Here is a 230686-nt window from a genome sequence, read left to right on the forward strand (position 1 = left end):
TTTAGATAAATTATGAAAATTTCCATAACCACCCTTGTTTGGTCTGTTGTTTTCCTGGCATTGATTTCCTGCCAAAACAAGTCAACCAATTCTGTCGAAAATTCAGGAGAAGCAATTACCCTGATCATCAATGCCGACATTGTCACCATGGATCCCAATAAGCCCAATGCTTCTGCTTTGGCCTTTTCCGATGGTAAAATTCTTGCCGTTGGAACCGAAGCTGAAGTCAAATCAGCCATTGGGAATTACCAAAAAGTCATCGATCTTGGGGGAAAGACCCTTCTTCCCGGATTTTTTGAGTCACACGATCACATGTTCATCTCAGGTGCATCTGTTACTATCACTGATGTTTCTCCTTTTACTACACCAACCCTTGCAGGTGCACTTGAGAAAATTGCACATACCGAACCTGATCAGGATGGATGGATAGTGGCTTTTGGTGCTGAGCCATTGCTATACCAAGAAGGCAAAGGGCCCACTCGTGACTTGTTGGATAAGATTTTCCCAAATACGCCCGTAGTTGTGTTCCATTTGAGCGGACATGGGGGATTCGTCAACAGTGAAGCACTTCGGTTGGCAGGAGTGGACGAATCATCCCAAGCACCCACAGGAGGTACCTATGTAAAGGACGAGACAGGTAAGTTGACGGGTTTTCTGATGGGTAAACCAGCAGTATTGTCAGTAAAGCCATTTCCGATCCCAACACCAGCGACAGCTTTTATAGCTGCTCAGCAAAGGGCTGCGAAAGGAGTTACCACGGCATCAGAGTTTGCCATTATGAATTCATTTGTACTTGAAGGACTTCAAAAAGCTACCTCAAATCCTGAATTCCCGGTAAGGGTAGTAGGAGGATTGTTTTCCACTTCACCGGGTTTTGACGAACTCGCTCCAAGGCTGAAGAATTACGAAAATGATTTGTTCAAAATTCCCTTTATCAAAACTTGGACAGATGGATCGGTTCAAGGCGGAACAGGCCATCTGAGCGAAGGGTATCATCACGAAGACTTTGGTGGCAATGGTGCCCAAGGTGACCAGGAGTTTTTTAACAACCAGGTTGTGAAAATTTATGAACTTGGGTTATGGCCAGCCATACATGCCAACGGGGACGGTGCAGTAGATGTGGCATTGAATGCGATTGAACATGCTCAAAAGACTGTTGGGGACAAGGTAAAATCAGAAATCAGACCCCAGATCATTCATGCACAATACACGAGACCTGAGCAAATTCAGCGAATGGCCGATTTAAAGGCATATCCGACTTTCTTTACCACACACGTGTATTATTATGGGGATGTCCATTATGAGAAAACCTTGGGACCTGAACGTGCCCAAAGGCTCAGTGCTATGGGGGATGCATTTAAACTCAATGTCACCCCGACCATGCACAATGACCCTCCTGTGACTCCTATAGACCCCATGCTCAATATTTGGATAGCAGTATCAAGAAAATCCAAATCAGGGAGAATCTTAGGGCCTGACCAAGCCATCACTGTTGAACAGGCACTTCAGGCATACACCATCAACGCTGCTTTTCAGTTTGGGATGGAAAAAGATGCAGGTTCTCTTGAGGCAGGAAAATTTGCGGATATGGTTGTTCTTGACCGCAATCCAATGAAGGTCCCTCAGGATGAAATAAGGAAAATCAAAGTTGTGACGACTTTTCGCGGTGGGTTGATTACATTCACTGAGATCCCGGAGTACGATCATGATGATCCACCGGTGGAAAAATAAGCACCTTTGAAATAGCTATTCATAGAAAGAATCAAAATATAAATTACTATCTAAGTGGTTGAAAAGCTATAAATTAAGGAGCCAATAAAAAAAGCATCCTGAGAAAAGCCTTCTCGGATGCTTTTTTTAAATTCAAAAAACAGTAAAGTAGTTTTGCTTTAATGGTGAACATAATAAGATTTGAACTAATTTAAGTATGTCAAAAGGAAAAATTTCAGTCATTTTTCTGCTTTTGATCCTTTTGTCGGGTGTTGTGAAAGGTCAACGCGAAGTAGTTTGGAATTATGAAACTTGGTGGGGGTTGATGACATCAACAAGAGTGGCAAATAGGTTATCTGTGTATAATGATTTTCATTATTCCAAAAACCTATTTGTTGCATACAGAACAGGACTGACCTACCATCCCAAGGGGGACAATTTCGTCACGACTGTTGCGTATGCTTACTTAAAGTTGACAGCACCTTTTTCAGAGGGTAAATTGGTACGGTCTGAACATCGACCTTGGATGCAGGTAGTTTATAGGGTTCCTTCAACTAAGAGGATTTCTACCAGTTTTAGGTTTAAGTATGATGCAAGGTTTATCAGGGATGTGACTACTGAAAGTTTGGAAAATAGCTATTCATTTAATCACAGATGGAGGTTTAATAATGCTCTAAGGTATAATTTAAAGCCTAGTGGGAATTATTTTTCCGATTTTTTTGGGGTGATTCTCAATGAAGCTTTGATTACCACAGGCCCCGGGCCCAACGGTGCGCCTTATGAACACAGAACTCATTTTCTTGGAGAAATGCGTCAGGGTAACTTTATTTTTTCCGCGGGCTACATGGTGAGGTATTTGGCTTTCAATCCCGACTTTGCAAGGATGACCCATGGTCCAATTTTCTGGCTGACCATAAACCTTAACTTAATGAAAAATAAAGAGCGCACATTTTTGGAGAATCCCGAAGACCATTAAATAGTAATCGTCTTTCTATTTCCAAGTTTTTAAAAATCGACCTGTTTGCTTTTTTTATAATATCCAAAAACGAAGTAATATTACCTGTAAGAAAAATTGGTTTTTGGTGTAAATCCAAAAACCTTTTATTTGGTAAAAATTAAAGTATGCTTCACCTTAATTTAAGGAGTTGTTTTTGACTTTTAAGTTTAATTGAGAATGGGAATATATTGAATCTGCTTTGGGAATACTGGTCCCAAAAGGTTTCGGTAGCGTTTTGTTTCCTAAAGTAAAGTGGTATCTATTTGCAATTAATTTTCACTTCAATTACAATGGAAATAATTTTTAACTTCGATACAGTTCTATTTTTAGCCTCTGCAGCAGTCGGAATATTGTCCGGTGCAATCATTCTCTATTTTGGATTTAAGTATAATCCTGCCAACCAACCATTGGGATTTGGACAATTATGTCTAGGGTTAGCGATTTGGTCAGCATTCATTTTTACTTCAGGTTTAATCATCTATTTGCCACATTGGTACAGGACTTCAAATATCTTCACCATGCTGTTCATTCCGATGTCTTTTCTATATGTTGTTTTCTTTACCCAAAATCGATCATGGAAATGGTATGACTTCCTTCATTTTATTCCGGTGATGATATATATCGTGGATTATTGGAGTATTTTCATGTTATCAGGAGAGGAGAAAAAACTGTTGATTCAGCAGGGGCTTAGTGATTTGGATTTTCTGAGGGAATTTAGGGATAGCAGGTTTTTTGGTCCTCATTTTCACTGGGAATTCCGTACAGCCCAATTCAGCTTGTATTGGCTGGCTGAGGTAGCAATTTTTGTGAAATGGCTTCGTATCCAAGGTCCATTAACCCGGCAAGTGGTGCAGAGGAGAAACTGGATACTTGTTATTCTTGGTTGTCATCTGGCAATGGTGATTGTCCACTATCTCAGTCTATTTGCGACCATTGATTTACTCATCATAAGTGGCTTGTTTGTTACTTTGGGAACGTCAATAACACTTGTCATCTTCTTTTATCCATCTATATTGTATGGATCCTATTTGTCAGAAAAGCCTCAGTTAACACCCAAAATTCAGCCACAGATAATAATTAAAGAAGAGGAGAAACAAAAAATGGAAGAGATGTATTTAAAAATGGAAGCATTTCTTGAAGAAAAAAAGAACTTTTTGAATGAAGGGTACACCGTCCATGATTTTTCCCAAGATATCGTAATTCCTCCTTACCAGATATCAAAAATTTTACGGACAGTTTTGAATATTGGCTTTGTGGATTACATCAACCAAAAGCGAATCAAATACTGCATTGACAAACTTGACCAGGAAACCTGGAACACATATACACTAGAGGCTGTCGCCACTGAATGTGGTTTTAGTAATAGGAATACCTTCACACAAGCATTTATCAAATTCCAGGGAGAAACACCTTCCGTGTATAGGAGTAAGGTAAAGAAAATTAAAAGGTCCTAGAATTTATAAAGTTGGTCACTTGATATTTTTTTTGAACCCAAAGAAATTGGGTACACTTCATTTACATTCTGAGTCAGATGATTTTTTATTCTTTTTGGATTTGCAAAAATTTTAAAAATTTATGCAAAAGGAGCCTCAATGATAGAATTTTTCGGGATTAATAAACTCTATTTTTGTTACAGGTCCTATCAAAAAATTGCTTGAAGTCATTGTAATCAATTTTTAATGATCTTCAATTTTAAAATTCATTATCGAAATTTTGAATAATACTTAACCACATCTAATTCTCATTAAATGAAAAACCTTAGAACAATAAGCGCGACTATCTTCCTTCTTATTTTATCCTCAAACCTTATTTTGGGACAGGATATTGAGGAAAAAAAGGAGAAAAAAGTGACAATTATACCGATGCCGGTGATTGCTGCCAATCCTACTACAGGTTTTATTTTTGGGGTGGCGCCTGGTTTTAACTGGGTCAACGGAGACAAGGAAACGACAAGTATGAGCAGTGTTTTAGCCGGGTTTTTATACACGACCAAAAGGCAGTTATTTACTTCGGTTAGAGGAAGTATTTTTTTGAAAGATGACAGTTGGATGTTGTTGACTGATGTCAGGTTTAACTTAAATAGCCAACCAACATATGGTTTGGGCACGGATCCGAGATTCTCAAATCAGGTAATTGATGGAGATTATCCCCCGGTATCAGATGATTTGGCAGATGGGCCACCTGAAAACGAGATGATGTATTTTAATCATTTTAGGTTTTATCAAACTGCTTTGAAAAAACATGCTGACACGAGGTTTTTTTATGGTTTGGGCTATCATCTTGATGTCATGAACAATATTGAGGACAAGCTATTGGACTTGGAAGCGGACCCACCTAGATTAACCTATCATTATAAATATCAAACTGAACTGGGAATGCCCCTCACGGCTTATACCCAATCAGGTATATCTTTGAATACCTCTTTCGATAGCCGGGACAATGTTGCAAATCCTTATGACGGTAGATTGGCGTTTGCATCATTGAGACTAAATCCTGATTTTTTGGGAAGTACAGAAAGCAGCAGCCAACTGTGGTTGGAATACCGGGATTATTTTAATCTGAGCAAAACGAGACCAAGAAATCTGATTGCGTTTTGGGCCTTTGGTTGGTTTGTAACCGGGGGTAAAGTTCCCTATATGTTTCTGCCTGCGACAGGATGGGATATGTTTGGCAGATCCTCAAGACCCCATACAATGGGTAGGTTCAGAGGTGAGGATTTAGTCTACACTGAAGTTGAATGGCGTTTTCCTTTGCAAAAAAATAAAGACAGGCTAGGTGCGGTCCTTTTTGTGAACTCGACCACTGCAAGCAGCAGGACAGAACAAGTCAGCCTTTTCAATTATTTCCAGGCAGGCTATGGAGGCGGTATTAGGTATATGATAAGTCCTAAGAACAGGGTAAATATTTCCCTTGATTATGGCCGTGGGGTAAACGGTGCTTCAGCAATCTTCCTCAATCTAAATGAAATGTTTTAATTCCATTCCATCCTATTTAATTCTATAAAAACAAAGTTTTAGAAAAGTAGATAGGAGTGAACCCCGGATGCTTTCGAAGTTTTCCTTTTTTAGAATTGCTGATTTTGGTATAGAAAGAAAAATTTCAATAAAATTTAATTTGGCATGTACCGCTTCTGCAAAAAGGGAATAGTTTCATTAGTATTTGCTCTTATTTCCATAAATGCCTTTTGCCAAAGAGAAATTGATTTCGGCTTTGAACAGCCATGGTCAGGGATAATGACATCAATACGCGTATCTGAGAGGTTTTCTATTTATAATGACTTCCATTATGGTAGGTATTTATTTGTGGCCTATAGACCTGCACTCTCATACCATTCCAAAAATGATAAGTTTATAACCACCGGAGGTTATGCAAACATCAAATTATCAGCACCATTTTCGGAAGGAAAGTTAATAAGACCGGAACACAGGTCATGGTTGCAGTTGGTCTATAGAGTTCCATCGACCAGGCGATTGACCACAAGTTTTAGATTTAAATATGAAACAAGGTTTATCAGGGACTTAAATAGTGAAAGTCTGGCAGCGACTTATTCATATAACCATAGATGGAGATTCAACAACTCTCTTAGGTATAATATCCACAATAGCAAAAATAATTCTACTCGTCAGGTAAATACAGTCCTGATAAATGAGTCCCTATTTACGACAGGACCCGGACCAAACGGAGTTTTTTTTGAACACAGGACTAATTTGATGGGGGAATACAGAAATGGAAACTTTGTTTATTCAGCAGGATATATGTTCAGGTTCTTGGGCATAAACCCAAGCTTGGTTAGGATAAACCACACCTTTGTCTTTTGGATTACGATGAATTTAAACTTTAAGAAAAATAAGGAAACCAACTTTATCGAAAATCCTGAGGACCATTAATACTAGATCAATATGGATTTGAAAAATTTTATCAGTCCAAATTTTCTAAAACAACAGCTGCATTCAATAGTGAATTAAATAATCCTTCATATAAAATTCAATTTAAAATAAACTGAAATGAAAAAGAGAAACCCTCAAAATCGGTTCGCATTCGTCCATTCCTTATTAATCACTGTTTTGTTTTTGTCAGTGGTGAATTTAGGTTGTGCTCAAAAAAGTATTCCAACCACTGCTCCTAGGATTAGCACAGTCTATACAGGGGATATCATTAATGGAAAGAAAGTGGTAAGCTCATTGAATACTGATGACCTTGAAGCAGGAAAAAAGCATTTGCTGTATTTCCAAGGAGTTCAAATGTCAACAGGACAACATTGGTATGTCTCTGTAATTGTGGCCAAAGGTGCCAAGCCCGGAAAGCGTTTTACCATCACCAGCGGAGTTCACGGGGATGAAATGAGTCCGATACACACTGTATTGGCAATAATGGATCAATTGAACGTTGCAGAAATGTCCGGTACTGTAATGGCTGTAACTGACATTGCGCGACCTGCCTTGGAGAGCATGCAGCGCCGCTGGCCTAGTTCAGGACGAGGTACTGAATTGTCTGACATGAACCGCGAATGGCCTGGTAATGAAAATGGCTTTAGTCCGGTTAGCCGTCACGCAGGGCTAGTATTTAACCGCCTGCTATTGCCAAATACCGATTTAGCCATAGATTTCCACACCGGGGCCACAGGTTTAGATGCAGCGGTTTTTAACATTGGAGATATGAGCAATGAGGATGTTAAAACTATGAATATGTTATACCCTGTTCAAATGATTTGGGATAACGCTGCTTACCCGGGCTTGTTGCATAATGCCTATATGGACGCAGGCATACCTTGTTTCACTCCCGAAATTGGTGTTGCAAGAAGGCTGGAATTGGATTTGATTCCAATTTTTGTAGAAGGAACTATGAATGTGTTTAAGCATTACCGCGTTATTCCTGGTGTTTTGGGCCGTACTACAAAGGATGCTAAAACTTATATAGGTAAAAATGCTGTTCCAATTTTTGTCACTCAAGGCGGGTTTATCGAATTGTTTGTTAAAATTGGAGAAAAGATAGTACCGGGACAAAAGTTAGCCATTCAGCGAAATGCTTTCGGTGAAATTGTGGCGGAATATAACAGTCCGGTAAATGGGTTAATTGCGGGTATGCGGAGTGATGCCACAGCTGAACCAGGCCATGCGTTGTTTTTCATTTTGTCTGATGCCTCACCAGTAACTGGCTTACCCTCTTTCGTAGATTAATCAAGATAATTAAATTAGATAAAATTAAAAAAACCTGTTCAGATGAAATCCGAACAGGTTTTTATTTTTGATAATATTTAAGGGTGTTTTGATTTAATCCTTCGAAAATCGGTCAATCATCTCAATATTCAAATGACTTTGATAGCCAGGATTCCAGATCAAGGAGAAATGAATTTTGTTGGAATTCTTAGCCTATGATCACTTTTACGGAGATAACTTAATTTGTCAGGACCCTAACTATTGTTTCCTGATTACTCCTTCTTCGAGCATCCTTTCCAATACCACTTGGGCAAATTCGGAGGAGAATTTTTCCATGGATGTTGGGTTCAGGGTCTTGGATTGGGCTGACCAAACCAACAATTCTGACTTGACATCATAGACGTTGATTTCAATAAAATACCTTCTGTCATTGACAATATGGCCAGGAGTCATCATCATGCCGTGGTTCATTCCCCAAAATCCGCCGAAATTTCCACCCATTCCCCAACCTGGGCCCATCATCATCGGACCGCCCATCATCATGGCACCCGGAATATAACGCTGCTCATCCTGTACATCTATCAATGTCATGGTCATGATGCCGTCCTGTCCGTTTTGGTTAACCACATTCATCATGGCATTTTTATCCAAATCTGTACTCATCCAAAAATTTGGACGGATGGTCGCACTGCTCGTGGTGGATCTGATACCCAATTTGGATAATTTTGACCTTACGTCGTCCTCTATTGTCTGTCTTTTGGTCACATCACCGATGATGGCCGCAACGTAAAGGTTACTGTATCCGCCTTGATATTTATCCGGACTTGTCCATGACCTTGTGATTTTTGTAGCCGGAGAGCAGGCAGCAGCCAAGATTAGGAATGCAAATACTAAAACTTTTTTCATAATTGATGTTTTGTTGGGAGAAAATGGATTGTATTTTTTATTGTTTGATTAATTGATAATTTTTTTCAAGGTCGCCGGTGATTCTATTTCCTTCCAAATCAAGATGGAAAAGGACATTCTCTCCGACAAAATATTGGTTTGGGACTTCTTCACCTTCAAGGGTTATGGTGTTGCCGGCTTCATTCCAAATAAATGTTCCGGATGATTCTATGACAGTTTGATTCTCTTTTCCAAGATAGGTTATTTTCTTTATGTAAGAATTGCCGGATCCCAGCTCTATGCTTGTTTCAATTCCCTCACAATCAGCACATGGCAATACTCCTTTATAAATCCCAAAAAAATCAAGAGAATTACTGGCGTTATGTTCATCGGTTTGGGTTGATTCTTCAGTTTCAAACATGGCATCATCCACGATCAGGTCATCCTGTTTTGCATTTTTTCCGCAACCTGAAAAACAAATAGATATTAAAAAGAGCGAAACAAACAGTATTCTTTCAGGTTCAATTTTCATTAGGATATATTCAATAAATGCTCCTGCAAGATACAATCAAATTGAGACTGGGACAATTATAGTTTATTGTTTTCTTACAATTTTTAACAAAACAAGGCAGATGCGTATGGTTCAAGTTAGAAATGAAAATTTTGATTGACTTTTGTTTTGCTTAACTTTCGGCCTTGCAATGGCTTAGTCAATAGAAAAATTAAATGAAAAAGAACAATAAAAACAATGGGCTAAAATCCGGTACTGAAGAACAACCAACACCTTACAATTTGAATCCTCCTGCTGAAAGAGAGGATTCCAGGACAGGTTTGGCTGTGGAGACTTTGAAAAAAGCGATTTCCAACAACCTTTTTTATGTGCAGGCTAAGTATCCTGAAATCGCCACAAGAAATGATTATTACATGGCTTTGGCTTACGCCGTCAGAGATAGGTTGCTGCAAAGATGGGTGGCTTCTGTCAAGCAATATATTCAGGGAAAGGAACGAATAGTGTCATATCTCTCAGCTGAATACCTTTTGGGGCCACATCTTGCCAATAACCTGATCAATCTTGGGATTTATAATGAGGTCGAGCAGGCTTGCGAGGAACTTGGACTTAATCTGGATTGGCTGATTGAAAAAGAAGTGGAACCTGGACTAGGCAACGGTGGTTTGGGAAGGTTGGCTGCCTGTTATATGGATTCCCTTGCTACCCTGGAAGTCCCTGCAATAGGATATGGGATCAGGTACCAATTTGGGATTTTTGAGCAGGACATCAGAGACGGATGGCAGGTAGAAGATACCGACAACTGGCTGAGAAGGGGAAATCCCTGGGAAATCGCACGCCGGGAATTGAGCTATGACGTGAAGCTTGGAGGCCATATTCAGCATTACATTGACCGCAGCGGAAAATTCTGCAGCAACTGGATTCCTGAATTGGTGGTAAAAGGAGTAGCCTATGATACACCTATTTTGGGATACAAAGTCAATACTGCAAATACTTTAAGACTTTGGAAATCTGAAGCGCCACACTCTTTTGATTTTCAGTCTTTTAACGCCGGTGAATACAACAATGCAGTGAACCAAAAAATCATCTGCGAAAATATCAGTAAAGTCCTTTATCCCAATGATGAACAGCGGGAAGGTAAAATCCTGAGACTGCAGCAGCAGTACTTTTTTGTGTCTTGTTCCTTACAGGATATGATCAATATCCACTTGAATCAAGCAGAAAAAATTGAGGATTTTGACAAAAAATTCGCCGTCCAGTTGAATGATACACATCCGGCAATCGGGGTAGTAGAGTTGATGCGTCTACTGATGGACGAGCACCTGTTGGATTGGGATACCGCTTGGAATATTACCACCAAAACATTTGCTTATACCAACCACACCTTGCTTCCTGAAGCTTTGGAAACCTGGGATTTGGAGTTATTCGGTTCAGTATTGCCTAGGCATCTTGAGCTGATTTATGAAATCAACAGAAGGTTTCTTGATTTTGTGACGGTGAGGTTTTTTGGTGACAACCAAAAGATAAGCAACCTTTCCCTGATCGGTGAAGGAAAAAGGAAACATGTCAGAATGGCCAATCTTGCCTGTCTTGGAAGCCATGCCATCAATGGTGTCGCTGCTTTGCACTCTGATTTGTTGAAAAAAACTGTTTTGCATGATTGGTTTGAACTTTCACCTGAGAAATTCAGCAACAAAACCAACGGAGTCACCCCTAGAAGATGGATGGTATTGAGTAATCCAAAATTGACCAAGCTTATTACCGAAAAAATCGGGGAAGGTTGGATCAAAGATTTGGAGGAATTGAGGGGCCTGGAAAAATACGCCGATGATCCTGAATTCCAACAGGCTTGGATGAAAGTGAAATTGGATCAGAAAAAAGCCCTTGCAAAGAAAATCCAAAAAAGGTTGGGAATTAAGGTCGATCCAGAATCCATGTTTGATATTCAGGTCAAGCGAATCCACGAATACAAACGTCAGCACCTGAATGTCCTTCACGTCATTGCGCTATACAATCAAATCAAGAAGAACCCGGACATGGAGGTGGTTCCCCGCACATTTATTTTTGCCGGAAAATCAGCTCCGGGATATCGCAAAGCCAAATTGATCATCAAGTTGATCAATTCAGTAGGTGAGGTGGTAAACAATGACCCGGATGTAAGGGGAAGGCTTAAAGTGGTTTTTTATCCAAACTACAATGTAACCAATGCCCAAAAGATTTATCCGGCTGCTGATCTTTCTGAGCAGATTTCCACTGCCGGAAAAGAGGCTTCAGGAACAGGAAATATGAAGCTTTCCATGAATGGTGCGTTGACGATTGGAACTTTGGATGGTGCCAATGTTGAAATCAGAGAATGCGTAGGGGAGGAGAACTTCTTCCTTTTTGGCTTGAATGCAGATGAAGTAGCCAAAACCAAAAATGAAGGATACAAGCCGAAAAAATACTACGAATCCAATGCCATCTTAAAAGAGGCCATCGACCAGATCAATGCAGGCTATTTTTCCCATTTGGATGTGAATACTTTCAGGGAATTGACCGATTCATTGATGTATGACGACCAATACCTGTTGTTTGCTGATTTTCAGTCTTACTTAGAGGTTCAGGAAAAAGTATCTGAAGCATTTAAACATAAAGAAATGTGGGCTAAAATGTCGATTTTGAATACGGCGAGAATGGGCAAATTTTCTAGTGACAGAAGCATCAGAGAGTATTGCGATGAAATCTGGAAAGTGAAATCCGTTCCTGTGGAAATAGACACCGTGAAAATCATAGAAAAATAAAAAAAGGGGGATTATCCCCCTTTTTTTATTTCGAAATTATTGGATTCTCGTTTTAATGGCTCTGAAAATCTTTGCCATTTACAAGTGAAGTCAAAAAACCTCTTTTATTTTATAGTGGGTGTCTTTGAAAGAAAAACTGTCGCCTTGTTTTTTTCCTTTCATAGCTTGGAACAAAGGGCTTTCGGAGGACAATCCAAAAACTGAAAATCCATTGACTTTCATCCTTTCGATGCTCACCGATACAAAGAAAATGTCTTTGTCAGTAACCACAACACTGCCCATTTTTACAGTATCATTGATATCCTCAATGTTGGGAAGCATATTTTGAAGCATCTCCATTTCATTATTGGCAAAGCTGACCTGATCACCTACGGCATTGGCCCGGTGAATCTGCTCAGCATTGAATCCTTGTTGGGACATGTCCGGTTCCTCTTGGTTGGCTTCGTTTTCACTGCCAATCATTTCTTTGATACTGTTTTTGAAATCATCAATGACAGATTGATGTTTCTTGATACTTGTATCCAATAGTGCCTTTTTAAAAGCGGCATGGTTGATATTTAATACGCTGGTTTCCATATTCTTTTTTTTTATTGTTGTTTTCCTATTTTTTATCTGCTTCAAAGTCAAAATCCCTAAACCTGATCAACATTTCTTGATTAAGAATCCGGATGTTCTATTTTCCATTTTTTCATAAACCCCAATGCCTCCTCATCTGTGAGATTTTTAAAATCGGCATAGCCCTGTGAGACAGCCCTATAAAATGGAGGAGTCTCAAGTATTATTACCTCATCCACCAACCTGAAAAGACGGTCAAACATGTCTTCCCCGGCTATAGGGGCAGCAACAATTATCTTCTCTGCGCCTTTATTTTTGCAAAGTTTTATGGTGGCAAACAGCGTCGATCCTGTCGCAATCCCGTCATCTACAACGATGACTGTTCTACCCTTCAGATATGGAAGTGCTGCCCCACCTCTTAATAGTTGGATTCTACGCCTGATCTCAGTTTTTTGGGATTCAATGACGCCATCAATTTCAGCTTTGGAGAGGTTTGTTGAAGCATGGTCCGAAAGGTATAGACTGCCATCTTCAGCAACTGCCCCAAAGGCAAATTCCGGTTCGGAAGGATAACCCAACTTCCGGGTGACTACAACAGACATTTGAGCATTCAAATGCTTGGCTACATAGAAGGCTGTCTCAGCACCCCCTCTTGGAATTCCCAAAACCAAAGGATTGGATTTTCGGTATTTCTCAAGCGCTATTCCTAATTGTTCTGCGGCATCTTTTCTGTCTCTAAACATAACGTCTCAATTAATTTTAATGATTAAATCAGACTATCCCCCAAATCATATGAGGTTCATAAGTTTATTTTTTCTGTCAGATATTGCTCAAACCAATCTCCCGATAGTGCTGCCACAACTTCCAAAGCGCCAGGCTCTTCGAATAAATGAGTTGCACCTTCTACAATTTGCAGTTTTTTGGGAGCCTTTATTTCCTTGAGCGCTTTCTCATTAAGTTCCAAGACTTCAAAATCATATTCTCCGACAAGGAGAAGAGTCGGGGAATTTACATTTTTAAGATGTTGCAGGGCCAAGTCAGGTCTGCCACCCCTTGAGACTACAGCCTTTATCTTACTCTGAAAATATGAAGCTGCGATCAATGCCGAAGCTGCGCCTGTACTTGCACCAAAATAGGCGAATGGCAGATTGCCAAGCATCGGCTGCCTCATCAGAATGTCTGTAACTTCCCTTAACCTTTCTGAAAGGAGACTGATGTCAAACCTCAATTCATTTTCCATGTCTTCTTCCTTTGTTAGCAAATCAAATAAGAATGTGGCAAAATCTCTTTTATTCAGATGCTGCGCCACAAAGTTATTTCTCGGACTAAACCTGCTGCTGCCACTTCCGTGCGAAAAGACAATGAGTCCTTTGGCTTTGTCAGGGATACTGAGATCACCTTCCAAAGTTTTTCCATCTACTTTGATTTTTAGGCATTCTTTCATTTTGATGCCATTTTGGAATGCTTTAAACCAGTCTGTTGACCAATTTTAACTTGAACATAATTTAAAAACACAAAACCACAGATTACATGACATTTGCTTGGCTTCTTTATGATTATCATTCTTGAATTGACCCTATTGAACAACAGGATTCCTCAATCTTTCAAATCATCAAAAAAAGTCATGATGGATAAAAAATGCGGACGTTAGAATAATCGACAATTAGCCAATATAAAATCCTGATTACTAAGAAATCGGCTTCACATGGAGACGGAATTAGAAAGATTCTCTCTAAAAATAAAACAGAAAATTCTCCCCCAACCGAGAAAGTATATGAGGCAATAACCGAACTACTCCTCAAAGGGGCAAAGACCATGCCCAATAATGGCAAAAATTTTAAGCCTGTTAAGTAAACCAATCAAATCCCGGATAGGCTGTTTTTGGAATGAACCGACAAGCTCTTATCAGGAGGATGAATGACGGTTGAATTCATTAATGGGGTTTGTGAATTATTGGTAAGATTGACCTGAGATATTGTTCCAAAAATATGTCTCCAATCCCCTTACTCATATATATCAGATCCCCACGGCTGTATTTTTTTGACTTTACATTCAAAATTATTACAAGCCGTGGGGAATGACTTTTTGAGGAAATCCAATATTTGGATTTGAAGTGATTTAGGAAATTTTATTTTTCAAGTTCTGTAAAAGCTCTTTGGCATCTCCTCCTTTTTCTTTGATTTTCTTAAGCGCAAAAGCAAGGGTGATGTTAAACAATCCCAAAGAGAAAAATGCCAAAGCGGTAAAAAACACAATGGTCAATCCTCCCAAAGTCGGGTTGAATAAGATCATCAAAGAGAAAATGACCGACAATGCCCCGCTTGCAAGTAACCAACCCCATCCATCGGAACCGTATTTTTTCATATCAAAAGCAAACCCGAAAGTTGCAAAGCCTTTGAACATAAAATAAAAGGCAATGATAAAAGGAAGGACGACCATGGTGATCGCAGGATTGAAAAACAAAACAGACCCTACCACAAAGTCAAACATCGCTCCGGCAAAATGCCATCCCCAATCGTCGATTTCATTCCTATTATTGATGGAAAATATCAATTGAAATATCCCCGAAACAAACATAAAAGAAGCAAAAATGATAGCAAGACTCATGTAGCTTTTGACAGGAGTGGAAATGGTCCAAGCGCCGACTAGGATGAATAAAATACCAACCAACAGTGGAAGCCACCAGTTTTTGATCATAAATCTGCTTTTTTTAAGTACTGATTCCATTTTTCTTTTGTTTAGATTTTTTGTTTTTAAAAATATTGAATCCAAAATGTAAGAAAATTTGAGTTCAGTTTAAGGTTGATCACATCAAAAGATTGTTAAAAAAATGCCTAATTAATTTAACCAAGAAATTCTTGGGAAAAAGGTAGATTATCCCTTCCTTTTTATGAAAGGCCCAAAATTAAAATAAAAGGATAAATGAATAATATTCACCCGCTCATTCCTCAATTGCTGCCAATTTGATTTCAATTTTTTTCCTCAATTTATTAAAAAATCTGATCCTTTCTTTTTCACCGACAGTACTGACCATGGTTGATTTTTTGATCAGGTTATGGAGATTGTAAAACATGGCTTCATTGAATTTGGGATCCATAGAACCAATAAAGTACATGACGCTGTGGTTGAGGTAAGTAATCTGTACATTGTCTAACTCAGCAATGATGGTATTGTCACCGATGACAAAGTCATTGACATACATGGTATATGGCGCGCTCTCAGCTGTGGGTTCTTTTCCCATTGGAAATTTCAAACCCAATTCCGCCATTTTTTCGATGTGGTTGACTACTTCCAATAATTGCTCAAACAAGATTTTCAATTCCTTTTGTGAAGGAATCAAACCCATATCATTGTACAATTCAATCTGCCGGATGGTGACATTGATTCCTTCTTCATTCCAAATCTCCGTTGTCGGAATCTGATTGAACAAATTGATCATTTTGGTGCTCGTGTCTTTGAGCTTATAATAGAGCAGGTTATTGAAAGAGAATTTCTCATTCTTCAGACTTTCATTATGGAGGATGGATTTCATCCAGAAAAAGAATTTAAACGAGGCCAATTCAGGAAAATATAAATGGTAGAAGGGAGGCAGGTCTTTTACCAGGTAATACATGTGTTTCTTTTTTTGGATATGAAACATCTGTATCTGCTTCAGGACGTCCTCAAACCAATCGTCAAAACTGTCTTTGGTAAATGAATTCAGTTTGCCGTGGAAGACTATGGCATTGGTCTGAAGATTAAAAACCTGATCAAGTGAAATATTAAAATGTTGGCTGATTTTTTTGATTTCCTCTAAGTCAATAAACTTTTCACCGCGGATCCTTCGGTAGGCAGAATCATTGCTGATTTCCAATAAATCCGAGACTTCATCTACAAGGGATTTGTAAGGAGGGAGGAGGTTTCTTACATAATGGAAAAACTGAACCTGAATTTCTGAATTGCCCATAACAAAATTAAAAGTGGTGAATTGAATGCTTTCTCATTAAATATCTCTTTGAGATAAATCCAAACTTTGGATTTAAATTAATCAGAATAAAATTTCGTTGTGGCTGATGAAATGATAGGTTATTGACTAATTTAAAGAAAGACACAGAATATTCCTAAAGAAAAAAGTGTAATACTAGGAGCAAAAATGATCGTAAAAAATAAGTATGATTATTATAAGAAAAATTTATGCATTATCTGATCGAATTGGATTCAATAGATTTATTCAAATTTGATTTTATGGATCAAGCTTTTGATTTTTTTTAAATTTTTTTTAGTCAGGTATGAAATGTGATTTTTGATTTTTATTCAAAATCCCAATTTGAATAAAACTTTTGTGTGAAATATCCAAAGTCAGGCCGAATTGCGGTGGTTTTTTCAATTTTTAATAAAGTGGTCTTTTCCTTCCCTTAGTTTTCTGAATTATTACAAATCAGGCCATCGGCACGTATTTTTTCAATTCGCCGATGGTAAAAGTCTCAGGTAATTTGGTGGCATGATAAGAAATCACGGTTTGTCAGGTACTTCTTTGACAAGCCGACTTTCTTGAATTTTTCATTCACATAAATCCAAAAAAAGATGGAAACTCAAAAAATCTCCTTAGGAAAAAGAAAAGAACTTCAAGCAGCCATCAGTTGCATCATGGTTTTTGCTATCATCGCCACTGTATTGGTTTTGGGAGCAGGATTGACCACCTCCTCTACATTCAAGTTTTTGTTTCTATTGGTCACGGGTTGGCTCGGATGGACTTTTACCGAGTATTTTTTGCATAGGTTTTGGATGCATAACCACTTCAGGAATGTCAATAGCAAAATCTACGACATGCACATGAACCACCACAAGCATCCTCAGGAAATCAAAATTGACGGAACTCAAAGATCCATCTTATTTGTGGGTGGGATTTGGATATTTTACTTTGCCTTGATTTGGAACAATTATTTCACTTTGTTTCTTGGCTTTTATGTTGGCCTTACCTTATATAGCCTGCTTCATATCATGCTACACAAAAAGTGGGGACGCTATATTTTTCCCAAAGTCCAAAAGGCCCACATTCACCACCATGGGAAATATCCTGACAAAGGATTTTCATTCAGTACAATTATCTGGGATTGGATGTTCGACACCTTACCTCCAAAAGAGGAAGTTATTTCGGAAAAAATGTTGGGATTTTATTTCAAACCTGACAAAGAAATGAAAGAATCAAAAAGCAGAAATTGAAATTCTAAATTAAAAAAAAAGGGAAAAGTACCGGTGGCGCTTTTCCCTTTTTGATGTTGTTATTGTGCTTTTGAAGCAGATGCCGCAGCAGCTTTTCCGTGAAGTTTACCGAGTTCTTGATCGATGGTCCAAAGGCCAATACCTTCTTCGCCGATGATGTCAAACAATTCCAAAGCCCTTCTGGCCAAAGTCTCTTCTTCCCTTTGCTCGGTAACATACCATTGCATAAAGCTGAAAGTCGCAAAATCCTTGATTCCAAAGGCATGGTCTACAATGGAATTGATCGACTTGGTCACTTTGATTTCATGCTCAAGAATAAGTTCAAAAACCTCTCTCAAAGAATTGAAGTGGTGTCTGACACCTGTAATTTCCGGTTGGATGGCGTGTCCTCCTGCTTCGTTTACATAATGAAAGATTTTCATCATGTGCATTCTCTCTTCATCAGCATGGACATAGAGGTATTGGGATGCATTTTCATATCCCATCATGTGGCACCAAGAGGCCATAGACAGGTAATATGCGGAAGATTTGCCTTCCATTTCTATCTGCTGGTTCAACAATTTTTCTGTATCGAGCAGTAATGAACGCTGTAGCGTTACGATTTCTTTTGGTTTCATGGCTATTACATTTTATACAAACTTAACTAATTTGGAAAGATATGGTTATCGGAAGCCGAGATTTTGAGAAATTTAGATTTGGTATAAGTAAAAATCTAAACACCGATTTCAATTATCCAAAGATACTTTTGAACTGATTCCTTTAGCGTAGGAAATTGACCATCACAAAGCAAATTTATACACATTTATACCATCGGCTTTTTGGTCTATGGCATATGTTCTATATTTAATTTGATATGTTTTAATTCCAAAGGGAATTCAACATAATAAATTGAATGTCAATCCATCTACCCACAAATAAATAACCAAAAGAAAAACATGAATTCAAGAAGAAAATTCATCCAAAACGGCCTCTTGCTATCTGCAGGATTAAGTATGCCGGGAATGATCCATGCTGACTCTCTGTCTGCCCTTACCAAAAAAATTGCACCTTCTGACCAATTGAATTTTGCAGTAATCGGATGTAAGGGTATGGGATGGTCTAACATGAACGCCCATCTCAAAATGCCAAACGTCAATTGTGTGGCCATTGCGGACATAGACCAAAGTGTACTTGACCAAAGGTCAGAGGATGTCAATAAACAGAGAGGAAAAAAACCACAAGTATACAAGGACTATCGCAAAATGCTTGAAAATAAGGATATCGATGCAGTGATCATCGGTACCCCTGACCATTGGCATTGCTTGACGATGGTGGACAGTCTTTCAGCGGGTAAACATGTTTACGTAGAAAAACCAATAGCCAATACCATTGAAGAATGTAACCTGATGGTAAAAGCCAAGCAACGGTATGGAAAAATGGTGCAGGTAGGCCAATGGCAGCGAAGCGGTTCCCAATATGCAGAGGCTATTGCATATGTAAAGTCAGGAAAATTGGGTCAGATCAGATTGGTAAAGACTTGGGCTTATCAGGGTTGGATGAAGCCTGTTCCGGTTAAGCCAAATGGACCTGTTCCTCAGGGAGTAGATTACGATATGTGGTTAGGACCTGCACCAAAGCGTCCATTCAATGAAAATAGATTCCATTTCAATTTCAGGTGGTTCTGGGATTATGCCGGTGGCCTGATGACGGATTGGGGAGTTCATGAGATTGACATTGCCCTATATGCAATGGGCGTCACTGCCCCAAAATCTGTAATGGCGTCAGGAGGCAAGTTTGCCTATCCGGATGATGCTTCCGAGACACCGGATACATTACAAACTGTCTATGAATACGATGGATTCAATATGCTTTGGGAACACGCTACCGGTATTGACGGCGGCAATTATGGTACCACAGAAGGAATAGCATTTATAGGAAACAATGCCACATTGGTAGTAAATAGGGGAGGATGGAAGGTTATTCCTGAAACTGAAGCCAAAGACGGAAAGAGAGTAAATAAAGTCGAAGAGATCCAATTGATCAAGCCAAACGGAAATGCCCTGGAAATACATGCCAAAGGCTTTGTAAGTTCTATTATTGAAAATGATGCTTCAAAATTGACCTGCGGGATTGAAACAGGAAGTATTGCCGCCATCAATGCCCAAATGGGAAATATCGCTTACAAAACAGGCAAGAAAGTCTATTGGGATGCTACAAAAGGTCAATTTACCGATCCTGAGGCGAATGCATTGATGAAAGCCAATTATCAAAACGGCTGGAAACTTCCAACCGTTTGATCAGCGATTAAAAGATGAAAGATTGAGGGGAAGGTTATTCATTCCGGTAGCCTTCACCCCATCTTTTGTCACCCAATCATGGGTTATTTTTACCATATTTTTTTCCAAGTCAAATTGGATGGAAATTTTTCCCGCCTTTGCATCATGCGTTTTTTCAAAAGTCAATTCATCCGGAAAATAATTCTGGCCAATGGCAGGCCCAAAAGCAAAATTTTTACCTTCTAATGTTGGGATAATTTTTGGATCCGAAAGCCCCGTAGACGGATAGACAATGTATTCACCGCTTTGAAGAGGGAAGTCAGGTAAGCTTTTTCCATTGGAAACAGAATAAAAATTGATAGACATAACAGAAGAATTGGAAATATAAGGCTGCAAAAAATTAGCATCGGTAGAAAGATCCAATCTGGCCCATACGTGGGAATCCTCACTTGAATAATTGACCGGACCGGTGATGGCGAGTTTGGCTGACTTGAATTCAAGACGTTCATCCCCTATAGAAAAGTTGCTAAATTCTGTAAAAGGATCTTCTCCGGTATCGGTGATGGTACAGGCAGAAATGCCAAAAATCAGAAAAAATGAAACAAGAATATTCCGGGACACAAATTTTACAGGTTTCATAGGTTTTAGAGATTGGCAAAGATACTAAAGATCAAAAACTGTTCCTTAAAAATAGGAGTATTCTCACCAATCATTTTCTCTTTTTACATAATTCCATTCCTGTTTTAGGATACTATAATATATGGTATCCCTTCGCCTTCCCATTGTCATCAAGGTATGGCTTCTCAGCACCCCTTCTTCAATTGCCCCAATGTTTTTGAGTGCTTTTCTTGCCTGAATATTCAATACGTCAGTTTTGAATTCTACCCTTTCCAAACCTAATATCTCAAAGCAATAAGTAAGCATCAGCTTTTTGACCTGGGAATTGATACCCACACCTTGGGAGTTTTTACCAAGCCAAGTCCATCCGATTTCCAACCTGCTGTCTCTTTCGGAAATATTGCCAAAGGCTGTCGAACCTACAATCGTGTTGGTGGTTTTTTCAATGATAACAAACTGCAGCCTCTGTTTTTGGAAAGCCGGTAAAGCCCAAGTTGCTAAACCTTCTCTGGTAGAAAGGTCATGGGTAAAAAAGCGCCACATCTCAGGATTGGAAGATAAAAGCAACAAAGCAGAAAGGTCATCTTCCGCTAATGGCCTTAACAAAACATTATCATTTTCCAATCTGAGGTTAAAATCGATCATTGGCCAGTTATCAACCCAAAGTTTCTTTTAAGACTTTATTGAAAAAGGCAACTTCCTCAATTGTCCCTGTACTAACCCTGCACCAATCATCAAAAGGAGGAAAAGGCCTTCCGACCACAACTCCCTTGGCTAACATTGTTTTCGCCAATTCTTTCACATCTTGGTTTGCATGGAAAAAAACAAAATTTGCCTGAGAGGGCAGGTAAGTCAATTTCAGTTCATCCAAGGTCGCCTCGATCATTTTTCTGGCCTCTAGGTTCTTTTGAAGACTGAATTGGTAAAAATCATTTTCCTGAAGCGCTGCTTTTCCGGCTTCAATCGCCATTATGTTGGTATTGGCAACCACCCTTTCGGAAAGTTTTTTTGCGATATCAGGCCTTGCGACAAGGTATCCCAATCTGATACCGGCTAGACCATAGACTTTGGAGAGGGTTTTGGACACAATGACGTCTTTTCCCTCCTTTACCAATTTGACCATAGAGGGATAGTTGGGATCTTCTATGTAATCGCAATAAGCTTCGTCGCTAAAAACCATCGTCTTTCTACTTACTGTTTCACAAAAATCCAAAACCTCATTTGCGGGTAGCAATTTCCCTGTTGGGTTGTTGGGATTACATAAGAAGACAAGCTTGGTCTTTGGGGAGACGCGCTTTTCAATTTCTTTCAAATCATAATTCATGTCTTTATCCAAAGGCACCCAATTGATTGTGGCACCCCAGGTTTCGGCATAGGTCATCAAGGACAGGAATGTAGGCAAACCAGAAATCACCTCATCGCCTTTTCCTGCATAAGTAATTCCTGTGATCTTTAGCCCTTCGGTAGATCCTGCAACCAATACAATATGGTCTGGAGTCACGCCTTCTTTTTTGGCTATCATTTCTACCAAAGGCGCATTGTATCCCCAAGGATACCTGCAACTGATATCAAAAGCATCCTGCATGGCCTTTCGGACTTTTTGCGAAGGTCCATATGGGTTTTCATTTGAGCCGAGCCTAATGGGATTATCCAAAGGTCTTGGATTGTACTTAACAATTTCCTCGGCTGATAGCTTGCTGAATGAACCTGTACCGGTAAGTAAAGCCGCCCCGCCGGCCAAAGATGCACTTCTTAACCAATCTCTTCTGGAAAATTTCATATGATTCTGATTTGAGTCAAAATGTAATAATATCAGTTTTTTATTCCTAATCCATACCCCAAGGATTGCGCTAAATCGGTAAATATCGCCGAAACAGAAAATTTTTTACCATTTTCATAAATGCAAGAAAAAAAACTAGGTAATTATTATCATTTTCAAAATAAAGTACTTAAATTTTATCAAATACTTATCAATTAGTCTTTTATCCCAAAATAATACTGCCATGAAAAAATTAATCATTTTCTTGTTTGTGGGTATTTTTGCCGTTTCTATGGCAAACGCCCAGGCGCCAAATTATCTGGTATTTGAGTTTATCAAAGTAGAATCGAATCAGACATATGATTTTATCGAGTTCAAGGATTTTATGGAAAAAATCTATGTGGCTGCGGTTAACGACAAAAAGATCAAAGGTTGGGACTTTTGGGCTCTGCAATCCGGTGCTGACCCGAGTGAATTCCAATACATTACCATTACCTATTATGACAATCCTGTGACGATGATGAATGGATTTCAAGACGAGGAAATGGTCAAATATGCCATGATCGCTTATCCGCATCTGACTGAAAAACAGGTGGTAGAAAAGTTTAACGAAGCGATAAAGAGCCGGGATCTGGCACAGAGAGCCTACATGCAGGAAATCGCCACAACAAAGGATAACTTCAACCTAAAAAAAGGCTCATTGGCTTCTTTTGATATGATGAAAGCAGTGGAAGGAAGATTCCAGGAATATGAAAAAGCCGAAAAAGAAGTCTTTCAAAAAATCCATCAAAGCAGAATCGAAAAGGGTTTGATGGGGAGTTGGAGTCTCTTGAGAACTGCGCTTCCCTTTGGGAGCGAGGCCAAATACACCCATTTGACCATGAATATGTTTAAAGATTACCTGCAGTTTTTTAACGGGCAGGAATATGAAGACATGGAATCCACAGCGGAACAGAGAGCTGCCATGGAAAAAGGAATCCAAGCCAGAGAACAGAAATACATTTACCTAGCTACTTTGGAGAATTCTGTCAGGTAAAGCCAAAAAAAGTAATAACGGTGACAAGCTCCAAAGGATTGTCACCGTTATTTTTTTGTTATGATTGGAGGATTTTTTCAATTTTATTCAATTCTTCGGAAGAGAAAACCAGGTTTTTGACGGCGTTCACATTTTCCGCCAATTGTTCCGGTTTGCTCACACCGACCAAAACAGTGGTAATCCTTGGATCTTTCAATAACCAGGCTATGGCCATTTGTGCCAGACTTTGACCCCGGCCCAAAGCGATTTTATTGAGTTCTCTTACTTTATTTATCACTGCCTCAGAAACCTGATCCTTTTTGAGGTATCGGCCATCCTTTGCAATTCTGCTGTCTTCCGGGATTCCTTTGAGGTATTTGTCTGTCAGGATTCCTTGTTCAAGTGGAGAAAATGCAATTGATCCGACGCCTTTTTCTCCCAAGACCTCCAATAAACCACCTTCCACCCATCTGTCAAACATGCTATATCTCGGTTGGTGGATAAACAGTGGTGTCCCCATTTCCTTCAATATTTTGTAGGCTTTGGCAGTATCTTCTGCATTGTATTGTGATATTCCGGCGTACAAAGCTTTACCCTGCCTGACGATTTGATCCAAGGCCCCCATAGTTTCCTCTAGTGGTGTTCCTGGGTCCGGTCTGTGATGGTAAAAAACATCCACATAATCGAGTCCCATTCTTTTCAAACTTTGGTCAAGTGAAGCTATCAGGTATTTTCTCGATCCGTGATTGCCATAAGGTCCCGGCCACATGTCCCAACCTGCTTTGGTAGATATGATCAGTTCGTCCCTGTATGGAAGAAAGTCCTTTTGCATAATTCTGCCAAAAGTCTCTTCAGCAGAACCATATGGAGGGCCGTAATTATTGGCTAGGTCAAAGTGGGTAATTCCAAAATCAAAGGCTTGGCGCAGGATATTCCTTGCATTTTTAAAATCAGCATTATGTCCGAAGTTATGCCATAATCCTAGGGAAATCATTGGCAACATAATGCCGCTGTTGCCGCATCTTCTAAATTCCATGGAGTCGTACCTTTCTCCATTTGCATGGTACATGGGTAGGGGCTGGTGGTCGTTGATATGCATTGTATTTATTTAAATAGGTTTTAGGATTTATTATCAATTAAATTATTGATTATTTCATCAATCTTTTCCTGGTTGTTTTGGACAAATTGGACACCTGCTCTTTTCAGAGCAGCCATATTCCTTTTGGTGGCATTTGCCATGTCAGAATTGGCATCTCCGATTGGCGGTTCCAACCTGATGTAACCTTGTCTGTTATTGCCTGCATCAAAAAGCCATTCCAACTGATGTGAAACTGTCTCCGAATTGCCTGACATCATGATATCAATCAGTGGTTTGATCCATTCTACCGTTCCAAAGTTTTTTGCTTCCTTGTAAGGAATGGGTTTTTTGACCGATCCGGTACCGATGGAGATCATCATCATGTCCTTAGAAGTTGGATTGGCAATGTCGCCAAATATACATTTTCTAGCTTCTGCATAGGCACACATCGCCGGATTATTGGCGAAAACACCACCATCTATTAACGGAAAGGATTCCGCTGCTTTGGATTGGATCAATGCCGTTTCGAAGTAGGTGGGTGCGGCAGAGGTAGCCTGACTTAAGTCCCGGACATAAAAATCCTCGGTTTCGCTTTCGACGGCCTTAGAATGCTTGAAAAACTTCGCTTTTCTTTCCTCGATGTCATATGAGGTAAAAAGGCAGGGACGAATCAGTTGGCTTAGGAGAGTGTCACCAAAATATTCATTAAGGGATTTTTTTAAATTGGTGTTCGAATACTTCTCGTCTTTGAGTCCATAGAATGTTTTGACTTTTTGGGAAAAAGGATTACTGAAAATTTCTTCCCCGTTTTTCAAATACAATTCAACAACCTCAGCGAGCGTATATTTTGGTTTTTTGGGATCATTTTCACTTGGAATCAACATTCCGCAACCCAATATCCCACCGGTACTTGTACCTGCTACAAAGTCAACATAGTCGACAAGTCTCGCATCAGGATCGAATAACCGGTCCTGAAGGCGTTGCTCAATCAGTGCCAAAATTGTTCCTGGGATGATTCCTCTGATTCCACCTCCATCAATGGAGATGATGGTTACTTTTTTCATGGTTATTTGGGTCTTGTTAAAAATAATGAACGTAAGTCGGCAGTTTTGCTGCCTATAATTTAACTGTCAGGTCGAAGCTATTCAATGATTTTTTTATTGAAAGTATTTTGATAGGATTCAATAGGTAATTTTTAGAACGGAAATTCTGCTTTTGCTATGAACTCATGCCATCAGAAATGACATAATGGATTTCTATTTCTAAATTTAACACTTTAGAGGTATCCATTTCGCTGTAGAATCAAAAAACAGTTCCTAATTATTTCCAAAAAACTGCAAGTCACCAATTAATATTTTTACTTCTTCCGTTGAAAAGGAATTAAGAAAAAACAATTATACCCAACAAAATACCCGACATTCCTATCAACAGCAAAATCAGAATCGGTTTCCAGGCCACCCTCATCCATTCTTTGTATGAAATTCCCGATGCTGCCAAAATAGCCATCAAAGCACCGTTTGTCGGAGTGACCAAATCCATGAGGCCTGCGCCGTATTGATATGCCAAAACCACAACCTGTCGGGACATACCTATCAAATCCGCAATGGGCGCCAACAATGGCATCGTCAAAACAGCCTGACCTGAAGTACTTGGCACCGGGATATGTAAAATACATTGTCCGACCAACATCGAAACTGCCGAAAGCCCAAGCGGCAAACCTTCCAAAGGGCTGAATAAACCAAGGATAATCGTGTCAATAATCTGCCCTTCCTGCATGATGAGGTAAATGCTCCGGGCCATCCCTACAATCACCCCGGCAAAGATAAGTTCTCCAAAACCCTCAGAATAGGCCCTTGCTGTCCCGTTGATTCCAAGCTTTCCCAAAATACCTGCGGTCATTCCCAAAACAAAGAAAATGGCTGACATTTCATTGTAATTCCAACCCCAATTGGTCAAGCCAAAGACCATTATTCCGAAAGTAAGGGCAACAAGAAGTAAAATAATAACATGGGAATTGGACAGTTTCATTGGTTTTTTACCAACCAAATCCGATTGGAATGAATTGTCTTTTCCGGTTTTGATAAAATAGATAATCCAAAAAGCCAAAGCCAAGATCAGAAAAACCAACCGAAACAGACTTCCTGAAAACACAGGTACTTCAGCCACTTTTTGGGCGATGATTACACCAAATGGGTTCGTTGGACCAAATGAACCACCGATTACAGCAGAACCCAAGCTGAAGGCAATAACAGCAGTTTTGGTATAGCCTATTTTGGTAGATAAAACCATCAGAAGAGGTACCATGGCAATCACCTCCTCTTGGAAACCGCTCAGGTTGCCCATGGCAGCAAAGAGTACCCCGATAATTACGGTCAGAAATGATTTGGCATTGTTGAACCTGAAAATCAAAACTTCCAACCCACGGCTGAATGCACCGGTTTTCTCAACCACATAAAATGCTCCTCCGATTATCAAAATCAAAACCACTACCTCAGCTCCTTCAATAAATCCTTCAGGAATACTGAGAAACATTTTCCCTATGCTTACAGGGTTGTTTTCCTGTTGTGTATAGCTTCCCTGAACTACAACTTCCCTGCCTGATGCTTCATCCAAAATCCGGTCATAAGATCCTGCAGGGACGATATAGGTCAGCATGGTAGCGAAACCAATAAAGACAAGCATGATGATCAGTGGGTGGGGAAAGGATAGTTTCATGGGGCAGGGCTTTATTTGGAGTCAATAGGATTGAAGTACATTTTTCGAACTCTTATAATCTCAGACCAAATCGGAAGTAACTTGAGCCTTCCTTTTTGAAACATAATCCTTGGGCAAGTATTTTAGCAATTGCTTTTTGAAGATGTGGAAATCCACAGTAATTGTATGCCTTGGGGTGTCAATTTGTCTATAATGAGGATGTGTAACTTCCTTTTCGCAAAGTTCTTTGATATTGGAAGGCCTATTCCATTTTCCGGCGATTTCCCTTGCCATGATTTTTGCCTGTAATTCTGAACCTGGCCAAATACAGCCCAAAGGTTGAAACATCCCCACAAAATAGAGATTTCGGAACTCAGGATGGAACATTTTCAAGTAAAGCGGAACCGGTCCTGAACTGTAGTCAATAAATTTTTTGTCGAAGAAAGGGTGGGAGAGGTAGTAGCCGGTGCAGGCAATAATGGTATCAAATTCATCCTCACTGCCGTCTTCAAAAATGATTTTTTTCCCTTCCAATCTTTTGATATCGGGACGTGGCTTTACTTTTCCGTGTCGGATTTTGTAAAGCAACTCGTCATTGATGGTAGGGTGGGTTTCTCCGAATTTGTTCTCCACTTTCCTCAAACCATAAAGATGGTTGTCCCCAACCATTATCTTGAGCAATACATCAAAGAAGAAACTCCTTATTTTAAGTGGAATCCAGGCACTTCTTTCACCTATTTTGTCTGAAGGCTGACCAAAAAAGAATTTGGGAATAATGCGATATCCGCGTCTCCAGGAGATGGCAGTCACCTTACTTACACGGCTTGTTTCCACCGCAACATCACAGGCAGAGTTTCCTCCGCCAATGACCAATACTTTTTTGTCTTTGAAAGGCTCTGCTTTTTTAAAGGAATGGGAGTGGAGAAATTCACCTGTAAATTTACCAGGATACGCAGGCCACCTTGGATTCCAATGATGACCGTTGCAGACAACCAAGTCAGAAAACTCCTCGGTTTTTCTTATTCCATCTGTTTCAGTGGTGATTTGCCATTTGTTCTGACTGATCCATTCGCAATGAATGACCATTGTATTGAACCGGATATGTTCTATCAGCCCAAAATGATTGGCGTAGGCTTGAAAATACCTTCTCAATTCATCATGGGATGGATAATCCGAAACTGAGGGATCGAAATCGTCAAAAGTAAAATCAGCATATTGGGACAGTGTTTTGGAACTGATGATATGCGTCGTCTCAAAAACGCTTGAATGGCCTTCATTTTCAGAATAAACCCAGTTTCCACCCACTTCTGAATTCCGGTCAAAGCATATTGCGTCAATACTTTGGTCCAGGAGATTTTTCAAAGCAGTAATTCCGGAAGGACCAGCCCCAATGACTGCGACTTTTTTAGGCATATTTAGAAATGATTTCTTCAGACATAATTTTGGTTCCAACCGATGCGGGAGCTTCAATTTTGTGAAGCCTATCAAAATTGGATATTTCGGGAATCTTTACATCGATGATGTACTTTGGAGCGTTTTTTTGACTGTATGCAATCAAACCTGCTGCCGGATAAACGGCCAAAGATGTACCGATGACAGCAAAGATATCTGCCTTTGAGGTGGCTTTGATGGCGGTCTCGATCATAGGTACATTTTCACCGAACCAAACGATAAATGGCCTCAATTGGCTTCCTTTCTCACATTTATCACCGATGTTGATCTCCCAGCCCGCCATCTCATAGACTAACCTTGGATCCAAGGTACTTTGGGATTTGAATAGTTCCCCATGGAGATGAAGGATGTTGGATGAACCAGCCCTTTCATGGAGGTTGTCGACGTTTTGGGTAATGATCGTCACATCAAAAAACTGCTCCAACCTTGTCAATTCAAAATGCGCCTGATTGGGTTGCACAGAAAGGGCCTGTTTCCTTCTTTGGTTATAAAAATCGAGCACGAGTGCTGGATTTCTTCTCCATCCCACAGGAGAAGCTACTTCCATCACATCATGCCCTTCCCAAAGTCCACCACTGTCACGGAAAGTGCTGATTCCGCTTTCGGCAGATATTCCCGCTCCGGTAAGGATTACCAATTTTTTCATTCCGATAAATCAGGTTGATGGAAAGGATTGATTACAAGCCTTCAATCTCAAGAAAAAAAATGAAAAAAAGAACATAGGAACATTCACATTCAAGCAATAAAAAAGGGGCGATTAGCCCCTTCTTCTTATGCCTTCTTTTTGGCAAACTTGCCTTTCTTTTTTATATCAGGTTGATTTTCAATTATTCCTAATGTTTCACTGTAAGTAAGGTTTTCAGCTTCCTTTCCTTTTGGAATTTTGAAATTATTTTTTCCAAACTTGATGTAAGGACCCCATCTACCGTTTAAAATCTGAATTTCAGGATTTTCTTCAAAGGTTTTGATATGTTTCTTATCATCTGCTTCTCTTTTGTCTTCAATGAGTTTGATAGCCTCTGCTTCGTTGATTGTCATCGGGTCCTGTTCTTTTCCCAAGGAGACAAATTTATCGTCATGTCTCAGGTAAGGTCCAAATTTTCCGACAGCAGCTACGATTTTTTTGTCCTCAAAATAGCCCACTTCCCTAGGTAATTTGAATAATTCCAAGGCATCTTCCAAGGTAATATTTTCGATAAACTGCCCCTTTTTCATGCTTGCAAACTGCTTCTGTTCATCCTCTTGGTCACCAATTTGTACCAAAGGTCCAAACCTCCCAAGCCGTGCGAAAACAGATTTTCCCGTTTTGGGATCTTTACCCAAATCACGCGCACTGTTGACATCTGCCCTGGCCACATTCGCCGTTTCCTCTACCCGCAAATGGAATTTACTGTAGAATCCCTCGATCATGTCTTCCCAGTTTTGTCCACCTCTTGCGATATCATCAAACTCCTTTTCTACTTTAGCTGTAAAAGAAAAGTCGATTACATTGGGAAAATGCTCAACCAGAAAGTCATTGACCACCATGGCTATGTTGGTTGGGAAAAGCTTGTTTTTATCTGCCCCGGTTACTTCTTTTTTGGTTTCTTTTGAAAACTGGCCCTTCGACAGTTTCATTTCTGTATAACTTCTGTCCGTACCTTCCCTGGATTCTTTGGTAACATAATCTCTTTTTTGGATCGTAGAGATGGTTGGAGCATATGTAGAGGGACGTCCGATTCCCATTTCTTCCAGTTTCTTTACAAGAGATGCTTCTGTATACCTCGGTGCAGGTCTGGAGAAAGTTTCTCTTCCTTTCATTTCTTCCAGATCGAGATTTTGGCCTATGCTAACAGGAGGGATAAGACCCTTATTTCCATTCTCTTCATCTTCAGGCTCATCATCGGTATCTTCAATATAGACTTTCAAAAATCCCTCAAACTTGATGACTTCACCTGAGGCAATCAATTTCTCGGGTGTGGTAGAAATACCTATGGTAACTATGGTTCTTTCAAGTTGGGCATCTGCCATCTGCGAAGCAATCGCTCTTTTCCAGATCAGTTCATACAATCGCTGTTCGTTCCGGTCACCGTTCACTTCACTTGCTGCAAAATCTGTAGGACGGATGGCTTCGTGGGCCTCTTGTGCACTTTCTGATTTTGTGGTGAACTTCCTTGGCTGATGGAATTCAGGTCCAAAAGAAGAATGGATTTCATTTTTTGCGGCAGTAATAGCATCGTCCGAGAGATTGACACTATCAGTCCTCATGTAAGTAATTTTACCGGCCTCATACAGTTTTTGGGCAACAGACATCGTTTGAGCAACTGAGAAACTCAGTTTTCTACTGGCTTCCTGTTGAAGCGTAGAGGTGGTAAATGGTGGTGCTGGTGTTTTTTTGGCGGGTTTTTTCTCCAGGTTTTCAATTAGGAAATCGGCACCGATACATTTTTTCAAAAACTCCTCTGCATCTGCCTGATTTTCAAATTTCTTTGGAAGTTCGGATGAAAGCCTCTTTCCTTTGATATCAAAAATTGCAGTAATCCTGTAAGAAGACTTCGATTTAAATTTTTCGATTTCTCTTTCTCTCTCTACAATCAGCCGAACGGCAACAGACTGAACCCTGCCTGCCGATAATCCTGCTTTGATTTTTTTCCATAGTATAGGAGAAAGTTCAAATCCCACCAACCGGTCTAAAATCCTTCTTGCCTGTTGTGCATTGACTAGGTCAATATCAATTTTTCTGGGATTTTCTATGGCCTTAAGAATTGCGTTTTTTGTGATTTCTCTAAACACGATCCTTTTGGTCTGCTCATCTTTCAAATTCAATACTTCTTTAAGATGCCAAGAAATGGCCTCCCCCTCACGGTCATCATCACTTGCCAGGTAGATGGTCTCTGCTTCTTTTACAAGGCTTTTCAATTGCTTGATCACTTCCCTCTTATCCGGTGTGATTTCGTAGGTCGGCTTAAACTTGTTTTTTACATCAATAGCGTTGTCCCCTTTCGGAAGATCGCGGACATGACCATAGCTTGATGCAACTTTAAAATCCTTACCGAGATACCCTTCAATAGTTTTTGCTTTGGCAGGTGACTCTACTATCACTAAATTTTTTGACATAATTGATTTTGCTTTAAAAGATGGGCTTGCAGCTGTAGCTATCCATTTAAAATCCTAAAAATAGACTGCAATATATTCCAATCCAAATAAAGCTGAACTTCATCTTTTTAATTGGTTCGATTTTTATCACATTTATATAGATTTAAAATCAAAAAAAATGGCTGTTTCAAGATTATTGTACTTGTTGCGACATGGTGAAGCCAAACCGGGAATCGGGCCTCTCGGAGACCTCAAAAGGCCACTTTCTGAAGCAGGGGAACTCCATATAAATCAGCTATCGAAGGTCCTGGAAAGCAGAAAAATTACTTTTGACCTGATCTTGGTAAGCCCCGCTGTCAGGACTTCACAAACCGCAAAAATTCTTTCAAAGTCTGTTTCTTCTAAAGAAATATTGGTTTTAGACGAAATCTATGATGCGGAGTTAAATGACCTGGTGAAAATTTTAAACGATGTAGAAGTTGGGGTGCAGAATTTACTATTAGTAGGGCACAATCCTTCCTTAAGTTTATTGGTCTCTTACCTCACGGGTATTGGTTCTCTCGGTTTGAATCCCGGAATGATGGCGATAATTGAGATTGTTTCGGATGAATGGAAGCAAATGGGGAAGGATAGCGGAATCCTAAAAGAAGTAATATAACCCCTGAAAAGTTTGTCCTGGACTATTCATTTTTTTCAGCCTTTTTGGCACAAAAAAAGCGCTTTCTTATTAGAAAGCGCCTTCTGGAACTGGTTTTTAGAATGATTTTAAGGATCTGAATTTTAAGAAGAAAGGTTAAAATTCAAGAACACTATAAATTCAAACCTTAAATCCCATGCTTATTTTTTCAAATCACCCTTTACTTCGTCCATGATTTTCTCAACGTCTTTGACGGCAAGGTTTTTATCCTTTGCATGGAATGAGGCAAGTTTTGCAAACGAGCCACTGAAGTAACCTGCAAGAAGGTTTTTGATTGAAAAGCTTCTGTATTCATCTTTAGAGACTATAGGAAAATACTCATGTGATTTTCCATAGGCTTTGTGATTGACAAATCCTTTTCTTTCCAAAATCCTCACTATCGTGGAGACAGTGTTGTAGGCTGGTTTGGGTTCGGACATTTTTTCAAGGATATCTTTGACGAAACCTTTCTCGATATCCCACAGAATCTGCATGATCTGCTCTTCTGCGCGGGTTAGTTCTCTCATAATGTGTTTAAGTTTAAATTCGTTTCCAACTTATCCATTTAGTTTCTTAATTCCAAGCAAAGGATTCAAATCTTTTTATTGAAATAATAAAAAAAAATAATCAGTCTCTTGATTTAGTTCATCGCTATATGATTAATTAAAAAAAATCATTTAAAAGTTATGAAATGCATATATTAACCTTTTACCAGAAAACATTGGGATACAAAAAAAAAACCTCCCTAAGGAGGTTTTTTTAAGAAGTTTTATAACTTTTCCGTTCAAATTGAACGGAGTTTGATGATACCTGTAGCATGTAGCAATTTCACTATGGGATAAGTAGGGTCAAACTCATACCATTTTACAGCAAAATTTGGACGGTTAGGAAGTTTGTGGTGATTGTTCTGAAATAATTCCCCAAGCATCAGAAGATCCAGCAACAGGCTGTTCTTTGATTTGTCATTGTTGTCAAAGTTGGCATAACCATATTTATGTCCGCTCCAGTTTACAATTGCACCATGAACAGGACCCATCATAAAATGGATTGGCAGTAAGAAGTACATCCACCAATGTGTTCCCGGCAATTCAAAAACCGAAATGCTCAAAACGTAAACCATCACATAAAACACGCCCCAAGCCAATCGAACGAACATGGTGTCGGCAAATAAATCAAACTTATTCCAATCCGGAACATCTTTTGAAAACCTTTCTTCTGGCTTTAACTTGAAGCTGAAGTAATCATTGTAGATATTTTTGGTTTTCCACATCATCGTAAAAAGGTTTTCAGTGTGGTGTGGACTATGGGGATCTTTTGGAGTATCACTGTACGCGTGGTGCATTCGGTGCAAAATGGCATAGGCCCTCGGTGATAGATATGAACTGCCTTGGCATGCCCACGTGAAAAAGTAGAAAAACTTTTCCCAATATTTATTCATGGAAAACATCTGGTGTGCAGCATACCTGTGAAGGAAGAAACTTTGGCAAAACAAAGAGAAATACCAATGCAAAAGGAAGAAAACGATTAATATCACAGTTTAAGGATTGAGATTAAGATATGGGTGTAAAGATATGTCCAAAATTCAATAATTTAATCCAAAGTCCATTGAACAGAGAAATAAATGGCAAAGATTATACCTACTTTCAATTTGCTGGTTTTTGCAGAAGCTATAAATATGCATTAACCTTGGCTCTAAAACCTGGTTGTTCATCAAAAAGTTTGAAGGTTCAGATGCAATCCTTATTTTTAAATAAAAAAGACATCATGAGCAAATCCAATGAAGTATTGAATATTATTCTGCAGCTGATTCTAGGTGCTATTTCTGTACTTATTGCCCAATATATCCTTCCCGGAGTTGCTGTTGAGGATTTTTTTACAGCTTTGGTGGTTGCGGCTTTATTGACATTGTTAAACATGACTATCAAGCCAATTTTGATTTTTTTGACAATCCCGATTACAATTTTGACTTTGGGTTTGTTTTTACTTGCGATAAATGCCATTCTGATTTTATTGGCTGCTGAGATTATTCCGGGATTTTCGGTGGACGGCTTTTGGTGGGCTTTATTATTTAGCCTTATTTTAAGCTTAATCAATTCTCTGTTAGGGGTGAATCTGGGTAGGACACGGTAGTGTCGGGAATGGTTTGGTCATAGAGTCTTTTATAATAAATTTTTTCTCCACTTTGGTTTTTGAAGTAATGCTTTTGAATTGATTTTTCAATAAAAACCAATAACACGTTCTTTTCTGTTTCCACATTTTTCTCAGATAATTCAATTGTTTCTAAAAGCTCAAAATGAAATTTGGGTTGGGGCTCACAATTTTCAAAGACAGCTTTTTCGACCATAAAGATTTCTTCTTCGGGATCTATGCCGATAATTTTTTTCTTGTCTGATACTCCTACGACGATAATTCCTCCCTCGGTATTTGCGAACGCTACCAAAGTTTTGGCAATTTTTTGGGCCGAGGTGATGGATTGTTTAAAATCAATGGACTTGCCTTCTTTTCTGTTAAAGAGGTTTTTTAATAATTCTTCATTTTTTTTTGGTAACAACATTTTTTTATAATATAAATACTTGTATTTTAATTACTTAAATGAAAAATATTTTGCATCAGTGGTCAATATGCTTTTAAGTTAGCAGAAACCGTTGTATGTTGTCTTCAATTTTAGCAACTTTTATCATATGAAATACCAAAATGAAGGTTTTGTTCCTGAAACAATCGCAGCCTTAAAAAAAGAACTTGAAGCTTCTAAGAAGAATTTCAAGATTGTAGCCGGTGAAGATAATTCCGAGGAATTTGTAAATTTTTATTTTATAGGAATGCACGAAGGCAAGGAAGTAATTTATGATGCTGCACTTTATACATTAAGGCTCCATCATGCATCTGAGGTCTATGAACTTGCAGAACATGAAGCGGCCAAGAAATTCTCCAATTTTAAGGGGATACATTATGAAGAAGATGAAAATGGCAATCTTAAGCCGCTAAGCAGCGAGGAGGAGGAGATCGGATGGTTTATGACAGAAATCATCATGGACATTGAAGAGGATGAATCTGTGAAAGTCCAGGAATTTGTAGATGTGGACATGAACCATGACTATGGCATCGGGTTAGATGCAGCACTGAATGTGGACCAAATAGATGAAAGGGTAATTACGAAATTTGTCAAGGAGTTTAACGAGGACACCTTGGTTTTGGACGACACAATGTATGCCTTCCAATCTGAGGAGGAAGATGTGGATGATTAGAAGGGAAGTTTTGACAAACCATTTTTAGAAACGCTTGTTATACGACAAGCGTTTTTCATGTTATGCTTAAAATTGCCTGGTCACCGATTTATTGCCATCCTCTTCCCGAAGGACACCGATTCCCGATGGAAAAATATAACCTGCTTCCTGAACAGCTTCTCTATGAAGGAACAATAAAGGAGTCAAATTTTTTTTCCCCTTCTTTTCTTCAGGAAAAGTGGATTTTAAATACCCACCAACAGAGTTATTTTGAAAGGCTAAAATCCCTTAATCTTAATAAATCCGAAATAAGGAAAACAGGTTTTCCTCTCAGCCAGGAATTGGTCCAAAGAGAAATACAAATTATGCAAGGTTCAGTTCAGGCATCGGTTTTTGCTTTGGAATTTGGGATTGGAATGAACATCGCCGGTGGTACCCATCATGCTTTTTCGGATAGGGGTGAAGGCTTCTGTTTATTGAACGACATTGCGATTGCGTCAAATTTTCTTTTGAACAATAATTTGGTAAAGAAAATCCTGGTAGTGGACCTTGATGTTCATCAAGGCAACGGAACAGCAAGTATTTTTGATGGGAATTCATCTGTCTTTACTTTCAGTATGCATGGAGCTTCTAATTATCCTTTGCACAAGGAATCTTCAGACCTCGATATAGGTTTGCCTGACCAAACAGATGATGTACATTATCTCAAAATCTTGAAAGAAACCTTACCGGGATTGATCGACTCCTTTGAGCCTGATTTTATCATTTACCAAAGCGGCGTGGATGTTTTGGGTTCGGATAAGCTAGGAAGATTGGCAATGAGTATTTCCGGCTGTAAAGAAAGAGATAAAATGGTTTTAGAATTGGCAAAAATCAACGCTATACCCATAATGTGCTGCATGGGTGGAGGTTATTCCGAAAAATTGAGTCATATCATTGAGGCACATGCCAATACATTCAGGCTTGCTCAGGATCTATATTTCTAAAAAAATGAAAAAACTAAAAAGAAAATGGCTTTTATATGCGTTGACCGGGATTTTGGTCATGGGATTTGGGTTTAGTGTCATGGGAGAGGCGCTGATAGCCAAAGCATCTGGCAAATCTTTTGTGAATTGGTTTTTGGTAGGGACGGCAGGTTTGGCTTTGATTTTCGCAGGATTGTCGGTTTTTGGTCAGGCCGTTGTTTACAAATCCATTCTGGATCAAAATAAAAACGGTCTTTAACGGAAATTAACAATTGACCCCTGAAATAAAATTTGCAAAAAAGATACTTTGTTTATATTTGCGCCAATTAGAAAAAATACAAACGTGAAAAAAACAGCAAAATTATTAATCTTGTCAGGTATTCTAGCTTTGACATTTTCTTCGTGTGACCAAGCTGGTAAAACCACTGAAGGAGCGGCATCCACCGAAACAAAAGAAACAGCAAGTGTGGCTGATCTGAAAGTTGCTTATGTGATGACCGACAGCGTGATTGCCCGATATACTTATTTCAAAGAGAAATCCGGTGACATCACCCAAAAGGGAAAGAATTTTGAAAGTGAATTAGGCTCAAGAGCAAAGGGATTTGAGCAAGAAGTCGCTAATTTTCAACAGTCTGCCCAATCCATGACACCTAATCAAGCACGTGCCAAGCAAGAGGAATTGGTGAAAAAAGAACAAAATCTCGTTACCTATAGGGATAACATCATGCAGGAATTGTCCGGTGATGAAGCCAAATTATACAGTGATGTCTATGACCAGATTCAAGTATATCTGACTGAATATGCCCAGGCAAATAACCTAGAGATGGTCCTTTCATATACCCGAGGCGGAGCGATTTGGTATTCCAATAAAGCTTTGGATATCACCGATATCGTAGTAGAAGGAATCAACAAAAAGTATGAAGCTTCAAAAGTTCCGGCTCCTGCCAAATAAGCATTCCGTTTATTCCCAAAAGCCCGTCATTACATGTCGGGCTTTTTTTATGTCTATTAAATTGGTACTTTTGCACCGGAAATTTCAAAAACTGCTATATGAAAATCACAGAATTTTTAAAACATAATTTTAGACATTTCAATGCTGCTGCCCTGATAGATGCGGCTGAGGGCTATAAGACCCATCTGGACAACAACGGAAAGATGATGGTTACCTTGGCAGGGGCAATGTCTACAGCTGAAATGGGTATTTCGCTTGCCGAAATGATCCGTCAAAATAAAATTCAAATCATATCCTGTACCGGCGCCAACTTGGAGGAAGATGTCTTCAATTTGGTTGCACATGATTATTATGAGAGAATCCCAAATTACAGGGAATTGTCTCCTGCTCAAGAACAGGATTTGCTTAGCAGACACATGAACAGGGTAACGGATACTTGCATCCCTGAAATGGAAGCCATGAGAAGGATCGAAAATGTGATTTTGGAAGAATGGGTGAAAGCAGATCAGGCAGGAGAATGTTATTTTCCACATGAGTTTTTCTACAAAATCCTTTTATCTGGCAAGTTGGATGCAAGCTTTCAGATTGATCCAAAAAATTCTTGGCTGTTGGAAGCTGCCAAAAAGAACCTGCCAATCATCGTACCTGGTTGGGAAGATTCAACTTTGGGCAACATGTTTGCCGGTCACGTAATTTCCGGAGATGTAAAGAATGTCCATACTGTAAGGACCGGGATTGAGTACATGATGTTTCTTGCTGAATGGTATACCCAAAATGCAAAAGAAGAAAGTACTGTCGGATTTTTTCAAATTGGCGGGGGAATTGCTGGTGATTTTCCGATTTGTGTTGTTCCGATGCTTCATCAGGATCTTCAGCGAGACAATGTGCCGCTTTGGGGTTATTTCTGTCAGATTTCAGATTCTACGACTTCTTATGGATCCTATTCCGGCGCAGTGCCAAATGAAAAAATTACCTGGGGAAAACTTGGACTTGACACACCAAAATATATTATAGAATCAGACGCAACGATTGTTGCACCTCTGATTTTTGCAATTGTCTTAGACCAATAAAATGAAATTAACCAGTATCCGTATTTCGATAAAAGCAAGTGGGCTATCCCTACTTGCTTTTTTCCTTTATTCTGGGTTGTTCGGCCAAGAAATAACCCCGATAAAACCATTGAACTCACCTTACGATGAGCAAAATCCTGTTTTCTCCATAAGTGGTGAACTGTTTTTTACCATTGGCTTTCATCCCGAAAATACCGGCGGTCCAACTGACTTCGGTGATATTTGGGTTGGCAAAATGGATGGGAACGGGGTTTGGCAAAAACCCCAAAGAATATCGGACCTGTCTACACAAGGCAATGATGTTTTCGTCGGATTCTTGGATCCTTTGACAGCTTTGGTTTACCAAAGTGGTCAAAATGGAAAGAAACAGGGGATTCACCAATACGCACGATTTGGTAACTCCTGGAATTACATCCGTCCCCTGGAAATGGGGAATTTTAAAAACAATGGTTCACATTTCAGTGGCAGACTTTCTTCGGATGGCAATATCATTGTAATGTCTATGGCTTCTTTTGGGAGTTTTGGAAATGAAGATATCTATGTCAGTTTCAAACAATCGGAAGCCGTCTGGACCTCACCTTTCAATTTGGGGCCACAGATCAATACATATGCCCAAGAATTTACCCCTTATCTTTCTGAGGATCTTCAAACCCTTTATTTTTCATCCAATTCTAAAGAAACAAGGAGGGGAAAGGATATTTATTATTCCCAAAGAACCGGTAAAAGTTGGGATAGCTGGACGGTTCCTTTGCCGATTCAACACACAAATACCCAAGGCTCTGAAATGGGTTATGCAAAAGCTACGGGAAAAGATGGTATTGCGATTTTTACAAGTACACAAAACAGTGAGGGTTTTGGAGACTTTTTTATAGTAAAATTCCAGACAATTGAACCTCTAGCCGCTGAGGAAGTCACGATCCCCGAACTGCCAAAAGCAACTACACAAGAGGATGTTGCTCCAAAAACCGAAGCTTTGGTGGTTTTGGAAAAATCTGATTCTGTGAAAATAAAAACTGAGTCAGTTAAACCGGTTATACCAACCATGGTGGTTGAAACGGTTTCAAGAATTACTGAAACAATTCCTGAAATAATTCCTGTCAATCCTTCAATCCCCAAAACATCACAAAGAAGGGAGGAAGTAAAAATACTGGACGCACAAACCAAAAATCCTATTGAACACAAAATTGAGATAGGTAATAAAAGGGGTATAAAAAGAGTTGTTCCTAGTCAGGAACAGCTTTGGAATGAATTGGAAGATCCTCAATGGGTCAATTTTACTGTCAGCTCTAAAGGATACATTCCCAAACTTTTAGACAGAAACAGCTGGATCGAATTGGAAGGAAAAGAAATCTTGATGAAAGCTGCCGTTGCAGGAACGGCCATAATTTTGGAAAATATCCAGTTTAACCGAGGGACATCTGATTTTGCAGATTCCAGATCTATACAGGTCCTTGATGATTTTGTATTGTTTCTCAAAGAAAATCCTGAAATCAAAATAAGATTGGAAGGACATACAGATAACTCAGGAGATCCTTCACTGAACAAAGACTTGTCAATGAAAAGGGCTTCAAAAATCAGGGCCTATCTCACGATCAATGGAATTGAATTTGAAAGAATCAGAACATCCGGATGGGGTGGAACTCGACCAATTGCAGATAACAATACTGAGGAAGGAAGAACCATCAACAGAAGGGTTGAAATGCTGATTGAAAATTGATCTTCCTAGTTTAGATTAATGGTTATATATTATTGAAAATCAATAGTATATAACCATTTTTTTTATTTTATTTTTAACTTATTGACAGAGAGCTATTTCTAATTCGCTCATGTCGTTTTTTATATTTCTGATCCAATCACCCGACCAAATCAGCCATCATTTTTTGTTGAAGGCTAAACAAAAAATAATAATTCAAGTATGGAATAGTAAATATTTGCTAAAGGCATTTATATTAGTACATACCCAAATTAACCGATGATAGAAAAGAAGAAATTAACTTTGAAAGATATTGCAAAAGAACTTGGGATATCGGTTTCTACAGCTTCACGCGCTTTAAAAGAACACCCTGATATTGCCAAAGATACGATTCGTTCAGTTAAGGAATATGCGGAAGCCCATCATTATGTTCCTAATTTTTTGGCAGTCAATTTCAGAAAAAGCAGGACTTTCAATATTGGCCTTATTGTGCCTGAGTTGGTACACCATTTTTTTTCTACCGTAATCAGCGGTGCCATTGATGAGGCTAAAAAGCATGGCTATAATGTATTGGTTAGTCAATCAAATGACTTACTTAAAGACGAAAAATTTGCCTGCCGCACCATGTTGGCATCAAGTGTAGATGGATTGTTAATTTCAATTTCCAATGAAACTTTGGAAGGAGATCATTTATTGGATTTTATTTCCGAAGGTAAACCTGTCATCCAATTTGATAAAATCACAGACCATCTCGACACTCCCAAGGTGACGGTAGACGATTTTGAAGGTGCGTATCAGGCTGTAAGCCATTTGATAAACCAAGGATACCGCAAAATCGCACACCTTAGAGGTAGAGAAAATGTCAAAAATGCCAATGAGCGGTTTGAAGGCTATAAAAAGGCTATTTCAGATCAAAATTTGGAGTATTCTGATGCTTGGGTGAAATCCTGTACTTCTATAACTGAACAGGAAGGCTTTGATTTTACCAAAGAACTGATGGAAGGAAGCAATCCGCCGGATGCATTTTTTTGCATTACAGACCTTGTGGCATTGGGTGTAATCAAGTACTTGAATGAAGCAGGATATCAAATTCCCCAGCAGGTTGGCGTGATTGGATTCAGCAATTGGAAACTCGCAGAAGTGGTAAGTCCAGGATTAAGTTCGGTGGACCAACACGGATATGAAATGGGGATTAAATCCATGAAACTTCTTCTCGAATTGATACAAAACCATGATTTGGAAAACCACGAAACATTTGAAATCAAAACGAAATTAATTGTAAGGGAGTCTTCTTTAAAAAACAGAAAAACATAACATTATCTTAACATTAATGTAAAGAATTTTTAATGTTGTAAGGCAAAAAATGAATTGAATGCTATATTTGTGTATTCAAAATGCGATTTATGGAAACCTTCTTTTCTTTTGCCCTCTTGACCGTTACCTACACATTGTTTTTTTTATCCATTTATCCGGAAAAGTACCTGAAAAAAATCAGCCATATCTACAGCCATAGGAATTTTCCAGAATACACCAAATTCTCACTTTCCGCACCGATATTTCTTTCATTTCTATTGGGATATTCATTGGCAGCAACCATGGTATTTCTTTTTATCCAATAGGAAAAAAGTATAAAACCATCAAAATTACATTTGAGTTATTCAATCAGTATTTTTAAATTTGATTATTTCCAACTTTAAAAACTGACAGTCATGGGTAAAGGAGACATCAAATCCCGGAAAGGAAAAATCTGGAAAGGATCATTTGGGGCCAGCAGACCAAAATCCAAAAGGAACCAAGCTTCGAGGAAAATCAAACTCGGCTTTTCAAAAAAGTGATTTTCCGGAATCAAAGCATTGCGACAAAGGCAATGCTTTTTATTTTTAAATAGACTCAGAGTTGGTTTGCCGCTTGAATATTATTTAAATTAGATTTTACTAATAGGTTTTTCGTGAACAATCCTAAAGTTTTACAAATATTAAAGGACTCTCCATGGCTAGAAGCACATGCGAAAGATATCCAGGAACGGTATGAAAGATACCTTGCCACAATCAAGTTTATAAACCATGATTATGGAAACCTTTTGGAGTTTGCCCGGGCCCATGAGTACTATGGTATTCATTTTGACAGTTTTAGAAGAGGTTGGGTTTATCGGGAATGGGCACCAAAAGCATTTAACTTATTTTTGATGGGTGATTTCAATCATTGGAACAGGTATAGCCATCCGATGAAAAAAGACCACCGAGGCCATTGGGAGATATTTTTGCCCTATGAAGAATATAAAAATTCGTTTGTTCATCAAAGTAGCGTCAAGGTACACATTGAAGGTGAAAATGGAGCCTTGGACAGGATTCCTGCCTATATTCGGAGAGTGATTCAAGATGAAGCCACGCATGATTTTACAGGTCAGCTTTGGTTTCCGGAGAAGCAATTTTTATGGACTGATCTGGGTTTTGACCCTACGGAGAATCTCAAGCAACCCCTAATCTATGAATGCCATGTTGGGATGGCTCAAGAAAAACTGGGAGTGGGTACCTATATGGAATTCGCTGAAAACATACTTCCCAGAATCAAAGCTGCTGGATATAATACTATCCAGATGATGGCAATCATGGAACATCCCTATTATGGATCATTTGGCTATCACGTTTCCAATTACTTTTGTCCGACCTCAAGGTTTGGAACTCCGGAAGAATTGAAGTTTTTGATCAACAAAGCCCATGAAATGGGAATTTCTGTTGTCATGGACCTCGTCCACTCGCATGCTGTCAAAAATGTGTTTGAAGGTTTGAATGAGTTTGATGGTTCGGATCACCAATACTTTCATCCCGGTCCAAGGGGATACCATGAAGGATGGGACTCCAAACTGTTTGATTATGGCAAATTGGAAGTGAAACATTTCTTACTCTCCAATGTGCGCTATTGGCTTGAGGAATTTCACTTTGATGGCTTTAGATGGGATGGAGCTACCTCCATTATCTACCTTCACCATGGTAACATTTCATTTGACAATTTGGAAAAATACTTCGACGCAGGTGTGGATGTGGATGCGGTGATTTACCTGCAGTTGGCCAATCAGTTGATTCATGATTTTTCACAAAATGCCATTTCCATTGCGGAGGAAGTGACAGGAATGCCGGGTCTCTGCCGGAAAATCGAGGATGGTGGAATTGGTTTTGACTACCGGTTGGCAATGGGAATTCCGGATTTTTGGATAAAAACACTGAAACATCAACCTGATGAGCATTGGGATCTTTTCAATATGTGGCATGAACTGACCAACAGACCCGCAACAGAAAAAACCATTGCCTATGCAGAATCCCACGACCAGGCATTGGTTGGAGACAAATCCATTGCTTTTTGGCTCATGGACAAAGAAATGTATTCCAGTATGTCAAAGCTCCAGACCAGCCTAGTAGTAGATAGGGGAGTAGCTTTGCATAAAATGATCAGGATGATCACCATTTCACTTGGCGGGGAAGGTTATCTTAACTTTATCGGCAATGAATTTGGTCATCCCGAATGGATAGATTTTCCCAGAAAAGGCAATGATTGGAGCTACCAATATGCCCGAAGGCAATGGTCCTTGGTGGACACCGACCACCTCCGGTACCATGATTTGTTTGATTGGGATAAAGCCATGATCAAATTGGTCACTGAATATCAGGTCTTGGCCTCACCTCCCGCAAATCAGCTTCATTTGGATCCCGATAAAAAAATCCTCGTTTTTGAAAGGGCTGGGTTGATTTTTGCGTTTTGCTTCCATGTTTCCGAATCCTATTTTGGCTTTGAATTCAAAGTTCCTGAAAAAGGAAAGTACAAAATCATCCTGAACTCGGACGACAAAAAATTTGGTGGATTTTCAAGAATTGAAGGGAATCCTGTTTATTCTACAGATAAAAAGCAGCAACTCCAGATTTACCTTCCCAATCGGACTTGTCTGATTTTCAAAAAACCATAAAGGGGCTCAAGGCCCCCTTATTTTTGTATCCAATGACAGGTATCAACTAAACTTCAAGAAAAGCCTTACTCTCCGTATGAGCAGAAAGGTATTCTGGGTCATTGTCATAAGGTTAAAACGAACTATAATCCCTAATGTTGAATTAAATAAATTAATAGGTACCATAGGTATTTAAATGGTTCTATATAGAAATGAGCAGGAGTTTGTTCGAATAATTTTTTTTTGGAATCAATCCAAGAACTTGTCCAGCTCGGAATAAAACCAATCCGGTTCGTCATAAAATACAAAGTGGTATGCGCTTTCGGCTATCAATAGCTTGTATTCAGGAATGGTTTTCAATTGGTCATCCATATTTTTTTCAACAGATTCTTTTGTTGAGCCATAAGGTTCATAAGCAGCCCAAGAACCAAAAACCAAGACAGGAACTTTGATTTTATCCATTAATGGCCTGATGTCCGTGGTGTACATTTCACCATAAGCTTGCCCTATGACGGCAGGATTGCTTTTTATTCCCATTTCGACCACCTTAGGACGCTTCGCTTCAGTGGCAATCATAGATGCGATCATCATTTCCTGATTTGCCTTTGCCGCCTCGGGAGACATTTTTGACATGGCCGTGGTCATTTGGGAAGATACTGCTTTGGCTGTCTCTGCGGTGATTCCGGGCATTACCAATACAGGAAAATAGGGGACACCGTCCACTGACACGATTCTGCCAAAAACATCCGGTGCCTCAGCTGCAGCCCAAAGCCCCAAAAATCCACCCATGCTGTGTCCAATAAGGGTTGGTTTATCCAGTTTGTTTTCCCTAACATAAGCAATCAATTCATTTTTGACTTCTTCCAGATAATGATTCGCTTCACCTTTTTCTCCATTTCCAAATCCTTTGATTCTGACCAAGTGAAGTTCATTTTTGGTTTTGTATTTTTCTACAAACTCATCCCAAACTTCAGGTGCACAGGCCATACCGTGGATCAAAATTATAGGCTTTCCTTTTCCAACAACTGTGGTTGAAATCAATTCTTGGTTGGCAGAAACACTTGACATTTGGAAGATGACCAATATAAAGGCCACTAACATCCATTTGATTTTGTTGGTTTTCATAGTTTTTTGTTTTTGTTTGTCCAAAATTGGAGGTTGAAAACCAACTGAGAAAAATCATTTGACGAAGAGAGATTACTTCCTGACCATCTGTTTGAATTGGGTAAATTTTTGAAAAAGACCGTTTTTAAGTTGAAAATAATCCAGGTATAGAGATTTATTTTGCTTCATCCTTCATATTATCCCTTTGGTCAAGTAATTCTTATTTTTGGTCAATACCAATATTATAAAAATAGGAGTATGGTTAATTTAGCCTTGAAACATAAGCAGAGTTTTGATTTGATTGGTCTGAAGCATAACCATGATACGGATGGATCGGATGAAAAGGGCTTCTGTAAGGCAAAGAGTGTTTCTAATCAAATTTTAAAATGGTAAATCTCGGAAATTGGACCTATGGTGTTCTATCAAAAATAGGCCGGTATAAAGTCCATCATATCCTGTTTTGGATGTTGTATTATGTGTTTTGGCTATTTTCATACAAGAGTATGTATAAGGACTTCAGCCTGCTTATGAAGGTAACCTCGGTGTATCTGTTTTCGCATGCGACTCTTTATTATACCTCCCAATACTTCCTCAATCCCAAATTACTGAAGAAAGACCGTTCATTTCTATTTCTGATTTCATTTTTGGGTCTTTGTGTATTGCTGTCGTTATTGATGTATGGTGCGATAGCTTTGATTATGGGAAATTCTCCAGATGACCTTTTTCAAGCTTCTTTTTTCCAAATCATCTCTGTTTTTTTCTTCTCCAATTTCTTTGCCGCAGGAATCATGTTGGCGATAAAGGGATATTTTGATACCCGAAAAATGCATAGGAAAAATGAACTGTTAGAGAAAGAAAGACTTGAAAGCGAATTGCAGTTTCTGAAATCCCAAGTCAATCCCCATTTCCTTTTCAATGCCATCAACAGTGTGTATGTTTTGATCCGGATCAATCCCGAATTGGCATCGGATACTTTGATCAAACTTTCCAACTTGCTTCGTACCCAACTTTATGATTTTTCGGCCGAAAAGATTGAAATACAGCAGGAAATCGAGTATCTCAAGAATTATATTGAACTGGAAAAAATCCGCAAAGGGGAACGCCTCGAACTGACGTTTGAAGAAGGCGATAATCTTGAAGACTTTTCAATTGCCCCGTTGATTTTGATTCCGTTTCTTGAAAATTGCTTCAAACATCTGTCCACCCATACCGATCGACCCAATATAGTCAAGGTTAAAATTTGGTTGGAGGATGGTTTTCTTTTGGCTTATTTTTACAACACCACCGAACCCAAAGAAAAAAACCAGGCAAGAATTACAGGCGGAATTGGACTTGTAAATATCAAAAGGAGGCTAGAACTGCTCTATCCAAAATCGCATTGGATTGAAACCAAAGCGGAAAATGAAAGTTACGAAGTCAAGTTAAAAATCAGAATTAAGTAATATGAAAATCCGGACAATCATTGTAGAGGATGAGCCGTTGGCAAGGGAAGGACTGAAAAGCTATGTCAGGGAAATTGATTCCTTGGAGCTTTGTGCTACCTGCGAAAATGCCCTTGAAGCCAATGAGGTGCTCAAAATTGAAAAGCCGGATATGATGTTTTTGGATATCCAAATGCCCAAAATTACAGGAATTGACTTTCTCAAATCTCTCCAAACGCCACCGATGGTGATCCTGACCACTGCTTATCCCAATTACGCACTACAGGGATTTGAATTGGATGTAGTGGATTATTTGGTCAAACCTTATCCCTTTGACAGGTTTTTGAAAGCTGTAAACAAAGCCAAGGATTTATTCCAGCTGAGACAAAATCCTAAAGAAAACCCGATTCAAAAAGAAGCGATTTTTGTCAAAGTGGATAATATCCTGAAAAGGGTTTTGCTCCAGGATATCATTTACATCGAAGGAATGGAGAATTATGTCGCGATCCACACCGGCGAAGGTCGGCTGATTACACTCATGACTATGAAAAGCATGGAGGAAAACCTTCCTACTGACAGGTTCCTGAGGATTCACAAGACCTACATTATTTCCAAAAACCACGTCAAGGGAATAGAAGGCAATGAAATAGACATGGGAAAAACAAAAGTTCCCATGTCCAGAAATAGAAGAAATGAAATCATCGATGAACTGATCGGGCGGTGATTTCTGGTAATTTCACGCTCAAAATCACTTGAGAATCCCTGAATAGATCAGACCTGCTTCCACTCCCCGGATTTCCGCCAATCCTTTCAACCTTCCTATTGCCGTATAACCTGGGTTGACAATCGGTTTTTTGATATCATCCAACATCTGATGACCATGGTCAGGGCGCATCGGAATGGATATATGACGTTTTTGCTGGACTTTCAGAATTTGATGAATAACTGCTTCCATGGGTACATCACCGGTCAAGTGGTCATCTTCATAGAAGTTTCCATCGACGTCCCTTCTCGTACTTCTGAGGTGGATAAAATGGATGTGGTCTCCAAACTCTTCAACCATTGCGGGAAGGTCATTGTCCGCTCTGACACCGTAAGATCCTGTGCAGAAAGTAAATCCATTATTTGGGCTGTTATTATCCGAAATGAGCCTTTTCATATCCTTTGCAGTACTCATCACTCTTGGTAATCCAAAAACATCAAAAGGAGGGTCATCGGGATGTATGGCCATTTTGACCCCGTTTTTTTCAGCAATCGGAAGTATGGCATCCAAAAAAAGTTGCAGGTTTCTCTCCAACTCTGCATGTCCGATTCCTTGGTAAGAGTCCAAAGCGGCCTGAAACTGCTCCATGGTATAGCCTTCTTCAGATCCTGGAAGACCTTTGAGGATATTGTCATTCACCCTTTTGAGAGTTTCTTCAGATGCGTTTTCATAAAATTCTTTGGCTTTTTGGATTTCCTGTGGGGTATATTCCTTTTCGGCACCTTTTCTTTTCAACATAAACAAATCGAAGGCCACGACTTCCTTTTTCTCAAACCGAAGCGCTTTTGCACCATTGGGAAGTGTCCAGGCCAATTCAGTTCTCGTCCAATCCAAAATCGGCATAAAATTATAGCAAACGATATGGATGCCTTCTGAAGCAAGGTTTTCTAAGGTGGTTTTGTAATTTTCAATGTTTCTTTGGAAATCTCCTGACCTGGTTTTGATATTTTCATGGACGGGAACAGATTCCACGACAGACCATTTCAAGCCTGCTGATTCGATGGTATTTTTTCGTGTCCTGATTTCCTCTTTGGTCCAAATTTCTCCGTTTGGGACATGGTGAAGGGCAGAAACTATTCCTGTTGCACCTGCCTGACGGATATCTGCCAAGCTTACCGGATCTTTGGGACCATACCAACGCATGGTTTTCTCCATTTTATAGGCCATAGTGTTTTGTTGTAAGGGTTGTAATTGTTGTAATGGTTATAATGGTTGGAAATGTTGTAGTTGTTGTAATTGTTGTCTGCTTCGCGTTATCAAGTTGTCTGCTTCGCGTTGTCGGGTTGTCAAGTTTTCTGCTTCGCGTTATCAGGTTATAAAGTTGTCAAGTTCTCGAGTTGTCAGGTTAAGAAGTCATTACTCGGTACTTAATTCTTTGTTCAAAAAGATTGCTTCTTGCTTCTTTTTTGTCTCAAATCTCATGTCTCAAATCTCACATCTTGAGTCTTTTGTCTTAGGTCTTGCGTCTATTTATACACCTGAATAAGCGCTGAATCCACCATCGACTGCTACTATGGTTCCGGTCACGAACTTTGAAGCATCAGAACAAAGCCACTGGAGTGTTCCCAAGAGGTCCTCGGGTTTTCCAAATCGGGCCATTGGCGTGTGGTTGATGATCTGGTTTCCTCTTTGGGTAAGGCTACCGTCTACTTCGGTGAGCAATGACCTGTTTTGTTCTGTCAAAAAGAATCCGGGAGCAATGGCATTGACCCGGAAGTCTGGTCCATACTTGGTATTGAGCTCTACTGCCATCCATTTGGTCAGGTTATCGATAGCAGCTTTGGCAGAAGCATAGCCCACTACACGGGTCATCGGTCTGCTTGCCGCCATGGAAGAGATGTTGATGATATTTCCTTTGCCATTTGGCAGCATCAAGGGAATGAAGTGCTTGATGGGGATAAAAGTCCCCTGATAATTCAAATCCATCACATTTTTTACAGCCTCAACTGACAATTCACCTATCGTCTGATCCGGCCTGACCACAGCACCTGGCAAGTTTCCTCCGGCAAGGTTGATAAGAATATCAACGGTTCCATACCTCGACTGAATCTGTCTTGCTGCAGCTTCAACTTGAGGTTCTTTGGTCACATCCGCTAAAAACCCGTCTGCTTTCCCGTTTCTGGACCTGATTTCGCTGACCAATTTTTCAACTTTTGATGCTGTCCTGCCAATAACCAGTACGTTGGCTCCTTCTTTGGAAAGGTGAAAAGCCATCGCTTCGCCTAAAACTCCGGTGGCACCGGTTATGATTATTTTTTTATCCGTGATATCAAACATGCTTTTTTGGGTTAATTGCCAAAATCGAAGAATTCGTTGGCATTGTTATAACAGATGTCGCTGATGATCTTTCCAATCCACTGCTCATCATTCGGTAATTCTCCATTTGCGATATCCCTTCCGAATAAATTGCATAAAATCCTTCGGAAATATTCATGCCGTGGAAAGGAAAGAAAACTCCTGGAATCTGTAAGCATCCCCACAAAACAGGAAATCAAGCCAATATTGGACAGTGAATTGATCTGTTTTTCCATGCCGTCTTTTTGATCCAAAAACCACCAAGCCGACCCAAACTGAATTTTTCCTTTGACACTTCCATCGTTGAAATTGCCTGCCATGGTAGCGATTACTTCATTGTCTGAAGGATTGAGGTTGTAGATGACGGTCTTGGCCAATTGGTCTGATTTATCCAATTCATTTAGAAATCCCGATAGGGCAGAAGCCTGACTGAAATCCCCAATGGAATCAAATCCGGTGTCGGGTCCCAATTTGGTAAGACTTCTGGTGTTGTTGTTTCTCAAAGCACCCAAATGGAACTGTTGTACCCAACCTTTGGCATGGTACATTTTTCCCAATTCTATCAATGTCCGGTATTTGAAGAATGAGATTTCTTCTTTGCTGAGAACCTGTGCCGAAATTGCTTTCTTGAATATGGTGTCCAAATCAAGCTTTGAATCCGGTTCAAAGTACAGGCTTTCCAAACCATGGTCAGAAAGCCTTCCACCCACCTGATGAAAAAATTCTATCCTGTTTTGAAGTGCTGCCAAAAGATCATCATAGGAATTGATGGAAATGGAAGAGGCTGCAGATAGCTTTTCGATATAGCTGTGATAAGTCAAGGGATTTTCAACCGCAAAGGCTTTATCAGGCCTGAAAGCCGGTTTCATTTTTAAACCTGTTCCTTGTTTGGCAAAATTCTGATGATGGATCAGGTTGTCGGTAGGATCGTCCGTGGTGCAGACCACCTTCACATTCATTTTTGACAGCAATCCTTGGGTACTGAATTCGGGAGATTGAAGTTGACTGTTGGTCAGGTCATATATTTCCCTTGCATTGTTTTGATTCAGTGTATCATGTATTCCAAAATAACGCATCAGTTCCAAATGTGTCCAATGGTATAGCGGGTTTCGCATGGTATAGGGAACGGCATAGGCCCATTTTTCAAATTTTTCCCAATCACTTGCCTGTCCTGTTATGTATTCTTCGGAAATACCCAAAGCCCGCATTGCCCTCCATTTATAATGATCTCCTGCAAGCCAAATAGAGGTGATATTTTCGAAAATTTTATTCTCTGCTATTTGATCCGGGGCCAAATGATTGTGGTAATCAATGATGGGTTGGCTGGCAGCATATCCATGGTATAGAGTCTTTGCATACTTATTTTCCAGCAAAAAATCTTCTGTTATAAATGATGGGTTTACTCTTGAAATTGACACAGGCATAGGTTTCAATGATTACAAAGATAAGGTCAATTTAAACCATTAAAGAGAATTCCAATTAACCATTCTTCAAATTTTGATGCAAACGATTTCGGGCCAAAGGCTCAATTTTAACAGGAAGATCAAAGATTTGTGATTATTTTGCTGATTGGCCAAAAGGATGGTTATATTAAATCCGAATTATTGGTTTGCAAAGAAAAAATGACAGAAGTCAACATCAAATACCTCGCTGCAAAACTGAAACTCTCCCCGTCAACGGTCTCCAGAGCGCTCAATGACAGCTATGAAATCAGCCAACCGACCAAAGATAGAGTCATTGCAATGGCCAAAGAGCTCAATTACCAGCCAAACCCATTTGCAAGAAGCCTAAGGGAACAAAAAAGCAAAACCATTGCAGTCATTATCCCAGAAAGGATCAATAATTTTTTTAGTCAGGTGATAGATGGAATTGAAGAAATCACCCAAGAATATGGCTACCATCTTTTGGTCTACAGTACACATGAAAATGTGGAAACGGAAAGAAAAATAGTCTCTTACCTTTTAAATGGAAGGGTCGATGCGATCGTGATGTCTGTTTCCAGTCAGACAAAGAAAATAGACCATTTGGAGACAGTTTATTCAAAAGGAGTACCCCTGATATTTTTTGACCGGATATGTCAGGAAATCCCAACGACAAAATTTATCAGCAACGATTATGAGAATGGGTTTAAAGCTACTGTCCACCTCATTGAAAAGGGTTGCAAAAAGATTTTCTTTTTGATGTTGTCAAAAGAAATATCAATAGGGAGAGAAAGGTTGCGTGGATATCAGGATGCACTCAAGAAATATGGCTTGCCCTATGAAGAAAATTGGATTGTCCAATGCAGTCAATCCGAGGAGGCCAATATCAAACTGATAGCCAAGATTCTATACGGCTTGGACAGACCGGATGGAATTTTGGCTTCTGTGGAAAAGTTAGCCATTGCGACTTACTATGCAGCTCGCGAAACAAAACTTGAAATGGCAAAGGATTTTAAAATGGTAAGTTTTTCCAATATGAAAATTGCAGGTTTATTAAAACCGTCTTTAACCACCATTTCCCAGCCGGCCTTTGAGATTGGATCCGAAATGGCCAAGCTACTCATGAAAAAACTGACCAAACCCAATCAACCTGCTTTTGAAAACAAGGTCATCCAAATGCCTTCACAAATAGATTTTAGAGAATCATCAAACTGAGAAATAAATAAAAAAACCCTATCAGAATTTTCCGATAGGGCAGTTTAATAGGTTCATGTGAGAAATTAGATTTTCAATTTAGGTTCCCAGCCCTTTTCATATTGCCTTGACCAAAGCTCCATTCCTTTTTTATTTTTGATGTGACCGTTTGTAGGATCACATTCGAAATTTTCCCCGATTCGGTGGGAGATATTTGCCAAATGACAAAGCAAGGTACTGACCGCACCTTCATCGATGGTGGAGTTTTGTTTTTCTTTTCCTCTGATGGCTTCAAAAAAGTTCATAATGTGGACTGTAGTCATATCGCCTCCGCCGCCAAGATTGGTGCTTCCTTCGACATTTCCTGTTTTGACTTCTTTGATTAGCTTGCCATTACGGTCAAAGAGCCTGTACAATTCCCTATTCACAAATACAGAACCTTCAGATCCATAGATGATAGTTCCTCTGTCAGAACCATAAGTGGCGTAGTTGTTCCTGCTTTTTCCATCCCATAAGATGGTCTTGTCACCCTCAAATTTGAAAGTAGCAAGCATCGTATCGGACATCGTCCAACCGTCATTGACAAAATGGTACTTGCCTGAATCTACGGTCACATGCTTGGGGTACTCCACCTGAAGCGCCCAACGTGCCACGTCCAATTCATGGGTGGCATTATTTCCTGTTTCCGCTGTCCCATAATCCCAACCATACCAATGCCAGTTATAATCCCATGTGTTGTGGGTATAACTTCTCCTTGGTGCCGGTCCCTGGAATAGCTCCCAATCCAATCCTTCAGGTGGATTGGCTGCCGTCTGCAAGGGAACTTCGCCCCGGCCATTGATATAAAAAGCAGTAGCCCTAAATGCTTTACCAATAATACCATTATGAATCTGATTGATGATTTCGATGGTATGGTCAGAGGACCGCTGTTGGTTACCCATTTGGATTACCTTGTTGTACTTATTTTTATAAGCAATCAATAATTCACCTTCCCAAGGATTGTGGCTGCAAGGTTTTTCTACATAGACATGTTTTCCGGCTTCCACAGCCATCCATGTCCCGGGCGCATGCCAATGGTCAGGGGTAGCATTGATAAGCACATCTATTTCCTTGTCTTCAATGACTTTAAGGATGCTGTTTTCAAGCTTTGGTGTATAATCTATATGCTTGGAAAAACTCGCCGCAGCTTTCTCCCTTTGGGATTTCATCACATCGCATAGGGTTACGAGTCGGACATTGCTTTTTGGCAATGCAATCGGCTCATAAAATGCGCCTAATCTTCTTCCCAATCCTGCTATGGCGACATTGAGACGGTCATTGGCACCGATGATATTTCCATAGCTTTTGGCTGAAAATCCAACTGCTCCCAAATAGGAAACCCCTGCTGTGGCCAAAGCTGCTTTTTTGATAAATTCCCTTCGGTTTTTTTTATTGTTGTCCATGGTTATTGGGTTAATTTCTTCAGTTCCTTGATTTTTATGTTTTTGAAATGTACTTCATTTCCGTGATCCTGCAGCAGGATATGCCCTTCGGGTGCTTCGCCAAAATTTTCCCAGATTTTATATTTACTGATGGCAACCAGTTTTTTGTATTCCTCCGAACCCCTCACATATGCTACCACTTTGACCCCGTTGAGGTAATGTTCTACTTTGTTGTCAGGATAAACCACCACACGGCCCTTGTTCCATTCTCCCGGGCCTTTTACAAAACGTGGCTGCTTGTCAGCCTTGATCAGATCGTAGAGAGAAGCCAAAGTCCTGTTGCCTTCGATTCCCATTTTGGCATCAGGATGGTTCTCGTCATCCAATATCTGGTATTCCAATCCAATAGCCGAACCTGAGGTCTGTTCATTGAGTGTGACAAAATATTTCAAGCCACTATTTGCCCCTTCGGTAAATTTGAAATCAAAGGCCAGGTCAAATGCACTGTATTTGTCTGTTGTGACAATGTCTCCGAAATTGCTGGATTCACCCCCATCTGCACTTTCGACCATCAGGATGCCGTCTTTGATATGCCATCCTTTTTCGGGAAATGTCTCTTTATTGGCACTTTTCCAGCCTTCAGAATTCTGTCCGTTGAAAAGCAATTTCCATCCTTTGGATTTTTCCAATTCAGTCAATTCATTCAGGCCTGTATTGACCACAAAAATATCTCCGGTAAATGGAGTAGGGTTCAGGTTCTCGGTTTGTACCCTTACATTTCTGAAATAGGTTTTATTGCCTTCATCTTCAGGCTTGTTGATACTGTGAACCTGCAGTCCTATAAATCCCTTTGCATCCATGTCATCGACCACATAGGCGACTTCTTGGCCATTGACCCATGTTTTTATTTCTTTTCCAATCGCCTCGATACGGTAGGAATTCCATTCCCCCATTTTAAAAGCTGACTTTGCCGCCGGATTCATGTCTAAAGGATACAGCCAACCCCTTCTTGCCTCATCGTACAATCCGCCTGACCAAGCCCTTTCTGTAGGATCTGCCTCGATCTGATACCCAAAGACCAAACCTTGCCCGTCTTTGCCTGCGGGATCATATTGCCCTCTTGCCATGACACCGGAATTGCTTGAAAGGTCCTCGATTTTGAGATCCAATTCCAATATAAAATCACCAAATTCCTGCTCTGTGACCAAAAAAGTGTTGGGCGTATTCGCTTTTGCATATCCTACAACTTCTCCATTTTCAATTTTGAATCCAGCCTCTCCGCCCAAGATTTTCCATCCCTTAAGATCTTCACCGTTAAATAATTCGGTCCACCCATCCGCTGTTTTTGTTTCCTTGGGTTGACAGGAAAAAATTGCCATAAAACAAACTAGAGATAGTAATTGAATTGAAATTCTATTCATAAAATTGGGTTTTGTTTCAGATACCAAAGTCCTTAAAAACAAGGTCATTTTCAAGGTTATCAAGTTCTAAATTACGCAATCGATTTCGAGTTGGCTATTGTCAAACTTTATTTTAACAAGGTAAAAAATTATAAAAGAATAAAATTCCCGGAATTGACAAAAGGGAAATAAGGTGTTTGAGCCAATACTCCCAAGTGAAGAAATGCTCCTCCAAAATTCTACTACATCCTTTTGGGAATTTCTTTCTTTCAGTTTGATTTGGTTTCTGTTATATTGAAATCCAATCCATAGAATTCTTGTTAACAATCCTCCCAAAATAAAACCTATGAAAACCAAATCTCTAAGTTTTTTCAATTTCATCCTGATATTTCTATTAGGATCATATTCACCCTCATTTGCACAGCAGATCAATACCAAACCCATACTCTCTCCATGGGCCGAAAATGTGGATTCCAATGCGCCGCATCCTGAATATCCAAGGCCTCAGATGGTCAGAGGAAGTTGGAGAAACCTCAACGGCCAATGGGATTACGCCATTTTGGAAAAAGGAAATGGAGCTCCGGTAACTTTTGATGGAAAGATCACTGTTCCTTTTCCTGTCGAATCTTACCTTTCGGGAGTGACCAAAGCGGTTGGTGCAGAAAAGGAATTGTGGTACGATAAGGTCATTCAGGTTTCCAATACTGAAAGAAAAGGGAAGGTTTTGCTTCACTTTGGAGCAGTGGATTGGGAATCAGAGGTTTTTGTGAATGGAAAATCCGTAGGCAAACATCAGGGAGGATACGATCCTTTTTCATTTGACATCACAGATTTTCTAGCCAAAGGTGTGGATCAAAAAATCACGGTAAGGGTTTGGGATCCTAGTGACAAAGGCCCACAGCCTCGCGGAAAGCAGGTCAACCAACCCAGAGGGATTTGGTATACACCTGTAACAGGCATTTGGCAGACTGTGTGGTTGGAATTTGTTCCAACTACCTACATCAGCCACATCAAAACTACTCCAGATTGGGACAACGGGACTTTTCAATTTTCCATAAATGCCAATACTTCAGATCCGACTTTGACTTATAAAATTACTGCGATGGACAAAGGGGTCAAAGTCGCTGAAAGTACCGAGGGTTTTGGAAAAGAATCAATCCTTAAAATCCCAAACCCAATCAGTTGGTCATTGGAGAATCCACACCTATATGACTTTGAAATCAGCTTGCTTAAAGGTAAAAAGGTCCTTGACAAAGTTACTTCCTATGGCGCCTTGAGAAAGGTTTCCATTGTTTATGATTCCAAAGGAATGCAGCGTTTTGCATTAAATGACCAGCAGGTATTCCACTATGGTCCTTTGGATCAGGGTTGGTGGCCGGATGGATTGTATACTGCGCCTACTGACGAAGCATTGGCTTTTGATATCATCAAGACAAAAGAATTAGGCTTCAACATGATCAGAAAACATGTCAAAGTCGAGCCGGCCCGCTGGTATTATCATTGTGACAAGATGGGGATTATGGTTTGGCAGGACATGCCGAGCGGGGATATGGGAAATAGATGGGAACAAAAGCTAGGCGTAATCGGAAAAGGGACTGATCGGGAAAGGACTTCGGAATCCGAAGCCATTTACAAAAAGGAATGGAAAGCCATCATCGATGCCAATTACAACTTTCCTTCCATCGTGGTTTGGGTTCCTTTCAATGAAGCTTGGGGTCAGTTCAAAACCCATGAGATATCTGATTGGACCAAATCCTATGATCCGACAAGATTGATCAACAGCGCCAGCGGAGGGAATTTTGAGCTGAAAGGTGCAAAAATCGCTGGTGATATCTTGGACGTTCACAACTATCCGGATCCGGTGATGCCTTCTGCTGAGTTGTTTGGGAAGATCCAGATCCTTGTTTTGGGAGAGTTTGGCGGATTGGGATTACCGGTAGAAGGGCATACCTGGCAGGAAAAAGACAATTGGGGATACCAAAGTTTCAAGTCCAAAGAAGAACTGTTGGACAGGTATAAAATCCTGATGAAAGACCTGCAAGACCTGATTCCAAAGGGCTTGGCTGCAGCTGTCTACACCCAAACGACAGATGTCGAAATTGAGACCAACGGAGTCATGACTTACGACCGGAAAGTGATCAAGATGCCTGTGGATGTTTTGAAAAAGCTGCATGGGGAGTTGTATAGGTAATTTTATATGGTTATCTGTTTCTTTGCCTGTAACTCTTTGTTATTCTTCAAGCGTGACGGAAGACGGAAGTCGGAAGACCGATGTATCGGACATTTCAGTTTGGAGGCAAGATTTAATGTAAATAACCAATCTACAGGCGAGAAAAGTAAAACTGAGGATTCTTGGAAGGAGCTTTTTGGAGCTTGGGAATCAACAGAAAGTTCAAAATAAATATAGAAATTGAGAATTGGACATCATGAAAAATAATCTCTTTAGGTTTTGTTTAATTTTTATATTCATAATAGTCGCAATTATATCTTGCTCTCCCGAAAAAAAATCCACAGAAATCCAACTCTCGGGCAATCCGATTTTTGAAGGATGGTATGCCGATCCGGAGGCTATCATCTACGGTGATACATACTGGATTTACCCAACTTATTCTGACAAGTTTTCCAAACAGGTCTTTATGGATTGTTTTTCTTCGAAAGACCTGGTTAATTGGACCAAACATGAGCGGATCATCGACACCGCGGCGGTCCAATGGGCTGATTCAGCGATGTGGGCACCCGGCGTCATTGAAAATAAAGGGAAGTATTACCTTTTCTTTGCGGCCAACGATGTCCACGAAGGTCAGGTTGGAGGCATCGGCGTGGCCGTGGCCGACCAACCTCAAGGACCATTTAAGGATTTGCTTGGTAAGCCCTTGATCAATGACATCGTAAACGGCGCACAGCCTATTGATCAGTTTATCTTCAAAGACAAGGATGGAGGGTTTTTGATGTATTATGGAGGTTGGGGTAAGTGTAATGTGGTCAGATTAAATGATGATTTTACAGGTCTGCTTCCTTTTGAAAATGGAGAATATTACAAAGAAGTGACTCCTGAAAGTTATGTCGAAGGACCATTTATGTTTGTCCGCGATGACAAATATTACTTCATGTGGTCAGAAGGGGGTTGGACAGGTCCTGATTACAAAGTAGCCTATGCGATTTCAGACAGCCCTTTTGGACCGTTTGAAAGAATCGGAGTGGTGCTCGAGCAGGATCCTGAAGTAGCAACAGGGGCAGGACACCATTCGGTTTTGTTCGAACCCAAGTCCGACCAATACTTTATGGTTTACCATAGAAGGCCATTGGGTGAGACAGACGGGAACCACCGTGTAACCTGCATCGACAAAATGGAATTTGACGAAAAAGGTTTTATCAAGCCTGTTAAAATTTCTTTTGAAGGAGTGGCTGCCAATCCATTGTAGCACATACGATTATGATTGAAGTAAAACATCTTTTCCATGAATTGGACATCCTTCTGATTGACTTGCTCAAAAGTCTAAAAGCATCCGACTGGGATAAACCTACTTCAGCAAAACTTTGGAATGTGAAGGATATTGCCTCGCATTTATTGGATACCAACCTGCGCACGTTAAGCATCCAAAGAGATAGACATGTTGGAGAAAAGCCTCCAAAGATCAATGGCTATGATGATTTGGTCACTTGGCTCAACCAATTGAATGCAGATTGGATCAAAGCCACCAAGAGGCTAAGTCCAAATGTTATGATTTCACTTTTGGAAAGTACTGGGAAAGAGGTTTCTGAGTATTATGTGGGCCTTCCTGATATGGAAGAAGCGATATTTTCAGTGGCGTGGGCAGGGGAGGAGAAGAGCTTGAATTGGATGCATCTCGCAAGGGAATACACCGAAAAATGGCATCACCAACAGCAAATCAGGGACGCGGTTGGCAAAAAGGGACTTTTTGAAAAGAGATTTTTTGAACCTTTGATGGATACATTTATGATGGCTTTGCCTTTTACATTTGCTGAAGAAAATGCAGCAAATGGCACCGTGATAGAAGTCAGGATTGCCGGTGAGTTTACAAAATCCTGGTGGCTTGAAAAAAACCAAGATCATTGGAAGTTACTCAAGCAGGGAAGTAACACGCCGACTTCCATTGTCCAATTAGAAGATAAAATAGCTTGGAAACTTTTTTGCAAAAACCTTCGGCCGGATGAAGTTTTGGGTCAAGTGGATATTTCAGGAGATTTCACTTTGGGAAGAAAAGTCCTTGATATGGTGTCAGTCATGGCTTGACAAAACCAAACAAAGCCGGGTGCCAATGCCAGAAATTGGGTTTCCCCCTTCGGCAAGCTCAGGGAACGGAGATTCTGTGTTGAGAGGGGGGGGGAGGAAAAAGCGGCGCAGCCGCTTTTTCCTCCCCCCATCCCTAGAACAACCTCGGTGGCCGAGCTTGCCGAGGCCAAATTATAGTGACCTCCATGTCATTCCTTTTCTGAATGTTTTGAAAAAAATGTTAAATACTACCAATGATGTGAAAATCCTTTTCGTCACTCTGAGTGTAGCGAAGAGTCTCAAAAAATAATGAGATTCTTCACCTTCACAAGCTGCGGTTCAGAATGACGCAATAACCGTCATTCTTTTTCTGAATGTTTTAAAATGTGAAGGCCTCAGGATGACGCTACACCAATCGTCATTACAAAAAGCAAAAAGGAAATGATCGGTAAATCCTACCAACCACCTCCCAATGCCTTATACAATCTGACAGTGGATACAAGCTGATTTTCCAAAGCCAAAGATTTTTCAAATTCTGAATTGAAAAACTCCCTTTCTGCATCAAGGACCTGTAGGAATGAGGTATAGCCATTGTCATATAGCGCCTTGGAGAGCATCAAGGATTTTTCAGTGGCCGCAACTTGGGTTTTCCTTGCTTCAAATTCATTGCTATAAGTTCTGATTTCTGCCAATGAATTTTCAACTTCCGCAAAAGCCGTCAGTACTGTCTTCTCATATTGAAATCCCAACTGAGAAGCTTTGGCCCTTTCAGCTTCTACCCGTCTTTTGTTTTGTCCAAACCTGAAAAACGGCCCGACCAATTGACCGGAAACAACACCAAGAACAGCCTGACTTCCAAACAATGTTGAGATTTGGGGACTTGCCACACCCAATAATCCTGTCAAGCTGAGAGATGGAAACCGCAAAGCAACGGCAACACCTATTCGCTCTGTCTGTGCAATCAATTGCTGCTCAGCAATCTTGATATCGGGTCTTCTTTCAAGCAATTCAGAAGGCAATCCACTTGGAATTTCCAATGGAAACTGCTGTTGGTTATTTTCCAAGCCTCTTGATATCGGAATATAGGTTCTTCCCAACAAGACATTAAAGGCATTTTCAGTGAGGATGATATTTCGCTCAAGACTGTATATCTGTGCTTTTGCAACAGCAGCTATTTGCTCTGCCTGTAGTTTATCCAATTCAGACACATTCCCCTTTTCAAACCGGGCGGTGATAATTTTCAAATATTCCAAGCGGGTTTCATAGGCCCGTTGGGCGATTTCCAGTCTTTCATCCAATCCCCGAAGTCTGAAATACAATTCTGCCACTTGGGCGACCAAACTGATGTACAAAGATTTTCTTGTTTCCTCTGTAGCCATCAATTCAGCATAGGCAGCCCGGTTGGCGTGACGGAGCTTACCCCACAGGTCGATTTCCCATGATACATTGCCCAACAATCCCACCATATTGGGTGAAAAAGTCACGCCTGCCTGTTCGGATAAATTTCTGAATTCAGTAGTCCTTCCCATGGCACTGTAATCAAGGAAAGGATAGAGATTGGCTTTGTTATATCCTAAAATAGCCTTTGCCTCTTCCACCCGGTAAACAGCCGTCATCAGGTCGAGGTTAGAATCAATCGAAGTTTGTATCAGACTTTGCAACAAACTGTCCTGATAAACCTCCCACCACTTCAAATTTGTGATAGAATTAGTTTGGGATATAGCTTGTACATAGCCAACAGGCTTTTGGGTTTCAGGTCTGGAATATCTTGGTCCTACAGCACAGCCATATAAAGCAATCAGGACAAACAGGAGAAAATATATATTCTTCATATCAATGAGCCGGTTCTGATGGTGAAATGGGGGCATCTGACTTTTTCTTTTTCCCTCCAATGCTTTCGATAAGTACATATAATCCCGGAACCACAATGACCCCGATTATGGTAGCGATTAAGGTACCGCTGAATACCGCCATTCCCATGACTTTTCGGGCTTCCGAGCCTGCGCCTGAGGCAGTCAATAAAGGAACAACACCTAGCATAAAAGCAAGGGATGTCATTATGATCGGCCTCAATCGAAGTTTTGCCGCTTTTAGTGCAGCCTCCAAGAGTGGCGTTCCACCTTCATATTCCATTTTGGCAAATTCCACAATCAGGATGGCGTTTTTGGCGGTAAGACCGATGAGCATCACCAATCCGATTTGGGCAAAGACATTGTTGACATAGCTCGAACTCCAAAAACCTCCCAACCACAAGCCGAGATAGGCCCCAAGGATAGCCGCAGGAACCCCCAACAATACGCTGAAAGGCAGTTTCCAGCTTTCATATTGCGCAGCGAGAATCAGAAACACAAAGACCAAAGCCATCAAGAACATGGTACTTCCGGTGCCTTCAGCGGCTTTTTCCTGATAAGACATGTTGCTCCATGCGATGCTGAGTTCTTTTGGCAGCCCGGCAGCCACTTCTTCCAAGGCCTTGATGGCTTGCGAGGAGCTGAATCCTGCCTTCGGAGCTCCTGAGATTTCAGCCGAACGGTACATGTTAAATCTGTTTGTAGTGGCGGGTCCTGAAATATCTTCCACAGTGGTTACCGTACTCAAGGGAATAATTTCCCCTTTCTTACTTCTCACATAATATTTGGACAAATCGGAGGGGTCGAGACGATCTTCTCCTTCGGCTTGTACAAAGACCTTGTATTGCCTGCCAAATCTGTTGAAATCATTCAGATACGCACTTCCCAAATATGTTGAAACAGTGCTTGTGATCTCTGCCAGGTCAATTCCTAATTTTTCGGCTTTATCGTAATCGATTCTGATTTTCTTTTGGGGAACATTGGACCGAAAGAGGGTAAAGATATTGCCGATTTCAGGTCTCTTTTTCGCTTCAGCTATAAACAGCTGCGCCTGTTCATCCAAAAACTGCGGTGTATTTCCTGACCGATCCTGAAGCTGAAGGGTAAAACCGGCGGAGGTTCCAAGACCTTCGATCGGCGGCGGTCCAAAAGCAATGGCCGAGGCCTCTGACACCAAATTCCGGAAGGCAAAATTGGTTGCAGCTACCAATTCTTTTGCTGTTCGGCTTCTTTCATCCCATGGTTTCAGTGAAATAAACACAAAAGCATTGTTGGTAGAATAAGAACCTGTGATCAAACTGTACCCCAGTACCATGGTCGAATATTCGATTTCTTCAAATCCTGAAAGAATATTTTCAACCTTTTTAGCTACCTGATCAGTTCTTTCAATGGAAGCGGCATCCGGCAATTGGATGTTTACCAAATAATAACCTTCGTCTTCCTCCGGTAAAAATCCTCCAGGAATTCCTTTGCCCAACAAAACCACAAAGACCATGACAACCCCGATGATTATTGCCGAGCGGATTGATTTTCTAGCCACGATCCCGGCAACACCTGTATATCCCAAAGTGAATTTGTCAAAGACTCTGTTGAAACCGTTGAAGAACTTTTGGAGTCCTCCATTCGATTCTTTCTTTGGCTTTAAAAGTATGGCACAAAGCGCCGGGCTTAGGGTCAAGGCATTGAATGCAGAAAACAAAACCGAAATGGCAATGGTGATGGCGAATTGCTGATACAAACGACCTGTGATACCTCCTGCAAAAGCTACAGGCACAAATACTGCTGCAAGAATCAGGGCTATGGCAACCACAGGGCCACCGACTTCTTTCATGGCTTTTTGGGTGGCTTCCTTCGGCTTCATGCCATGTTCTATATTGTGCATCACGGCTTCTACCACCACAATCGCATCATCCACCACCAGACCGATAGCCAAAACCAAACCGAGCAAAGACAAAACATTGACCGAAAATCCCAAAAGAGGGAAAATGATAAAGGTGCCCAGCAAAGAAACCGGCACTGTCAGCAAAGGAATCAAAGTTGCCCTCCAATCCTGAAGGAATAAGAACACCACCAAAATCACCAAAAATACCGCTTCAAAGAGTGTATGGATAATTTCTTCTATACCGACAGAAATTGCCCGGGTAGTATTCAATGATACTTCATATTGGAGGTCTTCGGGAAAATAGTTTACCAAATCATTCATGGTGTTTTGCACATCCTCGGACACCTCCAGTGCATTGGAACCGGGGATTTGAAAAACGACTATGGTTGAGGCAGAATTTGCATTCAACCTACTTGAAGAACTGTAATTGTCCATTCCCAATTCAATTCTGCTGATGTCTTTCAACCTGACTATAGATCCTTTTTCATCAGATTTGACAATGATATTGCCGAATTCCTCTTCTGTCACCAATCTTTCCTGCAGCGCAACCGTGTAGGTGTAATCGACACCCGGAGGGGTCGGGGCTGCTCCGAATTTTCCGCCTGGAGATATGGCATTCTGCTTTCTCACCGCATTGGAAACATCATTTACCGTAAGATCGAGTTTGGTGAGTTGGTCGGGATTCAACCATATCCTCATCGAATAATCAGCCCCACCAAATAGGAAAACGTCACCAACGCCTTTGAGTCGCTTCAGTTGGTCGACGATATTGATATTGGCATAATTGTTCAGGAAAAGTCCGTCATAAGTTTTGTTGGGAGAAGTAAGAGAAACGAGCATCAAAGGAAAAACCAATGATTTCTTGGTCGTAACCCCAAAATTCTTGACCTCTGTCGGCATTTTTGCCGTGGCTTGGGATACACGGTTTTGGGTCAGCATGTTGGCATTGTCCAAATCAGTGCCCACCTCAAAAGAAACCTGAAGCGTCAGCGAACCATCTGCGGCATTTATGGATTTCATATAGAGCATGTTTTCCACCCCGTTCACCTGCTGTTCGATGGGTGTGGCAACTGCCTGTTCGACGTTGACGGCATTGGCACCTGTATAATTGGTGGTAACCTGAACCATCGGCGGGGTGATTTCAGGATATTTGGAAACGGGTATTCCCCGCAGGGTAATCAATCCCATGATGATCATCAGGATCGAAATCACCATTGCAACTATTGGCCTTCGGATGAAAAATTCACTCATAAAAACTGGTCTCAGTTAAAGGTTTTGACTTTATTGATTGGGGGAGTTCTCCGGCCATTTTTGCTCCACTGCTTCTATTTTGGCATCCGGTGTCAAACTTGCAGATCCTACGATGGCTATCCTGTCACCTGCCTTAATCCCTTTGGTAATGATCCATCCATCCTCATATTTTGGCCCCGTTTCCACAGGAACTGCCTTGATTGTACTGGAATCCGTCACAACAAAAACCCTTGAAATATGCTGTAACTGCATGACTGCCCGCTGGGGGACCATAATGGCGTCGGGAAAGGTCTTGATCAAAACCCTTGATTTTACAAATAGCCCCGGTCTCAATACGCCTCTGGAATTTGGAAATCTTGCTTCTATGGTCAAAGTTCCCGTTTTGGGGTCTACCTCTCTATCAGCAAAATCAACTTCGCCCGTCTCAGGATAAAGCGATCCATCCGCCATGATGAGTTGGATATTTTTCTTGGCTCTTTCCAATTCTTCAGTAGTCATTTGTGTCAGTCTGAGGTATTCCCTTTCACTGATCTGAAATCTTACCCGTACTGCACCGATACTGGATATGGTCGTCAAAACGGAAGTGGTACCTGACCTGGTGACATAATCACCCACTCTGAAATTGGAGATTCCCACCAATCCATCAAATGGGGCATATACCCTTGTATATCCAAATTCTATTTTGGCGTTTTCAAGAGAGGCTTCAGCAGCCCTAACCTGGGCTTGTGATGCTTCATACTTGGCTTTTGCATTGTCAAGGTCCTGCTTGCTCAAAGCATTCATATCAGCCAACGGCTTTACACGGCTGAGTTCACCTTCTGCACGCACCATTTCTGTCTGTGTGGCGGTCAATTGACTTCTGACTTGGTCGACCCTGTTTTTATACTGAATGTCGTCAATCACGTACAGCAAATCACCCTTTTTTACAAAAGAACCTTCTTCGAAATTAACAGAAGTGACCCAACCTTCCACCCTCGCCCTGATGTCAACATCAGATTCCCCAAATACCTGAGCTACAAACTCTTCATAAATCGGAACATCCTTTTGAATGGCTTTTACGACATTTACTTTTACAGGAGGAAGGACGATTTCCTCTTTTTTGGAACATCCCATAACCAGGCCGACTGTCACAAAAAACAATGTTGGCTTATACAGGGATCTGATATTGTTTGGATAAAATCTCATAATCTTGAAGGAATGAAAGTCGGAGACCTGAAGTTTTTTGAATTTAATTAGAGGAAATAAAATGGTATAAATTTTTTTCGATAGAACCCAAGTGGATGAATATTTCCTGATTTTTTGATTGCTGAATGTTTATTGATGAGGCTAAGTTTTCTTGGAATTAAAATTTGAATGCGTGGAGAAAATCTCGTGGGGTGCTAATTGGTTTCCAGAATTATTGGACTTAAAACCGGAAAATCATGATAGAAATTTAAACCAAATTAGACATTTAGAATTCCAAAATTGCAATTAGAAGGAAATATCCTCGTTTGTGCGACAATTATTTATGTTCGAAAATAGAAAGAAAAACCAAACATGACAATAATCAGGTTTGCGGTCAACAAAAAATATATGATATTCTATTTATCCTTACAAAATTTGGAATCCCAATCAAATTTCAGAACAGTGGGAATCTTCAACAGAGGGAAAAATGGAAAAAATACTGCATTTGGTTTTTTACTTCTTACTTTTTCTGGCTGTTTCTTCCTGCAATGAAACAAAGTCCCCGGAGGAAAAATCCATCCTCTCAAATCACAATGAAAAGGATTATATCAAGGCCATTCCGGGCGAAAACCAAGAACTTGATGTTGCACTTGTAAAAAAAGGAGAGGTGTTGGTGGCGTATTCGGATTGCTACGACTGCCATAAGGAGGATAACCGTGCCAAAGGACCGGCTTTCAGGGACATTGCCAAAAGATATCCTGCCAATCAAATTTATGTTGAACATTTGGCCCGGCAGGTGATCCGGGGAAGCAGAGGTTCTTGGGGATATCCTGTCATGAGTCCCCATCCCCAAGTAAAGAAAGAGGATGCGGAAGCCATGGTGACTTTCATCCTCTCTCTCAAGGGTCAGTGATTTTAGTTTATTTTACCGCAATGAGTGCTAAGGTTTTCGCAAGGTGCGGAGGTGGGATTGATTGATTTACCACAGAGGGCACAGGGAGCACAGAGAATAGGAGGTTTAATTTTCTCCCGCAGATATCGCAGATTGACGCAGAAGGTCTACAAACAATCAGTCCGCCGCGGCGGAGCGAAATAATAGTAGCCATGGGTAAGGTGCTAAATCAATCTTCATTCCTTCACAAATCCCCATGCACCGCAGCCAACGGTATATTGGAACAACAATTATGGATTTGAGTGTGAGTAGAATTATGTTATGCTACAATTATAAATAAGTTTAAAATTTTAACCTTAGCTTCAAAATTCGTATAATTGATAAAAAAGCCATGATCATAGAAAGAAGCAAAGATGAGGTGATATTCAGGTTGCCTGGCAACACCAACATAGACGATCTACAAGATTTGACTGACCTTTTTGAGTTTAAGGAAATATCCGGTAAATCGAAAGCTAAACAAAAAGAGGTGGATGATCTTGTGAAGGAAATAAAAAAAGGAAGATGGGAGAAATCCAAAGATAAACTTGGATTATGAGAATTGTAGTTGATACCAATGTGGTGTTTAGTGCAATGTTAAATTCAAACAGCAAAATTGCCAAGATTTTTCTCCATCCCAAAAGCAAATTTAATTTTTACGCTACCGAAAGGTTATTAGATGAAATTGAGGAACACTCCGAAAAATTAATGAAGCTATCAGGATACTCCGAAGCTGAGTTTAAAAGGATTTTGGCTATTTTTACCCGTAAAATCAGGTTTATAAATTTAAGATTAATTCCTAAAAATGTTTTTGAAAAAACTTTGGTCCTAACTGAAGATGTCGATATCGACGACACAGAATTTGTAGCTTTGACGGAACACATTAAGGGTAAGTTTTGGAGTGGGGACAAAGCATTGCAAAAAGGACTCAAAAATAAAGGATGGAATAGATTTATTACAACAGATCAGCTTTTTGGGATAATTGATTTAAAATAAATGTGAAATAAACTTTTTTAGGCAAATTAAAACTTAGTCGAAAGTTCAAAAATATAATAAAACATACAATGGATTCAAGAGCAACCAATCCTGCTGTTTTTCTTTCCTAGTCCTTTCCTCTTTCCTCTTATCCTTATCCTATGCGGCTCTCTTATCCTCTGAGGATTTGCTTGAGGAAATATTTTTTAACCGCAAAGGACGGCAAGGTTTCGCAATGGTCGCAAAGGGTCTAGGAGCTCTAGCCCCATCGGGGCGAAATATTGGTAGCCATGGGTAAGGTGCTAAATCAATCTTCATTCCTTCACAAATCCCCATGCACCACAGCCCATGGTTAAATAGGAATTCCGTTATTATTATTTCGGTTACGGATTTTATAAATAGGAGAACCTCCAATACCGAAATGGTAGGGGTGTTTTTTCTAATACAATTGTTTAATCTATTCTTTATGGATTGTTTTCTGTCACTTTTTGTCTTACCACAAAAAGTAACCATCCCGATAGCTATCGGGAGGCAAGAAATTTTAATCCTATCCACACACAATACCACCGCCGGCCCGGAAAAATTTCTGGCAGCCCACCAGTGTTTCATAATATTACTTTTTCGAAAGAGGAAGATTACTCTCTGCCGATGTTTGTGTCTCCACAAACATATTTTTTCTCTGTGGCTCTGCGTGAGGTATTTTTCCATTTACCAGAAAAAAGCCCCGTCGGGGCGAAATAATAGTAGCCATGGGTAAGGTGCTAGGACTAACCATATACTATCACAAATCTCCCTGCACCGCAGCCCATGGAAAAAAGAAGTGCATTAGTGGGGTATTTCGGTCATGGATTTTGTAAAATAGTAGAATCCTGATTACCGAAATGGTAGGGGTATTCTAGTAAGTTACTTCAAGGATTGTGTAGATGGAATGTAGCTCAAGGGTAACCCGGAGGCGGAGTATCCCTAGCTAGGACACGGAGTATCCCTAACTCAGACACGGAGTATGGGTAGCGGGAGTATAGGAAATGGTGGGCGGGACTATACCTGAGGGGTAGGGGAACATGCCCAAATACCATGACATGATTCTACTTTGGAATATTTCACTACTATCAGTTTTTTGAAAAATACCCTGTTTACGGGATAGGGAACAAAACATTTTTTGAACTAGATTAGCAAATCAGAAATTAAATCCTCTAGTGAAATACCTACATGGCCAAACAGAGGATGATTTTGATTTTGCAGTTCGCTTTATTTCCCTGAAATCAGAATTGGAAGCGCAGTTGCAGGAGGAAGCCCAACTCAATGAAATCATTGCAGAAAACCTCAATAAAATAGAGATGCCATGAAGAAAGCCTATCCTGATTTACGATTAGTGCAAGTAGGGCTTGCACAAACTGATATTGAATTTGATTTAATGGTATCGCAAAATTCGATACCTTCTAAACAAAGTCTCGGAGGCGCTCGGCCAATTGTTTTTAAAGAAAGGGAATTAGATAAAAAAAGCAATGTGCAAAAAATGCATATTCCTGTTTCTGATAAAACGGTTGTCAATTATAATCTGGAGGTTATCATCTCAGTTCGTTACCGTGTCAAGTCCAAACAAGGCACCCAATTCCGGATTTGCGTGAATAATTAAAAAATAGTAATCCTATGGAGTTCACCATAAGCCATATAGAAAACAAAATTTTCACTGTAAGAGGGATGCAGGTAATGCTCGATAGTGATTTGGCACTTCTTTACGGAACAGAAACTAAGTTTATAAACAGAGCAGTAAAAAGAAATCCTCTTAGATTTCCTGATGCTTTTATTTTTCAATTAACAGAAAGAGAATGGATTGACTTGAAGTACCATTTTGGAACCTCAAGTGAACATGGGGGCAGAAGAACAATGCCATATGTATTCTCAGAACAAGGGGTATCTATGCTTTCTGCTGTTTTAAATACTGATTTTGCCATTCAAGTAAGCATCCAAATCATGCAAGCCTTTGTTTCAATGCGGAAGTTCCTGATAAACAATGCTTCTGTTTTTCAGCGACTTGACCAAGTTGAACTCAAACTTCTGAAAACAGATGAGAGGCTGGAACAGATTTTTAAAGCCTTAGAAGCCGGACAGCCCAAACCCGACAAGGGCATCTTCTTCGAAGGACAGATTTTTGATGCCTATGTATTTGTGGCAGACCTCATCAAAAAGGCAAAAACAAACATTATTCTGATAGACAATTATGTGGACGAAACTGTGCTGAACTTGATGGTAAAGCGTCCTAGAAACGTTACGGCTACAATTTATACCAAAACCTTAAGCAAGCAGTTTCAGCTTGACGTCACCAAACATAACAGTCAATATCCTGAAATAAAAGCAGTAGAATTTAGCGAAGCCCATGACCGATTTTTGATTATAGATGGAAAAGAACTTTACCATATTGGTGCATCGCTCAAGGACCTAGGCAAAAAGTGGTTTGCCTTTTCGAGAATGGATTCGTTTGTCAACGAAGTCCTGCAAAAATTAAAAGAAGGAGAAAAAGACGGATAACGTCTGAACAGCCTAGCAAGGAAAGTGAAACTGACAGCCGAAGACTGTGATACGCTTTTCCATGAAAGAAGGAGTTCTAGTATCGGTAGGACAAGGTGGGTGGGACTATACCGGAGAGGTAGGAGAACATGCCCAAATACCATGAGATGATTCTACTTTGGAATATTGCACTTCTATCAATTTTTTGAAAAATACCCTGATCACGGGATGGGGAAAAAAGAGATTTTAGGAGTAGATTAGCAAATCAGATTCGAATGCCGATAATAACCCACTGATTCATTGCAAGGGAGAAAGTGTGGAACGCATAAAGAATCAATTCATTAAAAAAATTTCATCTATATGAGTAATTAAAATGAGCTCCTTTTACATGAGCGAATCACAAAAGCCATTTATTTGATTCGAGACCACAAGGTGATGATCGACAATGAATTGGCTGAAATGTATGGTGTAAAAACAAAAAGACTTAATGAACAAGTCAAAAGAAATATTGACCGGTTCCCTGAAGACTTCATGTTCCAGCTGACTGAAGAAGAATGGGAAAACTTGAAGTCGCAATTTGCGACCTCAAGTTGGGGAGGCCGTAGGACCCCTCCTTTTATGTTCACTGAACAAGGTGTAGCCATGCTTTCGTCAGTCATTAACAGCCCTATTGCGATTCAGGTTAACATTTCAATTATTCTAGTTTTTGTAAAAATGAGACAGTGGGCAGCCAACTACGAAGATTTGCTGAAAAAAATAGATGACCTGAGGGAGAATCAAAGCGAGCACAATGAACATATCAGAAATATTTACAAAATAATAGAAGAACTAGTAAGGCCGGCATTCACGGAACGCAAAAAAGTAGGATTTAGAAAAGATTAACGATGGGTAAGGGAATGTGGGTGGGACTATACCGGAGGGGTAGTGGAACATGCCCAAATACCATGACATGATTCTACTTTGGAATATTACACTTCTATCCATTTTTTGAAGAATACCCTGTTTACGGGATAGGGAACAAAAGGATTTTTGAACTAGATTAGCAATACAATATTAATCCAATAACCGGTAACATGGATTATCAGATTCTAATTTTTCTAATTATCATCATTGTAATTCCGATAATTAAATGGTTTCTGTTTGAGGAAAAGAGAAAGCGTCGACGAGACTATTATAACAACGAATATCTCAAATCGGATGCTTGGAGCCGAAAAAGGTATGTCGTGCTCAAGCGGGATAATTGGCGCTGTGTCTATTGTGGGAATAAAGCGACCCAGGTGCATCATAAAAAATACGCAAAAAAGGTCATCGGTAAAGAACCAATAGAATGGCTTGTATCCATCTGCCAATCCTGCCATGAAGCTAAACATAGATGAGTAGCTTAAATGTGAAGCTACTGCCACCTGCTATTCTGAATGAAAATAGTTAATTCATCAATCAAAATTCTCATGTTTTGTAATTTGTTTCGGATGAAATAATTATGCTAAACTTCAAATAGCGGAAATCTTAGAAATTCCTGCCCAAATATTAATAATGTATTTGAAAGAATATATAGATTGCATACTTTTGTTACTTATAGTCAACTATAGAGAATGGTAAAGAAAGCAATACTAAACGAATTAATTAAGAAACAAGACCTAAATAGTCTTGAACAGCATTTGATATTTTCCTACTTAACAAATAATAAACTTGATTTTACAAAAAGCCCTATCTTAACAGACTATTTTAAGGGTTTTGAACAAGATATGAAACTATATTTTGACACTTCTCCTTTGGAAATTGGAACCATTAAAGACCTTGAAAACCATTTAGAACTTATAATTCCTCAAAGAGACCGTAAATTGAATGGTGCTTTTTTTACACCTGATTATATTGTGGATTTCATCATAAACGAATTAAAACCTGAAAGCAACCATAAGAATCTTGACCCAAGTTGTGGGTGTGGGGCATTTTTAATAGGATTGACTGAATATTATAAAAACACTTTCGGAAAGCCGATTCAAAGCATTATAAAAGAAAATATTTACGGATCAGACATTCTAGAATACAACATTCATCGCACTAAATTAATCTTGACAGTTTATGCATTACAAAATGGAGAAATTTTAGATGACTCAGATTTTAATTTATACCATCAAGATAGCTTAAAAGCTAATTGGAGGCTGCAATTTGATAATATTGTAGGCAATCCGCCATACGTAAAATTTCAAGACCTTACAGATGAAAACAGAGAATATTTAGTGAATAATTGGACAACAATAGAGGGGGGGACATTTAATCTCTATTTCGCATTCTTCGAATTGGGTTATAATCTATTGACACAAACCGGAAAATTAGGGTATATAACACCTAACAATTATTTCACATCATTGGCGGGGGAGGCAATTCGTAGGTATTTCCAACAAAAAAAGTGTGTTTCAAGAATTATTGATTTTACACACAAAAAGGTTTTCGACGCACAAACCTATACTGCTTTGACTTTTTTGAACAAGCAAAAAAATGAAGCTATCAGTTTTGACAGATTGAAAGAGGGATATAATCCAAAAGATTTTTTGGAAATCGCAAATGGTTCACTAAATTATTTAAATGAGTTAAATCCAAAAAAGTGGAGACTTCTTAAAACTGACGAACAAATAAATATCAGAACAATTGAAACTATTGGCACTCCAATAAGTAAACTTTTTGATATTTGTGTAGGTATTGCTACCCTAAAAGATGATGTGTTTTTTATTGATGGAAGAGACTTTAAAAATGGTTATTTTTTAAAAAATACTGAAAAAGGAAATTTTGAGATTGAAAAGGAAGTCACAAAACCCGTTTATAAAATTTCTGATTTCAGCAACCAAGAAGAAGTAGAAAAAAATACAAGAAGAATTATTTGTCCTTACAATATCAAAAAAGGAGTAGCAACGCCAATCTCCGAAACTGAATTTAAAAAGAAGTTTCCAAAATGTTACGCTTATTTCCTCGCAGAAAAAGAAGCTTTATCAAATAGAGACAAAGGAAAAGTAAAATTTGAACCATTTTTTGTTTGGGGTAGAACACAAGGCCTAACAAAAAAAGGTAAGAAAATTTTAAACCCTACATTTAGCCGAGAACCCCGTTTTTTGCTAATCAAAGAAGAAGATTCGTTTTTCACAAATGGTTACGGCACTTATTTTCGAGAACAAGAAAGTAAAAACTCATTGTTTGGTGACACCTCGAACCCAATTTCAAGAATTGAAAACATAGATGTAGTTCAAAAGATCCTTAATTCTTGTTTAATGCACTATTATGTTAGCAAAACGAGTGTTTCAATAGAAGGAGGTTTTCCTTGTTATCAAAAAAACTTTATTGAAAAATTTTCAATTCCACATTTTTCAATTTCTGAAATGGATACACTTCGTTCGCTTAAAGAAATAGATGAAATTGATGACTTTCTAATAAATAAATATCAAGTTAATATATTAAGGCCAAATCTTTGTTCGTAAATATCAAGTAATGTTCTTGCAAAGCCATCGAATTGTAAATTATCTATGCTAGCAGAGGAATTTGCAGGAAGTAAATTATCTTGAATTAGTTGTTGAGTTGAACTATAAATTTTTATTGGGTTTTGTGAAAAATCTGCAATAATTAATGCCACACGTTCATATTTGAAATCATCATCGCGTTGACCTTTTCTCAAATTTAATGCAGAAAAACCTTTGATGTACTTTTCCAATTGCCTTGCAGTTGCAGGGGTAAAATTGTTGTAGATAGGATTATTTTGGGCAATTTGAGAAGAATTTAATTCTTTAACTGAAATCAAATACATTTCTCCCAATACCATTTTCGGTACACGTCTATGAAGGTTTAATGGTTCTGCATAGGTTCTTTCAAACATAGTATCAACATTATTTCCTAAACTACTCAACTGAGTCCGAACGTTAACTGACAATATATGTTCGGTAAATAATTCTCCATAAGGTTCAATTACACCTGTACTATATAATCCATTAAAATCCAATGATTCCAAACGAGGATTTAAATTGTTTGGGAAAATACATACATCTTGCTTTTTAAATTTTAAAAATCCAGCTAAAGTTATTTCAGGGTTCGCTCTCCCAATATTAGGCTTAATGAGTGTAGAATTCACTCCCTCCAAAATAAAAGCAGATTTTACAGTTTCATGTAACAAATTGACAATTTGCTGTGAAGTGATTAATGAAGTCTTTGCCACAGCGCCTCCTGACCGAATAACATCTTCAATTGCCAATTTTATGATTTCTAAGGATTCCAAAAGAGACAAAGGACTTTGGGCTGTTAAGGCAATCCTTCTTTCAATATCTAGTTTAATTTCTCGAAGTGTTCTCAAAGACATTGCTTATAAAAAATTCTTTTAATGTTACATTTAGTGCATTGGCAATCTTTTCAACATTAACAATTGAAACATTCCTTTGACCGTTTTCAATACTTGCAATGTAACTTCTATCCAAATCGGCTGCAAACGACAAGTCCTTTTGAGACATATTAGAAAGTTCCCTTAGTTCTTTTATTCTGTGACCGACTTTTAGTTTTACATCCACAACCGCAAAAGTTCTAATTTGTTGACTATAAATCAAAGACTATAAGTAACAATTAAATATTTTGCAAAATACGGAGATATAATTTTCATTAAAAAGGAGCTTAAGGTATATTTCCAGTCCTCTTATCTCCAAACAGTCTTTTGCCCCGTTTACTGCCCGATAGTACGGGACCCAGAATTAGAGCATGGCTTCTTTGGTGATTTGAAAATAACAGAATATAATGGATTTTTTAATTTTATATATTGCAGAGTATTTTAATCGGATCTTTTTGAAAATGGATAAAAAAGCCTTTACTATTCAGAGTTTTGAAGAAGCTGCTGACCTTCAGAAACATTATGATGTCTTGCCTGAGGAAGAAAAAGAGAATCTATTTTTCAAACTGATGCAGGAGGCTTATGGCATTGTAGGCAATGATTGGCCAAAGATGGATAAGAGTCATTTTGACATAATACCCCTCAAATTTCACTGTAATTTATCTCGTCACCCCTAAAAAAAAAAGATGCAAGGCTAATTCCCCTACATCCCGTTTTGTAAATCAATATTCAAAACTGATCTCTACTTTAAACCAAAAAATCAGGGTTTTTGTATTTTGGTTTGGGGTATTTGTAGAATCCCTCTCCGGATTTTTCTCCGAGTTTTCCTGCATCGACGTATGTTTTTAGCAGGGCTGCAAAAGCTTGGGAGGCTTTGTCAGGTTGGTTTTTGGTCACATGCCAAGCGGTCTCCAATCCGATTGTATCCAAGATTCCAAAGGGACCTTTGGGCATGTTGAAGTTGACCATCCAAGATTTGTCAATGTCCTCAATCGAGGCGATGTCGTTAACCAAAAGCTTTCCTGCGGCGCCAATAAATGACATCAGCATGGTATTGAAAATATAGCCGTTATTTTCCTTTTTGACCAAAACGGGAACCTGTTCCAAGGACCTGCCAAAGTCCATCAGTAGCGCAATCAGTGCGGGGTCTGTACCCGGATGCGGCATGATGTCGACCACTTTTGCGGTAAATACATCATGGAAATGCAGGGCACAAAATTTGGAAGGGCGGCCTGAAACGTCCGCAAACATAGACGGCAGCAGGTAGGAGGTATTGGTGGTAAAAATGGTTTTTTCAGGGGCGATTTCTCCAAAGAGTTTCCATACTTCCGTCTTGACGCTCACTTCTTCCAACACACTTTCATTGATAATATCTGCCTCATGGACAGCGACTTTTGGATCTTTGGTAAAAGTGATCTTTTCGATGGCCATCAAACCGGATTCGGATTCCAAGCCACTTGCTTTGGCAAGTTTGGTGACTATCGTTTCCATCACTTCTTTTGCGCTTTTCAGGGATTTGAGATTGATGTCATAAAGGGAAACCTCATATCCTGACAGGGCTGCCTGAAGGGCAACACGGGTTCCCAATGTACCTGCACCTAGAACACAAACTTTTTTGATTTTCATAGTTTAAATTTTATTGGTTTGGATACTGTTCATCGCTTTTTTTCCACAGGCATCTACTACATGGATCAATGCAGAAAACCTTGGATCTTGGGCAAAGCCCATTGTAAATCTTTTATAAATCTGCTGGGCAATCACAGCTACTTTGAATAAACCATAGGTATAATAAAAAATCATATTTTCCAAATTGAGGGGGCTTTTGGAGGCATAATAGTCAATGGCTTCGGCCCTGGTAAAATTGCCTTCCATGAAGCTCAGGTTAAACATTTTGAGGATATCCGAGTCTCCTGCTTCCGCCCAATAAGCCAAAGAGGTGCCAAAATCCATCAAAGGATCTCCGACCGTCGCCATCTCCCAATCCAAAACAGCTTGAATGGTAGGGTCCTGAGGACTGGCCAAGACGAGGTTGTCAAACTTGTAATCATTATGGATGAATCCGATATTTTCGCTTTTGGGGAGATTTGATTTGAGCCAAGCACTGACTGCTTCCAATTCTTTCAGTTCGTCCGTTTTTGCATTGAAATACCGCTCTGACCAACCCAAAACCTGTCTTTCCACATAGCCTTCGGGTTTTCCCAATTGGGACAAACCCGATCGTTCAAGCTCCAGGTTATGGAGTTCCAATAATCCATCTATTGTGTTTTTGGACAGTTTTTGGAAATAGTCCTTTCCGAGAGCCATGCCCTCGGGGATTTTATTCCTGAGAATCAGACCATCTACTTTTTCCATGATGAAAAAAGGTGCCCCGATGACCGTTTCGTCCTCACAGCATAAAATCGGTTTAGGAATTTTGCCATATCCGGCTTTCTCCAGCGCCTCCAAAATCCGGAATTCCCGGACCATGTCATGGGCTTTGCTGATTTTCATTCCCAAAGGCGGCCTTCTCAGGACAAATTGCCCATCAGGGGAATTGATCAAAAAAGTAAGGTTGGAATACCCTCCCTTGAATTGGGAGATCACCGTACTTTGAGGATCGAGATTCAGTTTTGCTTCCAAAAAAGGAAAGAGGTTTTCGAGACCTTGAGGTTCCTTGTTCATTCTTGGGAATAGTTTTTTAGGATTCTTTTTGCCAAAACTGATTTATGTACCTCATCCGGCCCGTCGTAAATCCTTGCCCCGCGCTCATGTCGGTACCAAAATGAAAGCAAAGTGTCATCGGTTATTCCCAATGCCCCATGTACCTGAATGGCTTTGTCCAAGGTAGTCATCAGGACATCAGAGACAAAAAACTTGATCGTAGAGATGTCCTCTTTGGCGGCTTTCGCTCCTTCCTGCTCGATCTTGAGTGCAGTCATCATCACCATCAGTCGGGAAGCCTTGATGCCGGCAGCGGCCTCGGCAATCCAATTTTGGATGGTTTGTTGGTTGGCTAGAGGTTTGCCGGGATCCAATTGTCTGGACAAGGCACGCCTGCACATCATTTCCAAAGCCCGCTCACAGATTCCAATCCATCGCATGCAGTGGTGGATTCTTCCCGGTCCCAATCTTTCCTGTGCCAAGGCAAACCCTTGTCCTTCTTCCCCAATCAGGTTGGAAATCGGAACCCTGCAATCGGTAAACATCACTTCCCCATGAGATAGGTAATCTTCGCCGACATCACCCATGATTGGGATATTTCGGAGCAATTTGTATCCGGGATTATCCAAAGGAACCAATATCATGCTTGCCCTCAGGTAAGGATTGGGGTTAGTCGGATCTGTCAATGCCATGACGATGGTAAAATCCGCCCCATCCGCAGCCGTGGTAAACCACTTATGACCGTTGATGATATATTCATTTCCTTCTTTGACAGCAGTGGTCGAAAGGTGAACAGGGTTGCTGCCGGGATTATTGGGTTCGGTCATGGCGAAGCAACTCCGGATTTCACCCCTTTGGAGCGGAACAAGGAATTTATCCTTTAGCTCTTTGCTGGCAAAGCGGTGCATCAGTTCCATATTTCCGATATCGGGTGCATTGCAATTGAAGATGTAATGTCCAATGGGGCTTTTTCCCAACACCTCAGAAATACTCGCAAACTCAGTCAGGTCGAGGCCCAAACCTCCGTCTTCCTTGGAAAGGTGGGGGGCGAAGAGCCCTTCCTTTTTTGCCAGTTCCCTCAAGGATTTCAACTTCGGCAAAACTGCCTTGAAAGAACCATAAACAGCTTCCTGTTCCAAAGGATGGACATGGGTTTTGATAAATGTCTCGTACCGAGATACCAAGTCCTGCACCTCTTTCGAGGCAAATATTTTATTGAATTCCATAAGGTTGAAAATTAAATGGTAAAACCTCCGTCGGCTGTCAAGGTAGCTCCGGTGGTGTAGGAAGAAGCTTTGGATGCTAAAAAGAGCGCCATGGCACCGATTTCCTCGCTTGTTCCCACCCGTTTGATGGGGAGGGCTTTCATCATGTGCTCCATGATTTTATCATTGCTCCAAAGGGCCTCTGAAAACTTGGTTTGGATCAATCCCGGGCAGATGGTGTTGACACGGATTTTATGGTCGCCCCATTCTTTGGCATATACTTTTGAAAGGGAAATCAAGGCCGCCTTGCTGACACTGTAGATTCCCAATCCTTGTTCAGGCGATATGCCGCCGATCGAACTGATGTTGATCACTGCCGCACCCGAAGAAGCGCGGAGGTAAGGAAAACATAAATTCATCAGGTGAAAAGGGGCTTTGACATTGACATCCATGATCTTGTCAAAGGCTTCGGGAGTTGTATTGTGAACCGGTCCAAAAACAGGGTTTACTGCAGCATTGTTGACCAAAATATCGATTTGTCCATATTTTTCGATGGTCTTTTTGACCAAGCTGTCCAACTCTTCCATGCGGCCCACATTGCAGGCAATGGCGGAAACTTCATAACCCTTGCTCTTGAGTTGGGAAGCCATTTCATCCAATGCTTCCTGCTTTCTGCTGCTGATTACGACTTTGGCTCCTGCAGCAGCAAAAATCTCTGCGATACCGAAACCTATACCTTTGCTGGCACCTGTGATGATGGCCACTTTGTTTGCCAATGAAAATAATGCAGATAAATCCATAATTGTTATTTGGGTTTTTAGATAGGCTACAAGATAAAAATTAAAGCATTTAATGGCTATTCGGATAAGAAAAATATTATGCATACCGAGTATTTTTTATAACTTCATTTTTGAATTAAGATAAAAAACTCAAATGGATATCCGCTTCTTTGCCAGTAACCCTTTGCTTTTCTTCAAACTAGAAGGAAGACGGAAGACCGAAGTACTGGGCATTTCGTTCTGCAGACGAGATTTAATATAAATCCAATCTAGTGACATCTTTGCGCACAAACATAAAAACTCAATTTAACAGAATTATGAAACAAGTAATTTTTCACCAAACAGGCCTTCCTTCAGAAGTGTTGCAACTTGAAGAAGCCCCCGTGCCACAGCCAAAACCGCATGAAGTCAGGATCAAAGTAACTGCACGCAACATCAATCCATCGGACATCATGTTTGTTAGGGGTATGTATGGCATCACACCCAAACTACCAAGCAGCGCCGGATTCGAAGCTGCCGGAGTCGTAGATGCATCCGATGAAAGCAACTCAATACCCGTAGGTACCAGAGTGATTTTTACCGCTATCGGAACCTGGAAAGAATATGTTTGCATTCCTGCTGCATTGGTTATCCCTACACCGCAGGGAATGACAGATGAGGTAGCCTGTCAGGCTTTTGTCAATCCTTTGACAGCATTTGGAATGATTGAAACAAGTGGACTGAAAGAAGGGGATTGGCTTCTGATCACTGCGGGGGCTTCTGCTTTTGGCAAATTGGCCATCCAAATGGCGCACCATAAAGGCATCAAAGTCGCCTGCACCGTACGTAGGGACGACCAAAAGGAAATGCTACAATCCATCGGTGCGGACCTTGTCATCAATACTGAAAAGGAAAAACTTCAAAAGGTAATTGCCGAACAAACCGGAGAAGGTGTCTCTGTTGTATTTGATGCAGTAGGAGGGGTTCTCGGTGCCAAAGCCATCGCAAGCTTAAAATCCGGCGGGAAAATGATGGTTTTCGGATTGCTGAGTCTGGAAAATATTCCTTTGAATTCCGGCTTGTTGATCTTCAAAAATCTGAAAGTTGAAGGTTTTTGGTTGACAACCTATATGGAAAACCTGAGTCCCGAACAAAGAAAAACGGTATTCAAAACTGTGTTTACCTATCTTCTTTCCAATAAAGTAAAGGTAGATGTGCAGGATTCCTTTCCTTTGGAGCAATTCAAAGAAGCCCTTGAAGCCTACGAAAAAGGTGGAAGAAACGGAAAAGTATTGTTGGTTTCCAAATAAAAAAAAGGAGAGATTTTTCTCTCCTTTATGCTTTTTTATGATGACGTTTTTTCCTTCGTCATTCTGAACCGCAGCCCGCGGAGGTGAAGAATCTCTTTAATGAGACACTTCTCTACGTTCAGTGTGACGACCAAGATATTCACGTCTTCCTGAGTGGTCAACATTTTTAGAAATGTTCAGAAAAGGAAATGACGGTTGTTGCGTCATCTTGAATCCGAGGTACGAGGATGAAAGATCTCTGAATAAGGAGACACTTCACTACGTTCAGTGTGACGACCAAGATATTCACGTCATCCTGAATGGTCAACATTTTAAAATGTTCTGAAAAGGAAATGACATATACTAAAAACCCCCAACGGGGGTTGAACCATTAATAGCCCCGGGTTGCAACCCGGGGATTCAGAGCGATTGCGAAATTCAGTCCAACCCCAAAGGGGTTGAACATCCCGAGTGAAACAAATTCTGTAATTGGAAATTCAATAGGAATAAGCCCATTCAAAAGTAAATTCCGAGTAAAAAATCGGCCTTAGCCAAAACAAAGAGTTTGGATTTTTGAAGGTGGATAGGATTTGGCTAAAGCCGGGGAGCAGGGTGGTTTTATTTCCCCTCCAGCTAAAGCAGGAGGAAATTTAATAGGAAAAATAAGTCTTATTGAAATCATTATTAAGATATTCTAAGCTCAGGTGATGTCATTGGTAGTTCAATAGGAATGTGGCTTTAGCCCATTCACAAGTAAATTCCGAGTAAAAAATTGGCTTTAGCCAAAACGATGAGATTGGATTTTTGAAGATGGATAGCATTTGGCTAAAGCCGGGGAGCAAGGTGGTTTTACTTCCCCTCCAGCTAAAGCAGGAGGAAATTTAATCGGAAAAATAAGTCTTATTGAAATCATTATTAAGATATTCTAAGCTCAGGTGATGTCATTGGTAGTTCAATAGGAATGTGGCTTTAGCCCATTCACAAGTAAATGCCGAGTAAAAAATCGGCTTTAGACAAAACAAAGAGTTTGGATTTTTGAAGGTGGATAGGATTTGGCTAAAGCCGGGGAGCTCAGTGGTTTTATTTCCCCTCCAGCTAAAGCAGGAGGAAATTTAATCGAAAAAAAAGAATAACCCCTTTCACTAAAACAAACTTCCCTGTACAGGTTGTACTTTTTGAGCCTGAAACGTTCCTTTGAGCATGTCTTGGAGCAATCGGTTGAAAGAGGGTTTCCAGGTTTCTAGGTTGATTTTGGCCTCTTTTCCTTCGAATCCAACCGGACCCAACAGCCTTTCATATCCTACCAACATGGCCCATATTGTGTAAAAAGTAGCCTCGGGCTGTAATTCAGGCCTGATGCTTCCGTCTTTTATTCCCTGAACGACCATTTGGGTGCCGATTTTGCCACAATCATGGTGGACCTCAAGGAGCTTTTGAAAATGCTCACTTGCCAAAACCAAAGGATCGATATTTGACTTCAGGTTTTCATCATTGTAAAGCTGTACCAAGCCCATGAAATTCAAAATGGCATCATAAAACATGCGGTTGTTTTTGGCAAACTTGAAGTAATTGTTTGAAAGTTCTATCAGCATGTCCAGCCCGTTTCTGCCTTTGATTTTGATGATATCGCGGAATACGTCTTTCAGTTCATCGAAGGCTTTTTTGGTCACCGCCATGTACAGGTCTTCTTTGTTTTTATAATAAAAATAGGTGAGTCCTTTGCTTATTTTGGAAGCTTTGGCCACATCTTCCATTTTGGTGGCATGATAACCTTTCTCTGTAAAAAGCTTAATTGAAGCCTCTAAAATCAATTTTTCTTTCTGTTGTCTTTCCTGAGCTCCCATATTTAAATAGTATTCGAATTAGGGTCAAAGATATTAAACGTTGGTCATAATTCCCTCCTGAATTTTTTTAAATTGGTATGAGTAAAATATACTTGTTTGAGATATTCCTGAAAAAGAAAAATGAGTATCCGCAATGTTGCACGTTGGGCTATAGGAGATTGTATCGAATGCGGGTACACATTAAAAAGAATGGAATTGGCATTGAAAATAGGTAATAAGAAAAATAAACCCCAAAAAAAAGCCCTGAAAATCAGGGCCTACATTGGTTTAATCGACTTTGATGATGTAATAATTCTTCTTTCCTTTTTGTACCAACAGGTATTTTCCCTGAAGGAGATTTTGGGATAAAGCTGCATTTGGATCGCTTACTTTCTCTTTGTTGATCGAAACCCCGCCACCTTGGATCATTTTTCTTGCCTCACCTTTGGAAGGAAAGATAAGTCCATTGGTTTTTTCTGACAAAAGGTCTACCACATTTGCAGCCGACTCATACTCAGATTTGGAAATCTCTGCCTGTGGTACGCCATCAAACACCTGTAGGAATGTCCGTTCATTGAGTGTGGCGAGGTCCTCTGTGGATGATTTCCCAAAAAGAATTTCTGAGGCTTTTACCGCCATGTTGTATTCATTTTCGCCATGGACCATGATGGTAACCTGCTTGGCGATTTCTTTTTGGATTACCCTGAGGTGAGGAGCTTCTGTCTGTTCTTTTTCCAAGTTTAGAACAGTTTCCTGATCCAAAACCGTGAAAATCCTGATATACTTAGACGCATCCTCATCAGAGACATTCAGCCAAAACTGGTAAAACGCATAAGGTGAGGTCTTTTCAGGATCGAGCCAAACGGAACCGCTTTCAGTCTTTCCAAACTTAGTACCGTCTGCTTTGGTGATCAAAGGAACCGTCAAGGCATAGGCACTTCCCCCTTCCATTTTGCGGATCAATTCTGTCCCGGTGACGATATTTCCCCATTGGTCAGAACCCCCGAGTTGGATGGCTACATCCTTGTTTTTCCACAAATGATAGAAATCGTATCCTTGGATCAGTTGGTACGAAAACTCTGTAAATGACAGGCCATTTCCGTCTTCCAACCTTCTTTTGACCGAATCCTTGGCCATCATGTAGTTGACGGTAATGTATTTGCCTACATCCCGGATGAACTCCAAAAATGAAAATTGGGACATCCAATCGTAATTATTCACCAGTTCGGCCTTATTCAAAGTTCCTTCTCTGAAGTCCAAAAAATGGGACAATTGCTTCTGAAGGCATGACACGTTGTGGTCCAAAGTGGCTTTGTCCAAAAGATTTCTTTCTGCTGACTTGAAACTCGGATCACCGATCATCCCTGTAGCCCCTCCCACGAGCGCATAAGGTTTGTGGCCCGCCCTTTGGAAATGGAGCAAAGTCATCACCCCGACAAGGTGACCGATATGCAGTGAATCAGCTGTCGGATCGAATCCAAGGTAGGCAGATGCCATTCCTTTGTTCAGGTATTCTTCGATCTCCGGGGTCATATCCTGAAGCATTCCTCTCCAGCGCAGCTCTTCAATAAAGTTATTCATGGGAAACTCTGATTTTTTGAAGGTGCAAATATAGTTTTTTGAATTCCTCATTCAGAGAAATAGTGCGAATTCTTGAACCTGAAATTGAATTCCCTTTCCAAATACTTGTCACAGAGGGATTGATTTTGGCCGTAAGTGAACATTAAAGACCGTCTTCGGACAAAGGGGAGTGATTAAATGTCGTTTTTTCAATAATTTCAAGCCTTTCTTTGGCTTGATCCTTGTCGTGCTGCATTTATTGTCCAAAGCCACTCCATACTATAACCAAAATGATTTCAAATTACTTTAAGGTTTCCCTGAGAAATATCATCCGTCACAAAAGCTATTCCCTCATCAATGTTGTCGGTTTGGGAGTTGGATTGGCAACTTGCCTGCTTATTTTTCTTTGGATCCATGACGAATGGAAATTTGACCGATTCCACAGCAACTCCGATAGAATTTTTACAGTCATGCTTAACAATACCTATGCGGACGGTTCCATATCCTCTTATGGCGCTACCCCGGTGAATCTCGCTGAGGTGATAAAAAGTGACATTCCGGAGGTGGAGATTGTTTCACAGACAAGCATGGACGCCGAGCTTCTCTTAAAATCCGGAGATAAGGCATTCCTTCAAAATGGCATTTACAGTGATCCCGGGTTGTTTCAGATTTTCAGTTTTCCCGTTGTAAAAGGAGACAAGGTGAATCCCCTTGCCAACAGAAAAGTCATCGCCATTTCAGAAAGCCTCTCCAAAAAATTATTTGGAAGTGCTGATCCAATAGGGAAATTCATTCTGGTGAATGGGAGGCATGAGTTGACAGTCGGGAGTGTCTTCTTGGATGTACCTTCAAATTCAAGTATCAAGTTTGATTTTGTCCTGCCATTTGACCTATTCAAAGAAGAAAACCCTTGGACCAGAAATTGGCAGAGTGGGGGATCACGAACTTACGTCGCCTTGCACGAGGAGGCCGATCTGGATGCGACAAATCAAAAAATTTCCAACTTGATCAAGAAAAACTGTGCTGAATGTACCAGCACGCCCTTTTTATTCCAGTTTACAAAATCCAGGCTTTACAACAAATTTGAAAACGGACAAATTGCCGGAGGAAGAATAGACCAAGTATGGCTGTTTTCTGTGATCGGTATTTTGATTCTTGTCATGGCCTGCATCAATTTTATGAACCTAGCCACTGCAAGATCCACCACACGTAGCAAAGAGATCGGTATAAGGAAAGCGATCGGTGCAGGAAAAACAGGTTTGGTAAAGCAATTCCTCCTTGAATCCATGCTGCTATCATTTTTTGGTCTCCTAGTAGCCATAGCTTTGGTCAGTCTGATTTTGCCTTATTTCAATGAATTGACAGAGAAAAATATTTCTTTGGAAAATACCGATTCAATAATCCTCTTGGGAGTAGTTATAATGACTTTGGCTTGTGGCCTTTTGGCAGGGTCTTATCCTGCTTTTTTTCTTTCTTCCTTCAGACCTGTGGCGGTTTTAAAAGGGGATTCGGGTTCACAGTTAAAAGGAACAACCTTAAGAAAATCCCTGGTAGTAGGTCAATTGGCTTTGTCCACTATTTTGATCATATGCAGCTTGGCTGTATACAAGCAAATTGAGTTTATCAGCAACAAGAACCTTGGATACCAAAAGGAACAAATTATAGTAATTATTGCCCAAGAGTCCATTTTGAAAAATCACGGGGCTTTTAAAAATGATCTCCAAAATTTTGTGGGGATAGAAAGTGTGGGCCTTGGGGGAAGTGATATTCTGTCAATCCCTATCACTGCCAATGATATTTCCTGGAATGGTAAGTCTGAAAGTGATAACATCACCTTCAAAATTCTCCGCTGTGATGAAGATTTCCTGCCTACGATGGGAATTCCATTTGTCACAGGCTCCAATTTTTCTCCGGACCAAAACCCTGAAAACCCAAAATATATCATCAATCGAAAAGCCATGGAAGTAATGGGAATCTCCCAAGATGAAATAATCGGGTCTGAGTTGGAGGCTTGGCATGGTCTGGGTCAGGTGATCGGTGTTACGGAAGATTTTCACAACAATAACCTGAGGGAAAACATCGAGCCGATGGTTTTTTTGTACAGCCCAAACCTCGGATTCCACTACTATGTCAGGACAAATCCCAATTATGGGATGGAGGAAATTTTGAGCCATATGGAAGCAACGATGAAAAAATATAGCCCTGATTATCCTTTTGAGTATACTTTTTTGGATGAAGCATTCCAAAGAGAATACCAAATGGAACAGGTGATAGGCAAGCTTTCCATGGGATTTACGGGTATAGCTGTACTTATAGCCTGTTTGGGATTATTCGGTCTGTCCTCATTTTCAGCCTCTAAAAGAGTCAAAGAAATGGGAATCAGAAAAGTAATGGGCGCATCCTCCGGTCAATTGATCTTATTGTTGGGAAAGGATTTTTTCAGGTTGGTTTTTATCGGTGTGCTTTTAGGGTTTCCTTTGGCATGGTATTTCTCTAAAATGTATTTGGCTGAATTTGCTTTCCATACCCAACTCAGCGTTTGGGCATACCTGTTTACCACGATGTCATTGTTGGGGATTGCACTTCTGTCTGTTACCTACCAATCCATGAAAGCTGCCTTGTCCAATCCTGTTGATTCCCTGAGAAATGAATAAACCAAGGGCATTTAGAAAGGAACTATTTCTACCAGGCTATCCCATAATCTTCGCCGTGGTTGCTTGAACCTCCCCAAAATGTCCCATGCTTCCAATCAAACCAAATGGCATTGAGTGGGCCTGAAGTCCTTTCAAGCATGTTTGGCTTATAGCCTCTATTTTGCAAGTCTTTTCTTACCCAAGCAGGAACCTGATTGTTGAGCGTGATAGACCCGGGTTTTGACTCATGCGCCCCAAAGGAAGATTGGATCTGGTAATTATGGATATTGGCTGCCTCTGTAGCTTCCTGTACGGTCATCCCAAACTCGACGATATTCAAAAATAACTGCAACAAGTCCTGGTCTTGGGTATCTCCGCCCTGCACCGCAAAGGACAAGAAGGGTTTACCATCTTTCAGTGCCATACTTGGGGTCAGGGTAACCCTTGGTCTTTTTCCCGGTTCAAGGACATTGAAGGGATTGAGCCTTTCATCCAATACGAAACTCTGCATCCGCTGACTCATACCCACTCCTGTATTTCCTGCGATTGTGGCCGGAATCCAACCTCCTGAAGGCGTGATAGAAACAACCCATCCTTCTGCATCAGCTGCCTGTATGGATGTCGTGCCTGCAAGAAAATGGTCCAGAAAAGGATCATCTAAGCCTTGGATCGGCAGTTCAGGCCGGTCGTAGACCAAGGCTTCTTTCCTGTTTACCAAGAGATGTTTAAAAGGATTGGTTTCTCCCTGAAAAGGGTAGGGGTCACCCGGGCCGATTTCGGGATCGTTCTTTTCTTTGATCAGTTTTGCCCGGTCTTTCGCATATTCTTTGGAAAGCAAGCCTTTCATCGGGCTTTTGGGACTAAAATCAGGGTCTCCGTAATAGAAATCCCGGTCTGAAAATGCCAAACTCATGCTTTGATAGACTGTGTTGATATAATTGGCTGAATTGTATCCCATTGACTTAAGGTCAAAATTTTCCAGGATATTCAGACTTTGGAGCAATGCCGGACCTTGGGTCCATTCCTGAAGTTTGTAGACATCTATGCCTTTGTAATTTACTTTCAGCGGTTCTTCGATTTTCACTTTCCATTTGGCAAAATCTTCCATGGTGAAAAGACCGCCCTGTTCTCTTGCGCCTCTTACAATTTCCGCAGCAATATCTCCCTTGTAAAAACGTTCATAGGCTGCATAAATGGCTTCTTTCCTCGATTTTCCGGCTGCAAGTGCGGCTTTTTCTGTGTCCACCAATTTCTTCAAAGTCTGATACAGGTCTTCCTGCACAAAGACTTCTCCAGGATAGGGAGCTTCTCTTTCTTCTCCCAAATGGGGCAAAAACACCTTCTTTGAATAAGGCCATTCCTTGATTTTGTCCTTATTCCTTTCGATCATGTTTGCAGTCTGGGCTTCGATAGGATATCCTTTTGCCATTTCCATTGCAGGTGCGAGTATCTGTTCCAAACTCATTGTGCCATATTCGGCCAACATGGTCATCAATCCACCCGGTGTTCCGGGAGTAGTTGCTGCCAAGGGACCAAATTCTGGTGGGTAGGCCATTCCTTTTTCTTTGAAAAAATCCACTGTAGCACCTGTCGGCGCGATTCCCATGGCATTGATGGCGATGACTTTTCCGGTTTTGGGATTGTAAATCAATGCCTGTGTTTCGCCACCCCAACTCAACACATCCCACATGGTACAAACTGCCGCTAGCATGGCGCAGGAAGCGTCTATAGCGTTTCCTCCTTGGTTGAATATCATGGCGCCGGCTGTAGCACCGAGCGGTTTTCCGGTGATGGCCATCCAATGCTTTCCATGTAAAGGTGGTTTTTGGGTTTGTGCAAATGCACTTACAAAACAAAAACTGAGGAACAGGAGAATTAGCGGTTTTTTGATCATGGCTGATTGTCGATTAATTTGGGTAGTAAAGGGTCAAAGCCCTCAAATTTGCTGTTGAATTGGGTGAATAAACTGAAAAGGGAAGAAGCTTCTTTGAGATTGAGTTTGTTGCTTTCGGCAAATGCTTCCATTTCAGCTTGGTTTTCTCCGAAAATCGTAAAAATCTTTTTCTTGTTTGTAGGGATTTCGATGACGTTTTTGCCTTCGATATAGTAATAAACGTACCTTTTTACCACCCTGTCATCAGGTTCACCCACCATCAAGGCTTGGTTGTAATTTGATTCTCTGATGGAGGCGATTGTTCTTCTGACCAAGGGCAGTTTTCCATCAACCAAGACTTCAAAAAATCCGGCTATGGGCGAACCCTCATCTTTGAAATCCATGCCATTGATAAAATACCTTGGGACTCCATGTTCTGAATCTATCCAAACAATGTTTCTCACCCTTAATCCCGGGACTGTGGTAGCATCTTCTGAATTTTCTGACCTCAGTTCAAAATTGTTACTGTTTATGTTATACCTCACGAAATATCCCTCTATCAATTGTTCATCTTTATAGAGTAGGATGGAAGCTTTGTTCCATTTTGTATCCAAATAAAAGTTTCCCTGGAGTTTTTTTGGTTCAGGGGGAATTCCATAAATGGAATTTCCACCGATGAAGTTTGGTCTTTTGTTGAATAATTCGGTAATGTTGGTTGCTCTGATAGTTTTTTGCAAGGCGGCACCGGTCGCATCTTCAAAGCCCATCGGAAATAAGGTGATTACTCCCAAATTCAAATCATCTTTAACCTGAATCTGTGCCTGATAGGACTGAAATCCGCCCATTTTCACATTCAGGACATAGGTATTTGAAAAAACACTGTCTATCGTAAACTTTCCTGATTCATTGGAAACAGCAGAAAAAGCAAAATCTTTTAAAGTCACCTGAGCACCTGAGATCAATTCTTCAGTTGCCCCGTTTCTTAAGATTCCCGTCAGTGCGTACCGTTGGGCAATCAATTCCTTTGCTGAAAAAGTCAAAAACGAAACCATTAGCAATAACTTCCTGAATCTATTCATTTTGCTTTTTATTGCGGTTTAAAGTATTGATAGTAAATAGTTAGGAATACCATTTGTTTTGTAATCTGACTATGTTATCCTACATTTAACACTTGAATATAATTATTGATTTGGAATAACAGGAACAAAATACCATGTACTTATTTTTTCTTTACTTAATGGCAGGTTTTTTTGTTTTTGCAGGAACCATGCATTTTGTAAAACCAAGAATGTTCATCAAAATCATTCCTCCTTACTTTCTTCACCCAAAGGTGTTGAATGCAGTGGCCGGAATGTTTGAAATTATTTTTGGCTTGGGGTTGTTATTTGAACCTACAAGGACAATTTCTGCAATTGGAGTGATTCTGCTCCTTTTGGCCGTTTTCCCCGCCAATATTTATATGTATCAAAAAGGTGCCAAAGGAATTCCAAAATGGGCCCTGTTCCTGAGACTACCGTTACAATTTGCGCTTATCGCCTGGGCCTATTTATATGTCTAAACTGATTGACTTTGAATTTTAGTGATTTTAATTTTGAATCAAGCCTGAATGAAGGACTTGATGCCATGGGTTTTGATAAACCCACTCCAATACAAGAATTTGCCATTCCGGTAATCCAACAAGGCAAGGACCTGATCGCTTGTGCCCAGACCGGAACCGGAAAAACTGCCGCATTTATTCTTCCGATTCTTAACAAAATGGCCAAAGAAGGTCAGACCGGACTGAATACCCTGATCCTGGCACCTACAAGGGAATTGGCAATACAGATTGACCAACAGATCCAAGGATTTGCTTATTTCTTGGGTATAAGTTCAATACCCGTCTATGGCGGTGGCGACGGCATTGCATGGGAACAGCAGAAAAAAGCCATGGAAGTAGGCGCCGAAATCATCGTGGCTACTCCCGGAAGGCTGATAGCCTTATTGGCCGGCGGCAAAATCAATTTTGACAAATTGGAGCACCTCATCATGGATGAAGCGGACAGGATGCTCGATATGGGTTTTTCTGAAGATATTCTTAAAATCGTCAATTACCTTCCAAAAAACAGGCAGACGATTCTTTTTTCTGCAACCATGCCTCCGAAGATCAGGCAGTTTTCCAAACAGCTTCTCAATAACCCTGAGGAAATAAGTCTTGCAATCGGTAAGACAGCAGCCAATGTCACGCAAGGCGTATATTTGGTCTATGAAACCCAAAAGGAAGCTTTGGTGAGACATATCCTTTCCAAAAAGGATTATGAAGCAGTGATCATTTTTGCTTCTACCAAAGAAAAGGTAAAAAACCTGTATAAGTTGTTGAAAAAAGATTTTGATATTGAGGCTTTTCACTCTGATTTAGAACAAGTTGAAAGGGAAATCATCATGTCAAGATTTAAAAATAAATCCCTTAAAATTCTGATCGGAACCGACATCATTTCCCGCGGGATTGATGTGGTGGGAATCGAGTTGGTCATCAACTACGATACTCCAAATGATCCTGAAGACTATGTCCACAGGGTAGGACGTACCGCAAGGGCCGACAGCAACGGGGAAGCCATCACTTTTGTAAGTGACAAGGACCAATACAAACTCTCCAGAATCGAGCAGATGATTGGGATGGAAATTGAAAAGTTTCCACTTCCTGAAGGATTTCAGTCAGGGCCTGATTATAAAAGCAAGAGCCATCATTCGGAAAGAACGGGGGATTTCAAGGGAAAGAAAAGTTTCTCCAAGAATTCTAAAAAGAAGAAAAACTTCAAGCCAAGGGACAACCAAAACGCTACAGTCAAAGAATCCGGTCAGGCAAAACCTGCAGAATCAGTACAAACCCCAAGACCTCCAAGAGAGAAGCCTGCAGAAGCTAACAAAGACAAGAATACCCCATTTGGGAAAAGAACCAATGTGATTGAATAAGATTTGATCTTATGGTTTACAAAAAATGGGCGGTAATTTTACCGCCCATTTTTTTTATTAGAATGTAATGAGTCTTTGGTTTGCCAGGAGGTCGATTTTACTAATGTTTTCGAGTCCTCAATGCCACTAAAATCAAACAGGATCTTTATCCCCATCTTTAATTAATTGATTTTTCCTTGTCTTTTTTCAATCCAAAAGAATAATAAATCCCCAACCTATTCGTCTGAGTTCTCCTCATATAGTTATACTCCTGACCGTAAAGTGTGTACCCATTGCTGATAGAGCGATTCATATTGGCACTGCGGATGAATGTCAGCCCAATCCGCTTGTACTCCACCGATATGCCATATTGGTAATTCATATAGAAGGACTTAGGAATGGTCTCCGCCGCATTCAGTGCATCGATGACTTCCTGCGTCCAGTCTAATCCCTGAGGTTCAAGTTCCAACTTCCTGAAATCCTGAATGGCAAATACCGGTGAAGCATTTAAGTCCAAATAAACCTTTAACTTCTCTAATCCAATTATCCGATAACTTAATCCTATCGGAACTTCAATGTTCCGCATAACAGTGCCCCATCCTTTTCCCATCGATGGAAAATAGTCCGGCCAGGTCTCTGAAGTATATTCGACTGCGAATGCGATGCTAGATACATAGTACTGAACTCCCAAATTAAATAACCACTTATTTGAGATTGGATATTGGACACTGACGAAAGGCATTGGATAAGCAGTTGAAAAATTTGTTTGTTCATACCCAACAAGGGTATCCATCTGTATCTGAGAAGCACTCCACCTTCGCTCATCTACAAGACCGAAGCCCACCTTCAGGCTTTGTGAAAAAACTGCTTGACTGGCAAATAATACAAGGCAGGCAATCCAAATGGGCTTTAACTTACCCATCTATTCCTTTTCTTTTTTTAGCCAAATAGAGTAATACAAACCGATTCTCGTAGAAGATATTCGCCTGTCGAACGGATAGGTAGTTCCATTAAGTGTATATCCATTGCTAATTGATCTGCTGAGATTGGCACTTTGAAATAGACTAAATTCCAACCTTCCATAGGATAATGCTAATCCATATTGATAATTCATGTAAAAGGATTTTGGGATAGTCTCTGCTGCATTTAAAGCATCAACTACCTCCTGAGACCAGTCAGGGCCCTCTGGAACCTCAGTCATTTGAAGAGACCTAGACACAGACCAAACCGGTACCAAACCACCTCTTAGTTTAAAATTAAATTTTTCTTTTTTGAAAAGGACGTAACTTACTTCAATAGGAAATTCAAAATTGTTATTTCTTACGGTCCGTATTTTGGTAGAAATAGGTAAGGGAACTTGAACAAACAAGGCAATATTATTATAAGTGTTTTGTAGCCCTATATTCGCTTTGAACTTTGGTGAGAAAGAATAGGCATAGCCAACGTAAAATGACTCAATTGAAGTAGGGAATTTATTTTCTTCCGAAATAATTAGGCCATCCTGAGTAGTTATTTCAGAATTGCTTAACATTTGCTCATTTACAATACCAACTCCCACTCTAAATTCCTGGGAATAGCATACCACCGGAATGCTTAGAAATATTCCTATTAATAGTTGCTTAATCATCTAGTCGGAGTCCAAATAAAATACTTGAAGAGGAATGAATCTTGAAATCATTTAATGCTGCTTTGGAACAATATTCTACAACAGCAGTCCCAAGATCAACATCATTTAGATTAATTGTTGATGAAAATTGAAAATTGTTCGTACCGCCTAGGCCATTTGGGGTACTCATCCCTGTCGTTACAGTCCTTGTTCCACCTCCATCAAATTCAAACCAACGAATTGTAAAAATCTCTCCATAATTAGATTTTTCCCAATGGAACAATTCAATATCAGTTTCAACCCATGCAGCATGGCACTGGAAAATGCTACAATTCTTCCATCTGTTTCGAGCAACAATTGGGACATTTTTCCTTATTTGTTGGAGATTAGCATTACTTGATCCTGTAAAAACTATAAAGTAGACTTCAGGTTCTCCATCCTGCCATCTTTCGGCTCTAAGTAACTCTTCAAACGTTGCAAATCTAACTTGATTCACATGATCTGACTTGTTATTTAAATCTCGATCACAACCTGTGGTTCCACCACCCCCGCCAACAGGAGGATTACCAATTAAACCCCCTCCACCGCAGAAATAATCAGTATAGAAATAAAAATCATTTGTGCCATCGCTGAAGTACGGAGTTGCACTTTGAATACATGCATCATAAGTTGCTATTCTTGCGGAAGGATTTTTTGGTACTTTGACCAACCGCTCATTTTGGCTTACTACCAAAACAGGCTGATCGGGAATATTTCTAATATCCCATTCCGAAACATTGCCATCACTCAAAATCATAGGAACAAATGGATTATCCTCAAGATCCTGACTTGGAGAAATATACAAAATAGGAATGTCCCCATCGATTTCATCGAAATCGATAAGTTGTTCATCATTTCCTCTTAAAGCAACCTGCATCAGTGGATCAAACTCCAAATTGGATTCTTGTGACCGAAAGTTGGATTGGCTACCGAAGAGTGCCTCTTCAAAAGTAACTGACTTTGAGTTCGGACCTCCCAAGGATTGGCTTTTTGTGGTGAAATACAGGAAATTCAAATCACCATCAAACTGGTCTTGAATGTTTTGAGAAACGAATTTCCGCAAAGACTCATTTTTTAATCCTTGAGACAAAGCCGCTGCAAAAGTCAAACCGGGATCATTAGGATCCAAACCGGATTTTTTAGCCTGAGCCTCCAAAGCTATTTGGTTATCAGGAGTTGACTCAAAATCGCTGCATGAAAAAAGCAGCAATCCTGAAATGAGGACAGGGAAAAGTTTTTTCCCTCTTCTTACAAAATTCCATTTTACTTGAATGGTTGGGGGGGTAAGTGTTTTCATAAAGTTTAAATTAGATGTTATTAAAGAATTAATTAAAATTAAAAAACTTAATTGAAAACGTACCAATCTTTAATCATAAAATAAAACAATATTAGTTATTAATAATATTGAGGTCAGTAATAAAGGAATACAATTTTGTTGAAAGCCATCATACCATGATAGATATTTTGAAGGAATAATGAATCACCAAAAAAGTTTATTTAGGCAAACTCTCCAAAACCATCCTTACCAATTCTGCTTTTTCTTTGTCTTTGATCCATCTCGCCACGATCACCAAGTCATTTTCCTCGTCCACATAGACCATGTTGGTACCTGCACCCAAATGGAAAAAAGCTGATTCAGGGGCTGCGGGAATCTCTTTTCGGTCCGTATTCAAGAAATAATTCATAAAACCATAATTGGGTTGGACAGAAGTTGGCGTTCTGGACTTTTTGATCCAATCCTCCGAAATCACCTGAACGCCGTTCCAGTTTCCCTTTCTTAAAGTGAGGTATCCAAACCTTGCCTGATCATAGGCATTGATAAACATGCCCCCGCCCCAATGCGACCCGCCGCTGACAGACTGCATGATCTGCCCATCAAGGATGATAAAGGAATTCTCGTAACCCGTCCATCTCCAAGTCGGACTTGCCCCGATTTTGTCCATCAGATTTTCCTTCAAAACCACCGGAAGTGGCTTTCTCCACACATTGAGTATTGCCAATGCGAGGACATTCACTCTGGTGTCATTGTATTTGTAAACTGTCCCCGGTTCATTTCTTGGCCTGTTTAGCCACTCAGATGAATTGCCCTGCGGTCGGTCCGCCCAATCTGGTTTGCCCCATAGTGAACCTTCCCAATCGGAAGTCTGACGCAGCAAATGCTCCCATGTAATCTTACGGTTATGCGGTCCTTCAAAAAGATCAAAAACGTCCTCTTCATTTAGATGATCCGCTTTGTTCATCAGAGATTTGTATGGTTCATAAGGAATGATTGGCCCTACATAAGGATAAACAAGGTCCTTTTCACTTTTGATCAGACCTTTGTCGACCGCCATACCCACTGTGGAAGAGAGGATACTTTTGGCCACACTGAAAGTCAGGTCAACCCTGTCAGGTTCTCCCCATTGCCCAATGATATAGCCTTTATAAATAATCAAGCCGTTTGCAGCGCCCCGTTCTTTCATTGGTCCAACAGGGAATCCAAAAGGCTCCCTTCCAAAGGCGCTTTGATAGTGGGCCATCTTTAGGTTGGGGTCAGCCTCACTTTCTGTAGCAATGGCAAAGTCTATTGCTTGCTGAAGTTTGGCTGCATCCACCTTCATTTCTGCAGGCTTTTTCTGTTGCCAGTCCCCAAGAGAAGGGAAATAAGCTTTCTGTCCAAAGGAGGTAAAAGGGATCAAAAAAACGGTCAGGGCAAAGCATACCTTGGATATCTTTCTCATAATATTTTTTTTCGAATGTATCGGCAAATGCGTGTTCATGGAAATCATATTACAGGATTAGCCCTTTTAACATTTAAAAGGTTGGTAATAATGCGTTAAATTGTAGCGTAAAACAATTGTGACAGATATTTGTCTTACTTAAAATTGTCTGAAATGGATCATCAAAAAATTTATATAATCGGAGCCGGGATTTCCGGACTGATAGCAGCCTATGAACTTGAAAGGGCGGGATATAGTCCCGAAATTCTGGAAGCTTCAGACGGAGTTGGAGGACGGGTCCGGACAGACATGGAAAATGGATTTCGCTTGGATAGGGGATTTCAGGTATTGTTGACAGCTTATCCTGAAGCCAAAAGATACCTTGATTATGAAAAGTTAGGCCTCAAAATGTTTGATCCGGGAGCAATGGTTTTCAAACCGGGTGACTTTTTTGCTATCCATGATCCTTTGAGAAATCCCATGAGGCTATTTGGGATGGCATTTTCGAAAGTCGGAACGTTCAAGGATAAATTTAAAATTCTGAGTCTAACCAATTCTTTGAAAAAGAAAACCGAAGAGGAGATTTTTGCCGAACCATCCATTCCCACCATTGATTTCTTGAGGAATTATGGCTTTTCAGAAACCATCCTTGACAATTTCTTTAAACCTTTTTTCAAAGGGATATTTTTGGAAAATGGTCTACAGACTTCTTCAAGGATGTTCAATTTTGTCTTCAAAATGTTTTCAATCGGCTATGCTGCCTTACCTGAAAAGGGCATGCAGGAAATTCCCAATCAGTTGAAAAGCAAGCTCCAAAAGACTGTTTTCCGTTTCAATTCTCCTGTCGAAAGGGTAGAAGGAAATAGAATAATCCTGAAGGATGGCAACATATTGGAGGCTGACAAAATCATAATTGCGTCAAGGCCTGATAAAGTACTCCCACAGATGGCAGGTCAGGTCAAAGAATATAGAAAAGTTATCAACCTTTATTTTTCTTTGGAGAAATCATTCATTGCCCTTCCCATGATCGGATTGGTTCCTGATACCAAATACCTTATCAATAATTTTGTTTTTATGACCGATGTATCGAAATCCTACAGCAGTTCGGGCAAAGCTTTGCTTTCGGTCACGGTGACTCAGGATTCCAAACCTGATGACCTTTTGATCAAAATGGTTGCCTTGGAGTTGGAAGCACTCACGGGCATCAAAGCCAACTTTTTTCAACATATCAAAACATACGAGATTCTTGATGCCCTTCCACAGGTTGATGACATGCAACACGACATTTCACCGACCAATACCAAGATTCAAGACAATGTGTATCTCGCAGGAGATTATTTACTCAACGGTTCCATTAATGCAGCCATGACAGCCGGGAGAAAGGCTGCGGAAGCGGTTATGTTAAGCCTTCAACCCACCCACTAAATTGAAAAAGACCATAGCAATTGCAGGAGCAGGAGGATACATCGGACGGTGGTTTATCAACAAGTACAAAGGAAAATACAACATCGTCGCACTGAGTAGGCGGGAGGCCATCCAAAATCCTGATCCTGAAGTGGAATGGCGAAAAGTGGAACTGTTTTCAATCACTTCTACCATCGAAGCGTTGCATGGGGTAGATTATGCCATCTACCTGATACATTCCATGAGTGCTTTGACTCGGCTGGATCAGGGAAGTTTTGAAGATACAGACCTTTTGTTGGCGGATAATTTTTCGCGGGCAGCTGAGGCAAATAATATCAAACAGATCCTTTATCTCGGGGGAATTCTTCCCAAAGAAGTTGCGGAAGAAAAAATGTCTATTCACCTCAGAAGCAGGCTGGAAGTGGAAAAAACCTTGGGTGAAAGAGGTGTTCCGGTAACTGCCCTACGTGCCGGAGTCATTGTTGGCCCAGGAGGGTCTTCCTTTGAGATGGTTAGAAATCTGGTCAGAAAACTTCCCATTCTGATGTGTCCCAAATGGACCACTTCCCAAACGCAATCCATTTCTCTCCGGGATACATTGACGATCATGGATTCCTGCATTGGAAATGAAAATGTATTTGGAAAAGCCATTGAAATCGGAAGCCCTGAAATTTTATCCTACAAAGGAATGCTGGAAGAGACCGCAAGGGTGATGGGAAAGAAAAGGTTTATTTTCACAGTGCCGGTTTTTTCCGTGGGTTTTTCAAAGCTTTGGGTTTCCTATTTTGGAGAAACTCCTGCAAAATTGGTTTCTCCTTTGGTCGAAAGTCTGAAACATACTTTGACAGTATCTGAGGAGCTCAAATTCAGAGAAAAAGAAATCGATTACCTGACTTATGAGGAAAGCGTAAAGGAAGCTCTTGATCCCGCCAATAAACTCCCGGCACTTCCGAAGTTTAAAAATGACAGGGATGTAAAAAACACTGTCAGAAGTATCCAAAGGATGCCCAATACGCGCCATAAAAGTGCCTTGTGGGTTGCTAACAGGTATAAAAGATGGTTACCGACTTTTTTTAGGTTTTTGATTAATGCAAAAGAAAACAATAGGGGAGATATCGGTTTTTACCTTTTGAACGGCTCAAAACCAATGTTGCAACTGACCCTTATTCCTGATAGGAGTGACATCAAGAGACAACTGTTTTACATCACAGGAGGATGGTTGGTCAAAAGATTTGACTATGGATGGCTGGAATTCAGGGAAGTACTCGGCGGAAAATACATGATCACGGCTATACATGAATTTGTACCCAGACTTCCGTGGTTTGTCTATCTCAATACCCAAGCCAAAATCCACCTTTGGGTGATGAACCGGTTTAGAGAATACCTAGAGAAGTACAAGGGTAATTAATTTCCGATGGATATACGCTTCTTTGCCCATAACCCTGTATTCTTTTTCAGTCGGGACGGAAGACGGAAGACCCCCGCAGGGATGTTAATGAGATCGTACTCATGAAATAGAGTTAAAACGGAAATTCTATCTTCTGCCATCAATGCGTTCGGACATTTAAAACATCAAAAAAAGGAGTTCAAAATCCAGCCGCTTTGTCATCACCCCTTTTATCGGCTCCGCCTTCAAACTGTCCATTTGGAAGTTTGAGGATGGCGTCTACTTTTCCCAAAATCGGTGTGTTTCCTTCATTGATAAGATATCCTTTTGATTTTAATTCATCCAATATCTTTTTGGGAAATCCTTCCGGTTCGAAATTGATCAGGTCAGGTAGCCATTGGTGGTGAAAACGGGGTGCATCAACCGCCTGCTGCATGGTCATATCAAACTCCACTACATTCAGAATGGTCTGCAAAACCGAGGTAATGATGGTCGAACCTCCCGGTGTTCCCACCACCATGAGAAGCTGTCCATCTTTTTCCACAATAGTGGGGGTCATGGAGCTGAGCATCCTTTTACCGGGAGCAATGCTGTTGGCTTCAGCCCCGACAAGTCCAAACATATTGGGAACTCCTGCTTTGGCACTGAAGTCATCCATTTCGTTGTTCAGAAAAAATCCAAGTTCATCACTGTACAATTTGGATCCATAGGCTCCATTCAAAGTAGTCGTTATCGCCACCGCATTGCCAAAGGGATCGACAATGGAATAGTGCGTGGTTTCATCACTTTCTACGTATTGGATCACTCCTTGAGATACTGCGCTCGAAAGTGTGGATCTTCCCGGATTAAAATCTGAAATTCTATCTTTAAGATACCCCTTTTCCATCATTTCATTCACAGGAACTGCCACAAAATCAGGGTCACCCAAATAGAAATTTCTGTCTGCAAAGGCCCGTCTTTCTGCCTCTGTCAAAGTTTGGATGTATTGGGCAGAATTGTGTCCCATTGACTTCAGGTCAAAACCTTCCAACATTCCCAGGATTTGAGCCAATGTTACCCCGCCACTGCTAGGTGGTGCCATCGAAATGATCCTGATGTCTTTATAATCAAAGGAAATAGGATCACGCCATTTGGCTTCATAGCCCGCCAAATCCTCCATGGTGATGATTCCTCCTTTTGATTGGATAAAATCCACTAACTTTTGGGCAGTCTCCCCAAGGTAAAATTCATCTTTGCCATTCTTGGCTATTCTTTTCAAGGTTTCGGCAAGAATCGGGTATTTGATCGTGTCATTGGTTTTAAACTCCCTTGCAAAAAACGTATTTTCTCCATTTACCTTGATGAAATTATCTCTGTTGGAGGCAAGCCTTTTTTCCTGGTTTGAGGTCACGACAACACCCTTTTCTGCCAATTCAATCACAGGAGCGAGGATTTCTTCCATCGGAAGTGTTCCAAATCTATGGTGAACTTCAAACATTCCTGCCACCGTTCCGGGAACGCCCACAGCCAAAGCTCCCATGGTACTCAATTCAGGGATAACTTCTCCATTTTCATCCAAATACATATCCCTTGTGGCGGCTAAAGGTGCTTTTTCCCGATAATCCAAAGAACCTGTTTCACCGTTTTCCAACCTGAAAACCATAAATCCACCGCCTCCCAGATTTCCTGCAAAAGGATAAGCCACGGCCAATGCAAGCTCTGTAGCAATCATGGCATCAAAAGCATTCCCGCCTTTTTCCATGATCATCAGTCCAATCTTGGAAGATTCTTCTCTTGCTGTTACGACCATGGCTTTTTCATTGATTAATCCACGGTTTTCCAGAGAAACCGTGTCATTTTGCCTGCATGAAAAAACAAACAGGAGAACTGAAAACAGTAGAATGACAGAATGCCTTTTATTTTTCATTTTCTTTGAGAAGTGTTTCATTAAACAGTTTTAATACCCTTTTGTACTCATCCGTCCAACTGCTAGGTTCCACGAAGCCGTGGTCTTCCACAGGATAAACAGCCATTTCCCAATTGTCTTTGCCCAGTTCGATCAGACGCTGCGCCAGCCTGACCACGTCCTGAAAATGTACATTGACATCGATCATGCCATGCGCTATCAATAAATTCCCTTTCAGTCCTTCTGCAAAATAAATGGGAGAGGACCTCTTGTAAGAAATAGGGTCATTGAAAGGTTCATTCAGGATATTGGCTGTATAGCCATGGTTATAGTGTGCCCAATCTGTCACGGACCTCAAAGCAGCGCCTGAGGTAAAGGTTCCAGATTCATTGAACAGCGCCATCAGGGTGATGAACCCGCCATAACTTCCACCATAAATCCCGATCTTCCCGGGTTTTACGCCTTGATTTTCCATCAGAAACTTGGCACCATCCACTTGGTCAGAAAGGTCTTTTCCGCCCATGTGACGGTAAATTCCCGTTCGCCAGTCTCTGCCATATCCAGCACTTCCCCTGTAATCTATATCTAAAACCGTGTAACCCAAATCCGTCAAAAGATTATGGAACATGTATTCTCTAAAATAGGTTGACCACCATTTATGGGCATTTTGCAGATAACCCGCCCCATGTACAAAAATCACCGCAGCTCCATTGCTTTTGATGGCCTCAGGCACATATAACCTTGCAGGAACCAATTGGCCGTCAGCAGCTTTGAAGTTTACCATTTGTGGATCACGCCAAGAGTAGGATTTGAATTCTTCGCTTTGACCAAAAGTCAATTGCCTTGGTTGGGATTTGGGTGTGTTGGGTTGGATATATAATTCTGTTGGTTGATTGCTGTAAGAATAGAGGATTGCCATGTTTTTCTCATCCGGAGAAAGGGATACTTCATTGTTTCCGGTGAGTGTGGTCAGCTTTTCCATTTTGCCCCCCATGATTGGCATCATATAAAAATGTCTTTCTCCCGGGTGGACTTCAGAAGTGGTGAGGTACCAAAACTTCCCGTTTTTGGAAATAAAGGGATCAAAGACCTCAAATTTACCTGATGTCAATGCTTTTTTGTTTCCTGTGGTTACATCCAATAAGTAAAGATGGGAATAGCCGCTTTCCTCAGATTGGAAGTAAATGTGCTTGTTATCAGGTAACCATCCCAAAGTTCCTCCACCAAAACCCCATCCGATCCCCGGACCTGCGATCCAAGCTTCATCGCGTTGTCTGTCAACAGATTTCAAGGTTGCTGACTCAAGGTCAAGAAGTGTAATCCACCTGTCTTTGTTGTCGTTTGCACGGATATTGACAATGGCATGCTTTCCGTCATTTGAAAATACAGGAGCTGCAATGGCAACTTTCCTTAATTTTTCTTCCCATGTCTTATCGGGATAATCTTTGATATAGTCAGGAAGATCTTTGATCCCGGGAAGACTGTCTGTAGCCACATAGACCACAGTGTCTTTTGCAAAACTGTAGACTGCAAGCTCTATGGTTTGTGGATTATCTCCCACTTTGGACCTTGTATTCAGGTTGGTCGTATAACCTGAAGCATCGGTGTAATCCGGCACTTCTGTCCTTTTGTTTTCAGCGCGGCCTAGCAGTAGGAGTGTGGCGTACTTTTCATCAGGCGAAAGTTGGATATTGATCACCTGCTTGCCTTCCGTATAAAAGGTGAAAGGTTCTTTTTCAGCAATAGACTTGTAATAATTTTTAGACTTTTCTTCTTTTTCTTTTCTCTCATTCACCACCGATAGAAGGTTCAGGTTGTCTTCCTGAAGCCATTTCTCTCTTTCTGCCTTCTTTTCTTCTTTGTCCTTTGGCCTGCTTCCGTTTTGGACCCGGGTCATTCGTTGAAGTTTGCCGCTTGGGATATCTAAGACAAAAAGATTGCCGGATGATTCAAAGGCAATCCTGTTTTCATTGGACAAAAACACAGGATTTGACAACCTTTCCCCAAAGTTGATCAGGGAAGTCTTACTGCCTGTGGCAAGGTCATAAAGTAAGATTTCTCCATCCTTTGCGTAGATTTTCTTGGTTTTGGCCAGGTTGCTTTTGGCATTTCGGGGAATTAGGTTTTTTTGTTCCTGTAGTCCAACTTTTACCGGATTTGATCCTAACGAAAGTCCAATTTTATAAAGGGAATCAGCAGGGTGCTGTTCCGGATTATATTTAAAATAGATTGATTGACCTTTGTCATCCCATTGAAGATCAGATGGGAAAGTCCCCATCCATTTTGGGTCATTCATGATTTTTTCTACGGAAAGTTCGCTTTGGGCAAGGGAATATTGACCAAATAAGATACAGGAAAAAGCGAACAGAAATAGGCTTTTCTTCATAAAGAAAGGGTTTTGTAAAACTGATGATGGGAATAAAGTTCTAAGAACCGTATTGATTTGAAAATAAAAAAATGGGAAGAGGTAAAAAAATGGTTTTGATTACAGGGAATCAAGGAAAGTGTGTAATTCTTTTTCAATAATCTCAATGTCATGAAGCAATTCATTGAAATGCTGATGGGAATTTTCAAGATCTGCCTCGATTGCTTCCAATATTTTTCTGGTCTGAATGGCACCGATATAACTTAAGCTTGGCTTTGCTTTGTGGCATCTCCTCTTGATCTGGGCCCAATCTTGAGTAGCATACAATTCATCCATGTTTTTTAAATCCTTCAGGTTTGAATCCAGAATTATCTGGATCATTTCCTGCAACATTTCTTTGTCGTCATCGCCGAAATACTGAAAAATTGTTTGCGGGCTAATAAGCTGATACATAAAATATTCAAATAGCTGTAAGGAGTATATAACAATCAAATTTATGTATTTCAAAATAAATAAAAGTGGTTTTATTGTTTTTTTTTAAAATCACGATTTCACCGCTTTCAATAAAATTTATAAGATGTTCATTCTGCGATAGTTTCAGATTTTATATCAACAAATTAACTCCTAATTTTAACTTCTCAAAACATCTTAAAGTTATTCATGTTTCACTTTTTATTGCTATGAAAAAAAACAAACTCGTATTCTTGGTGCTCGCTGCCTTATTTGCTTTGTGCATGCTTTGGATAGGAATTGATATGTCAAGAAAGACAACCTTTCCGGGATCCAAACGGAATTTAAAAGAAAGAATAGCCCCCTCAGACACCTTAGATGCAAATGTCAAAGAAACAAAAGATTGATGTCAACCTGATCGATCTGGATAAAATGAAAGAAAAGACCACTGACATTCCGGGTCTTTTACCCTATGCCCATCAGTCTGGAAGTGCTCTCATCAAGCCGGAAGATAAAGGAAAAATAACAGGTAGGGCAGTGGCTGCGATGCATTCCCAAACCGAAATGCAGATGGCCCAAATCTACCAACAGATGCAGCTTTTGGCTGACCAAGCCAAGCTGATCCAAAAAAGGGTAGAGATCTCTGAGAGAATTTATAAAACATCCATGGGTTTTGAACCGCTTATCAACCACCATTATTTTTTGTATGAAAAGGAAGATGGATCTGATTTTCTAAGTTTGGTGGCACCCGAAGAATGGGGCAGAAAAAGCAAGCATTCCAAGTTCATCGCTGAAATTAAACTCCTGGCGGACCACACTTGGGAAATCATCCGAAAAGATGGTTAATTTTGCCCATGCACCATTTAAAAGTGGAGAATATTTACAGGATCCTCAAAGATTCTGACCTCCAAGTAGAACACAACTACCAGTTGGATGTCAACCCCGGCTTTCTTAAAGGAAAGGGGGAGATCCTTTTGAATGAAGCCTTTTCGGGTCTTGGAGGAAATGGAAATGTTCCCCTTCTCGAAAAGCTGAGGTTCGACTTCAAGATCAACAGACATGTATTTCTCTATGACGACGAGGTGCATTTTAACAGGTACAGGCTGGCAACGCTCAAAACCTCCTTGTATGAAGTTTTTTCTTTCCCTTGGGCAGAGGCATATCTCCGGCTTTGCAGGACTTATGAAAAGGAATGCCTAAAGACGGGGTTACAGGAAAGGGTTTGGAACGGGCCGCCAATTGCAGGAAAGCTTTTTGGGAAAAGCGAACCTCCCGGGGACCTTTCAGCAAATGGATCCTCCGGATGGAAACTGAATGCCTACAACGACACCCAATATGATCTCGTAAGCCGACTTCACGGCTATAAACTCATCAGAATACCGCTCTATGAAAACCTCATGATTGGGGGAAGCCTGAAAAAAATAGATGATTTGTTGTTGCACCCAAAAGAGGAAAACCAACAAGGTATCTTGAATTGGTTTTCAAGGAAATTGGTTTGAAAGTCCAAGCATCTTTAGGAAAACAAGCCAAAAATCTCTCTGTCTATCCGCTGTACAATCGATGAAAAATCTTCGGGATACTCCACAAAGTCCATCTGGTTGACATCCACAATCAACAATTTACCTTTATCATAGCCACCGATCCATTCTTCGTAATGGGAATTCAGGTTTTTTAGGTAATCAATCCGGATGGCATTTTCATAGGATCTGCCCCTTTTCTCAATCTGGCCCACTAATTTGGGGATATCAGCCTTCAGATAAATCAGCAGGTCGGGTGGTTTGACAAAATTGATCATCGAGTCGAACAGGGAAAGGTAATTTTCATAATCTCTTTCTGAAAACAATTTTGATTTGTAGAGATTGGCTGCAAAAATATAGGCATCTTCATAGATTGTCCTGTCCTGAACCACCGACAAACCGCCTTCCCTGATCCGTTTGATTTGGTTGAACCTGCTGTTGAGGAAAAATACCTGAAGATGAAATGACCAACGCTTCATATCTTCATAAAAATCAGCTAGATAGGGATTATTTTCTACCGCTTCCAACTCTGCATGCCAACCGTAATGCTTGGCCAATTTGATGGCTAAAGTAGTTTTTCCACTTCCTATATTTCCTGATACCGCTATGTGCATGGTAGTTTTTACTTTAATCTTCGCCCTATTTATCCAAATCCCAAAATGCTAAGCCCTTACTTAAACCTTGCTGACACCTTGAGGTCTTTGCTTCCCGGCGTATATACATAAAATCCTTCGCCTGTTTTCACACCTTTAAAACCTGCTTCCACCATATTGACTAACAGTGGACAAGGCGCATATTTCGGATTTCCAAAACCATCATGCAATACCTTCAGAATGGAAAGACAGACATCAAGGCCTATAAAATCCGCCAACTGTAATGGCCCCATAGGATGGGCCATACCCAACTTCATTACCGTATCGATTTCTGCAATCCCCGCCACCCCTTCAAATAATGTATAGATAGCCTCATTGATCATCGGCATCAAAATCCTATTGGCCACAAAACCCGGATAATCATTCACCTCTACCGGTGTTTTTTCGAGATTGGAGGAGATTTCCATCACCAATTGCGTTGTTTCCTTGGAAGTAGCATATCCTTTGATCACCTCCACAAGCTTCATCACGGGAACCGGATTCATAAAATGCATGCCGATCACCTTGTCCGGCCGCTTTGTAACAGAACCTATTTTTGTTATTGAAATAGAAGAAGTATTGGTAGCCAAAATGGTATTCTTGGGACACAATTCATCCAATTGGCGGAAGAGATCCAATTTTACACCAAGGTTTTCTGTTGCAGCCTCAATCACCAAATCAGCATTCTTCACACCCTCTTTCAGGGAATTAAAAGATTGGATGCGGCTCAAGGTGTCCTGCTTGTCATATTCAGTCAAAGTTCCTTTGGTCACTTGCCTGTCTAAGTTTTTGGAAATTGTAACCAAAGCCTTATCCAAGGCAGCCTGATTGACATCTATGAGGCAGACGTGGTAGCCATATTGGGCAAAAACATGGGCGATTCCGTTTCCCATTGTTCCGGAACCAATAACAGAAATAGTATTCATTTTGATTTGGGTTTAGTATTCAGGTAGTTAACTATTGAAATGAAAAATGTACCGAAAAGGATTTGATTTTCCCCGTCAAATTTTGACCAAATCTAATTTGATTCGGAAGCAAATCCAATTCTCAATCATATAAAATGGCTAACTTTGGGCCATGAAAGAATTAGGAAAAATCAGTTCACTCCTTATAAACAGGTTCACTGCCAATGGTGCTTACCTTGCACTGCGTGAAGGCGGGGAAGTTTTATTGCCAAAAAGCTACCTCAAAGGTGAGGAGAAAGAGGGAGAGGAACTGGAAGTTTTTGTTTATACAGACAGTGAAGACCGACCTGTGGCAGTCACCAACAGGCCAACCGCATTATTGGATGAATTTGCCGTCATGGAAGCCAAGGAAATCACGGATTTTGGTGCTTTCATGGATTGGGGTCTTCCTAAAGACCTTTTTGTTCCTAAATCAGAAATGGGCAAAACCATGGAAGTCGGGGGTAAATACCTGGTAATGGTCTGTCAGGATTACAAGACCAACCGCTTGATCGGCGTATCAAAATATGAGGATTTCATCCTGAGCGACACGCAGGCATATGTTTCAGGTCAGGAAATAGATGCGCTGATTTTTGAAGAAACCGATTTGGGTTTCAAAACACTTATTGACGGAAGTTATGAGGGATTGATTTATAAAAATGAGGTCTTTCAACCCATCAAAGTAGGGGACAAAACCAAGGCTTTTGTCAAAAAACGCCGCGATGACGGCAAAATTGACTTGCAGCTTTTACCATCAGGCAGGGAAAAATACGAGGAAGGGGCTGAAAAAATCCTGGAAGCCTTAAAAGTCCGGAAATTTTTGCCCCTTCAAGATAAATCATCCCCTGAGTCTATCAAAGAGTTATTGGGAATGAGTAAAAAACATTTCAAACAGTCAATAGGTCAACTGTATAAAGCCAAAAAAATTACTATCCATGAGGATGGAATCAGACTCGTCTAGTCCAGTTCCAGAATATGGTTTGGCGTAAGACAAAGTACTGCTTTGTCTTTTTTTATGGCTATAGGTGCTTTCAATAAGTGTGGATTTCTGATTAGGATGTTGAGCCATCCTTCATCATCCCAGGATTTTCCCGCAATCAGATTTTGGTAATCGGGATGAGCCCTGTTCATCAGGTCCTTTGGCCTGAGGTTTAACTTATCCAAAATCGTCCTCCAACCTGTCATCGTAATGGATTCCTTCTCGATGTTGATTTCATTGATATGTCGGGCTACGGACTTTGCATAAGCCCTCATCTGCTTGTCTACTTGATGGCTTGGATTGAAGTAGAAAAACAATTCGTTGGGATGTCCTTTCATAGTCTATTGGTTTACAGACATTTAATATACATTTTTTAAGAGGAAGTACCAAGGAATATGCCTTCAAATTTCACAATAATGAATTTTTATCTGTCCGGAAATTCTACAAAAAAGTCTGAAAAACTGCCATCCAATGAAATTGAGGTTTGAATGCAGCTACAGGAGCTTCTATATTTTTTTGGAAGGAAGCAAAGAATGAAATTTGGTTGCTTAAAAAAATCAACTCATTCTCTCATATTTTTTCAACTTTGAAAACGCCTTTTTATCACAGACTTAACCCTCAGAACTACTTTGATTTGTATTCTTGTCTTTGAAATATTTAAAGACTTTATCAAAGATTGTAGGAAGTAAGACAATCTGTTTATTATTTTAGGGTTTAAAACCTATTGAAAAATAACAATGAGCAAAGAACAGGAACATTTTTTGGGAATAGATGTCGGAGGGACCCATCTAAAAATTGGCCTTGTCAACAAACAAGGGGAAATTGTTTCGTTTGATAAAATCGACACAGCACCATACCGTGATGACTCCAAAGGTTTCAGTGTCTGCTTTGCAGACAACATGGTTGACATTCTGAAGAAATATCCTGAAGTCAAAAAAGTAGGTATCGGTTTGCCCGGTTTGATCTCCAAAAACAGAACAACCACACTTGAAATCCCTGCCATCCCTGACCTGAACGGCTATAACCTCAAGGGTGAACTCAAAAAAAGATATCCCGGTATTTCATTCTATCTGGAAAATGATGCCGCTGCCGCTGCTATCGGTGAATACAGGTATGGCAAAAACAATCCTCCTGAAAATTTCCTTTTCATCACCATGGGAACAGGAATCGGAAGTGCATTGGTTTTGGATGGGGAAATATTTAAAGGATCGCGTGGCAATGCCATGGAAATGGGCCACATGCTTTCCCGCGGAAACGAAGGATTGGAGAAGTTGGTAGGAAGAAACGGCATCCTCAAAATTATGGAACGGTTTATCCAAGGTTATCCAAGACTCGCGGGTGAACTGATAGACCAAGAGCTTGGTACCCATCTCTTGGTCGATACCGCAAAAGCAGGAAATGAGGTTTCTCTGATGGTATTCGAGGAAGTTGGGAGGATTTTGGGTGAAGCCATCGTGTCTACCATCCGAATTCTGGACGTGACCCATGTCTATTTTGGAGGTGGAATTTCAGCAGGATTAGAATATATGATGCCTTCTTTGGACAAGACTGTCAGACAGTATCTGACTCCTTACTATGTAAAAGACCTCCAGTTGGTCAGGGCGACTTTGGCCAACAATGCCGGTACCCTTGGGGCGGCAGCTTTGTGCTTTATGGATGAAGATTAAGAGTTTTAAGGTTAAAATATTAGAAGGTTTTAAGGTTCACAAGGTTCCTTAAAACCTTTTTTTTTGGATAATTTCTAAATTTCAAATTTATTTATCCAATCAATTGAGGGTAAAATATAAGCTAACCCTAATTTTTGAATCAATATCCATAAATATCAAATATCAATGAATATCAATAATTCAGAATTTTTACTCTTTCCCAACCCTTAAACTTTTCCAACCTTTTAACCTCTAACCAATTAACCTTTAACCATTTTCTCACGGATCCAACCTGCTGATTACCACCTCACTTACCCTACTGTAAGCATTCATCCTGAGCATCACTTTCATAGGCATTTCGGCTGCGGCATCAAACTCCGGACACGATGGTGCCGGATTGATAAAATAGATGAAAAAAGATTGGCTCCTGTCTGTCAACTCGACTTTGTCAGGCCTTCCAAAAGTCTTGATAATTGATTGGTTGTCTTTTCCCAACAAATCATTTTTAACTACCCTAAAAGCTTCTAATTCTTGCATTCGTAATCCAATACAACCATCTCTGTCATTTTTCCAGTTTTCGAGATTCACATTTTTGAGGTCCACTTTGCTGGAACAGGCGGAGGAAAGGACTGAAAATGAAATTATTCCAAAAACAACAATAAAAATATTACGCATTTTGAGGGGTTTGATTGACTGATTTTTGGAAATTTTTAACAGTTCCATAATTAAACCAAAGCCAAAAGTAGGAGAGGGCTGCATAAATAGAAAGGAAAACAATGGATATGTTCTCGGGCGCCAGTTCTTTTAGGATAAACCAATTTGCCAAAACAAATACCGCCACCCTTAGAACCTCCTGAACATGATACCATCTCTTTTGTTCAAAAATCCCGGAGAAACTTACAGTACTCCAAACAATCAGCGTGGATAGGCCAACTTTGGTCATCCAGTCAAATTTGCCCAGATTGAAAAGGAAAAAGGCCGTCAAACCCATCAGCACTACGTACTGGAAAAACACATAATAATTGAGGGCCAAAGGCACGGTAGTATCGAATTTTTTGTAATCAGGACCCACATCTTTTACGGGACGGTAGCCTCCAAGGTATTCCGGAAGCCATCCGGGTTTATTGAACAGATACCGTGCTTTGTCTTTTAGGTTTGGAATCATTTCCAATTCCTTTTTCATCGTCGCATAATGGGAAATATTTACCCAAACAGGATTCCAGCTTTGCACAGGAGTCGTAATACCATAAGTTGGCCTTTCTTCCTCTTCCTGAAAAGTACCAAACCACTTGTCAAAGATGATAAAGGTACCGCCGTGGTTTTTGTCAATGTATTTGGGATTGCGCCCATGATGTACACGGTGGTGGGAAGGGGTATTCATAAATTTTTCTAGAAAACCCATCCTGTCAATCGCTTCTGTATGGATCCAAAACTGGTATAGCAAGTTAATGCCGGACACCAACACCAACATCACCGGATCAAATCCGATTACCGCCAAAGGCAGGTAAAACATGAATGTCCAGATCGTCTGCGTGGAGCTTTGTCTCAGAGCTACAGAAAGATTGTATTCCTCCGAAGAATGGTGGACAACATGACCGCCCCAAAAAAGGTTGATTTCATGACTCAGACGATGCGCCCAATAATAACACAAATCATAAAGGAAAAACAGGATAAAGAAAGTCCATACGTTGTTTGGAATCTGAAACAAACCGAATTTCTCAAAAAAGAAAGTGTAAATACCGATAGAAAGCACTTTGAGAAAAACACCAGAAACTTGGGAGACCACTCCGAGGTTAATGTTGGTAATGGCATCATTCAGCCTATAAGTAGGGTTTTTTTGAAACCTCAAAACGAGCAACTCAATCCCCATCAGGATAAAGTACATCGGGATGGCGATTACGACAGGACTCAGATTCATCTTTCTATCAGCTATTTGGGTTTTTGGATTGGAAATCTACTTATAAAAACCCAAAAAGGAAAAAACAGTTTCGGATTTGTACCATCATTAATCTTTATATTAGCGACCAAAATCAACTAGTTTTATGTATTACCGATTCGGAAAAGTATTTCATTTCATTTCAATTCTCCTGTTTTTATTCACCTTCCTGTATTTCTATTCGGCTATGCCCGATATTATCGCTTACGAACTCGATGAAAACGGGTATGCAACAAAAGAAATTTCCAAAGGGACATTCTTTTACATTGGCATCATACTTTTCGGGGTTTTGAATTTTGTCCTCATTACACCTGCAAAACTGATTGAAAACAAGAGTACCAAAACATTCAGGCAGCTGTTTCCCACAGGTGATGTTTTCAGGGATTATATGCTTACATGGATTTACAGTTTCACTGGAGTGATCAATATTTCCCTTGCGATCATGAGTTTATTCATCCATGCCATCAACAACCAGAATGAAATAGGTTCGGGCAGTTATTCCTTTTTCTTTTATCTGATCCCTATTCTTTTTCTGGTTTGGATTATCGTTTTGTTTTGGATATTGTTGCAGAAATTCAATGCAATCAGAAATAACAGTACCATTTAACCAAATTACCTGTAGCAAATTTTCATGGCAGAAAACGTAAAATACAACGAAGACAGCATCAAGTCGTTGGATTGGAGGGAACATATCAGGCTAAGACCAGGTATGTACATCGGAAAACTTGGAGACGGAAGTGCCCAAGATGACGGGATATATGTTTTGGTCAAAGAAGTCCTTGATAACAGTATCGACGAACACATGATGGGTTATGGCAGGACCATCGACATCAAAATATCCGAGCACAAAGTGGAAGTCCGCGATTACGGCCGAGGGATTCCCTTGGGCAAAGTCATAGACTGTGTTTCCAAAATCAATACCGGCGGCAAGTACGATTCAGGTGCTTTTCAAAAATCTGTGGGACTGAACGGTGTCGGTACCAAAGCGGTGAATGCACTTTCCGACTTTTTCAAAGTACAGTCCTTCCGCGACGGGGAAACAAAAGTAGCTCAATTTGAAAAAGGAATTTTGGTCGAAGACCGCCCTGTTGAAAAAACCACTGAAAGGAACGGTACCAAAGTTGTTTTCTCCCCGGATGCAGGGGTTTTCAAAAATTACCATTTCATCCCCGAATACCTCGAAAACCAGATATGGAATTATGCTTTCCTGAATGCCGGTCTGACCATCAATTATAATGGCAAAAAGTTTTTCTCTGAAAAGGGACTTTATGACCTGCTGATGAGAAAGGTGGACGAGGAAAGTATCAGGTATCCCATTATCCACCTCAAAGGAAATGACATTGAAATAGCCCTCACACACTCCAACCAATATGGAGAGGAATACTATTCCTTCGTGAATGGCCAATATACAACTCAAGGCGGAACCCACCTTGCTGCATTCAGAGAGGCCATCGTCAAGACAATCAGGGAATTTTATAAGAAAGAATATGATGCCTCAGATATCAGAGGAAGCGTGGTGGCTGCTGTAGCCGTCCGTGTCATGGAACCGGTATTTGAGTCTCAAACCAAAACCAAGTTGGGTTCCCAGACCATTGGGCCGGATGGACCTACCCTTAGGACTTTTGTCAATGACTTCGTCAAAACCGCTCTGGACAACTACCTTCACAAAAACCCGGCTGTAGCAGATGCCTTGCTCAAAAGGATTTTGCAGTCCGAAAGGGAAAGAAAAGAAATCTCCGGTATCAAAAAACTGGCAAACGAAAGGGCTAAAAAAGCCAACCTCCACAATAAAAAACTGAGAGATTGCCGGGTACATTATGACGATGCAAAAGGCGACGAGGAGCAGAAAAACAAAACCATGCTCTTCATCACTGAAGGGGATTCTGCGTCAGGTTCCATTACAAAATCACGTGATGTGCAGACTCAGGCGGTATTTTCACTACGTGGTAAGCCTTTGAACTGCTATGGCATGACCAAAAAAGTGGTATATGAAAATGAGGAATTCAACCTGCTGCAACATGCCTTGAACATTGAGGACGGAATTGAAAACCTCCGTTTCCGAAAAATAGTCATCTCCACAGATGCTGATGTTGACGGCATGCATATCCGCTTGCTCATCATGACTTATTTCCTCCAGTTTTTTCCCGACTTGGTCAAAAACGGCCACCTTTATATCCTGGATACGCCGCTCTTTAGGGTAAGAAACAAGAAGGAAACCATCTATTGCTATACCGATGAAGAAAGACAAAGGGCGATCCACAAAATCGGGAAAACCGCCGAAATCACCCGCTTCAAAGGTTTGGGAGAGATTTCTCCTGAAGAGTTTGGAAAATTTATAGGAGATGACATCCGCCTGGAACCGATTATCCTAAGCAAGGAAACCAAAATTGTAGAATTACTGAATTTCTACATGGGCAAAAACACCCCTGACAGGCAGACTTTCATCATCGATAACCTCAAAATAGAAAAAGACATCGTTTTTGATGATCCTTCCAAAAAGCAGGAAGAAGAGCACGAAGCCGCTTAAATCCAATTCCCGCTTCCCAAAAGGAAAGTCTATCAACATATCCCCAAATAAAGATGGTCTAATGGCCATCAAACCATTCAAAATATAGCATGAGCGATATAATCAACGAAACTCCGGAAGGAAAAGAAGGAAGCCTGCATGAATCCATTCCCGTAACAGGAATGTATAAAGACTGGTTTTTAGATTATGCCTCCTACGTAATTCTGGAGCGTGCCGTACCGGCAATTGAAGATGGCCTCAAGCCTGTGCAGCGCCGGATCCTGCACGCCATGAAGGAAATGGATGATGGTCGATTCAACAAAGTCGCCAACATCATCGGCCAATCCATGCAGTATCATCCACATGGCGACGCTTCTATTGGAGACGCCATTGTCAACATGGGGCAAAAAGATCTCCTGATCGAAACCCAAGGCAATTGGGGAGACATCAGAACAGGGGATGGTGCAGCAGCGGCAAGATACATTGAAGCGAGATTGTCAAAGTTTGCCTTGGAAGTGGTTTTCAATCCCCAAACCACTGAATGGCAACTTTCTTATGATGGAAGAAAAAGAGAACCTGTCACCCTTCCTGTAAAATTCCCTTTGGTATTGGCCCAGGGCGTGGAAGGTATCGCCGTGGGACTTTCAACCAAAATACTCCCACACAACTTCTGTGAACTGATCTTGGGGTCTATTCAAATCCTCAAAGGAGAAAGAACACACATCCTGCCTGATTTCCCTACAGGGGGAATGGCGGACTTTTCAGAATATAACGAAGGCGTAAGAGGCGGAAGGGTAAAAGTCAGAGCAAGAATTGAAGAAGAAGACAATAAAACCCTATTGATCAAAGACATACCATTTGGTACCACGACCAATTCTTTGATAGAATCGATCATCAAGGCCAATGACAAAGGTAAAATCAAGATCAAAAAAGTAGTAGACAATACGGCCAAAGATGTAGAAATCCAGATCCAATTGGTACCGGGGCAATCTCCTGACATGACTATTGATGCGCTTTATGCCTTTACGGATTGCGAGGTCAGCATCTCTCCAAATGCCTGTGTGATCATCAACGACAAGCCTGTTTTCCTTTCTGTCAATGACATATTGGAATACAATACCAAGCAGACCAAGGCTCTCCTCAAAAAGGAACTGGAAATCCGGAAGGCAGAATTGATGGAGAAATTGCTTTTCTCCTCTCTCGAAAAAATATTCATCGAAAACAGGATTTATAGAGATATAGAGGAATGTGAAACCTGGGATGCAGTCATCCAGACGATAGACAAAGGTTTGGAACCTTTCAAGCCGGATTTCTATAGAGAAATTACCACCGAAGACATAGTCAGGCTGACAGAAATCAAAATCAAGCGTATCTCCAAGTTTGATGCTTTCAAAGCTGACGAACTCATGAGAAGGCTTCAGGAAGAGCTCAAAGAGGTTAATCACCACCTGAGGCATTTGACTGAATATGCTATCCAATACTACCAAAACCTCTTGGACAAGTATGGCAAAGGGCGAGAAAGAAAAACCGAGATCAGGGCTTTTGACACCATCGAAGCCACTGTCGTCGCCGCCAACAATGCCAAGCTCTATGTGAACAGGGCTGATGGATTTGTGGGTTATGGATTGAAAAAGGATGAATTCGTATGTGATTGCTCTGATTTGGACGATGTGATCGTATTCCGCAGGGATGGCAATTGCGTTGTGACCAAAATCCAGGAAAAGGGATTTGTGGGCAAAGATATCCTCCATGTCGCCATCTTCCGCAAAGGAGACGAACGCATGGTTTACAACATGGTCTACCTTGATGGTGAATCAGGCAAGGCTATGGTGAAGCGTTTTCAGGTAATTGGGGTGACCCGAGACCGTGAATATGACCTGACCAAAGGCACAAAAGGTTCCAAAGTCATGTACCTGACCGCAAATCCAAATGGTGAAGCAGAAGTCATTACCATTTTCCTTACCCAAGGTGCCAAAGCCAAGATCAAAGTATTTGACTTTGATTTCAGCACCATCGAGATCAAAGGACGTGCAGCAGGAGGAAATATCCTGACCAAATATCCTGTCCGCAAAATTCAATGGAAAATGGCAGGAACATCCACCTTAGGAGGTCTTGATATCTATTTTGATGCCTCTATCGGCAGGCTCAATACCGACCAAAGAGGCCGCAAAATCGGCAATTTCTTAGGCGAAGACAGGATCATCGTATTCTACAAAAACGGGGATTATGAGCTGACTACCTTTGAACTTACCAACCGCTATGAAGCCAATGAGGTTGTTTTGATCCAGAAATTTGATCCTGAAAAAGTGATTTCAGCAGTCTATTTCGATGGGGTAAGCAAATCCTTCTTTGTCAAGCGATTCCTGATCGAAACCACCACCATCAACAAGAAATTTAACCTCATTTCTGACCACAAACAGTCATTCCTGAAAATCGTCTCCACTGAAAAGCAACCTCAGGTGAAAGCAGTCCTTCAGAAAGGCAAAGAGAAAGAGGAACAGGAGTTTGACCTCGATATCCTGATTGATGTCAAAGGTTGGAAAGCGATCGGAAACAAACTGTCTTCCTATCCGGTTTTGGAAGTTTCTCTGATAGAAAGCACCGCCAAAATCTCTGAGGAAACCGAAATTCCCGATGAAACTCCAGAAGATACAGAAACAGGGGAGGAGGATTTGGAGATTGGAACCACCATCGAATTCAAAATCAAAAAAGAAGAAGACGACAAAGACCAACTCGATTTGTTCTGATCCTTAGCTCCCTATATCATCAAAAAGGCACAAAAGAAATCTATCTTTTGTGCCTTATTTTAATCCCCATTTCTCGAACGCTGTCAGAATTATTGATTCATAATCCACCTTGCAAAAACGGAAAAGATCAATTGGGTTTGTTTTGACCCGATTAATCCTTACCTGTGATCACCTTCAAAATTTAAGTATGAAGAATGAGAACATAAAATCTGAAATCAGAAAAAGCCTTAAAAGTGGAAAATCAAAGAATGAAGTTTATGAAGAGTATTGCCAATCAACGGATAATGATCATTTAAGGAGAGTTTTAGCATCTATTCCCTCACCGGACACAAAGAAAAAATTCAGACTCATTCATTCAATAATATGTTGTATTTGGGTCCTTTTTTTCATAATCGAACTTCTTGGTTCCTTTGGGATATTTATCAATTTTGATCTTAAAGTTTTAATCACATTGGTAGCTACTACCTACCTTTTAATCGAAATATGGAAATTCAATGGTGATGCTTATTTACCGGGCATTATTTGGATGATACTTGGGGTATTCAATACCTTGAAAGATATGGGTACGGTGGAGAAAGATGATGTAGATTATGATGCGCTGATTATGCTGTCATGGATATATATTGCCTTATTTTTAATTAATATATCCCTGATGTTAATAGTGCGGAAAAATGTTTTCGGATATTATAATTGGTTTAAGCCTTCCCTTGATGAAGGAAAAAAGATAAAATTTCAAAAAGATTAAGTTATCCCAAATCGAGAAAATACTTTATTGTATGCTTCTATGATTACCTGAGTTTCAATAATCAACATTCAGGTTTCTTCAGGTGATATTTTTTAAAATTTACTTCAAAAATTTCATAATTTGCTTCTAATGAAGTATTTACGTTGATTTTAAATGAAATTTGATAAAAAATCTTGCCAAAATAAAGGAGTGTTAAAGAATTTGAATTTTTATAATCTCAAAAAAATAAGGCACAAAAAAAATACATCTTTTGTGCCTTTTTTATTCATCCCATTCAGAATTATTCATTCATAATTCTAACCTACCTTACACTCCTAACTTCTCACCTCTTATTTCTCCCTTCGTAAATCGAACTTCGTACATCGTACTTCTCGGCTCACTTTTCTTTTTATTTTTTCATTATCGGCAAACTGATAAAACTCGGATACTTACTCGAATGGTGGATCTTATTGGTTGCAACCACACCCTCTGTTTCATCATAATTATTTCCTCCTGTATTCATATTCCTGTCAAACCTTGGAAAGTTGGAACTGGAAACCTCAATCCGGATCCTATGTCCTTTTTCGAAGTAATTGGAGGTGGACATGGGTGTGAGGTTTACTTCATAGACTTTGCCAGATTCCATAAACATCTCTTTTTCGTAGCCTTCCCTGTACCTTACCCTTTGGATGGTTTCATCCAGATTGTATGCCTTTCCATCGGGGTAGACATCGATCAGCTTGATGGTTAGGTCCGTATCCTTCACATCAGTAGACAAATAAAGGGTAGATTCGATAAAACCGCTGACTTCCATTCCTTCAGCCAAAACTTCAGAAGTGTAAACCAATATATCTTCCCGAAGCTCCATTTCCTGTTGGTCATAGGAACCGCCTTGCACCGCATTGCCGGTACAGCAGACATTGCCGCCATAGGAAGTCACAGGATTCATGGGATCGTATTGGAAAGTGTCCGGATTGTCTTTTCCCGGTTTTTTATTGGTCAAAATCCCATCACCGTTTCTGCTATTCGCCTTGCCGGCGCTGTTCAGGTAATAAGTGGTCATTTCCGCTTCTTTGGGCGGCCAAGTGTCGGAAGTCTGCCACTTGTTGGAACCCATGGTAAAGTAAGTCACTTTGGCCATTTCCTTTTTTGGATCACCTTTGAGCCAATAATCAAACCAAGCATAGGTCATCTCATTGTAAGGAAGGCGGGCATCACCCATGCTTCTTTCACCCACAATGGTATTTTCTGTTGCTCGGGTAAATGAACAATGAAGGGTAGGGGCAATGACCAAATATTGGTTGTCCCGCACCTTAGGGTCTTTGGCATTGGTTATAATATGGTTGTACATCGCAAGGTTTGGGCTCGTAGAGACATCATACCAAGAGACAAACCAATAGGCTGGCTTTTCAAATTCCATGTTGTCATGGTATAGTCCACCCTCATACCATTTGGGATCGTTGGGCTTCCGGGTAATCATTTCCTCATAAATTCCCTGCGGGCCATTGACATTTTTGATAATATCCTGTACTGGCAGGTGACTCAGGGCCACTTTCCAATCCACCTTTGGATACCTAGGGGCCATGTCATAGAACTTCTGCAGCCTCAACAAATCTTCCTGAGAAATTCCTTCCGGTAATTTTGGTGCCATGGGATCGTGCTGTGTGCCATAGAGCCAAGCAGTGAACAGCATCTGACCTGCACCGCCTCGGTACCAGTTTCCCTGCTCATAATAATTACCGATCCTGCCGACTCCTGCGCCAAATGCCTGTGGCACCAAGGCTACATGGGCAGGATGGTTGAGTGAAGCTACCGCCATTTGCCACTCCGCTGTGGAAGAACAGCCGATAGTCCCGATTTTTTGGTTGCTCCAAGGCTGCGCCGCCATCCAGGTAAATGCATCATACCCATCAGTCAGCGGAGTGCCCAGAATATCCCATTCTCCCTCAGAGAAAAATCTGCCGCGCTCATTTTGGACCACATAGGCATAGCCACGCTTTACCGCTTCAAGAGCGGTCTGAAGGCTGCGTTCCTGCAGCTCTCCATCTCGGTAAGCGTTGAAGTTATAAGGAGTCCTTGAAAAGATTATCGGAACAGGCTGTGCCGTCTTGGGTCTGTAGATATCCGTGGCCAGCCTGACCCCGTCCCGCATGGGCATCATGACCTTTTGGTCGATAATGGCGATTTCTTCAAGTTGGGCTAATATTGATTTTTCCTGTGCAAAACTGTCTGTTCCCAGCAGCAGGAAAACCAAGAGAAAGAATAAATATGTCCTTTTCATTGTCATTTGAATTTTTCTTGTTGAAAATTCAAATTAATCAAAAAGTCGATCCGAACTTAAAAAGTTATTCAAAAGGGAAATTCTTATTCGTAAAATCAAAAGTTATTTCTTTTTAAAGGTTTCAAAAATAGGGGTTCTTCCTTTTTTCCGCTTTTCACGCTCCCTCTTCCTTCTTTTTTTATCCTGTTCTTTGCTTTTGACCAAGACAATCCTGGCGGAAATACCCACCTGACTGCGGTAAAATTCTTCTCTGCCCGAAAGGTTGAAGTTCGGTTTATAATCCAGTGAAATGACGGTGTTGGCCAAAGTCATTTCTATCCCACCCACAAGATCTACTCCGGTTGTAGGATTGCCATAGGTATGGATAATTTGGTTTGATTCAGGTACTTTAACAAAACTTTCCTCCCATCCTGAAGAAACTCCTGCCCCCAAATAATAATTGAAGCGCTTTGAGATGATGGGATTGTGCCTCTCTACCAAAAGGTGAAAAGTGGTGTTCCTATCAAAATCAGATTGGACGATGCCTTCCAAAGTGATTTGCTTAAACACACGCTGCTGTCCGGATAAACCGATGGTCCGGCCATTGGAATTGTTGCCAATCCTTAGGCCCAAAGCACTGCCATATCGTTGTGCAAAAATATCCTGAATAAAAAAAGATTGGATGCAGATAAACAAAACGAGACCGGTTTTATACATATCAAAGGTGAATTTGACCGAATTGCTCCAATAACTGTTCCAAGAAATTGAATCGTTGTCCTTACCAGTCTTCTTCTTTGCTTTCGTCAGGTTTAGAAGATATTTGTTCAAGATAGGGGCGGACAAAGGCTTCATTTTCGGCATCTACCCATATTTTGGTTTGAGATATTGACCGGTAGGTTTTTTCCATATTTTCAAATGTGGCGGTGGGGACATGGATCGGGATTTTGAATATCCGTGGGTCTGTTTTTTCAAAGGGAGTAGCTTTTTTACCGTTGAAAAAATAAGGAATCAAAGTGGAGGAACAGCCCAATGCAATCAGGTCCACGTGTTTTTCTTCAAAATAGAATTGAAGCCTTTCATTTATGCTTTCAAAAAACTCCAAAGTTTCCTGAAGCCGAACCCTAGAACCAGCCCTTGACTTTCCTTTGGTCTTCAAATGTTTGATTTGGCTTTTCCCTTGTTTCTTACGCACCATATAGGCCCGAAACACCTTATGGTCGGCCAATTGGCCATTTTCGTAAAAAGCAGTAACGGCCATGCCTGACTTGACAGAGATGATGACCTGATTCTGAAAATCCAGTTTTTGAATAGAATTCCCCTCTGCGGAAAATCTGCTGTGTATGGAATGTCTTATTTTAAATTCCTCCGACAAATTGGAGTTTTTAACCAATATTATTTTTCTATTGGCATCATAAGTAAAATTAAATCCTGCATTTCCACAGAAATGAAGTAGTTTATTTACTATTTCATCACTTATTTTTGCCCAATACATAATATTTCTTTTATAAGAGAATAGAAATGGTCTAATTTTTGTATCTTACATACATAAAAAATACGATTACTACATTTTGGTCGAATGTGGTAGTTGTTTTGATGAATCCTCAAATCAATATTAACTAGGAAAGGAAGTAAAGTTTTCAAACAGCCCAATATACCAATAAAACCTTTGGTGTCCTGTCGTATAAAATATTTACAGATCTCCTTAACATAAAAATTATTTAAAAGTTTATACTATGACCAAACAATAATCGTTATTCATAACAAAAAATTGGAATAATCCATGAAAATCAAAGAGATGATATTGCTGCATGAAGAATTCTTAGCTGACTTTGGTTTCAGCTTAGAAAAGAAACAGTTGCACTATTCAAAATCGATCAATCAAGGAAAGCAGATCATATTTTTTCACCACACTCATTTTAACGATGCGTCCTATCTAGAGTATCACCTGGGAGTGAGATTCGATCTTGTTGAATCCATCATCCATAAATTTTTGCCGACACTCGGAGACTATAAAGACAGAAGCATCACCTTGGTGGAGACTTTGGATAAAATTGATCCAAAAATGCCTAAAAGGTATTTTCTGGAAAATGACATGGAAATAAATCCTGTCATTGAAAAGGTGGAGGAATTTTTGGTAAAAGATGGATTTCCCTGGATGGACCAATATTCAAAAGGTATTAAATTGGAGAGGTTCTTTAATGAAGATCCGGACAAAAACATAGTTACCCAAAATTTCACCTACAGGTCATCGAGAGGAATTGCTTTGGCCAAGCTTTATAACCCTTCCAAATACAAAGAAGTCAGGGATATTTACCTGGCCAAAATGGACGAAATGCAGGTTACGCCCTTTACTGTGGCTTGTTTCCTAAATCTGTTGGGGTATTTGGACAACCTTTGATCTAAATACCTTGCCAATTTATTAGTCTAAATTCCTACAAACAGCCTTAGTCTTATTCCTATGTCCTTTGCATTGTGGATTGGGCTTTGAAAATCCTTACGTTTGTGTTTTTTACCAATCTATACTTTACGAAGTCGGGTAAGATTTTTGAAAATAAAAAATAGAACCTCATCAATCGGCCGGGTATGATTTGATTCTTTTTTTGAAGACATTTTTGGATGGCATAGGAGGCAACAAATTCAGGATCAAGGATACTCAATTTAGAAATTGTATTCAATTGTTGACATTTTCTGAAGTGACTGATATTGGAATTTATTCCTCCCGGAGAAAGCACACTGACATGTACATTTGTATTTTCCAGTTCATGCTGAAGACTTTTTGAAAAGTAATAGACAAATGATTTCGTAGCTCCATATACCTGTTTGTAAGCTCCTTCAAAGTGGGCGATTATTGAACTTACATTAATGATAAACGCCGTATCTTGAGCTTGAAGGACATCAAGCAAACCATGTGTGATCATGGTAGTTGCCTTGATGTTCAGCTGTATCATTCGGTTGAAGGTGGTAAAGTTTTCATTTGTAAAAAGATAATTCCCGCCTACACCGGCATTGTTAATTAGGAATGAAATGGGATAACTCTTTGATTTGACATGATCAAGTAATTGAATACAACTTTGGTCATCGGTTAGATCCAACTCTAGATAATCAACAAAAACCCCGAAATTTGAATTGATAAGGCTACATAACGATGGCAAACCTGTATCGGGCAATGCTACCAAAAAAAGGTCCATTCCCATTTTGGCTGATTCTATTGCAAAGGATTTCCCCAATCCTTCACTTGCTCCGGTAATCAAAACAAAGTGTTTCATCGGTCTTCTGATTGGGATAAAAATCGGATGGTGGTTTCAATCGTTTCCTCAAAAGGTGTAATGCGGTAACCGAGTTGTGAGATTGCCTTGGAGCAATCAAAAGCGGAGTTTTGACCTAACCGCTTGACCAAATCAGGAGTGATTCTTGGCTCGATCCCAAATCGGTCTGCCAAAAACTGAGAAAACAATGAATAATAGGACAGAGGCCAAACAGGAATTTTCAAAACCAAACCGTTTTTGTTTACCCGATTTTTTATAGCCTCAAACAGTTCTCCCAATGTCTTGTTTTCCCCACCAAGGATATATTTTTCTCCAATTGCTCCCTTATCTCTCGCCAAAATATGTCCATTGATGATATCTTCAATAAATCCATAATTCCCGATCACTCCGCTTTGCTTTGGAATGACGGCAAATCCTTTTTTGATGAAACCAATTATTATCCTGTTGACTCCCGAACTTGGGGAAGCTATCCCCGGGCCAAAAATTCTTGAGGGCATGACAATCAAGCCCGGAAACCCGTTAGCGGCATGTTTCAACAATTCCGTGTCTGCCAATGATTTGCTGATTTCATAGTCGTTGTTGAAACTGCTCCATCTTGGGGTTTCCTCATTGTTGGGAAGATTCAGCGAAGGTCCGATGGTCCCGGTTGAACTTGTCAGGATAAATTTTGAAACATTCAGTTCTTGGGAGATACGGATGACATTGGAGGTCCCACCCACATTTATCTTATAAAAATCATCCGAATTCTTGGTCCAAACTCTTGCCAAGGCAGCAACATGAAAAACAGTCTCACAGCCTTCCATGGCTGTTTTGATGCTGATATTATCCAAAACATCGCCAAAAAAAAACTTGATATTGGGATGCTCCAAGGTCTTTACAGCCTTGGGGTTTCGGATCAAGGCGTGGACTTTTTCACCATTTTCTGCAAGCTTTATAGCCAACCTCTGCCCCAAATATCCCGATGCTCCTGTGATAAAAGATTTCATACTATTGGTTTTAAGAATTCCGATATTGAAACCAAGTTACCCTACATAGAATAATAACCGAAATTGATTTGGGATTTTAATGCGCTTTGAAAACGGATTTGAACCAATAACTCTAAAAATATCAGAAAGATGGGCAATTAGACGCAACTAACTTGAATAAACATACAGGATAAGGGTATTTTGAGAAAATTACTCAAAGCATTTGCAATTAATGCGTTTGGAATAAAAAAGTAATCTGACGAATTCACAAATCAGGTTCTGAAATTTGCAGGCTATTTTCGCTTTACCCCACGTACAGCTTCTGCCTGTAAAGGTTCCTCAGGCCAGGAATGTTTAGGGTACCTCCTCTTCATTTCTTTTTTCACTTCGAAATAGGTGTTCATCCAAAAACTCCTCAGGTCCGAAGTCACCTGCACAGGCTTGAATCCGGGGGACAAAAGATGCAACAAAAGCGGAATTTTACCTTCATTGATTTTGGGTGTGTCGAGCCACCCGAATACTTCCTGAAGACGTACAGCCAACACAGGGGATTCGCCAAGCGCAGTATACTTAACCGGGATCATGCTTCCACTGGGAACTGCTATTTTTTCCGGTGCCAAGGACTGAAGAACCTTTTGCTGATTAAAATCGAGGCTGTTGAGCAGGATGTCTTTCAGTTTTAATCTGAGAAGGTCTTCTTCTCGTTTGACCCCGAGGAGGTATGGCGAGAGCCATTTATCTGCATTTTCAAGAAGTGTCGGTATCGAAAAATCTGGCCAAACTTGATCAGGATTCCAATTCCTCAGGGAGTTGACACGGTTTTGAAGCTGAAGGGTATCTTCATCAAAATCAAGTAAATTTTCCCCTTCTGACCGTATTGCTTCCAGGATTGCTGCTGCCCTGTCTGTTTCTGAGAGGTTGGTCAGTGGGCTGGATTTCAAGATGATGGAACCAAGACAAAGGTTTTTGACGGCTACCAATTCCCCGTTTCTTTTGTCCCATTTGATGATCTTTTTCTCTTTCACCATCGAAATCAGGTCTTTGGGATTAAGCGGAGAGGCCATGAATATTTTACCAACCCCATCCCTTGCATCCACGTGAGAAACTGCAAGCCACGATTCATGGGCAAGGTCATCTTTGTGACCCATCATGACTATCTTTCCATTTGCCAACTGAAATTGGGCATTGTTGCCAGGTCTGGAGCAGGCAATCCTTTCAGGATAGGCATAGGCGATCAGCAAACCAGTTTCAAAAGGGTCCACAAATCCGTTTTCTTCCTCAATGTGTAGCATTTTCCGATATTGTCGGGCTACTTTTTCTATTTTGTTGATCCCCTTTACAGATAGTCCTTCCCTACGGGCCCTTCGTAGTGATTCCAACCTCAGGTTGATATCCACTCCGGAGTCAGCATCCAAAGGATCTCTTTCCTCCAACAAGGCGGCGATGTCTGTGGCCAAACCCGTTTTTTGGATTTGCTCCGCCATGAGCAACATATGCGCTATCCTTGGGTGCGCAGGAATGTTGTGTATTTTTTGTCCATGTGCTGTGATTTTTCCTGATTCTAAGGCATTGATCTCATGGAGCAAATCATAGGCCTGAGAAATATGTCCCGAGGGGGGAGGAGTCAGCCAAGTCAGTTGCTGTATGTCATTGATTCCCCATTGGACCATGTCAAGAACGAGGAAAGCCAAATCTGCCTCCAAAATCTCCGGCGTCCTGAAATCTGCCATTTGAGCATGAGTATGCCTGGACCACATCCTATAGCAAACCCCCGGACCAAGTCTGCCCGCCCTTCCAGAACGCTGGTCTGAGGAGTCTTTGGAAATCCTGATCGTTTCCAACTTTGAAAGGCCTGTTCTCGGGTTAAATTTGGAAGTTCTGCCATAACCTGAATCCACGACTGTTTCGATACCTTCTATGGTCAAGCTTGTTTCTGCAATGGAAGTAGCCAAAACGACTTTCCGTTTTCCGTTTTTATTGGGGAAAATAGCCTGATGCTGGGCTTGGGGACTCAGCAGGCCATACAAGGGGTGTATTGAAAAACCCGGAAGTTGTCTCCTCAATATTGCCTCAGTTTTTTTGATCTCTCCCTGTCCGGGTAAAAAAACAAGAATGTCTCCGGTATGCTTCAAAGAAGCGTCTATAACTGATTTAGAAACCATTTCGGGTAAAATCCCAAGGTCAAAATCACCGACATAATGTTGGGAAACAGGAAAGGATTTTCCCTCGCTTTTTATAGCGGGCGCTTGAAGCAGGGCCGTCAACTGCGGCATATCCAATGTCGCCGACATGACCAGAATCCTTAAATCAGGTCTGAGGATTTGCTGAACTTCACGGCATAGTGCCATGGCTACGTCAGCATGAATGTTCCTTTCATGAAACTCATCAAATATCACCATTCCGACATCTTCCAAGGTACTGTCGGAATGCAACATCCTCGTCAAAATCCCTTCGGTGACTACCTCAATCTTGGTTTTTGCGGATATTTGGTTTTCAAAGCGGATCCTGAAACCGATGGTTTCCCCAACTTTTTCACCGATCAAATCTGACATCCGCCATGCTATGGTTTTGGCGGCAAGTCTCCTTGGTTCAAGCATCAATATCTTTTTCCCTTCCAAAAATCCCTCTTCCAATAACACCAAAGGCAAAAGTGTACTTTTCCCGGCCCCGGGAGGTGCATTTACAATAAGGGTGTTATGGGCAGCAAGTAGGGATTTTACTTCAGGAATGATGTCCTTTATAGGAAGGTCAATTGAATGATAGTCGAAGTTCAAAGTTTAAAATTTGATGCAAAGGTAAAAAAAAAATACCGCTGCTTACTGAATATCTACCTATCCAAAGCAGCGGTATTGCTTTACAAATGGAATTATTTTCTATTCAATTTTTGCAGATGCCTTTCCATATTCCCAACGAATCTCAAAGCTGTCAGCTTTCACTTCATATACCAATCTTTCTTCCAAGGTAGAAGTTTGGATAGAAGGAACCTCAACTCTTAAAGCATCTTTGCTTTGGTCATATTTGTAAGCTCCCCATTGTTTGGCTTCTTTGTTGAAAATAAAGGTAGAACTTGTCTCACCTGGGATGAGAAAGAAAGAATACTTTCCCGCAGGAAGTGTCTTTCCCTGGATTTTGATGTCTTTGGATGTCTCAAAAGTAGTGGCATCGTCAGCACCTGCTCTCCAAACTTGGCCAAGTGGTACCAAATCTCCCCAGATTACCCTTCCTTTTACTGCAGGGCTACTGTAGTTGATGGTGATTTTAGAACCTTTTATTGTTCCTTCTGCAGTTTTTGCAGGACTTGCTTTTTCTTGTGCAATCGCAACAATTGACATCATTGCAAGCAACAAGGTCAAAAAGCCAAATCTTTTTAAATTCATTTTTTTCATGGTTTAAAATGTAGTAAATATTTGATGGTTTAACTTGTACAGTCGTATTTTGGTTGTAAAAACTTGGTTAAATTTTTACCCAAGCCTGCTTCCTATGGCTTTCTATGATTCTTTCGCAGATCAAAAGTTCTCTAAGCCCATCGGCAAAAGTGGGGAAACTAGGTTTCTCAGGCTGCTTTCCTTCCCTTACCGCGGCATATACTTCTTTGAACATCTGTTTTGAGGTATCCGGAAAACCTTCATTATGTCCACCAGGAAAACTCACCAAAGCTGAAGCTTCACGGGAAAGGAGGGAAGGGTCTTTCATAAGATGATGGTTTGCTGTTTCTCTTTTGCCTATCCAAAGTTCATTAGGCCTTTCTGAACACCATTCAAAGTTGGCTTTTGAACCTGAAATCTCAATATTCAACCTGTTTTTCCTGCCTGCATTTACCTGGCTTACCGTGACTGAGCCTTTGTTTCCATTGTCAAATCTCAACAATACACTCGCGTGGTCTTCAGTGTTGATTGGCACTTCCGCATAATCCGAGGGTTCAAGCATTTTCCCTGAATAGGTTTCAATGGCTTTCAATGGCTTCAGCCTTGTTTTATGAACTGTACTGAAATCCGCCATCACTTCAGTTACTTTTAGGCCTGTGACATACTCAGTGATATCCAAAAGGTGCGAACCGATGTCAGCGATTGCCCTGGAATCACCTGATTTGTCCGGTTCCAATCTCCAATTGTAATCAGTCTGCAGAAACAACCAATCCTGAAGGTAAGAACCCATGACACTATATACCTCGCCCAAATCTCCGTTTTCACGCATGGTTTTCATCTGACGGACAATAGGATAGTAACGAAGGTTGAAATGTACGGCATTTACCAAGCCTTTTTCTTTGGCCAAAGCGACCAATTCTTCCGCTTCTTCTATTTTGGTTGCAAGAGGTTTTTCGCATACCACATGTTTACCGGCCAATAAAGCAGCCTTTGATTGGGAAAAATGCAGGAAGTTTGGCGTACAGATGTGGACTACGTCAATCTCCGGCTGCTTGAGCATTTCCTCAAAAGTGTAGGCATTAGGAATACCGAGTTGGGTTGCTTTTTCTTTAGCCAAATCGATGTTCACCTCGCAGAGTGCTGTGACTTCAATATTGGGTAATCTTCTCAAAGCTTCCAAGTGGGCAGGGCCAATAAATCCTGTTCCAACAATGGCTGTTTTTATTTTTTTCATTGGTTAAATTGGTTTGAAATCGGAATTAAAGATAGGGGCAAGATTCATATTTTAAAAAAATAGAAAACAAAAAGTCATTCCAAATAAGGGGAAAAAGGGCCTAAAATGAAAAAAGGCCACTGCAGTAGCTGCAGTGGACCTCTTCACCAATTATGAATAGATAAAAAAATTAGCCAAAGTCAATGTTTTGGATGGGTAATCAGAGTCTATTTAAATAATAATCATAATAACAGATGCAAAGGCAGTCAAAATACCTAAAATCCGAAATGTCTTTGCCAAAAAGCCTCTTAATTCATAGGCACGCTGTTCTTCAATACTTCCAAATGTGATACAGCCATTTCTATCAGTATGGTAAAAAGCATAGATGTCAGTTTCAAAATTATTCTTGTGTGCAAAAACCAATAAAGTAACCGAAAGGATTATGGAAATGTAGAGAAGTTGTGATTTGCTGATTTCCATCGGGAAACCTGAATTATCGCCAAAAAAAGGAAATAATCCTGCTTCTGTAAATTCCTTTGATTCATCCTGTTGTTTCACCTCATTTAAAAGTGAAGCGTTTTTTGGGAGAATATCTTCATTAGCCAAAAGGTTATGGGACAAGAGGGTGAAGCAAACCATCAAAAAAGCAAATGCGCTTATAAGGACTTTTTTCATTTCAAATGGAGTATTAGGGTGATTAATGTTGGGCTTTTGGGTGACTCAACTGATTGAAAATAAGTAAGAAAAAAATTAACATCAAAATTTTATTATCAAAAAAATATACATTACAAAATTTATAGGATGAAATATTTTTTATTGGATATCAAATATTCTAAATACTACAACACTCGTTTGAAACAATGAAAAGAATACCAGCTTGATGATAATTTTCCCGCTTTTCAATTCAGTTTTCACCAATAATAAAACCAAACAATCAATCTGTTTTATAAAACAAAGACAGAATCAAAATTGGTAATCAATGTTTGAAAACCAATTACCGCAAACCAAAAGAAGTGGAAATCTATCCAATTATTTATAAATAGAAATATTTTAACTTAAAATTATTCCTAATATTTAATTCATTAATTGATAATTTATTTTGGAAAATAAGGATTTAGCAATTTTTTATATTAAATTAAAGCTGTTTTTTAAGATAAGATGGAAGATCAGTTTGACATTGTCGAGTTTAAAGCGCTAGATGGATTCCGATGCAATCTTTGGCACTATAAAAAATCAGGTGATTCTAAAGGTCCGGTTTTGTTGGTACATGGGGCAGGGGTGAGGGCCAATATTTTCAATGCACCCACAGATACAAATATCATTCAAGCTTTGGCTGAGGCCGGATACGATGTGTGGCTGGAAAACTGGCGTGCGAGCATTGACCTTCAGCCAAATGAATGGAATCTTGATATAGTGGCTGAGAATGACCATCCTGCTGCAGTCAGGAAAATAGTCGAAATGACTGGTAAAAAAGAAATCAAAGCCATCATCCATTGTCAGGGAAGTACCAGTTTCATGATTTCTTATGTCAAAGGGCTTCTTCCTGAGGTGAAAACAATTATCAGCAACGCCGTTTCGCTTCATCCAGTTGTCCCCAATTTCTCCATATTCAAAATCAACTTTTTGGTTCCTATCGTCAGCTTGATGTTTGATTACCTCAATCCTCAGTGGGGCCTTGAAGCTCCTGATTTCAAAACCAAAATGCTTCGAAAACTTGTGAAAGTTACCCATCCTGAAAATGATACTATGGTGGGTAAATTTGTGAGTTTCACATATGGATCAGGTTTTCCTGCCCTTTGGCTGTTGGAAAACCTCAATGAAGAAACAAAGAACTGGATTCAGCAGGAATTCGCGAACGTCCCACTGACATTTTTCAAGCATATCCAAAAATGTATCAGAAAAGGGGTTTTGATACCTATTAATGGTCAAAACGGCCAAAGCTATGCACCAAAAAATTTTAGACCTGAAGCAAGGATTGTACTGTTTGGAGGTATGAAAAACCTATGCTTCCTGCCTGATAGCCAACAACATACTTTCGAGTATTTGGAAAGGGTGGATTCCGGTGTCCATCAATTGTACCTATTGGAAAATTATAGCCATCTCGACGTTTTCTTTGGCAAAAATTCCCATAAAGATGTATTTCCCCTGATGATTGCTGAGTTAAACAAACCTTAATTTTTATTCCCATGCCACCTAACAGAATCAAAAATTACCAAGGCAGACATGCGTTGGTGGACGGAATTCCCTACGTGATGCCCGTCAGTGCAAAAAATTCACCTGCTTTGATGGCTGGTTTTACCTGCGATTGGGAAAAAGCAAATGCCCTTCTTCCTGGAAATGAAATCCACGCCCTTCTCCTTCCAAACGGAAAAGCAACCTTACTCATTACCGTGATCAATTACCTGGATACAAGTATTGGCAAATACATCGAATACAGCATCGCGATTGGATGTACACACGGACCAAAACCAGCTCCACGAATGCTCAATGCTGTGATGCTAAAAACCTATGGAACAGGCCAATACATACTCGACCTTCCGGTAAGCAGTGAGGTTTCTGTGAAAGGGGGAAAGGGAATTTGGGGAATGCCCAAGCACAAAGCCAATCTCGATTTTAAGGTAACGGATGATAAGGTCACAAGTCAATATGAAAAAGACGGACAATTTGCATTCCGAATAGAAATTGAAAGACCGAAAAGCGCTTCCCTAAAGCTTAAAATCGGTGCAACCAACTATTGCAGGTTCAGGAATATGCTCATGGCATCATACATTTACTTTGATACCAAAGCAGGTGTCAATCTTTTTGGAAAGGCCAAAGGAAAGCTTTATATCGGTGACCATCCCAATGTTTCATTTTTGCGGGACATAGATATCAATCCTGACCCTTATTTTACTCTGTTTATGCCAAAAGCCAATGGCATACTTGATGATCACTTCGATTGTTGGTTTATGACTTATGACGAGCCCCAGAAAAAAATGCCCGAAGGCCTTGAAAGCATTTATAACCTGGGATTGAGTGAAGATTGGCTTCCTGACCCTTCGATAACAGATTTCGAAAAGTACAAAATCTAATATTCCACAAAAACCATTTTCCCTATGAGCCCTCTAAAACAAACCATCGTTGACCTGAGCAATGCTTATGTCTTTTTTTGTGCCTCTATTTATTTGGGGATGTTCTGGTCCCTTCATTTCTTCTGGTTCCCAAATTACCCTTCTACTCTTAACCTGGAGAATTATTACGACGCAATTATCCCTCAAACCACCTTAGCTACCAAGTTTTTCTTCATCACTATTCCCATCATGGCAGTATGCTTGGTGATCATGCTTGTTTCGGAATGGAAGTCAAAATTGATGTGGGTTCCCATAGTCTGGATTCCGGGACTTTTTGCTCCGGTGATTATCCAACAGGCATACATAGAGGATATCAATGACCAATTCTCTGCGGGGGTAACAGATGAAGCTACACTTCAGATCCTTCTTACTGACTGGATGTATCTCAATGATTTAAGATGGATCATATTGACTGTAATGTGGTGCATTACCATGTATTTTTTTATTGCCAAGGCGAAAGGAAGATAATTCCCAGTACCATTTCATTTTCAGTTTATCCATTTAACCAAGAGGCAGCATGAAGAAATATCTCACTTTAATAGTCATTGCCATTTCAGTGGTTACCATCATATCAGGTTTGACTCAGGTATTTATGCCGGCAACGGTCCTGAAGGTGATCGGAGCCGACATTACTGAGTCCACACGGCATCTGTTTGGGATTGTGGGCATGTTCATGGCCCTTTTTGGAGGAATGTTGGTCCATGCGATTTATAGTACCCATACCAGTAAAGTAGTGGTGTTTTGGTGTGCTTTGCAGAAATTAGGTGCTTTTGTTGCAGTAAGCCTCGGGGTCATGAATGGCCTGTTTTCTGGGATGGCTTTGGGAGTTGCTGTTTTTGACCTGTTCTCAGGCTTGTTGTTTTTGTATTATATCAAAACCCTGCCATCAGAATGAAAATGGCTAGCTATTTCTTTTTCTATACCTATATAGGTACGGTGGTTGTTGCCGGGCTTTGGGGTGCATTTATAAATCCTGTTTGGGATTTTGCCACTCTGTTTCATATTCAGATCAATGATTTAAATGACTATGAAAGGATAAATATCCTAAGTCAATATAGATTCTTGAGAGCTTTGGAATTGGGTTTTGGAATTTTTGCCCTGGTATTTTTCAAGGAGATTTTTTCAGAGACAAAATTCAACAATGTTTTTCTGATCATCATGGGATTGGGAATCATGGCAAGGATTGTATCATGGTTAGTGGATGGCAATCCCGGTCTTTTGACCAAGTTTTTCCTCTTTTATGAGGCGATAGGATGGGTAATGATTTTCGTGTTTTCCAAGTCTTCCCTTTCAAAAAATGGTTAATCTTTATAAAAACGGCAATAACTCTAAAAAATCCCTGATTCTTGCAGGAGGGGGAATGAGGGTGGCTTACCAAGCAGGAGTGTTGGTAGCTTTAGAAGAGGCCGGAATCCACTTTGACCATGTAGATGGTACATCCGGCGGGATTTTTAATACCGGTATGCTCGCTAGCGGCAAAAATCCGAAAGAGATGGCTGAAAAATGGCGAACCTTGAACCTATCTGGTTTTATGTCTGCAGGAAGTGCCAAAAGTTATCTCAAACCTTTCAAAACACAGGGATTTGCAGATGCTGACAACATCAGAAAAAAAGTATTTCCCCATTTGGGGATTTCTGTTTCTCAAATCAACAAACAAGAAAAATTTGCTGCCACATTTAATGTCTGCAATTTTTCTACCAAATCAGTTGAAGCCATTCCCTCAGAGGGTGTCAAGGAAGACCATTTGATAGCGGGAGTTTCCTTGCCCATATTTATGCCGGCCATTCAAATCGAAGGAACTTGGTATACCGACGCTGTGTGGATAAAAGATGCCAACCTGATGGAAGCTGTCAGGCAGGGCTCAAAGGAACTTTGGTTGGTTTGGGCGATTGGAAACAGCCCAACTTACCTTGGCGGTGCTTTCAACCAATATGTGCATATGATCGAAATGAGTGCAAATGGAGCACTTTTGGAAGATTATAATCAGATAAAATTGACCAATGAAATTGGAGCGATTGGGCAATCAGAATTTGAACCCATCAAACTTTTTGTCATCAAACCCGATATTCCGCTTCCTCTTGATCCCGATTTTTTCTTCAACAAGGTCAATGCCCGAGAACTCATCAACATGGGGTATGCACATGCAAAAAAATACCTTTCTACAATTCCTCCTCAAGGAGAATCAATGGATGTGGTGGCAACTCAAAATAGAGAGCCGGATTTTTTATACAGTTTTCGAGCAACCTTTTCAGGAAGATCAGGAAATCCCTCAAAAACGGAAAAAATGAAATATTCCTTGTATTTCAGATTCGCTGAGTTTCGTGAAAAAAATGAACTCGAGGTTTATTCAAGTTTAAAACTGCCGATAAGTACTTATGAGATTTCCGGCTTTGATCATACCACAGCTTTTTCCAATTCCAAATCAGGTAAACAATTGGAGATTCAGTCTTCCGCCATGGTGGATGGAAAAGCCTATAAAGTCATGGTTACTACCATTTTGACCAACCAAATTGAAATGTTTCTTGGATTGAATTTCAAGCAGATTAAGCTGAAAATGTGGGATGAAAATGGTAAATTAATACTTGATTCCATTCTTTACCAATCGATCATTGATCGGTTAAAGGCTGTTTATTTCAGCAGCCTAAAAACAACCCTGAACCAAAGAACAGGGATTCGAAAGCGTTTTTCCACTTTAAAAAATTTTATAAACTATGGATTTTGAAAAAAAACCAATGGTTGACTGGTATGATCCCAAGCAGCTTGCTGCTACAGGAATCAAAACCGTTGTTTCAACAGTATTTGGGAATTTTGCGGATAGGAGAGAAATGCAAGCTGCCTTGGATCCCGGAAGGGGGTTCTATGATTATTCAGACAGAAAAGACATTTGGCTGGATTATATTTCTGATTTGGGAGATGGATTCAATGCTACCTATACTGTCGCGTACTTGTTGGCCAAAGAGCAATTGGAATTAGGAGGAATTCAAACCAAAAGAGGGAATATTTTGATCATGGGTGGCGATGAAGTCTATCCCACTCCCGAGATGGAGGAATATCGAAACAGGCTACAGGGTCCTTATCATGCTGCTTTTCCAAAAAACAATGCAGATCCCGATCCGCCGGGACTTTTTGTAATCCCCGGCAACCACGATTGGTATGATGGGCTGACCAATTTTTTGAAAGTATTCTGCCAAAACCGTTCTCTTGGAAATTGGAGAACCAAGCAAAGCAGGAGTTATTTTGCAGTCAAACTACCCAATAACTATTGGTTGATCGGAATAGATATCCAATTGAATGCTGACATTGATGTTCCCCAACTCAATTACTTTCAAAATCTGGCAGAAAAAGAATTGAAGGCAAAGGATAAAATCATTCTTGCCACCGCCGAACCTGCTTGGGTATATGAATCTTTTGATGAATCCAACAGTTCAAACAAACGCCTTAAGTTTTTTATTAACAGGATTTTGAAAGGGGAAACAGAGGATAAAACCGATCCCGAATGCTATTATAAAGGAAAAAATAAAGACATCGAAATCACCACGATTCTTACAGGAGATCTTCACCATTATTCCCGGTATGAGGAAAAGGTTGGGCCAAAGGAAACACGACAGCTGATTACTGCCGGAGGGGGAGGTGCATTCATGCATTCGACCCATAGCCTCAAAGAAAAGATAAACCCAAGTGAGGGTTTTGATGCATCTTTCAAAAAAGCATTTCCTTCAAAAAGTGAGTCGCTGAGTCTCAATAATAAAAACCTCCTATTTTTTATCCACGGTCCTTGGATGGTTCTGATTTTGGGATTGGTACATGCACTTTCTTTTTATTTCCTCCTGATTGGAGGCATTCAGACAGAGAATTTTTATATCACCAATTCCAATCCCTCAGGATCGGCGCTTGACCTTTTTGACATTGCGATATTGACACCATCGGTGATTCTATTGAACCTGACTTTTTGTTTGGGTATATACATGTTCACCGATTTTAAATCCGGAAACCATAAAACAGCCAATAAAATCACCGGTGCGGTCCATGGATTGTCCCACATTTTGGTGTTTTATCTTTGCTTGGTTTATTTACCTCTTTTTAATTCAGTCAATCTTGCGGGTGTACCGTTTCAGGGATTGATTTTATTTATTGAAATGTGGGTCATAGGAGGCTTATTGAGCGGTTTTATTTTTGGAACATACCTGTGGTTCAGTTCAAGGTTTCTCAATAACCACATTACCGAAGCTTCTTCCTCTTTCAAGGGAGAAGATTTTAAGAACTTTATCCGAATCCATATTTCCGCGACAGGAACGACCATTTATCCTGTCGGCATCCGTACAGCAGTCAAAAATTGGAAAAATGTAGGCGATGAAAAAAATCCCCGTTTTGAAGGAGATGAAGTAAAATATGAATTGATCGAAGAACCCATCCAAATCCCACATTAACTATGAAAAAACTATCGAAGCCACTGTCTGACCTGAAAAGCCGTTATGATTTTATCGTAATCGGATCAGGATATGGAGGAAGTATTGCTGCTTCACGGATGTCCCGTTTGGGCAAATCCGTGTGTCTTTTCGAAAAAGGAAAAGAGTTTTTACCTGGTCAATTTCCTGATACCCTTGCAGAAGCTACCAAAGAGATGACCTTAAACACTGGCAAAGAATCCAAGGAAAAGAATGGACTCTATGAATTTACCATAGGCCAAGGAATCTCTGTACTCAAAGGCTGTGGACTTGGCGGCACTTCCCTCATCAATGCCAATGTCTCCATCAAACCGGAACCCAGAGTGATGGATCAGCCTGAGTGGCCAAGTGCGATTAGAAAAGATTTACCCTCTTTTTATGAAGGATTGGACAAGGCTTGGGAAATGCTAAAACCTAACCCTTATCCGGAAAATCAAAATGGATACCCTGTTTTACACAAGACCAAAGGAATGAGGAAATCAGCCGAAAGGATGGCAGAAGAATTCAGACTTTTGGATATCAATGTTACTTTTGAAAATAAGAAAGACAATCATGTAGGCATCTCCCAACCCAAATGTACCAACTGTGGAGACTGCGTTACCGGTTGCAATGTGGGCGCCAAAAACACCACTGCGATGAATTACCTGCCCGATGCCTTCAACCATGGGGCGGAGATTTTTACCGAAATCAATGTCCGCCACATCCAGAAAATAGCAGGTGGATGGAGGGTATTTTTCCATCCCATGCTTACAGGTAGAGAGGTATTTGATGCGCCGGAGATGTTCATAGAGACGGACAATGTTATCCTTGGCGCAGGTTCTCTAGGTTCCACAGAGATATTGTTGCGGTCAGCCCAAAAAGGACTGTCGGTATCCGATTTCCTTGGAAAAAGATTTACGGGAAACGGTGATGTTTTGGGCTTTGGTTATAACAACGATGTCGTGATCAATGGAATCGGACTTGGAAAAAAGGCAACTGAAAAAATTGCAGACGTAGGACCTTGTATCACAAGTGTCATTGATATGCGAAACAGACCAAAGTTGGAGGATGGGATGACTTTGGAAGAGGGAACGGTTCCCGGCCCGATCAGGGGATTGATGGCCGGCATGTTGGTTACTACTTCCCGCCTGTTTGGCAAAAACACGGATAGAGGATGGGGTGATTTTTTCAAAGAAAAGGTAAGGGAAATCACCAGTTTGATCAGGGGACCCTTCTATGGCGCGGTCAACCATACCCAAATTTACCTGGTCATGACACACGATGATGGTAAAGGTGAAATGGTATTGGAAAAAGATAACCTCAACATCAAATGGAAAGGAGTCGGAAAACAAGAGATATTCAACAAAGTTTCCGGGGAATTGTACAGTGCAACAGATGCCCTTGGCGGAAGTCAGATACCTAACCCTACATGGAACAAATTGATGGATTATGACCTTGTGACGGTACACCCTTTGGGTGGCTGTGGCATGGCCGATGATGCAACCAATGGAGTGGTGGACCACAAAGGACAGGTTTTTTCAGGCAAATCAGGAACTGAACTCCATAAAGGCCTTTACGTGATGGATGGGGCGGTAATTCCGAGACCTGTAGGAACGAATCCTTTATTGACAATCAGCGCATTGGCTGAAAGGAGTTGTAAACACATCGCCGAAGACCTCGGTTTGAAGATGGATTATGGCTTGAAATCTATTTCTGAAAAGGATTCCTCTCCAAACCTTAAGCCCGGAGTTCAATTTACTGAGTCTATGAAAGGGTATTTTTCATTGGATGAAACCGATGATTATGCAAAGGGGTTTGAAAAAGGGAAGGCTTCGGATTCTCCTTTTGAGTTCACGTTGACCATCAAATCAAATGATGTAGAATCATTTGTAGAAATTGCAACCCATGAAGCGGGAATGTTTGGAATCATGCTTGCGCCTGCTTTATCCAAATTTCCTCTGACTGCTGTCAATGGCACTTTCAATTTATTTATTGAACACAGCCATGATCCTGATAGAAAAAAGATGATTTACAATACCCTTTTGTTGAGCCAAGAAGGTAAAAAATACTATTTCATGGGATTCAAGGAGGTATTCAATGACAAAGGTTTTGACGTTTGGAAAGACACTACCACTTTATTTATTACACTTCATGAAGGAGATTCAAGCTCAGGAAAAGTGATCGGAAAAGGAAAGCTGATCATTGAGCCGGCTGATTTTGCAAAGCAACTGACTACGATGAAGGCCTTGAATACGACCAACAAAATGGAGGAATTGAAAGCCATAGGGACCTTTGGAAAATTCTTTGCAGGAAATGTCTTTGAAACTTATTTCAAAAATTTGGGAAAATAGGGGACGTCAAGGTCTTCCGACAGATTCTCTCAAGGAGGTCAACCAGGTAGGGGTTGCCCTCCTTTCTTTTAACTTGGCCTGCACCCACCTGTTTGCTTTTTCTAACGCGCCTTTGTTTTGATAATCCGATCTTGCCTGGATCAACAGGCTAAAAAAGGACTCTAATTCCTTCGCTTGAAATTCCGAAAACATAGAATCTGAATCCAATAGACCTTTATCAAATCCTCTGTCTTTCTTAAGAATCGAATAATTGGCTCCAACTTTAAGGTATCCTTTTGACAGCAATGATTCTTTGGCTTTTGGAATCAATAGATCCAGGTATTTATCAGGGATTACTAGGTTTAAACTGTCACCAAGATACAAGTCCAAATAGGTTAATGAATCTTTCAAAGCTACATTTCTTGCTTTTGGATTTGCAAAATCAATGATTTCACTACTCTCAATGAAATCAGCAATTAGGAGACTATTGTAGGTATAAGGATACAAAATAGAAGTTAAATAGAGGTTTGCATCCTGCGGGTTTTTCACTAAAGTCAAGATTACTTCCTTATCACTTATTTTATTATAATTCAATACCTTATGTGTACTCAAAAAGGCAGAATTAACTTCGGAAACCTTCATTTTTACAGTATCCACATTTCCTTCTACCAAGCCATTTCGTAAGAGGCTTTCAATACTCAAATTGAAAGCAGTCATATATTCGACAGGATCATCGTACCAAAAATAAATAGGAGAGGACACCTGTTTTGAAAATTGATCAATCCGGTCTTTCAATTCCCAATCTGTTCTTAAGGATGCTAAGGTTAGTTTTTCACTTTCATCTAGGACCCCGTCTCCCGATACCTGCAAAATGGTTTTGGAGAAGTACCCGTAATTGGTAGTAGTGCCAAGCATCTGCAATTTTTGAAGCCTTGAAATAGAGAATGCAATATTTTTCTTTCTTTGCTCCACAGTCCTGATGAGTTTGCTGTCCTGCTTCATGGCTTGTTCCAATGAATCCAAAACCACTAGTTCCATTCTCAACAAGGAATCAAACAATCCCAATTCAAACCTGCTAAAGGCTTCATCTGATTCGATTTGTGAAACAAGTTGGGAGATTCTGTCATGATGAAAAACGACTTTTTTGACATCTTTTCCGGTGATCAGTGAAAATAGGTTTTTGAGTGTTTCTGCGCCTTGGATTTCGGCATTTTTAAGAATATCCGCTCGGTGGGCAAATGACATGAGTTTTTCCACGCAATATTCCTTTACTCTTTTGGCATCTTTGAAATCCACTCTGCCATTATAATCCAAGATTTCAAAACCCGGAATCCCTTTTTCAGGAATAAACCACGGGTTGATGTCCGCATTGAGGATGGTGGGCGCCAAGCCGAAAATGTGCACTTCTGATACATCATCGTAAATCACGATGGAAGAGGGATCCAAATTGGTAAAATCGAATCCAGCTTTCACCCATCCTCTTCCTACCATGGCAAGCTTTTTTCTGGTTTCTTTTCTGCTGAAATCAGCCAGTTTATTTTGATAATAGAAGTTCATGAAATCCACTGAGGCCAAAGAATCCCTGGCAGGAGGAGCTTCTTGATACATCAAGAACAAAGCTTCTTCTTTGTTTCGGGCACTTGGATTCCACTTTTCATTTTTATTCTTTTTGGTTTTATCCCTGTAGAGGTATTCCAACATATCCTCATAAAGTGGATCTGCTGTAACATCATTCAGAAAACCATGATAATTAAGCTTGTCCATGATATTTCTGCTGTCAACTTCATGTCGGATGATTCTTCTCCAATTATTAATTGGAGTCATTTTTTTGTATTCCTCATCCTTTTCATTTTTTGAAAGTGCCTGAAAATCCCTGAGGTTCTTCAGGGCAGACTTGATGTCCTGATACAAAATGCCACCTCTTGTTCTGATGTTTTCATCCTCTATCAGGTTCAGCCTTGCTTCATCTATGGAAGCAATCACCTCTCCATAATATTCTGCAGTTACCAATTGTCCAATCTGTCTGACTTCCGTAACCATGTTGGAGGTATCGTTCAATTTTAGCCCACCGCCAAAAATCCCAAATGGGTTCCAGATAAACAGCCCTATTACTATCCCCAAAACGATGAGGATGTCCAAAAGAAACTTCCAGTTTTTCAGGAATAGGCCTATCATTGTTCTACAACAGTTTCTGTATCTACCAATAAATTGACCTTCGAAATAATCAGGTCGTCGCTTTTGAAAGTGATGTATATTTCTTCATAACCGAGAGAACCAAGTAAAACTTGGAACAACTGTCGGGTATGATTTTGCGTAGTCCGGACTATCCCTATATAGCGGAGGTTCTCCCGGATATCTAGTTCGGCAAGCCTGAAAAATTCCTCTTGATCCCTGATATCGATCTTATTCAAAAACACTTTAGGGTCTGAAATCAAGGAATCTTCCACGAAGCTTGCGGGAGGATATGAAAAGTTGATCACTTCGATAGGGGGTAGTTCCAAGTGGATTTTGGTACCCTCTATCCTGATGTCAGCCTCTCTGATTTTGCTTAGGTCTATACCTGCCTTTACCTTGGCCTGTGAGTATGCCATGAAACTTGCCTCACTGATTTTTAACAGTGCCAGTTTTTTGGTTTTGGTACCAAAGACAATTTTGTCAATCACAAACTCAGTAGTGGCCAAATCCGAAGCATTTTGGATTTTTCCCACCACCAAGGCACGTTCATTTTTCTTGCAGGAGGAAAAAACAACTGCCACTGCAATGAATGCCATAAAAGGTAACTTGAGCAGAAAAGAATAGCCCGCCATCATGACTGCATCTTTTTAAATTTTTCATAGGCAGCCTGCAACTTGGTATCGTATTTATTGACTTTATAGCCACTGCCATTATAGCCATAAGCAAAGCTAGCCCAATCATAACTCCCTGATTTTTCTTCAGAAATGAAATTGATCAATGGAGTTCCCTTGAGTTTTTTGGTTTTGATGAATTCCAGAAAATCCATGAAATGGTATTTTTCATGCTCATGCTGTTTTTCCTCAAACTCCTTGTAATCTGCGTATTTTCGGCCTTTTATATTGTGGTTGATGTTGTCACCTAGGATTTGGAACAATCCCCACGAAGCGGAAAAAACGGCGATTTCAGGATCTATTTTTCTTGCGCGGTCAAGACGGTCATATTCTGAAATTCCCCCTTTATAATATTGCCTTGTCCAGCTTTTGTATAAGATATCTTCATTGCTTTTTTGAAGCTTCAGGATTTCTTCTTCAGGCATTTTCCTCATACTGCTGAGGAGTTTCCACATCAGATGGCCTTCAAACAAAATCTTCGCCCGTCCATCACTGAGATGGCCTCTTCCGGAGGATTCAACAGAGATTACTGATTTCACTACCGGAAGAGAAAGGATAATGCCGTCTTTTTCAGCTAGGTTTTCAAGGATTTCCTGGATCTCTTCATCATTGAGGATTTTGCTGTTGATATTGTCCATGATCTGGACAAATGCAAAATTACTTGCCACAGGTAGTTGTTCTCCCCTTGATTCTAAAAGTGCATTTTTAAGGTTTGTTATTGGCGAACCTGAAGTGGGAGGCTGTTGCATGTCTCCTACAGTCTCTTCGCCTTCCATAAATTCCCTGTCATCATCACCCAATGAATCGTCCTGTTCCAAACTCGGCGGCGGTGTCCCTGCGCTTGGCATGATTCCTTCAGGAAGTTGGGAGGAAGGCGGGGTAGATGGAGGAGGTGGAGTAGGGCTGCCATCGGCTTGCTGATTCGGGTTTCTCCATCTTTCCCTGAAGTATTTCAAGGATTTGTCACCAAAATAGAAGGCAATCATCATCAAAAACGCCGTTTCAAAAAATTCAAATTGCTGAATTCTCAACGCTACAAGATCTGAGCTGAGTTCTTCGGAACCCATACTGCTTATAAGCAAGGAAATACCCCCAAACAACAAAGTAAATGCAATCATCCCGCGTACTGTACCGGGAGGCAAACCAAATGTCTGACTTCGATAGGGGTTATATAATGGTTCTCTAACGCCACTTGCAGGCAGGTCTATACCAAATTCCCGGGCATCTCTTTTGGCTTCAGCTATTTTCTGCCATTCCCCATCAGTTATTCCAAAATTGATATTGTAATGATATACAGACCATACGAAATAGATCATAAAAACGGCAATCCAAATCACAATTATCAGCAATCCAACGATGGAAAAGAGGTTTTTCTTTTCAATGTACATGAGGATGCTGTAAAAAATCGTGACCAAAACCAGGGTTATAGCAAAAATGATTGTCCCTTTGAAAAATACATCATGGTACTTATTGACATAATAGGAGCTGATCTGGTCCTCAGTTTTAAAATACCGAATCAAGATCCCATAGATCAGGCCCACAGCAATGATCGCCGGAATAGTCAATGCAAGGACTACATCTTTTTCTTCGGTGTAAAAATTCCTGATCAAAAACCCTATGGCAACTGCCATCAAGATGGTAGCTGCAATCTTAATGATCAGCTGGTAAAAGGCGCTTTGTTTTTTCATAGTGATGATAGTTTACTTTTCTCAAACCAATCTTCATTGAGTATCTGGATATTGACCGGCTCATTTGATTTGAGCAGGGCACTTACTGATTTATAAAATCTTTCATAGGCATTTCGCGAATCTTGAAGGGATTTGGATGTTCCTGCCGAAACGCCATCTGCGATCAGGATGCAGCCATCCGTGTTTTCATGGGTATTTCCAACATGGATATAGACATTTTGAAAATTTGGGATTTGCTTGATCTCAAGGTGAAAATCAAACCAATTGCCATATAGGTTTCTGTATTTTTCAGTCAGTTCGGTTACATTTTTATTGAAATCAATTGGGTAAACCCCCGACGGAATCCGTGTATGCTTTTCGACTTTCACCTCTTTATGGGCATCTTCGAGGGTATAGGCAAAAAATTTATTTCTCAAAAAAATCAAACCAAGGGTAGTTTCGCCGTCATCAAGGTATCTCAATACGGTAAGAGTACATTTCCCCAAAGCGGTCTCGCCACCGGATTTGGCCCCCTGTAATTTGACTTCCAAATCTTTGATTTTTTGTTCGAGTTTTGAAATTTCAGCGGTTTTTTCCGTGACAGCAGGAGCTGACGGTTCGGAAGCAAGGCGCTGAATAGCCACAGGAGGTTTTGGTTTTTCTTTATTGGAGGTAAAAACTGCTGCTAATTTCTGATATCCCTTTTCAACCAATACAGCGACATAGCCAATAAAACCTATAATGTAAAGCCAAATTTTACCCAACAATTCAGGATTGGTCACAAAGAGGAGAACCAGGATGGCTAAGCAAGCAATGACTAAAAGCGCTGCAAAATTTTTCATGAAAATTCTGAGAAGAAAACCTAAAATTTATCTAGTTACTCAAAAAAGACTATAAATAATTTTAAAATTTAAATATTTACCTCCTGAAAATCAAGAAAATATCGACTTTTCATTTTATCCTTTTTTGGCAGTTGAGGAATCCATATAAAAAAGAACCTGAAAAAAATCCAATTTCAAAGAATCTTTTACCTTTTGACCGGAAAATTCTTGTTAAATTCTCCTCCATTCAAATCGTTTAAATACATTTTATCAAGAAAGCTCAAAAAAAGGGGAGAAATCCTCTCTGAAAATGGCTGGATTTGCTTAAATTTTCAATCTAATCAATCAAATATCAATCAAATGGCAAACTACAACCTTCGAATTAATGGAAACGACTATAACGTTGACGTTGAAGACGATACACCACTATTGTGGGTGTTGAGGGACCATATCGGCTTGGTAGGAACAAAATATTCCTGCGGAATAGCCCAATGCGGCGCCTGTACAGTCCACGTCAATGGGGAAGCAGCTTTTTCCTGTACCTTGCCGGTTTCAAGTATCGGTTCTGACGAAATCACTACCATTGAAGGACTTTCATCAGAAGGTGACCATCCTGTCCAAAAAGCATGGGATGAAGTAGATACTGCACAGTGCGGTTATTGTCAAGCCGGTCAGATCATGACCGCAGCGGCATTTTTGAGAAAAAACCCAGAACCAAGCATGGAAGAAATCGAAAATGCAATGAACAGAAACCTGTGCCGATGTGGCACATACCACAAAATCCGAGAAGCAGTAGCCTTAGCAGCAAAACTTAAATAATCATGGCAAATCTAACGAAAACAAATAGAAGGGATTTCCTCAAAATAGCAGCCACTGCTTCCGGGGGATTGTTTATCGGTTTCTATTGGTCAGGATGCGATTCTCCCAAGATGAAGGTTTTGACCAATGAAGAGATACTTCTCAACGCACATAATTTCAACAGCTATCTTTCCATTTCTCCAACAGGTGATGTGGTGATTTATTCTCCTAACCCGGAATTGGGACAAAATATCCTGACTTCTTTTCCAATGGTAGTAGCCGAAGAATTGGATGCAGATTGGCAGAAAGTAAGGGTCATTCAGGCCAATTTGGATGTTGAAAAATATGAGAGACAACTGACCGGTGGATCCGGTGCCATGCCGCATTCTTGGGAAAGACTCCGAAAGGCAGGTGCTACCGCTAGACATCTTTTGGTAGCCGCCGCTGCCACAAAAATGAATGTCGATGCAAGTACGCTTTCGACTTCCAATGGAGAAGTAATCCACAAGGAGAGCGGTAAAAAAATGGGTTATGGTGAATTGGTCACCGATGCATCCAAACTGACTGCCCCCGAGGAAGTCGCTTTAAAAGATCCCAAAGACTTCAAAATCATTGGCACTCCGGTCAAAAACGTGGAAAACAAAAACATGTTTACAGGAAAGCCGCTTTATGGACTTGATTTTTATAGGGAAGGCATGCTGCATGCCATGATCCAAAGGCCTCCTTTTGGCATGAAAATTAAATCAGTGGACGATGCCGCCGCAAGGGCAATCTCAGGTGTGACAGAGGTGGTTACGTTCAAAAACAACGTAGCCGTAGTAGGAAAGTCCACCTGGCCACTGATGAAAGCCAAGAAATTACTCAAAATAGAGTATGAACCTGATGGTGTCGTAGAAAGTACCTTTGACCATGACAGGCTATTTGCAGAATTGCTAAACGGTAAAACTGCAGAAGTCAAAAGAAAAGATGGTGATGTGGATGCTGCTTTCAAAAAGGCCGCCCAAGTCATCACGAGTGAATACCAATGTCCTTTTCTTTCGCATTCTCCCATGGAACCACAAAACTTCTTTGCGCATGTGCAGGGAGACAAAGTGGAATTGGTAGGTCCTACACAAACGCCAGACAGGGCAAGGAATGATACCGCACAGTTGTTGGGCATTCTGCCTGAGAATATCACTGTTCAAATCACAAGATTAGGAGGTGGTTTTGGCAGAAGGCTGAGAGCCGACTTCGTAACCGAAGCAGCTGAATTGTCCAAAATGATGAATGCCCCTATCAAATTAACCTGGAGCAGGGAAGATGACATGACAGGCGGAGCATATCGTCCTGCTGTCAGATACAGATTCCAAGCTGCTTTGGATGAAAGCGGAAACATGATTGGGTACAAGCTGAGAGGAGTTGGGATCAATGCAGGTAATTCTACAAGAGAAAATAATTTCCCTTCAGGGGCAGTAGAGAATGTGCTGATCGAATCTGTGGAACACAAATCCGCCATCACTACCAATGCATGGAGAGCACCGATCACCAATTTCTTGGCCTATGCAGAGCAGTCATTCTTGGATGAAGTAGCATTGGCCGCCAAAAAGGATCCTGTCCAATTCAGATTGGATTTGTTGGCCAAGGCCAAAGCTTCGCCTGTGGGTGAATTGCAATATGATGTGGACAGGATGATCGGTGTCATCAAGATGGCTGCTGAAAAATCCAATTGGGGCAAAGATGCCAATGTCATGCAAGGCTTCAGCGTTTATTTTTCTCATAGATCGTATGTTGCTCAGGTGGCAAATATCGAAATGGAAAATAACCAACCTGTTCTGAAGAAAATCGTCGCAGCCACAGATTGTGGTATCGTCGTGAATCCGACAGGTGCGAATCATCAGGTACGGGGCGGAATCGTAGATGGCATGGGCCATGCCATGTATGGAAACCTGACCTTTGAAAACGGGTTGCCGAAGCAGAAAAACTTTGACACTTACCGTTTGATCAGGATGAAAGAAGTTCCTGAAATCGACGTCCACTATGTCCAAAACGGCATCGATCCAACAGGTCTTGGGGAACCGGCTTTGCCGCCAACTGGTGGTGCGGTGGCCAATGCGATCTTCAAAGCAACCGGGAGAAGACTTAGAAGTCAGCCGTTCATTGAGCAAAAAGAATTCTCAGATATCAAGTTACAGATTAAAAGAGCTTAAAAACAGCAAGGTAATAGTGCAGGCCCACCGTAGGAAGGATATTCCCGGTGGGCTTTTTTACAGTTTTAAAAAATTTGAAAAATGGAAACCTACCAATCAATCACCGAAAAGGGATCTTTTTTTGATTCCCATGAAATTGAAACTTCGCAAGATCTATCAAAACTAATGGCCACCTTGAATGAACAAATGGAAAGCATTTTTAGGGGAGTGAATAATGCCGAATATAAAATGTATAATTCAGCCCAAAGAGAATTTTTAAGTAGATCAAATTTTTCAATTAATCAACAGGATTATGAAGCATTTATCGATAAAATGGTACAAAATGCTAAAATTTCGATGAATAGTTTACTCAAAAAGCACTTTGACTCACATCGAAATTTAATTACTGACGATGCGGTCCTAAGTTTTTTACAGCATTATAAAGCGCCAACTCCATTATTGGATTGGACTAAAAACCCACATGTAGCTCTTTTCTTTTGTTTTTATTTTTGTTCTTCACCAGATAAAGACATTAATAATTATGTTAGTTTATATTGTATTGAAACAATTGAAAAAATTCCAAAATACCTTGATTTCCTCAATCAGAATATGAATGCCTTGGCTATTCATTGGGATATTAAGGATTTAATCGGACCTTGGGAAGAAGATCCTAGAAGTTTTAAATATTTTAAGAACTATGAAGTTTTTCTCATTCCTGAATATAGAGAATCAGGATATTCCTTCACTTCAAAACCTAGCAATAATGGTAAAACCTTTAGCTATTATTTTAATCAGAATAATTTAAATATTATTGCTCAAGAGGGTTTATTCATTGCCAATAGTAGGTTAATTGAACCTTTAGAACATTTTTTTCAGAGCCGGGATAATGATAAAATTCAAAAATTCCCGAAAATCAAATGCTTTAATATTAAAAAATCTTTATTTAAAGATGCAATGAGGTTGTTAGAAAAACAAAAAATAAATAAAAAAACTTTATTTCCGACAGAAAAACAAATAGCAAAAATGGCTTGGCAAAATATCTTATAAAAGATGTTAGCTGTTTGACGGGTTAAAATAGATCTAAAATGTTTTGGGATTTCTTGAAATGTGACAAGTTTTTTTAAATTAATTTAGAATTAAATATGTCAATTTCTTTGATCCAAAAGCCCAGTGGGGAACCTGCTTTGCCACCAACAGGTGGTGCAGTGGCCAATGCGATCTTCAAAGCAACCGGAAGGAGACTGAGAAGTCAGCCGTTCATTGAGCAAAAAGAATTCTCAGATATCAAGTTACAGATTAAAAGAGCCTAAAACAGCAAGGTAATAGTGCAGGCCCACCGTTGGAAGGATATTCCCGGTGGGCTTTTTTTTAAATCTCATCCATTTCCACAACTTAGGAAATAAACCTTTTTGACTGTTAAACTATTTTTTTTTAATCATTTACCTTTCTCCCAAAAATCTTCGGTTAAATAGAAAACAGGCAGGCCAAAAACTCGAAAAGTCACCATTAGCATGGAACTCTGAACTTTTCTATCTAATTTAGTGTACCATAATGTGTACACATAATTTAATATCATGTTAGTAATAAGCACTAGAGAATTCCGACAAAATCTCAAAAAATATCTAGATCTGATCGATAAGAATGAGCGAGTGATCATTCAGAGAGGAAAAGGCAAGGTCTATGAAATTTCAAACGAAGTAAAAAATGATCGATTCTTTGATAACCCTGTCGTTCAGGAACGATTGGCCAAAAGCATTCAGTCTTATTCCGAGGGAAAAACGGTGAAGTTGTCTGATGAGCAATTGAAGGATCTCCTCGGTATATGACTTTTGAGATAGAATTTACTGTTGAGGCTTTGGAGGATATTCAGAAGCTGAAGAAAACAGGAAATCAGGCGATTTTAAAGAAGTTTTTCTCCTTAATTCAGGAATTAAAAGAACATCCTGAAACAGGTACAGGAAAACCGGAAAGGCTCAAACATTTTCAGCAGAATACTTGGTCAAGAAGGATAGATAAAAAGCACAGGCTCGTTTATTTGATTGATGGGACTAAAATCGTGGTGACTATTTTAGGAGCCTATGGCCATTATGGTGATAAGTAAAATTCTTTCAAAAATTGAAAATTAAGGGAAGTGTCTGAAAAAGTCATTTGCAATCTGATTTGAGAGCCTATCAAGACTTTTGGTTCTGAAAAGACAAAAAAATGAGATAGGGAGCTTTTTTTATTTTGGTATCGTCCATTCAGCGCCTGGTTTAATCGAAAGGTGTAAACCGCATTTTGCCAATGAATCCAAACCTTTTTGCTTATTGGAATTTGTAATTCATTTTACCAAGAATTACCTTTCGTTTGGGTGTTTGGCTGAATCCAATTACAAATTGGAGAAGATTAAAGGGTAGGACAAGGCGTTTGGAAATGATCCCTTAGGTTCCGATAGCTATAGGAATTATCATTGTGCCGGTTGCAGGGTTAGGTAAATTCCACCCAGTCGTAGCATCAATCGCTAAACAACACCTAGATGGGTAAAAACCACGCAGCAGGTGTCAAAACTACATGGTCGGCCAACGAATTACAACGACTTAAAAATCTGAGAAGGAAAAAATAATGAAAAATTCAATTGTATTTTCTCTAATACTAATTGTCCTTTCTTGTTCAGCTAAAAATAGGAAAAGTATAGGTGATATATTCAATCCTGACTTTCAACTCACTTATAAAGATATTGAAGGAAACGGCTTTAAGTTTCCTTATGGTGAAGTTGATGTTCCTATGTTAGTCAAACAATATGGTGACACAACTGTTGCTTACCAATTTGACGATAGTGTTTTTTCTGTAAAAAGTAAGCCTGTTTATATGTGGATAGAATTTCCTATTGATGGTGCATCAGTTGGAGATTACTTTTGGTATCGTAATAATTGTGTAATAGTATGCCAAAGTAAAAATGATTCTGGGCGAGATGTTTTTACAGTTAGGAATACGAGAAATAACTATTTTTATGGTGCTTCAATATGGGAAAGTGAAGAAGACACGACTAATTTTAAACTGTTAATAGATTTCCATTTCCCGAAGTTTGAATCAAGGTAATAAGATACTCGCCTTCCTCACCTAGTTGATTGGAATTACAAATCCCAACCAGCCGTATCATCAGACGTTTAACTACACCCAAGTTGGCTTTTTTTTAAATCCACCGCTAGGCGTTTGCAACTACGCCTTTCTATGAAATTGAATTTGTAATTCAAGTTATGCCTAACAAAATTCCATAAATACGATTGTTTGGTTCCTCCAATTGCAAATTGAAATATAAAAGGGTTGGACTTACAAATCCCAAACACTTCAACTTCGGACATTTTAATGACCAAATTAGATGGATGTAATATTTTCCTACTTCTAAACTTATTACTTCATTCTTACCTATGAAGGAAATATTTTACAAAGTGGTGGACTACATGAAACATTAAATTCGTTATTTTTAATAAAAAGTATTGAAATGAGCAACACGCAATTACAAAAACTGGAATTACTTGAGTGGTTGGCAAATATCCAGGATCAAAATCTAATCAATGAACTCACTAAATGGAAAGATTCACATTATCGGATAAGTATTGATCAATATAACCGTGAATTAGAAGAGGCCAATAGTCGAATAGATGCAGGAGAATTTGTAACTCACGAAGATGTTAAAAAGGAGTCAAAATCATGGCTGAAATAATTTGGGATACTAAAGCCCGAAACTCCTTTAAAAAACAAATTGATCACATTAAAAAGGACTCTATTCAAGCTGCTGAAAATGTATTTGATGATATCTTTAGAATCCTTGACACTTTACCTTCCAACCCAAAGAAGTTTCCTCCTGATAAATTCAAGACCGATAATGATGGTAATTTTAGGTCTTTTGAAAGTAACAGCCTAAGAATTGCTTACCTAATCACGGACAAGCATATCAGAATTTTGAGAGTAAGACACGTAAAACAAGAACCAAAACATTATTGATATTTGGGCAATAGTCTAAAAAACATTCAAGGAATCTAAATTAAAACTTGAAAGATTCCCCATAATTGGAACTAATACCTATATCTCATCCATTTCCCGATCCGGCCAATAAGGTCCGATCAAGGTAAGATTTTGGAATAATGGATCAAATTCAAATTGAACGTCCATTTTATCCCGCTTTTGTTCATGGATATTGAGGCAGGCATTGAAATGGACCAAATCAAAGTCTAACATCAACTTACCTTTCAAATCGTTTAAAAATTCAATTTTCCCCTTCAACTTCACCTTTTCTGCTACAGCCCCTTCTTTTTTGAAGTAATAGGAAAGAAAAATTCCTAAATCTCTTTCATTTGTTTCCAAAACTTCTTCTACAAGGATTGCAGGATTTACTGATTGGTCTTGTGGGTTTAGGGGAAATTTCCAGGTTTCTTGCATCTCCAAAATTAATTAATTCTACCATTAATCCGGTTTGGTTTGTGGCTTTTGGCTAAAGGTTTTACATTGGAATTTACTTTGCAATTCGATGAAATACCCGATTTATTTGGATTACAATGCCACTAGTCCCTGTGCGCCCGAAGTAATTGAAGCGATGTTGCCTTGGTTTGGGCTGCACTTCGGCAATGCAGCAAGCAAAAGCCATCCCTATGGATGGATGGCCGAGGATGCTGTGGAGACCGCCCGGGAACAAATCGCCAATTTGATAGGTGCAAAACCAAAAGAAATCATTTTTACATCTGGAGCTACGGAAGCCATCAATTTGGCCCTAAAAGGGATTTTTGAACATTATAGCGGTGAAAAGCAACACTATATCAGTTGCAAAACCGAGCACAAAGCAGTATTGGATACTTTGGATCACCTTCAATCCAAAGGAGCAGAAGTTACTTATCTTCCTGTAAATCATCTTGGTGAGATTGATCTTGAGCACCTGAATTCAAGCATATTTCCACATACCAAAATGATTGCCTTGATGTGGGCCAACAATGAAACCGGGCTTATTCATCAAATGGATCTGATCAAGGAAATTGCCGAAGAACGAAATATCATTCTCTTTACGGATGCTGTACAGGCGGCAGGGAAAATTCCTTTGGACATAAAAGGAATTCATTTAATGGCGATTTCTGCGCATAAAATGTATGGACCAAAAGGCGTCGGAGCATTGTATATCAGACACAATCATCCACTTCCAAAGCCTATTGCATTGATAGATGGGGGAGGACACGAAAAGGGTTTCCGAAGCGGAACGCTCAATGTACCCGGAATAGTCGGTTTTGGAATGGCAGCTGAACTTCGGTCAAAAAATCAAATTGTAGAAGCTAGACGCTTAGAAAACCTTCGAAATCTATTAGAAAGCAAGATTTTAGAAATAGAAGGAACAAGGGTGAATGGGAATCTTCAAAACAGGTTGTCTCATGTTTCCAATATTTCCTTTGGTGGGGTGGAGGGAGTGGAGCTTCTTCAAAGAGTGAACAAAGAAGTTGCCGTAAGTTCAGGTTCTGCATGTACGAGTATTTCGCCTAAACCATCCCATGTTTTAGCGGCGATGGGAATTGATCCCGATTTGGGAAGGGCGTCGATCCGCTTCAGTTTGGGTTTAAATACTACCGAGTCTGAAATTATTTTTGTGGCTGAGTATATCAAAAAAGTGGTGGAAACATTGAGGAAAACCTAGCTGCTACTTTTCAGTCTTTGATAATCTTCGATGGTGTCGATGTCAATTGATCCCTGAGGAAAATCAATGTTGTGTAAATCATCTTGGTGGGCCATTAACAATTTTTTAGCACCTTCATTTCCGGTTAAGGAAAGTAGTTCCGGAAAATACTTTTTGGTGAACAAAACAGGAACACCAAACGTCCCATTATAACTGCACGCAATAATTTCACTATTCGTATTTAATTTATTTTCAATCAGTAAGTTAAGAATTTTTGAATCTACAAAAGGTTGGTCTGAAAGCATCAAAATTACCTGATCAGGGTCTGAATTTTCCATTAAATACTTCAGCCCTTTTTGCATGGAAGAGGCCATCCCATTTTCCCAATTTTCGTTGACGACTCGATCTACTTTGGTATGGAGGATTTTTTCAACAATTAAATCCGCATTTGCACCCAAGACAATTACACAGGAATCGGCAAGGGAATTTTGTGCAGCTTCAACCGCAATTTCAAGGAGAGTTTTTCCTTTGAATTCGAGCAATTGTTTCGGTTGTCCCAATCGGGAAGAACTGCCGGCAGCAAGGATGATGACACCGGTTCTAATTTCCTTTTTCATCTTTCTTCATGGATGGGGCCAAGTTTGTTTTTAAGAAAATCCGGATTTTTCTTAGCCAATACGGCTTTGATTTCAGCCAAGGCTGATAATGCAATTTCTTCAGATCCTTCAGCCCCGATATCCAAACCAATGGGGGCATAGATGTTTTCGGTGGGGACTTTGGTCCCTTCTGATTCCAACCTTGCTATTAATTTGTCGGTTTTCTTTTTTGGCCCCAAAATCCCGATGTAGGGAAGTGCATAAGGTATCAGGTCCTTCAGTACAGCTGCCTCATATTCAAAATTATGAGTCATCAGTAAGGCAACTGTATTTTTGTCAGGATTCAAACCTGAAACAGCCCTGTCAGCCGGCTCGATGATGATCTTTGCAGCGATAGGGAATCTTTCCGGTGTCGCGTGATTTTTTCTTCCGTCAATCAAAGTCAATTCCCATCCCATCAAAAAAGCCAATTTGGCAACAGGAATGGTGTCATTTCCTGCACCAAACAACAAAATCCGGATAGGAGGGTTGATGGCTTCATAAAACATCCAAATTTCTTCCGGGTCGGGATATTGCAATATTTTACTTGCTTGGATTTGAGTTTTATTATTGATTTCAAGTTGAATTTTCTCAAATAATCCGGATTCTAATGTTTCGATTTTACCGAATGTGTTTCCTCCTTTAGATAGCACTCTGGTGCCTATTTGCTCGCCGCGGGCATTTTTCAAAGAAAAAGCAGTTACCAAAATACTTGGGAGCCTGTCACTCAGTGCAACTTTCAACAATTCGGCAGGATTGGATTCATCTTCAAAATCAAGAGGCTCGATCAGGACCTGAATGATACCGTTACACCCCAAACCTACACCAAATTTTTGGTCATCTTCATCTGTAGTATCATAGGTCACAAGCATTGATTTTTGTTGAAAAATGACCGTTTGGGCTTTTCTGAGTGCATCACCTTCAAGACAACCGCCACTGATAGCTCCGGTCAATTCCCCATCTTCCGTGACAAGCATCCTTGCTCCGGGCCTTCTGTAGGCAGATCCATCGACTTTTACGACTGTTGCCAAAGCTGCTTTTTGATTTCTGATCTTGCAGTTTTGATATGCTTGAATGATTTGTTGAAGGTCTTTCATCGTTTGATGTTGGAATTGGTTTTGGAATTTAAAACCGACATAATTATCTCATTGGTTTTTTGCCTTGAAAACTCCCACTTTCATTTTTTGAACAAAATTTACCCGGAAAATAATCCTCAATCTATGTATTTCTGAGAAAGAGGAGTAGAAATTTTTAAATGGAAAAAAATCAATTGGAATAATGGTTGTTTGCGGTATAGAATAATAACCTTTCATTTGGACTTTCAAGGCAAATAAACTTTGTCAAATGTCTATCCCAGTTTAGGCTGTTTGTTTTTGAATGTCAAACAATTAGAAGTTTGAGAGAGTACAATTCTTTCAAAAAAAAATTCATAAGTATGATCCTGATCATTTTATATGCCTCTGGTTCATTGAGAGTTAATAATTGTTAAAATACTTTTTCCATAAAATAGGAAATACCCAAAAATTCCCGGATTTTTGTAACATATGGCAAAATCAAGAGATACCTTCGACAAGAAGGAAAAAGAAAAATTAAGACAGAAGAAAAAACAGGAGAAGCAGCAAAAAAAAGATGACAGAAAATCCAATACTGTTAAAGTTACGGACTTCGAAAATATGATTGCTTACGTGGATGAATTTGGAAACATTACTTCTACCCCTCCTGATCCATCCAAAAAAAGAGTATTCGATGCTGACACCATAGAGATCGGTGTTTCAAAGCACGCAGAACCACTTCCGGGTGAAAATCTCAGAAAAGGAAAAGTGACATTTTTCAATGCTTCAAAAGGTTACGGTTTCATTAAAGATGAAGTTTCCCAAGACAGTATTTTCGTTCACATCAACAAATGCATAGATCCTATTCAGGAAAATGACAAAGTTATTTTTGAAACTGAAAAATCTCCAAAAGGATTGAGTGCAGTGGATGTAAAGCTTTTCAAAGCACCTTGATTTGAGTCAATGGCTGATCAAAAAACAGTGTTAGTGACATGAAAGTCGGCAGCCTTGCAGAGATAAAAAAAGAATTGACCTTCCTTGATACAAAAGAATTGTCCGTCCTGTTGTTGGATCTAGCCAAATTCAGTACGGACAATAAAGCCCTTTTATATTTCAAACTTTTTGAAAGGGAAAATCCAAGATTGTTTGTTGAATTGGTAAAGGAGGAGCTCGATTTGGAATTCCAAAAATCCAATACACGCAATTACCACTTTGCAAAAAAATCTGGGCAAAGTATCAGAAGAAAACTGAACAAAAGCCTCAAACTCACCAAAGACAAAGAAACCCTCATAGAATTGATTACTTACTTTTGTGAGCAATTCAAACTTTACGGTTTCTTGGATTTTCGGCATCCGGTCATTGACAATCTCTACAGGGTTCAGGTGGGCAAGATTGAGAAATTGATCAACGGTTTACATGAGGATTTGCAGTATGATTATCAGGAAAAAGTTTTCTCGTTAAAAGAAAACTTAAGATAGCCCTGTCATTTTTATAAAGTGGAAATGAACCTCAAAAACCAAATCGACAGCCACCAACATTTTTGGAAATACAAACCAAAGGTTCATTCTTGGATGAATGCGGATATGAAAATTATCCAAAGGGATTTTCTTCCCCAAGACTTGAAACCGCTCTTGGATATAGCAGGAATCCATGGCTGTGTTGCAGTTCAAGCAAGCCAAACGGAAGCAGAAAATGATTTTTTACTTTCCCTTTCACATCAAAATGATTTTATTGAAGGAATTGTCGGATGGGTTGACTTACAGTCAAAAGATATTTCCGGCCGTTTGGAGTTTTACGCAGGTCATCCAAAAATTAAAGGATTTAGACATATCATTCAGGATGAACCTGACATTGATTTTATGCTGCGGTCATCATTTCTAAAAGGCATAAGCAAACTTTATGAATTTGGATTTACCTACGATATCTTGATTTATCCCAAGCATCTCCCAAATGCCTATACTTTGGCCAAATCGTTTCCAAACCAACTTTTTGTGATAGACCACCTTGCCAAACCCAATATCAAAGAACAGGAAATAGCGAATTGGAGCAGGGACTTAAAAAAAATTGCATCTCTTGAAAATGTCCATTGTAAAATATCCGGCATGGTGACAGAGGCGGATTGGTCCAATTGGAAACCTGAAAATTTCGCACCCTATATTGAAACAGCATTGGAGGCTTTTGGTGTTGAAAGGCTGATGTATGGATCGGATTGGCCGGTTTGTACTTTATCATCTTCCTATCAAAATACTTTTGGAATAGCCAAAGGCTTCTTTTCAAAACTTTCTGAGAACGAGCAGGAACAATTTTTTGGAGGTAACGCAACCTCATTTTATCAACTGAACAAAGTGTGATTCTTTTTGATTGGATTGATATTTATGTCTTGTCGGAGATTTGATCAATCAAAAATTCCAATTTATGGAAATCATTCAATTGGATGCTTGGGTGACTTTTCAATTATGGGTATCGGATAATTCCTGACTCTCCATCAGAACTGTTGTTTTTGGCTTTGCGTTAAGTGGTTATGCGTAGAAAATCATTGCTCTTAGCTATCTTGTTTCTAATCTCTTTCCGGAATTCCATTGCTCAGGATATCCTGTTTGATTTGAATGGAACTGCTAAAATCATATTGGAAGATGTCGGTTTTGAATTGTCAGAGGTAATGAATGCTCAAGAGGATTTGGCTTTAATTGGAAAAGTATATAATATTAACAATCAATTAATTAAAGCAAAAATTAAATACGGATTGTCCGATGGAATCAAAACTTTTTATAGCAACTCAATCAAAAAAACTGATTCCGATAGAGCCATACAACTGAAAGTTTTGGAATTTACAATTAATGAGAAACAGCAAAGCAGCAAGGTCGCCTCAGGGGAGTTGAAAATCAAATTCGGATATTTCCTTAAAACATCATTTGAACCTGTCCATTTGGTGGATTATGAAGCCGGAATAACTTACAAAAGGTCCATCAACCGAATGGATTTAATTGATCAGATTTTAAATAGGGGATTGGTAAATTCCATTGTCTTTTTTAATGATTGGATAAATGACAATGCCTCTGTCAATAGAAAATTGGCAAAAACTGTTAGGTTGGAAATCCTTGAAAAAAAGAAAAAAAGCGATCAGGATACAGTTTTTTATGATTTCAACAGACCACTTTCTTGGAGTGATTTTCGGGAAAAACCAAGCAGGACAAGTGGATATAACGCCACGATTTTTACCAGTTTGGCTATGGAAGGCTCTCCATTTATGGAAAATGGTGTTTTGGTATTTCCGATAGAAATTAAAGTTTATATGCTTCCCGAATCCTCTTGGGCCAAAAGCCAAGGGAAATCTGATTATGCTTTGAATCACGAACAGAGGCATTTTGATGTTACCCGGGTGGTAGGCAACAGGCTGATCAACAGGTTAAAAGAATTGGAGGTTACACCTGAAAATTATGAAGCAGCAGTCAATGATGCTTATTTTGATTCCTACAGAGAAATGAACAGGCTCCAGGAAATCTATGATGCCAAGACAAGACACGGCTTGGATAAGGATGCCCAATCCCGGTGGAATACCCTCATTGATCAGGCCTTGAAAGGAAACATGGATGAAATTGAAAAAGAATTGGAAAAAGGGAAAAAAAATGAGGGGAAAGTTTTGAAAATCGACGTCAAATGACTATTTTTAAAGTGTCATATGAAAATTATTTTATTTTAGCAGTTCAGATAAAATGACAATAAAATCATCAAAACCCTCAAAAAATTACTCTGAGCCATCTTTGGAGAATGAGAATTTGGTTTCCGATTTTCAAAGTTCGGATTATGGTAATCATCCTACCTTCAAGGTAAGCCGATCAGGTAAGTTTAAGTCTTATGAGGTCCCAAGCGGTTACGGATTTTTTGTTCCGTCATTTACCAAAGCAAAAGGAATGGATGAGGTAGGGGAGTTATTGGACAAAAACCTCCTTTCGGAGGATATTTTGCCTATCATTGAGTTTCTCGGCTTCAAGATACAGGACATTGCCAAGGCAGCTTCAGTATCGCCGAGTACGGTTTCCCGATGGGAAAGCAAAAGCCCAATAGGTACTCCGGGTTCCTATCAGTTTTTCAAAATCGATGAGGTGATCAAAAAAGGAGTTGACCTTTTTGGCAATACGACCCATCTCAAGCAATGGCTTGACAGTCCAAATATGGCCCTTGGCAATGAAGCTCCAATCAAAAACCTGACCTCGATGATAGGTCTGGAGTTGGTTGATGAGGCCCTTGATGCCCTTCATTTTGGAAATGTGATGTAGTCTGTATGCGCTATTTTAGAATCATGTCAGAATCGTACTACAAAAACCCTTTCAGTTGTTCATTTAATGCCGGAAGGTGGAATCCCAAAGGAACCGGTATGATATATGCCGGAAGTGGTCCGGCCATTTCTTTATTGGAATACCTGTGCATCAAGGGCAATGCTGTTTCCGGAAAATCGTGGTATATGATTGAATTTGGGATTCTTGATCCGGATTTGATTGGGACTTTGGAAAAAGATAGTTTACCTGAAAATTGGAATGTCTTGCCTCATGCAAAGGTCACACAGGATTTTGGGAGGGCATGGTTGCAGGAAAAAGAATTTCCTTTTTTGAAAGTACCCTCTGCCAGATTGAATTTATCCTTTTATCCTTTGGAACATAATCTTCTTATCAATCCCGAATTTCCTGATTTCAAAAATCATATCGAAGTTGTGGATGAGGTCAGGTTTGACTACCTTATGAATTCCCATTGAAGAAAATAAGAGAATTTTTTTTCTCCAATACTTCAAAATCAACTTCAAACCAATCAGACCTGACAATGAAAATAACCACTATCTTTTTTATACTTTTTCTGGTTTACCTGCCAGCAATTGCCCAAAGTTCCCTTCCCAGAAGTACACCAAAGGCCCAACAAGTTTCCTCCGGAGGGATATTGGATTTTATCGAATCTGTGGAGAAAAGTAACCATGAAGTACACAGCATGATGGTGCTGAGACATGGAAAAGTAATCGCCGAAGGATGGTGGGATCCTTACAAGCCCGAACTCAAGCATACCATGTATTCTGTCAGCAAGAGTTTTACTGCCACGGCCATTGGCTTTGCTGTCGCCGAGAAAAAACTCAAAGTAACTGATAAAGTCATTTCGTTTTTTCCTGAATCCTTGCCCAAAACAATCAGTCCAAATCTTGCCAACTTAGAAATCAAGGATTTGCTCACCATGAGCGTAGGGCATGACAAAAGCTTTAACCAGGAAGTTTTTACTACAGAAAATTGGGTGGAAGCCTTTCTTAATATGCCGATTGCCAATGAACCGGGCACAAAATTCCTGTACAATACCCCTGCGAGCTACATGATGTCTGCCATCATCCAAAAAGTTACTGGACAAACGCTCTTGGACTATCTGGAACCAAGATTATTGAAACCTTTGGGAATTACGGGCTTGGACTGGGAGAAGGACTTACAAGGTATCCAAACCGGTGGTTGGGGTATCCGTGTCAAAACCGAGGACATGGCCAAATTCGGTCAATTGTTTCTACAAAAAGGGAATTGGAACGGAAAACAAATACTGCCGGAGTCATGGATAGAAGAAGCCACCACTTTGAAAATACTTCAGGAACCGAATGCTTCCCCTGAAAAAATGGCTTCCAATGATTGGATTCAAGGATATGCCTATCAAATGTGGAGAAGCCGGTACAATTCCTATCGGGCTGACGGTGCTTTTGGACAGTATATTTTGATATTGCCTGAAAAGGATGCGGTCATTGTCCTTACCTCAGAGACCAACGACCTGCAAGGTTTATTTGACTTGGTCTGGGAAAACCTCCTACCTGCATTTGATGCTACTTCCGACCTGGATTTATTGTTGAAGGATAGATTGGAGAAGCTTTCTTTGGCTCCTTTGCAAAGCAAAAACAATCCTGAATTGGAAAAAAGATTGAATGGGAAAAATTACAGCATCACGTCCAATAATGAAAAAGTCAATACTTTTTCCCTGAATTTTCAAGAAGGAGTCTGTCTTTTGAATTATGGTCATGGGCCAAATACTTACAGGTTGATCTTTGGATCTGGTAAATGGATCAAAGATGAAACCCACAGAGTAGGGCCCAATCTATTCACTCTTGCCCAAAACCAACAGGTAGGCTTGGCTCCATTCAAAATCGCCGGAAGTTATGCTTGGATAGATGAGAATACTATTGAACTTCAGCTTAGGTATATCGAAAGCCCGCATACAGAAATCATCCGAATCAGGTTTGAAGGGGAAAAGGCTAACATCACATTTGTGAACAGCTTTGAGGGAGAAGGGAAGAAGGTGAGTTTTGAGGCGAAAGTTGACTGAACGGGACGGAAGTTGGAGGTAAAAGGTGAAATTGAGAGGTAGAAGGAATTTAAGGATATAATTAGAAAAAAAATATTATGAACAAGACAGAATCAATCATCGAATCCATAAAAGAAACAAAAGGCGAAATCAATTGGCAGCAATTGTTGGAAAACATCATCTCAGCTTTTGATTGTACTACAGGAACTATCCACACCCTTGACAAATCGACCAATTTGCTGATGCTTAAATCCCAGAAAGGCATTCCTGATTTTTTGTTGCCAAAGATGTCGGTGATTCCGATCGGCAAAGGAATGGCAGGAATCGCTGCAGAAAGAAAACAGCCTGTCGAAATGTGTAACCTGCAGACAGATTCATCCGGGGTGGCAAGGCCTGCCGCAAAGGAAACCAAAGTCGAAGGTTCCATTGCAGCACCGATGTTACTTGATGGGGAATTGTATGGAACCTTGGGCATCGCAAAGCCTGTGCCTTATGATTTTACCAAAGATGAAAGTGAGGCTTTGTTAGAGATTGGGGAGGAAATTTCAAGATTTATCAAGTCCTAATTGTTGGGTTTCAATTGATCTTTGAAGTCTAAGCTCCAAAACCAGATATTAATTGATACTGGATATTGTACCCGATTTAAGCATGATTGTTTAGAGTTTCTGCAGAATTTAATCATACCGAAAACCCAATCAAAAGAACTGTTTATAGCAACCTCATGAACCTATACCGAAAACTACTTCCCGCCATAGTGCTTATTCTGATTGTTACAACATCTTATTCCCAGGAGCAAAAATTTACCCGGGCAGATACGCTTCGGGGAAGCATCACACCGGAAAGGGAATGGTGGGACCTGAATTACTATCACCTTGCTGTGGAAGTATTTCCTGAAACCAAATCCATCAAAGGAACCAATACTGTCCGGTATCAGGTAAAGAAAGCACATCAAGTCTTGCAGATAGACTTGCAAGAACCTTTACGGATTATCGATGCAAAGCAAGACGGGCAAAAACTTGAAATCCGAAAGGAGGGAGCCGCCCATTTCATTAGCCTTCCCAAAAAGCAGGTTGTGGGTTCATTTGAAGAAGTCGTCATCTCTTATGAAGGTCAACCCAAAGAAGCTGTACGCCCGCCTTGGGACGGCGGCATCACCTGGCAAAAAGATGAAAACGGAAACCATTTCATCGCTTCATCCAATCAAGGAATCGGTTCGAGCATATGGTGGCCAAGCAAAGACCATCCTGCAGATGAGGTAGACAGCATGCTGATCAGCGTGACTGTTCCAAAAAACCTGATGAACATTTCCAATGGCCGGTTGCGAAAAACCGAAACCAAGGGGCAAACCAAAACTTTCCATTGGTTTGTCAGTAACCCCATCAATGACTACGGGGTGAATATCAACATAGGCGACTATGTCCATTTTTCGGAGAAATATCAGGGCGAAAAAGGCGTTCTCGACATGGAATATTATGTGATGCGGGACAATCTCGAGAAAGCCAAAAAACAATTCATGGATGGAGGACGGATGATGGAGGCTTTTGAGCATTGGTTTGGGCCTTATCCATTTTATGAAGACAGCTACAAACTCGTGGAAGCGCCTTATCTCGGTATGGAACATCAGAGTTCGGTTACTTATGGCAACGGTTACCAAAACGGCTATCGCGGCACGGACCTTAGCGGAACAGGTTGGGGGATGAAATTTGACTTTATTATCATCCATGAATCCGGTCATGAGTGGTTTGCCAACAACATCACTTACAAGGATGTCGCAGATATGTGGATCCACGAGAGCTTTACCAACTACTCCGAGAGCCTGTATCTCGATTATTTTTATGGCAAAGAAGCCGGACAGGAATATGTGCGGGGTACGAGAACCCGAATAGATAACAAACTTCCTATCATAGGAAGGTATAGCGTCAATAGCCGGGGTTCCGGAGATATGTATTACAAAGGCGGGAATATCCTGAATACGCTCCGTGAAATCGTCAATGACGATGAAAAATGGAGAAAGATCCTCCGGGGATTGAACAGTGAATTTTACCATCAGACAGTCACGACGGCACAGGTGGAAGATTACCTTTCCATGCAAACGGGTATTGACCTTTCCAGCTTCTTTGACCAATACCTCAGAAACAGTTCTTTGCCCGTGCTCGAATACTACTACTCAGATGAGCAGACACTCCAATACAGATGGAGCAATTGCATTGCGTCCTTTGACATGCCGGTGGATTTGGAATTGGGAGAAAACAAAGTCCGTGTAGTGCCTAGTACCAAATGGAGTGAATTGAAAGTTTCCAAGCAAACCGATGTCAAAGTCGATTTGGATTATTACGTGGGAAGTTTTCGGCTGAGATAAAGCCCTTGATTAAAATTTTGAATGAAGGAAGAAAAGCAATGTGGAATGGTTATTTACATTTAATGGAGAAAATTGAGTTTCAAATCCCGCCTAATCAGAAATCGTCTCAACGATATAAGGTGATTTTCCATCTATAACCTCAAAATTTTGTTCCATATGATCTTCTCCCGAAATAATTTTCACTTTGTAAACTCCCGCTTTTATAAATTGATCATAGTGAATGAAATATGGGTTGTCACTTGTTTCCTTTTTCACAATCAAATCCCATCGGTGTTGGTTAAAACCTTTAAAACCAGTTAGATTCGTTTTCCATATTTCCGTATTTGATTGATCAACCACTGAAATAGTAACTGGTTTTGATTGGCTTAGCCAAAAAGAAAATGTTGCTTTTTCAACAGTTCGATAATCAGGTTCACCGTGTGATGAATTAAACCAGGGTCTCGCTGTTTTACCGATTTCAAAAAAATAATCTTTGTCTTCAGGAAGGTTTTCGCTTACCATTTTCTGAATGGGAAGAAGGCTTGTTTTATAAATCCCCCGTCCATGGGTACCTACCACCAAGTCCATTGTAGGTAAATATATCTCCAAGTCAGCTACGGCCGTGGCAGGCATATTGGTTCCAAGGTAGGACCAGTTTTTTCCCCTGTCTATAGATATATAAACACCGCGTACAGTGCCGGCATATAAGATGTTTTCATTTGAAGGATCTTCCTTGACCACGTTAATTGGTTCGTTGGGTAGGCCTGCGGCAATGGTTTTCCAGGTCATTCCAAAGTCTTCAGAAGCATAGAGATAACTTTTCAAATCATCATAATTAATTCCGGTCATAGCCATGTAAACACGTTGCACTTTGTGATTGGAGGGAGATATGCTACGAATGTAGTTGTTGGCTATACTCGTTGAATGCTCTTCCCAACTCTCACCATCGTTTTTTGAAACCCAAAAAGCCCCGTGATCGGTACCTGCGTAAAGCAATCCTTTTTGTAAAGGGGATTCTACGATTGCCCCGGTGGCAAATGATTTCTTTTCTTTCTTTGAAGAATTACTAAGATTGGGACTGATTACTTTCCATGTATCACCACGGTCAGTGCTTTTTAACATGAAATTTCCTCCATGGTATAGTGTTTTACTATCATAAGCAGACAAAAAGTAAGGGGTCATGTAGTTAAAGACCAGTGTATCCTTCATTTCCTTGGGAAGTGTTGGCCTGATGGAGACTGCCACATCATTGGATTTGTCCAACCTCATCGCATCTCCATGTTGGCGGCTGTAATAAATAATAGATTTGTCAATAGGGTCAATTTGAGTAACACAGCCATCCCCACCATCCCATGCATCGATCCAGACATATTTCCAGGGATCAGGAAATCTGGTATTCAATTCCTTTGCAGGTCCAGAAACAGTAGCATCATCCTGGGTTCCCCCATAGATGGTAAAATCTGATTGGTCAATGGTGATATCATAAAATTCACCTGTTGGAATATTATTATAATGAATCCAAGATAATCCTTTGTCATAGCTCACATAGTATCCTCCATCATTGCCCAAGGCCAAATGGTTGGGATTCGTTGGGTTGATCCATAATTCGCATTGGTCCAGATGAAGGCCTTGGGCTAAGCTTGGTGTCATGCGGGTAACCTGCCCCCCGATAAAGGAAAAAGACTTGCCTCCATCGAGACTATGTGCAAGTCTGACTCCTAGACAAAATACTTCTTCGTCATTTTTGGGGTTGACATAAACATCGGTAAAATACCACCCTATGACGGAAAATACTTTGAATGGTTCAGAATGGGTTTTGGTCCAGTTCAACCCACCATCGGTAGTTTTGTAAAGTTCTGCTGCATGTTCAGTTTCATTGTTCAAATTGTCTATCAGCGCGTAAGCTTTGTCAGGATTGGTTGAGGAAACGGCAAGACCTATCCGTCCTGTTTTTGGACCTGAAGGTAATCCATTGGTACATTGTGTCCATGTTGTTCCTCCATCTATGCTTCTGTAAATGCCGCTGTTTTTTCCGCTAATTCCAGGATATACTTCCCATAAAGAAGAATACATGATTTGGGGATTGGTAGGGGAGATGACCACTTCATTTGCCCCGGTCATCTCGTCTTTGTAGAGTACATGTTCCCAAGTTTTTCCTCCGTTCATCGTTCTGTATAATCCTCTGTTTGGGTTTTTGGACCAAAGGTGTCCCAGAACACACACGAAAACGATATCAGGATTAGTAGGATGAATTTCAATCTCAGCGATTGACCATGAATCCTCCAGACCAATCTTGTTCCAGGTAAGCCCCGCGTCGTCAGATCGGTACATACCTGTTCCGGGCAAAGTGAAGTTTCTGGGCTTCTTTAGGTTTTCTCCGGTTCCTAGATATATAATATTGGGGTCAGAAGGTGCCAATTCAACATCACCGATCCCAAGGGAAGACTGCTCTTCAAATACTGAATTCCAATTTAGTCCATGGTTTGTGGTCTTCCATAGACCACCTGACCCAAATCCCGCATACATAGTCCCTGGATTTGTGTGATCCACCTGTACAATATCTGCACGGGCAGAGTTGACGGTAGGCCCCAAGGATATCCATTCCAATTTGAATCCGGTTTCTTCCTTCATCTTTTTATAGTCTTGAAAGGAAGCTTCCAAAGGAGAGAATGGCTGTTGTGCAAAAAGCTTATTGGAAGAAAAGAAAAATAGCATAAAACAAGCCACTATGGCTATTGCAAAAGCTGAATTTCTTTTCAAATTATTGATATATTTCATAGAAAATTTCTTTCTTGATAATGGTATGAAGGATTCGCTCGATAAGCAATATAATTATTTATAAGAAACTAGACTCCATGGTGGCATTTATTTGGATTTCACTCGCCATCCTTACGGTTTGGTTTACCCTTGTATTGACGAGGGATTTTCTCAGACATAAAAACAGGTTGGAACCTAGCAGCTGGAGAAAAACTTCCGTGATCGGATTTGTGGTCAATTTTTTTGATGTGTTGGGTATTGGTGCCTTTGCTCCTCAAACAGCGTTGCTAAAATTCACCAAACAAACCGAGGACAAGCTCATCCCGGGTACGATGAATGTTGCCAATACTCTTCCTGTATTGTTACAGGCTCTGATTTTTATCACGATCATTGAAGTCGAGCCAAAAACCCTTATTCTAATGCTAGTATCGGCTGCAATCGGGGCCATCGTGGGTGCAGGTGTAATTTCAAAACTTTCCGAACGTAAAATCAGGCTGACTATGGGATTTGCTTTGCTTATTACAGCCGGTTTTATGCTTGCCCGCAACTTGGATTGGATTCAGGGAGGTGGCGAGGCTATCGGCCTTGAAGGAGGTAAACTTCTGATTGCGATCGTTGCCAACTTTTTCCTGGGTGCGTTGATGACTGCCGGTATTGGTTTGTATGCCCCATGTATGGCTTTGGTTTTTGCGCTTGGGATGTCGCCGCAGGTGGCTTTTCCGATCATGATGGGATCATGTGCTTTTTTGATGCCACCCGCATCCATTCGTTTTATCCGTGAAGGAGCCTATAATAGAAAAGCTGCAGTAGCCATGGCAATTCCGGGTATTGTAGCTGTATTGATTGCTGCATTTATAGTGAAGTCGTTGCCATTGGATATTCTCAGATGGCTTGTGATAGTGGTTATACTTTATACCTCAACAGTGATGCTGAGAGCTGGATTGGTTCAAAAGGAATTGAGTATGGATTTGGAGAAAAAGTGATTTGGAATTATTTTGAAATTACAATCAGGAAAAATGAAATAGAAGAACTGCAGTTTACCAACACGAAGAAAAAAAGGTGTATTATAAATTACTTTATGCCAAGCAATTCCTTATAGCTATGATTAGCAAAACTACTTTTGGTACTCTATTTTAAGAATTTTCCATACAAAATCACCCATTTTGGTTTTAACTATCACCTCATCTCCAACAGTTTTACCAAGAAGCGAATTAGCCATGGGAGAGTCCATAGAGATGTAATTTTTGTTACCTATTAACTCTTCGTAACCAACAATTCGAAGACGATTTTGAAGACCTTTCTTTTCGTTTTTAATTTCTACCCAAGCACCAAAATTCACTTTTCCTTCTTGGTTGGGGTGATAATCAATAACTTTAAAGTCATCAATACACTTTCGCAAATAACGTAGGCGATTATCAATTTCTCGAAGACGTTTTTTGTTGTAATGGTAATCGGCATTTTCTGAACGATCTCCCAAACTTGCGGCCCATGCAACCTTTGCGGTAACGTCTGGACGTTCAACTCGCCATAAATGATCATGTTCTTCCTTTAATTTTTGTAAACCTTCGGAAGTAATAAATTGGGAGCGATTGAGTTTTGGTAGAGTTGACTCTGGGATTTTTCGCCTCATGATAAATGATCTTACTTTGAAAATTTTCACAAGATAATATAATGATGGGATAGGTTTGTATGCTCTTTGTATGGCCTTGGTTTTGCACTTGGAATGTCACCTCAGGTTGCCTTTCCAATCATGATGGGCTCATGTGCATTTTTGATGCCGCCTGCCTCAATAAGATTTATTCGTGAAGGTGATTACAATAGAAAAGCAGCCATGGCTATGGCAATTCCGGGTGTGGTGGCCGTCCTTATTGCTGCATTCATTGTGAAGTCGTTGCCATTGGATATTCTTAGATGGCTTGTGATAGTAGTTATACTTTATACATCAATAGTGATGCTTAGAGCGGCTTATTCTAAAAGCCATTGATCATTTGTTTTCTATTCTGCCACCTGGAAACCAGACTTGATTTGTAGGAAATGTATGACATTGAAGAGATTTTTTACTCGGCCATATTAAGAAGGATATCCATTTACAAACAAAAAACGGTGCTGAATTCACAAAATGTGTAAATACAGCACCTAACAGTATATTTTATGTAATAAAACCTTTCCTAAAAATTACAGGGATTTTTTCAACTCCTAATATGTTTAATATTTAAGGTTTTCATCTTTGTCCCAAAGACCCCAATAGGCGCCCACATCTCCTTCCGCTCCAACCTTCCATGACTCATCAAATGATGAAAAATAGAAAATTTCAATATTATCTTCTTTTGACCACTTCTGTGTATTGATAAAATATTTGATAAAATTTTCATCAGAGGGCATGGCAGCTCCTAGGCTGGTTCCCTGACTCGGCCAACCGGTTTCGCTGATGACAACAGGTTTTCCTTTGGAGGCGCGTTTTGCCCTGTTATACATTTCCTTCATGTATAACAATGAATAGTCTATGTGACATCCTTCCCAATAAGGATAGCAATTGGCCAAGATAATATCACAGGCTTCAGCAATTTTTGGATAATCCTCAAATTCATAATAGGCATCTACATAACCAACTGGAATCCCCTTAATTGCCGATTTTACTTTTTGCATGAAGGTTAAAAGCTCGTCCTCGGTGAGGTCTTCGCGGTACATGACTTCATTTCCAACAGCTGCAATGTCAACATATCCTTCATTAGAGATCTTGATCAGATTTTCTATCTCCAGCTGATTGATTTTGTCATCCTTACCCAGCCATGCACCCACTAAAGTTTTCATCCCATATTCCTTGGCGATTTTTGGAATCAGCTCATTCCCATCCGTACAGGAGAAAGAGCGAACCCAAGATGTATAAGGCCGGATGATTTCCATTCTCCTTCTTATCTGTTGCTCTGAAATGATGTCTCCGGGTTTTTGTCCTTCTATGTATGGGCTGAAGCCAATCCCATGCATCCCAAAATCCAGGACTTTTCTATACAATTCCTTCAAGGTTTCAAAAGAAGCACCTTCAAATGAAACACCGGCCAACGATAATAATTTTTCAGCTTTTGAAGACATTCCTAGATGTATTTTAAGTTTTCATTCTTATCCCAAATTCCCCAACGTTGACCGACATCACCTTCGTGGTGTATTTTCCAAGACTCATCGAATGAGGAAAAATAGAACATGTCCACCTTCTCTTGTTGGGACCAATTGTTAGCATTAATAAAGTACTTCATTGCGTTCTCTTCAGAAGGTTCGGCGTCTTGGACTTTATCTCCCTGATTCGGCCAACCTGTTTCTGTAATGATGATTTTTTTACCATTTGCAATGCCTTTTGTAGACGTATACATTTGCTGTAAATGGGAAGATGCTTCTTCAATACTTTTTCCTTCCCAAAAAGGATAACAGTTTGCTAAAATGATATCACAGGCATCTACAAGTAAGGGATGCTTTTGGTGTTGAAAATAGGTGTCCACGTAGCTGACAGGCGTATTGGGTAAGGATTCTTTCACCTCCTTGATGTAATCTATTATTTCCTGCTCCGTCAATTCATTTCTAAGTAAAACCTCATTGCCAACGACAGCGATATCCACAAATCCTTGTTGTGCCAGACTGATCAGGTTTTTAATCTCCTGTTCATTTTTCGCTTTATCGACTCCAATCCAAGCACCCACCATCGTCTTAAGTCCTTTTTCATGGGCTGCTTTGGGAATGTATTCATTTCCGTCTGTACATGAAAAAGAGCGAACCCAATTGACATGTTTTGAAACCAAGTCCATTCTCCTCCGGATTTGATTCTCGGATAATTGATCACCTACATTCTGACCTTCCAAATAGGGGCTAAAGCATAGGCCATGAATGCCTAAATCAAATGTTTTGGAAAAGAGTTGCTTTATTTCGGTGTTGGATTTATTTGAAAAATCAATGTCTGTTTTGGGAGAAGTTGCATTTTGCACTTTGGCCAGTACCGCTGAATTTTCATTCTGAGAATATGGGTTTTCAAGGTTTTTTTTGGCCTCTGCCCGCTTTTTTAATTCTTCACGGATTTCGTTGGCCCTTCTTTCATCCACATCATAGTCATGCATGAGGTACATGGCCGCTATGGTTCCCAACATCGGAAGCCCCGAAAAGAAAATTCTCAGACCATCCACTGCGCCTTCAGGCTGAACCGCTGCATTTCCATCAAAACCTACTACGGTCAGAATCAATCCACTCAAACCACCTGCTATGGCAAATCCGAACTTCACCATATACCAATAAATGGCGCCGAATACTCCTTCCCTTCGTTTTCCGTAATTCAGTTCGTCTAAGTCGATCACATCAGCAGTCATGGACATCATCAAGACAAAAAGGCTACCGATTCCAAAAGAGTGTAATGGGAGGGAAAAGATGAACATCCAAGGCTTGCCGGGTACAAAAAGGAACCACAATGAAAGATAACCGACCAAGGCTATGCCTTGGGATACCATGAAGGCATTCTTCTTACCAATCTTTTTGGACAACCAAGCTACCACAGGAATGACAATAAAGGTAGTGACCAATGCACCGATACTTCCGAATAGTGGCGTCCAGTAGCCGGCTGCACCTGCATCTCCATTAAACAAATGCCAAACCACTATAAAAAAGACAAATCCTGCAACGGTATTAAATGCATTGAAAATAAAAAATGTGGATAAACACAGCTTTCTGAAAGGTGTCGAGGAAAAGGCTTCTTTGAACCCCCGTATGATTTGAGACATACTATCACCTATTGCATTGAATGTAAGTGGCGAGAAATTTTCATTTTTGGTGGATTTACTGGGAATGAAAATGGCAGGAACCATCGCACATAAAGCAAAAATCACTCCGACCCAAATCGATAATTCACGTGTAGCGGCTTCCGGGGATGGGAACCAACTTGGCTCGTACATAATGACCCAAAACCATGGAGCAATCACCCAAGCCCACTGCCCAATCCATTGGGCTATGGCCATAATTTGGGTACGCTCATGGAAATCCTCACTCATTTCATAGCCCATGGCTACGTAAGGCACACTGAAAATAGTAAGCCCGAGGTAAAAGGCAAAAGAGCCAAATAAAAAATAGGTGAAGTTATAATTCACGCTGTTATCCCCATAAAGCTGCCACATTACCGAAAAGGTAATCCCCATTAAAATAGCGCCGATAAATACATATTGTCTTCGCCTTCCCCATCTGGATTTGGTATTATCTGAGATAAAGCCCATAATAGGGTCTGTTACAGCATCGAATACACGTGGAAGGAAGTAAACGATTCCCCACATCCAGCCTGGGAATCCCAGGTTTTGCACTAGCACCACCATAAATATCCCTAGGGAAGCAGGAAACATTTGGTTGGCTAACATACCAACGCCGAAGGCAATTTTTTGGCCCATCGGGACTTTATTCGTGGTGGTTGACATAGTTATTAGGGTTTATTAGTGACTTTTTGATCGAAAATAAAATGTGTATTTTGGTTAAATTTTACTTGGCAGGTGGTGCCATTACTTCCTTTAGCAAGGCTTCCTTGTCTCCACCATAGGTTTTTACTATTGGATTACCATCCCTACCCAAACCCTCAAAAATACCTTTGTCAACCAAATCCCAAAGTGCATATTTTGCTTCACCTTTAAGTGTGAAAAGCCCGAAATGATTTTCCGAACCGTTGGGATTTTGTGCGTCCTTCCATTGTTCATTGAAAGCTTCAAAATAAAAACAGGAAATTCCGGAAGCAGAAGTCCATTCACGCATGTGTTTGTAATATAGCCCTTGCTTGTATTCGTCCGTTGCCCTAGATCCTTCTGATCCATAAAAACCATCAGATTCTGAAGCCCAACCGGTCTCACCGATATGGATCGGTTTTTCAACTCCAAGACTTTTGACATAATTAGCAACAGAATCATACTGCATTTTGGCAAAATCTTTTGCCCTTAACATGGCTGCATCTATTTTTTCAATATCTGAATTTTGGCTTTGGTCTTCAGGGACAAACCAAAAAGAAGGATTATAATGGGTATTATGGTAAGGATAGGTGTGTAGGGAAATATAATCTACAGCTTTGACCAGTTTTGCGAGGTCTTCGGTGTGGTAGCTCGAATCAGCGCCTCCCCAGGAGGAAAAATCATCTGAACAGGTAATCCATAATTCTTTAGGAAGCTTGCCGGAAGCTTTCAAAGACTGTAAGTGAGTAACCCACTTAAGGATTATTGAAGGCTGAACAAAATAGCTAGTGGCCCATCTAACCATTGCCTCATTGCCAACAGCAAGAATTTTAACAATCTCAGGGTATTGATTCGCCAGAGCCACGGCTCGGCCAATCTCTCCTTCATTTTGTTCGCTTTCTACTTCATGATCGGGAGTTTGGTCTGTCCATGCGTTTTTACAATCTATCCAAGCACCAAGCATCACATACATCTCAAAATCCGGATTTTCATTTTTAAGCTCCCGGATAGCCTTAAGGACATTTGAAGCATGAGGCATTTGAACATTGTAAGTTCTCAAAATCCTAATTCCCATAGCAGATAAGATTCTGATATCTTCTTTTAGTTCCTCAACAGTAGGCTGGGTTTCTCTTGATTTTTGCCGATATCCCTCATAGGATATCGCAACGTATTCTGGATTTCCTAGTATTTCTTTTGCCGTCACTTCTTTCTTGGTTAGTTGATTCGATTCTTCTTTTTTGGCACAGGCAAAGCAAAAAGCTAAGATTGCACCTGCAATAATTATTTTCGACGATGACTTCATACACATTCCTTTATTTATGGTTATATCCATTTCACTTTTTATTTGATCAAGACTTATAATTTAACCCAAACCCGAGTGGAAACAGTGGTTTTATCGAATCATCCCAAAAATTAGGACCGTATTTCCCATTGTAATCATCTACAGATTTTGGCCATGAGTGGGGTAGTTTTCCTTTAAAGTCATACTCACCATAAAGTACCTCAGCAATGCCATTACCTTCAGACCCGGGCAACCATGCCACGACAAATGCATCCGATTGGTCAATTTGGGGGGTTACAACCAAAGGCCTGCCGCAAACAAGTACCACTACTGTTTTTTTTCCTAACTTAATATAGGTATCGATATAATTCTGATGGATTTCAGTAAGTGTAAGTTGATAAGCATTGATTTCTCCGCCTATGTCCCCAAAAAACTCAGCATAGGGAGTTTCCCCAACGACAATCACCGCGATATCGGCATCATCATTTCCAATTCCATCTTTGTCATAAGCGACTTCAACGGATGAGATTTTTTTAAAACCTTCCAAGATGGTTGTTGCCCCACGATAGTTTTCATTGGTTCCCTGCCAGTTGACCGTCCATCCTCCTGACTGTAATCCTGAGTTATCTCCAAATTCACCCACTACCACTATTTTAGCGTCTCTTTTTAGAGGTAATATATTGTCTTCATTTTTTAACAAAACAAGTGACTCCCGCACCGCTTGTCTTGCTACCTCTCTGTGCTTTTTAAGGCCTATTTTATTGATGAGATTGTTATCAGGGAAAGGTTTGTCAAATAACCCAAGTCTGAATTTTTGCCTCAAAATTCTACGCACGGCATCCTTAATCCTCGTCAGTGGAACAACTCCACTTGAAACCGCCTCTTTCAGTCCATTTTGAAAACCTTCCAAATCACCATCTACGGCCATTACCATGTCTATGCCCGCATTGATGATATCATTTTCCCCAAACCTTGAATACCCCTTCCAATCTGAAACAACGATTCCATCAAATTTCAATTCGCCCTTTAATAGATCAGTAATCAACGCTTTATGCGCATGCATCGAAATCCCGTCCATTTTGTTAAAAGAGGCCATAACCGCGCCTACGCCTTCATCCACTGCAGCCTGATAGGGGGGAAGGAGTCTTATTTTAACCTCATCAAGGGATAAGGATGAGTTTCCTCCTTCGACACCAAAATCCGTAGAACCATCGCCAATGAAGTGTTTTGCTGTTGCCAGCACATTTTCACTTTGGCTGAGATCACCTTGGTGTCCACGGACAGAAGCTCTAGTCAATTCCACGGTTATATCCGTGTTTTCAGAAAAAGCTTCGTAAACTCTTCCCCATTTTTCGTTGTATGGAATGGCCACACAAGGCGAAAAAACCCAGTTAAACCCTGTTGCCTGCGTTTCTAAGGCTGTTATTTCAGCGGCTTGATGGACAAGGTCCGGATTTGCTGAAGCTCCCAAACCAATATTATGTGGAAAAATAGTAGCGCCCTCAAATGTATTTTGGCCATGCACAGCATCTACACCAAATAACAATGGAATTCCTAAGCGCGTGGAAAGGGCTTGTTTTTGCAGATCAGTTACTTTGGCTTGCCATTCTGTGGCAGTAAGGCCGGGAAGCGGACCTTGGGTATGGATGACAGAACCGATTAGCTTGGTTTTAATATCATCTCCGGAGATATCATCAAAATGCCTTACTTGCGTCATCTGACCTATCATTTCATCGATGGTCATCCTTTCAAGCATTGAGTCGATTTTTTTTTCAATGATTTGAAAAGTCATTTCTTCTTTACCCATTCGGTTGGTTCTGTAAAAAACTGATTAAGTATAATCCAAAATTCTTAAGTTAAGGAGGACGATCAAGTATCATTTAAATGCTTTTCTATCCAAATGAACAATAATTTGACTGATTTCTCCGGTTCTTCCAAATATACTTTGGCTAAAATCAATTTCAAGTGTAAGATTTGGACTATTTGAAATATAGCCATTTTTCATTATTACATCAAGTCCAGAATGATCAGCAAGTTTGTATACGATTGGGATCTGACAATAAGTAAAGCCTAAAGATCCCGGTTCTAACTTTAATTTCAACCATTCTGAGTTGACGTCAATATATTCAAAGATTTTTGCCTCAGTAAGAAACTCATCCTTTCTAAGCATAGAGGCATTAAATCCCAATTTTCCATCAATTACAGACACTCCAAGCTCTCCAAATCGACTTAAAACATCTTCTTTTACCTGACCTGTCATTCCCGGCTGTTGTACACCTTTCCCAATTGGGGTATGGGAGTAGGGGTCAGTCGGGAAAGCGCCGTAAAGGGTAGGGGATTTATGCAGTCCGATACCTTCATTGATTTCATAATAATGATTTTGAATGCCATGAATCAGGTCTTCTTTTTCATTACTTTTTATTGCTTCAAGACAACATTCCTGTACTGCCAAAGACAATTTTGAAACCATGTGCCAATAAATTGACCCCAAACCTTCATAGCCAAAAAATGTCCCAGATCGTCCCGTAAAGGATTTATGGTCAAAAATTTCTTCGAATATCTCCAAGACTTCCTTGATATCCGATTCATTGATCTGTTTGTAATTGGTTTTGGAAAGTAATTCCAATTCGTTTCGAAGGTCTTTTGCATTTTTAAAATTGCCATTAAAATGGTAGCCTCCGTTCACATCTTTCTCTACTATCTGCTTATTTCCTTCATTGACAAGCATCATAAGCAGCGGAGAACTTGAAATTGCAGCCTGAGAAATGTTGTTCTTTTCCAGAAAACCTTTTAGATTCTTATTGGGATAAAGGATGTAGCTATTCTGATCTTTTCTGTAAAGTGCACTGCTTCTCAATGCATCTAATAAATCCAACACCTCGGAAGATGACAAGTAGCCTGAACTTAAAACCGCAACCTGACCCTCTAACATTTCACTCAGGTAAGAAACAGAAATTTCATCCTGATTTTCAACTGTCATCAGGTTATAGCCATGATAAAGGCCGTCATGTCTTTTATTTGCGCGAATGCTGTGTTCCAAATAGGCAAGGCATATTTGGGTGAAATCCCGGAGGTCTTGGATTTGAATAGCCTCCTGATTGCCGCTAAAAGATTGTTTATAGATATGATTTCTATATTTGCTTCCGGCCAATCCAACACCATCCAAAACCTTCTTGCGATCCTTGTCAGTAAAAGAGACCTCAAGAAGGTGTTCATTTTTCTTAAGCGTTTCTGACACACCCTTAAAGAAAGTCATCAATTCCTCTGAAATCTCAACTTCTTTCGATTTTGTATTTTCAAGAATTCCATCAAAAAAAGTAAGAAACCTCCTGAGGTAATACAATGTCACCATGGATAATCCATTTCCGACCAAGGCATTGTTGGCGTCGTTCCATTCGGGACGCTGGGTATTCATCCAAATACCACCTTCGGGTAAAAAATTAGACATCTTTGCCAACAGTGTCGCTAAAATCTTCTCCACAAAATTGACATGATAAACCGAACCTTGTCTATCCTGAAGCAAGGCACTGTCGGCGCCAAGCCACAACCAACGTTCCTTGATCTTGGTATCAAGTCCATGATCGAAATCTATCGTGTCTTTTGGGTTCTTTAATATGTCCTCGTGGCTCTTTATCTTATAGGGTACATTGGCATAGACAAAATCCCGCCTGTCAAAATAGCTTTCTAACCTGCCAGGGTAATATTTCTCAATAAACTCAAGAAACTTCAACAAATAAATGATTTGGTGATCGCCCCAATAACCGATGTATGACCATGGATCGTCCGGTTCAATTCTTTCCCAATCAATGCCATCCTTGGTCACCCGATAAGGATTATATCCATCGAAAGTGGAAGCATTCAGAAATTTGAAAATCATTCCTTCAATAAACTCAGGGTAGGAGTGGACCAATGCCTCCCAATTCTGAAATATATCTCTCCAATTTCCCTGATAATCAAGGATTTTTGACCCGTCAGTTTCATTATAGGTGTTTATAGAGAATTTATTCCAAGGTCGGCTTGGATCCCCATGGCGACGGCTGAACTTTAAGGGTAAATATTCAACGCACAATCTTCTAAAATCAGAATCTTTTGAATTGATTATCAGTTCTTTAAAACTCCTGAGTGAAAGCTGTAGTGGAAGGTTTTCGCTGAGTTTTTGCCAATAAGCCAAAACCTGTTTATTTGCCTTCGAAAAATAATCGGTGATGTCTTTTTTGTCTAGTCTGTAGTTGTCATCAAAAATTCCTCCCCGCATTATGTTAAACAGAGAGTTGGCAAAATGCCGGGTATCCCTCAGTGTATCCTTGGTCAATTGCAGCCCATCGGCGGCGGCATTCAGTTGGATCAACTGTCTTGTTCCGGCTTCAATATCTGCGATAACCTTTTGTGCCAATTGGGGATCATTTTTTATCTGATTGGCTATTTCAATAACTTGTGAGACACTGTTGTTCACATTGGAGACGATCAGCCATTCCTTTTCTTTTCCGGGAGAAATTGAAATATCGCCATTCAAAAAATAGGCTCCCTTTTCGGCTTTGATATCTGATTCTTCCCTGATTGCTATCCCTTTTCTAAAATTCTCGAGCTGCAGGGATGAAAGGAGGTGATTGGGATTTTCTAAACCAAGAGACCAGGCAATGTTTGCCTTTAATGCCTCGCTTGGTTCAGGCTTATCCACAATAATGACACTAAGAGCAAAAATTCCAATTCCGCTTTCTTTATCAAGTTCGTTCCGCTTATAAGCATCCACCAGATTGCTTACCTGATTTTGGGTTGAACTTGGCACCCCGTAAGGAACAATATTTTGGATCCCATCAAGAACAGAAATGTCAACCGGTGTTGAATTATTATTAATCAACCTGCTTTTTTTGACAAAACCATATCGGTGACTTGTATTCCATTGGTACTGGAATGTCAGGTTCAAATCGAAGTTGATTTCTTCGAACAGGATCGTATTGCCGTATACATTCTTGTAAAGGTTCCGCTGGATTTTATACTTTTCTGAACTTCTGATCGAAAACGGTTCCCAGATTACAGATTGGCCGGATCGGGAGACTGAAAAAATGGACTTCGATCCTGTGATGTCTGCAGACTCTGTAATTTTATCATCCGTATAGTAAGGAAACAACGCATATTCTGCGTTTTTTCTACCTGCACTCAAACCACCGTTACTGCTTATAAACATCCAATGATTTGAGCTGCTTACAATGCTCATAAAGAATGGCCGCATTTGGTCGACATTCAGAATTTGGAAAAAAAGTTGATTATCTATCGCAACCTGCTTGAGTTTTGGCACTTTTAGGTCTTCTGTGATTTCTTGCATTGGGATATGATTACTTATGATGGGCAAGTGGAATATAATTCTGAAAAATTTAGAATTATGCCTTTATACGAAGATAGAAGTATTTTGGAAATAGCAAAAGGCTAGGCCAAACAAGTATCCTTGACCAATTGCTTAGTGAAGCTTCTCCTTCCTGATGGTCAAAAAAAATTACTCAGAGACGCAGAAAAGTCAAGAAAAAGTAGCACAGTATTTCGGTTATGTCTATCGAACCCCAAAAAGCAATCAACATAATTCAAAGGCGCCTATGTCCTGTTTATCAAGCAGGGGAAGAATGACCGGCGTTTGTTTGGTTTGATTCTATTTGGACATTAAACTACTCAATCCACACGTTTCATCTCTTTCCAATTACTATCCAAAAAAACAGCTGCAGTCCAGCGGTTAAGTCCGAGGGGCCTGAACAAGGTGGTGAAAGATTTTACATTCCTTTACATTGTTTTTACAAACTGTTAACAGTTATCCATTCCTTGAATGTTTATGTTTGGGAAATGTAAAACCAAAGTAACTTCTTTTATGAAAAATTTGAAAAAATCGCCTGTCATCCTGCTCCTGACGCTATTAACAGTAATTATTGGTTCATGGACATTTGCTCCAGGTTTTTCGGACTGGAGTTTATTTGGTAACGTGAAAGATGCAGATCTTGCCAAAGGGGAAGACAATGCTCTCATCGGTGTTGGTGATGAACTGGGAATCAAAACCCTAAATGGCAATCCCACCACGATAAATACTAATAAACCAGAAAAAAACAGCGTCATTTTCCAATCAAATGATAGGGGACAGACATGGCTAGAAATCGGCAGAGATTTGCCTGAACTTGAACAGTTTGTAGGTTTTTTTGCAGGTGAATCCGAAGTTTATTTACGCACAAATGGTGTCACATATCGGAGTGAAAGTAATCTTAAAACTCCTATTTGGGAAAAAGTGAACATACCAGCTATAAAAAATACTTCGATTTCTTTCAATCCATCAGGAGTTATGGCCTACAGTTATGATGGATCCATTTATCAAAAAAAGCCCTCTTCCGAAACCTGGTTGCCGATATATACCAACCTCAAAAATCATTCGGTTCAATCTATTTTTGAAGCCTCCAATGGGACGATATTCCTTAGCTCGGGTAAAGGCCTATACAAATCTTACGACAAAGGACAAAGCTGGGAGCCTTCACAAAAAAGTTGGGTTGGGAGTATTGTGGAGTCAAAAGGAGTTTTATTAGCTAGTTGTCAGGAGGGCATCATGCGTTCGACTGACAATGGTGAAAACTGGGAATTGGTTATTAATGAAGGTGGAGTAGGCATAGCTATCGAACGTATCGATGGTGGATTTGCGGCTATCTCATACAGTTCAAGTACCAAGTCTAGGAGAATTAGGGTTTCCAATGATGAGGGAAAAACTTGGAAAGCCATTGATATGGGACTTAAACCATCGATGAATATTACATCTATTAAGCAAGTTGGGAGCGATTTATTTGTAGGCCATCCTGATGGTATATTCCGTTCACCAGATATGGGAAAATCGTGGCAGCTTGTTCAAGAAAGTGTTGATAATGAAGTTAAGATGTCAACAGTAAAATGGATTCCTTCTTCATCCGAGGATATTGGACGGGTGTTTGAGCTTTATGTTTCTAAAAATGTGTTGTACGCTGTTGCGAGAAAAGCTGGATGCTGAAAATGATATCCATGCTACTTTCTTTAAAGTGTGTTCATGAAGTTCAAATTTTATAACTGTACGATGGGTATGGGCTCAAAATCCCTAACTTCAAAAGGCATGTGCTTAATGGATCGCTGTGATGGTTGACAAAATTATATTATGTAATTGTTCTTTGGATATAGGTGTTATATGTTTGTTATATAATTTACATTATGTTAAATAAAATAAGAACATACTTCACATCCTGATTTTGAGCAATAATTTTCTCAAATCCACCACTCCAATGATTGGGGTTTGAATTCCCTGAATTTTTTGGTAATTATAGGATTCAATTGCTGACATGAACCCTAACCTTACCTCACGTATCGGAATCATTCTTGGACCAGCTTTATTCCTGCTGATACTATTTTTTGTAAAACCTGTGGACATGTCTGCAGAAGCTTTGGCGATGATGGCTGTGACGGTATGGATAGCCACTTGGTGGATTACTGAAGCGATTCCGATTGCAGCTACATCCTTGTTGCCCTTAGTGCTGCTACCTACCTTGAATGTATTGCCGATTGCCGAAACTGCGGCGTCCTATTCCCATCCGATGGTGTTGCTGTATATGGGTGGATTCATGATCGCTATGGCGATTGAAAAATGGAATCTCCACAAGCGGATTGCTTTGAGCATCATCTCTTTAATCGGCACCGATATCCAAAAAATCATTTTGGGATTTATGGTGGCCACAGGATTTATTTCGATGTGGATTTCCAATACTGCCACAGCGTTGATGATGTTACCGATTGCTATAGCAGTGGTGACCCAATTGACTCCCAATGAAGCCAATAAAGAAGTTTTGCCCAACAACCTTGGTAAAGCGCTGATGTTGGGAATTGCTTACAGCGCCTCCATAGGTGGTATGGCTACCTTAATTGGCACGCCTACCAACATCATTTTGGCCGGAGTCATCAAAGACATGTATGGTTATGAAATTAGCTTTTCACAATGGATGCTTTACGGCTTTCCTGTTGCTGTGTTGCTTTTGGCATTTTGTTGGTATTATTTGGTGAAGGTTGCCTATCCTTTTGATAAGGATTTTAAAATTGAAGGTGGTAAAGAAGAAATCCAAAGACAACTCTCCCTTTTGGGCCCGATGACAAAAGAAGAAAAGCGGGTGGCTTGGGTATTCGGAACGGTGAGTTTTGCCTGGATCACCAGGACATTTTTACTTCAAGATTTGATTCCAGTTTTGGATGACACGATTATAGCCATAGCGGGGGTTTTGGTGCTCTTTGTGCTCCCCTCTTCTAAACCGAAAACTAAACTGCTAGATTGGAAAACTGCAGAAAGCATTCCTTGGGGAATATTGTTGCTCTTTGGCGGCGGTTTGTCTTTGGCAGAAGGATTCAAATCTACCGGATTGGCTACTTGGGTAGGAAATCAGTTTGTATTCCTGGATTTTATAGCTTTTGGGTTGTTTTTGATGGTGATCATCGCAGCTGTCAACTTCCTTACCGAGGTTACTTCCAATGTCGCCACTGCCTCGATGGTATTACCGATTTTGGCGGCTGTCTCCTACTCTATGGGCGTTCATCCTTTTGGATTGATGGTCGGCGCGACAATGTCAGCGAGTTGTGCGTTTATGCTGCCTGTAGCGACACCGCCCAATGCCGTGGTATTTGGTTCGGGTTACCTCCGGATTCCCGACATGGTCAAAGCCGGATTGTGGATGAACTTTGTTTCCATCATTATCATCACTCTATTTACCTATTATCTGCTACCTCTGATTTGGGGGATTGATTTGAAGGTTTATCCTTTTTAGTGTGACCTTGGTCAAAAAAAGTTTTTAGCCATTGTTTTCAAAGAAATTTTAGGCCTACCCTATCCAAATTGGATTTTTGGTTTTCAATATTCCATTGAAATTCATTAACTTATCGAATAATTTTTATCGTGTGTTTTGAAAGCCAAAATGAGTTCAATCCTTACTAGCAAACCATGAAATCCTATCCCACCAAGGAAAAGCCTTCTTCTTCGACTGCAAGTAGCCCTCAGAGAAAATCCCAATCCAAAGTCAGTCTTCTGGACAATAGAAAATCTTCTCATTCCGGCTTGATCCAAATGGCAAACCAAGGGAAACATGCCCTTCAATTGAAAGCACTTGAAAGCCTGTTCAATTCCTCCCAAGCGATCCAAAAACAAGGTTTGGAAAAAGAAGAACTGATGCAAGGAAAGTTTGAAGCCGCCCAAAGAGAAGAAATAGAAGACAAGGAATTGCTCCAAGGGAAATTCGAAACCATACAAAAAATGAACCTCGAAGAAGAGGAACCTTTGCAAGGAAAGCTTGAAACCCTCCAAAAACAGGGATTAGAGGAAGAAGAACTGATGCAAGGCAGGTTTGAAACCGCACAAAAAATGTCACTTGAAGAAGAGGAACCCATTCAAGGAAAGTTTGAAACTATCCTAAAGCAAGAAAATAATACAGGTCTTCCGGACAACCTCAAATCAGGAATTGAGAACTTCTCAGGTTACTCCATGGACGATGTCAAAGTCCATTACAATTCAGACAAGCCTGCAACCCTTCAGGCCCATGCCTATGCACAAGGCACTGATATCCACATTGCATCCGGTCAGGAAAAACACCTTCCCCACGAAGCTTGGCATGTAGTGCAACAGAAGCAAGGGAGGGTAAAGCCTACACTTCAAATGAAACAAGGAGTAAATTTAAATGATGATGCGGGTTTGGAAAAGGAGGCGGATGTGATAGGGGCCAAAGCTTTGCAGATGAAACGCAGTGAACATTATTTTCTTCCATCGATTAAGTCTTACTCAACCATTGCTCAGGTCGTTCAATGTCGGTTTCCGCCGATGACTAAAGAGCAGATCGAATCACAACCTGAAGTCGCCAAAGAGATACTCCTTCATCGAATCCGTACGATAGACTTGGCTTCCCTGGTTGAAATGGCCAAGCATTCCAGGCTCCCGACAGATCCGGATGTCCTCGCTTACTGGCTGAGTCAAATGGAACCAACCTCAAATACGCTTTATACCATGTACCAGGAATGGTCGGAGTACATTACCGATGACCGTCGGTATGTAAATGAAGTTGCGGAAAGTACCGAACCTGGCATAGAAATGGTCAAGGCTATACAGTCGCAATTGCCTTCCATTCTTGCGGGGATTGAAGAGACGATTCAGCAGACTAAAGTATTAACCGGCATTTTTGGAATCGAGGCTGACAAACTCATCCATGTAATCGACGTTTTTAATCTTGCCAAAAATGCTATTAATCTTCATTTTAAAGAGAACAGCTGTCCAATTGTAATTGCGGGAAATCGAGATCACAACGAATGGATCGGAGCAGGAGGCATGACGGCAGAGGGCCTTGCTCAAGTGGAGTTAGGTTTAAGTGGTGCTAAGGCGCTTGCTGAAGGCAAGGCTATAGGAAAGGCGCTATTGGTTCATGAGTTCACCCATTCAGCCGCAGGAACAAAAGACCATGCGTACGGTCTAGCGAGTATTGCTAAACTTGGTCCCAAGAAGCGAGTTGAAAACGCTGCCACCTATGAGCATTGCTTCTTAGAAGTCACTAGTGTAAAGAATTCAGCCCGTTACTATGACCCTGAGGTTAGCTCAGGCAAAAAGAAAGCGGGCGAAAGCGAATCCATTGCCATAAAGAAGAAAAAAGCGAAAGATGCACTGGCCTATACAGCCGAATTATGGAATCGCCTGGACAATATGTACCTCGCAGCACAGCGCTTGGTTGCTAAGGAACCGAACCAAGGCGACAAGATTTTAGCCTCCATAGGTTGTCTACCTCATACTTTGTTTGACAAACCTTCAACAGGGGTGATTGGCTTGGCGCTAATCGAGGACCGAACACATTTTCTCAAGGGGTATATTCACAATCCGATCACTTTCTTACCCTACTTTAAAAAATGGGGAATGGATAAGCTTAGACAAATGGAATCAAATGACATAATATCAGAAATAGTGGCCGAACATTTCGGTATCGGGATTGATAAGGCGCGGGTCTGGAACTATTTTATGATGAAGCCAGAAGAATTTAAAATGCAGGAAAGCAAGGAAAATTAGAACTTATGAAAAACCTATAGTCGAGAAGGTAAAGGGGGATTCCACCCCTAAACCTCACACAGAACCGTACGTGAACCTCTAGATTCATTCCGCTCTGATACTAATGGCAAAACAGAACCCGTTTTTTAGTTATTTTAATGGGAATTGCTGCAAATCTTGCTAATGAAGCTTATGTACTGGAGGATGTAGATGACCTTATCGGCGAACCTGAACGGGACATTTTAGAAGATGAAGTCCTAATAAAAAATGGTATATGGGATGAAAGGCTTTCCATCCGACTGGAATAGTGTGATCAACAAAAGAAGAGGCCTCCACAATTCAACAGTTTCTAAAAAAAGATTTTAGAGGCAAGTAAAAAATGGAATTGCTCTAAAATATTATTGAAACCCATTGAAATTCATTAACTTAATAATGATTAAATTTTTTAAGCTTTTCAATTTTAAAAATTTTGAAATGAAATCTTCTCTCTTGCAAAGTTTAAAAAAATTAAGTGCCGACCGGAAATCAAAAAGAGGTTTCTCCCCTACTGCACAACTTCAGGATAACCGGAAAAACACCCTGGACCAACAGCACTTAATCCATCTGGCCAATACCAGTAAAACTGCAGTTCAACTGAAAGCATTCGGTTATCTTTTAAATGGAAATGTGACAGTCCAAAAAATGGCACTTGAAGAAGAAGAGAATTTGCAAGGAAAGTTCGAAACCGCCCAAAGAGAGGAAATAGAGGATGAAGAACCTCTACAAGGAAAGTTTGAACCCATCCAAAAGCAAGGACAAGAGGAAGAAGAACTGATCCAAGGGAAATTCAAGACCATCCAAAAAATAAGTATTGAAGAAGAGGAACCGCTAAAGGGAAGGTTTGAAACAATCCAACTTGTAGGAATGGAGGAAGAAGATTTGTTGCAGGGAAAATTTGAAACTATCCAAAAGCAAGGACTAGAGGAAGAAGAACTGATGCAAGGCAAGTTTGAAACCGCCCAAAGAGAGGAAATAGAAGACGAGGAATTACTCCAAGGAAAATTCGAAACCGCCCAAAGAGAGGGAATGGAGGACGAGGAATTGCTTCAGGGAAAGTTTGATACCGCACAAAAAATGTCACTTGAAGAAGAGGAACCTTTGCAAGGTAAATTTGAAACCGCCCAAAGAGAGGGGATAGAGGACGAGGAATTGCTTCAGGGAAAATTCGAAACTGTCCAACAGCAAATAAACAATACTGGTCTTCCAGATAATCTGAAATCAGGTATAGAAAACCTCTCCGGCTATGCCATGGACGATGTCAAAGTGCATTACAATTCCCCAAAACCCGCCTCGCTTCAAGCGCATGCTCATGCCCAAGGTACTGAAATCCATCTTGCTTCAGGACAGGAAAAACACCTCCCCCATGAAGCTTGGCACGTAGTACAGCAGAAGCAAGGCAGGGTAAAGCCTACACTTCAAATGAAAGGCGGAGTGAATGTGAATGATGATGCAGGATTGGAGAAAGAGGCGGAAGTGATGGGGGGAAGGGCTTTGAATTTCAAAAAATCTGACGAAAAAAACACGTTTCGAATTAATGAAAATACACCTGATAAAGCAATTGTCAATAATTTGGCCATTCAATTATTTCAAGATGTTAGAAATAAAGGCATATTCAGAAATGAAGATAATATGGAGTTCAAAAATCAGAATCATGTCTTATTGAGGTATTGGGGAATTCAAAAATTTCTAAGTGATATCAGCCGAACCAAACCATATTTAGATGAATTGAATTCCAAAATGCTAGAGGATCCTAAAAGTAGTTTATCTGAGGTATTAAGAAGTAAAGAACCTGGTGATTATCAATTACCTTTTCAATTGATTGAAGGTGTTTCTACAGAAGAATTCAAAAAAATAATTGTTATGGGAATTAAATTTGAAGACTGGGTAGACGAACTCCATGGGGTTCAGACTCACAGAATTCAATGGTTCTTAATTGAGTCCGAATTTCAAGATGCAAATGAACTTTATAGAAATTCTGTAAATCCAATTTGGGAAGTAGAACCGAAATATGCATCAACAATGTGGGATCTTATTGTTGATTCAAATAAACCTAATGACGATTTGGATTTTACAAAGCCCGAGAAACTTCAAAATTATTTAAGAGAAATTTACAGACCGCAAGCATTGAATATTATTGAAAAGATCAGAATGCTAAATCCTCAATTTAATAATGAACTGAGAAAGAATATTCAAAATGAGAGAAATGGATTTCAAGCAAAAAAGCAAGAATTTCAAAATTTAGCACCTAATTTAGAACAAGATGAAATGCCAAATAAAATGGTTACATCCGCAGGTTCTTGGAGTGGATGGAAGAGTTCATTGTTGGGTGATAAAAGAATTTGGAAGCCTACAATTCTAAATCCAAATTTGATTTCTTTAGAAGATCAATGGCAAAAATCTGCTAAATCGCTTTAATTCAAATTTTATTTTTCAATTTCGAAATTAACAATTTGAAGATCAAATTGATATTGGTGATTAATAAAGAAATTTTTCATCCTATGTAACCGAACTTAATTACCTTTTTTTAAGTCTCATCAAATTTAATTCTCTTTCCCATATTATTTACCAACAATTCCAAAGTCTAATCATGGCAAATCTCTTTTTGCATATTTTCTTTCCATTATTATCTTTCTATAAACCGCACCAAGACCAAAACCAAAAATAAGGATTAAAGCCAACACCCAAATTGGCACGTCATCACTAGCTGCACCAAAATAAGTGAAATGGATATCAAAATAGAGGTATCCCAAAAACACCAAAACAGAAACCAGGAACAAAACAATGGCTATATTTTGAATTAAGGCCTTATTTGGGAATCCTTCTTCTCCCCTTCTCATGGTCTTATAAAAAACAAAGGCAAATATCAAGAGCGAGGCAAAGAGGAAGCCAATAGAAATCTTTAAATGAAGTTGGGCATAATTTTCCCAACGGATTGCAAGACAGGTACAATGATCCGCTGAATCAACAAATGTTTCATATTTAACCCATGGTAAATAGTTTTTATTACTTTGAGAATAGACTTTGACAAAATTTGGATTATTTATATTATACAAATCTTTTCCATCCACTTTCCTCATTTTAATCAAATAATCAATAATATCTGTCCTTGCACTTATTAGTATTGAGGAATCTTCCGCAGTAAGAATTGTGTTACGCTTTACTCCTAAATCAACTAAATCATCTGAGGTCAGTTTGGTAGAATCCTTTAAAAAACTGCTATATAATCGATCGTTGGTCTTGAATAAATCCCACATGCAATACCTCTCTCTATCAATTTCTTTTTGTCTTATCAGACTGTTTGCCAGTGTATCGATTTCTATATCATTTGGCGCAGCCCACATCAGGTCACTGACATATAACCTTAAATAATCCACCCAAGTCGATTTTTCAATTGGCTCTTTTTTTATAGAAATAGAGTCCACTTTGAGTAATGAAGCACCTAAAGCATTCCAAAGCAATAGATTGTTCTCTTCTGACACCATATCCCAGATCGCAACGCCACCAAGGGAACGATCTACCATATACTGGTATTTAATATAGAGACTTATGTCATCTTCAAACCAGAGTTGTTTACCTCTTCCTCTATCCTGATAATTTATATAGGGAGCTTGCTGTATAGGGTCAAAACCAGGATAAATATCAGCTTCTGAACTTTGCCAATCTTCAAAATAATCCCGGATTTTTATTAGACCAATTTTTTCAACTTCTTCTATACCATCTTCATCCCAGATCAATCCGGAGTACGTGACCGTCAACACCAATTTTTTTGGAAGTATTTTGGCAGTATTATAAAAATCAAGAGATGATGCTATGGAACCATAATCCTTTCCTTCTGAACTATAAAGCGGACTTGGAGGACCGGGTATTTGAGGATTAACAGGCTTTAGTTTTTCAGTATGAATCAAAAAGTAATCAACATTTGGTATTAAACTTGAAAAGTCAAAAATTTTGGAAATGTTTTTATCTTCTGGTTTGGCGATAGCAGGCAAACTGATTGTAATCAAAAAACTTTTATCCTTAGAAAATTCATTTCTCAGGTCTTGAACAAAGGCGGAAAAATTATTTCGATCTTTGATTGGCATATTTTGAAAATAAATATTGACTCCACCTATACTGTCCGATTTATCAAGTGACTTTAGGTTTTGTATTAATTCAGTTTGAGATTCTTTGTTGTTCAAAAATGAACTGATATTCTTCGACGAATTGCTAAAAACTGAAAATGATAAATTGACACCATTATTCCGGCTTTGAGAAATCAAATAGCGGTCTTTTATAAGGCTTTTTGGAAATTGGATGAGATCTCCAATGGCATTGAAGGATAAGGTATATCCGGAATAAATGATATCAGTCAGGAAATAAAAATTATAATCGTCTACTTTATCAGGATTTAAATTGGAATCATGCCAACCAAAAATCCTCATTTTAGGATTTAAGAGGAGTTTTGTGCTATCATTTATTTTAGACTCACCTCTTGAAGAAGGTTGCGATGGATTGAATTTGAAATCCATACTCCTTATTGGATCCAGCTTTTTTCGAATTTCTTCTTTTTTTGTTTCTTTATCCTTATTGAGACCATCCTCAATTCCTTGAAGCAAGGAAGCCATTTCAACTGTAAGCGATTCGATAGATTCTTTTAGCGATTCGATAGACTCTTTTTGGGCCTCACTTTTATAACCTGCCTCAAGTTGTTCATTTAAAATTTTCTGAATTTCGGATTCTAATACTTTTAGATTTTTATCATTTTGGGTATTGTAATCATTAAAAAAAGACTGATTCATTGTCAACCGCATCAGCTCTTTTGATATTTCATTTACCGTAATTGGATTAATTTTAAGGTGTTCTTCTATCAATTTAACGATTCTATTCTGCTCATTTTGGAGTCTTTCCTTTCTGAAAGGATGGATTAATCTTTTCTTTGCTTGAACATCTGGAACTTTAAGCGGCTTAATTTTGATTTCAGGAATCGAATCTATTTTGGAATTGATTATTCCGGTATCCTGTGAATACAGTTCGTTTGGCAAAACAAAAAATATACCCAGTAGGCATATAAAGAAAATCAAGATACCTAAATTCCTAATCTCATTTTTCACCTTTTCATTGTTTAAAGTTTGGTTTTTTTTCTACTTCCAAGTGATTTGTATGGCCTTTTCCATCCATGGTAACTTAAACAATTTGATGTTCCAGCTGATACTTTCCATTAGGGCATCAACACCTTTTTTTTCTACATTAAGCGCCACCTGTGAATCCTCAAAGACCAACTCCCCCACTCTTTGCAAGAAAGTAACCTGCAGCGCTTCAAGGGTGGACGTTTTTAATTTTTCCCAATTTTGAAGCATTCCTTTAAGGAGGCTTTGGCAGAGGTCCTTTTCTTCATCTGTCAACTCAATCCCAGGTTCTAAATGTATGGCCAAAGGCATCCCGACAATAAGTTTGTTCAATACCAGTTCATACTCCGGAAAATCAACATCCCCAAATGCCAAATATTGCAGTAGGTATACAGCCCGGTTTTGGGATGTTTCATCTTTGAATCTGTTTCCTTCGATCAATCCCAACCTTGTAAATAACATCGTCAAAAATGGCCATGTCAGGACCAAGCCGGAATTATTAATTTTGATATGTCCCCCTACTTCCAAGTCTTCTTTCTCTTCTGGGATTTGGGTTTCAAGTGCAAATGTCTCTATGAATATTTTTGGAAAGTCTCCTTCCCTATTTACCTTTTTGGCTTGGACATAGGCGGAATTGAAAATCAATGTCCAATTAAAAATACTGTACTTTCTTCGAATTAAGGTCAAGAATTCCGAATCGAACCTTGCTGAGTAGTTTGGCTTAATTGTTTCAAAAAATGCCAAAGCAAATTCAAAAACCATCCTCCTCCACTTATCTCCGGTAAAGTTGCCATGGTACAGAAACTTTGATAAGGCGAGCAATTGCTGGATTTGCCCCTGAATTTTCGAATTTCCATTATATAATTTTTGTAGCAGATACTTGTCCGAGTACTTATAAATGGCCTGATCCAAAATTTTATTATCTATTGAATAAAGTTCAAAAAATTCCTCTAAAGCAGATTTTTCATGCTGTTTTGTGGTTTTGAAATTTGGAGAAATTTTCTTTTTAGAAGCAGGAGTTAATTTTGGAAAATGGGATAAATTGATTTCAATAACCTTCGGATCAAGTGATATACCTCTCGACTTCCCTTCACTTTGCCAAGTCATTAACATATCAAGAATGGACTCCCAATTTTCATCCTTGATTTTGATATTCCTTTTCAAAATCGAATCGGACAATTTTTCCATACTTGGAAATGGTGACCACCATGGCAAATACCCCTTTTCCTGCCAAAAAAGAAGAATTTGAAAGATTTGCTCTGAGTCGATCTGTGGTTTATTCCCCGTTTGTTTAGCCATTTCCAATAAACTCTTGAGTTTTGGATTGCCAGAATTCAGATGTGGGAGTGATTCCAAAATAAGTCTTGCATCTTTGGAAAGTGCCGGGGTTTTGACTTTTTGAATGGAAAATTTGGATTCTGCTGTCCTCAAAGTTCTTTTGACAAAGATTGGGTTTGTACTTAATAGAATAGAATTGGATACTTTCTGATACCAATACAATTCATTCAAAGCGCGAGCTGATTTCTCATCAAATTGAATTTTACGTTCAGAAAATTTGATAAAGCCTCTTACCTCCTCTTCAAAACTGTTTTTAATACTCTCAGAATTCTCCCAATGGGCCTTGGCCCGAAACCATTGAAAATAAAAGGATTCAATATCACCTTTAGAATAGGCTAAGGCAAAGAGTAGGTCATTTTGAAATTTTTGATTTTCTAGAACTCTGACCGAGAAGCCTTCCATTGGAGAAGGAAATTGCCTAAATAGCTTGGCAAACCCACTGAAATGGTGATTTAAATAGGTTAAGAAAAATGAGAAGGAAGACTTATCCAAAAGAGTCTTGATCGATAATATAAGCGCTTTTTCACTCAAATTTTGAGCTATAATTTCCTTTAAGAAGGCATCTTTGTTTTGAAGCAAGTCTAAGAAAATATCCTTGACTTCAAATTGAGATAGATCTCTGAAGGCATGGGGTAATTTTCTTTCTTGAAAGTAATATGCGATAATTTTACGCTTCAATCCAAGTTCATTCTCGGTTGAGTTTTCGGTTCTAGGGTTTGTTAAAATTTCCTCAAAACGTTTTTCAGAGCTAATCTCTTGTTGTATTTGAGAAACTTTCAACTTGTATTTTTCCTGACTCTGAAAAGACTGCTGCTGGTTAGGGTCCCTCTCTAGTAGAATGCTCTCCTTGAGAATTGCTTTCAATAAGAGTCTTTTTGAATCTTCTTCAAATGGCTCCATTTCTTTCAATTTGACAAAGGAAATGAAGATCTCCTTAAGCTTATTTTCTTCTTGGATACTGATTTTACTACTTGCAACGGATGGAATTTCGGTTTTCAAAACCTTTAAAATTTCTTGGAATTTTTCAGGATCAAATAATCGAAACAAGTTTATTATTCCTTTGACATTCAGTTCTTTTATTTTTTGGATATCATTAGCTGTAAAATGAATTTTTATAATGGATAAGGTACTGCTGTCAAACTTCCGGACTATCTCTTCCCAAGAAAGTGTGTTGAAAATATCTGTCCAATTTACTCTCTGAGTAGATTTCTTTTCAGTAGCACTTAATTCATCTTTTTCAATTTGGACTATTACCTTTTGAAGATTTTTGAATAGTGGACTTTGGTTTTCATTAAGAGCAAGAGTCTTCGAAATAAGACGTATAAGTTCCAAAAAGCCTACATTATACCTTGAGGCAGTTTGTTTCAAAATACTTTTTGAAAACATCAACCTATTAAATTCACTTCCCGATTGGACACTGATAAATTCCAGGATAAAATAATTGATGGATTTGTCCAAACCTTGCTTTCCTGACGGAAGATCTTTGCTTTTTTTCAAAGTAGGTATCAAAGACGCCCGAAAAGAAAGGATCCAAGCACTGTTGGAAGGCTCAATATTTTGGATCAATCTGTCAAATTGCTTGTCAGAAATCTCAAAAACCCATCTTTTTTTGGCATCTCTGTTCCTTGAGATTTTCTTCAGCAGCTCTTTAAAATAGGAAGGCTTCGATTGGAAGATATACTCCATCAGTTTAGCCATGTCCATTCCTGCTATCCATTCAGGCATGAATCCTTTTATTAGAAAAAAGTAGAGCCCTTCTTCTACCAATCCATTGGGGTTTGGGGAAGTATTGGAAGTACCTGAAAAGCTAATTTTTTTTGACAGCGCCTGAGGAAGTATTAATACCAAAGCCTCCTTGATTTTTTCTCCCAAATACCTTTCTAAGTCTTGTTCTTTAATTTTGCCAATGTCAATTTCCAAGCTCGCCAATTCCAGATTAATTCCATGGAAAGACTTAAGGCTAAAGGCTTCATCCATTTTCGGCAAAATATGGGTGGCAAAAATCTTCTCAATCAATTCATTGCAGCGAATGGCGAGATGCCTGCTTGGATACCGAAATTGAATCGTAGATTTTTGGATTATATTTGGCCCTGCGCTCATAGAACCTCCCTCCTACTTTTTAAAGTTTTAAGCTCCTTTGCCAATTCCAATGAATGTACTTTCAAATCATGGTTGTTATTGATCTTGGCATCCCTCCAGGCTTTGTATAGGGTTTCAAAATTTCTGAATTCCCCAAAGTCAAGCCAATACACATTTGCTTCTATATGAACCGGGATTCTTTCACTTACCAAATTTTCAATATAAGATCTAAAATTTTTTACTTGAAATCTCGCAGGCCAATCCGGCAAAACAATACTGACTTTTTGATCAAAAAAATCCTCACCAAAATCCCCATCAGCATCATCCAAGTCTGCGATTTTCGAATTCATAATGACCCTTCTCTGGTTTAAAGGTTTTCCCCTAAGAGTTCCTTTAAGCCTAAAGCCTTCTATTTCATCCAGAGCTAATCTTCCTAACTCCTCCTCCGTTCCCGACATCAGAAGTGCCAAACTTCTGTTGCTTTCCCAAATTTCATCAACCTCATTTTCAGAAAGTGGTGTTTCTTGATTTCCTTGAATATAATTGGCCAACACTTTTTTCCCATCACTTCTGATTAACTTTAGAAACCCATTTTCAAATTTATAATTATTTCTATCCTTAGCACTTTGATAAAAATCATTCAACAATTCTTTTCTTTCTTCCTCAGTTCCAACCCATTTGGATTGCCAAATTTTTTGATCGAATTCATTTAGAATAAAAAAACCAATCTTATTTGAAATCAGAAGGGACCTCAATAATATATGGTCAACCACATAAAGGCCTTCCGAATTGACATTAATTTCTCTGAATTTGGACACGAGCCGATTAATGAAGTTAATCCCCTCCTGTTCATTTATACCTTCAATTAGCGTTATCCATTTTTTTTCTTTTTTTTGAAAAATCACTTTGACAGATTCATTTATATTTTGAGTATTAGAAATCCTATAGTTTTGGAAATCCAATCCTTTTCTTAAGACCCATTTAAGGCCTATTTTCCCAAAATATGGTAAAAAATCCTCCTCAAATGCAGGTTCTAACTCTATGACCAATTTTTCATCCTCTGACAAGTTTCTGAATTTTTGAGCAAAATCTTGAAAATTGGCTTTTTCTTCAATAATCGAGTAGTCGGAGGAATTTATTTTTTTATTGATACCATAATGTTCAAATTTCAGGGGCTTGCTTATTTGTCTAATGCCTGTTTTTGTCAATAATATTTGTTCCAATCCTGATAAATCAGAAACATCTTGGACTTTCTTAAAATTCTCTCCTTTATTTTGAAAATAATTGATATACTCCAAAGCAATTAAAAAGGCAGATTTTCTTTTCAGAAGTTCTTCTTTAAACTTGATTTGATCTGAAATCAAATTTAAATTCAAAGAAATCAAAAAAGGTAATTCATCAATATTTTCACCAAATCTAGCTAAGAGGTGGTCAAACAAACGGTTTTTCCTATCTAAAAAAATCTCCTTAGTTTCAAATCCAAGTACCTTATCCACCTCGTCTCCATCAAAATCAATTGCCAAGACTTCCTTCAATTTCTCAAAATCACTTTTATTATTCTTATTGGTCAAGGGTTGGGAATAATAGGTGATTTCTTTTTTTGGATAATTGACATCAAAAAGTGAATCAAGATTTGAAAGTTGAGCAAGATGATTGGCCAAATGTTGTTCAAAAAACAACAGGTACGCCCTGAGTTGTTTGACGGTAGCCTTTCTTTCATTTGATTCATTGGAAGATACTCCATCTTTTCCCAATCCATAAATAAGAGGAAAATGGTGTTGGATAGAGGTATATTTTCCTTGATTCCTAAATTCTCCTTTTAATTTGTCTGTGTAACTCTCTTCAAGAAATTTGCCCATTTTATAGGATCTGAAACTTTTTGACCAAAAATCAAAAAGCTTATTGCTCGTTTTGGTCCTATTAAGTTTTATCGGGCTATTGTTTACAAATATCTTGATTGTCTCAAACACCCCCTTTAGCGGATCAAAGTTGAGTTTAAAATATTCTTTATCGTTTACTTTTAATTCTTTTAGATCAGGATTTGAATTCAGAACAATTTCCATTACATGTTCTACTCCAAATATTTTGGATAATAACCTTTTGATCTGATCTATATTGATTATGTTATTCCTATCCTTCAAATTTTCATCTTTGATAAACCCAAATTCGAGGCGTGGCCCGGAAAAAATTTCTTCAAGAGAAAGCTTTTCTTCAACCATTTCATTCAAACTTGAAATTGCCACCGGTTGGTATAAAAAAACCTCCAAATTGAAAAGCACTTCCGACATTATCTCTTCAGGGTCAGCATTTTCATTGATTTGGATATTGACATTTAGTTGAATGTTTTTCGGTTTTAGCAAAATCACGTTTGAACATTCCTCCCCTATATTCCTATTTTCAGCAAGAAATAGATTAAGATCCTTAATAAATTCGTCTTCCCTTTCTTTGGCTACACCTCGTTTTTTTTCAAATTCTAAGCTTGGCATAATTACCATTTCATAGATACCACTTAGGCATTCCTCCCTTTGGTATACTCTTTTGGGATAGATCCATACATTCTGGACCTCATTATACCTATCAATAATCAACTTCCGAAAATCAATTATGGTGACAGGATGCCTACTAAAAATCATTCTTGGGGAATAAAAAGCATTTTTCTTTCCATCGATTTCCTCCGTTTTAGCATCTACCAGCAATTTTTCTACCTCGTAGTCAGTCCGATAGGCAAGGTCCGTCAAAGCGTAACAAAGCTGTTCGAGGATCGTGACACCCGGATCATGATCATTATAATCCGTCCAAATTCCCCCACTTAACTTTTGGATATATTCCAAACCTTCATTCTTAAGGTAGTTGAAATCCATGCTTGGTTTGAGCTGTTCGTCTTTGGAAAAACCTTTGGATCCTGATTCCATTGCTATTTATTCTATTTTATAAAGGATTTGTCCCACAACTTGGATATTTTGAAATGGATCTTCACCCCTTCACCAAAATGGCTTTTTGTTTTTATCTGCAGGCTGAAATTTTTGGTCTCCCCGGTCCATCTTAAAGTTATTTTGTTCCACCAAAAGCCATAATGAGCACAAGTTTTGGATATTTTTGAGCGCGAATTTCCAAAAGTGCTGATAGCTATAGCATGTAACAATGCATATTTTCCTTTTCCTTCAACTCCTGCGTAAGCCATAATTTCAAATGCTTCACAGCCCGAAAGGTCCTTGATCAAGGTATGCCATTTTCCATCTGCCAATATTTCTTCCCCAGATCCCGGAAAAGTCCCAACCCTTCCCTTTGAAGCGATGAAACCTTCCACATCCAATTTTTGATGCGGTGTAGGAGTACCGATTCCTATGTTTCCGCCCCTCTCAAAAAAAATTGTAGGAAATTCGTTTTTTTCTTCTTTAATAATAAGGCCTTTTCTTTCTCCTTGGCTATTGACAATCACCCAAGAGGCATTTTTGTCATTTTTATTTTCAAAAAAGCTTAAAAATTTTTGTTTATCAATGGTAGGAAAAATCATCAATGCATCCACATCGTTGATGCTTAAGCCATCATCCTTTTTGTGTAACATGGAATCAATCAACATACCAAAGTGAATTTCAGTAGGAAGCTTTCCGTTTTTGAAATACTCCTTCAGTTGTTCTCTATCGATGATTATTTTTTCTTGAGGCTTTTCGCTGTCCATAAAATCCTTCTTCTGTTGTTTGGGTTTGGTTTATTTTATTTCAAGAATTACAAGATCAGAATCAATTGACAAATCTCCGATTCCAGCAGGTTTCGGTTCCTTTATCTTTTCTTCGTTAATGATATTGATCGAATGACTTTCAGCAGAAGTAAGAGCTGCATAGGGAGTTATAGTCCTTAACAAATCAATTTTTTTTCCATCTCTTGCGGTATCAATGATATTGTAGTAATCTTTCACTTTTACGATTTGCAAAACCGAGAACTGGGTAACAAAATCGACATAAGGACGCGCCTCAATAAAATTCAATATTTCTAATAAGCTTATAACATACATATTATTTAAGCCTTTGCGATTGTAGCTTGTAGAGGAAGATAAAAACATCACCAATTCCCGGTTCAAAACATCTCTATAATAGCCGGATTGGTCTGTATATGACTTTTGGAATTTGACATTGCACCTGACTTTGAGCCGTTCATATATCGCATTGGAAATCTCAAACCTTGCAAGAGGAGAAGTTTTTGTAATCAGGTAGTCCTTTATTTTCTGCAGGATTTCGAACGAGACCACTTTACCTGCTGTACCTAAGGCGGGATCTGATATAGGAATCACCACTATTTGAATATTGTTGCCTTTCAACAATTTACCGGGAAAGTCACTTCTTCCGTACACAAAAACTTCTTGGATTTGAGGAAACTGGGCCAAGATGATTTTTTCAAAATCTGAAGTGCTTGAAGCCCTATTTTTGTGGCGAAGGGTTTCACTTATTTTAGAATAATCAAGAGTTTTACTTATAGGTCTTTGATTAACCTTCAAGTCAAATACTCCAAATATTTCATTATTTGTATTTCCCCCCAAAAATTCCACCTTTTTTATAGGGATTCCAATGGGAGGATTTGGTTTTTTATTGGAAGTATTTTCATCCAATCTAACTGCATTGACAAAGATTTGCTTGATTTTGGAATTAAGGTCAGTCTGACCATCATAGGAAATTCTAATCCAAAACTTACCTTTTGAATGGATCGTATTTTCCAGGTTTATAGAATTTGGCAATTTTATTTTTACAATTCCAGACTTAATTAAATCATTGGTACTATCCTCCAACATCAAGTCGCCGAAGGCATGCCATTTATTATTATCTAGAAATTCCCAAAGCAAGTCGGGAGATTTATAGGCTGTGATTGGAAATACTGCAGGCTCCAATTCAAAACCGAGGGTAATAATTTCGTTGGGTTTGACATCTATTAAACCAATAATTAAATTGCCTTTATGGGAAATCTGAGGCAAAAAATAAGGGGAAGTTTCCAATGAAGCAGGATAAACCTGCACATGGCCAAAAGGAAATATTTGGAAAAGCTTGATACTTACATCTCCTTTGTCTTTAGACCTCGAGAGATTCTCTTTTGCAAAATTGGTATAATCCACCAATAAATGCTCTAAAACAGGTGTGTAGGGCTGATTCGGGAGTTCAAGTTTCTTTTTTCTTAACCTGCTGTTTTGCATTGAAATACTACCAAAAAGTTCAGAGTAGACTTGGTGCCCAAAAGCTTTTTCAGGGCTGTTCAATGACAAAACAATTGCAAGATCGTTTCTGCTTCTCTCCTCGGCAGTCAATCCTGGACCTTTTTCTACCTCAAAACTATTCAAGTCAACTTCCGCAGAATTGTTGGGCAATAAGAATTTCCAATCATCTCTAATTTCTGTTTCAAAGAGGTGAAACTCCTGATACGATTTTCGATGCTTGATAGGTGTTTTACCTCTTTGAACTGACAGTTCCACACAAAAGCTCTCATTATTATAATCATAAGGATAACTATTGTAATATTCTGTAAATCCATTTCTGATCAATGGCAGCCCACTCCATTGGAAGTTCAATACAAGTTTGGAAAGATACTTGGAAAGAAAATAGGGATTGCTGATTTTAAGTTTTGATCCCAACTCCGGTATAGGCCCAAACGGTTGGAACGGGTTTTCAATATCCAATTCTCCCAATTGGTTAGAAATATCCATTTTTTCAACACCTGTTACCTCAACTTTAACAAAAACTTCTTCCATCATAAGGCCTTTCATGAATCCATAAGGTGGTAGATTGGTGTCATTGTTCAGAAGTACTTTTATTATTGGCCATTCTGTTTCAAATGTGCTCCCATGTATTTCTTTATTATAAATAGAGGGCATGGGTTGATTTTTGTTTATTTCAAAAATAATTTCAATTGTTCGGTAATCGAAGTCCTCAGAAATGAAGAAATCAGGTAAATCCGTCCATCCTGAAATTGAGGAATAGGATATTAAAAATGAATTCGATAAAACCTCCTTGGCAAAAGCCTTATGCTTCATTGTTTTCAGCATCCATGAAAAATCTGAATTTGTTGTAATGTTTTCTTTTTGCAACCTTAATTTTTCCACTTCATATTGAAAAGTACCTATTGACTTCTCAGAAAAGCGGATTGAGGTCGTGATTTTTAGGTTTCCTTTCTCTACCATCAATGCTGGCGAAGAAATGCCAATTCCAAGATTGGTTTCTGATAAGGTCCTCTCCTTACTTCCCAAAAGATGTTGATCTTCTCCTAATATAGTCTGAAATTCTCCATTCAATTTTTTTCCAAAACTAACTTTGGAAGAAGGAGTGCCAACAAATGGTTTTCCACTATAAACTATATTCAAGTAAGTTCCGTCTAACCTTGATTTTTTGAAAGGAGGATAAGAGCTTTTAAACAAAACTTCAATTTCTGAGATTTTGGAATGACTTATGTTTTCGTTATATATCGTTTCGAATTCCAGTTCTACTTTATCCCCATAAATTAAATTTACTTTTTGACCTGCTTCAATTATGATTTGATCTGGGTTCGAAGAGGAGGGCTTCACACCAATAATTGCGGAATTAGGTGTATTTTCACTAGGGTTTTGTTCAAGGACTTTTTGGTAATAAAAATCCAGGTGCTTTTGGGTAAAAAAATTTAAATCTCGCTTGACTTCTTCAAACAATTTGAAAAAAGCCAATAATAATCCTATTTGAGGTTTATGGTATTTTGATTCCCAAAATTCATTTTCAAACTTTTCATATGCAAGTTTTTTCAAAAAAGTCATGCTTTTATAAACTGTTTTGAAGCCTTCTGACAAAAGTATTTCAATGCTATTTTTCAGAAAATTATTATCAGAATCTGAAGGATTGTATAAATTTTTTAGGTTTTTGATTTTATTGATTACATCACTTTCGATTGTATCCCAACTGTTTTCAATTTCATTGGAAAATGGTCCGGAGTAGTTGGACTCCATCAATTTTGATTTCCAGTCATTGAGATGACCTGTCAATTCGAAAATGTTAGCCGAAAGAATTATCTCTTTTTCTTTGAGTTGATTTGTTAATTCTAAAATATTGGCAGGAGATTTTCCGTCTTTATCTTTGAGCTGATTGTTAACCTCACTGTAGTTATTAATCAAAATGTCATGTGTTTTTTTGTAAGGACGAAGGTCTGTACCGGCTATCTTAGCCATAATAAAAAGGGGATCATTTTCAAAAAAAGGCTTCCAAGAATATGTCTGTAAATTATTACTGAAATCAAAATAATTTACCTTTTCAGCAAAATGGAGCGTGAAATTTAACAAATCCATAAGAGATCTTTCATCCACAGAAAAGTAGCTTTCCTCTAAGGCTTTGGGCTTTCTTTCGGTTTGTTTTGATCCTTTTCCCATTATTTGATGATCTAAAGATTCGTGCCTTCTGTTAAATAATATGGAAAAACAATATTGCTCCTTGTGTTTGTAATGATGACTCTGTACGAAATATGGATCAATAATTTTCCTTCCATTATTTTGTCGGTGATAATATTTATTTTTTCTGATTTGATTCTTGGTTCATAAAATAACAAGGCATCATAAACCAGATCTTTTAGGATTGTGATACTTGTGGCATTTGTTGTTTCAAAAACATGTTTAATTAAATCACATCCAAACTTTGGGTTCATGATCCTTTCACCTGGGATAGTTCCCAAAATAATCCTGATGCTTTGCTCTATATCTTTTTCTTCTGAGACTAACAGAACTGTTTTACTATCAATGTCAAAAGCAGGAGGAAATGCCCATCCTTTACCCAAAAAGGACTTTTCTGATTGATCCATATTACCCTCCTATCATAACAGTTGGACATCCTAATATTATACTTCCACCGTGGGCTGTAGAATCCCCCATTCTTGCTGCCGGTTTACCTCCTATCATTACAGTGGCAGAGCCTTTGATAATGGAGTCAGGTGGTCCCACACAAACCAAGGAATCTCCTAAGACGGCAGCCGGCATTTTGCCAATTAAAACATTTGGAACTCCGGGACCAATGATTGGTCCTCCCACATGAGGAATTGGTGGCAAACCGGGAGTCTGCATCGGGCAGACATGCATATCTGTTAATCTAGCTGCTAAAGGCATTTATTTTCTATTTAATTGATCATTACCATGGCACCTTTTACGATGGTCTGCCCTGAAGCTGACAATTCAGCTGAGGCATTTCCCTTAGCTTTGAATCCTACCTGAGCCTCGTGATTGATATTCATTCCTTTCGACTTAATATCAGCTTTGGAGGAAATCCCAATCTCCCCCATTGCATCTAGGGAGATTTTCCCTTTTGCTGAGATATTTATGTCTTTGGGACTATCCAATGATATTCCACTGTCATTCATCATCCACTTGTTCCCATTCATATCCTCTGCCTCAATCAATTTATCTTTGTCATTCATCACTAATTTGTTGCCTCCGGGTGTTTGGATAGTCAAAATTTTATCTTCATCATCAAACTTTATAGAAATTCCTGACTTGGTAACAATGGATTTAAATTGGTTTTTTTCATCAGGCTCCTCTTTTGGCTTGTTCTTTTTACTGTAAAGGCCACCCATTATAACAGGAAAACGCGGATCGTTATTGACAAAACCTACCAATACTTCATCCCCGATTTCAGGATAAAAGAAAAATCCACATTGATTTGAAGCATAGTCAAACGTCATTCTTGCCCATACATATTCTTCAGCCTCCCCCTTAAAGGAAGGCATCGTAATTTTGACTCTATAATTAGCGTCAGGATCCCCATGAATGGCGACCACCTTACCAATAAGCAAACCTTTTGCAGCAGGTAAATTGCCTCCTGAGTCGTGTTCCTCCAGATCCGGAAGAGAGGAATGGAACCTTGAGGACATTCCTATATACAATGAAGTGATCCAATCCCCTTCTTCCATTTCTTGGATTACTTTAGAAACAAACGCATTTCCATTATATCTCTGGTTGAATCCCTTTAATTCAACGATATCCCCTTGAGATATTTTTGATGTTCCTGAAACTTGAATTCTTCCCTTGATTTTATTCAATACGACCCGGTTTGCTGCACTCTTACCGATATTTTGCAGTTCCTCTTTGGTCAAGGAGGCAGAACTTAACCGGTTACTTGTAATTCCTGAAAGAACATCTGAAAGTTTTTGGGAAGTTATATTCCCGAGATTAAGCGAATCACTTACGTTTGAAGAGGCAGAAGTGATCTGTTGATTACTTTCATCCCATGACACAACATTGAACTCCTTCACAATATCCTCAGCATCAATATCCAGATCTGCTTCTAGCACAACCATATCGGCCTGAATGGATATCACAGGGGAAGAACTTAGGTCGATATCTTTTATTTTAAGTTGATTATTTTCGGTGATGACAATTTGGTTATTCATTTCGGACCTCATGAGGATGAAATCCCAATAGGAACAATAATGCTGTACCAATTGGCCAAATGTCACAGTGGTACTGTCAATGTCTTTCTGCAAGCCAAACTTTGAGGCGATTTTTCCAAATGTATCGCTATCCGTTGCATCAGTATAAACATTCGTAAACCTTCCTTTAGTTAGTTTGACCGCTTTGTCTTTACAGGTGATTTCCAGATAAGATTTGTTTTTTTTTACAACCATTCTTTGGGAAAGTATAATTCCGGCATAGACTAGTTCCCTACTATTTCCATATCCCATCTCTATTTCGACTGCATTGCCAGGAACAAAATCAGAGCCTTCTGCATTTGAAAATGACTCGTTAGAAACTCCAAATGCACCTCCGTCCAACACTCGAAACTTAGCAGTAGCAATCCTATTGACTTCCTTTGAAATAGTAACGGAAAGTATTTCAACAGTGTCTTTTATTGTACTTCCATTGATCTTGATGGAAAGTGAGATAGGGTCAGAGGACTCTTTGAGGATATCAGCCATTGGATTAGATTACTGGTTTAAAAACAATTTGGTCTCCGGGTTTGATATCCCTAAAATCTTTCAGTTTGTTATCTTTTGCGACTTTAATATAAAAACTACTGTCCCCATATATTCTGTAGCACATCAATGGAAGATTGTCTCCTGCAAGCACTGTTCTGATGTGGGTAAGATCCGAAGAATTTTTACCCTCTTCCAAAGCCTTCTTTTCAGGAGAAATCGAATAAATAAAAACAGCTTTGATCTCTGTTCTAAGCGGAGTGCCGTCTGTATCCATCATCGTATTGACCTGCTCAAAAGAATACAAGCGACCTTGAAATTCTAATTGTGTGCCCCAAAAAATCTTAATATAATTGGGTTCATGAATATCCCCATTATAGGTGTACATCAGATTTTTGAGTTCATCAACTTGGTCATCCACTTTCTTTGTTGAAATAATCCCAGTACTGTCAAAAAAGAAGTTGAATTCATATTTTTCTGATCTTCCCCCTTTGAACTTGACGGTGTCAGCGCTGCTACCTATTGGAGAAGTATTTGTAGAATAATTCAATTGCCCTTTTTTGGTGGTTTTATCAGGATTTATCAATACTTCATAATCTCCTAATTTATCTTTGAAATCAGGGTCTTTGTAAGCAATCACTTTAACTTTATTAATTTTTCCTTCTGACATAAATTACCTATGGGTTTGATTTTGTAATTTATCCAAAAGTTTCTCAAAGCAATCTTGCTCAATTTCTCTTTTCATTTGATTCAAATATTCCTTCATAACCTCCTCTTCTAGCCTCCTTTCCTCAAAAGGAGACCTATCATCGATTACCTCTCCTCTAATAATTAGTTCTTTGATGATCAATGTCATATACTACAAGGTTTTAGTAAACTTCTTATACTTGAAAGTCAAGGTTTCAATTGCAAGTTCATTCTTCGTGCTCCCTAAACTTCCTAACTCCCAGGATATGGGATAGGCTTGCTCGATAGACCAAACTGCCAAAGGAGTAACTGTTACTGTCGTTCCTATTTTAACAGCTTTGGCTGAAAGCAACCGTAAACTGATATTCAAAGGTTTAAACTTAAAATTCTCAATAGCATCTTTACACCATTTTTCAAGTTCTGAACCTTTCATAAGGCACCTTTTGAGAACTAGATTATCATATTTGATGGATTTGGGAAGGTGGTGGACAAAAACATTGTCCCCACCTTCTTTCTTTTCCATCGTTTCAATTGTCACTTTCAATCCGGATACTTCCTGAAAACTGCTGTCCATCTTGGAGTTTCCGTTTCCTATAAAAACTACTTCAAAATAGAAAGCAGTAGGTGGAACATACCCTTGCGTAAAGAAACTTGAGGTATCCATTCTGATTAACCGTTAGCAATAGTAAGGCCCTCGTGTGAAATCTCGATGGTCTCCACGGCTACCTCATTGGCATCAGACTTCATATCTGTAGAACTGATTTTTGTTGGCCATGCATTGGCTAATGTCCAGGTCATGGTTGGGTTGCCCCCTTCGTCACATAATTTGATGACGATATTTTGACGTTCGACCGTGTTCATTTTGATCTTGGTGTACCAATCAAAGAACTTATTGTCCTTCACAAATACACCTTTTTTCATTGTCACATTGTTGTTTTTGACGATGCCGGGCATATTTATTGTAGAGAATACGGGGCTATTTCCATGCCTGTATTCTATGGGCTGTGCAGTAACTTCCAGGCCACTTACTTCTTGAAAAGGAACGTCTGTGGTGCTTCCCAAATCTACTTTGAAGTAAAACTTGGGTAAGGGCCAGTTGCTGTCTTGTTTATCTCCTGCCATGATATTAGTATTTTAAGGTTTTGGTTAAATTTTTAATTACGTTTTGAATAAAAATTGAAGTCTGTCAACTTTCCAAAAATTAAGATTTTTGCATTTGTTGTTGGAAAGTGACCACAATAAATTCTGCCGGTCTAACGATGGCCAATTTGACTGAAACCAGCATTTTTCCTTGCAAAATGTCCAACCCTGTCATAGTAGCACCCAAGCCGATCTGTACATCAAAAGCATCTTCAGGAGATGAACCTGCCAATGCACCCTGCTTCCATTTTTCTGTCAAAAAGTTTACTATCATACTTTTTACAGTGATCCAGGTATTGGCATCATTGGGTTCAAAGACATAAGACCGAAGTGCCAGCTTGATCGATTGCTCCAGCATGATGATAGTTCTCCTGACATTGATATATTGCCAATCGAGACTGTTGCCATTAAGGGTTCTTCCACCCCAAACCAAAGTACCAACACCGGGGAATGTGCGTATGGCATTTATAGATTTACCTGATACAGCATCTACATTGAGATTTTCCTGATTATCATGGGTAATGTTTACCATGGGCTTGACAACCGAATTGAGGGAAACATTTGCAGGAGCCTTCCAAACGCCACGGCTATTATCCACTGCAGTGTATTTTCCAGCCATGGCAGGTGCAGCCGGCATTTTGTTCATCATGTACCTGATTTCATCCAATAAGGCTGAATAGGTAGGGCTAGTAGCAATCAGGCCCAAATGATAATTGTCTTCTAAATTTTTCTTCTTAGAAGGATCGTTTTCCGCTGAAGATTTTTCTTTATTTTCCTTTACAAAGGTCTTGGCAATTGGTTCAGGCAAAATTTCCGAAAGATCGACTAAATCATCTAGGTTTTTGAAAGTGACTTCATCCTTTTGGATTACATTCGTATCTAGCCAAGGATAATAAACTGCACCATAGCTCAGGTTATCAGAACCAATACCCTCCCTAAATCTACTTACATTACTATTTTGGGTTTCATCATTCTCTATGTCACCATCATGTAGATCGAAAATTGCAAACCTATTTTGCATTTTTCCACAATGCATCAAGACTTGCTTGTAGACTTCGTAGCAATTTGCACCTAATAAAACAGCTTCAGGAATGACCACTAAGGTAGGTTCTTGTTCTTTTAATAATTTTTTCAATCCTCCTTCGACTACTTTGTTATTTTCTTCTTTTTCCCCAAGAAGTGCTTTTTGATCTATAGTTATACCACTCAAACCTTCATAGGTACCTACAGATACAATATAACAAGTACCTCCTCCATTGGAGAAGAATAATTTGATGCTTTTGAAGAATAATAGTGTTTGATCCTCTTCAATTAAAATTTTATAATTATCAGCCCCAATCTTAAAAGTACTTCCTGCATCTGAACTTGCTGATGAACTAGAGGCAGTTGAACTTCCTCCTCCATTAATAATTTTAATTATAGCATTTTTAATGGCTACATCTTGTGCATTTTCATCAGAATCTTCCTTCAAATCCTTTACTACAAGTTCCAAGATATTATTAAAGACTGCAAGGGAAATATCGAAGTTCTTATCTGGATCGGCTTTATCCTGAATAACCTTTTCAGGAAAAATAGAAACAATTCTAACTTTAATTATAGCCTCAAGTTTATCCTTCAATTTAATCCCACCAATTTTTCTTTGACCGAGGATTTCTGAACGTTTCAATTCCTTAGCAAATTCTTCTAATTTCTTTTTTTCATCATCAGAAATGTTCTCACTTAAATCTGAGATTGCATCTGTCCCTGCTTGATTTATTTCACTCAGATCTTTTACTGAAAACAAAGAATTGTCTTTGGGCTTATCTGTTGCATCTAATTTATTTACATTAAATTTTGGGGAAAATCCCTTACCAAACAGTTCTACATATTCCGCAAAGGAGGTAATCCTTGTGGGGATATTTAAAAGCGATTTACCGTTGCGTGAAGCCTTTTCGGTATACCCGATAAATGCGGGTATGGCCGTAGCAACTTCTACAACAGAACCGGGGAAGGCGTTTTTCTCTTCGATGTAGACGCCGGGAGTCATTAGTGGTTGTGCCATTGTTTTTTTGGTTTTGGTGAAATTATTGGTTAGATAAAAATATGTGAATAGATGTCCTTGGAGGATGAATCCTCATGATAAATCAAATCAGGAGATGCACTTGGCAAAGTCTTGAGGATTATGTTTCTTTTTTTTGGTTCTGAATCAGGATTCTCAATAAGTTGGAAATCTCCTGAATACGAGTCTTTCAGCTTGATACTTTCTTTGGATTCAAAGAGCCTGACCGTTCCTAAACCGTTCAGCAATAGGTCTTTTTCAATAAATGGGTAAGAATCCTTTTTGATATCTTTTATTCCAAGACTTGCAAATTTCTTGAATGAGGGGTCGGTAAAGATATAGCGCCATTTTGTGGACAAACTCTTGAATTTTACTTGATATAATACCGGTTTATTTGATTGATAATGCTCAAAGAGTTTATCAGGGTATAGGGAAAAAACGAGGTTAGGTAATTTGAAAAAAGCTTTGGGAAATAAATACCGGTTATTGTTATTACTATTTAGGGAAATTGAATAATTACCTTCATTAAGGATGTTATTCTGATTGTCGATCTGGGTAACTGTTATGGAATTGCCAGCCTCATCGGCTATTTTGGGATCTTGATCCCTTATTTCATCTTCAGTTAATAGTTTGCCAGAATGGATAATTGAAATGTTACTCTTTCCTACAAAATCCTCCTCATGAGTTTTTAAAACATTACCATTTATAGATGAAAAATCAAGCCTATTACTTAAAAAAATCAGGTTTTTTTGTGGAGAAAAATCTCCCAATTCTGTATAACTCAGAAATAGTGGATCACGGATAAAAAAATGAAACTTTAAAGGTTTCCATTCATTTTCTAACAAATCAATATCCCCAGCTAAAATATGAAACCCTGAATCAAATGGCTTAAGGATAATATTTAGGTTAAGTAAGTCTTTGTTTGTTTCGTTTTGCACCCTCATATCAAATAGATATGGTTCATTTTTCACGAAGTATTCATGATAAAACTGAATGGTGCCAATATGTAAAAAATTATCCTGCATCAATGGGTTTCGTTTGATTGGGGATTGATAACTGAAGGAATAACCCCAATTATATTTGTATCTTGGATATCCACCAGTCTTATTTTGTAGAGGGCGGAGGGCAATAATTTTGCCCCAACTGCAGACCAAATATTACTCATCTGGTCATAGGTCGTTTTACATAGTTCAATGCTGATTTTATCAAACCTGTTAGAAAAATCAGGATATCCAACAGGCTTTATGATTTTATTTGTTTGAAAAAAACTTATAATCGCTGAGAGGTAAGTAAGACCTTCAAAATATTTCTGGTTTTTAAAATTCATGCAAAAAAATACATGAAGATTAAGGAAAATAGGTGGATTGGATTTTGAAAAAGTGGAAGAATTCATGTTTCTATTAGCTCCCATATTTTTCAAAGAAGATTCTTCATCAATCTGCAATAGAAATATTATCACTTTATCTTCTCCAATTGAACCATCATTTTCTACCAGGTTAGAAAGTACCACCTTGTTATCCGGCAATGAAAATTTAACTTTCAGATGTTGGTTGAGTAAGTCTCGCAAATAACCTAATGTAAAATCTATCATTATTAAAATAAAATTTGGCTATTATCTGGAACAAATAGATAAAAAATTACAATTACTTAAATTTAAAATATTTCTATCTTTATTCCTAACAAAAAAATAAGTACGTAATAGATAATACTGTATGTGTACTTTGTTTTTTTATTCTTCTCACAGCTAAAAAAAGATGTTTATGGTTTTAATTTTTCTTGTGCTATTTGGTATTACAGGTTTTGCTTTTGGTACTATGTACTTATTTTCATTAAAAAAAAAGAATAAGAAACTAGAAGATTGGATGGAATATTATGAAAACAAATTTGAATTACTGAAATTAAATTTCAGCGAAAAATGTAAAGAAGTTAAGGAATTAGAAAAAATAAACTATGAACTTATAAAAGAATCAAATTCCTTCAAAATGAAATATGAAGGAGTTATGGCACGGAATAAGAGAATATTAAAAATTAAAAAATTAGAATTTAGAAAAAAAGAAAAAGACATCATTATTGAATACTTTGTTAAAACGAAAAATAATCAATAGATAAAACTTTTTCCCTGTTTGGTCTTTTCAATTTTTATACCTGATAGGATATCAGAAAGCAGAATTTCCCTTTCTCCTCTCTCCATGCTTCTAAGAATACAAAAATGCATCACATTGATAATGGAAGCTCCTGTAAGTTCAAATTTTTCGGCAAGTTCTTCCAAATGAACATCTTTATGAAATTGAAATTCATCAGTGATTGAGTTTTTCCATAATATCAGACGATGTTGGTAATCAGGAATATCAAAGTCCAAGACCAATTGAAATCTTCTAAAAAAGGCTTCATCAATGTTATTTTTGAAGTTGGAGCATAAGATAACCAATCCATCAAAGTCTTCAATTCTTTGTAATAGGTATGAAACCTCTTGGTTTGCATACCTATCGTGGGAATCAGTGGTTTGACTTCTTTTTCCAAAAAGGGAATCAGCCTCATCAAAAAACAATATCCAATTTTTGTTTTCAGCCATATCAAAAACCTTGGACAGGTTTTTCTCTGTTTCACCTATGTATTTGGACACAACAAGAGATAAATCAACACTGTAAACATCCATATTGCATGATTTCCCAAGCAGACTTGCAGTGAGGGTCTTTCCGGTTCCCGGAGGACCTGTAAATAGCACCTTGAAGCCTGATTTGATTTTCTTTCCGAATTTGAAGTTTTCTTTCAATTCCTTACCAAAGTGTAGCCAATTTCTGATTTCCATCACTCCTTCTTCCAAAGTAGTCGTCAAGACCAAATCATCCCAATCCTGGGTGCTTGAAATTCTTTTGGCAGGAAAATCCATATCAAAATCGGGTTTATAAATTTCAGCTGTCGTCAATAACGAAAGGTATTCCGGGTTAATCTGTAGAGTACCACTCAGTTTTGGTTCACCGGATACTGATTTATCCAAGTACAAAATTTTTTCCTTGACAAAATAGTGATCCCTATGAAAAAGTCGAAGCAAAGAAAACCTCTTTGATAAATCTATTCCTGCTAAAAGAAAAATGGCTGTCTCCCCAGTGGGCAAAAACCCTTTGTGTTTTTCGGCCTTGATGCCTCCAAATTCAGAAAAAGGGATGTCAAAGCTTTGGTTTTTTATATTCAGTAAGTCCAAAAGCGAAGGCCGAATATGTGGGATGAGGGAAAGAATCAACACCAGTCTCTCTTCAAATCCCATCTCATATTTTTTGACCAAACTAGCATAAAAGGAAGAATCTGTAGACAAATCAGGAATCTGAATTTGTTCCATATCTGATTCATTACAAGAACCTTCAAATGTGATCTTTCCCCTTAGAATAGTGACCTGATGGAACCATTCCAGTTCTTTTTCAAGAGACATGGAGTTCAACTTTGATTCTGAATCTTGGTGAATTTCATTTTTACTTAGACCATATCTCATCGCTGCAATTTTCGTGTTGAATAACAAATTAGAAAAGATTTGTTTAAAAGAAACCATCTAAATGCAATAAAGATAAAACCAAAGAAGATAGCTAAAAGTAGATAATGAGATTTGATTTTTGGGAAATGCATTTTCTTGAAGTCTATCCAACGCAAACTCAAAAGTTACAGAGAAAAGGAAATTCTATTTTTTTGGATTAAGAATTTGAACAAAAAAAAAGGCAACATCTCTGTTGCCTTTTGAGCCCCCTGCCGGGATCGTCCCGAAGGCTATCGCGGACAGCGACCTACTGATTACAAGTCTAACAGCGCACCGTATTTTTCAACCAGCTTTTTAGAAATTTGTGGATACGTAACCAAATCCAATAAATACTTCCTTGACCTATTGCTTTTGATATGTTTTTCAATTTTCAATGCTTGTATTATGGATTGGCATTCAATTACATGAAAAATCTCCCAATCTTCTGCCCTTTTGCTAAACGCACGTTGAAAAACATGTCTTCTGTGCTGGTCAAGTCTAACCTCCAAGTTCTCTGTTGAACCGATGTAATATTGGTCAATAATTTTAGAATTTAGGATGTAAACACAAAAATTTCCCATATAATCTAAATTCAATAAAAAAGAAAAAGGCAACATCTCTGTTGCCTTTTGAGCCCCCTGCCGGGATCGAACCAGCGACCTACTGATTACAAGTCAGTTGCTCTACCAGCTGAGCTAAGGAGGCATTTTTATTTGCTCTACCATCCCGATAGCTATCGGGATAAGGAAGCATTTTCAATTAATATTCTTCAATTTTAGACCGTTGTCTCAAATCGTGGTGCAAATATAGACGTATCGTGCAATCGTGCAAAAGGAATTTTAAAAAAAATAAGGAGACAAAAGTTATCTCCTTATTTATGAGTGTATTAAAATTCTTTTAGAATAGTTAATTTTTTCTTCAGCTTATCGATTTCGCTTTCTGCCTTTTGGATTTTCTCATCAAATTGGTTTTTGAGCTTATCAGCAGTCTTTGATGAAGCAAAAAATTCAATATTGTTTCTCCAAAGTGTCACGTTGTTTTCAAGGTCAGCGATCTGTTTTCTGATACCATGTTCTTTTTTATTTAGAACACGGTTGCTGTTTGGATCTGATTGAAGCTTGTTCAAATTCAATCTGAATAAGAAGTCATCCTTTGCACCGCCTGCAAAACCTAGGTTTTTGACATATTCATCCACTGCCTCATTGAATTTGTGGACGATCTCCTTCATGTTCTTTCGGGGGACAAAACCCAAGGAATTAAACTTGGCAATGTATTCCTCTAAAGAACTTTCCTTGGTAGAACCGCCTCCTGCCTCTTCTTTTATTTTTTTAATAAGTTCTTCTTTGGCTTGGAGGTTTTGTTCAAACTCCTTGTTTACCTGTTTGTTGGAATTCCTTCTATTTTCAAAAAACGAATCACAGGCATTTTTAAACCTTTGATACAAATCATCTCTGACTTTCTCCGGAGTCGGCCCTATTTGTTTCCAGTCCTGTTGCAAAGAAATCATTTGGTTGGCTGTTTGTTGCCAATCTTTATTTTCTTTTAGCGATTCGGCTTTTTCAATGAGTTCTTCTGCTTTTTTCTTGTTCAACTGACGGATTTCATCCAGCTCTTTGAAAAAATGGTTTTTATTTTGGAAGAAATGTTTGAATAAGCCCCAGAATTGCTTGTTGATTTCTTTTCCATTTTCTCTAGGCACAGGTCCAATGGATTCCCATTCTTTTTGGAGCCCCAAAATTTCTTTTGTTTTGCTGTTCCAGTCTTTGATTTTGGATCCTTTATAATCGGCGTCAGCTTCAAGTTTCTTAATCAGTACTTCTTTCTTTTGAAGGTTTTCTTTTAAACTTTCTTTTTGTCCGTCGTAAAATTCCTTCCTACGGGAATAGACCGCATCAGATGCAGCCTTGAATCTGTTCCAAAGAGTTTCTTGCTCATCTCTTGGGACCGGACCAATATGCTTGAATTCTTCATGAAGTTCATTCAAAATTTTGATGGCATCCTTCAAATCGGTCAATGCTACCAAAGCTTCTGCTTTTTCACAAATATCCATTTTTTGTTCCAGGTTTTTCTTTCTGTCAAGTTCCTTTAACTCAAAATAGATACTTCTGTTGTCATAGAATCTGTCCATCAGCGCATTGAAAGAAGCCCATAAATTTCTGTTTTGGGCAGCCGGTACAGGACCGATTTTCTTCCAATCATCTTGGATATGCTTGATGGTATTGATGCTGTGGGTGGTTTCTTCACCATCTACAAGTTCTCTGAGTCTATCGAGAATTGCGTTTTTGGCTATCAGGTTTTTTTCTTTGTTTTTTTCCTGCTCTTTCAGAAATTCTGTTTTTCTCTCTCTGAATTCGTTGAAGGCTGCAAACAATGACCTGTCCTCTTCGGAAGGCCTATATTCAAAATCATCAGTGGAACCACCGTTTTTTGTGAATTCCTCCAATGCAGCTTCTTTTTCTTTATGAAATATCTCGTCGAAATGGGATTTAATTTCATTCACCTGACCATCTACTTTCAGGTATTTACCTGATTCTAAAAGTTGCTTTAAAGAAGTAAGAAGCTGGTTTTTGGAGAAATTTGAGTAATCTACTGATTCCGCAACTTCTTCTTCATGTTCATGCTCCACCGCTTCAGGTTCAGGCATTTTTTCATTTGTAATTTCACTACCCTCAACTTCCTGAATTACTTCATTGGTTTGGGTCACCTTGTCTTCTTCAGACACTTCTTTTTCATTGCTCATAATAAAACTGATACTTTTTTGCAGGACGTCTAGAACAAAAGTAATAAAATTGGATCAATTTAGCCTCGGATCAATGGGATAATTTGCCAACAGCTGAAATTCTCCTCCCATGGTTTTTAAAATATTTCTCCATAATTCCACAGGAGAATCATTGAAAATATTTTGAGGTTCAATTTTTTCACAGACGATCCATGTTTTCTCTTCCAGTTCTTCATCAAGTTGGCCTTCTGTCCATCCTGAATACCCTATAAAAAACCTGATATTTCCCTTGTTCAACTCCCCGTTCTTGAGTTTTTGGATCAGGGTTTCAAAATCTCCGCCCCACCACAAGCCTTCCCCAAGCTTGATGCTTCCTGAGAGTAACTCCTCCCCTGAATAAACAAAATGGAGGGTGTTTTGCTCCACTGGACCACCGACATAAACATCAAGGTCCAGAAAAAACAAATCATCAACCAATTCACTGATTTTAAGAATCGACAGCTTATTCAAGACTAGCCCAAATGAGCCTTTTTCATTGTTTTCACAGACAAGAATGACAGATCGTACAAAATTTTCATCCTGCAAAAAAGGTTCAGATATCAACAATTGACCTGCTAATGGCGTTTTTTTGAAGCTTTGGCTCATAAAAAAAGTGTTTGATAATTTTCTTAAGTTATATCTAAATTTTATAAATGCAATAAGTCTGGTAATTTTAGAAGAAAATTAAAATCTCTTATGAAACTGGCAGATATCCGAATAGATTATACATTAAAATCACTCGATGAGAAAGATGTAAATGTTTCGCCCATTGATCAATTTAAGATATGGGTCGAAGAAGCCCACCAATCCAAAGTTCATGAATGGAATGCCATGAACCTTTCAACAGTCCGCGCGGATGGGAGACCAAATTCAAGAATTGTCCTTCTCAAAGATGTGGACACCGGTTTGGTTTTTTTTACTAACTATAATAGTGCCAAAGGAAAAGAACTTGAGACCAATCCCTTTGCAGCAATTACGTTTTTTTGGCCGGTATTGGAAAGGCAGGTGAGATTTATGGGAAAAGTTTCAAAAATTACTCCTGAAGAATCTGATGAATATTTCTTTTCGAGGCCATTTGCCAGTCAAATTGGTGCTTGGGCCTCTCCTCAAAGCGAAGTAATTCCTGACAGGACTTTTTTGGAAGAAAAAGAAGCCAAATTGTTAAGCGAAATAAATGAGAAATCAATTGTGAGGCCTGAGCATTGGGGAGGCTACCGGTTAGTGCCTGAAGAGGTAGAGTTTTGGCAAGGTAGATCCAGCAGACTTCATGACAGGATTCATTATCAAAAAGAGGGTGAAGCTTTGTGGAAAATCGAAAGGCTTGCTCCTTAAATCAATGAAGGAACATGGATTTATTTTAAGTCAAACAAATCCGTGATTCCCAAATTCCTTTCCACAGTAAACCCTTCACCATATTTGACCATGATGCTGTGGCCGAATTCCCTTGCCCTTGCTTCAATGAAATCCAAAAATTCAGCTGAAGAAATAAAACTTGCAGGCTCTTTGTTGTTTGGGTCGTAAAATTGCGACTTGAAGGCTTTTATACTTTCAATCTTGGTCTCCCAAAAATCCGTAATGTCAACCACAAAATCAGGTTTTATATAATTGTTTTGAATGTAATGGTAAACGTATTTTGGTCTCCATGGATCTTGGACAATTCCATCTAAAGTTGTCTCAATTTTTCTTAATCCACTCATAAAACACGCATTAGAAGCCACTGCTCCTCCTTTTCCATGGTCAGGATGCCTGTCAGAGACGGCATTTGCCAACACAATTTCCGGTTGGTACTTTCTGATAATTTTAATTATTTCAAGCCTGTGGGGGTCATCATCTTTGAAAAATATGTCTTTGAATCCGATATTCTCGCGCACCGAAATGCCCAGAATTCTTGAAGATTCCTCAGATTCCTGCATCCTGATTTCAGGCGTACCCCTTGTTCCCATCTCACCTTTGGTCAGGTCGAGTATACCGACTTTATAGCCTTTCGCAATTTGCGACGCAATCGTCCCGGAACAGGCCAATTCAGCATCATCGGGATGTGCAGCGATGACTAAGATGTCTAATTTCATAAATTTTGGATTTTGAGAAAGATAATCACCTTTTCACTATTTCACTCTCAGCCTTCTTCCAACCTTGAGAATTGTATTCGTGGAAATTCCATTCAGTCTTGTCAAGGTGCTGACTCTAACTCCATATCTCCTTGCAATGGCACTTAATGTTTCCCCACTTCTGACTTTGTGGTATACAGCCTCTTGGGTTTTGACCACATGGTCAAAGCTAGAAGAGGTAACATCATAGTATTGTCCTTTGATAATCCCAAGGTTAAAATCAAAAACTTCAGTGGGATTAATGGAGAGACCTTGATATCTGATTTCGAAATGCAGATGCGGTCCGGTGCTTCTTCCTGTATTGCCTCCCAAACCTATCAATTCACCTGCTTTGACTTCTTGTCCTATTTCAACCCGGAATTTTGATAAGTGGCCATACAATGTTTCCAAACCGTTTTTATGCCTTACCACAACGTAATAACCATAACCTGTTCTGTCATATGAACGGATCCTCACGATTCCATCAAATGAACTGTAAACAGGATCGCCAACATTCAGTTTGAGGTCTGTTCCGTGGTGCCACCTGTATCTCCTAAACCCAAACTCGGAAGTAATATGGGTTTCATCCAATGGCATCTTCCAATCTGTTCCAAAAAATGGATCGAATAACTTTATCTGAACCGTGTCCTTAAATTCCTTTGGATTGAAATCATAAATATTGATTTTCTTACTGTCCCAAGAGGAATAATACTCGAAGGCAGTCACCCAAATACTGTCAATAAGAACCTGTTCTGAAACCTGAACCAATTGATTTGTAGGGGCCCAGTCCATGGAAATTGTATCTTCGGCAACAATGCTCAGACGCTTTTTTAATTCTACATAATCTTTGAACAGCAAAGAATCTGTAGATTTGGTGATATCTTGAAGGTATTTATCAGGATCAAAAAGTCTTAAATCCCTTGCCAAAGGATTGGATTTGGGTTTTTCTGCAGATTTTTTCTTAATGATCTTTGGAAAATTTTGGGCATGGGAATGAATAGATCCCAAGCCCAAAAATACAAAAAGCAATATCCAGAGACCTTTTATTTTCATTTTTTCAAATTACGCAGATTCTTTTGCAGCGAGAAATCTTTCTGCATCCAAAGCTGCCATACAACCTGTACCTGCCGCCGTGACTGCTTGTCTATACACATGGTCTTGGGCATCACCACAGGCAAAAACACCTTCCACATTTGTTCTTGTGCTACCAGGAATGGTTTTAATGTAACCATTTCCGTCCATATCAATGATGTTTTTGAAAATATCAGTGTTGGGTTGGTGGCCAATAGCAACAAAGAAACCGGTTACTGTCAGTTCTTTTGATTCTTTAGTGACATTATTAAATACCCTTACCCCTTTTACTTCGTCTTCACCAAGGATTTCTTCCGTTTCGGTATTCCAAAGGACTTCAATTTTAGGATTGTTTAAGACCCTTCTTTGCATTATTTGCGAAGCCCTCATTTCGCCTTTTCTGACGATCATGTAAACTTTGCTGCAAATATTTGCTAGGTAAGAGGCTTCTTCACAGGCTGTATCACCGGCACCCACAATAGCCACATCCTGACCTCTAAAGAAAAATCCATCACAAACTGCACAGGCAGATACTCCCCTTCCATTAAGCCGGGTTTCACTTTCGATTCCAAGCCATTTGGCTGATGCCCCTGTGGAAATAATAACAGTTTCCGCGTGAACTTCATGTTGGCCATCCACGATTACTTTTCGAGGAAATGAATCAAAATCTACTGAAGTCACTACCCCATATCTGACTGAGGTTCCAAATCTTTCGGCTTGTTTTCTAAAATCCTCCATCATCTCAGGTCCTTGAATACCTTCAGGATAGCCGGGATAATTTTCGACATCAGTTGTAATGGTAAGCTGACCTCCAGGTTGGCCGCCTGTATAGAGCACTGGATTCAGTCCTGCTCTCGAGGCATATATTGCAGCGGTATAGCCTGCCGGTCCCGAACCTATTATCAAGACCTTGATTTTTTCAATTTCGGAAGTCATTTGATTGAATTTTTAGAAGTTGGCAAATTTTGTTAAAATACCTTTCACAACAAAGTTAATGGGTGTTAAAATTCCCTAATTGGGGTATATGAAGTGAGGTTCAGGGAGTTTATTTTCAAAATGGTCTTCAATTGGTAATTAAACAAAAAAAGGGGATAAATCCCCTTTAATTATTATTGAAAATCTTAGAATGGAATTATCCAAGATATGGTTTTAAAGTTTTACTTCTTGAAGTATGTCTTAACCTTCTGATTGCCTTCTCTTTAATCTGTCTTACTCTTTCTCTTGTCAAGTTGAATTTCTCCCCTATTTCTTCCAAAGTCATGGCGTGTTCGCCATTCAAACCAAAATAAAGTGTGATTACATCAGCTTCCCTTTGGGTAAGGGTAGATAGTGCTCTTTGGACTTCTTTTCTCAGAGAATCAGTCATCAGGCCATCATCCGGCTTTTCATCACCATCATTTTCAAGAACATCCAACAAACTGTTTTCTTCACCCTGAACAAAAGGAGCATCCATAGATACGTGTCTTCCTGAAATTTTCATGGTATCCACTACTTCTGCAGCTGTCACTTCAAGCACTTCAGCCAATTCTTCAGGAGATGGTTCTCTTTCAAATTTTTGCTCAAGCTCGCTGAAAGTCTTGCTGATTTTGTTCAAAGATCCAACCCTGTTCAAAGGAAGTCTTACAATTCTGGATTGTTCTGCCAATGCCTGGAGAATCGATTGTCTGATCCACCATACAGCATAAGAAATAAACTTAAAACCTCTGGTTTCATCAAATCTTTGGGCTGCTTTGATCAAACCAAGGTTTCCCTCATTGATCAAATCTCCCAACGAAAGTCCTTGGTTTTGATATTGTTTGGCTACAGAAACAACAAATCGGAGGTTGGCTTTTGTAAGTTTTTCTAATGCCAATTGATCGCCTTCTCTGATTCTTTTGGCAAGAACCACTTCCTCATCGGCTGTCAATAGATCTACTTTTCCAATCTCCTGTAGATATTTATCAAGGGACTGACTTTCCCTGTTGGTAATCTGTTTGCTAATTTTTAGCTGCCTCATTCAAGAATAAATTTTCAGTTAAGATTCAATTAATAACAGGAATCCAAATAAACAAAGTTCAAAATAATAAATACTCTATTGAACTTAGTCGTTTTTATCAGATTTTTCCGGTTTTGGCAATAATACTTTTCTAGAAAGCTTAAACTTTCCTGTTTTTTTATCAACATCGATCAGTTTAACCATTATTTCTTCACCCGGTTCGAGAACCCCTTCCATATTTTCAAGTCTTTCCCACTTGATTTCGGAAATGTGAAGCAAACCATCTTTACCAGGCATGAATTCCACAAAAGCACCAAATGGCATGATGTTTTTCACTTTGCCGGTATAGGTCTCTCCTATTTCCGGTTGTGCCACGATAGCCCTTATTCTGGAAATAGCAGCGTTCATTGATTCCTGATTGTTTGAGAAAATATTGATTTTTCCCATATTATCTTTTTCTTCAATGATAATAGTCGCACCGGTATCTTTTTGGATTTCCTGAATGACTTTTCCACCAGGTCCGATCACTGCTCCGATAAGCTCCTTAGGTATACTCATCATAAATGACCTAGGTGTATGAGGCTTGAGGTCTGGCTTAGGTGCTGAAATGGTCTTTTTGATTTCATTCATGATATGAAGTCTGCCTTCTTTTGCTTGATACAAAGCTTCCTTCAAAACACTATAATCAAGACCTTCCACTTTTAGGTCCATTTGACAGGCTGTGATTCCTTTTTCGGTACCAGTAACCTTGAAATCCATATCGCCAAGGTGATCTTCATCTCCCAAAATATCAGAAAGAATGGAATACTTGCCTGTCTTGGCATCGGATATCATTCCCATCGCTATTCCTGTTACCGGAGCTTTGATCTGAATTCCTGCATCCATTAAGGCCAAAGAACCTGCGCAAACAGTAGCCATGGAAGAAGATCCGTTTGATTCCAAGATATCAGAAACAATTCGGATTGTATATGGATTCTCATCACCTGAAGGAAGGACTTTTTTCAAAGCTCTCATGGCAAGGTTGCCATGGCCTACTTCTCTTCTACCAACTCCTCTGTTTGGTTTTACTTCACCTGTAGAGAATCCCGGAAAGTTGTAATGAAGATAGAATTTGTTATATCCTGAAATCATTGCTCCGTCGATCATTTGCTCATCCATCTTGGTACCTAGGGTACAGGTAGTAATGGATTGTGTTTCACCTCTTGTAAACACCGCAGAGCCATGGGCCGAAGGCAAATAGTCAATCACAGACCAAATAGGCCTGATCTCATCCAGTTTCCTACCATCCAATCTCTTTTTCTCATTCAAAGTCAAGTTTCTGGCAGCTTCTTTATGGATTTTTGAGAAATATGGACTTATCAAACTTGCCTCAAAACCATGTTCCGCGCCCAAAGAAGCAACGAATTCTTCTTTAACTGCTTTGATTAGGTCATATCTTTCAGATTTATTGGCAATCAACTTTGCCACTACCTCATAACACTTACCATACAAATCAGCATGCATTTTTTCATACAATGCAGTATCTGATTTTTCATGGTTATATTCTCTCTTCTTTTCTTTTCCAACTGCAATGGTCAATTCTTTCTGAATTTTGCAGTGTTTCTTTATTTCTTCATGTGCAAACTGGAGCGCTTCCACCATTTCATCTTCGGATATTTCATTGGCTTCGCCTTCTACCATCAAAATATACTCTTCGGAACCAGCCACGATAAACTCCAACGAAGCCGTCTCCAACTGTGCCGGTGTTGGATTGATCATCAATTTTCCATTGATTTTCCCAACCCTTACTTCAGAAATCGGTCCGTTGAAAGGAATGTCCGATACTGCCAAAGCTGCTGAAGCTGCAAGTCCCGCCAAACAATCCGGAAGAACCTCAGAGTCAGCAGACATCAAAGTAATGCCAATTTGGGTGTCAGCATGGTAATCATCAGGGAAAATAGGTCTGATAGCCCTGTCAACAATGCGGCTGATCAATATTTCATAGTCGGAAAGCCTTCCTTCCCTTTTCAAAAATCCTCCGGGAATTTTTCCCGACGCTGCAAATTTTTCTTGGTAATCCACAGACATAGGAAGAAAATCAACTCCTTCTCCCACTTCTTTTTTAGAAACAACAGTGGCCAACAACATGGCTTTTCCCATGCGGACAACTACTGCACCATCGGCTTGTTTTGCCAATGCCCCTGTTTCAATGATGATCTCCCTACCATCCTCGAGGACAATAGTTTTAGAAATTACGTTTGGTAACATACAATTTTGTAAATAGTAATAGGTGTAGAATAGTTATAAAAGTAAGGCTTAATATCAGGGGTAAATAAAAAAGTAAGGTTCTCCCATGAGAACCTTACAATGAATCGAGTTATTTTCTAATTCCTAATTCGGTGATAATAGCTCTGTATCTTTCGATATCATTTTTAACAAGGTAATTGAGAAGGCTTCTTCTTTTACCTACTAATTTCAAAAGACCCAATCTTGAAGAGTGATCCTTCTTGTTTGTTTTCAAATGGTCAGTCAAATGCTGAATTCTGAAGGTGAACAGTGCGATTTGTGATTCCGGGGAACCTGTATCGGTTTCAGCTTTTAACCTGCCATGATTTTTAAACAACTCCGCTTTTTTCTCTGATGTTAAATACATGCCTAGTTAATTATTTTAATTTTTAAAACAGGTACAAAGGTAAAGGTTATAATTGAATTTCAAAAATTAGGCCTGAGATTTAGCTTGTTTTACCAATAATTTGGCCTTTATCTTCTTAAAAAACTCTGTGTATGTATCCGGTTCAAACAACCTCGCGTCCTTTCTTGCTTGCCTTAGGAAGAAGAACCCAAATGGCAGCAAAACAAGATTTGAAAACCAGGTTCCAAATACGGTACTGGCTATTCCTTCTTTCGCCCATTTTTCACCTGTTATTGTCAACATGTAGAATAATATGAAAAAAATAATAGACATCAAAACAGGCATTCCCAAGCCTCCTTTTTTTATGATAGCACCTAATGGGGCTCCAATCATGAACATGACTATACACGCAAAAGCCGTGGTATATTTTTGATACCAAGCGATTTCAAACCGACGGAATTCCCTCTCCAATGCATCAATCTGTGTCAATTTTGTGCTAAAATTATTTTTTATAGTTCGCGCATTATTCATTCCAACAGTTGCAGCTTTTGAATTGTAATCTCCATTTTTAATTATAGAATCCAGTGCTGCTTTTTTTGCTTCAGTAAATACTGCTTCCTTTTGTTGGGTCGTTTTAACGTCCAATAAGTCTCCAGGGGAAACGATACTGTCTATTTTGGATTTGGAATTCAAAGTATCAACAGCAGCAGTTGGTCTATTCATTTTTAATACCTTTCTGTTGATTTTACGATTTGGAATATTCTTAGCAACTTTAATTGAGGAGTCATTGGACGCAACGGTGACCTTTTTATTAACAACAGGATCTTTGCCGGTCAAATCAGGAATAGAATCTTTTTGAAAAATCAACTCCCTATCTAAGGTATTAATGGAATCCGGGCCTTTTTGAAAAGCCATTAAGTTTAATGAATCCACAGATTGGGAAACTGATAAAGCGTTATTTTCCGCATTTTTTTGCAAGGCAGCTTTTGCAATCTTAACGGAATCATCTCTTTCCTTTCTCCTTACAATATCAGAAGGAGGAGATAATTTCCTATCCCTTGTAAAATAAGGAAAGGAAGATTCTGTATTGAGGTAATTGTAGTAGATAATCTGGTTGATTTCAGAATTCATGGAATCAAGCCCGAGTTTGAGTTGGGCAATGTTTTTTATTGATCGGTTAGTGGACCATAAATCCTCAGGGGTTCGGTTCAACTGAAACGAGGCAAGGTCAAAAACTATCTGATTTTCTGAAAAAATTGTTCTGCTGAGATCGGCAGGTTTTTCTGAAATTCCCCTTTGAGACCTTGATTCTTTATAACTCACCCCATTATACAAGGTCAACTTCATGTAGTTGTTGTTGAAAAATGGCTCCATCCTACCAGAATCTGCCAATATCACATTGATATTTCCCTGTCCATCAGCATGGTTGTAAATAATGATATCATTCAACCTTATCTCATCCAGCTTGCGGTTGACTTTGATACTGTAATTCGGAATTCCATTGTAAAAAACACCTTCTTTGATATCAAGTGCAGGCGACTTCATCCTGATATCATATAGAAGTCCAAATGTCTTGAGATTTACTTTTGGAACCAGATAATTATTGGAGAGAAAGGCGGCAATGGTCAGAAACAAAACAAAAACCCCGATTGGCATTAAGGCCCTGATCAAAGAAATACCGGCACTTTTCAAAGCTGTCAATTCAAAATGCTCTCCCAGATTTCCAAAGGTCATCAATGCGGAAAGCAACACTGCCAATGGTAATGCCATTGGGGAAATACTGATTACAAAATAGGAAAACAGCTCCATGTAAATCCAAAAGCTCAAACCTTTACCAAAGATTTCGTCGAAATATTTGAGCATGTTGACAGTGAGTAGAATAAAATCCACCACAACAAAAGTCAAAAAGAAGGGGCCTATAAAAGACCCCAAAATCAATTTATCTATTTTCTTCATTAATTATGAAAACCTTTACAAAGGATTGTAACGGCAAAGGTTGGAAATATTTTCAAAAGAAAAGAAAATGCAGTCATTTAACCACCAATAATTTCTTTAAGTGTGTGGATAAGACTTTCCCAAATTGATTCCAATTCATCATCGTCATAGGAATCACTGTAATCAATGACCTTCAGAAATATGGTTTGTGTCAATTCATTTTCATCCACTTTAAATTCAATAAATGAATGGTCCTTTTCTTCTTGGTCGTTTGGATCAAAAAATTCGAACTTCACATGGATGTTTGTTCTTAATGCCGTGATTCTTGCATGATGGTCCTCGCCATCAAAATGAAATTTGTATGTTTTATCTTCATTGATATTTACATCATCCGCAAACCATTCGGCCAAACCACTTGCCGTACTTAAATAGGGGAATAATATTTTCCTGGAAGTATTGATTTGATAATCAGCAACAAATTTATTTTTTACCATTATTACTTTATTTTAGTTAACAAAAAGTCACTTTTTTTGGAGCATTTTGTTTGCAATTCAAGACTTAAGACCTCATATTTGCAATCCGATTTGGCGAGGTAGCTCAGTTGGTTAGAGCGCAGGATTCATAACCCTGAGGTCAGGGGTTCAACTCCCCTCCTCGCTACACAAAGCTTCTCCTACTGAGAAGCTTTTTTTATTTCATCCATTTTATTACAACTTTCAGAGGATTCATATCCTGAGTGTCAAATTGGGTTCTCCCGATAGCTATCGGGATCCCCTCCTCGCTTCACAAAGCTTCTCTTTTGAGAGGCTTTTTTGCTATAAAAGCCATCTCTCAAAACCTTTTATGCAAGTTTTTATAAAATGGTTTTACTATATTTTGCACAATTGTAATATAGGAAAAAATCCCAATTAGACCTCAATTATTTAAGAAATAGGTATAAAAAAAAGCCCCAAAAAGGGGCTTTTTATATTTAAATAAGAAAGTGCGTTCTTATTTAACTTTTTCAACAACAGCTTTGAATGCCTCGGGATGGTTCATGGCCAAATCTGCAAGAACTTTTCTGTTCAATTCGATATCGGCTTTTTTCAACAAACCCATAAATTGGGAGTAGGAAATGCCAAATTGTCTGGCACCTGCATTGATACGCTGGATCCATAAAGCTCTGAATTCTCTTTTCTTTGCTTTTCTGTCTCTGTAAGCGTACTGAAGTCCTTTTTCGTACTTGTTTTTGGCTACTGTCCAAACGTTTTTACCTCTTCCGAAGTAGCCTCTAGTTGCTTTTAGGACTTTTTTTCTACGTGCTCTGGAAGCAACCGCGTTTACTGATCTTGGCATAATTTTTTGATTTTTTGACCCTTGGTGCCAACCTTTTTGTCAGTTGATCTTGTAGACCTAAGCGCCTGGTGAATAAATAAACCTAATTTTCAATTGAAACTAGAGATCGGATCAACCGATTCTCAACATTGCTTTTACTCTTCCTTCATCTGACTCGTGAACCATTCCCATTTTAGTAAGATTTCTCTTCCTTTTGGTTGATTTTTTTGTCAGAATGTGGCTTTTGTAAGCATGCTTCCTTTTGATTTTTCCGGTTCCCGTTAAGGTAAACCTCTTTTTTGCACCTGATTTTGTTTTTACTTTAGGCATAACTGTGTTTGTTTGTTGAAATTATTTCTTTGATGACTTCGGAGCCAAGAATAGAAACATACGCTTCCCTTCCAGTTTTGGAAGTTGCTCTACCTGAGCATACTCCTCCAGCTCTTGTGCAAATTTCAATAACAGCATCTCTCCTCTTTCCTTAAATACGATTGACCTTCCCACGAAATGGACATAAGCTTTTACTTTTGCCCCCTCCTTTAAGAAGTTGATCGCATGTTTCAATTTAAAATTGAAATCATGGTCATCTGTATTAGGTCCGAATCGGATTTCTTTGAGAACAGTCTTAGCAGCATTGGCTTTGATCTCCTTCTGCTTCTTTTTCTGTTCGTATTTAAATTTCGCATAGTCAATCACCTTACATACAGGTGGAGTGGCATTTGGAGAAATTTCTACGAGATCAAGTTCATTCTCTTCGGCTACTTTCAAGGCCTGAGCGAGTGTCAAAACAGCGTTTCCGCCTTCTACGTAGTCTCCTACGACCCTGACTTCTCTTGCTCTGATCCTGTCGTTAACCTTATAAGGTTCTTCTTGTCTCTGTCTGAACGGTGGTTTTCCTTTCAAATTCTTATGGTTATTTAATGAAATTGCGTGCAAATATCGGAATTAATTTGAGATTTAAAAAATCTGCTTCATTATTACCGATTAATTTAATTTTTTAGGGACTCTCCTATTATTCTTTTGAAATAGGATACAAATTCAGCAGGGGAAAGACTTCCAAGATCTCCTTCTCCGTGCTTCCTGACAGAAATTTTACCTTCCTGTTGCTCTTTCTCTCCCACGATAAGCATGAAAGGGATTTTCTTAACTTCTGCATCCCGAATTTTCCTTCCGATTTTTTCATCCCGGTTGTCAATCATTCCGATGATATCCTCATCCTCAAGGATTCCTTTTATTTCCTCTGCATATTCAATGAATTTTTCCGAAATCGGCAAAATTGTAATCTGCTCAGGAGAAAGCCAAAGCGGGAAATTTCCGGCACAATGCTCGATCAATACCGCCACAAATCTTTCCAAGGAACCAAATGGTGCCCTGTGAATCATGACAGGTCTGTGTTTTTGATTGTCTGAACCGATGTATTCCAATTGGAATCTTTCCGGAAGGTTATAGTCAACCTGAATGGTTCCAAGCTGCCATTTTCTTCCCAAAGCATCTTTGACCATAAAATCAAGTTTCGGTCCATAGAAGGCTGCTTCACCCAGTTCTGTGACAGTTTCCAATCCTTTCTCAGCGGCTGCTTCTACAATAGCAGATTCTGCTTTTTCCCAAGCTTCGTCTGTTCCGATATATTTTTCCCTCTTTTCAGGATCTCTCAAGGAAATCTGCGCTGTATAATCATCAAATCCCAAGGCTTTGAATACATATAAAACCAAGTCAATGACTTTAATGAATTCCTCCTTGACCTGATCAGGCCTGCAGAAAATATGCGCATCATCTTGGGTAAATCCACGAACTCTGGTCAATCCATGCAATTCCCCGCTTTGTTCGTATCGATAAACGGTTCCAAACTCTGCATACCTGATCGGAAGATCCTTATATGACCTAGGCTTGTGCTTGTAAATTTCGCAGTGATGCGGGCAATTCATTGGCTTCAACAAAAACTCCTCTCCCTCATTCGGGGTATGGATTGGCTGAAAGGAATCCTTCCCGTATTTCTCATAGTGACCGGAAGTTTCATAAAGTGCCTTATGTCCAATATGCGGTGTAACTACTTGTTGGTACCCTGATTTATCCTGGGCCTTCTTCATGAAGTTTACCAACCGCTCACGAAGCAGTGTTCCCTTTGGCAACCAAAGCGGTAATCCCATTCCGACTTTTTCGGAGAAAGTAAACAACTCCAATTCTCTCCCCAACTTTCGGTGGTCACGCTTTTTGGCTTCTTCAAGCATAAAAAGGTAATCCTGAAGTTCTTTGGCTTTTGGAAAAGTGATGCCATACAGACGGGTCAACATTTTGTTTTTTTCGTCCCCTCTCCAATAAGCTCCTGCAATATTGAGAAGCTTTACAGATTTGATAAAACCCGTGTTTGGAATATGCGGACCACGGCAAAGGTCTGTGAAGTTGCCCTGCTCGTAGAAAGTAATTGAACCATCTTCAAGGCCTTCCAACAAATCAAGTTTGTAGGGATCATTTTTTTCAGTGAAATAGGCTATTGCTTCTTTCTTAGGAACTTCCTTTCTGATAAAATCGCTTTTCAGTTTGGCCAATTCCATCATTTTGGCTTCAATCTTTTCAAGCTCAGAGCCGTCAAGAGATTTGTCTCCAAAATCCACATCGTAGTAGAATCCATTTTCGATAGGAGGACCTATTCCGAATTTTGTACCGGGATAAAGCGCCTCCAAAGCTTCTGCCATAAGGTGGGCGGAGGAGTGCCAAAAAGTGTTTTTCCCTTCTGTGTCATTCCAAGTCAAAAGTTGGACTTTGGAATCTTGGTGAATGGGCCTGCTGGAATCCCAAACCTCACCGTTTACTTTTGCTGCAAGTACATTTCTGGCTAGACCCTCGCTGATACTAAGTGCAATTTGTAGCCCTGAAACTCCTTTTTCATACTCCCTGACAGAACCGTCGGGAAGTGTAATGTTGATCTGTTGGTTAGACATTTAAAATTTTTACTTGATGAAACATCACACCTTTACAAACAGGTGTGTTTTTGAATTGCAAATATGCGAATTGCTGTTGGCTTTTTTTAGGATCAGAATAACAAAGTCAGAAAAAATGATATTTCTTATCGCAATGGCCTCTAATGTTTCTCATAGAGCGCAAGGGATTGAATTCTTAGGATTTCAAAATAGGGTTCTTTGCATCTTGGTGCCTTTGCGGGAAACTTAAATTTTTCCTATTTATTTTTGAAATTCAACCTATTCAATTCCGATTTCTAGTTCAGGCTTTTTTACAGAATAATCTGCGCACTTACTTTAACCCCAAACGAATTTGCACCCGGATTATCCAAATAGGTTAATCTATGGAAAAAATCTACCCTAAAAAACTTGAAAATGTTTTCAATGCCATACCCCACTTCAATGTAAGGCAGATCCTGATCCAATCTTCCAAAAGCAGGAATCGGATTTCCCTCTTCGTCCAGATCTGAGGAATTCGTCAGATTCTTGTCACTTACGCTTCCCCAAAGTACGTTTGCATTGGCCACTGCCCTCCATTTGAGTTTCTTGATCAACGGAATCCAATTCAATCCAAATCCCTCAAAAGAATGTCTGTAACTCAAACTTGCAAACCGGTCACTTGCAAATTCATTGAAATTCATCAGGTTAAATGCCACAGTGGTATAGAAAATTGTTTCGTTACCAATATGGTTTTCAAGTAAAGGATATGGTACTGTGCCACGGACAAAACCTGATCTGAGTTCATATCGGGAAACACCGACTAATCCAAGATTGAGTTTTTGGTAAATACTCATGACATATTTTTGATATTTGATATCTCCGCCGAGGCTATTGAGTCCTTGGGTAAACCTAAAGTCAAAAATCGGCCATTTGACCGGCCCAAGAGAAACCCTATAATTGTCATTGGTGATATTCACCTCATCTCTTCCATACCTCAAACCCAGATTTATTTGGGCTAGGTCAAATCTACTTTGGTAAGTTCCGGTCGATTCATCCAAATAATTGAAATCAAAAGTCGGGTCAAATTCTTTTCTCGTAAATCCGGCAGTCAGGTTAAATCCTTTGAAAACCTCACGCTGTGTAATAAATCTATAATACTTGGCGTAGTAGGCCTTATTTAAAGTCCCAAATCTGGAGGCGGCAAGGAAAATGCTGTTGAGCGAAAGGTTTTCTATCTCCAATCCGACCTGATCGATTTCCCTTTGGGTATTGACTTGAATGGTCGTCCATCTTTTTCGGTCAAGAATTTTGGTTCCTGAAATAAAATATTTCACTTGATTATCTGCAAAGCCATAAGCAAAGTATCCTGACAGGACGTATTTGTTGCTGAATTTGAGATTGGTACGCAATCCTGCACCCAATCTTAAGCCTTCGATATTGTTATAATTGACAAGTCCGGTCCAGGGACCCAAGTCTACTTTCCCGACTGGCAAGAAACCGGTTCCCAAAAATTTGAGTCCTTCAGAATAAAACCTGATGATTGGAATCCTGCTGAGTGTATCTACCATCTGACGGGAGACGATTTCTTGATCTGAGAGCGGTTCGGGCCTCACTTTCTGCCAAAATTCCTCTGTTCCCTTGTCAAAATCTTCTTTCAGCTGAATGGCTTGAAAATAAAAACTTGGAGGCAATGGATTGTTCACTGTGAAATTGGCGCCTGAATTATAAAATTTGGCCAGCAATCCAACCGTATTGTCCGTGATCTTGGATATCTTGATCAATACCCTTGTCTTGGAAGGAAGCAATGGACCTGCGTCGGTCGCGACTAACTCCTGTTGGATTTTGATTCTTTCAATGAAGTTAAGGTTAGCAGATTTGGGAATGGTCAGATCGACCTGCTTGAGTGCATAATCTTCCTTTTTGATCCAAATGGTGCCGGTGAATGCCAAATCCTGTTCCCGGAGCGGATATACCTTTAACATGTAGCAAAAGTCCTCTCCGACCATCACGGAATCCATCAGGTCATAATCATAGAATGACTTCCAACCGTCAGCTATCGGGGAGACAAATTCCTTTTCCACGATCGTGAGCCAATTCCTGTAAAAATTATACTCTTGAAATGCCGAGCCCGTGATCTGCGAAACAGTAGTTCCGTCTGTAATCCCGACGCCGCTCAGTTTCGAATTTTCAATAATCTCTTTTTTCAAAAGCGGATCTGTCCGGAAATAGAATTTAGAGTAGGTTTCTGAAAAGAAAACAGGAAGGATTTTTTTACCTTCATCATTGGTCAGCTGCTTGATGCTGTCCATGACAGCGATCACTTTTTTGACCTGATTTCTTTCCTGAAAAGCCCCTTCCACCTCATCCAGATCCAGTTCTATTTTGGTATAGTTATCTGATTCGTAAGCCGTTAAATTTCTTTTATCAAATTTTTCTTTGGATTCCACGGCTTTTCTGATGATGGCAAATGCCGGGTTTTCCCCCGATTCGAAGACAAATTCTGAAAGGTTAAATGTGGAAGGAAGCAATTGAAAATTGATGACTATAGATTGGGAATATACAATCGGCTTAGTCTGTGAAACAAAGCCAACATAACTCACCTGAATACTGTCCGCCTTGATGGAAGTAGTAATGACATAATTGCCCTCAAAATCTGTGGTAATTCCGACCTGAGTTCCTTTCAAAATTACACTCGCAAAAGGTATAGGATCTCCCGTTTCAAAGTCAGTTACTTTTCCTTTAATAATGGACTGTGAAAACGTCAATGTCAAAAATCCAAAAAATACAATCACGAATAAAAATACTCTTTTCATAATGGTTTATAGGTACGGCTCAAAACACGCAGTTATCGTCGAAAAGTTCTAATTAGCGTTCTTTTTTTGTAATGGATATGAATTTGTCCAGCTTTCTTGTTACAAAATTATCCTGTTCAAAAATAAATCGCATCCTTATATTTGTCTGCAATATTATAGAAAATGACATACGATATCATCATCATAGGCGGAGGAATTGTCGGTTTGGCAACAGGTTTGAAAATCAAACAACAAAAACCTGATCTGAAAATCGCCATTCTGGAAAAAGAATCCGAAGTAGCCAAACATCAGACCGGCAATAATAGCGGAGTGATCCATTCGGGTCTTTATTACAAACCGGGATCACTCAAAGCCATCAACTGCATCAACGGCTACCATGAACTGATCAAATTTTGTGAAGAGGAAAATGTTCCTTTTGAGCTGACCGGAAAAGTCGTTGTCGCTACCAAACAAGAGCAGATACCGATTCTTAACGGATTATTGGAGCGCGGTCTTCAAAACGGACTTACCGGGACAAGGTCCATTACCTTGGATGAGTTAAAGGCATACGAACCCTACTGTGCCGGAGTGGCTGCCATCCATGTGCCCCAAACTGGAATTGTTGATTACAAAGTGGTTGCAATGGCTTATGCCGCAAAATTTGAATCTGTGGGTGGGGAGATTTTTTTGGAACATAAAGTGGATCAAATCAAGACTTTAAATGGTGTCTCTTATGTTAGGACAGCCTATCATGAATTCTCCTGTAAATTAGTCATCAATTGCGCAGGACTTTATTCCGACAAAGTGGCCCAAATGAATCAAGAAGAAGAGATTGATGTCAAGATCATTCCATTCCGAGGAGAATATTACAAAATCAAAAAAGAAAGGGAATACCTGGTCAAAAACCTGATCTATCCTGTTCCGGACCCAAATTTCCCATTTTTAGGGGTTCACTTTACAAGGATGATGAAAGGTGGTGTCGAGGCCGGACCAAATGCTGTATTGGCATTCAAAAGGGAAGGATATAAGCGAACTGACATCAACTTCTCAGAGCTTGCAGAAACCTTGTCTTGGCCGGGATTCCAAAAAGTGGCGGCAAAATACTGGAAGACCGGAATGGGCGAAATTTACCGTTCTTTTTCCAAAGCCGCTTTCACAAAGGCATTGCAGGAACTGATTCCCGATATCAATGAATCTGACCTAGTCGATGGTGGCGCCGGTGTGCGTGCCCAAGCCTGCGACCGTACAGGTGGATTATTGGATGATTTCAGTATCAGGGAAAATGAATTTGCGATCAATGTCCTAAATGCCCCCTCTCCTGCTGCGACGAGTTCTTTATCGATTGGCGGTACTGTCTGTGAATTGGCTTTAAAGAGGTTTGGGAAGTAGGGTCGTCACTCTGAGTGAAGCGAAGAGTCTCACCTAAATTTTGTGAGATCCTTCAGTCGTACCTCCCTCAGGATGACGAATACCCAAAATTTCATTCCCCTTCTGAATGTTATCGAAAATCTTAAATATTTAGAATATTTACCTACTTCAAAGCCGGCAACAAATATTTCCAGATCAGATTAATTTCACCCTGCATATCCTGAATGTTTGCTGTTGCGACAATGACAGCATCTTTTTCTGGTAGAACCAATACGAATTGACCATTGGCCCCATCTGCGCGGTAGGAATTGTGGCGGCTTCTCCATAATTGGTACCCATATCTCTGAAGCCAATCACTGTCTTTGGCCTTTACTTTGAGGTTTTCTCTTTTGACTCCTGCAGGTAGCGAAGCAACTTGGGCAGTACTTGCCTCTTCTATCCAAGCTTCTGAAAGCAACTGTTTGCCGTTCCATTTACCTTTTTGGAGATAAAACTGTCCCAACTTGGCCAGATCTTCAGTTTTCAGATGAAGTCCCCAACCACCGACAGGTATTCCCTGCGGACTCTCCTCCCACCTTGCAGCAACTATTCCAAGCGGCCTGAACAATCTTGGTTGCAAATAATCTATAACACGTTCTCCGGTTACCTGCTGCAAAATTGCCGAAAGCATGTACGTCGCCACACTGTTGTAAACATATTGGGTTCCCGGTTTATGTTCTACAGGTGTTGCCAAAAAAGCAGTCACCCAATCATTATCTTTATCGGCACGGATAGCACGGGTAGGATCTGTATCATGTCCGGCAGTCATCGTCAGCAAATGCCTGATTTCCATATTTTTTAGATTTTCACTTACCTCGGCAGGGAGTTTTTCAGGAAAAAATGAAATGACTTTGTCGCTGACTTTCAGCTTTCCTTCTTGAACAGCAAAACCAATTGCCGTTGAAGTGAAAGTTTTGCTTACAGAATGAAGGACATGTGGTTTGTTGGAAGCATTCTCCCCAAACCAATATTCCGCGACAACCTTGCCATGCCGAACAATCATCAAACTATGGAGATCCTGTCCGCTTGCTTTTACTGCTTCGAGGTAATTGGCAATATTTTTTGGATTGACTTTTTCTGCTTCTGCTGTACTTCTGGGTAATGCTTTAACCAATGAGGGAAAATTGACAAGTTCAATCCCCTTTTCGGAAATGGCTTTCTTGACCTTTTCGCTTGTCCATGTATCAGTTACACCCTGACGGTCCACGCCAACTTCTTCGTAGCCAATATGTCCCACGCCTTGCATTTCAATATTGTCGTAGGCAGGATGGTCCACAAACATATAACTCTTGCCGGGCTCAAGTTTGTCCAGCATGCGGAGAAATGCGGCTTCTTTTTCTGCTGAGGTTGTTTTTGCCCCATCATAAGAAACTCCCGAAATCCCCAAACCTTGCATTACTGACCTTCCCATCACCGGCAGGTCATATTCCACAGACAATCGGTTCACCATTTCCACTACTTTGGGATCAAAACCTGTCGAACCCATATGTCCGGAAAGGTGGCTGATTTGGGGAACTTCCTTGAGAGCAAAATCAATCTGTGCCCTGAATTCCCGTTCAATTTCTTCCAGATTCCATTTGTTTTCAGTAATTGCCAAGCCTGGATAGTTCTTGTTTGGCCCCATCATCGGGAAAAAATAACCGTTATCGTCCACCAGACTTGGACAATTTGTCAACG

At 39.6% G+C, this 230686-nt stretch carries 196 protein-coding genes and 2 tRNA genes (1 of these 198 running past the window's edge); 90 read left to right on the forward strand and 108 right to left on the reverse strand.

Translation table 11 applies throughout. The features are described from left to right. Positions 1–12 precede the first annotated feature (12 nt). From DQW11_RS00260 to DQW11_RS00285, 6 genes are all read left to right on the forward strand, one after another. A complete protein-coding gene (locus DQW11_RS00260) occupies positions 13–1731 on the forward strand; it encodes an amidohydrolase (RefSeq protein WP_113921999.1) in 1719 nt (572 codons plus the stop codon). A gap of 196 nt (positions 1732–1927) precedes the next feature. After that, positions 1928–2686, forward strand: coding sequence for a DUF2490 domain-containing protein (locus tag DQW11_RS00265; RefSeq protein WP_113922000.1), 759 nt, complete (start codon positions 1928–1930; stop codon positions 2684–2686). Between the two features lie 311 nt (positions 2687–2997). Then, positions 2998–4161 (forward strand): helix-turn-helix domain-containing protein, encoded by a 1164-nt coding sequence (locus tag DQW11_RS00270; RefSeq protein WP_113922001.1) that lies wholly within the window; start codon positions 2998–3000, stop codon positions 4159–4161. A gap of 294 nt (positions 4162–4455) precedes the next feature. Next, entirely contained in the window at positions 4456–5682 is a 1227-nt protein-coding gene (locus DQW11_RS00275; RefSeq protein ID WP_113922002.1) for a BamA/TamA family outer membrane protein, read from the forward strand. Positions 5683–5940: 258 nt separating this feature from the next. Then, a complete protein-coding gene (locus tag DQW11_RS00280) occupies positions 5941–6594 on the forward strand; it encodes a porin family protein (protein WP_157965982.1) in 654 nt (217 codons plus the stop codon). A 117-nt stretch (positions 6595–6711) separates the two neighbouring features. Beyond that, positions 6712–7884, forward strand: coding sequence for a succinylglutamate desuccinylase/aspartoacylase family protein (locus DQW11_RS00285; RefSeq protein ID WP_113922004.1), 1173 nt, complete (start codon positions 6712–6714; stop codon positions 7882–7884). Positions 7885–8121: 237 nt separating this feature from the next. Here the strand turns inward: DQW11_RS00285 and DQW11_RS00290 are convergent, their stop codons facing one another. Next, positions 8122–8769, reverse strand: a complete 648-nt coding sequence (locus DQW11_RS00290) for a hypothetical protein (RefSeq protein ID WP_113922005.1) — start codon at positions 8767–8769, stop codon at positions 8122–8124. A gap of 37 nt (positions 8770–8806) precedes the next feature. Next, a complete protein-coding gene (locus DQW11_RS00295; protein ID WP_113923133.1) occupies positions 8807–9280 on the reverse strand; it encodes a copper resistance protein NlpE in 474 nt (157 codons plus the stop codon). Between the two features lie 194 nt (positions 9281–9474). On the opposite strand from DQW11_RS00295, the gene DQW11_RS00300 reads away from it, so the two are divergent. Next, positions 9475–12036 (forward strand): glycogen/starch/alpha-glucan phosphorylase, encoded by a 2562-nt coding sequence (locus tag DQW11_RS00300; RefSeq protein WP_113922006.1) that lies wholly within the window; start codon positions 9475–9477, stop codon positions 12034–12036. A 90-nt stretch (positions 12037–12126) separates the two neighbouring features. On the opposite strand, the gene DQW11_RS00305 is transcribed toward DQW11_RS00300, so the two are convergent. From DQW11_RS00305 to DQW11_RS00325, 5 genes are all read right to left on the reverse strand, one after another. Then, the gene (locus DQW11_RS00305; RefSeq protein ID WP_157965983.1) at positions 12127–12612 is read right to left on the reverse strand and encodes a hypothetical protein; all 486 of its coding nucleotides are present in this window, start codon (positions 12610–12612) and stop codon (positions 12127–12129) included. Positions 12613–12692: 80 nt separating this feature from the next. Continuing rightward, positions 12693–13334: a phosphoribosyltransferase gene (locus DQW11_RS00310; protein WP_113922008.1), complete on the reverse strand. Its 642-nt coding sequence runs from the start codon at positions 13332–13334 to the stop codon at positions 12693–12695. A 56-nt stretch (positions 13335–13390) separates the two neighbouring features. Beyond that, a complete protein-coding gene (locus DQW11_RS00315; RefSeq protein ID WP_113922009.1) occupies positions 13391–14035 on the reverse strand; it encodes a dienelactone hydrolase family protein in 645 nt (214 codons plus the stop codon). A gap of 674 nt (positions 14036–14709) precedes the next feature. After that, complete coding sequence (locus tag DQW11_RS00320; protein WP_113922010.1) at positions 14710–15318, reverse strand: HdeD family acid-resistance protein; 609 nt, start codon at positions 15316–15318, stop codon at positions 14710–14712. A 214-nt stretch (positions 15319–15532) separates the two neighbouring features. Then, positions 15533–16537, reverse strand: a complete 1005-nt coding sequence (locus tag DQW11_RS00325; protein WP_113922011.1) for a helix-turn-helix domain-containing protein — start codon at positions 16535–16537, stop codon at positions 15533–15535. Positions 16538–17154: 617 nt separating this feature from the next. Here DQW11_RS00325 and DQW11_RS00330 point away from each other — a divergent pair. Beyond that, positions 17155–17793, forward strand: a complete 639-nt coding sequence (locus tag DQW11_RS00330; RefSeq protein WP_113922012.1) for a sterol desaturase family protein — start codon at positions 17155–17157, stop codon at positions 17791–17793. A 59-nt stretch (positions 17794–17852) separates the two neighbouring features. On the opposite strand, the gene DQW11_RS00335 is transcribed toward DQW11_RS00330, so the two are convergent. Beyond that, positions 17853–18410, reverse strand: coding sequence for a ferritin (locus tag DQW11_RS00335; protein ID WP_113922013.1), 558 nt, complete (start codon positions 18408–18410; stop codon positions 17853–17855). A gap of 318 nt (positions 18411–18728) precedes the next feature. Here DQW11_RS00335 and DQW11_RS00340 point away from each other — a divergent pair, with 318 nt between their 5' ends. Continuing rightward, on the forward strand, positions 18729–20069 hold the full coding sequence (locus tag DQW11_RS00340; protein ID WP_113922014.1) for a Gfo/Idh/MocA family protein: 1341 nt from the start codon (positions 18729–18731) through the stop codon (positions 20067–20069). Here the strand turns inward: DQW11_RS00340 and DQW11_RS00345 are convergent, their stop codons facing one another. The 3 genes from DQW11_RS00345 to DQW11_RS00355 all read right to left on the reverse strand — a co-directional run bounded on the left by DQW11_RS00345 (position 20070) and on the right by DQW11_RS00355 (position 22446). Further along, positions 20070–20687 carry a hypothetical protein gene (locus DQW11_RS00345; protein ID WP_113922015.1) on the reverse strand — a complete coding sequence of 206 codons (618 nt, stop codon included), beginning with the start codon at positions 20685–20687 and terminating at the stop codon, positions 20070–20072. It abuts the gene before it with no gap. 63 nt (positions 20688–20750) lie between these two features. Continuing rightward, on the reverse strand, positions 20751–21311 hold the full coding sequence (locus DQW11_RS00350; RefSeq protein ID WP_113922016.1) for a GNAT family N-acetyltransferase: 561 nt from the start codon (positions 21309–21311) through the stop codon (positions 20751–20753). A 10-nt stretch (positions 21312–21321) separates the two neighbouring features. Beyond that, positions 21322–22446 carry a pyridoxal phosphate-dependent aminotransferase gene (locus DQW11_RS00355; RefSeq protein WP_113922017.1) on the reverse strand — a complete coding sequence of 375 codons (1125 nt, stop codon included), beginning with the start codon at positions 22444–22446 and terminating at the stop codon, positions 21322–21324. A gap of 223 nt (positions 22447–22669) precedes the next feature. Between DQW11_RS00355 and DQW11_RS00360 the strand changes: the two genes are divergently transcribed. Beyond that, entirely contained in the window at positions 22670–23461 is a 792-nt protein-coding gene (locus tag DQW11_RS00360; RefSeq protein ID WP_198669815.1) for a hypothetical protein, read from the forward strand. A 58-nt stretch (positions 23462–23519) separates the two neighbouring features. Here the strand turns inward: DQW11_RS00360 and mgrA are convergent, their stop codons facing one another. From mgrA to topA, 6 genes are all read right to left on the reverse strand, one after another. Further along, positions 23520–24539, reverse strand: coding sequence for an L-glyceraldehyde 3-phosphate reductase (mgrA, locus tag DQW11_RS00365; RefSeq protein WP_113922018.1), 1020 nt, complete (start codon positions 24537–24539; stop codon positions 23520–23522). A gap of 20 nt (positions 24540–24559) precedes the next feature. Beyond that, positions 24560–25582 carry a patatin-like phospholipase family protein gene (locus tag DQW11_RS00370; RefSeq protein ID WP_113922019.1) on the reverse strand — a complete coding sequence of 341 codons (1023 nt, stop codon included), beginning with the start codon at positions 25580–25582 and terminating at the stop codon, positions 24560–24562. Positions 25583–25898: 316 nt separating this feature from the next. Further along, positions 25899–27233, reverse strand: coding sequence for a YfcC family protein (locus DQW11_RS00375; protein WP_113922020.1), 1335 nt, complete (start codon positions 27231–27233; stop codon positions 25899–25901). A 60-nt stretch (positions 27234–27293) separates the two neighbouring features. After that, positions 27294–28625 (reverse strand): flavin-containing monooxygenase, encoded by a 1332-nt coding sequence (locus tag DQW11_RS00380; protein WP_113922021.1) that lies wholly within the window; start codon positions 28623–28625, stop codon positions 27294–27296. Then, complete coding sequence (locus DQW11_RS00385) at positions 28618–29310, reverse strand: SIR2 family NAD-dependent protein deacylase (RefSeq protein ID WP_113922022.1); 693 nt, start codon at positions 29308–29310, stop codon at positions 28618–28620. The genes DQW11_RS00380 and DQW11_RS00385 overlap by 8 nt, the downstream gene beginning before the upstream one ends. A gap of 125 nt (positions 29311–29435) precedes the next feature. Next, positions 29436–31760 carry a type I DNA topoisomerase gene (gene topA / locus DQW11_RS00390; protein WP_113922023.1) on the reverse strand — a complete coding sequence of 775 codons (2325 nt, stop codon included), beginning with the start codon at positions 31758–31760 and terminating at the stop codon, positions 29436–29438. A 157-nt stretch (positions 31761–31917) separates the two neighbouring features. Between topA and DQW11_RS00395 the strand changes: the two genes are divergently transcribed. Next, entirely contained in the window at positions 31918–32397 is a 480-nt protein-coding gene (locus DQW11_RS00395; protein WP_113922024.1) for a SixA phosphatase family protein, read from the forward strand. A 179-nt stretch (positions 32398–32576) separates the two neighbouring features. On the opposite strand, the gene DQW11_RS00400 is transcribed toward DQW11_RS00395, so the two are convergent. Both DQW11_RS00400 and DQW11_RS00405 read right to left on the reverse strand, forming a co-directional pair. Beyond that, positions 32577–32942, reverse strand: a complete 366-nt coding sequence (locus DQW11_RS00400; protein WP_113922025.1) for a BlaI/MecI/CopY family transcriptional regulator — start codon at positions 32940–32942, stop codon at positions 32577–32579. A gap of 257 nt (positions 32943–33199) precedes the next feature. Beyond that, positions 33200–33949, reverse strand: coding sequence for an acyl-CoA desaturase (locus tag DQW11_RS00405; RefSeq protein ID WP_113922026.1), 750 nt, complete (start codon positions 33947–33949; stop codon positions 33200–33202). 230 nt (positions 33950–34179) lie between these two features. On the opposite strand from DQW11_RS00405, the gene DQW11_RS00410 reads away from it, so the two are divergent. Then, entirely contained in the window at positions 34180–34545 is a 366-nt protein-coding gene (locus DQW11_RS00410; protein ID WP_113923135.1) for a phage holin family protein, read from the forward strand. Here the strand turns inward: DQW11_RS00410 and DQW11_RS00415 are convergent. Next, complete coding sequence (locus DQW11_RS00415) at positions 34505–34969, reverse strand: AlbA family DNA-binding domain-containing protein (RefSeq protein ID WP_198669816.1); 465 nt, start codon at positions 34967–34969, stop codon at positions 34505–34507. The two genes, DQW11_RS00410 and DQW11_RS00415, sit on opposite strands and share 41 nt — an antisense overlap. A gap of 127 nt (positions 34970–35096) precedes the next feature. Between DQW11_RS00415 and DQW11_RS00420 the strand changes: the two genes are divergently transcribed. From DQW11_RS00420 to DQW11_RS00465, 10 genes are all read left to right on the forward strand, one after another. Beyond that, on the forward strand, positions 35097–35660 hold the full coding sequence (locus DQW11_RS00420) for a hypothetical protein (RefSeq protein WP_113922027.1): 564 nt from the start codon (positions 35097–35099) through the stop codon (positions 35658–35660). Positions 35661–35722: 62 nt separating this feature from the next. Next, entirely contained in the window at positions 35723–36625 is a 903-nt protein-coding gene (locus DQW11_RS00425) for a histone deacetylase family protein (protein WP_113922028.1), read from the forward strand. Between the two features lie 4 nt (positions 36626–36629). Beyond that, a complete protein-coding gene (locus DQW11_RS00430; RefSeq protein WP_113922029.1) occupies positions 36630–36863 on the forward strand; it encodes a hypothetical protein in 234 nt (77 codons plus the stop codon). 84 nt (positions 36864–36947) lie between these two features. Further along, a complete protein-coding gene (locus tag DQW11_RS00435) occupies positions 36948–37556 on the forward strand; it encodes an OmpH family outer membrane protein (RefSeq protein ID WP_113922030.1) in 609 nt (202 codons plus the stop codon). 98 nt (positions 37557–37654) lie between these two features. After that, positions 37655–38626 (forward strand): deoxyhypusine synthase family protein, encoded by a 972-nt coding sequence (locus tag DQW11_RS00440; RefSeq protein WP_113922031.1) that lies wholly within the window; start codon positions 37655–37657, stop codon positions 38624–38626. Between the two features lies 1 nt (position 38627). Continuing rightward, positions 38628–40343, forward strand: coding sequence for an OmpA family protein (locus tag DQW11_RS00445; protein WP_113922032.1), 1716 nt, complete (start codon positions 38628–38630; stop codon positions 40341–40343). Between the two features lie 255 nt (positions 40344–40598). Then, positions 40599–41633, forward strand: a complete 1035-nt coding sequence (locus tag DQW11_RS00450) for a LacI family DNA-binding transcriptional regulator (RefSeq protein ID WP_113922033.1) — start codon at positions 40599–40601, stop codon at positions 41631–41633. An 89-nt stretch (positions 41634–41722) separates the two neighbouring features. Continuing rightward, positions 41723–41938, forward strand: a complete 216-nt coding sequence (locus DQW11_RS00455; protein ID WP_113922034.1) for a hypothetical protein — start codon at positions 41723–41725, stop codon at positions 41936–41938. Between the two features lie 90 nt (positions 41939–42028). Next, entirely contained in the window at positions 42029–42154 is a 126-nt protein-coding gene (locus DQW11_RS00460) for a 30S ribosomal protein THX (RefSeq protein ID WP_113922035.1), read from the forward strand. A gap of 113 nt (positions 42155–42267) precedes the next feature. Continuing rightward, positions 42268–44277: an alpha amylase C-terminal domain-containing protein gene (locus DQW11_RS00465; RefSeq protein ID WP_113922036.1), complete on the forward strand. Its 2010-nt coding sequence runs from the start codon at positions 42268–42270 to the stop codon at positions 44275–44277. A gap of 228 nt (positions 44278–44505) precedes the next feature. On the opposite strand, the gene DQW11_RS00470 is transcribed toward DQW11_RS00465, so the two are convergent. Further along, positions 44506–45381 (reverse strand): alpha/beta fold hydrolase, encoded by an 876-nt coding sequence (locus DQW11_RS00470; RefSeq protein WP_113922037.1) that lies wholly within the window; start codon positions 45379–45381, stop codon positions 44506–44508. A 365-nt stretch (positions 45382–45746) separates the two neighbouring features. Here DQW11_RS00470 and DQW11_RS00475 point away from each other — a divergent pair, with 365 nt between their 5' ends. Both DQW11_RS00475 and DQW11_RS00480 read left to right on the forward strand, forming a co-directional pair. Beyond that, on the forward strand, positions 45747–46802 hold the full coding sequence (locus DQW11_RS00475) for a sensor histidine kinase (RefSeq protein WP_113922038.1): 1056 nt from the start codon (positions 45747–45749) through the stop codon (positions 46800–46802). 1 nt (position 46803) lies between these two features. Further along, entirely contained in the window at positions 46804–47505 is a 702-nt protein-coding gene (locus DQW11_RS00480) for a LytR/AlgR family response regulator transcription factor (RefSeq protein WP_113922039.1), read from the forward strand. Positions 47506–47529: 24 nt separating this feature from the next. On the opposite strand, the gene uxuA is transcribed toward DQW11_RS00480, so the two are convergent. From uxuA to uxaC, 3 genes are all read right to left on the reverse strand, one after another. Beyond that, a complete protein-coding gene (uxuA, locus tag DQW11_RS00485) occupies positions 47530–48711 on the reverse strand; it encodes a mannonate dehydratase (protein WP_113922040.1) in 1182 nt (393 codons plus the stop codon). Positions 48712–49014: 303 nt separating this feature from the next. Further along, positions 49015–49821, reverse strand: a complete 807-nt coding sequence (locus DQW11_RS00490; RefSeq protein ID WP_113922041.1) for an SDR family oxidoreductase — start codon at positions 49819–49821, stop codon at positions 49015–49017. A gap of 11 nt (positions 49822–49832) precedes the next feature. Beyond that, entirely contained in the window at positions 49833–51263 is a 1431-nt protein-coding gene (gene uxaC, locus DQW11_RS00495) for a glucuronate isomerase (protein WP_113922042.1), read from the reverse strand. Positions 51264–51461: 198 nt separating this feature from the next. Between uxaC and DQW11_RS00500 the strand changes: the two genes are divergently transcribed. Beyond that, positions 51462–52475, forward strand: coding sequence for a LacI family DNA-binding transcriptional regulator (locus DQW11_RS00500; RefSeq protein WP_113923137.1), 1014 nt, complete (start codon positions 51462–51464; stop codon positions 52473–52475). A 65-nt stretch (positions 52476–52540) separates the two neighbouring features. On the opposite strand, the gene DQW11_RS00505 is transcribed toward DQW11_RS00500, so the two are convergent. Both DQW11_RS00505 and DQW11_RS00510 read right to left on the reverse strand, forming a co-directional pair. After that, positions 52541–53896, reverse strand: a complete 1356-nt coding sequence (locus DQW11_RS00505) for a Gfo/Idh/MocA family protein (protein WP_113922043.1) — start codon at positions 53894–53896, stop codon at positions 52541–52543. A gap of 2 nt (positions 53897–53898) precedes the next feature. Further along, positions 53899–55296, reverse strand: a complete 1398-nt coding sequence (locus DQW11_RS00510; protein WP_113923138.1) for a 3-keto-disaccharide hydrolase — start codon at positions 55294–55296, stop codon at positions 53899–53901. Positions 55297–55621: 325 nt separating this feature from the next. Between DQW11_RS00510 and DQW11_RS00520 the strand changes: the two genes are divergently transcribed. The 3 genes from DQW11_RS00520 (at position 55622) to DQW11_RS00530 (ending at position 59530) form a co-directional block, all read left to right on the forward strand. Continuing rightward, positions 55622–57466: a glycoside hydrolase family 2 protein gene (locus DQW11_RS00520; RefSeq protein WP_113922045.1), complete on the forward strand. Its 1845-nt coding sequence runs from the start codon at positions 55622–55624 to the stop codon at positions 57464–57466. Positions 57467–57701: 235 nt separating this feature from the next. Beyond that, positions 57702–58697: a glycoside hydrolase family 43 protein gene (locus DQW11_RS00525; RefSeq protein ID WP_113922046.1), complete on the forward strand. Its 996-nt coding sequence runs from the start codon at positions 57702–57704 to the stop codon at positions 58695–58697. 11 nt (positions 58698–58708) lie between these two features. Continuing rightward, positions 58709–59530 carry a maleylpyruvate isomerase N-terminal domain-containing protein gene (locus DQW11_RS00530; RefSeq protein WP_113922047.1) on the forward strand — a complete coding sequence of 274 codons (822 nt, stop codon included), beginning with the start codon at positions 58709–58711 and terminating at the stop codon, positions 59528–59530. A 434-nt stretch (positions 59531–59964) separates the two neighbouring features. On the opposite strand, the gene DQW11_RS00540 is transcribed toward DQW11_RS00530, so the two are convergent. From DQW11_RS00540 to DQW11_RS00550, 3 genes are read right to left on the reverse strand one after another with little or no spacing between them, the layout of a single operon-like run. Beyond that, the gene (locus DQW11_RS00540) at positions 59965–61341 is read right to left on the reverse strand and encodes an efflux transporter outer membrane subunit (RefSeq protein WP_113922049.1); all 1377 of its coding nucleotides are present in this window, start codon (positions 61339–61341) and stop codon (positions 59965–59967) included. A 1-nt stretch (position 61342) separates the two neighbouring features. Then, a complete protein-coding gene (locus DQW11_RS00545) occupies positions 61343–64492 on the reverse strand; it encodes an efflux RND transporter permease subunit (protein ID WP_113922050.1) in 3150 nt (1049 codons plus the stop codon). 30 nt (positions 64493–64522) lie between these two features. Beyond that, complete coding sequence (locus DQW11_RS00550; RefSeq protein WP_232826638.1) at positions 64523–65677, reverse strand: efflux RND transporter periplasmic adaptor subunit; 1155 nt, start codon at positions 65675–65677, stop codon at positions 64523–64525. Between the two features lie 466 nt (positions 65678–66143). Between DQW11_RS00550 and DQW11_RS00555 the strand changes: the two genes are divergently transcribed. The 9 genes from DQW11_RS00555 (at position 66144) to DQW11_RS00600 (ending at position 73537) form a co-directional block, all read left to right on the forward strand. Continuing rightward, positions 66144–66569, forward strand: coding sequence for a c-type cytochrome (locus DQW11_RS00555; RefSeq protein ID WP_113922051.1), 426 nt, complete (start codon positions 66144–66146; stop codon positions 66567–66569). Between the two features lie 370 nt (positions 66570–66939). Beyond that, positions 66940–67143, forward strand: a complete 204-nt coding sequence (locus DQW11_RS00560; protein ID WP_113922052.1) for a hypothetical protein — start codon at positions 66940–66942, stop codon at positions 67141–67143. Beyond that, positions 67140–67580, forward strand: a complete 441-nt coding sequence (locus tag DQW11_RS00565) for a PIN domain-containing protein (RefSeq protein WP_113922053.1) — start codon at positions 67140–67142, stop codon at positions 67578–67580. The genes DQW11_RS00560 and DQW11_RS00565 overlap by 4 nt, the downstream gene beginning before the upstream one ends. A gap of 1175 nt (positions 67581–68755) precedes the next feature. After that, positions 68756–68905, forward strand: a complete 150-nt coding sequence (locus tag DQW11_RS00575) for a hypothetical protein (RefSeq protein WP_198669817.1) — start codon at positions 68756–68758, stop codon at positions 68903–68905. Next, entirely contained in the window at positions 68902–69195 is a 294-nt protein-coding gene (locus DQW11_RS00580) for a virulence RhuM family protein (protein WP_113922055.1), read from the forward strand. The genes DQW11_RS00575 and DQW11_RS00580 overlap by 4 nt, the downstream gene beginning before the upstream one ends. Positions 69196–69209: 14 nt before the next feature. Next, positions 69210–70088, forward strand: coding sequence for an ORF6N domain-containing protein (locus tag DQW11_RS00585; protein ID WP_113922056.1), 879 nt, complete (start codon positions 69210–69212; stop codon positions 70086–70088). A gap of 393 nt (positions 70089–70481) precedes the next feature. Next, positions 70482–70949, forward strand: coding sequence for an ORF6N domain-containing protein (locus DQW11_RS00590; protein ID WP_232826639.1), 468 nt, complete (start codon positions 70482–70484; stop codon positions 70947–70949). 191 nt (positions 70950–71140) lie between these two features. Then, positions 71141–71443: an HNH endonuclease gene (locus DQW11_RS22600; RefSeq protein WP_113922058.1), complete on the forward strand. Its 303-nt coding sequence runs from the start codon at positions 71141–71143 to the stop codon at positions 71441–71443. A gap of 216 nt (positions 71444–71659) precedes the next feature. Next, entirely contained in the window at positions 71660–73537 is a 1878-nt protein-coding gene (locus DQW11_RS00600) for an Eco57I restriction-modification methylase domain-containing protein (RefSeq protein ID WP_113922059.1), read from the forward strand. Here DQW11_RS00600 and DQW11_RS00605 read toward each other — a convergent pair. Continuing rightward, a complete protein-coding gene (locus tag DQW11_RS00605; RefSeq protein ID WP_157965984.1) occupies positions 73501–74400 on the reverse strand; it encodes a hypothetical protein in 900 nt (299 codons plus the stop codon). The two genes, DQW11_RS00600 and DQW11_RS00605, sit on opposite strands and share 37 nt — an antisense overlap. After that, positions 74378–74611: a helix-turn-helix domain-containing protein gene (locus DQW11_RS00610; RefSeq protein WP_198669818.1), complete on the reverse strand. Its 234-nt coding sequence runs from the start codon at positions 74609–74611 to the stop codon at positions 74378–74380. The genes DQW11_RS00605 and DQW11_RS00610 overlap by 23 nt, the downstream gene beginning before the upstream one ends. 220 nt (positions 74612–74831) lie before the next feature. On the opposite strand from DQW11_RS00610, the gene DQW11_RS00615 reads away from it, so the two are divergent. Next, entirely contained in the window at positions 74832–75101 is a 270-nt protein-coding gene (locus DQW11_RS00615; RefSeq protein ID WP_113922061.1) for a hypothetical protein, read from the forward strand. A gap of 70 nt (positions 75102–75171) precedes the next feature. On the opposite strand, the gene DQW11_RS00620 is transcribed toward DQW11_RS00615, so the two are convergent. The 4 genes from DQW11_RS00620 to DQW11_RS00635 are packed head-to-tail and all read right to left on the reverse strand — an operon-like array spanning position 75172 to position 79069. Then, entirely contained in the window at positions 75172–76050 is an 879-nt protein-coding gene (locus DQW11_RS00620; RefSeq protein ID WP_113922062.1) for a 3-hydroxyacyl-CoA dehydrogenase, read from the reverse strand. Positions 76051–76053: 3 nt separating this feature from the next. Next, complete coding sequence (locus DQW11_RS00625) at positions 76054–77085, reverse strand: phosphotransferase family protein (RefSeq protein ID WP_113922063.1); 1032 nt, start codon at positions 77083–77085, stop codon at positions 76054–76056. After that, positions 77082–78290 (reverse strand): acyl-CoA dehydrogenase family protein, encoded by a 1209-nt coding sequence (locus DQW11_RS00630; protein ID WP_113922064.1) that lies wholly within the window; start codon positions 78288–78290, stop codon positions 77082–77084. The genes DQW11_RS00625 and DQW11_RS00630 overlap by 4 nt, the downstream gene beginning before the upstream one ends. Positions 78291–78301: 11 nt before the next feature. Continuing rightward, positions 78302–79069, reverse strand: a complete 768-nt coding sequence (locus tag DQW11_RS00635) for an SDR family NAD(P)-dependent oxidoreductase (protein WP_113922065.1) — start codon at positions 79067–79069, stop codon at positions 78302–78304. A gap of 296 nt (positions 79070–79365) precedes the next feature. Here DQW11_RS00635 and DQW11_RS00640 point away from each other — a divergent pair, with 296 nt between their 5' ends. Further along, a complete protein-coding gene (locus DQW11_RS00640; RefSeq protein ID WP_113922066.1) occupies positions 79366–80337 on the forward strand; it encodes a zinc-dependent alcohol dehydrogenase family protein in 972 nt (323 codons plus the stop codon). Between the two features lie 1121 nt (positions 80338–81458). Here the strand turns inward: DQW11_RS00640 and DQW11_RS00645 are convergent. Next, on the reverse strand, positions 81459–82160 hold the full coding sequence (locus DQW11_RS00645; RefSeq protein ID WP_113922067.1) for a TetR/AcrR family transcriptional regulator: 702 nt from the start codon (positions 82158–82160) through the stop codon (positions 81459–81461). A 267-nt stretch (positions 82161–82427) separates the two neighbouring features. Continuing rightward, a complete protein-coding gene (tyrS, locus tag DQW11_RS00650; protein WP_113923141.1) occupies positions 82428–83720 on the reverse strand; it encodes a tyrosine--tRNA ligase in 1293 nt (430 codons plus the stop codon). Positions 83721–83989: 269 nt separating this feature from the next. Between tyrS and DQW11_RS00655 the strand changes: the two genes are divergently transcribed. After that, on the forward strand, positions 83990–86353 hold the full coding sequence (locus tag DQW11_RS00655) for an ABC transporter permease (RefSeq protein WP_113922068.1): 2364 nt from the start codon (positions 83990–83992) through the stop codon (positions 86351–86353). Between the two features lie 28 nt (positions 86354–86381). Here the strand turns inward: DQW11_RS00655 and DQW11_RS00660 are convergent, their stop codons facing one another. Together DQW11_RS00660 and DQW11_RS00665 are read right to left on the reverse strand one after the other, a co-directional pair. Beyond that, positions 86382–88226 carry a gamma-glutamyltransferase family protein gene (locus DQW11_RS00660; RefSeq protein ID WP_113922069.1) on the reverse strand — a complete coding sequence of 615 codons (1845 nt, stop codon included), beginning with the start codon at positions 88224–88226 and terminating at the stop codon, positions 86382–86384. Further along, positions 88223–89284 carry a carboxypeptidase-like regulatory domain-containing protein gene (locus DQW11_RS00665; protein ID WP_113922070.1) on the reverse strand — a complete coding sequence of 354 codons (1062 nt, stop codon included), beginning with the start codon at positions 89282–89284 and terminating at the stop codon, positions 88223–88225. Before DQW11_RS00665 ends, DQW11_RS00660 begins: the two co-directional genes overlap by 4 nt. 134 nt (positions 89285–89418) lie before the next feature. On the opposite strand from DQW11_RS00665, the gene DQW11_RS00670 reads away from it, so the two are divergent. Both DQW11_RS00670 and DQW11_RS00675 read left to right on the forward strand, forming a co-directional pair. Further along, a complete protein-coding gene (locus tag DQW11_RS00670; protein WP_113922071.1) occupies positions 89419–89763 on the forward strand; it encodes a DoxX family protein in 345 nt (114 codons plus the stop codon). 11 nt (positions 89764–89774) lie between these two features. Further along, positions 89775–91154, forward strand: coding sequence for a DEAD/DEAH box helicase (locus tag DQW11_RS00675; RefSeq protein WP_113923142.1), 1380 nt, complete (start codon positions 89775–89777; stop codon positions 91152–91154). Between the two features lie 157 nt (positions 91155–91311). Here DQW11_RS00675 and DQW11_RS00680 read toward each other — a convergent pair whose 3' ends face one another. From DQW11_RS00680 to DQW11_RS00695, 4 genes are all read right to left on the reverse strand, one after another. Then, a complete protein-coding gene (locus DQW11_RS00680) occupies positions 91312–92055 on the reverse strand; it encodes a hypothetical protein (protein WP_113922072.1) in 744 nt (247 codons plus the stop codon). Beyond that, positions 92056–92760, reverse strand: coding sequence for a hypothetical protein (locus tag DQW11_RS00685; protein ID WP_113922073.1), 705 nt, complete (start codon positions 92758–92760; stop codon positions 92056–92058). It lies immediately after the preceding gene. Continuing rightward, the gene (locus tag DQW11_RS00690; RefSeq protein ID WP_113922074.1) at positions 92753–94075 is read right to left on the reverse strand and encodes a hypothetical protein; all 1323 of its coding nucleotides are present in this window, start codon (positions 94073–94075) and stop codon (positions 92753–92755) included. The genes DQW11_RS00685 and DQW11_RS00690 overlap by 8 nt, the downstream gene beginning before the upstream one ends. 196 nt (positions 94076–94271) lie before the next feature. After that, entirely contained in the window at positions 94272–95498 is a 1227-nt protein-coding gene (locus DQW11_RS00695) for a serine hydrolase domain-containing protein (protein ID WP_113923143.1), read from the reverse strand. Between the two features lie 153 nt (positions 95499–95651). On the opposite strand from DQW11_RS00695, the gene DQW11_RS00700 reads away from it, so the two are divergent. Next, positions 95652–96902 (forward strand): protoporphyrinogen/coproporphyrinogen oxidase, encoded by a 1251-nt coding sequence (locus DQW11_RS00700; protein ID WP_113922075.1) that lies wholly within the window; start codon positions 95652–95654, stop codon positions 96900–96902. A gap of 1 nt (position 96903) precedes the next feature. Next, on the forward strand, positions 96904–98289 hold the full coding sequence (locus tag DQW11_RS00705; protein WP_113922076.1) for a Rossmann-fold NAD(P)-binding domain-containing protein: 1386 nt from the start codon (positions 96904–96906) through the stop codon (positions 98287–98289). A 178-nt stretch (positions 98290–98467) separates the two neighbouring features. Here the strand turns inward: DQW11_RS00705 and ggt are convergent, their stop codons facing one another. The 3 genes from ggt to DQW11_RS00720 all read right to left on the reverse strand — a co-directional run bounded on the left by ggt (position 98468) and on the right by DQW11_RS00720 (position 102971). Continuing rightward, positions 98468–100174 (reverse strand): gamma-glutamyltransferase, encoded by a 1707-nt coding sequence (ggt, locus tag DQW11_RS00710; protein WP_113922077.1) that lies wholly within the window; start codon positions 100172–100174, stop codon positions 98468–98470. After that, on the reverse strand, positions 100164–102539 hold the full coding sequence (locus tag DQW11_RS00715) for a S9 family peptidase (protein WP_113922078.1): 2376 nt from the start codon (positions 102537–102539) through the stop codon (positions 100164–100166). Before DQW11_RS00715 ends, ggt begins: the two co-directional genes overlap by 11 nt. Positions 102540–102638: 99 nt before the next feature. Then, on the reverse strand, positions 102639–102971 hold the full coding sequence (locus DQW11_RS00720) for an Hpt domain-containing protein (RefSeq protein WP_113922079.1): 333 nt from the start codon (positions 102969–102971) through the stop codon (positions 102639–102641). 381 nt (positions 102972–103352) lie between these two features. On the opposite strand from DQW11_RS00720, the gene DQW11_RS00725 reads away from it, so the two are divergent. After that, positions 103353–103814 carry a DUF2452 domain-containing protein gene (locus DQW11_RS00725; protein ID WP_113923144.1) on the forward strand — a complete coding sequence of 154 codons (462 nt, stop codon included), beginning with the start codon at positions 103353–103355 and terminating at the stop codon, positions 103812–103814. An 8-nt stretch (positions 103815–103822) separates the two neighbouring features. Then, the gene (locus tag DQW11_RS00730) at positions 103823–104467 is read left to right on the forward strand and encodes a DUF7255 family protein (protein ID WP_113922080.1); all 645 of its coding nucleotides are present in this window, start codon (positions 103823–103825) and stop codon (positions 104465–104467) included. 14 nt (positions 104468–104481) lie between these two features. Here the strand turns inward: DQW11_RS00730 and DQW11_RS00735 are convergent, their stop codons facing one another. After that, positions 104482–105099 (reverse strand): deoxynucleoside kinase, encoded by a 618-nt coding sequence (locus DQW11_RS00735; RefSeq protein ID WP_113922081.1) that lies wholly within the window; start codon positions 105097–105099, stop codon positions 104482–104484. A gap of 56 nt (positions 105100–105155) precedes the next feature. Beyond that, positions 105156–106043: a 3-hydroxybutyryl-CoA dehydrogenase gene (locus tag DQW11_RS00740; protein ID WP_113922082.1), complete on the reverse strand. Its 888-nt coding sequence runs from the start codon at positions 106041–106043 to the stop codon at positions 105156–105158. 151 nt (positions 106044–106194) lie between these two features. Between DQW11_RS00740 and DQW11_RS00745 the strand changes: the two genes are divergently transcribed. Then, positions 106195–107022, forward strand: a complete 828-nt coding sequence (locus DQW11_RS00745; protein ID WP_113922083.1) for a CvfB family protein — start codon at positions 106195–106197, stop codon at positions 107020–107022. Here the strand turns inward: DQW11_RS00745 and DQW11_RS00750 are convergent. Next, positions 107019–107378 (reverse strand): arsenate reductase family protein, encoded by a 360-nt coding sequence (locus DQW11_RS00750; protein ID WP_113922084.1) that lies wholly within the window; start codon positions 107376–107378, stop codon positions 107019–107021. The two genes, DQW11_RS00745 and DQW11_RS00750, sit on opposite strands and share 4 nt — an antisense overlap. Positions 107379–107777: 399 nt before the next feature. Here DQW11_RS00750 and DQW11_RS00755 point away from each other — a divergent pair, with 399 nt between their 5' ends. Next, the gene (locus DQW11_RS00755; RefSeq protein ID WP_113922085.1) at positions 107778–108707 is read left to right on the forward strand and encodes an ROK family protein; all 930 of its coding nucleotides are present in this window, start codon (positions 107778–107780) and stop codon (positions 108705–108707) included. A 258-nt stretch (positions 108708–108965) separates the two neighbouring features. On the opposite strand, the gene DQW11_RS00760 is transcribed toward DQW11_RS00755, so the two are convergent. Both DQW11_RS00760 and DQW11_RS00765 read right to left on the reverse strand, forming a co-directional pair. After that, positions 108966–109361 (reverse strand): hypothetical protein, encoded by a 396-nt coding sequence (locus tag DQW11_RS00760; RefSeq protein WP_113923145.1) that lies wholly within the window; start codon positions 109359–109361, stop codon positions 108966–108968. Then, the gene (locus tag DQW11_RS00765; RefSeq protein WP_113922086.1) at positions 109354–110604 is read right to left on the reverse strand and encodes a sterol desaturase family protein; all 1251 of its coding nucleotides are present in this window, start codon (positions 110602–110604) and stop codon (positions 109354–109356) included. The genes DQW11_RS00760 and DQW11_RS00765 overlap by 8 nt, the downstream gene beginning before the upstream one ends. 124 nt (positions 110605–110728) lie before the next feature. Here DQW11_RS00765 and DQW11_RS00770 point away from each other — a divergent pair, with 124 nt between their 5' ends. The 4 genes from DQW11_RS00770 to DQW11_RS00785 all read left to right on the forward strand — a co-directional run bounded on the left by DQW11_RS00770 (position 110729) and on the right by DQW11_RS00785 (position 116620). Continuing rightward, positions 110729–111229, forward strand: coding sequence for a DNA topoisomerase IV (locus tag DQW11_RS00770; protein WP_113922087.1), 501 nt, complete (start codon positions 110729–110731; stop codon positions 111227–111229). Positions 111230–111253: 24 nt separating this feature from the next. Next, on the forward strand, positions 111254–113149 hold the full coding sequence (locus DQW11_RS00775; protein ID WP_113922088.1) for a DNA topoisomerase IV subunit B: 1896 nt from the start codon (positions 111254–111256) through the stop codon (positions 113147–113149). An 89-nt stretch (positions 113150–113238) separates the two neighbouring features. Further along, a complete protein-coding gene (locus tag DQW11_RS00780; protein ID WP_113922089.1) occupies positions 113239–115875 on the forward strand; it encodes a DNA gyrase/topoisomerase IV subunit A in 2637 nt (878 codons plus the stop codon). Between the two features lie 187 nt (positions 115876–116062). Further along, positions 116063–116620, forward strand: coding sequence for a hypothetical protein (locus DQW11_RS00785; RefSeq protein WP_113922090.1), 558 nt, complete (start codon positions 116063–116065; stop codon positions 116618–116620). A gap of 388 nt (positions 116621–117008) precedes the next feature. Here the strand turns inward: DQW11_RS00785 and DQW11_RS00790 are convergent, their stop codons facing one another. From DQW11_RS00790 to DQW11_RS00800, 3 genes are all read right to left on the reverse strand, one after another. Beyond that, entirely contained in the window at positions 117009–118880 is a 1872-nt protein-coding gene (locus tag DQW11_RS00790; RefSeq protein WP_113922091.1) for a CocE/NonD family hydrolase, read from the reverse strand. A gap of 102 nt (positions 118881–118982) precedes the next feature. Next, positions 118983–119576, reverse strand: coding sequence for a hypothetical protein (locus DQW11_RS00795; protein WP_113922092.1), 594 nt, complete (start codon positions 119574–119576; stop codon positions 118983–118985). Positions 119577–119637: 61 nt separating this feature from the next. After that, a complete protein-coding gene (locus DQW11_RS00800; RefSeq protein ID WP_113922093.1) occupies positions 119638–120351 on the reverse strand; it encodes a hypothetical protein in 714 nt (237 codons plus the stop codon). 288 nt (positions 120352–120639) lie between these two features. Between DQW11_RS00800 and DQW11_RS00805 the strand changes: the two genes are divergently transcribed. Beyond that, positions 120640–121257 carry a hypothetical protein gene (locus DQW11_RS00805; protein WP_113922094.1) on the forward strand — a complete coding sequence of 206 codons (618 nt, stop codon included), beginning with the start codon at positions 120640–120642 and terminating at the stop codon, positions 121255–121257. A gap of 58 nt (positions 121258–121315) precedes the next feature. On the opposite strand, the gene DQW11_RS00810 is transcribed toward DQW11_RS00805, so the two are convergent. The 6 genes from DQW11_RS00810 to DQW11_RS00835 all read right to left on the reverse strand — a co-directional run bounded on the left by DQW11_RS00810 (position 121316) and on the right by DQW11_RS00835 (position 128343). Next, the gene (locus DQW11_RS00810; protein ID WP_113922095.1) at positions 121316–122125 is read right to left on the reverse strand and encodes an SDR family NAD(P)-dependent oxidoreductase; all 810 of its coding nucleotides are present in this window, start codon (positions 122123–122125) and stop codon (positions 121316–121318) included. After that, positions 122122–123111, reverse strand: a complete 990-nt coding sequence (locus tag DQW11_RS00815) for an NAD-dependent epimerase/dehydratase family protein (protein ID WP_113922096.1) — start codon at positions 123109–123111, stop codon at positions 122122–122124. The genes DQW11_RS00810 and DQW11_RS00815 overlap by 4 nt, the downstream gene beginning before the upstream one ends. A 272-nt stretch (positions 123112–123383) precedes the next feature. Beyond that, positions 123384–125864 (reverse strand): ATP-dependent helicase HrpB, encoded by a 2481-nt coding sequence (hrpB, locus tag DQW11_RS00820; RefSeq protein WP_113922097.1) that lies wholly within the window; start codon positions 125862–125864, stop codon positions 123384–123386. A gap of 99 nt (positions 125865–125963) precedes the next feature. Then, positions 125964–126476 (reverse strand): DUF2911 domain-containing protein, encoded by a 513-nt coding sequence (locus DQW11_RS00825; RefSeq protein ID WP_113922098.1) that lies wholly within the window; start codon positions 126474–126476, stop codon positions 125964–125966. A gap of 67 nt (positions 126477–126543) precedes the next feature. After that, positions 126544–127689: a Gfo/Idh/MocA family protein gene (locus DQW11_RS00830; protein ID WP_113922099.1), complete on the reverse strand. Its 1146-nt coding sequence runs from the start codon at positions 127687–127689 to the stop codon at positions 126544–126546. A 210-nt stretch (positions 127690–127899) separates the two neighbouring features. Continuing rightward, a complete protein-coding gene (locus tag DQW11_RS00835; protein ID WP_113922100.1) occupies positions 127900–128343 on the reverse strand; it encodes a hypothetical protein in 444 nt (147 codons plus the stop codon). A 483-nt stretch (positions 128344–128826) separates the two neighbouring features. On the opposite strand from DQW11_RS00835, the gene DQW11_RS00840 reads away from it, so the two are divergent. Genes DQW11_RS00840 through DQW11_RS00875 form a run of 8 tightly spaced genes read left to right on the forward strand, consistent with a single transcriptional unit; the run spans position 128827 to position 137553 of the window. Further along, positions 128827–129843, forward strand: a complete 1017-nt coding sequence (locus DQW11_RS00840; RefSeq protein WP_113922101.1) for an alpha/beta hydrolase — start codon at positions 128827–128829, stop codon at positions 129841–129843. Positions 129844–129854: 11 nt separating this feature from the next. Then, complete coding sequence (locus DQW11_RS00845) at positions 129855–130739, forward strand: acetoacetate decarboxylase family protein (RefSeq protein WP_113922102.1); 885 nt, start codon at positions 129855–129857, stop codon at positions 130737–130739. A 24-nt stretch (positions 130740–130763) separates the two neighbouring features. Next, positions 130764–131246, forward strand: a complete 483-nt coding sequence (locus tag DQW11_RS00850; RefSeq protein WP_113922103.1) for a hypothetical protein — start codon at positions 130764–130766, stop codon at positions 131244–131246. A 49-nt stretch (positions 131247–131295) separates the two neighbouring features. After that, positions 131296–131673: a patatin gene (locus DQW11_RS00855; RefSeq protein WP_113922104.1), complete on the forward strand. Its 378-nt coding sequence runs from the start codon at positions 131296–131298 to the stop codon at positions 131671–131673. After that, positions 131670–132083 carry a DUF4345 family protein gene (locus DQW11_RS00860; RefSeq protein ID WP_113922105.1) on the forward strand — a complete coding sequence of 138 codons (414 nt, stop codon included), beginning with the start codon at positions 131670–131672 and terminating at the stop codon, positions 132081–132083. Before DQW11_RS00855 ends, DQW11_RS00860 begins: the two co-directional genes overlap by 4 nt. After that, the gene (locus DQW11_RS00865) at positions 132076–133500 is read left to right on the forward strand and encodes a patatin-like phospholipase family protein (protein WP_113922106.1); all 1425 of its coding nucleotides are present in this window, start codon (positions 132076–132078) and stop codon (positions 133498–133500) included. Before DQW11_RS00860 ends, DQW11_RS00865 begins: the two co-directional genes overlap by 8 nt. Further along, positions 133490–135205 (forward strand): metallophosphoesterase family protein, encoded by a 1716-nt coding sequence (locus DQW11_RS00870; protein WP_113922107.1) that lies wholly within the window; start codon positions 133490–133492, stop codon positions 135203–135205. Before DQW11_RS00865 ends, DQW11_RS00870 begins: the two co-directional genes overlap by 11 nt. A 2-nt stretch (positions 135206–135207) precedes the next feature. Continuing rightward, on the forward strand, positions 135208–137553 hold the full coding sequence (locus DQW11_RS00875; protein ID WP_113922108.1) for a GMC family oxidoreductase N-terminal domain-containing protein: 2346 nt from the start codon (positions 135208–135210) through the stop codon (positions 137551–137553). Between the two features lie 6 nt (positions 137554–137559). Here the strand turns inward: DQW11_RS00875 and DQW11_RS00880 are convergent, their stop codons facing one another. From DQW11_RS00880 to DQW11_RS00895, 4 genes are read right to left on the reverse strand one after another with little or no spacing between them, the layout of a single operon-like run. Further along, a complete protein-coding gene (locus DQW11_RS00880) occupies positions 137560–139707 on the reverse strand; it encodes a hypothetical protein (protein ID WP_113922109.1) in 2148 nt (715 codons plus the stop codon). Further along, the gene (locus tag DQW11_RS00885) at positions 139704–140303 is read right to left on the reverse strand and encodes a DUF4230 domain-containing protein (protein ID WP_113923146.1); all 600 of its coding nucleotides are present in this window, start codon (positions 140301–140303) and stop codon (positions 139704–139706) included. Before DQW11_RS00885 ends, DQW11_RS00880 begins: the two co-directional genes overlap by 4 nt. Positions 140304–140338: 35 nt before the next feature. Beyond that, positions 140339–142066, reverse strand: a complete 1728-nt coding sequence (locus DQW11_RS00890; RefSeq protein WP_113922110.1) for an N-acetylmuramidase family protein — start codon at positions 142064–142066, stop codon at positions 140339–140341. Then, positions 142063–142887, reverse strand: coding sequence for a DUF5675 family protein (locus DQW11_RS00895; RefSeq protein ID WP_113922111.1), 825 nt, complete (start codon positions 142885–142887; stop codon positions 142063–142065). The genes DQW11_RS00890 and DQW11_RS00895 overlap by 4 nt, the downstream gene beginning before the upstream one ends. A 339-nt stretch (positions 142888–143226) precedes the next feature. Between DQW11_RS00895 and DQW11_RS00900 the strand changes: the two genes are divergently transcribed. The 9 genes from DQW11_RS00900 (at position 143227) to DQW11_RS00940 (ending at position 149813) form a co-directional block, all read left to right on the forward strand. Then, positions 143227–143685 (forward strand): (2Fe-2S)-binding protein, encoded by a 459-nt coding sequence (locus DQW11_RS00900; protein ID WP_113923147.1) that lies wholly within the window; start codon positions 143227–143229, stop codon positions 143683–143685. 2 nt (positions 143686–143687) lie between these two features. Continuing rightward, entirely contained in the window at positions 143688–145850 is a 2163-nt protein-coding gene (locus DQW11_RS00905; RefSeq protein WP_113922112.1) for a xanthine dehydrogenase family protein molybdopterin-binding subunit, read from the forward strand. A gap of 81 nt (positions 145851–145931) precedes the next feature. Then, positions 145932–146876: an FRG domain-containing protein gene (locus DQW11_RS00910; RefSeq protein ID WP_113922113.1), complete on the forward strand. Its 945-nt coding sequence runs from the start codon at positions 145932–145934 to the stop codon at positions 146874–146876. Positions 146877–146971: 95 nt separating this feature from the next. Further along, entirely contained in the window at positions 146972–147139 is a 168-nt protein-coding gene (locus DQW11_RS22145; protein WP_157965985.1) for a hypothetical protein, read from the forward strand. Between the two features lie 264 nt (positions 147140–147403). Continuing rightward, on the forward strand, positions 147404–147655 hold the full coding sequence (locus DQW11_RS00915; protein ID WP_113922114.1) for a type II toxin-antitoxin system Phd/YefM family antitoxin: 252 nt from the start codon (positions 147404–147406) through the stop codon (positions 147653–147655). Next, positions 147652–147930 carry a Txe/YoeB family addiction module toxin gene (locus DQW11_RS00920; RefSeq protein ID WP_113922115.1) on the forward strand — a complete coding sequence of 93 codons (279 nt, stop codon included), beginning with the start codon at positions 147652–147654 and terminating at the stop codon, positions 147928–147930. The genes DQW11_RS00915 and DQW11_RS00920 overlap by 4 nt, the downstream gene beginning before the upstream one ends. A 500-nt stretch (positions 147931–148430) precedes the next feature. Next, the gene (locus DQW11_RS00930; protein WP_113922117.1) at positions 148431–148907 is read left to right on the forward strand and encodes a hypothetical protein; all 477 of its coding nucleotides are present in this window, start codon (positions 148431–148433) and stop codon (positions 148905–148907) included. A gap of 403 nt (positions 148908–149310) precedes the next feature. Continuing rightward, positions 149311–149532, forward strand: coding sequence for a hypothetical protein (locus tag DQW11_RS00935; RefSeq protein WP_113922118.1), 222 nt, complete (start codon positions 149311–149313; stop codon positions 149530–149532). After that, positions 149520–149813, forward strand: coding sequence for a type II toxin-antitoxin system RelE/ParE family toxin (locus DQW11_RS00940; RefSeq protein ID WP_113922119.1), 294 nt, complete (start codon positions 149520–149522; stop codon positions 149811–149813). The genes DQW11_RS00935 and DQW11_RS00940 overlap by 13 nt, the downstream gene beginning before the upstream one ends. A 78-nt stretch (positions 149814–149891) precedes the next feature. Here the strand turns inward: DQW11_RS00940 and DQW11_RS00945 are convergent, their stop codons facing one another. Then, positions 149892–150248, reverse strand: coding sequence for a hypothetical protein (locus DQW11_RS00945; protein ID WP_113922120.1), 357 nt, complete (start codon positions 150246–150248; stop codon positions 149892–149894). An 88-nt stretch (positions 150249–150336) separates the two neighbouring features. Between DQW11_RS00945 and DQW11_RS00950 the strand changes: the two genes are divergently transcribed. After that, positions 150337–151482 (forward strand): cysteine desulfurase family protein, encoded by a 1146-nt coding sequence (locus DQW11_RS00950; protein ID WP_113922121.1) that lies wholly within the window; start codon positions 150337–150339, stop codon positions 151480–151482. Here DQW11_RS00950 and DQW11_RS00955 read toward each other — a convergent pair. Continuing rightward, the gene (locus DQW11_RS00955; RefSeq protein WP_113922122.1) at positions 151479–152078 is read right to left on the reverse strand and encodes a nucleotidyltransferase family protein; all 600 of its coding nucleotides are present in this window, start codon (positions 152076–152078) and stop codon (positions 151479–151481) included. The two genes, DQW11_RS00950 and DQW11_RS00955, sit on opposite strands and share 4 nt — an antisense overlap. Next, positions 152075–153193: an XdhC family protein gene (locus tag DQW11_RS00960; protein ID WP_113922123.1), complete on the reverse strand. Its 1119-nt coding sequence runs from the start codon at positions 153191–153193 to the stop codon at positions 152075–152077. Before DQW11_RS00960 ends, DQW11_RS00955 begins: the two co-directional genes overlap by 4 nt. A gap of 447 nt (positions 153194–153640) precedes the next feature. On the opposite strand from DQW11_RS00960, the gene DQW11_RS00965 reads away from it, so the two are divergent. The 9 genes from DQW11_RS00965 to DQW11_RS01005 all read left to right on the forward strand — a co-directional run bounded on the left by DQW11_RS00965 (position 153641) and on the right by DQW11_RS01005 (position 161819). Further along, on the forward strand, positions 153641–154102 hold the full coding sequence (locus DQW11_RS00965; RefSeq protein WP_113922124.1) for a cold-shock protein: 462 nt from the start codon (positions 153641–153643) through the stop codon (positions 154100–154102). Positions 154103–154140: 38 nt separating this feature from the next. Continuing rightward, on the forward strand, positions 154141–154626 hold the full coding sequence (locus DQW11_RS00970; protein WP_113922125.1) for a hypothetical protein: 486 nt from the start codon (positions 154141–154143) through the stop codon (positions 154624–154626). A 24-nt stretch (positions 154627–154650) separates the two neighbouring features. Then, positions 154651–155499, forward strand: a complete 849-nt coding sequence (locus tag DQW11_RS00975) for an amidohydrolase family protein (protein WP_113922126.1) — start codon at positions 154651–154653, stop codon at positions 155497–155499. Between the two features lie 170 nt (positions 155500–155669). After that, positions 155670–156809 carry a DUF922 domain-containing protein gene (locus DQW11_RS00980; RefSeq protein ID WP_113922127.1) on the forward strand — a complete coding sequence of 380 codons (1140 nt, stop codon included), beginning with the start codon at positions 155670–155672 and terminating at the stop codon, positions 156807–156809. A gap of 52 nt (positions 156810–156861) precedes the next feature. After that, a complete protein-coding gene (locus tag DQW11_RS00985; protein ID WP_113922128.1) occupies positions 156862–157425 on the forward strand; it encodes an antitoxin Xre/MbcA/ParS toxin-binding domain-containing protein in 564 nt (187 codons plus the stop codon). A 23-nt stretch (positions 157426–157448) separates the two neighbouring features. Continuing rightward, positions 157449–157898, forward strand: a complete 450-nt coding sequence (locus DQW11_RS00990) for an RES family NAD+ phosphorylase (RefSeq protein WP_113922129.1) — start codon at positions 157449–157451, stop codon at positions 157896–157898. A 65-nt stretch (positions 157899–157963) separates the two neighbouring features. Next, positions 157964–159481, forward strand: a complete 1518-nt coding sequence (locus tag DQW11_RS00995) for a serine hydrolase domain-containing protein (protein WP_157965986.1) — start codon at positions 157964–157966, stop codon at positions 159479–159481. A 77-nt stretch (positions 159482–159558) separates the two neighbouring features. Continuing rightward, a complete protein-coding gene (locus DQW11_RS01000) occupies positions 159559–160026 on the forward strand; it encodes a GAF domain-containing protein (RefSeq protein ID WP_113922131.1) in 468 nt (155 codons plus the stop codon). 155 nt (positions 160027–160181) lie between these two features. Then, on the forward strand, positions 160182–161819 hold the full coding sequence (locus tag DQW11_RS01005; protein WP_113923148.1) for a M1 family metallopeptidase: 1638 nt from the start codon (positions 160182–160184) through the stop codon (positions 161817–161819). 90 nt (positions 161820–161909) lie between these two features. Here the strand turns inward: DQW11_RS01005 and DQW11_RS01010 are convergent, their stop codons facing one another. After that, on the reverse strand, positions 161910–164576 hold the full coding sequence (locus tag DQW11_RS01010; protein WP_113922132.1) for a VPS10 domain-containing protein: 2667 nt from the start codon (positions 164574–164576) through the stop codon (positions 161910–161912). 77 nt (positions 164577–164653) lie between these two features. Between DQW11_RS01010 and DQW11_RS01015 the strand changes: the two genes are divergently transcribed. Then, positions 164654–165538 carry a sulfite exporter TauE/SafE family protein gene (locus DQW11_RS01015; protein ID WP_113922133.1) on the forward strand — a complete coding sequence of 295 codons (885 nt, stop codon included), beginning with the start codon at positions 164654–164656 and terminating at the stop codon, positions 165536–165538. 131 nt (positions 165539–165669) lie between these two features. On the opposite strand, the gene greB is transcribed toward DQW11_RS01015, so the two are convergent. Continuing rightward, positions 165670–166185 (reverse strand): transcription elongation factor GreB, encoded by a 516-nt coding sequence (gene greB / locus DQW11_RS01020; RefSeq protein WP_113922134.1) that lies wholly within the window; start codon positions 166183–166185, stop codon positions 165670–165672. A gap of 123 nt (positions 166186–166308) precedes the next feature. Between greB and DQW11_RS22605 the strand changes: the two genes are divergently transcribed. After that, positions 166309–166539, forward strand: coding sequence for a TSUP family transporter (locus DQW11_RS22605; RefSeq protein ID WP_394337135.1), 231 nt, complete (start codon positions 166309–166311; stop codon positions 166537–166539). A gap of 221 nt (positions 166540–166760) precedes the next feature. On the opposite strand, the gene DQW11_RS01030 is transcribed toward DQW11_RS22605, so the two are convergent. The 5 genes from DQW11_RS01030 to DQW11_RS01050 all read right to left on the reverse strand — a co-directional run bounded on the left by DQW11_RS01030 (position 166761) and on the right by DQW11_RS01050 (position 176613). Then, positions 166761–167645: a glycoside hydrolase family 17 protein gene (locus DQW11_RS01030; protein ID WP_113922135.1), complete on the reverse strand. Its 885-nt coding sequence runs from the start codon at positions 167643–167645 to the stop codon at positions 166761–166763. 2 nt (positions 167646–167647) lie between these two features. After that, entirely contained in the window at positions 167648–169990 is a 2343-nt protein-coding gene (locus DQW11_RS01035) for an MFS transporter (RefSeq protein WP_232826641.1), read from the reverse strand. A 61-nt stretch (positions 169991–170051) separates the two neighbouring features. Further along, complete coding sequence (locus DQW11_RS01040; protein ID WP_113923150.1) at positions 170052–171311, reverse strand: glycosyl hydrolase family 17 protein; 1260 nt, start codon at positions 171309–171311, stop codon at positions 170052–170054. Between the two features lie 46 nt (positions 171312–171357). Then, the gene (locus DQW11_RS01045; protein WP_113922136.1) at positions 171358–173097 is read right to left on the reverse strand and encodes a glycoside hydrolase family 3 protein; all 1740 of its coding nucleotides are present in this window, start codon (positions 173095–173097) and stop codon (positions 171358–171360) included. Between the two features lie 69 nt (positions 173098–173166). Continuing rightward, the gene (locus DQW11_RS01050) at positions 173167–176613 is read right to left on the reverse strand and encodes a hypothetical protein (protein ID WP_113922137.1); all 3447 of its coding nucleotides are present in this window, start codon (positions 176611–176613) and stop codon (positions 173167–173169) included. A gap of 531 nt (positions 176614–177144) precedes the next feature. Between DQW11_RS01050 and DQW11_RS01055 the strand changes: the two genes are divergently transcribed. The 4 genes from DQW11_RS01055 (at position 177145) to DQW11_RS01070 (ending at position 184788) form a co-directional block, all read left to right on the forward strand. Then, positions 177145–178296, forward strand: coding sequence for a WD40/YVTN/BNR-like repeat-containing protein (locus DQW11_RS01055; protein WP_157965987.1), 1152 nt, complete (start codon positions 177145–177147; stop codon positions 178294–178296). A 322-nt stretch (positions 178297–178618) separates the two neighbouring features. After that, entirely contained in the window at positions 178619–180085 is a 1467-nt protein-coding gene (locus DQW11_RS01060) for an SLC13 family permease (RefSeq protein WP_113922139.1), read from the forward strand. Positions 180086–180258: 173 nt separating this feature from the next. Then, on the forward strand, positions 180259–182355 hold the full coding sequence (locus DQW11_RS22150; protein ID WP_157965988.1) for an eCIS core domain-containing protein: 2097 nt from the start codon (positions 180259–180261) through the stop codon (positions 182353–182355). 882 nt (positions 182356–183237) lie between these two features. Next, complete coding sequence (locus DQW11_RS01070) at positions 183238–184788, forward strand: LirA/MavJ family T4SS effector (RefSeq protein WP_198669820.1); 1551 nt, start codon at positions 183238–183240, stop codon at positions 184786–184788. 170 nt (positions 184789–184958) lie between these two features. On the opposite strand, the gene DQW11_RS01075 is transcribed toward DQW11_RS01070, so the two are convergent. The 15 genes from DQW11_RS01075 to DQW11_RS01150 form a co-directional block, all read right to left on the reverse strand. Then, positions 184959–187463, reverse strand: a complete 2505-nt coding sequence (locus DQW11_RS01075) for a glycoside hydrolase family 18 protein (RefSeq protein ID WP_157965989.1) — start codon at positions 187461–187463, stop codon at positions 184959–184961. A 30-nt stretch (positions 187464–187493) separates the two neighbouring features. Next, positions 187494–190916 carry a contractile injection system tape measure protein gene (locus DQW11_RS01080; RefSeq protein WP_113922141.1) on the reverse strand — a complete coding sequence of 1141 codons (3423 nt, stop codon included), beginning with the start codon at positions 190914–190916 and terminating at the stop codon, positions 187494–187496. After that, positions 190913–193807 (reverse strand): hypothetical protein, encoded by a 2895-nt coding sequence (locus DQW11_RS01085; RefSeq protein WP_113922142.1) that lies wholly within the window; start codon positions 193805–193807, stop codon positions 190913–190915. Before DQW11_RS01085 ends, DQW11_RS01080 begins: the two co-directional genes overlap by 4 nt. Before the next feature lie 11 nt (positions 193808–193818). Further along, positions 193819–194574 carry an adhesin gene (locus tag DQW11_RS01090; RefSeq protein WP_113922143.1) on the reverse strand — a complete coding sequence of 252 codons (756 nt, stop codon included), beginning with the start codon at positions 194572–194574 and terminating at the stop codon, positions 193819–193821. 30 nt (positions 194575–194604) lie between these two features. Beyond that, positions 194605–198264: a hypothetical protein gene (locus DQW11_RS01095; protein ID WP_113922144.1), complete on the reverse strand. Its 3660-nt coding sequence runs from the start codon at positions 198262–198264 to the stop codon at positions 194605–194607. Between the two features lie 11 nt (positions 198265–198275). Continuing rightward, positions 198276–198689, reverse strand: a complete 414-nt coding sequence (locus DQW11_RS01100; RefSeq protein ID WP_113922145.1) for a GPW/gp25 family protein — start codon at positions 198687–198689, stop codon at positions 198276–198278. Between the two features lies 1 nt (position 198690). Then, positions 198691–198990, reverse strand: a complete 300-nt coding sequence (locus DQW11_RS01105; RefSeq protein WP_113922146.1) for a PAAR domain-containing protein — start codon at positions 198988–198990, stop codon at positions 198691–198693. Between the two features lie 11 nt (positions 198991–199001). After that, positions 199002–200795: a phage baseplate assembly protein V gene (locus tag DQW11_RS01110; protein ID WP_113922147.1), complete on the reverse strand. Its 1794-nt coding sequence runs from the start codon at positions 200793–200795 to the stop codon at positions 199002–199004. A gap of 4 nt (positions 200796–200799) precedes the next feature. Continuing rightward, entirely contained in the window at positions 200800–201462 is a 663-nt protein-coding gene (locus DQW11_RS01115; protein WP_113922148.1) for a CIS tube protein, read from the reverse strand. Between the two features lie 3 nt (positions 201463–201465). Next, positions 201466–201648, reverse strand: a complete 183-nt coding sequence (locus DQW11_RS01120) for a DUF5908 family protein (RefSeq protein ID WP_113922149.1) — start codon at positions 201646–201648, stop codon at positions 201466–201468. Positions 201649–201651: 3 nt separating this feature from the next. Continuing rightward, positions 201652–202143, reverse strand: coding sequence for a phage tail protein (locus tag DQW11_RS01125; protein WP_113922150.1), 492 nt, complete (start codon positions 202141–202143; stop codon positions 201652–201654). 5 nt (positions 202144–202148) lie between these two features. Beyond that, complete coding sequence (locus DQW11_RS01130) at positions 202149–202601, reverse strand: phage tail protein (protein ID WP_113922151.1); 453 nt, start codon at positions 202599–202601, stop codon at positions 202149–202151. A gap of 79 nt (positions 202602–202680) precedes the next feature. After that, the gene (locus DQW11_RS01135; RefSeq protein ID WP_232826642.1) at positions 202681–204402 is read right to left on the reverse strand and encodes a phage tail sheath family protein; all 1722 of its coding nucleotides are present in this window, start codon (positions 204400–204402) and stop codon (positions 202681–202683) included. 287 nt (positions 204403–204689) lie between these two features. Then, the gene (locus DQW11_RS22155) at positions 204690–205016 is read right to left on the reverse strand and encodes a hypothetical protein (RefSeq protein WP_157965990.1); all 327 of its coding nucleotides are present in this window, start codon (positions 205014–205016) and stop codon (positions 204690–204692) included. Between the two features lie 665 nt (positions 205017–205681). Further along, a complete protein-coding gene (locus DQW11_RS01150; protein WP_113922153.1) occupies positions 205682–206248 on the reverse strand; it encodes a DUF4255 domain-containing protein in 567 nt (188 codons plus the stop codon). A 169-nt stretch (positions 206249–206417) separates the two neighbouring features. On the opposite strand from DQW11_RS01150, the gene DQW11_RS01155 reads away from it, so the two are divergent. Further along, a complete protein-coding gene (locus DQW11_RS01155; RefSeq protein WP_157965991.1) occupies positions 206418–206762 on the forward strand; it encodes a hypothetical protein in 345 nt (114 codons plus the stop codon). On the opposite strand, the gene DQW11_RS01160 is transcribed toward DQW11_RS01155, so the two are convergent. The 5 genes from DQW11_RS01160 to DQW11_RS01180 all read right to left on the reverse strand — a co-directional run bounded on the left by DQW11_RS01160 (position 206756) and on the right by DQW11_RS01180 (position 211526). After that, positions 206756–208084, reverse strand: coding sequence for an ATP-binding protein (locus tag DQW11_RS01160; RefSeq protein ID WP_232826643.1), 1329 nt, complete (start codon positions 208082–208084; stop codon positions 206756–206758). The genes DQW11_RS01155 and DQW11_RS01160 overlap by 7 nt on opposite strands. Positions 208085–208437: 353 nt before the next feature. Beyond that, positions 208438–208779 (reverse strand): GIY-YIG nuclease family protein, encoded by a 342-nt coding sequence (locus DQW11_RS01165; RefSeq protein ID WP_232826644.1) that lies wholly within the window; start codon positions 208777–208779, stop codon positions 208438–208440. A 15-nt stretch (positions 208780–208794) separates the two neighbouring features. Continuing rightward, positions 208795–208867: transfer RNA gene (locus DQW11_RS01170), tRNA-Thr, on the reverse strand. Between the two features lie 181 nt (positions 208868–209048). Further along, complete coding sequence (locus tag DQW11_RS01175) at positions 209049–210902, reverse strand: DUF349 domain-containing protein (RefSeq protein ID WP_113922155.1); 1854 nt, start codon at positions 210900–210902, stop codon at positions 209049–209051. A 54-nt stretch (positions 210903–210956) separates the two neighbouring features. Next, positions 210957–211526, reverse strand: a complete 570-nt coding sequence (locus DQW11_RS01180) for a YqgE/AlgH family protein (protein ID WP_113922156.1) — start codon at positions 211524–211526, stop codon at positions 210957–210959. A 90-nt stretch (positions 211527–211616) separates the two neighbouring features. Here DQW11_RS01180 and pdxH point away from each other — a divergent pair, with 90 nt between their 5' ends. Next, positions 211617–212252 carry a pyridoxamine 5'-phosphate oxidase gene (gene pdxH, locus DQW11_RS01185; RefSeq protein WP_113922157.1) on the forward strand — a complete coding sequence of 212 codons (636 nt, stop codon included), beginning with the start codon at positions 211617–211619 and terminating at the stop codon, positions 212250–212252. Between the two features lie 20 nt (positions 212253–212272). Here pdxH and bshB1 read toward each other — a convergent pair whose 3' ends face one another. The 8 genes from bshB1 to DQW11_RS01225 form a co-directional block, all read right to left on the reverse strand. Continuing rightward, complete coding sequence (gene bshB1, locus DQW11_RS01190; protein WP_113922158.1) at positions 212273–212989, reverse strand: bacillithiol biosynthesis deacetylase BshB1; 717 nt, start codon at positions 212987–212989, stop codon at positions 212273–212275. A gap of 36 nt (positions 212990–213025) precedes the next feature. Next, positions 213026–214060, reverse strand: a complete 1035-nt coding sequence (locus tag DQW11_RS01195) for a M23 family metallopeptidase (RefSeq protein ID WP_113922159.1) — start codon at positions 214058–214060, stop codon at positions 213026–213028. 9 nt (positions 214061–214069) lie between these two features. Then, on the reverse strand, positions 214070–215014 hold the full coding sequence (gene trxB, locus DQW11_RS01200; RefSeq protein WP_113922160.1) for a thioredoxin-disulfide reductase: 945 nt from the start codon (positions 215012–215014) through the stop codon (positions 214070–214072). Positions 215015–215210: 196 nt separating this feature from the next. Then, on the reverse strand, positions 215211–216074 hold the full coding sequence (locus DQW11_RS01205; RefSeq protein WP_113922161.1) for a sigma-70 family RNA polymerase sigma factor: 864 nt from the start codon (positions 216072–216074) through the stop codon (positions 215211–215213). A gap of 84 nt (positions 216075–216158) precedes the next feature. After that, positions 216159–218300 carry a polyribonucleotide nucleotidyltransferase gene (gene pnp, locus DQW11_RS01210; RefSeq protein WP_113922162.1) on the reverse strand — a complete coding sequence of 714 codons (2142 nt, stop codon included), beginning with the start codon at positions 218298–218300 and terminating at the stop codon, positions 216159–216161. A 109-nt stretch (positions 218301–218409) separates the two neighbouring features. Then, positions 218410–218685: a 30S ribosomal protein S15 gene (gene rpsO / locus DQW11_RS01215; protein WP_113922163.1), complete on the reverse strand. Its 276-nt coding sequence runs from the start codon at positions 218683–218685 to the stop codon at positions 218410–218412. A 66-nt stretch (positions 218686–218751) separates the two neighbouring features. Next, positions 218752–220620 (reverse strand): LptF/LptG family permease, encoded by a 1869-nt coding sequence (locus DQW11_RS01220; RefSeq protein ID WP_113922164.1) that lies wholly within the window; start codon positions 220618–220620, stop codon positions 218752–218754. 77 nt (positions 220621–220697) lie between these two features. Beyond that, positions 220698–221093: an START-like domain-containing protein gene (locus DQW11_RS01225; protein WP_113922165.1), complete on the reverse strand. Its 396-nt coding sequence runs from the start codon at positions 221091–221093 to the stop codon at positions 220698–220700. Positions 221094–221185: 92 nt separating this feature from the next. On the opposite strand from DQW11_RS01225, the gene DQW11_RS01230 reads away from it, so the two are divergent. Next, positions 221186–221259: transfer RNA gene (locus DQW11_RS01230), tRNA-Met, on the forward strand. Between the two features lie 330 nt (positions 221260–221589). Here DQW11_RS01230 and rplT read toward each other — a convergent pair. The 5 genes from rplT to DQW11_RS01260 all read right to left on the reverse strand — a co-directional run bounded on the left by rplT (position 221590) and on the right by DQW11_RS01260 (position 227623). Continuing rightward, positions 221590–221934: a 50S ribosomal protein L20 gene (gene rplT / locus DQW11_RS01235; protein WP_113922166.1), complete on the reverse strand. Its 345-nt coding sequence runs from the start codon at positions 221932–221934 to the stop codon at positions 221590–221592. Between the two features lie 111 nt (positions 221935–222045). Next, positions 222046–222243 (reverse strand): 50S ribosomal protein L35, encoded by a 198-nt coding sequence (rpmI, locus tag DQW11_RS01240; RefSeq protein ID WP_113922167.1) that lies wholly within the window; start codon positions 222241–222243, stop codon positions 222046–222048. A gap of 21 nt (positions 222244–222264) precedes the next feature. Further along, positions 222265–222816 (reverse strand): translation initiation factor IF-3, encoded by a 552-nt coding sequence (gene infC / locus DQW11_RS01245; RefSeq protein WP_113922168.1) that lies wholly within the window; start codon positions 222814–222816, stop codon positions 222265–222267. A gap of 86 nt (positions 222817–222902) precedes the next feature. After that, positions 222903–224852: a threonine--tRNA ligase gene (gene thrS / locus DQW11_RS01250; RefSeq protein WP_113922169.1), complete on the reverse strand. Its 1950-nt coding sequence runs from the start codon at positions 224850–224852 to the stop codon at positions 222903–222905. A 290-nt stretch (positions 224853–225142) separates the two neighbouring features. Then, positions 225143–227623, reverse strand: a complete 2481-nt coding sequence (locus DQW11_RS01260) for a DUF5686 and carboxypeptidase-like regulatory domain-containing protein (RefSeq protein WP_113922171.1) — start codon at positions 227621–227623, stop codon at positions 225143–225145. A gap of 162 nt (positions 227624–227785) precedes the next feature. On the opposite strand from DQW11_RS01260, the gene lhgO reads away from it, so the two are divergent. After that, positions 227786–228991, forward strand: coding sequence for an L-2-hydroxyglutarate oxidase (gene lhgO, locus DQW11_RS01265; protein WP_113922172.1), 1206 nt, complete (start codon positions 227786–227788; stop codon positions 228989–228991). 142 nt (positions 228992–229133) lie between these two features. On the opposite strand, the gene DQW11_RS01270 is transcribed toward lhgO, so the two are convergent. Continuing rightward, a protein-coding gene (locus tag DQW11_RS01270) for a ChbG/HpnK family deacetylase (protein ID WP_113923155.1) crosses the window boundary here: on the reverse strand, positions 229134–230686 show its 3' portion. 298 nt of this gene lie beyond the right edge of the window; 1553 of the gene's 1851 nt are visible here — the last part of the coding sequence; the start codon falls outside the window, past its right edge; the stop codon is at positions 229134–229136.

Origin of the sequence: Cognataquiflexum aquatile (genome assembly GCF_003316845.1) — a bacterium.
In the GTDB taxonomy this organism is placed as follows: Bacteria; Bacteroidota; Bacteroidia; order Cytophagales; family Cyclobacteriaceae; genus Cognataquiflexum; species Cognataquiflexum aquatile.

Coding starts and splice junctions, on each gene's coding strand:
- DQW11_RS01095 (WP_113922144.1), bottom strand. CDS start 198,264: ATGGGAAAAGGATCAAAACAAACCGAAAGAAAGCCCAAAGCCTTAGAG.
- DQW11_RS01055 (WP_157965987.1), top strand. CDS start 177,145: ATGAAAAATTTGAAAAAATCGCCTGTCATCCTGCTCCTGACGCTATTA.
- DQW11_RS01090 (WP_113922143.1), bottom strand. CDS start 194,574: ATGGACAGCGAAAAGCCTCAAGAAAAAATAATCATCGATAGAGAACAA.
- DQW11_RS00505 (WP_113922043.1), bottom strand. CDS start 53,896: ATGGACAACAATAAAAAAAACCGAAGGGAATTTATCAAAAAAGCAGCT.
- DQW11_RS00770 (WP_113922087.1), top strand. CDS start 110,729: ATGTATTACCGATTCGGAAAAGTATTTCATTTCATTTCAATTCTCCTG.
- DQW11_RS00550 (WP_232826638.1), bottom strand. CDS start 65,677: ATGAGATTTTATCCAAACAATATCAGATCCCTGTATAAGCCAACATTG.
- DQW11_RS00310 (WP_113922008.1), bottom strand. CDS start 13,334: ATGTTTAGAGACAGAAAAGATGCCGCAGAACAATTAGGAATAGCGCTT.
- DQW11_RS00875 (WP_113922108.1), top strand. CDS start 135,208: ATGAAAAAACTATCGAAGCCACTGTCTGACCTGAAAAGCCGTTATGAT.
- DQW11_RS01070 (WP_198669820.1), top strand. CDS start 183,238: ATGGAGGAAGAAGATTTGTTGCAGGGAAAATTTGAAACTATCCAAAAG.
- DQW11_RS01035 (WP_232826641.1), bottom strand. CDS start 169,990: ATGTCAACCACCACGAATAAAGTCCCGATGGGCCAAAAAATTGCCTTC.
- uxuA (WP_113922040.1), bottom strand. CDS start 48,711: ATGGCCTATAAAATGGAGAAAACCATGCGTTGGTATGGTCCCAAAGAT.
- DQW11_RS01000 (WP_113922131.1), top strand. CDS start 159,559: ATGAACAAGACAGAATCAATCATCGAATCCATAAAAGAAACAAAAGGC.
- DQW11_RS00990 (WP_113922129.1), top strand. CDS start 157,449: ATGTCAGAATCGTACTACAAAAACCCTTTCAGTTGTTCATTTAATGCC.
- DQW11_RS00850 (WP_113922103.1), top strand. CDS start 130,764: ATGAGCCCTCTAAAACAAACCATCGTTGACCTGAGCAATGCTTATGTC.
- DQW11_RS00350 (WP_113922016.1), bottom strand. CDS start 21,311: ATGATCGATTTTAACCTCAGATTGGAAAATGATAATGTTTTGTTAAGG.
- DQW11_RS01100 (WP_113922145.1), bottom strand. CDS start 198,689: ATGGATCAATCAGAAAAGTCCTTTTTGGGTAAAGGATGGGCATTTCCT.
- DQW11_RS00290 (WP_113922005.1), bottom strand. CDS start 8,769: ATGAAAAAAGTTTTAGTATTTGCATTCCTAATCTTGGCTGCTGCCTGC.
- DQW11_RS00320 (WP_113922010.1), bottom strand. CDS start 15,318: ATGGAATCAGTACTTAAAAAAAGCAGATTTATGATCAAAAACTGGTGG.
- DQW11_RS00500 (WP_113923137.1), top strand. CDS start 51,462: ATGACAGAAGTCAACATCAAATACCTCGCTGCAAAACTGAAACTCTCC.
- DQW11_RS01080 (WP_113922141.1), bottom strand. CDS start 190,916: ATGAGCGCAGGGCCAAATATAATCCAAAAATCTACGATTCAATTTCGG.
- DQW11_RS22150 (WP_157965988.1), top strand. CDS start 180,259: ATGAAATCCTATCCCACCAAGGAAAAGCCTTCTTCTTCGACTGCAAGT.
- DQW11_RS00880 (WP_113922109.1), bottom strand. CDS start 139,707: ATGATAGGCCTATTCCTGAAAAACTGGAAGTTTCTTTTGGACATCCTC.
- DQW11_RS00780 (WP_113922089.1), top strand. CDS start 113,239: ATGAGCGATATAATCAACGAAACTCCGGAAGGAAAAGAAGGAAGCCTG.
- DQW11_RS00385 (WP_113922022.1), bottom strand. CDS start 29,310: ATGAAAAAATTGGTAATCCTTACCGGAGCGGGAATATCTGCCGAAAGC.
- DQW11_RS01220 (WP_113922164.1), bottom strand. CDS start 220,620: ATGAAGAAAATAGATAAATTGATTTTGGGGTCTTTTATAGGCCCCTTC.
- DQW11_RS00285 (WP_113922004.1), top strand. CDS start 6,712: ATGAAAAAGAGAAACCCTCAAAATCGGTTCGCATTCGTCCATTCCTTA.
- DQW11_RS01110 (WP_113922147.1), bottom strand. CDS start 200,795: ATGGCTGATATCCTCAAAGAGTCCTCTGACCCTATCTCACTTTCCATC.
- DQW11_RS00440 (WP_113922031.1), top strand. CDS start 37,655: ATGAAAATCACAGAATTTTTAAAACATAATTTTAGACATTTCAATGCT.
- DQW11_RS00845 (WP_113922102.1), top strand. CDS start 129,855: ATGCCACCTAACAGAATCAAAAATTACCAAGGCAGACATGCGTTGGTG.
- DQW11_RS01175 (WP_113922155.1), bottom strand. CDS start 210,902: ATGAGCAATGAAAAAGAAGTGTCTGAAGAAGACAAGGTGACCCAAACC.
- DQW11_RS00885 (WP_113923146.1), bottom strand. CDS start 140,303: ATGGCATTCATTGCAGTGGCAGTTGTTTTTTCCTCCTGCAAGAAAAAT.
- DQW11_RS00755 (WP_113922085.1), top strand. CDS start 107,778: ATGAGCAAAGAACAGGAACATTTTTTGGGAATAGATGTCGGAGGGACC.
- DQW11_RS00565 (WP_113922053.1), top strand. CDS start 67,140: ATGAGAATTGTAGTTGATACCAATGTGGTGTTTAGTGCAATGTTAAAT.
- DQW11_RS00585 (WP_113922056.1), top strand. CDS start 69,210: ATGGAGTTCACCATAAGCCATATAGAAAACAAAATTTTCACTGTAAGA.
- DQW11_RS00355 (WP_113922017.1), bottom strand. CDS start 22,446: ATGAAATTTTCCAGAAGAGATTGGTTAAGAAGTGCATCTTTGGCCGGC.
- pnp (WP_113922162.1), bottom strand. CDS start 218,300: ATGTTACCAAACGTAATTTCTAAAACTATTGTCCTCGAGGATGGTAGG.
- DQW11_RS00910 (WP_113922113.1), top strand. CDS start 145,932: ATGGAAACCTACCAATCAATCACCGAAAAGGGATCTTTTTTTGATTCC.
- DQW11_RS00480 (WP_113922039.1), top strand. CDS start 46,804: ATGAAAATCCGGACAATCATTGTAGAGGATGAGCCGTTGGCAAGGGAA.
- DQW11_RS00360 (WP_198669815.1), top strand. CDS start 22,670: ATGAAAAAATTAATCATTTTCTTGTTTGTGGGTATTTTTGCCGTTTCT.
- DQW11_RS01105 (WP_113922146.1), bottom strand. CDS start 198,990: ATGCCTTTAGCAGCTAGATTAACAGATATGCATGTCTGCCCGATGCAG.
- DQW11_RS01225 (WP_113922165.1), bottom strand. CDS start 221,093: ATGGTAAAAAATAAATTTGTTGCTGATTATCAAATCAATACTTCCAGG.
- DQW11_RS00370 (WP_113922019.1), bottom strand. CDS start 25,582: ATGAAAAAAGTAACCATCATCTCCATTGATGGAGGTGGAATCAGAGGA.
- DQW11_RS01045 (WP_113922136.1), bottom strand. CDS start 173,097: ATGGGTAAAGAAGAAATGACTTTTCAAATCATTGAAAAAAAAATCGAC.
- DQW11_RS00900 (WP_113923147.1), top strand. CDS start 143,227: ATGGCAAACTACAACCTTCGAATTAATGGAAACGACTATAACGTTGAC.
- DQW11_RS01030 (WP_113922135.1), bottom strand. CDS start 167,645: ATGTCTTCAAAAGCTGAAAAATTATTATCGTTGGCCGGTGTTTCATTT.
- DQW11_RS00745 (WP_113922083.1), top strand. CDS start 106,195: ATGAAAGAATTAGGAAAAATCAGTTCACTCCTTATAAACAGGTTCACT.
- DQW11_RS00940 (WP_113922119.1), top strand. CDS start 149,520: ATGGCTGAAATAATTTGGGATACTAAAGCCCGAAACTCCTTTAAAAAA.
- DQW11_RS01155 (WP_157965991.1), top strand. CDS start 206,418: ATGGTTTTAATTTTTCTTGTGCTATTTGGTATTACAGGTTTTGCTTTT.
- DQW11_RS00260 (WP_113921999.1), top strand. CDS start 13: ATGAAAATTTCCATAACCACCCTTGTTTGGTCTGTTGTTTTCCTGGCA.
- DQW11_RS01130 (WP_113922151.1), bottom strand. CDS start 202,601: ATGGCAGGAGATAAACAAGACAGCAACTGGCCCTTACCCAAGTTTTAC.
- DQW11_RS01195 (WP_113922159.1), bottom strand. CDS start 214,060: ATGAAAATAAAAGGTCTCTGGATATTGCTTTTTGTATTTTTGGGCTTG.
- DQW11_RS22145 (WP_157965985.1), top strand. CDS start 146,972: ATGTCAATTTCTTTGATCCAAAAGCCCAGTGGGGAACCTGCTTTGCCA.
- DQW11_RS00700 (WP_113922075.1), top strand. CDS start 95,652: ATGGATCATCAAAAAATTTATATAATCGGAGCCGGGATTTCCGGACTG.
- DQW11_RS00915 (WP_113922114.1), top strand. CDS start 147,404: ATGTTAGTAATAAGCACTAGAGAATTCCGACAAAATCTCAAAAAATAT.
- trxB (WP_113922160.1), bottom strand. CDS start 215,014: ATGACTTCCGAAATTGAAAAAATCAAGGTCTTGATAATAGGTTCGGGA.
- DQW11_RS00790 (WP_113922091.1), bottom strand. CDS start 118,880: ATGAAAAGGACATATTTATTCTTTCTCTTGGTTTTCCTGCTGCTGGGA.
- DQW11_RS00620 (WP_113922062.1), bottom strand. CDS start 76,050: ATGAAAATCAAAAAAGTTTGTGTTCTAGGTGCAGGTACATTGGGAACC.
- DQW11_RS00430 (WP_113922029.1), top strand. CDS start 36,630: ATGAAAAAACTAAAAAGAAAATGGCTTTTATATGCGTTGACCGGGATT.
- DQW11_RS00475 (WP_113922038.1), top strand. CDS start 45,747: ATGGTAAATCTCGGAAATTGGACCTATGGTGTTCTATCAAAAATAGGC.
- DQW11_RS00600 (WP_113922059.1), top strand. CDS start 71,660: ATGGTAAAGAAAGCAATACTAAACGAATTAATTAAGAAACAAGACCTA.
- DQW11_RS00950 (WP_113922121.1), top strand. CDS start 150,337: ATGAAATACCCGATTTATTTGGATTACAATGCCACTAGTCCCTGTGCG.
- DQW11_RS00375 (WP_113922020.1), bottom strand. CDS start 27,233: ATGAAACTATCCTTTCCCCACCCACTGATCATCATGCTTGTCTTTATT.
- DQW11_RS01005 (WP_113923148.1), top strand. CDS start 160,182: ATGAACCTATACCGAAAACTACTTCCCGCCATAGTGCTTATTCTGATT.
- DQW11_RS00815 (WP_113922096.1), bottom strand. CDS start 123,111: ATGAAATCTTTTATCACAGGAGCATCGGGATATTTGGGGCAGAGGTTG.
- DQW11_RS00895 (WP_113922111.1), bottom strand. CDS start 142,887: ATGAAAAATTTTGCAGCGCTTTTAGTCATTGCTTGCTTAGCCATCCTG.
- DQW11_RS00305 (WP_157965983.1), bottom strand. CDS start 12,612: ATGGAAACCAGCGTATTAAATATCAACCATGCCGCTTTTAAAAAGGCA.
- DQW11_RS00380 (WP_113922021.1), bottom strand. CDS start 28,625: ATGCCTAAAAAAGTCGCAGTCATTGGGGCTGGTCCTTCCGGAATTACT.
- DQW11_RS00425 (WP_113922028.1), top strand. CDS start 35,723: ATGCTTAAAATTGCCTGGTCACCGATTTATTGCCATCCTCTTCCCGAA.
- DQW11_RS01260 (WP_113922171.1), bottom strand. CDS start 227,623: ATGAAAAGAGTATTTTTATTCGTGATTGTATTTTTTGGATTTTTGACA.
- DQW11_RS00905 (WP_113922112.1), top strand. CDS start 143,688: ATGGCAAATCTAACGAAAACAAATAGAAGGGATTTCCTCAAAATAGCA.
- rpsO (WP_113922163.1), bottom strand. CDS start 218,685: ATGTATTTAACATCAGAGAAAAAAGCGGAGTTGTTTAAAAATCATGGC.
- DQW11_RS00730 (WP_113922080.1), top strand. CDS start 103,823: ATGCACCATTTAAAAGTGGAGAATATTTACAGGATCCTCAAAGATTCT.
- DQW11_RS00560 (WP_113922052.1), top strand. CDS start 66,940: ATGATCATAGAAAGAAGCAAAGATGAGGTGATATTCAGGTTGCCTGGC.
- DQW11_RS01010 (WP_113922132.1), bottom strand. CDS start 164,576: ATGAAATATATCAATAATTTGAAAAGAAATTCAGCTTTTGCAATAGCC.
- DQW11_RS00720 (WP_113922079.1), bottom strand. CDS start 102,971: ATGTATCAGCTTATTAGCCCGCAAACAATTTTTCAGTATTTCGGCGAT.
- DQW11_RS00330 (WP_113922012.1), top strand. CDS start 17,155: ATGGAAACTCAAAAAATCTCCTTAGGAAAAAGAAAAGAACTTCAAGCA.
- DQW11_RS00410 (WP_113923135.1), top strand. CDS start 34,180: ATGAGCAAATCCAATGAAGTATTGAATATTATTCTGCAGCTGATTCTA.
- DQW11_RS00935 (WP_113922118.1), top strand. CDS start 149,311: ATGAGCAACACGCAATTACAAAAACTGGAATTACTTGAGTGGTTGGCA.
- DQW11_RS00960 (WP_113922123.1), bottom strand. CDS start 153,193: ATGAAAGACCTTCAACAAATCATTCAAGCATATCAAAACTGCAAGATC.
- DQW11_RS00715 (WP_113922078.1), bottom strand. CDS start 102,539: ATGAAGAAAAGCCTATTTCTGTTCGCTTTTTCCTGTATCTTATTTGGT.
- DQW11_RS00460 (WP_113922035.1), top strand. CDS start 42,029: ATGGGTAAAGGAGACATCAAATCCCGGAAAGGAAAAATCTGGAAAGGA.
- tyrS (WP_113923141.1), bottom strand. CDS start 83,720: ATGAATAACTTTATTGAAGAGCTGCGCTGGAGAGGAATGCTTCAGGAT.
- DQW11_RS01120 (WP_113922149.1), bottom strand. CDS start 201,648: ATGACATTGATCATCAAAGAACTAATTATTAGAGGAGAGGTAATCGAT.
- DQW11_RS00545 (WP_113922050.1), bottom strand. CDS start 64,492: ATGAGTGAATTTTTCATCCGAAGGCCAATAGTTGCAATGGTGATTTCG.
- DQW11_RS00510 (WP_113923138.1), bottom strand. CDS start 55,296: ATGAATAGAATTTCAATTCAATTACTATCTCTAGTTTGTTTTATGGCA.
- DQW11_RS00805 (WP_113922094.1), top strand. CDS start 120,640: ATGAAAATCAAAGAGATGATATTGCTGCATGAAGAATTCTTAGCTGAC.
- DQW11_RS00765 (WP_113922086.1), bottom strand. CDS start 110,604: ATGAATCTGAGTCCTGTCGTAATCGCCATCCCGATGTACTTTATCCTG.
- DQW11_RS00615 (WP_113922061.1), top strand. CDS start 74,832: ATGGATTTTTTAATTTTATATATTGCAGAGTATTTTAATCGGATCTTT.
- DQW11_RS00300 (WP_113922006.1), top strand. CDS start 9,475: ATGAAAAAGAACAATAAAAACAATGGGCTAAAATCCGGTACTGAAGAA.
- DQW11_RS00660 (WP_113922069.1), bottom strand. CDS start 88,226: ATGATCAAAAAACCGCTAATTCTCCTGTTCCTCAGTTTTTGTTTTGTA.
- DQW11_RS00855 (WP_113922104.1), top strand. CDS start 131,296: ATGAAGAAATATCTCACTTTAATAGTCATTGCCATTTCAGTGGTTACC.
- DQW11_RS00670 (WP_113922071.1), top strand. CDS start 89,419: ATGTACTTATTTTTTCTTTACTTAATGGCAGGTTTTTTTGTTTTTGCA.
- DQW11_RS00270 (WP_113922001.1), top strand. CDS start 2,998: ATGGAAATAATTTTTAACTTCGATACAGTTCTATTTTTAGCCTCTGCA.
- DQW11_RS00930 (WP_113922117.1), top strand. CDS start 148,431: ATGAAAAATTCAATTGTATTTTCTCTAATACTAATTGTCCTTTCTTGT.
- DQW11_RS00945 (WP_113922120.1), bottom strand. CDS start 150,248: ATGCAAGAAACCTGGAAATTTCCCCTAAACCCACAAGACCAATCAGTA.
- DQW11_RS01125 (WP_113922150.1), bottom strand. CDS start 202,143: ATGGATACCTCAAGTTTCTTTACGCAAGGGTATGTTCCACCTACTGCT.
- DQW11_RS00625 (WP_113922063.1), bottom strand. CDS start 77,085: ATGAACAAGGAACCTCAAGGTCTCGAAAACCTCTTTCCTTTTTTGGAA.
- DQW11_RS00830 (WP_113922099.1), bottom strand. CDS start 127,689: ATGAAAAAAATAAAAACAGCCATTGTTGGAACAGGATTTATTGGCCCT.
- DQW11_RS00690 (WP_113922074.1), bottom strand. CDS start 94,075: ATGAAAACACTTACCCCCCCAACCATTCAAGTAAAATGGAATTTTGTA.
- DQW11_RS00795 (WP_113922092.1), bottom strand. CDS start 119,576: ATGTATAAAACCGGTCTCGTTTTGTTTATCTGCATCCAATCTTTTTTT.
- DQW11_RS01050 (WP_113922137.1), bottom strand. CDS start 176,613: ATGCAAGAAATCACAGAAGACCTAAAAGTGCCAAAACTCAAGCAGGTT.
- DQW11_RS01060 (WP_113922139.1), top strand. CDS start 178,619: ATGAACCCTAACCTTACCTCACGTATCGGAATCATTCTTGGACCAGCT.
- DQW11_RS00655 (WP_113922068.1), top strand. CDS start 83,990: ATGATTTCAAATTACTTTAAGGTTTCCCTGAGAAATATCATCCGTCAC.
- DQW11_RS00275 (WP_113922002.1), top strand. CDS start 4,456: ATGAAAAACCTTAGAACAATAAGCGCGACTATCTTCCTTCTTATTTTA.
- DQW11_RS00420 (WP_113922027.1), top strand. CDS start 35,097: ATGAAATACCAAAATGAAGGTTTTGTTCCTGAAACAATCGCAGCCTTA.
- DQW11_RS00995 (WP_157965986.1), top strand. CDS start 157,964: ATGAAAATAACCACTATCTTTTTTATACTTTTTCTGGTTTACCTGCCA.
- DQW11_RS00695 (WP_113923143.1), bottom strand. CDS start 95,498: ATGAGAAAGATATCCAAGGTATGCTTTGCCCTGACCGTTTTTTTGATC.
- DQW11_RS00810 (WP_113922095.1), bottom strand. CDS start 122,125: ATGAAACACTTTGTTTTGATTACCGGAGCAAGTGAAGGATTGGGGAAA.
- pdxH (WP_113922157.1), top strand. CDS start 211,617: ATGAAACTGGCAGATATCCGAATAGATTATACATTAAAATCACTCGAT.
- DQW11_RS00840 (WP_113922101.1), top strand. CDS start 128,827: ATGGAAGATCAGTTTGACATTGTCGAGTTTAAAGCGCTAGATGGATTC.
- DQW11_RS01180 (WP_113922156.1), bottom strand. CDS start 211,526: ATGAGCCAAAGCTTCAAAAAAACGCCATTAGCAGGTCAATTGTTGATA.
- DQW11_RS01160 (WP_232826643.1), bottom strand. CDS start 208,084: ATGTCTCTTGAAAAAGAACTGGAATGGTTCCATCAGGTCACTATTCTA.
- DQW11_RS00265 (WP_113922000.1), top strand. CDS start 1,928: ATGTCAAAAGGAAAAATTTCAGTCATTTTTCTGCTTTTGATCCTTTTG.
- DQW11_RS00490 (WP_113922041.1), bottom strand. CDS start 49,821: ATGTTTGATATCACGGATAAAAAAATAATCATAACCGGTGCCACCGGA.
- DQW11_RS00980 (WP_113922127.1), top strand. CDS start 155,670: ATGCGTAGAAAATCATTGCTCTTAGCTATCTTGTTTCTAATCTCTTTC.
- DQW11_RS00920 (WP_113922115.1), top strand. CDS start 147,652: ATGACTTTTGAGATAGAATTTACTGTTGAGGCTTTGGAGGATATTCAG.
- DQW11_RS00785 (WP_113922090.1), top strand. CDS start 116,063: ATGAAGAATGAGAACATAAAATCTGAAATCAGAAAAAGCCTTAAAAGT.
- DQW11_RS00415 (WP_198669816.1), bottom strand. CDS start 34,969: ATGTTGTTACCAAAAAAAAATGAAGAATTATTAAAAAACCTCTTTAAC.
- DQW11_RS00540 (WP_113922049.1), bottom strand. CDS start 61,341: ATGAAGAATATATATTTTCTCCTGTTTGTCCTGATTGCTTTATATGGC.
- DQW11_RS00775 (WP_113922088.1), top strand. CDS start 111,254: ATGGCAGAAAACGTAAAATACAACGAAGACAGCATCAAGTCGTTGGAT.
- DQW11_RS00630 (WP_113922064.1), bottom strand. CDS start 78,290: ATGGAATTCAATAAAATATTTGCCTCGAAAGAGGTGCAGGACTTGGTA.
- bshB1 (WP_113922158.1), bottom strand. CDS start 212,989: ATGAAATTAGACATCTTAGTCATCGCTGCACATCCCGATGATGCTGAA.
- DQW11_RS01085 (WP_113922142.1), bottom strand. CDS start 193,807: ATGGAATCAGGATCCAAAGGTTTTTCCAAAGACGAACAGCTCAAACCA.
- DQW11_RS00680 (WP_113922072.1), bottom strand. CDS start 92,055: ATGGGTAAGTTAAAGCCCATTTGGATTGCCTGCCTTGTATTATTTGCC.
- DQW11_RS22605 (WP_394337135.1), top strand. CDS start 166,309: ATGGGCTCATGTGCATTTTTGATGCCGCCTGCCTCAATAAGATTTATT.
- DQW11_RS00530 (WP_113922047.1), top strand. CDS start 58,709: ATGATTGAAGTAAAACATCTTTTCCATGAATTGGACATCCTTCTGATT.
- DQW11_RS01150 (WP_113922153.1), bottom strand. CDS start 206,248: ATGATAGATTTTACATTAGGTTATTTGCGAGACTTACTCAACCAACAT.
- DQW11_RS00325 (WP_113922011.1), bottom strand. CDS start 16,537: ATGGGCAATTCAGAAATTCAGGTTCAGTTTTTCCATTATGTAAGAAAC.
- DQW11_RS00470 (WP_113922037.1), bottom strand. CDS start 45,381: ATGAAAACCAACAAAATCAAATGGATGTTAGTGGCCTTTATATTGGTC.
- rpmI (WP_113922167.1), bottom strand. CDS start 222,243: ATGCCTAAAGTAAAAACAAAATCAGGTGCAAAAAAGAGGTTTACCTTA.
- thrS (WP_113922169.1), bottom strand. CDS start 224,852: ATGTCTAACCAACAGATCAACATTACACTTCCCGACGGTTCTGTCAGG.
- DQW11_RS00525 (WP_113922046.1), top strand. CDS start 57,702: ATGAAAAATAATCTCTTTAGGTTTTGTTTAATTTTTATATTCATAATA.
- DQW11_RS00865 (WP_113922106.1), top strand. CDS start 132,076: ATGGTTAATCTTTATAAAAACGGCAATAACTCTAAAAAATCCCTGATT.
- DQW11_RS00965 (WP_113922124.1), top strand. CDS start 153,641: ATGGCAAAATCAAGAGATACCTTCGACAAGAAGGAAAAAGAAAAATTA.
- DQW11_RS00740 (WP_113922082.1), bottom strand. CDS start 106,043: ATGAATACTATTTCTGTTATTGGTTCCGGAACAATGGGAAACGGAATC.
- DQW11_RS01115 (WP_113922148.1), bottom strand. CDS start 201,462: ATGTCAGAAGGAAAAATTAATAAAGTTAAAGTGATTGCTTACAAAGAC.
- DQW11_RS00735 (WP_113922081.1), bottom strand. CDS start 105,099: ATGCACATAGCGGTATCAGGAAATATAGGAAGTGGAAAAACTACTTTA.
- DQW11_RS00750 (WP_113922084.1), bottom strand. CDS start 107,378: ATGAAAGGACATCCCAACGAATTGTTTTTCTACTTCAATCCAAGCCAT.
- DQW11_RS00400 (WP_113922025.1), bottom strand. CDS start 32,942: ATGAGAGAACTAACCCGCGCAGAAGAGCAGATCATGCAGATTCTGTGG.
- DQW11_RS00315 (WP_113922009.1), bottom strand. CDS start 14,035: ATGAAAGAATGCCTAAAAATCAAAGTAGATGGAAAAACTTTGGAAGGT.
- DQW11_RS00955 (WP_113922122.1), bottom strand. CDS start 152,078: ATGAAAAAGGAAATTAGAACCGGTGTCATCATCCTTGCTGCCGGCAGT.
- DQW11_RS00985 (WP_113922128.1), top strand. CDS start 156,862: ATGACAATAAAATCATCAAAACCCTCAAAAAATTACTCTGAGCCATCT.
- DQW11_RS01165 (WP_232826644.1), bottom strand. CDS start 208,779: ATGTTGCCTTTTTCTTTTTTATTGAATTTAGATTATATGGGAAATTTT.
- DQW11_RS22600 (WP_113922058.1), top strand. CDS start 71,141: ATGGATTATCAGATTCTAATTTTTCTAATTATCATCATTGTAATTCCG.
- DQW11_RS00450 (WP_113922033.1), top strand. CDS start 40,599: ATGATAGAAAAGAAGAAATTAACTTTGAAAGATATTGCAAAAGAACTT.
- DQW11_RS00800 (WP_113922093.1), bottom strand. CDS start 120,351: ATGTATTGGGCAAAAATAAGTGATGAAATAGTAAATAAACTACTTCAT.
- DQW11_RS00975 (WP_113922126.1), top strand. CDS start 154,651: ATGAACCTCAAAAACCAAATCGACAGCCACCAACATTTTTGGAAATAC.
- greB (WP_113922134.1), bottom strand. CDS start 166,185: ATGAGGCGAAAAATCCCAGAGTCAACTCTACCAAAACTCAATCGCTCC.
- DQW11_RS00760 (WP_113923145.1), bottom strand. CDS start 109,361: ATGCGTAATATTTTTATTGTTGTTTTTGGAATAATTTCATTTTCAGTC.
- DQW11_RS01205 (WP_113922161.1), bottom strand. CDS start 216,074: ATGAGGCAGCTAAAAATTAGCAAACAGATTACCAACAGGGAAAGTCAG.
- DQW11_RS00555 (WP_113922051.1), top strand. CDS start 66,144: ATGGAAAAAATACTGCATTTGGTTTTTTACTTCTTACTTTTTCTGGCT.
- topA (WP_113922023.1), bottom strand. CDS start 31,760: ATGTCAAAAAATTTAGTGATAGTAGAGTCACCTGCCAAAGCAAAAACT.
- DQW11_RS00280 (WP_157965982.1), top strand. CDS start 5,941: ATGACATCAATACGCGTATCTGAGAGGTTTTCTATTTATAATGACTTC.
- DQW11_RS00970 (WP_113922125.1), top strand. CDS start 154,141: ATGAAAGTCGGCAGCCTTGCAGAGATAAAAAAAGAATTGACCTTCCTT.
- DQW11_RS00725 (WP_113923144.1), top strand. CDS start 103,353: ATGTCAAAGAAACAAAAGATTGATGTCAACCTGATCGATCTGGATAAA.
- DQW11_RS00640 (WP_113922066.1), top strand. CDS start 79,366: ATGAAACAAGTAATTTTTCACCAAACAGGCCTTCCTTCAGAAGTGTTG.
- lhgO (WP_113922172.1), top strand. CDS start 227,786: ATGACATACGATATCATCATCATAGGCGGAGGAATTGTCGGTTTGGCA.
- DQW11_RS00835 (WP_113922100.1), bottom strand. CDS start 128,343: ATGAAAAAAGTCCTTATAAGCGCATTTGCTTTTTTGATGGTTTGCTTC.
- rplT (WP_113922166.1), bottom strand. CDS start 221,934: ATGCCAAGATCAGTAAACGCGGTTGCTTCCAGAGCACGTAGAAAAAAA.
- mgrA (WP_113922018.1), bottom strand. CDS start 24,539: ATGCATATCAACGACCACCAGCCCCTACCCATGTACCATGCAAATGGA.
- uxaC (WP_113922042.1), bottom strand. CDS start 51,263: ATGCCTGTGTCAATTTCAAGAGTAAACCCATCATTTATAACAGAAGAT.
- DQW11_RS00345 (WP_113922015.1), bottom strand. CDS start 20,687: ATGAAACCTGTAAAATTTGTGTCCCGGAATATTCTTGTTTCATTTTTT.
- DQW11_RS00580 (WP_113922055.1), top strand. CDS start 68,902: ATGAAGAAAGCCTATCCTGATTTACGATTAGTGCAAGTAGGGCTTGCA.
- DQW11_RS01015 (WP_113922133.1), top strand. CDS start 164,654: ATGGTGGCATTTATTTGGATTTCACTCGCCATCCTTACGGTTTGGTTT.
- ggt (WP_113922077.1), bottom strand. CDS start 100,174: ATGAAAAATAAAAGGCATTCTGTCATTCTACTGTTTTCAGTTCTCCTG.
- DQW11_RS00665 (WP_113922070.1), bottom strand. CDS start 89,284: ATGAATAGATTCAGGAAGTTATTGCTAATGGTTTCGTTTTTGACTTTT.
- DQW11_RS00685 (WP_113922073.1), bottom strand. CDS start 92,760: ATGATTAAGCAACTATTAATAGGAATATTTCTAAGCATTCCGGTGGTA.
- DQW11_RS00645 (WP_113922067.1), bottom strand. CDS start 82,160: ATGGGAGCTCAGGAAAGACAACAGAAAGAAAAATTGATTTTAGAGGCT.
- DQW11_RS01040 (WP_113923150.1), bottom strand. CDS start 171,311: ATGAAGTCATCGTCGAAAATAATTATTGCAGGTGCAATCTTAGCTTTT.
- DQW11_RS00395 (WP_113922024.1), top strand. CDS start 31,918: ATGGCTGTTTCAAGATTATTGTACTTGTTGCGACATGGTGAAGCCAAA.
- DQW11_RS00445 (WP_113922032.1), top strand. CDS start 38,628: ATGAAATTAACCAGTATCCGTATTTCGATAAAAGCAAGTGGGCTATCC.
- DQW11_RS00890 (WP_113922110.1), bottom strand. CDS start 142,066: ATGAAAAAACAAAGCGCCTTTTACCAGCTGATCATTAAGATTGCAGCT.
- DQW11_RS00860 (WP_113922105.1), top strand. CDS start 131,670: ATGAAAATGGCTAGCTATTTCTTTTTCTATACCTATATAGGTACGGTG.
- DQW11_RS00340 (WP_113922014.1), top strand. CDS start 18,729: ATGAATTCAAGAAGAAAATTCATCCAAAACGGCCTCTTGCTATCTGCA.
- DQW11_RS00825 (WP_113922098.1), bottom strand. CDS start 126,476: ATGAAAAAAATGAATTTAAAAAGATTTGGCTTTTTGACCTTGTTGCTT.
- DQW11_RS00870 (WP_113922107.1), top strand. CDS start 133,490: ATGGATTTTGAAAAAAAACCAATGGTTGACTGGTATGATCCCAAGCAG.
- DQW11_RS00295 (WP_113923133.1), bottom strand. CDS start 9,280: ATGAAAATTGAACCTGAAAGAATACTGTTTGTTTCGCTCTTTTTAATA.
- DQW11_RS00520 (WP_113922045.1), top strand. CDS start 55,622: ATGAAAACCAAATCTCTAAGTTTTTTCAATTTCATCCTGATATTTCTA.
- DQW11_RS00335 (WP_113922013.1), bottom strand. CDS start 18,410: ATGAAACCAAAAGAAATCGTAACGCTACAGCGTTCATTACTGCTCGAT.
- DQW11_RS00635 (WP_113922065.1), bottom strand. CDS start 79,069: ATGGATTTATCTGCATTATTTTCATTGGCAAACAAAGTGGCCATCATC.
- DQW11_RS00455 (WP_113922034.1), top strand. CDS start 41,723: ATGGAAACCTTCTTTTCTTTTGCCCTCTTGACCGTTACCTACACATTG.